This window comes from Verrucomicrobiia bacterium (assembly GCA_019634635.1).
In the GTDB taxonomy this organism is placed as follows: domain Bacteria; phylum Verrucomicrobiota; class Verrucomicrobiia; order Limisphaerales; family UBA9464; genus UBA9464.
In genome coordinates this window covers 1-230,686 of record JAHCBB010000005.1, presented here as the reverse complement: position 1 = coordinate 230,686, position 230,686 = coordinate 1, and the positions used below count along the sequence as shown (strand labels likewise).

Sequence of the window (230,686 nt, the reverse complement as noted above, 5' to 3'; positions counted from 1 at the left end):
CGCCATGTAGGCGTGGATCTCCTCGACGGTCTTGAAGGAGGCCAGGCGGTTCTGGACGACCTTGAGGATGCGCTCGACGGCGGTCATCAGCGCGCTGGCGCGCTGATTGCGCTGGCCGACCAGCGCCAGCTTGCGCTGCTCGAACGCCTCGTAGAGTTCGGTGCGTCGTTCGGCGAGCTGAACGGTGTAGTCCTCGAAGCCCGCAAACGCCCCCTCCAGTTCCTCGATCTGCACCGCAAGCCGGTTGAGGTACTCGTCACATTTGCCGGGGGAATCGCAGAGGTCGAGGTAACTGGCGGCGGACTGGCCGAGGAGCTTGAGCTGCGCGTGGAACTGGGCCGCACCTTCCGCGGCCATCAGCGACGAAAGCCGGTTCTTCAACGCCGCCCGGACCTGGTTGAGCGTGGCATACACCGCCGTGATGCCATCAATGATGCGCGTGGTCTCGGTGGCATCCTCGATCTTGAGGCTGTTGACGATCTCGATGAGCATCTCCAGCGCGCCGCCGGCTTCGCCCACGGCCTGCTCGATCCGCCTCCCCTCGGCGGCCCTCGTCACCTGCTCCACCGCAGCGAGATGGGCCGCCGCCGTCTTGCGGTAGGGCTCCAGCGCCTCGGGCTTCAGGAGAAACGTCACGCACTCCGCGGCAAACGCCTCCGTCTGCGCGGCCACCGATTCCTCCAGCGCGGTGACCTGCGGCACGTCCGCGTAGCGCACCTCCCGGAGGGTGATCAGCTCGCCACGCAGCTGTCGCAGCGCGGCCAGGTGGTGCACGAAGTCCTCCAGCGTGTCGCGGCCGGCACGGCGGACGAGGTCGGCGCGCTCCTCGCAGTGCCTGCGGGCCTCCACCAGCTGTCGCACGGCATCCTGCTGGAGCCGGCGCACCCTGTCGAACTCGTCCACCGCCTGGTCCGCCACCGCACGCACCTGGCGCAGCGCGTCGTCCACGCGGAAGCCGTCCGGCTCCGCAAGCCACGGATGGGCGTCAAGCAGGGCGTCGCAACGGCGCACCAGATCCACATAGAGCTCGGCGTAGGGATCGTCCCGGAGCGCGAGCGTGAGCACCTCGTTGGCCTCGGCAAGGCAGCGGACGACCTCCTTGTTGCCCACGCGGTGAAGGAAGGCGTCGCGCCGGCCGGGCGGCTCGAAACCGGCGCGGTGGAACGGGGTCTGCCGGAGCTGGATCGTGTGGTGCTTTTGCGGGGCCGGGTCGGCCCGGGACAGGACGAGATGGCCGTTGGGAAAGAGCGAGAAGCCGTGGCAGGTGATCCGTTCGTCCACCCGCTGCGCGATCAACCGGTAATGCAGCAACGCGTACAAACCGGAATCCGGCGCGAAAAACACATACAGCGAATCCTCGCCGTTCGGTGCGTGAATCACGCGCTCCAACACCATCAGGCGCTCCCGGTTCTCGAACCGCTTCAGCCCGCCCGTCGCGAGATAGTAACCGTCCGGAAAAATCAGCCCGTGATCCTCCGGCAGCAGCGCGCAGGACTGCCCGAGCGAATCCACGCGAACGGCGCTCTGGAGCTTCTCGTTGAAGATGAAGAAGCGCGCCGCAGCCTCCTTGTAGGGCCGGATCTTCAGCAGAATCAGGTGCCCGAGGAGCGCATAGGCGATCTCGGCGTCGTCCACCTTCTGATGGCGGTCGTCCACCGGCTCGGAATAGACGCCCTCGCCCGTGGCGGTGTTGTCCTCGACCTTGATCGTCAGGTCGCCACCGATGCATTCCACGAACACGCGGTCCTGAATGGAGATGTGGGGATGATCGCCATACCGGTAGGACTCCCGGTCCGGCACCTGCCAGCGAAACTCGTGTGCGGGTGGGAACCCGTTCCTGCGGTATTCCGCCTCCGCGCGCCCGTCCACATACCGCAGTCCGTCGCCGTCGAAGGCCCATTTGAACACCGCGAGGTCCCCCGGACCCGCGCCGGTCCGGAACACCATGAACAGGTGGCCGTCGCCCAGGGCAAACTTCGAGAACACCGTGCGCTCATAAACGTGATAGAGGCGCTTGAAGTCGGTCAGGAACCGCGGGTCCATCAGGGGATCCAGCCCGCCCTCCTTGAAGGTGCCGACCTCGTCGTCCCGGGCGAAGACGGCAAACACGTCGCCCAGCTCCACCGCCCTTTTGAGTCCAAACTGGACGTTGAACCCGAAGAGGAACCGGCCGTGGTCGAGCTGCGTCAGATCCTGGGGGATGCAGTTGTGGGCCGTGGTAATGCGGTCGGCCTGGAGAAGTTTCGACTCGATGCTCCCGAACACCTCGCGCCGCCGCGCGTCGAGCTGCCCCATCCGTTCGCGGAGCTGTTCCGCATGCGTCCGTAACCGCTGGCGGATGACCTCGTAGGTGGCGCTGCCCAACGCGGACGCGGCCGATGCGGCCGTGTCCGGCGAGGCGCCGGAGGCGGAGGCGGAGGCCGATGGGCCGGTTTCAGCCATGTTGGCGGTTGGGGCGGGACATGGCCGTCCAATCATCAACGCGCTTCACGCCTGCAGCACCTGCTGGGCGCTTGCCTCCCCCATCCCCTTCTCCTTCACCTGCGCCAGCGCGGCGCGGATCGCGGACTTCAGGTCGGCATCGTCGGTGGCGGCGAGGAACCGGGCCAGCAGCGCCGCCAGGGTCAGGTTCTTCAGGTCCTCGGAGGGAATGCCAAAGTCCTGCACCCATTGTGCGAGCCGGGCTTTGAAATCTCCGGGGTCTCCATTGAAGAAGGTGTCCTTGAGATCCGTGAGGGTGGCGCTGTTGTGCACCGCGCGGTCCACCGCCTTCCCGGTACCAATGCTGCGGACGATCTTCTCGAAGAAATCATTCTCGCCCCCGACGATGTCTATCCGGGCATGGCGGAGCGCCTCGGAAACGACCTGGGCGCCGGCCGTGGCGATGTCCTTCTGGACGTTGATGGCGGCCAGTTCGACGTCGCGGTCCTTGGACAGGCGGAGGCGAAACTCCTCGTGCTGCTGTCCGGACTCGTGGAGGAGCTTCATGGACTTCGCCTTCTCCTCGATGGCCCTCGCCTCGGCCAGTCCCCGGGCCTCGATGCCGGCGGCGGCGGCGAGTTCCTTGTCCTTGGTGCCCTCGGCCTCGGCCTGGGCCTGGCTTTCGGTGACCTCGGCCTGCACGTCGCCCTTGGCCTTGGTCACCGCGGCCTCGGCGAAGCCGACGTCCTTGAGGGCGCCGGCCTCGATCTTCCGGGCTTCGGCCATGGCGATGGCGACCCTGGCCTCGGCAAGCCCGCGGGCGGCCTCCCGGGCGGCAGTGCCCTCGGCCTCCTGCTCGGCGGCGTGGCGGCGTTTGTCGGCGACCTTGGCCTCGGCATCGGCGAGCGTCTGGAGCCGCTCCGCCTCGCGCAGGGCGGCCTCGCGGCCGGCTTCGGCGGCGGTGACGATCCGGATCTTCTCCGCCTCGGCCAGGTTGCGTCCGGACTCCTTCTGGGCCTCGGAGGCCACCACCTTTTCGGTCTGGTCCTTTTTCGCGTTCATCTCGGCCTCGATGAGCGTGACCTCGCGGACCCGCTCGGCCGTCATGCGGGCCTCGATGTTGCGCTTCTCCTCCTCCTGACGAGTCACGGCCTTCTGCTCGGCAACCACGGTGGCGCGCTTCCGTTCCACCTCGACGGCGGCGTCGGCGACCTTCACCTCCTTGTCCATCTCGGCGAGCGACACGGTCCGCTCACGACGGACGCGGGCCTCCTCACCCTCCTGCACGGCCTCCTGCTCAAGGCGCTCCCGCTCCTTGCGGACCGTGTACTCGCGCTCCTGGACGGCGCGGTTGAGATCCTCCTGGCGCAGACGGATCGCCTCCTCGGTCTCGAGCCGCCGGGACTCGACCTCCATGCGACGGGACTCGATCACCTTCCGGGATTCCGCCTCCTCGTTTGCCTGCACCTCGGTGATGGCGCGGTTTTGCCGGGCGGTATCCTCCTCGTTGCGCCGCCGCTGCTCGCGCTTGGCAATGTCGGCGTCGGCATTCTCCTTTTCCACCTGCACCTGGGTGCGCTGCGAGAATTCGTTGGCCAGAACGCGCTCGCGCTGGGTGATCTCGGTGATCTTCTTGATGCCCTCGGCATCGAGGACGTTGCTGGGATCGTGCTGCTCCAGCGGCGTCTGCTCCAGGTAGTCAATGGCCACGTCCTGAAGCAGGAAACCGTCGAGATCCTTGCCGATGGTGTTCTGGATCTGGTCGCGGAACTTGATGCGTTCGGTGAACAGCTCATGGAACTCCATCTGTTTGCCGGCGGTCTTGAGGGCTTCGGAAAACTTCGCCTCAAACAGCTCGCGAAGCTGGTTCACATCGGACACCCGCTCGGGAGTGAGCATCTGGGCGACCTTGCGGACGCTCTCCTCCGTGGCCTCCACGCGGATGTAGAAGGCCACGGTGATGTCGGCGCGGATGTTGTCCTTGCAGACGAGGCCATCCTTCCCCTTCCGGGCGATCTCCAGCTTCTTCACGGAGATGTCCATGATGTGGTAGGTCTGGACGAGCGGCACCCGGACCATCCAGTCGAAGGCGACCTTCAATCCGCCCGCGCCCGTCTTGATGCCGGCGCGGCCGGGCTGGATCTTGCGGATGCAGAGCAGGAAGAAGGCGAGCAGACCGGCAAGGACGATGAGGGCGAATCCGGTGAGGACCACTTCGATGAGGGCGGACATGGGGGATGCAGGTTCGGGACTGGAGAATGGTTCCGGCGCGTGTCCGGCTCCTCGATCAGGGGGTTGCCCCCGGGGAGGAGCGGGTGGCAGACCACCGGCGGTTCAGGATGCGGGATCGAGCGATCAAGCGGAGCTACGAGCGCTGATAAGGTTCCCGGAGCGATTTGTAAACTCGCGAGAACACCCGTCGTCCGCCGGGGTCCGGGTTCCCGATGCGGCACCGCAGCAGGTTCGGGGGCCGTCCGGTCGGCGCACGACAGCCGGGCGGGTGGAGGGACCCTTGAGACGAGACTCCGAAGGCGGCTGCCCTTCGAGCGTCCCGGGCAATCGCGGGCCGGGCCTGCCGGCCGCGCGGAAATCATCCGCAGGCCCCATCGGATCGTGATGTTCGAAGGCGGGATGATCGTCCCGCCGGGATCGGCATTGAACCCAAAGGTCATGTGGCCGCCGGCCTTGAGGGAACCGTTCCAGGAGGCATTGCCGAACGTGCAAGTCGTGCCGGAACGGCCCTGACGAATGACGTTCCACTGACCGGTGACGATGCCGTGGAGCATGAAGTGACAAGGCGCGCCGGCTTGCGCGAACGATGGAGAGGCATTGAAGCCAAGGACGAGCCGCTGCCCCGGTTGAACCGCCACGTTCCACGCCTCGTTGGTCACGGTGTACCGATTGCCGTTTCGGGCGGCGCGGTGCGCGCTCCAGACGCTTTGAAGAGTTCCGTTGAGATTAAAGGACGCGGTCCAGCCGCTCCACAGGCAGGGCGTGATGTTGGTGATGGTCCCCTCGCCGCTGAATCCATTGCTCCATTCTCCCAGCACCCGGAAGCGGGCCGCGGGATGTGCATGAGCTCCAGGATCCGAGACCCCGGGCGGCCAATCATTCCGCGGGGCGGCGTGGAGCCAGCCGCTCAGAGTCTCATCGTGGTGTCCTGAGCGCTTCCCGAACCGTAGCCGGCCACCTACCAGGAAGCGTCGAGCTGAAGTTGCACGACGAGCGCCCGGTCCGTGTCGGGATTCTGGGCGGGATTCCATACGATCTGCAGATCCGGCTGCACGCGCAGCATGGGCGTGAGCTGGAGGACGTACCCCAGTTCGAGCACGGTCTCGTCGGAGGGCGTGAGACCGTCCCCTTGCGGTGAGGGCCGGCTCCACACGACGCCCACACCGAAGCCGTCATTGGGTTGGGAACGGATCAATCCAAGGTGCCTCAGGGGCGCCTGGACGACGAATCCGGTACCGATCTGTGCCGATGCCTGGGTGACCGCTGAACCGCCGACGCCGAAGCGTCCGAACCATCCGACCGGCACCTGCTCTCCGAGCCTCTGCTGAAGGTTGAAGGCGAGTCCGCCCTGCGTCGGTCCTCCGGCACTGGCAATGAACGGCTGGATGCGATACGCGCCCGGTCCCAAGCCGGCCACATTCTGCGTCGTGAAGCCGAGTTCGCCGACCGCCGACCAGGTTTCCCGGCTGAAGTCCACCCAGGGCGCGGCGCCGGCGGGGGTGTTGCCGACGCTGCCGCCGACCTGAACGAACCAGGAGTCCTGCGGCTGATATTGGAGGCTGGCGCCGAGGTTGTAGTCGGGCAGCGGCAGCACCATGCTGTTGATCAGGGCGGAGTTGAGGAACTGTCCGCGTGCCGAGTTGGCATAGGTGTTGGCGTCCAGATAGTTTCCCTGGCTGACCACTCCGGCCAGCGCCACGAAGCGTCCGTGGTCGAGGGACTGCTGCCAGGCGAGTTCCGGGATACGGAAACCCTGGCGCGAGGACCACGCCCCGGAGGGGTTGGTGAAGGTGCCAAGATTGGACTGCGGCGTTTCCGTCCGGCTGGCGCTTCCGAGCCCTTCCTGGGCCTCGATCTGCGTGCTGATCCACCCCGCTGCGGCGCCGCCGTGGCTGCTGAACACCGTCCATTTCGCGAAGAAGTCGAGCCCGTAGGCGCCGAGCCAGCGGTCGCCTTGAAGTGGGCTTCCCATGCCGACGACCGACAACGTCTGAGCCAGGGAGTAGTTGAGTCCGAAAGTGGATGCCGCGTATTTCGCCCCCTGAATGGCGCCCTCCCAGGGGGTGACCTCGAAGAGGCTGCCGGGGCGCAGGGAGGTGTTGCCGAGCCGGTCGTTGCCCGCGAGGTAGGGCATCAGGGGAGGCGGGGCGGCGGGAAACCATTCCCACCCGACTCTCGGCACCTCGTCAATCCGCCGTCGGATCGTGGCATCCGCGTGGCCCAACCCGCGCGGCGGGTTGGGGATCTGGGACTGGATGCCCATCGAGTGGGGCGGCAGGAGGGGCGGCGGGATGGCGTTGGTCGGAGTCGCCACCAGCCGTCCCAATGAGTCGTACTGGAGCAATTCGCCCGGGTGTTCCGACGGTCCGGATGGTCTCAGGGGGGCGGGGTCCCCCGCCTCGGCGCCCCAACCGGCCATGGCGGTCAATGTTGCCAGGGTCAGGATCCGGCAGGACAGGGACGTCCCCGCAAGAGCCCGTGATGGGAGATCGCCCGCGGCCCGGGATTGATGATTCCGGTCTCCCCACGGTGGACGTCGTCCGTTCACCGTCGTCCGCGAAATCCGCCCCCACCCCAACCGCCCCCGCCTCCGCCTCCGCCCCCCCAGCCATCAGAGCCGTGAGATCCGCCCCAGCCACCTCCGCCGGACCGGTTCCAAGAGTCCCAGCGATCTCCGCCGGTGGCCTGACCCCAGCTCTCCCGGTCCAGTCCTGAAGATGCGTCTCGCGATTGGTTCCAATTGGAGCTGTTCCAGCCGCTGTCCGACCAGGACGAAGTTGATGGGCGATACGTGTCACTCCAACCGCTGCTGCCGTACCGGTTCCATCCGCCCTGGGAGGACGCGGTCGGCGCGCTGTACCGGTTCACGTTGCCATTCTTGTCCGTGTAGAGATTGCCGTTATTCCAACCCACGGCGTTTCCTGTTTGGGTGTTGCCCACGATCCCGCGGTCGTAGCCCGAGGCGCTGCCCGTGTACGCGTTGCCGGAGACCCCCCTGCTGGCGGCGCCGTAGGTGCCGGTGGTCGGGTTGTATCCGGCGGCCTGGCGTCCAGCGGCGTAGTTGCCGGTGGCGGCATTGCCGGTCACGCCGCCGCGCGCCGCCGCGCTGGCTCCGGTGTACGGGTTGTACCACGACCCGCTGCGTCCCGCGGCGCCCTGGCCGGTGTAGGGATTGTAGGCGGCGCCCCGGTTCAAGTCGCCGGAGGTTCCGGTGTAGGGGTTGAAGGTGGAGGCATGCTGTGCGCCCCAGGAAGTGCCGGTGTAGGGATTGTATCCGTACGCCCCCGAGGTGGTGACCGCAGTTCCCCTGTGCGTGTAGAAGCTGGTCCCGTTGCAATTCACGTGACTGTAGCTGTATCCGTACGGGTAGGCGTAGCTGTAACAGCCCCAATGGGGCTCGTACCAACAGCCGTAGCTGGCGCCCGCCGCATATCCAAAGGCGAATCCCGCCGCGGCGCCCACGGCAAGCCCCGCTCCGTATCCGTAGGTGGGTGGATAACTGACATAGGTGGTCCCGACCACGACCGGCGGATAGACATATCCCGTCCCGTAAACCACGACGCCGCCCGGGGCGACCACGGTTCCCGCGTACCCCGGAGTGTAGCCGACGTACACCACGCCGGGAGTTGCGCCGTAGACGTACACATACGTGACATAGTGAATCGGGCAGGTTGCCGGAATGCCATAGATCGCACCGGGAACGGCGGTGGCCACCGCCCACGGACCGTTGGGACCTGGCGCCTGGAACCAGATGCCGCTCTGGCAGGCGTAGTAGGATACGGGAGTGACCTGGATGACCGGAGTCACGGTGTTGGTGGCGTAGGAGAGCGTGGTGCCCTGGATGGGGGCGAACGCGGGGGCGCCCACGTACGTCACCGCGAGCGTGGCCTGGTCGCGGCGCACGGTGGCCGTCTGGGGAATGGTGTTCGCGATCAGCGCCTCCTGCGCCATCGGAGTTCCCGGAACCGAAGCCAGCACGTTGGCCTTGGCGCCATCCGGCGGGATCTGCCGGAACTGGTTCGGGAGCGACCCGGGCGGCACGAACGCCCAGGGGCCGTAGAGGCCCGGTGACTTGAACCAGCGCCCGGAGATCAGCACGTAGTAGTTCGCGTCATCCAAGTCGTAGAAAATGGCCTGGTCGGAGTTGGCGACATAGAGGAGGTCCGTGCCCGGGAGTGACTGCAGGTTGGCCATGCCGCTGCTCTGGAGGAGTTCCGCCGGGGTGGTGGAGACGTAGACCGTCAGCGGGGACGGCAGGGGGGTCTTGGGCGTGGCGGGATCCACCTGGCCCGTGGCCAGCGCGGTTTGAAGGGCCGCGGACATGTCGGGTGTCGGGAACGGGGTCACCAACCACGGGCCGTCGAGGGAGGGCGCGGTGTACCAGTTGTCCGCGGCGTACAGGTAGTAGCCCTGCGTGAACGTGTTGGTGCTCTGGAGGAGGATGGACCGCGTGTTGAGCACCCGTTCGAAGCCGGAGGTCAGCGGACCCACCTGCGGCGGGCCGTCCACCAGGACCAGCAGGGACGGTTGCGTGGTGTAGATGATCCGCGGTGGCGTGTTATCCACGGCGACGATTCGGGCCTTCGCCATCTCGCCGGACACCACGAACACCGATTCGAGGTGGTCCAGCGGAATGGTCTTTGCGGCCGGGGGCAGTTCGGCCTGCAGGAGGACCTGATACGTCGCCTGGTGGTTTCGTTGGGTGGGGAAGTTGACTTTCGTCACCCGGAAGTCCTCCAGCGTCACCAGGCGGTTGACCTTGTCGATTTCGGTCCGCGCCTGGAAAAAAGCCACCCCATAGGTTTCGTTGGTGGTACCGGTGGGCCAGACCGCCACTGCGAAGCGCCCCTCAATCTGGTTGCCCGGCCACCGGGTGATCTGCGGCTGGTACGCCGCAAACTCGTAGCCCTGCGAGGCAAACGTGCGCGGCCAGCCGAGCGACAACGGGTCCAGCGGCTGACCGGTCTGGCCGTCCTGTCCGCGGGCGGACAGCGGGCCGAGGAGCAACACAAGGACGATCGCGAGAGGATGGAGAGGCTTCATGAAATGCGTCCGTGGAAGTGACCGGAGTTTGACGGCCGGCGCGGATCCGACCGCCCTCAGAGGTCCTGGTTGATGTAGTCGTAATTCTGCACCGTGAGGATCATGCCTTCATCGGGCACGTTGATCTGGGCGTAGGCCATGTAGTTCAGACCGTTGGCGAGCATCTTCCACGTGGCGGTGACGCTCACCGAATGGCCCTGATAGCTGGTCATGATTGTCATGCGGCGGGTCGCCTTGGTCGGGGCACTGATCCACAGGGACACGCTGTCATCGGGGACCACGACACTGCCGCCGGTGAGTTGCAGGACCCCGTTGGCGTCCGGCGGTGGAATGGCGGCGCTGCTGATGAAGTTGAGCATCTGTCCCGCAGAGGGCAGGGTGTATTGGTGGAGGAACGTCCGCAGGCCGGTGATGAACTGTTCCGTCTGTTGACGTTCGTTCTCCGCGATGCGCCGCCTGAAGAAGCCGCGGGGCAGGGGGTTCTGGATGTCGTTGAGGATTGTGTACTGGGGCTGGTTGTTGGGGCCCCAGGTGACGGTGTCGATCCGCGTGTCCTTGACCGTCCCGTATTCCGTCAGTTCGGTGCGGCAATTCCACGAGTACTGCTGCATCAGCGTGGCATTCTGCTGGCGGGCCTGGGTGATGGCCAGCGAGAGACCGGCATTGGGGACCTGGGCCGCGGCTTGCAGCCCGGCGAGTGTCACGAGGATCGGGAGGAGCAGGAGCTTGTTCATGGGTTCAAAGTTTCCAGTTCTGACTGAGGGTTGCGAAGGTGAAGCTGGCATCTTCGTACGCCCCAGCCACCCGGCCCCGCAGGCTGGCCTCCGACCCCTGGTCCACGGTCATGTCGCCCGCCCACAGGAGGGTGCAGGCGGCGCCGAGGCACAATGCCGGGGTGGCTTCGATATCCAGTTTGACGGGTGACAGGTAGTTCACGCCCACGCGGATGTTTTCCCCCGCCCGGATCAGCACCCCGGCGTTGGCGCCGAAACCCCAGGTGCGGTCGTTGACGGCCAGTTGGCCATCGGCGAGCCGCGGGCTGAGGTTGTTCACGGCGACTTCGGTCTCCAGATAGCCGTACATCGCATTGAGCCCGGCTCCGGCCGACAGCCAGTCGTTGATCGGGTAGCTGGCGGTGGGGACCAGGCTCACGCCAATCAGGGTGCTCTCCTGCACGTAGCAGCGTCCGACCCAGTCCGGGTCGTACTTCTCGGCGAGGCCGAAATACGAGAGGGTGGCCAGGCCCACGCGCCATTTCTCCCCGAGCGACTGGACGTAGAAGAAGCTCATTGCCGGCAGCGCCCCCACGGCGTTCCCGCCGCCGCCGGTGCCGAGGCGCGCCGAGGTGTCGGCATTCGGCGAGAACTCGATGTCGCCATAGGTCAGCTGGAGGCCCGTCTGCAGGTTCGGGCCCTCGAGCTGGTTCATGCCGGCCGGGTTCTTGAAGAGCGTCGAGGCGTCCTGCGGCCGCGCCGCCCAACCGGCGGACGCCAGGTCCATTTCGGGCGTGGCGATCTCATACAACGTGAGTCCGCTGGCAAGAGCTCCTGCGGGTGCCAGCAGTGTACCGGCCGCCGTCAGGGCGATGCGGCGTCGGAATCGGCAAGGTGACTTCATTTTGGCGGTCCCGGTGCCTTTCCAAGGACCCCCGAGATACCGGTTTCGGGCGGCCTCGGGAATCTGGACCTTGTCTTAGGAATCGGAGTTTCCCCGAATCCGATCCCTCGCGCAAGCAGGATGGCGGCAGGATCGGCAGTCCGTGCGCATCTCAGTATTTTGCAGGGGAGGAAATGGATATAACGGAGGATCGTTAGTGGGGTTGGCGGGGTTTGGCCGGAGGGAGGGGGAGGATCTGTGGAGTGCCGGGCTTCCCGAAGATTTTTTTATCGTGTGCGGGACTCACTCCCCTGCTCCCGGTAAAGCCAAGGCCGGTGAGGGTCGAGGAAGTCATTCAGGGGCGGCGGCTGACGCCCGGGGAACTGGGCCAGATCGGCGCGCTGCTGGCCGCCCATCCCAACTGGCATCGAACCCGGGTTTCGCGAGAGCGGTGCCCGTGTTGGGATTGGCGCACCGGGACGGGCCGCCCGAAGGACATGGCCTGCCGCAGCCTGCTCCCCAAGTTGGAGGCGCGCGGCTGGATTCGTCTGCCTCCACGCCGCAGTGCCAGCGTCATCGCTCACGACTGATCAACAACACCCGCGTCCTCATCCCCCGTGGGTGCGCGTGCCCCACCTGGCCAGCCAGGTTCTGGCCCGGGTTCTGGGCCGTCTGAACCGGGATTGGCACCAACGCCACGGACACGGCAGCGAGTTGGTGGAGACCTTCGTCGAGCCCGGGCGCTTTGGCGGCACCTGCTACCAGGCCGCCGGCTGGCTGCCGGTCGGCCGCACCACCGGCCGGGGGCGCAACGGTCCTCCCGCCCGAGCCTCGACCCGCGCCAAGGACGTCTTCGTGCGTCCGCTGGGCCGGCAGTGGCGCCAGCGTCTTTGCTCATGAGCCGAACGTTCCTCAATCGGTGCCTCGACTCCCTGCGCGAGGAACTGGCCCAACTGCCGGACCGGCGTCGGGGCGCCAACACCTCCTACGCCATGGAGGACTTCGGCCTGAGCGCCTTCGCCGTCTTCTTCACCCAGTCGCCTTCCTTTCTGGCCCACCAGAAGGCGATGCGCGCTCGCCCCCCTCAGGCCACTCCCTCAAAATGAGAACTTCTGAAGCCCGAACGGTGGCCGGATCCCCCCGGGTGCGGCGTCCTGGCGCCCATCGCACGCCCTCCGGCCGGTGCCTCCGGAGCTTCCGACGCCTGAAATCGAATCCTTCGGCGACCGGGAATTCGCACGACGGTGGGCGCGGGTTCTGGCGATCGGTAATCCGGGATCCGTGGGCACGAAACTCCGATGGACCGGGGAAATGACTTGGTGGCCCTGCGGGGAACTGACAGTGTCAGCAGACACCTTCCCGCCGATTCAACCTCGATTGGCGAGGCCAGGTTGCCACCCGTGAAAGTCTTCGTTCACATGCTGCCTCATTTCTCATCCTCCACCGGCTCCTGCCACCGGTCCTCCGGGGACACCAGGGACTTTCGTCGTCCGGGCCCGTGGCTCCGGGTCCTCACCCTGGGATTGATGCTGGCGGGCATTTCGACGCTGTCGGCCGCGGTCCTCTGGCAGGAGGGTTTTGAAGGCGGCGCCGCGGAGTGGACGACGGACGGCACGGCTGGCGTCTGGGAACTGGGCGCCCCAACCACCGGTCCGGGCGCGGCGCGCAGCGGTGCGAACGTCGCCGCCACCCGCCTCGCGGGGAACTACCCGAACGGGGCCGATACGCGCCTGGTCAGCCCAACGTTCACCGTGCCCGCGGCGGCCGATCAACCGCGGCTGCGGTACTGGTACTGGTACGACACGGCGTTCAACTCCCATTTCGGCCGGCTCCAGCTGCGGGTGGCCGGCGGGGCCTGGCAGGATCTGGACGAACGGATCAGCGACCGCAGCGGGACCGGTGCGTGGAGCCAGCGCATCGTGGATTTGCGGGCGTTCGCGGGGCTGAACGTCCAGATCGGATTCCGGTTTGTTTCAACCACCAGCACGGTCGCGGCGGGCTGGTACGTGGACGACGTGTCGCTGGAGACCGGCCCCATGGCGTTCGACTCGCCCGAGGATTTTGAAAACGGCCTCGGCGACTGGTCGGTCGAGAATGGCGTCTGGCAACTGGGGGAACCCACGGCATCGGCAGGGCCCGCTGCGCATTCCGGATCGCGGGTGGTCGGCACCGTCCTCTCCGGGAATTATCCCAACAGCGCCGACGCCCGCCTGACGAGCCCGGAATTCATCGTGCCGCCCGCCGGGGACCATCCGCGCTTCAAGTACTGGTACTGGTATCAGACCGCGTTCACGAGCCACTACGGGCAGTTGCAGATCCGCACCAGCGGCGGCGCCTGGCAGGACGTGGTCGGCGAGCGGGTCTTCACCACCGGGGGCCGCTGGGCGCAGCGCATCGTGGATTTGCGCCCGTTTGCCGGCCAGCCCGTGCAGCTGGGATTCCGGCTGGTCACCACCACCAGCACGGTGAGCCTGGGATGGTACGTGGACGATATGTCCCTGGAGACGGGACCATGGGCGTTGGACGAGGTCCCCGGCTTCGAGGGCGGATTTGGCGAGTGGTCGGCGGAGGGCGGCGTGTGGCAGGTGGGCGAGCCCACGGCCACGGGTGGCCCCGCCCCACGCTCCGGGACGCAGGTTGCCGGAACCATTCTGGCGGGAAATTATCCCAACAGTGTGGATGCGCGCCTCGTGAGCCCGGAGTTCACCGTGCCGCCGGCCGGCGAGCATCCACGATTCCGCTTCTGGCAGTGGCACGACACCGCCTTCAACACGCACTTCGGCCAGGTGCAGATCCGGACCCGCGGCGGCGCGTGGCAGGACGTGCCGGCCGAACGGGTCCAGTCTCAAAGTCTGGGCTGGAGCCAGCGGATCATTGACCTTCGCCCCTTCACCGGACAGCCCGTGCAGATCGGTTTCCGGTTCGTCTCGACCACCAGCACGGTGCGTCCGGGCTGGTACGTGGACGACGCGGCACTGGAGACCGGACCGATGGTGCTGTCCAATCCCGACGGGTTTGAGAACGGCTTTGGCGACTGGTCCTCCCAGGGCGGCCTCTGGCAGATTGGGGTACCCACCGCCCCCGGCGGTCCACAGCCCTTTGCGGGGGCCAGCGTCGCCGGGACGGTGCTGGCCGGCGATTATTTCAACAATGCGGAGGCGCGGCTGGTGACCCCGGAGTTCGTGGTCCCGGTGATCACGGCGAATCCACAGTTGAGCTTCCGCCACTGGATAAACACCCCGTTCGCCACGCACAACGGGCGGGTGCAGATCAGCACGGACGGCAGCAACTGGACGGATCTCTCCCCGGTGTACAGCGGCACCGACACCAACTGGAACCGGGTCCTCCTGCCGCTGGGTGCGCATGCCGGGCAACGGGTCCGGCTGGCCTTCCGGTTTGTCAGCACCACCAGCACCACGCGCGCGGGCTGGTACGTTGACGATTTTGAGATCCTCAGTGACACGCTTGATCCCATCGCCGACGCGGTGATTCCCGAGGGAGCGCCGTTCACCATTCCCCTGGTGGCGCGGGGCAACAACCTGCAGTTCCGCTTCGGGGAAAACGGACCTGACGGCGCCGCGGTCGGGCCGGAGATTCCCGAGTTGACCTGGACACCGTCCGAAACGCAGGGGCCGGGGCGGTTCGAGGACATCACGGTGTGGGTGACCCAGCCCGACAACTGGCTCACTCCTGTGGACCGGCAGCGGTTCACGGTGGTGGTCCAGGAAGTCAACGTGGCGCCCCGGCTGGTTGTCCCCGCCGCGCAGACCCTTGCAGAACTGGAAACCCTCAACGTATCTGCAACCGCCACAGACGCCGACCTGCCACCCAACGCGCTCACCTTCAGCCTCGTCAACGACCCACCGGCAGGAATGACCATCCATCCGGCCTCCGGCGCGATTTCCTGGACGCCCACGGAGGCCCAGGGGCCGCAGACCTACCAGATCAGCGTGCGCGTCACGGACAATAACCCCGATGCCGTCAACGAGACGCAGCTCAGCGACACCGCTTCCTTCACGGTGACGGTGCGCGAGGTGAACACCGCCCCCGTCCTCACCGTTCCGGCCAATCAGACCATTGATGAGCGGACGTCCCTCGTTCTCTCGGCGACCGCCACGGACGCCGACCTGCCGCCCAACGCGCTGACGTTCAGTCTCGTGGATCCGCCCGACGGGATGACGATCCACCCGGAGACCGGCGTCATCACCTGGACACCCACCGAAGTCCAGGGGCCGACCAATGCAACGGTGACGGTGCGGGTCACCGACAGCAGCCCCGACGCGGTCAACGAAAGCCGGCTCAGCGATGTCCGGTCCTTCATCGTCACCGTGCGCGAGGTCAACCAGGCCCCGGTCCTGGTGGTGCCGGAGCCGCAGGCGATTGACGAGGGGACCCTGCTGAGCGTCACGGCGACCGCCACGGACGCCGACCTGCCGCCCAACGCGCTGACCTTCAATCTCGTGGATCCGCCCGACGGGATGACCATCCACCCGGAGACCGGCGTCATCACCTGGACGCCCACCGAAGCCCAGGGGCCGACCAACGCAACGGTGACGGTGCGGGTCACCGACAGCAGTCCCGAGGCGGTCAACGAAAGCCAGCTCAGCGATGTCCGGTCCTTCACCGTCACCGTGCGCGAGGTCAACCAGGCCCCGGTGCTGGTGGTGCCGGACGACGCGACGATTGACGAAGAGACCCTCTTGAGCGTCACCGCGACGGCCACGGATGCCGACCTGCCTCCCAATCCGCTGACCTTCAGCCTCGTGGACCCGCCCGCCGGGATGACCATCCATCCCGAGACCGGCGCGATCCGGTGGACGCCGACGGAAGCGCAGGGGCCCACCAACGTCCCGATCACGGTCGTCGTCACCGACAGCAATCCCGACGCGATATCGGCACCCCGGCTGACCGACACCCGGACCTTCACGGTGAGGGTTCGTGAGGTGAATCTGCCTCCGGCCCTCGGCGGGATCGCCGACGCCAGCATTCCCTTCGGATTCGCGTTTTCCCTTCAGGCACTGGCATCGGATCCGGACCTTCCCTCGAACGTCCTGACGTACAGCCTGGAGGAAGCACCCGCCGGCATGGTCATTGATGCCTCCACCGGACGGCTGCTCTGGACTCCCGGGCAGGATCAGGCGGGGGTGCATCCGGTCACAGTGCGGGTGGTGGACGACGGGGTCCCACCGCTGGATGCCACCACGGCATTCACCCTCACCGTCGCCGGCGACGGGCCGACCCTGACGGCCAGCCGGGTCAGCGGCTTGATCCGCATTGACATGTTCGGTGACACGGGCCGGCGGTACCTCCTGGAGGCTGCGGACGACCTGAAGTCGTGGACCCGGCTGCTGCAGTTCACGCTGGCCGAATCCCCGCAGGCCTATGTGGATGTGGATTCCGGGACGCTGAATGGGCGCTACTACCGTCTGCTGCCGGTCCTCGATTGATTCGGTTCTGCCGGTGACGCGCCGGCCGGCCGGATCCGGTGAGGCACCCGGGGCATGGATCGCCTCGCGCAGCGGTGCGGTCCACAATTGGCAGGCGGGTGAAGTTGGTGAACAGGGCGCGGAGTCGTTGCGTCGGACTTCCCGTGGACCACCCTGCCCATCCTGCCTGAGTCCCTTGGAGAATGATGCGGCGACCGCCCCCATCCCTCCGGCCGCTGACCGCACTGGCTCTCGTGGCCCTCGCGGCCCAGTTCGTTCCTTCGCTCAATGCTGACGGACGTTCCCGCAGCGGTCTGCTGGCGCTCTACCGGTTCGACGAGCCCGGGGGCGCTCTCGTCAAGGACGTCTCCGGTGCGGGCACCCCGGTGAACCTGCGCATCAGCGACACCAATGCCGTCCGCTGGTCGGAAGGAGGACTGGAGGTGACCGGCAGGACGTTGATCCGTTCGGAACGTTCCGCCACACGCCTCTCGGACGCCGTGCGGGTGTCGGGCAAATTCACCGTGGAGGCCTGGGTGCGGCCGGCGGCGACCCACCAGGATGGCCCCGCGCGGATCGTCACGATTTCATCGGGCGGCAGCGTGCGGAATTTCACGCTCGGTCAGGACGGCACCCGGTTCGACGTTCGGATGCGGACGACGCAGACGACCGACAATGGAATTCCCTCAACGAGTTCTCCTGACCACAGCCTGACCACCAACCGCACCCATGTGGTGTTCACCCGGGATCGAAACGGACGCACGCGCCTGTATCTGGACGGCCAGTTGAGCGTTGAGCGAACCCTCGAGGGCACCACGGTCAACTGGGACGGGTCCTATCCGCTGGCACTCGCGAACGAACTGTCCGGCGACCGGCCCTGGCGCGGCACATATCACCTGGTGGCCCTCTACAACCGCGACCTGCTGCCCCACGAGGTCGAGGCGCATTTTCGGATGGGTCCCGACCCGAAAGTCGCCCTTCAGTCCTCCGAGCTCGCGGCCGTGCTGGAGCCGTCCAATGCACGACTCTTTGAGGCGGAGATCGCGCCGCTGCTTTCGCGGTACTGTCTCGAGTGTCACGACGCGGCAATTCACAAGGGAAGGCTGGACCTCTCGCGACGGCATGCCGCCTTCGCCGGGGGGAGCAGCGGGCCGGTGATTGCACCGGGAGACGCGGCGAAGAGCGCGCTGTGGACCCTCGTCGAGTCGGACGAGATGCCGGAGGACCGCCCGCCGCTGCCGGCACGGGAGAAGGCGCTGCTCCGCGAGTGGATCGAAGGGGGCGCAGCGTGGCCGGTGGAGATGATTGATCCCGCCGCGCACCGGCTGAGCCGTCAGACCCGCCAGGCATCGCTGCGCCGGCTGACGGTGCCGGAATACATCGAAACCGTCCGCGCCGCCGTCGGTGTCGAGATCGGGCGGGAGGCCATTGAGATCCTGCCCCGGGATCTGCGCGCCGACGGCTTCAACAACACCGCCTACAACCTGGGCGTGGATCTCAGCCACGTGGAGGCTTATTCCCAGATGGCCGGGCTCGTGGTGGACCGCCTGGACGTGCCGGCGTTTCTCAAGGAGTTTGCGCCGGACCCGGACACCTCCCCCGACGCGCTGCGTCAGGCGGTTGCCCGGGTGGGCCACTGGCTCCTGCGCGGTCCGCTGGAGGACCATGAGATCAGTGCCTTCCTGGGCGTCGCGACCGCCGTCACGGCGCAGGACGGCGATTTCGACACAGCCATGGCGCTGGTGATCGAGACGATGCTGCAGTCGCCACGCTTCCTTTATCGTATGGAGAACCAGCGCGGTGATGGCACGGCCTGGCCGGTGGGGGATTTCGAACTGGCGTCGCGGCTCAGCTACACCCTCTGGGGAGCACCGCCGGATCGCGAGTTGATGCACGCGGCCGGGACCGGCGCCTTGTACGACCGGCGCCAGGTCGAGGCCCAGGTCGGGCGGATGCTCGGCGACCCGCGTGTCCGGAAGCGCTCACTGCAGTTCGTCACCGAATGGCTGGACCTCGACCGGCTGGCCAACCTGCGGCCCAATCCCGCGAAGTTTCCACAGTGGGATCCCGAACTGGCCGCCGACATGCGTGCCGAGACCCTCGCATTCTTCGAGGAGGTCGTGTGGCAACAGCGGCGCCCCCTGGCGGACCTGTTGAATGCCCAGGTGACCTACGCCACGCCGCGTCTGGCGAAGTTCTACGGCCTGCCGGAAAGCGACAGCGTGGCCCTTGCCCGGTACGATCTCTCGGCAATCCCCGGACGCGGCGGGTTGCTGACCCAGGGCAGCGTGCTCACCGTGGGGGGCGACGAAGCGTCCATGGTGACCCGGGGTCTTTTTGTGCTGAACGACATCCTGCGCGGCGCCGTGAACAATCCTCCCCCCGGACTGGACACCCGCCCGGTGCCGGCGCGGCCCGGCCTTTCCAAGCGCGGCGCGGCCGAACAACGCGTGCAGAACCCCGCCTGTGGCGCCTGCCATCGGCGCTTCGAAACACTCGCCTTCGCCCTCGAAAAATACGACGGTCTCGGAGTGCACCACCAGCGAGACGAGCACGGAAATCCGCTGCGCGAAGACGGCGAAGTGCTTTTTCCCGGCGAGGCCCGCCCCGTCGCCTACCCGTCTGCCGACGCGCTCATGGATCTTCTGGCTGCGCACGACCGCGTCCGCGAAAACCTGGCGCGCAAGGTCATCCAGTTTGCCATCGGCCGGCCGCTCACCGCCGCTGATGCCCCGGTCGTGACGCAGATCCACCGGCGTGCCGCGGCGGCGGGCGGCACGTACCCGGAGCTGTTGCGCGCCATCGTCCTGAGCGATCTGGTGCTGACCTCCGACACCGAAGCCCCCTGAACCGGCGATCCATAGATGAAACATCCACGCATCAGCCGCCGCACGCTCCTCAAGGGCGCCGGCACCATCGCCATCGGGCTGCCGTTCCTGGAGGAGATGCTCCCGGGCCGGGCGCTCGCCGCGCCGGCGGGCGGCGTGCCGGTGCGGGCCTTCAACCTCTTCTTCGGCCTCGGGATTCCGGCGCCGCTGCAGACGGAAGGCTACGATGGCGTGCTGGAGCCCTTGAAGCCGCTGGCCGGCAGGCTGCTGCTGCTCCGGGGTGTGGACCAGGTGCGCTGCGACGAACCCGGCATCAATGCCCACTATGACGGCTCGTCGGGTGCGTTCACCGCCGAACCCCCCAACGGGACCGCCCGTGCCGGCGGCCCCTCCATTGACCAGGTGATCCGCCGGACGCACTACGCGGACGGCTTCCCACCGGGCGTGGTGCCGACGCTGCTGGCCGGCACGTTCTTCCGCCGCAACGACCGGCTCAGCCGCTACGTGCAGAGCTTCAACGACGACGGGACCCCCGCCGCCGGCATGCAGGAAAAGCCCCGCGATTTGTTTGACCGGGTATTTGGCTCCTCCGGACTGGAAGGAGCGGCACCGGATGTCCAGCGCCAGCGCTTCCGGCGCAGCGTGCTCGACTCCGTAATGGAACAGTACCGCTACTACACCGGAGCCAACTCGCCGCTTGGTGCGGCCTCCAGGGCCCGCGTGGCGGATCACCTCGACCGCATCCGGGAATTCGAGCAGCGGGCCCAGGCCGCGGAGGCTCGCGATCCGAACGGACCGCAGGTGCCGCCCCGATCCAAACTGATCCACGGGGGCGAGGCCGATCCGGGGGGTGAGGGCATTGACATCACCCTCGATGAACTCGTTGAGGGCTGGCGCCTCATGGCCGACCTCTACGCGACCGCCATCCAGATGGACCGCGTCCGCATCGGCTCGCTGACCTTCCTCGCCGCCGGCGAGCGGATCCGGCTTAAGGGTGACTATGCCTACAACGGGCGCAGCGTGTTCCACTTCGACGACGCCGCGCAGCACAACGCCTCGGGCTCGGCCGGATGCAGCCACGAGTGGTGGCACAAATTTGATGAGGCGAAGCCCAACGAGGCGCTGCGGGCCCATGCGCACATGAAGATGCGGGAACTGGCCTACTTCCTCGCCCGGCTGGATTCCCCGGAGACCCGCGAGGCCAACGGCCGGACCCTCCTCGAAAACTCGTTGATCACCATCTCCACCGAATCCGGCGACGGACGCCACAGCGACTCGAAGCGGGAGTTGAGCGGCGTCTTCCACGCCATCACGGGAGCCGACGGACGCTTCAAGACCGGGCAGATCCTGGACGTCGGAGCGGAGGGCCTCGACCTGTACAACACGATGCTCGACGCCATGGGTGCCAAACGCCGGCTCGGCCCTGCGTCCCGCGCATTCCGGCCGGTGGACTCGATTCGGGCGTGAGCCGCGCCGGGATTGGCCGGCCCACCGGCAGCACCGATGCCCACGCCCCAATCGCACCGCGGATCGTGGATGCTGTCCCGGCGCCGGCGGCAGGCTTGGGCCGCCGTCGCATGGCTCGGATCCCTCACCGCGGCGCCCCTGTTCAGTCCCGGTCCGCTGCCGCTTCGCGAGACACCGCTCACCCCGGCGGAACGGACTGAGGCGGCCCAGCTGGCCCGGACTCATTGCAGCGCCTGCCATCTTTTCCCCGAGCCGGCCCTCCTCGAGCGCAGAACCTGGCACGGCGGGACCGAACCCCTGATGCGCCGGTTGCTTGGTCTCGACACGCTGGACCCGGAGTTGTCCGGCGACCGTGAGCGGCTGGAGACTTGGCGACGCATCTGGGACTGGTATTTCGCCGAGGCGCCGGGAACCTTTCCCGGGCCCCCTCCGCCGAGGATTCCATTGACGCTTTCACGCTTCGACCCGGTGTTCCTGCCGTACCGGCCGCAGCATCAAATGGTGTCCCTGCTGCGGGTGGATTCCGGACGCCGACAACTCCTCGTCGGCAACGCCATGACCCGGACCCTGGACCTGCTGGACGCCTCAGGCACCCTCCTGTCGTCCTTGCTGGTGGAAAGTCCGCCTGTGGACATCCACGAGCGGCCCGACGGCTGGTATGTGCCGCTGATCTGGGATCTGGCACCGCACACGACGCGGCGGGGACGGTTGCTCCGGGTGCAACGCGATGGGGACACCTGGATCCGCGCCGAAAGCGCCCTGAGCGGACTGCCGAGGCCAACCAGCGTGGCGTTCGGGGATCTCGACGACGACGGCATCGCGGACTGGGTCGTCAGCGGGTTCGGCCATGTGGACGGCCTCGTCGCGTGGTGGTCGCGGGGAAATCCGACGGCGGCCCCTTACGAACTGCTGGCGCGTCCAGGGGCCACCCGGGTCGAGGTTGCGGATCTCAACCACGACGGTCGCACGGACGTGGTCGTGCAAACGGCCCAGGCGCAGGAGGGGCTCTATTGGTTCGAGAACCGGGGAGCCTCGATGTTTGCCATGCACGCCATTGCCGAGTTTCCACCGGTCTGGGGCGGATCCGGATTCCGGCTGGTGGACTGGGATGCCGACGGCGACCTGGACCTGCTGGTGACCAACGGAGACAGCGGCGAATACTTGTCCTCGCCCAGGCCCTATCACGGGATCCGGCTCTACCGAAATCTCGGGACTCGTGAAACCGGAGCGGCGCCACGATTCGAGGAAGCATGGTTTTATCCATTGGCCGGCGCCTACGACGTCCGGGCCGCCGATCTTGATGGCGATGGCGACCTCGACATCGTGGCGATTGCCTACTTTCCCGATTTCGACGGCCGCCGGGAGGGCTCGTTCGTCGTGTTGTGGAATGAGGGTGGACTGAACTTCCGTCCGGAGTCCCTGGACGCCGGGATGTCCGGACGTTGGTTGGTGATGGATGTCGGGGATGTGGATGGCGACGGTCATGCCGACATCGTTCTCGGCGCCGCGAACCGCGGAGCCTTTGACGCCCCGACCGCCCTGCGTGCCGCCTGGGCGGAACGCGGTCCGTCGTTGCTCCTGCTGCGCAACCGCGGGCGCTAGCCCCGGGGGCCGGATCCAATCGCCACCGATCTGCCCGCCGGGGCCCTGGCGCGCACGCCCCGGACCGCGAACGCATTCCTCCCTCACCTGAGCCTTCGAAGTCACGGACGCTTCGATTCACGTCCATCCGGTTGCGTCGGATCGTACCTGGGATTTGCGGTCGGGAACCGGGCACCAACATCCCGCTGCCAGGCGTTCAGCTCCTGGTGCAGACGCTGCGCGCGGGCCGGCATCTCCGCGACGCGGCTCGTCTGCTCCGAGGGATCATCCGCCAGGTGGAATAACTCCAACCGGCCGTCCTCCAGCCACTCGATCAGCTTCCAGTCGCCGCGACGAATCGCCGCCGCCGGGGCGCCGCCCTGGTTGCCATAGTGCGGGTAGTGCCAGAAGATCGGCCTTTCCGGAGCGGATTCACCCTTCAGCAGCGGCAACAGACTGCGCCCGTCCAGAACCTGCCCTGATGCCGGTGATGCGCCGGCGGCCTCAAGCACCGTGGGCAGAAGATCCGGACTGCTCACCGGTGTCCGGACCACGCTCCCGGGCACGGTCACCCCGGGCCACCGGACCAGGAGCGGCACGCGGATCCCGCCCTCGTACACCCATCCCTTGCCCCCGCGCCAGGGGGCATTCGACGTCGGCCAGCCCTCGCTAGTGGACAGCCCGCCGTTGTCGCTGGTGAACAACACCACCGTGGACTCCCGGAGCCCGTGGGCATCGAGTGCGGCGAGCACGCGCCCGACGGCGGCGTCCATTGCCTCGACAATCGCCGCATACACCACGTGATCCTGGGAGAGCCTCACGTCCCGGGGCTCCTCGCGTCCCCAACGTTCCGCAAGTCCGAGCCGCTCCCGTCTGGCGGCATACTTCTGACGCAGATCCTCGCGGGCCATCAACGGCGTGTGGACATCGTAAAACGCGAAATAGGCCAGAAACGGACCGTCTTTCCGACCGGCGATGAAGCGTCCGGTCTCCGCCGCCAGCCGGTCGGGGAGGTGCTCTCCCGGCGGCCCGTCTTCGAGGCGGGGATTGCCGTACGGGGAGAAGTACTGGCTGCCGCCATACGGACCTCCCCGGTCAATGCCACCGCGATTCACGTCAAACCCCTGGTCCTCCGGCCACCATCCCTCGGGCCCGAGATGCCACTTGCCGGCAAAGAAGGTGGCGAATCCCGCCGACTTCAGGGATCTGGCAAGGTTCGGCGTTTCCAGCGCCAGCCGGTCCGTGTAGGGCGCGGGCAGCGACCGGGTGTTGCGCCACCAGGCCTCCGGCCGCATCGGCGCGCCGATGTAGTCCGTGATCCCCAGGCGCTGCGGCCACTGGCCGGTGAGCAGGCTGGCCCGCGTGGGTGAACAGACCGGACAGGCCGCATACGCGTCCGTGAACCGCGCCCCCTCCCGCGCCAATCGGTCGAGATGCGGGGTTTCGTAAAAGGAGCTTCCATAACAACCGAGGTCGCGTTGCCCCAGATCATCGGCCAGGAACACCACGACATTCATCGGCCGGGCCGCCCGGGCGGAGACCGTGGCGATACCAAGAATCCAGATGGCGAGGCGGGCGATTCGGCGGATCTGAGGCAACATGGGGGCAACGGCGGACCGGAGTGTATGCGCGCCGACCGCATGTGTTGCGAGGCGAACTTTGTCGTGACCCGGGCGAAAGGACCGTGGGACCCTCCTCCCGCCCCGCGTTGGGACACGCCGTATGAGCAGCGACGAACTTCGTAACTGGGCGACGGTGGTTGCAGCGCTCGTCGCACTGCTGGTTTTCCTCGTAAATTCGCTCCTGCTGGTGCGGAACCGGCGGGTCGAGAACATCTCGCGCTTCATTGAATCCCACCGGAGGCTTTTTGCCACGGACGGCTACATCGCCAGCAATCTCACCGCCATCGAGTCCGAGGCGCTGACCCGGGACCACGGCGACACCGCGATGGAGGCGAAGTTTCATCTGATGCTGCTTGAGGTCGAACGGCTGGCCCTGCTGGCCAACAACGAGGCGGTGCCGCGGCATACCCAAGTTTACATGTTTGGCTGGTACGCCCGGAACATCCGAAACGTCATTACCGACAAGGAGCGGGACAACATGTCCTGGGAGCTCGCACTGGGCTACCTGGACGGCCTCGCGAGGGACACGGCCCTCTACAAGCAGCTGACCCGCGAGCAGCGCGAACGGTTCTGGCGGTGATCCCTCTCCGGGAAACGGCCGCCGGGTGACCCCGGCGGCCGTTCGACAGACCTCCAGCACGCGCTACTTGAGCGTGACGTTCGATGGCGGCGTGATCCGGCCGCCGGGATCGGCGTTGAACCCAAAGGCCACCCGGCCTCCCGCCTTGAGCATGCCGTTCCACGACGCGTTGCGGAGGGTGTAGCGGTTGCCCACTTTGGAGACGAGGACGGCGTCCCACACCGTGGTGATCCGGTGGGGAAAGTCGAAGGAGAGGGTCCAGCCGTTGAGGTTTGGACCCGAGACATGCGACACCGTCGCCGCGCCCGTAAAGCCGCTGCCCCAATTGTCGGGGACCCGGAGGTCCAAACGTCCCTGGACCTTGCCGCCGCTGGTCGGCGTGCTTCCAATGGACCCGGTGGAACTGGTCGTCGCGCCCTTGAACACGAAGGACGAAGGCCGGACCCCGGCGGCGGCGGCGGCGTTGAATCCGAAGCTCACTGTGGCGCCCGGCGGGATGGATCCGTTCCATGAGGCGTTGCCGAATGTATAGGTGGAGCCGGACACGCTCTTGCGAACCACGTTCCACTGGTCGGTGACGGTACCGTTGAGCTGAAATGCGAGCGTCCATGCGCTGATGGGAGTGGTGCCCCGGTTCCGGATCCGCACGGTCCCGGTGAAGCCGGTGGACCAGCGATGGTCCTCGGTGAAGGTGAGGGCCGCCCCGCCGTTGGTGACGGTGATCGCGGCCGGCGGTGGAGTGGCGACGGTACCGCCCGAGCCACCGGTTCCGGTTCCAGAACCCGCTCCAGAACCGGAACTACTGCCCGTTCCGGTGCCCGTGCCCGGCAGCGCGGACGCCCCGTTCAGGAGGAAGCCGTAGGGCGCTCCGACCTGGGCATACGCTGGGGAGGCGTTGAACCCGAAGACCAGCCTCTGTCCCGGCTGGATCGCAGCGTTCCACGGGTCGTTGGTGACCGTGTACCGGCTGCCGCTCCTGGAGACGAGGCGTGAGCTCCAAAGATTCTGAAGGGTCCCGTTGAGATCGAAGGACACGCTCCAACCATTCCACAGATACGGCGTGGTGTTGGTGATCGTGACTTCTCCACTGAATCCGGTGCTCCACTCGCTCTGAACCCGAAAGAATGCCGTGACGGCGGCGTGGCCGCTGTGATCGGTGGAGTCGGGCGGCAGGACGGTGTCCCCGTCGTACGGGTTGCCGTAACCGGACCCGTCACCAAAATCCACGTCGCTGATCGAGAAGAAGGCCTCGCCTGCCGGATCAATGCGCTGCCAGATCACGTAGATGACGTGGTGTCCGGTGCGGGCCGGAAGCTCGGTGTCGAAGGTGTAGAGGTTTCCCTGGCGGCGGAAGAACTCCGCACCGGGCAGCGGCTCAAGATCCGACCAGCGCAGGGGCTGAAGCGGGCTCCAGCCGGGCCTGGAAATGAAGGCCTGGAAGAAGCTCGGGTCGTGCGGCACATGGGCGTTGAAGATCATGTGATACGCGCCGCGGTGGACCCGGGTCTTGGGCCAGTCCGATCGCAGCAGGTCCAGGCCGGCATATTTTGCCCGCCCCGCACTGGCCAGCTGGCCGTCGGGAATCAACGCCCGATAGTTGTAGTCGGGCACCAGGCGATTCACCTCATGCCAGTCGTAGAATGCCTGCGTGCCCGCCACGGCGATGGCGGCTCGGCTGGAGGGGTGGTCGGGACTTTGCGGGTCTTCCAGATAGATCTGGTACACCCGGCTCACCGGCCGGGACATGGACCCGTGACCCAATGCCGGGGCCAGGGATGCAACGAGGGATGCCAGGAGAACGGCCAGGGGGACTTTCATGTGATGCAGTGTGAACCAGCAGCCGGTGCTCCAGTTGCCCCCGGGTTCAGGCGGGACCGGCCGCAGGTGATGCCAACCCCTTCCCGCGCGCGATCTCATTGTCAAGGCACCGGCTGAAGCAGCGCCGCCAACTGAACCGCGGACCGGATGCGTCGGGGCGCTGTCCCCGCAACCCCGGGAGCTGTTCCCCAATCCTGACCGTCCGATCGCGAGGCGGGGCGATCGGGATTGCCGGACGCCGGGGGAGCTGTTATCTCCGTTCGAGAATTCCCTCAGGCTCATGAAGACGACTCCCCTCCAGGCGCTCCCGGGTGCCTCCCCTGGCCGCCCCGGCTTCACGCTGATTGAACTGCTCGTGGTCATCGCCATCATCGCGATCCTGGCCGGGATGCTGCTGCCCGCGCTGGCCCGGTCCAAGGTGAAGGCCCAGGCGATCCGCTGCGTGAGCAATCAGAAGCAGCAATATCTCGGCTACCACATGTACGCCGATGACAACGCCGATCTTTATCCCGTTCATGGGGACTGGGCGACGGTCGGCGGCATGATCCGGACCAACGGCCGTGCCATTGTCCACGACAGCGTCGGCGAGACGAACCGGCCCCTCAACCGGTACGTGCCGGCGGTCCAGGCCTTCCACTGCCCGTCGGACAAGGGCGACAGCTACTGGCCCAATGAATCCCGGCCCAACTGCTTTGCCGCCTGGGGCAACAGCTACCTGCCCATGTGGGCGCTCGACTGGTTCGGGGTCAAACATGTCACCGGCGATTCCAAGGCGCCGCGCACCAGCCGGGAGGGGCAGCCGATCAAAACGAGTGAGATCGCGCGCAGCCCGGTCAACAAGATCATCCAGGGCGACTGGCCCTGGCACGGGTCCCGGGATGCCGGCGATGGCCGCGTCAACGCCCAGTCCAGGGCCAAGAGCGTCTGGCACAACAATCGTGGCAAGCGGGGATGGAACATGATGTACGGCGACGGCCACGTGGCCCTGTTCATGTTTCCCTTGAACTACGACCCCAGCTGGATGTCGCGTCCGGTGGACCCCAACTACCTCTGGTGGTGAATTCCCACCGGCAAACCGCTGGCGGGCGGGCCCGTGGGCGGGTTGCAGGCCGGGTCCTTCCCGGATAGGCTTTCCCCGCTGCCACGGGCAGCCTCTCATGAAGCAACGCCTGCTCTACGCCGCCTTTGTCGCCTGCCTCGGAGGTTATGTCTTCATCGGCTCCCAGGTCTTCGAGGCCAGCGCCGCCAAGGACAAGGCGGACGACGCCTACGAGCAGCTGGAGCTGTTTTCGCGGGTGCTGGAGCGCGTCCGACGCGACTATGCCGACGGCGACAAGCTGACGTACGAGGAACTCGTCCACGGCGCCCTGCGGGGCATGCTGAACTCGCTGGACCCGCACAGTGAGTTCATGGAGCCGGTCGCCTTTGACGAGCTGAAGGAGGACACCGAAGGCCAGTTCAGCGGGGTCGGCATGCAGGTCTCCCAGCGGGACGACCAGTTGTTCGTCGTGGCCCCGATGGAGGACACCCCCGCCTTCGAGGCCGGCATCATGGCCGGGGACCGGATTGCGAAAATTGACGGGAAGTCCACCGACGGCATGACCGTCGGCGATGCCGTCAAGTTGTTGCGCGGCGTGCCCCGGACCAAGGTCACGGTATCGGTGGAACGGCCTGGGACGGAGCAACTCCTTGATTTCCCCCTGACCCGTCAGCGGATCCAGGTCCACACGGCCAAGGACATCAACAACCGGCGGGAATTTCCCCTCGACGACTCCAAGGTGGGCTATATCCGCCTGACCCAGTTCGGCGAGCGGACGGCCGAGGAATTGGAGGAGGCCCTTCAGAAGCTCGAGCGCCAGGGAATGAAGGCGCTGATCCTGGACCTTCGGGGCAATCCCGGGGGATTGCTCGACCAGGCGGTGGCCGTCAGCGAGAAGTTTGTCGAGAAGGGCAAGCCCATTGTCTCCACCCGCGGGCGCAACCCGGCGAACGACGTGGAACGGCGGGCGTCCGGGGGCGGACGCAAGCGCATCAGCGAAAAGCTGCCCATGGCCATCCTGATCAACGGAGGCAGCGCCAGCGCGTCGGAGATCGTGTCGGGAGCCCTCCAGGACCTGAAGCGGGCCGTCGTGGTCGGCGAGCAAAGTTTTGGCAAGGGTTCGGTGCAAAGCGTGATGCCGCTCCCCGACGGTTCCGCGCTGCGCCTGACCACCGCGAAGTACTACACCCCGAGCCTGAAGGTGATCCACGGCCAGGGGATCACCCCCGACGTGATCGTCCCGCTGTCCGAGGACGAGGAGATCGCCATCCAGCTGGCCCGGCTCCCCGGGGGCGAGGCCAATCTGGAACTGGCGCTGAAGGCGTTCCCTGCCGAACGGCAGGAGCGGTTGCACGCCCTCGTGGCCGAACGGCGCGACGCCCAGCGGGAACGGGCCCGCGACCTGCTCAAGGGCCTGACCCTTTACGGACGCCGCACCGGGCCCGTGTCCGGGGAGGGCGCGGAGGCGGGTCTGCCCGGGGAAGTGCGCTGAACCACCGCGGATGGTCCTGGCGATCGAGACCTCCTGCGACGAGACCAGTGCCGCCGTGGTCGCGTCGGGCCGGGTGTTGTCCACGGTGGTGTCCTCCCAGGTGCACCTGCACGCCGAATACGGCGGGGTGGTTCCCGAACTGGCGACCCGGGAGCATCTGAAGCACCTCCTTCCGGTCTGCCGCGCCGCCCTCGACCAGGCCGGGGCTGCCATGGACCAGGTGAGCGCGGTCGCGGCGACCCGCGGGCCGGGATTGCCCGCGGCGTTGCGGGCCGGGTTCACCACCGCCGCGGCCCTGGCGTTCGCCCTGAACCGTCCCTTGTTCGGCATCCATCACCACCAGGCCCACCTCTACTCCCCCTGGATCACCGGCTCCCCGCCGCGGGCCGAATGGGAGGCGTTGGAACCCAACGTGTCCCTCATCGTCAGTGGCGGACACACCCTGCTCGTCGAGGTGGCGTCCGACCGCACACACCGGGTGCTGGGCGGCACCCTCGATGACGCCGCGGGCGAATGCTTCGACAAGACCGCCAAGCTGCTCGGCTTGCCCTACCCGGGCGGTCCCCTCGTGGACCGCCTCGCGGCGGTGGGAGATCCCGGGGCGTTCGCCTTTCCACGGCCCCTGCTGTCCGAAGACAACGACGACTTCAGCTTCAGCGGCCTCAAGACCAGCGTGCGCTACCTGCTGGAGCGTCATCCGGGCCTGGCCGATGATCCGGAATCCCAACGCAACCTGTGCGCCGCCATCCAGGCGGCGATTGTCGAGGTGCTGGCTGAAAAAACAGTCCGGGCCGCGCGCCGGCAGCGGCGGCGCTGCATCACGGCCAGTGGTGGCGTGTCGTGCAACTCGGGACTCCGAAAAGCCCTCGCGGATCGCTGCGCCCGCCACGGGATCATCCTCCGGATCGCCCAGCCGCAATTCTGCACCGACAACGCCGCCATGGTCGGCGTGCTGGCCGCGCGCCAGATCGAATTGGGCGTGCCGCCCACGCCGCTGGATGCGGAGCCGGTTCCCGGGTGGGATCTTGCGGACGCCTGACGGTCGTCACGCTGCGCCCGGCGCCGGCTCTGCAAGGCGACGCCAGGCCGCAACGAACATCCCGTTGCCGCCGGTTTCCTGGGGCCAGAGGGTGCGTGTCGGGGCCGCCGGCGAATCCGGGGCGAACGGATGCGGCAATGGGAGGACCTCAAACTCCGGATGCCGCCCGGTGAACGCCGCAGCAATTGCGTGGGTTTCCTCGGGGGTGAGCGTGCAGACGGCGTAGATCAGGCGGCCACCGGGCCGGACCGAGGGGGCCACGTGTTCCAGGAGGTCCTGCTGAACCACCGCCAGCTCGCGAACGTCTCCCGGCCCGGTCGTCCAACGTGCGTGCGGATTGCGCCCCCACGTGCCGAGTCCGGTGCATGGGGCATCCAGGAGGACCCCGTCGAACTGCGTGCGGGTCGGCGGTCGCGCCCCGCCATTCCAGGCAACGCTGCGATAGTTGAAGCATCCAGCCCTGCCAGCGCGCTGCTTCAGCCGGTTCAACCGCCATGCCGCGCGGTCGCTCGACCAGATCAGTCCCTTGCCTCCCATGAGCTCGGAGAGATGCAGGGTCTTCCCACCCTCGCCCGCGCAGGCATCCCACCAGGTTTCCCCCGGCTGCGGCGCGCAGAGGAGGCTCACCGCCTGGGAGGCGATGTCCTGGATTTCGAAGGCACCCGATTGGAACAGTTCCTCGCGATACAGGTCCTCCTGGCCGTCGTATCGGAGCGCGTCCGGAAACGCGGCAACCGGAGCCACCTCGCAGAACTGGAGCCGAGCAGCCACCGTCTCACGCATCCCGGCGCGGGCCCGAAGCCACAGCACGGGCTCGCTCTGGAGCGAGCGCACCCACTCCGGCGTCACCGGAAACTCCCCCACCACCCACGACGGAATCGCGCGCGCCGCCAGCTCGTCATCGGCGAAGCGCCCCGGTGCGGCGGCAAAGTCGTCCGCAAGGGCCAGGGCCTGCGTGATCCGCTCCCCGACCGGGGCCTTGGGATCGAGCCAGCCCTGCCAGCGAAACGTGCTGAACACCGCCCGGCTGATCCACGCGCCATCGGCACGACTTAACTGACGACGGCGCGAGAGGGTCTGGCGAAGCAGCAGATCCGCGGCGATTTTCGACGTCGCGCGCTCCACGATCCTGGCAGCGAGATCCTCACGACGCGCCGGGATCTCCTCCTCTGGGGACCCCACTCCCGCCGTCCTTCGAACCGGTGCCTGTCCACGGCGCCGGTCCGGTCGGGCGGCAGGATCCGAAGGTCCGGGGTGATGCCCGGGGCCGAAATCCCGACGCGATCGCTCCTCCGGCCGCTGGGTCCGCGGGCTGCGGAATCGGTCCGTCGGCCGGCCCGGCGGACCCCTGAAGTCGTCCCCGCCACGCTCCGGGCGATCGGGTGTCGAGGGGCGGCGATAGGAGGCCTGAAATTGGGGGCGGCCGGGCGCACCAAAGGTCCGCTGGGACGACGGGGAGGTCCATGGACCCGGCTTGCCTCCAGCCGCCCCTGGCCGGCGCGATGCCGGGCTCTCATCGCGTCCGCGCCCCCGCCCGCTTCCACGCGATGGGTCCCGGGGATCCCTGCCGGCAGGTCCACGAACGTCCGCACGCCCGGGGCCCACTGCGCCCTCTGGTCTCCAGGGACCCCGCTCGGGACGCCCTCCAGCGGGCCGCGGCCCCGTCCCGGGACCTGCCCCCCCACCGCCCCAACCTCGAGGACCATCGCGTCGCGGCCCGCGGGTCGGACGGCGACGCGCGTCCTCGTGCTTGACGAAGCTCATGTTCCCGTCCGGGGTGAACGTGAATCGCTTGGGCCATGGCTGGCCCGTCTTGCGGACATGGGGATCGGGGGCGCCGGGATCGCTGGGGGTGGGTGACGTCATGGGGAAATCTTGGGAGCGGACGGGTCCGGGGATTCGGCGTTGGCCTTCGGCGGCTCCAGCTCCCGGAGATGAATCCGGGCAACCTCCCCCATGTAATCCTGGGGCAGGGCGAGGACGACGGCCTCGCGCATGGCGTCCAATGCGGAATCCTTGTTGCCGTGAAGGTCCCGGTACAAGCCGAGGTAGAGCTGGGCGTAGAACCGGGCCATTCTCCGTTCCCGGGCGCCACCGGACGCCTCCCGGGCCGCTTCCAGCACGTCCTCTTCATCCCCGGTTCCCGCAAACAGATCGTGGACCTCCGCCATCGGAATACGGCTGTCTCCGCGGATCGGCATCAACTGCGCCCGGGCGGCCTCGAGGCCTTCGGTCCGGGCGACGCACGCATAGTGCCAGACCGCGTTCTCAACATCATTGGGGTTGACCGTGCGATGGATTTCAAACTGTTTCCGGCCGTCGTCGTAGCGCTTGGCGTAAAACAACGCCAGTCCCCGCTGCCAGTTCCGCGGGGCGGCGGCCGGGTCCAGTTCGTTGGCGCGGTCAAAGTCCGCGACGGCCCCGGTGAGTTGCCCCAGAAAGAAACGCACGATCGCACGCTCCTGATGCAGCGATGGGGATCCCGGGGTCAGCCGCAGCGCCTCGGTGAAGTCGTCCGCGGCGCCCTGCCGGTCGCCCGTGAGCGATCGCATCTGTCCCCGCAGATGCCACATCCTCGAGTCCTTGGGCTCGGCGGTGAGGACCTCCGTGGTCAGGGCGATGGCATTGGTGTGGTTGCCCGCCCTCCAGGCCGCCATGGCGCGGTCGCGCACGGACAGCGGCTTGGGGTCGTCCGCACTGGCGACGACGACCCCCACCGTCCAGCAAAGGAGCGTCAGGATGCGCCTCATGAACCCCGAGCGAAGGCGACTGGCGGCGCGCGGGCGAGCACGAAAACCAGAAGTTTGTGCCGGCCGCTGCACAAATCCTTGGGGCCACGGCAGGATTTCTGTAACCGGCCCCCGGGGTGGGTGAGTCTTTCCACCGGCAGGTCGCTCCCCACAACGCGACCGCCCGATTGGTCCTGCTCGTGACGGGTTGGACGGGAGCGCGGGGGGTGCTCCGGTGACGGACACCCCCTGCGTTCCCAGACCGCGGGCACCGGGGGCGGCCCGGGCTTCCGGAGTTGCATCTCCCGGGCCTTGAGATTTCGCGGAGCTGAGGCCCATTATTTTCCGGTGAATCCCCTCCCCAAAGCCCTCGACCGCCCGGACCACTGCCGCGGCGAACGTCGCCGCTGCTGGCGGTGGATGTGCGCGCTGGCCTTCCTGGTGATCGGCGGCCCCGGACAAGCGGCTGAGGTGTCTGACGCGCGACAGTGGCGCCTCGAAGGAAAGTACGACCAGGTGATCCGCGCGTGTGAGCAGGCCATTGCGGCGGGGGAGCGAAGCGAAGAATGGCGACTGCTCCAGATCCAGACGTTGTTGGACGTTGGACGCGCCCCTGAGGCGTGGCGGGCTGCCACGAATGCCCTGCCGTCCAATGCCCGGAGCATCCGGCTTCGCTGGATGGCCCGTGAGGCCTTCCAGGCGAACGGCGATCAGGTCCGGGCGGCAGAAATGCTGGAGGAAATCCAGCAACTGGTGGGTTCCCGGGTGTACTCGTATCGGGACCCGGCGAGCCTGGTGATCTTCGGTCGCTCGGCGCTGGCCTTGGGCATTGATCCCAAGCAGGTGCTGGAAAAAATCTACCTGCCGGCGTCGCAGGCGGACCCCGCGCTGCGCGACGCCTACCTGGCGCGCGGCGAGCTGGCGCTGGAGAAAAGCGACTTCGCGCTGGCCGGTCGCGTGTTCGATGAGGGGCTGAAGCAGCTGCCGGAGGATCCGGACCTCCATTGGGGTCGTGCCCGTGCGTTTGCCGGCAGCGACCGGGCGGAAATGGTCACCGCGCTGGAGACGGCACTGAAGCTGAATCCGCGCCACGTGCCCAGTCTGCTGTCGCTGGCCGAGCACGGGCTCGACGGGGAAGACTATGCCGGCACCTCCAATCTGCTGGGACAGGTGGTGGCCGTGAATCCGGTGCATCCCGACGCCTGGGCGCTGTTTGCGGTGATGGCGCATCTGCGCCACGACAGCGCAGCGGAGGAGGAAGCCCGGGCCACCGGACTGCGCCACTGGACCAACAATCCCCGGGTGGACCACCTGATCGGCAAAAAACTGTCCCAGAAATACCGGTTTGCGGAGGGAGCCGCGTTACAACGACGGGCATTGTCCATGGACCCCGCTTATCTGCCCGCCAGTGCCCAGCTGGCCAGCGACCTTCTGCGGCTGGGCGAGGAGGAGGAAGGCTGGCGGCTGGTGGAGGCCGTGCACCGGCGGGACGCCTACGACGTCGCGGCCTACAACCTGGTGACCCTCCACGAGGTGCTGTCGCAGTTCACCACGCTCACCAACGAGCACTTCATCGTGCGCATGCATGCGCCGGAGGCGGCCGTGTATGGCGCCCGGGTGCTGGAACTCCTGGAGCGCGCCCGCGCCACTTTGGTGCCCAAATACGACGTCACGCTCGAGGAACCCACCCTGGTGGAGATCTTCCATCAGCAGAAGGATTTTGGCGTGCGCACGTTCGGCATGCCGGAGAATCCGGGGTATCTCGGCGTCTGCTTTGGCCGGGTGATCACGGCGAACAGTCCGGCGACGCAATCCGCCGACCCCGTCAACTGGGAGGCGGTGCTGTGGCACGAATATTGTCACGTGGTCACGTTGCAGAAGACCCGCAACCGGATGCCCCGCTGGTTCAGCGAGGGGCTGTCGGTGCATGAGGAGCGTCAGGAGGATCCCACGTGGGGCCAGCCGCTGAAGCCGCGATACCGCGAGATGATCCTCGGCGGTGAACTGACGCCCGTGGGCCGTCTGAGCGCTGCGTTCCTGATGCCGAAGTCGCCCCTGCACCTGCAGTTTGCGTATTTCGAGGCGGGCCTGCTGGTGGACTTCCTGGTGGAGCGGTACGGGCACGAAGCGGTCGTTCAACTGCTGGAGGACCTTGGCGGGGGCGGGGAGATCAACACCCTCCTTGAACGCCGTGTCGCCCCGCTGGCGGCATTGGAGCCGGCCTTCGAAGCGTACGCCCGCGAACAGGCACGGGGACTGGCTCCGGGACTGGCGTGGGACAAACCCCCGGGTGGAAACCCGCTGGCGGGAGACGCCGCGCGCCGGGATTGGATCCAGTCCGGCCCCACGAACTTCTGGGACTTGTCGGAGCGCGCCGCCTCCCGGATCGCCGCCGGTGACTGGGACGGGGCCCGCGAGCCGTTGCAAACGCTGCGGGCGCTCTTTCCCGGGCAATCCGGCCCCGGCAGTGCGGGGCGGCTGCTCGCCCGGGTGTACCGGTCCCTGGGCGAAACCGCCGCCGAGCGTGCGTTGCTGGCGGCCGTGATTCTTGAGGACGCCACCGCCTCCGAGGAGTGCCTTCGCCTGATGGAGCTGGCGGAGGAGGCCGGCGACTGGGATCAGGCCGCACTGGCCGCCCGCCGGTTCCTGGCGGTGCAGCCCCTGGTGCCCGCCCCCTACCGGACCCTGGCGCGCGCCGCGGAGGCGGCGGGAACGCCGGCCGGTGCGATTGCGCCGCTGCGAACCCTGCTGAACCTCGATCCGCCCAATCCGGCCGATGTCCGCTTCCGCCTGGCACGGGCTCTGGACGCGGCCGGGCAGCCGGGCGCTCGTCAGGAGCTGCTGGCGTCCCTCGAGGACGCCCCACGAAATCGCGAGGCGCTCCGGTTGCTGCTGAGCCTGCAGCGCACGCCGGTGTCGGGGGAACCCGTGCACCCATGAGGATCGTGACGCTTCTGCTGGGCCTGGCGATGGTGGCGGCCTCGGGTTTCACCGGGCTCGCGCAGCGCGGGTTTCTTGGTGGCGGGGAGATTGACGTCCCGGAATCCATCCGGACCGCGCGCGACGTGGGCAGTCGCAGCACCGGCACGCCGGTGTGGACCAATGCGCCGGGGTTCGAGCACGACGTCTTCACGTTTGCGCGGGTGCGTTACGACAAGGACCCGGCCTCGCGCCGATGGGGGGGCGGCGGCTGGACCACCGACCTGCCGGACAGTGATCTCAACCTGTCGTTCCGGATCCAGCAGATGACCTCGATGCGGGTGGATCCCGACGGGCGCCTCATCCGCCTCACGGATCCGGACCTTGCCCTGCATCCGTTCCTGTTCGTCTCGGCGCCCGGCGCCCTCCACCTCACCGCGCCCGAGGCGGAGGCGCTCCGCAGGCATCTGCTGAACGGTGGGTTTCTGTTGATGGACGACTTCTGGGGCGACAGCGAGTGGGCCAATTGCGAGACGATGATGAAGCGGGTGTTTCCCGAACGCAGCTTCTTCGAATTGCCGCTGGATCATCCGGTCTATCACGGCGTGTTCACCATCACGTCCAAGGCCCAGGTGGCGAACGTGCGCCTCGGCATCCGCAGCCGGGAAACCGGGGTGACGTGGGAGACGAACCACGACGGCGATGTACGCACGGTTCACCACCGCGGCATCGCCGACGACCGGGGACGACTGATGGTGCTCGCCCTGCACAACACCGACACCGCCGACGGCTGGGAGCGCGAGGGCGAGGACGACTATTATTTTCACACCTTCTCCGAAAAGATCGCCTACCCTCTCGGAGTGAACATCGTGTTCTACACGTTGACCCATTGATGCGATGAGCCCCACGTCCCCATCCTCCGGCGGGCGCCGCCCGGTCGAACGGACGTTGCGTGGCACGTGGGGACTCGCCCTGCTTGCGGGACTGGTGCTGGCCTCGGGCTGGGCGCTGGCGCAGCGGCGTGGCGGACGCGGTTGGGGATGGGAGGGGGGCGCGACCGGGCGCGAGCGGACCGCACGCGAAGTGCCCTCGCACAGCACGGGCACCCCGATGTGGACCAACGCGCCCGGATTCGAGCACGACGTCTTCACCTTCGCGCGGATCGTTTATGACTCGCGGGGCTGGGGCGGACGCGGGGGCTGGGACACCGACCTTCCGGACAGCGACTTGAACCTGTCCTACCGGCTCCAGCAGATGACCTCGATGAAGGTGGACCCCGACGGGCGAATCCTGCGGCTCACCGACCCCGACCTCGCCCAGTACCCCTTCATCTACATCGTCGAACCCGGCGGCCTGGATCTCAGCGAGGCCGAAGCCGCGGCACTGCGGGACTATCTGTTGAACGGCGGCTTCCTGATGCTGGATGACTTCTGGGGCGAGAACGAGTGGGCGAACTGCGAGGCGAAGATGAAGCGGGTGTTCCCGGACCGGTCGTTTGCGGAACTGCCGCTCGACCATCCGCTGTACCACTGTGTCTTTGAGATCCAGGAAAAGGGACAGGTGCCGAATGTCGGCCTGGGCGTCCGGAGCCAGTACACCGGTGTGACGTGGGAACGTTCGGACGCCCGGGAGGTGCACCACCGGGGGATCACCGACGACAAAGGCCGCCTGATGGTCCTGGCCACGCACAACACGGACAATGGCGACGGCTGGGAGCGCGAGGGCGAGGACGACTACTACTTCCACAACTTTTCGGAGAAGATCGCCTATCCCCTGGGCATCAACATCGTGTTCTACGTCATGACCCACTGAGATCCCGGTCCCCATTTTTCCATGAGTTTCACCTCCTCCACACCCGACGCCCCGCCCTCCGCCGTCCCCCCTGCGCCCCAGTCCGACCGCGAAGCCGTGGCCCGCCTCACCTCCGGACGCGCCCGGATCGAGTCCGAACTGGGCAAGGTGATCATCGGTCAGCGGGAGGTCATCGAGCAGATTCTGGTGGCCCTGTTTGCCGGCGGGCACTGCCTGATCACAGGGGCGCCGGGCCTCGCCAAGACCCTCCTCGTGAAATCCATCGCCCGGATCTTCCATCTCGACTTCCGGCGCATCCAATTCACCCCGGATCTCATGCCCGCCGACATCACCGGGACGGAGATTCTGCAGGAGGGAGCGGGCGAGCGCCGCCTCACCTTCGTGAAGGGGCCGGTGTTCGCCCACATGATCCTTGCCGACGAGATCAACCGCACGCCGCCCAAAACGCAGGCCGCGCTGCTGGAAGCGATGCAGGAACACCAGGTCACCGCGGCGGGCGTCCGCCACGCGCTGCCCGAACCCTTTTTTGTGCTCGCCACGCAGAACCCCGTGGAGATGGAGGGCACCTATCCGCTGCCCGAGGCCCAGTTGGACCGGTTCATGTTCAACGTGGTGATGGAGTACCTGCCGGCCGACGACGAGGTGCGCGTGGTGACCGAGACGACCTCCGGGAAAGCGGCCGCCATTGAACCGTTGTTCAGTGGGGAGGACGTCCTTGCGTTTCACGGACTGGTGCGTCAGGTCCCGGTGGCCGCCGAATTGGTGCGTCATGCCGTGACCCTCGCCGCCGCCTCGCGCCCCCGGCAGCCCGGGACACCGGACTACATCAACGACTGGGTCACCTGGGGCGCCGGCACCCGTGCCGGACAGTTCCTGATCCTCGGTGCCAAGGCTCGCGCCCTGCTTCAGGGACGCGCCCACGTCACCGCCGAGGACGTCCGGTTGCTTGCGCTGCCGACGCTCCGGCATCGCATCCTGCTGAACTACCGGGCCGAAGCCGAGGGGGTGCGGGTTGAGGACATCATTGGGCGCCTGCTCGAGACCGTAAAAAGCCCCCTGCCCGGCTGAGGTGATGATGGCCGCCCATCAGCGTTCCCCCGGGGGCCGTGGTTCGTTCGTCAGCGCCGAGGCCCTGATGGGGATCCGGAACCTCGAGCTTCGCGCCCGCGCGGTGGTGGAGGGTTTTCGAAGCGGCCTGCACCGCAGTCCCTACCACGGCTTCTCGGTCGAATTCACCGAGTACCGCCAGTACACCTCCGGCGATGACCTCCGGCATCTCGACTGGCGGGTCTATGCCCGCAGCGACCGGTATTTCCTGAAGAAGTTCGAGGACGAGACCAACCTGCGGTGCCACCTGGCGGTGGACCAGAGCCGGTCCATGGACTTCGGCACTTTGGGGTACACCAAGGCGCAATATGCCGCGACGCTTGCGGCCACGCTCGCCTACTTCCTCCACCTCCAGGGCGACGCCATCGGACTCCTGTCGTTCGATGACCGCATCCGCGAGTACCTGCCGGCACGGCATCGTCCAGGCCAGCTCCGACACCTGATGCTCGCCCTGGAGCAACCCGCAGGCGGGCGGTCCACCGACCTGTCCGCCCCGTTGAAACGGCTGGCGGAAATCGTCCGGAAGCGGGGCCTGCTGGTCCTGGTGTCCGATTTTCTTGCGCCGTTGGACCGACTCGAGAGCAGCCTCAGCGCGCTGACCGCTTTCGGCCACGAGGTGCTGGTGTTTGCGGTGTCGGATCCAGCGGAACTGGAGTTTGGGTTTGATCAGCCATCGGTGTTTCAGGATGCGGAGACCGATCGGACGCTGTTCGTGGACCCCGTGGCTGCGCGCGCCACCTACCGGCAACGCTGGGAGGCACATGCCGCCGGATTGCGCGAAGTCTGCCAGCGGCTCGGCGTCGGACATCACCGGGTCCGCACGGACGCACCCCTGGAGGGGGTGTTGCACGCCTTCCTCCAGGAGCGCGTGCGGCGGCGTCCGCTCCGTCATCGCGGGGCCGCCATGCGGGGAGGCGGAGGGACTGCATGAGCTTTCTTGCGCCATGGTTTCTGTTGGGCGGCGCGGCGCTCGCACTGCCGGTGATCTTTCATCTCATCCGCCGGACCACGCGACAACGGACCCGTTTCAGCTCGCTGATGTTCCTTCAGCCCACGCCGCCGCGGCTGACACGCCGGAGCCGGCTGGAGGATCTGCTGCTGCTGGCACTGCGGTGCCTCGCGCTCGGCCTCCTGGCCTTTGGGTTTGCCAGACCGTTCCTCAAGGACGCCACGGCAGCCCCGGCGTCCGCCGCCACCGGATCCCCCCGGGTGGTGTTGCTCGACACCAGTGCAAGCATGCAACGCGACGGAGCCTGGGACGCGGCCCGCGAACGCCTCGAGGCCCTCGTGCGTGCGGCGGATCCCATGGACACCGTGGCCGTGTTCACTTTTGACCGGACGGTGGTCCGGCGGGTTGGGTTCGATGCATGGTCCGCGGCGGTCCCGGGAGAGCGGCCCGACCTGGTCGCGCGAGCCTTGGAGACCGTGCGTCCAGGCTGGGGCTCCACGCAACTGGGCGCTGCGCTTATCCAGGCCGCCGATGCGCTGGTTGAGCGGGATGCCGGGGTGGTATCCGAGCAGGGCCGGATCATCGTGATCAGCGATCTGCAGGAGGGCAGCCGGCTGGACACCCTTCAGGCCTACGAGTGGCCGAAGGGCATCGAAGTCGTGTTGTCCGCGGTGCTTCCGAAGCGCGCCGGCAATGCCTCCCTGAATCCCGTGGGTGAGGCTTCGGGAGGCCCAGGGCCCGACGACGGTGCGGTCCGCGTTCGTGTCGGCAATTCCTCCGACGCCCGGGAGGAACGCTTCCAGGTCGGCTGGGCCGGACCTGACGGACGCGAGTTTGTGACGCCGGCCATTGAAGTGTACGTGCCCCCGGGACAAAGCCGTGTGGTGGCTGTGCCGTCTCCAGAACCGGCGCTGCGGGCGGACCGCCTGGTGCTGCAGGGCGACGCCGAGCCGTTCGACAACACCGTGTTCACGGCACCGCCCGGTGCAATCCGGAGCCGGATCCTCTACCTGGGGCCGGAGGCGGCATCGGAGGTTCGCGAGCCGCTTTACTTTTTGCAGCGCGCCCTTCCGGCGACCCCACGCATGACCGTGGAGGTGGTCGCCCGACCGCCGACCGCTGTTCCGGCCCCGGGCGACTGGGAGGACTTCCGGTTGATCGTCGTCACCGACACGGTGGATGTCGCGGTGGCCGACGCGTTGCGTGCCGCTGTGGCGGACGGGCGGACGGTCCTCGCGGCCCCCAGGTCCGCCGCGGCCCTGGCGTCGCTGGCCCCGGTCCTGAATCAATCCTCACTGAGCGTGTCTGAAGCCAGCCCGGCAGGCTATGCCATGCTTGCGGAGATCGAGTTCCGGCATCCGCTGTTCGCTCCGTTTGCCGACCCGCGGTTCAACGACTTCACGCGGCTGCATTTCTGGAAGCACCGGCGGTTGGATGTCGCCGGGATCCCCGGAGCGCGGGTCGTGGCACGATTCGACCGCGGGGATCCCGCACTCGTGGAAGTCCCGGCGGCCTCGGGAACGGGTCGGCTGCTGCTGCTGACTTCCGGGTGGAACCCCGGCGACAGCCAGTTCGCGCTCTCCAGCAAATTCGTTCCATGGATCTTCTCCCTGCTGGAGTTGGCGGGCGTGGTCGCGCCGCCGTCGGGCTCCTTCACCGTCGGGGATGCCATCCCGCGCTCCGCCTGGGGCTCCGGAATTTCCGGGGGGACCCAGGTGATCGGACCGGACGGCACCGCCCATCCCTTCCCCGAAACGGCACAGGGCTTCACCGAGACGGCGCTCCCGGGCCTGTACACGTTGGGTTCGGGTGGCCCGGCGCGGGTGGTGGCGGTCAACCTTGATCCCGCGGAAGGTCGGACTCCACCGCTGGCGGCCGACGAGCTCGAACGCCTTGGGGTCCCGGCGGGCGCGAACGGTTCTGCGGCAGGCGTCCGGACCACCCCGGCGGCGGCACCGCAGCGTCCGGACAGCGTCACCGCCGAAGGCCGGCAGAAGTTGTGGCGCTGGTTTCTGGCAGCCACGTTGGCCCTGCTGCTGGCCGAGACGGCGGTGGCGGGCTTCCTCTCCCGCCGCGCCGCACCAGCGCCCGTGTGAACCATGAATCGCATCGTCATGAACGCCCCCAGGCAACCCCATGATTGACCCGCTGCTCAACGCGCGTCTGGCACCGTTGCTTCGCCGGCTTCGCTGGCGCCGGCTGGGTGCCGGTCTGGCCGGGTGCTGGGCAGGGGTGGCCCTCGCCGGATTGGGCCTGCTCGCCCTGAAGCGGTGGGCGCCCGGGACAGCGCCGTATGCGTTGCCGGCCCTCGGGATCCTCGCGGTGGCCGCGTTTTTCTGGACGGTGCGACACCTCCGGCGGACGCGTCCCGGCATCAATGATGTCGCCGGCTTGATCGAGCGGCGGCATCCGGAGCTGAAGGGGGTGTTGCTCACCGCGGTTCAGCAGGAAGAGGACGCGCCGGGCCGACTCAACTTCCTGCAGCAACAGGTGGTTCTGGGGGCGCTGGAGGCAAGCTTCCGGGGGCGGTGGCGTCGTTGTTTTCCGCTGTGGCAGGTGGCCGGTGCCCAGGCGGCGCAGATCGCCAGTCTGGCGTTGCTGGCGGTCGTGCTGTGGGTTCTGAGGACTCCTGGCGATGCGGCGTCCCGGGGCTCGACGTATGCGGCACTCGCCGATGGCCGGCTGGAAATCACCCCGGGCGATGTGGCGCTGGAGAAGGGGGACAGCCTGGTGGTGCTGGCGCGTTTTGGTGGCGAGGCGCCGCGGCAGGTTGAGCTCGTGGTCCAGACTTCCGGCGAGGTGGAGCGGCGCCTGCCGCTGATCCGAAGTCTTTCGGATCCCGTGTTCGGCGTCAGCATCCCGGATGTCTCAACCGATCTTCGATACCGCGTGGTGCATGACGGCCGGGAGACTCGGGAGTTCACCGTGACCGTGTTTGAGCATCCGCGCCTGGAACGTGCCGACGCCGACCTCAACTTCCCGGACTACACCGGCCTCGAGCCTCGTCGCATTGAGGACACCCGTCGCATTAGCGCGGTGGAGGGCACGCGAGTTGATCTCACCCTGCAACTCAACAAGCCCGTCGTCTTGGCACAATTGGTGGAGCGGACCAATGCGGCGGCTTCCCTCTCCCTGGAGGTTGGCACGAACCGCGCCGTGGCTACCCTGGTCGCCTGGCCCCTGATGCGCAGCGGTCGCTATCAATTGGTGCTCACGGATGCCGACGGACGAACCAACAAGGCGCCGGTGGCCTTTGTGTTTGATGCCCTGCCGAACCGAATTCCGGAGGTCAAGCTGACGCGTCCGCGCGGTGATCAGCGTCCCTCGGCGCTCGAGGAGATGCCGTTCGAGGGCACCGTGTGGGATGACTTCGGAGTCCTTCGGTTCGGACTCGCCTATGCCGTGGGCGGCGGCGGCAGCGTGGACGTGGAGTTGGGCACGGCGGTGCCATCGAAGGAGCGGCGCTCGTTCCAACACGTGGTCCGATTGGAGGATCTCCAGGTGTCACCCGGCGACCTCGTGACGTGGCATCTCTGGGCCGAGGACCTCGGCCCCGATGGAGCGGTGCGAATCACCCGAAGCGACTTGCGGTTCGGAGAGATCCGGCCGTTCGACGAAATCTTCCGTGAGGGTGAGAACATGGAGGGCGAGGGCGGGGATCAGGGCGGTGGCCAGACTCCGGCAACCCGGCTTGCGGAGCTTCAGAAGCAAATCATCAACGCCACCTGGAGGCTGCAGCGTGAGCCCGGCAGCCGCGACGCCTATGTCGCCGATGCCACGGTGGTTCGGGATTCCCAGCAGACGGCTCTTGATCAGGCCCAGGAGGAGGCGGCGGACGCCACGGGTCCGGAGCGGGAGGGTGACTGGGCGCTGGTGGTGCGGTCCATGGAGGATGCGGTGACCCGTCTGACGGCCGCCCTGGATTCCCCCGAATTGCTGGCGAATGCCCTGACCCCGGAACAAACCGCCTATCAGGCCCTGATGCGCATGCAGTCCCGGGAGGTCACCGTGACGCGCGGTCGCAACCGAGGGGGAGGCGGCGGCGAATCCGCAAGTCAGCGTCAGGTGGACCAGCTGGATTTGAAGCAGTCCGAGGATCGCTATGAGACCCAGAGCCAGGCGCGCACGGCGCAGAACCCCGAGCAGCGCGCGCAACTGCAGATCCTCAACCGGCTCCAGGAACTGGCCCGCCGCCAGGAGGACCTCAATGAGCGCCTCAAGGAGTTGCAGGCCGCCCTCGAGGAGGCACGGACCGAAGAAGAACGCGAGGAGGCCCGACGCCAGTTGAAACGTCTCCAGGAGGAGCAGCGCGAGATGCTCGCCGATGTGGACGAACTGCAGCAACGCATGGACCGCCCCGAAAACCAGTCGCGGCTGGCCGATGAGCGCCGGCGTCTGGAGGAAACCCGCGACGAAGTGCAACGGGCCGCAGAGGCCGCGGCCGAGGGGGCGACCCGCCAGGCGGTGGCCTCCGGCACCCGCGCCCAGCGGCAGCTCGAGTCCTTGCGGGATGACCTTCGCCGGCAAAGCGCCAGCCAGTTTTCGGAAGACGTCCGGCAACTGCGTCAGGAGGCGCGCGAACTGGCGCAACGCCAGGAGGACATCGCCCGCCAGTTGGGGGAGGCCCGCGAGCCCGGACGCCGGACTCTGTCGGAGACTCCGGAGCGCCAGGATTTGGCTCGCGAACTGGAACAGCAGCGCGAGCGGGCCACCCGCCTGGTCGGGGAGGCGACCGAGGTGGCGCAACTGGCCGAGCAGGCGGAACCCCTGCTCTCCCAGAAGCTCGAGGAGACCCTGCGCCAGTTTCAGCAGGACGACGCCGGCCTGGCGAAGCAGTGGCAGCAGGAGCTGGCCGAGCGCGGCCAGTTGAGCCAGCGGTTGTACGACCGGTTGCAGGAGACCTCCGGGGAGCCGGGCCAAATTCTCGACATGGCTGCCGAGCTGCTGCGCCTCGGCAACTTCGCGCAGGCGGATCGCGTGGAAGCCCGGGCCCGGGAGGGCATCGTCCAGTTACGCGACGGGGTGGAGCGCGCGGCGGAGAGTGTGCTTGGGGATGAGGCGGAGGCCTTGCGGCGCGCGGCCGGAGAGCTGGATGCGCTGACCGGGGAGCTGGAGCGTGAGCTGGCCGGGGCCGGGGCCGGACAGGAAGGGGAGCCCGGGGACCCGCGCGGGGAACCATCCGCACGCGGCGCCGGTGGCCCCGGTGAGCCCGCCAGCGAACCTGCCCGGCCTGGGACCCCTTCCCTCGCGCAGGGGCCAACGCCGCCTCCTGAATCCGGTGGTCCCCGTCCGGGTGACTCTCCGGCGGATGGGCAGGGGGGCGGCAATCCGCCCGGCCCCCCATCGCCCCAGCGGGGTCAGCGCGGATCGCAAGGCGGGTCCAGCCCCTTCGACTTGCTGGCGGGCGGAGACGATGGGGGAACCGGTGGGGGCGGCCCGTTGACCGGCGGCACCTTTGCGCCGTGGTCCGACCGGCTCCGCGAGGTGGAGGAGCTCGTGGAATCGCCGGAACTCCGCGCCGGCGTGGCCGGTGCCCGGGAGCGGGCGCGGCAGATGCGGGTGGAGATGCGCCGGGACCTCAAGAAACCCGATTGGGCCGTCGTGAGACTCGAAATCCTCAAGCCGTTGGTGGAGGTGCGGCAGCAGATCGCAGAGGAGCTGGCCCGGCGCAGCTCCCGCGAGGCGCTGGTGCCCATGGACCGGGATCCGGTGCCGCATCGCTACACCGAACTGGTCCGGCGCTATTACGAGGAACTGGGGAGGGACCGCTGACGATGTTGATGGCCTCCCTCATCCTGGCCAACCGCCCCTGGCTCCTGCCCGCCCTGACGGCCGCCGGGGTGGCCGCGCTCCTTCTGGCCTGGAGTTATCGGGCCACGCCTCCCGGATGGGTCCGCTGGACCTGCCTGACCCTCAAGGCGGTCGGCATCGCCGCCCTCGCCTTCTGTCTGCTCGAGCCATTGTGGTCGGGGCAGCGGGCACGTCCAGGAGCCAACCGCTTCGTCGTGGTCGCCGACAACAGCCAGGGCCTGGGCATCCGCGACCCCGGAGCCGCGCAAACCCGCGGGGAAACCCTGCGCGAGTGGCTTGATCCGGGACGCCGCGCCTGGCCGGAGCTGCTGGAGCAGACGTTCGAGGTGCGACGTTACCGGTTCGATTCCCGGCTGCAGGCGGTGCCGGATTTTTCCGACCTGGTCTTCGACGGCCGCTCGTCGGCCATCGGCGCAGCCCTGCAGGCGGTCGTCGAACGCAACCGCGGACGCCCCCTTGCGGGCGTCCTGCTGTTCACCGACGGCAATGCCACCGACCTCAAGGGGGCGCTGCCCGACCTCGAAGGGCTCCCCCCGGTGTATCCGGTGGTGGTCGGCGAGCCCGGGGCGCTCCGCGACGTGAGCGTCCTGGACGTCCGCGCCACCCAGACCGCGTTCGAGGATGCGCCGGTCACGGTCGAGGCGGATGTGGCGGCCACCGGATTGGCGGGTCGCGAGGTGGTGGCGCGGCTGACCGATGCCGCGGGACGGACGGTGGGTGAACAGGTGCGCCAGGTTCCGAACGACCCCGCGCCGCTCACCTTCCGGTTCCAGCCGAAACCCGAGGGGCTGGGGGTGGTGTTCCACCGGTTCAGCGTGGCGGTGGCCGGAGTGGCGGACGAAGCGGAGGCCGAGGCCACCCTCGCCAACAACAACCGGGTGGTGGCGGTGGACCGCGGACGGGGACCCCACCGGATCCTTTACGTCACGGGACGCCCAAACTGGGAGTTCAAGTTCCTCAACCGCGCGCTTCAGGAGGATCCGCAAGTGCAACTGGTCGCGTTGATCCGGGTGGCGCGTCGCGAGCCGAAGTTTGAGTTCCGCGGGCGGGCCGGCGAGACGAGCAACCCGTTGTTCCGCGGATTCGGGGAACAGTCGCCCGAGGAGGTCGAGCGCTACGATCAGCCGGTGCTGGTGCGCTTGAACACCCGCGACGAACTGGAGCTGCGCAGCGGTTTTCCAAAAATCCCGGAGGAGCTCTACGGGTACCAGGCGGTGATCGTGGACGACCTGGAGGCCGCATTCTTCCAGCCCGACCAGCAGTTGCTGGTTCAGAAATTCGTGTCGGAACGTGGCGGTGGGTTCCTGATGCTGGGCGGTGCCGAATCGTTCCATCAGGGCGGTTATCACCGCACGCCGATCGGAGACCTGCTGCCGGTGTATCTCGACCGCCGGGCCGATGCCGCCCCATCGGTTCCCCGCCGCCTCGTGCTGGCGCGCGAAGGCTGGCTCCAGGCCTGGGCGCGGCTGCGCGATACGGAGGGCGGGGAACGCGAAATGCGGGACGCCATGCCGCCGTTTCTCGTGATCAACCGCCTCGGCGACATCAAACCGGGGGCCAGTGTCATCGCCACCGCGGCCGACGAGGCGGGCGGCGAAGTCCCGGCGCTCGTGGTGCAACGCTTCGGACGCGGACGCGTCGCGGCCCTCACCATCGGCGATCTCTGGCGTTGGGGGATGCGTGACGCGAGTTCGCATGCCGACATGGACCGCATGTGGCGCCAGCTCGCCCGGTGGCTGGTGGCCGATGTACCCCGGCCGGTGGAACTGACCGCCGAGGCCGTCCCGGGCGACCCCAATGGTGCCATGCGCCTGGAGGTGCGGGTCCGGGATCCGAAGTTCCAGCCGATGGACAATGCGGACGTCATTTTGGAGATCCAGCCGGTGCTGATCGCCAGCAGCGAGCCCGGCGCCACCAACGTCCTGCGCCTGCCGGCCGAAGCGTCCGTCTCCGAACCCGGCCTTTACGAGGCGGTGTACGTGCCCCGGCTCACCGGCGGGTTCCGGGCCACGGCCGTCGCCATGAACCCGGTTGGCGCCGAGGTCGGGCGCGCCGAGGCCGGCTGGAGCACGGACCTTGCCGCCGAAGAGTTCCGATCTTTGGAACCCAATCTGCCGCTGCTGGAGTCCATCGCCCGTCAGACCGGGGGCGAGGTGATTCCTGCCGGCCGCCTGGAAGCCTTCGTGCGCGATCTCCCGGAGCGTCGGGCGCCGGAGATGGAATCCTGGTCCCGCCCGCTGTGGCATACCCCGGCCATGTTTGCCCTGGCCCTGGGCTGTCTGGTCACGGAATGGGGATTGCGTCGCTGGAGGGGATTGCCGTGATCCGGGCCTCAAGGCTGCTGTGGACGATGCTGGCCCTGCCGGCGCTGGCCTCGTCCACCCTGCCCGCCCCGGCCACGGACGAGCCGAACGACATTCCGGCACTGGTGCTGGTGATCGGAGCGGCGGGAGAACCGGAGTACGCGACGAACTTCGTTCAGCAGGCGGCCGCCTGGACCCGGGCTGCGGCGCAGGCGGGGGCACCGCTGACGGTGATCGGAATCGGCGGGGACACGGGGATTCCCGACCGCGACCGGCTGCAAGCGGCCGTGGCAGCCGCAGGCACGGAATCCCGCCCCCTCTGGCTCGTGCTGATCGGCCATGGCACCTGGGATGAGCGCGACGCCCGGTTCAACCTGCGCGGACCCGACGTGTCGGCGGCCGAGCTCGCCAGCTGGCTGATGCCGGTGGAGCGTCCGGTTGCAGTCATCAACACCGCCTCGGCCAGCGCCCCCTTCCTCAAGGCGCTCGCCGGCACCAACCGCGTCGTCATCACCGCCACCCGCAGCGGCGCGGAGGTCAATGCCACCCGGTTTGGACTTCCGTTCGCCGAGGCGCTTACGGATCCGGCGGCCGACCTTGACCACGACGGACAGGTGTCACTTCTGGAGGCCTTCATCGCCGCCTCGAGCCGCGTCGCCGAGTGGTATGCGACGGCCGGCCGCCTCGCCACCGAACACGCCCTGCTCGAGGACTCCGGCGACGGTCTGGGCACGCCCGCCGACTGGTTTCGCGGCGTCCGCGCGGTCAAGCAGGCGCGGGAGGGCGCATCCACCGACGGCGGATGGGCGCGCACGCTCGTCCTCGTGCGCAGCCCCGGGGAACAGGCCCTTGGGGCGGAGGTCCGGATGCAACGCGACGCCCTGGAACGGGAGCTGGAGGCCCTCCGGGAGCGCAAAGCCTCCCTCGAACCCGCGGCCCATGCGCAGGCGCTGGAATCCGTCCTGCTCAGGCTGGCTCGCCTCTACGAGGAGGCCGAACCGGCCGATCCGCCCCCGGGATCGCAGGCAGCCGCTCCCGCGGGACCCGGAACCGACTGAGGGCGCGGAAACGGCGTCGTCACTTGAGGAGCGTTCGGGCGATTCCTAGGATGCAGCCATGAAGCAAACCCCGTGGGCGCAGTTGCAGGCGAACTTCCTCACCGGACTGGCCGTGGTCCTGCCGGCGGTCATCTCCATCGCGGTCCTCGTCTGGCTTTTTGGCACCGTCTCCAACATCACGGACACGCTGCTGTTCGCCGTCCCCAGGGAATGGAAGTACGTCAACGGAGTTCGGGGCGACATCCACTGGTACTGGAGCCTCGCCGCGCTGACCCTGGCCATGGCCTTGGTGACGTTCCTGGGGGCGCTCGCCCGGCACTACCTTGGCAAAAAGCTGATCCAGACCGGGGACATCATCCTGCTGCGGGTCCCCCTGCTGAACAAGATCTACAGCACGGTGAAGCAGGTGAAGGAGGCTTTCTCCGGCAACAAATCCTCGTTCCAGCAGACGGTGCTCGTCGAGTTCCCGAGACCGGGCATGTACTCTCTCGGGTTCCTCACGGCGGACCAGCAGAACGAGATCCAGGCGCGGACACCCCGCGAGGTTTGGAGCGTCTTCATCCCCACCACGCCCAATCCAACAACCGGATTCCTCCTGTTCCTTCCGGAGGAGGAGTTCACCCGCCTCGACATGTCGGTGTCCGATGCCATCAAGTGCATCATCAGCCTGGGCACGGTGGCGCCCGACTACGTCCGCCCCGACCCGGCGCAAGCGCCGGTCGGAACCCGGTTGCGCGGCGGGCCTGCGGAGGCGAAGGACGTCCGGAACCTCGCGGCCTGACCGCTTCCGGTTGCCATCCGGGCGCTCCCGAAGTCTTATGGAGTCGGCGTATGGCGAGTTCACCAATTACCTTAAAGCCGCGGTCTCCCGACACCGGATTCCTCCCGATGTCCCGGACGGAGATGGACGCGCGCGGCTGGGACGCGGTGGATGTGCTCCTGATCACGGGTGATGCCTATGTGGATCACCCGTCCTTCGGTGCCGCGATGATCGGCCGGGTGCTCGAGGCGATGGGCCTGCGCGTCGGGATCATCGCACAGCCCGACTGGACCCGCATCGAGTCCATCCAGGTCCTGGGCACGCCGCGGCTCTTCGTTGGAGTGACCGCGGGGAACCTCGACTCGATGCTGTCGAACTACACCGCCGCCCGGCACCGGCGGAAGGAGGACGTCTACAGCGCCGGCGGCGTCCCGGGACTGCGCCCCAACCACGCCGCCGTGGTCTATTCGCAGATGTCCCGGCGCGCCTTTCCCGGGGTCCCCGTGGTCCTGGGCGGCATGGAGGCCTCCATGCGTCGTGTCGCCCACTACGACTACTGGGAGGACAAACTCAAGCCGTCCATCCTGGCCCACGCCAAGGCCGATGTCCTCGTCTACGGCATGGGCGAGGTGGCGGCCCGCGAGATCGTCACGCGCCTCCGGGAGGGACGCCGGGATTTCGGGGGCATTCGCGGCACGGCGGTTTTTCTCGGCGCCAGGGCCGCGGCGACGGCGGACCTTTCCGATGCCATCGTGCTGCCCTCCTGGGAGGACCTCCAGGCCGACAAGACCCACCTGCTCCGCCTCACCAAGGTGGTGGAGGCCCAACAGACCCCGTACAGCGGACGCCGCCTGGTCCAGTGGCACGGCAATCGGGTGCTGCTCCAGGAGCCTCCGGCGTTTCCAGTGGACGGGCCCGACCTGGACGCGCTCTACGAGCTGCCCTTTATGCGGATGCCCCATCCCAGCTACCGGGAACCGGTGCCGGGATTCGCAACCATCAAGGATTCGATCATCGTCTCGCGCGGTTGTCCCGGTGGCTGCACGTTCTGCGGCCTGGGCTTTCACCAGGGCAAGTTCCTCTCGAGCCGGAGCGTGGACTCCGTGCTCAAGGAGATCCGGCGCATCAGCGAATCCGACGGCTTTCGAGGCACCATCTCGGACCTCGGCGGCCCGACGGCCAATCTCTTCGGCGCGCGCAACGGCCACGACGAACGATGCCGGAGCTGTCACCGGCCCAGTTGTCTCTGGCCCTCGATCTGTCCGGTGCTCGAACTCAACGAACCGGCCGGGCTCGACCTCCTGCGCGGGGCGCGGCAGCAGCCGGGGGTGAAGCACGTGTTTGTGCAGTCCGGCATCCGGATGGACGTCGCGCTGCGCACCCCGGAGTACACCCGAGAGCTGGTCCAGAACCATGTCTCCGGCCACATGAAGGTGGCCCCCGAGCACATGCATCCGGAGGTGCTGCGCCGCATGCGCAAACCGGCGGGCGATTTCCCCTCCTTCATGGAGAAGTTCTTCGAGCTGAGCGCCGAGGCCGGCAAGGAGCAGTATCTCGTGCCCTACTTCATCTCGAGCTTCCCGGGATGCACGGAGAAGGAAATGGGTGCGGTCGAGCAGTTCCTCAAACAGGAGCGATGGAACCTGCAACAGGTGCAGGACTTCATCCCGCTGCCGATGACCGGGTCCGCGGCCATGTACGTCACCGGGCTCGACATCAACACCGGCAAACCCATCCCGGTGGTGCGGAACGCCGGCGACCGGGAGCGCCAGAAGCGCATGCTGAGGCCGAATCCGGCGCAGCAGACCCGTCCGTGCGGCGGTCGCGGCGCCGGCCGCCCCCTCCCGGCCGCCACCGGACCGCAGCTCGATACCGTGGACTGAGCGATGGCGTGGCTGGGTGGATCGGCCCTCAGGAAATCCTTCGCCCCGGGGCGTCGGCCACGATAGGGTGACCCGCTCGTTGCCGCGTTGATGAAAGTCGTGATCTTGTGCGGCGGACTTGGCACGCGCCTGCGCGAGGAGACCGAGTACCGTCCGAAGCCGATGGTGCCCGTGGGGGGCCGCCCCATCCTCTGGCACATCATGAAGCTGTACGCGGCCGCCGGACACCGCGAATTCGTCCTCTGCCTTGGCTACAAGGGCGAAGTCATCAAGGACTACTTCCGCAACTACCTCTGGAATACTTCCGACGTCACGCTGACGCTCGGGCGCCATCCCAGAATCCAGTATCACACCGGGCACGACGAGGAGGACTGGACCGTGACGCTGCTGGAGACGGGCCTGGAGACCCAGACAGGTGGCCGCCTGCGCCGGGCACTGTCCCATGTGACGGACGACACCTTTCTGTTCACCTACGGCGACGGGTTGACCGATGCCGACCTGAACGGCGCGGTGGCCTTTCATCAATCCCACGGTGCCATCGCCACCGTCACGGCCGTGAAGCCATCCGGCCGTTTCGGTGAGCTGGCCATGGACGGCCGGACGATCACGGCATTCCGGGAGAAGCCCGAGCAGGAGGCCGCCTACATCAGCGGGGGATTCATGGTGCTGAACCGCCGGATCGGCGACTACCTGGAGGGGGGCGATGCCTGCGTCTTCGAGCGGCGCCCGCTCGAACGGCTGGCGCATGAAGGACAGCTCAAGGCGTTCACCCACGACGGCTTCTGGCAGTGCATGGACACCTACCGGGAGCAGCAGATGCTTGAGGGCCTCTGGCAGCGCGGTGCCGCGCCCTGGAAGCGCTGGTGACGCCCGTGCCCGTTTTCTTCCCTTTGTGAGCGCTTCACCGATCACCACCGACTATCTCGTTCTCGGCGGCGGCATCATCGGCGTGTGCGTCGCACGCGAACTGCGGCGTCGGTTTCCCGGGCGCAGCGTGCTCCTGGTGGAGAAGGAGCGGCAGGTGGGACTCCATGCCTCCGGCCGCAACAGCGGCGTGCTGCACGCGGGATTCTATTACTCGGCGGACTCCCTGAAGGCCCGGTTTTGCCGGGATGGCAACCGGGCGTTGCGGGGGTACATCCAGTCCCGGGGCCTCGCCCTGAATCCGTGCGGCAAGCTGGTGGTGGCGCGGTCGGAGGCGGACCTGCCCCAACTGGACGAGCTGCTGCGACGGGGCACGCGGAACGGGGTGGAGCTGCATCCGGTGAGTGCCGCCGAGGCGCAACGGATCGAGCCGCGGGCCCGGACCCATGAACGGGCGATCTGGTCGCCGAACACCGCGACGGCGGACCCGGCGGAGGTGATGGCCGCCATGCGCGGGGATGCGGAACGGGAGGGCATCCGGTTCTGGACCGGCACCGCCTATGCCGGGCGCTCCGGGGACCGGGTGATCACGACAGCCGGAGCGGTGGACGCCGGCTACGTGGTCAACTGTTCGGGACTGTATGCCGACCGTGTCGCGCTCGATTTTGGTTTCTCGCAACGATACCGGATCCTGCCGTTCAAGGGCCTGTACCTGTACAGTTCGGAACCGGCCGGCGCGTTTCGCACAAACCTCTACCCCGTGCCCGACCTGCGAAACCCGTTCCTGGGGGTGCACTTCACCGTCACCGTGGACGGGCATGCCAAGATCGGACCGACCGCCATTCCGGCCTTCTGGCGCGAGCAGTACACCGGGCTCGACCGGTTCGACCCGCTGGAGTTCGCGGAGATCGCCTGGCGGGACCTTGGGCTGTTCCTCTTCGCCGGATTTGATTTCCGCCGCCTTGCGATTGAGGAGCTCCGGAAGTATTCGCGGTCCCACCTCGTCACCCTGGCCTCCGAACTGGCCACCGGAGTACGGGTGACCGACTACACGAAGTGGGGTCGTCCGGGGATTCGCGCCCAACTCATGGACATCCGCACCCGGAAGCTGGAGATGGACTTCGTCATCGAGGGCGATGCCCGGTCGCTGCATGTGCTCAATGCGGTCAGCCCCGCCTGGACCTGTGCCCTGCCCTTCGCCTCCCACGTCTGCGACCGCATTGCCGGGCTCACCGGCTAATCCAGGACACCCCCGCCGCGTCGGCTGGTCAGTTCTCGAATGTAAATTTACGATTGACAATTTTTCAGAATTTGAGAGAAGGCGGTCCATCCATCCCGTGGTCCGCCATGAACTGCTCCCCCCGCCTGCTGGTCGCCTGCCTCGGTGGGTGTGCCGTTCTCCAAAGCGCCGAACTCATTCCGGTCTCGGTCGGACATCCCGACCGGGTCCCTCCCCTCAGTGCCAGCGGTCCGTCCGGGTCCCCTGTCTTCGCCGACAGCGGCCGCACGGTCTTCTTCCTCAGCAGTGCCACGGACCTGACGCACCCGGATGCGGCCCAAAACCCGGCGGTGCTGAATCTGTTTGCCCGGGACCTTGTCACCGGGTCGGTGAAGCGCATCTCCATCGCGGGCAGCCCTGAGGGGGAGCGGGGATCCGTGTATGGTTATGCCGTCTCCGCGGACGGAAGGCGGGTCGTGTTCTCCCGCTCGGGAAGCGACCCGGCACTCGGCGATACCAACGGGGTGGCCGATATCTACTGGCGGGACCTCGAGAGCGACACCACCCGGCTGCTCAGCGTCCGCGACGACGGTGAAGGCGCGGGCAACGGGCCGTCTCAGGATCCGATGATTTCCGCAGACGGCCGCTACGTGGTGTTTGAGACCGCGGCGACGGACCTTGAGGCGGAGCCCTCGGCCGATTCGGGATCCCGGGTTTACCTGCGGGACCTGACGGATGGCACGCTGGTACGCATCCACAGGACGGTGGACGAACAGCCGGAGCCTGCTGCGCAGCCCCTGATCAGTGCCGATGGTTCCGTGGTTGTCTATGCGACCGAGCGGACCCAGCACCCATTGGACACCGGACTGCGTGTCTGGCAGCGCGCCACAGGCATCGCGGAGGCCATCCACTTGCCCGAATTTGACGGTACACGCGTCCTCGGGTGGAGCGGCCTCCCGGACCCGGTGCTTGGTGACGACGGTCGAACGCTGGCCTTCGCGGTGCTGATGATGGACCAGAACAACCATTCCGAGACCAGCATCTGGTGGTTGGACCTCGAGTCCGGTGAGCTCCTACGGGTTTTCGGGAACGAGCCACTCAGCCTCTGGACCCTGATGGGCGGCACTTTGTCGTCTTCGGCTGACGGCCGCTCCCTGGCGTTCAGCCTCGAGTCGGCCGATGCCGCCGAACCGAGATTCCGGAGCCACATTTGGAAACACGGCGCAGGCCTCTTCACGCTCGGCGAGCTGGTGGAGGCATCCGGGCCCTCCGGCAACGAACCGGTCGCTTCCGAGCCGGTTCTGAGCCCCGACGGCACCCGGTTGCTATTCGTTTCTGAACAAGCGTTCCCGGAGGCCGGGGTGACGGAGTCCGGCGTGCGGCGTCTGTATCACCGGGTGCTGGCGACCGGCGCCACAAGGTTGCTCGATGAGGCGCCGGGCATTGGCATCCCCCGCTTCAGTCCCGACGGCACCCGGGTGGTTTTTGAGACCACGAAACCGGAGGCCGGAGGCGACGACCCACAGGAACTGGGCATCCTCATGGTTTCCCTCACAGATTTCGAACGGGAGCTGGTATCGCGGGTTATACCCGGGGACGGTCAGACGACCCGCATGGCCTCCGGCATCAGCACCAGCGGTCCCGGGATCAGCGATGACGGCCGCCGGTTGGCGTTCATCAGCCTCGCCGATGACGTCGTTCTCCACGACCGCAATCGGCTTCCCGACCTGTTCGTGTTTCACCGCGATGGACGGACCAACGAACTGGTGTCCCAGGGGCCGGATGGTTGGGCCACAGGCCGGGTGGACCAGGCGGCCCTGTCGGGTCAGGGGAACCACGTCGTTTTCCTCCAGACCCCTCCCGGCCCGATCGGTGAGATCTGGCAGCGTTATCCCCGGGTCCATGTACGCGACCTCGTCGCAGGCACGACCACGGAGATCGCTGAGGTGGACGCCTCCGGCCATCCCATCATGGGGCCCTGTGAGCACCCGGTGATCAGCGCCGACGGTCGTTACGTGGCGTTTTACTTTACGGAGGTTCGGTTGGAGCCTCTCGAACCCGACGGACCGTTCCAGGCCGTTGGGGTGCGCAGGAGCGTCAAGGTGAAGGAGCTCGAGACGGGGCACACCTGGTCGGTGGACTCGTGGTCCGGCTTTCGGCCGCCGCAACTGGCCAATGACGGTTCGACGTTGCTTTGTGATTTCGCTGGCAACCGATGGCAGGTGTTCCACCGCCACGGAAACTCGTGGCAACCTGGATTGCAGGTCGTGGCGAGTTTCGTCCGGCTGAGCGCCAACGGCAGGTTCCTTTTCGTAAGCCAAAGCGGATTCCCGGAATCCAGCAGGGGCCTGTTTGTTATGGAAGCCCGGTCTGGATCGGAACGCCGCCTCCTCGAAGGTCCGTTGTCCCAGATCAGCGAATTCCAGGCGACGCCCGATGGTTCGATGCTCACCTATGTCCGCAGGACCCGGCCTGCGGACCCGGCTCTCGATGGCCCGCGGCAGATCTACACGCTCTCGGTCGCCACCGGACAGGAGGAATTGATCAGCACGACCCCGGAGGGCGAACCCGGGTCGGCCGACAGTCGGGATCCGCGGATCAGCGCGGGCGGGCGCTACGTGGTCTTTCGCAGCGATGCCCCGGACCTAGTGGCCGGAGACACCGAAGGGGTCCCGGACGTGTTCCTTCGCGACCGCTATACGGGGACCACACGAAGGCTCTCGCAAACCGCGGAGGGCCTCGGCGGCGTGCTGAATTCCTCGCGTCCCGACATCAGCAAGGACGGCGCCTGGGTGGCGTTCACCACTTTCGCCAGCAATCTCCTTCCGGGCGACGGCAACGGCCTCGGCGACGTGGTCCTGACGCCGGTGCCGCAGGTTGCGGCTCCCGACACCGACGCGGACGGTCTGCCAGACGGATGGGAACTGGATCACTTCGGATCCCTCGGCCGGGACGGTGCCGGCGATGCGGACGGCGACGGCTACACGGATCTTGAGGAATACCTCGCCCGCACGCATCCGGGGGAGGGCACCTTGCACCCCTCCCTGGCAGTCAGGCTCGGTTCCCATTCGGAGGGAGCTTTTGAATGGCCGTCGCATGCAGGTGTGGCCTATCAGGTCCAGCGACGCCCGCACCTTGTGGGCGGGTCGAATGCCGGGTGGGAGGACGTCGGCCCGTTGCTCCAGGGTTTTGAGGGCCGGATGTGGACGCGGATCGTGGTCGAAGCGGGCTACTTCAGAGTTCAGATCCGGCCCCGGGTCCCGGACGACCAGGCTCCATAGCCCGGGCCCCCCAACCAGGGAGCGGGTGCGGAACCAGGACATGGTGTCCCGACGTGTTGTCACCCGATCGAAGCGAGGCAACTCTCCAGGCAGCGGCCGTGGATGCCGGCTGGGCGGTGGCTTCCGCAACGTCCCATCCCGGGTCGCCACGACATGACCTCCCCATCGCGTTCGCTGGTCCTGGTGCTCGGCGACCAGTTGGACGCAGGATCGGCTGCGTTCGACGGCTTCGACCCGGCGCTTGACGCCGTCTGGATGGCAGAGGTCGTGGAGGAATCCACGCACGTCTGGACCCACAAGGCCCGCATCGCCCTCTTCCTCACGGCCATGCGGCACTTCCGCGATGCGTTGCGTAAACGCGGCTTCCCCGTTCACTACCGGGCGCTGGAGGACGCGGACAATGCGGGTTCGCTCGCCGCGGAATTGATCGCCATCGCCAGGCGCCTGCGTCCGCAACGATTGATCGTTGTCGAACCGGGTGAGTGGCGCGTGGAGCAAAGCCTGCGGTCGGCGGCCGGTCGGCTGGGGTTGGAGCTGGAGATCCGTGCCGACCGCCATTTCCTCTGTTCCCGCGAGGAATTCGCCGCGCATGCGAACGGGCGGAAGCAACTGCGCATGGAGTTCTTCTATCGCGAAATGCGGCGCCGGACCGGCATCCTCATGGACGGCGAACAACCGGAGGGGGGCGCCTGGAACTTCGACGCGGACAACCGTGCGAGTTTCGGCCGGAACGGTCCGGGCGAGGTTCCCGAGGCCGTGGGCTTTCCGCCGGACCCGATCACGCGGGAGGTTCTGGTCCTGGTGGAAAAGCGCTTTGCCAGCCATCCCGGCAGCCTCAGCCGCTTCGACTGGCCGGTCACGCCTGCCCAGGCGCAGACCGCCTTGCAGGACTTCATCCGGCATCGCCTTGCAGGCTTTGGGAAGTATCAGGATGCCATGTGGAGTTCCGGCGAACGCCTTGCGGCACGGCCGTATCTCTTTCACTCGCGCCTCAGCGCGGCGATGAACCTGAAACTCCTCGACCCGCGCACGGTCCTCGCCGCCGCCGGAGAGGCCTATCGCAAGGGCCGCGCACCGCTGGCAGGCGTGGAGGGCTTCATTCGCCAGATTCTCGGGTGGCGGGAGTTCGTGCGCGGCATCTACTGGCGTTTCATGCCGGACTACCTCGAGTTGAACGTCCTCGACGCGCAACAGCCGCTCCCAGATTTCTACTGGACGGGGCGGACGGAAATGAACTGCCTGCGCGAAACCATCGGTCAGACGCTGGAGTCCGGCTACGCGCATCACATCCAGCGGCTCATGGTCACGGGGCTCTTCGCGCTGCTCCTCGGCGTGAAGCCGCAGGCGGTTCACGAGTGGTACCTCGCCGTTTATGTGGACGCGGTCGAGTGGGTGGAACTGCCGAACACCCTCGGCATGTCGCAGCACGGCGACGGCGGTCTGATGGCCAGCAAGCCGTATGTTGCCTCCGGGAAATACATTGAGCGCATGAGCAACTACTGCGCGGGCTGCCGGTATGATCCGGGGCAATCCACGGGCGGGAATGCCTGTCCGTTTACGACGCTCTACTGGGACTTCCTCCGGCGACACGAGAAGTTCCTCGCCGGGAATCAGCGCATGCGGATGCAGTTGAACAACCTCGCCCGCCTCGACGCATCCAAGCGAAACGCCATTCAGCAGCGGGCGACACAAGTCCGCGCCGCCTGCTGCCGCCCCACGGCAGCGGATTAGAACCCTGTGACGCTGCAACAACGAAGACTCGCCCGCAGCCGCCTGGGGCTCGGCATCACGAACGTCGGCTTCTGGGTGCTGTTGGCGGCCGGCGGCCTTTTCTGGTTGGCCGGCCGTGACACCCGCGGTCTGGACCTGTTTCGCCTTGGCGTGATCCTTTTGACCGCGGTCGCCGCGCAGTCGGTGTTCGATTTCGTCGGAGGGGCATGGCTGATGCCCGAACCCCGGCCCTCGGTGAAGACGTTCCTCCGGGGCTGGGCGCCGGGCGCGGTCGCCCACACGCTGGTGCTGGCCGGCGTGGGACTTCTGAGCTATGCGAGTTTCCAGCGGTCCGGCGGGTTCTGTCCTGCCATCGGGGCTGCGACGGCGGGGCTGGCCCTCGGCCGACGGCACCTCCTCCGCGCAGTGGCCGGTGTTTCCACTGCTGAAATGCAACGCGCCATCGAGCCGCTACCGGAGTCCGCCCTGTAGTGAAGACCTTCCACCCCAATCTTCAGAATCAGGCCCATTCTCTCTCTTTTCCTTCTCCAGTTGCGAAAGTCGGGTTAAGGCCGCCCGTCCGGTGCGGGAGGGGCGACCCTCGGGAACCGCCGGCAGGGGGCGCGGGTGGTCCGGGGCCTTGCGCAACTGCCGGAGGGGTCGCCACCCGGAATTCACCCCGGTCCCCCAAGGGATCCCGGTTCCGGGACGGGTGGCACTTCCACCCGGATCCTGAGCCCCTGAGGTTTCAGGTCTTCCACTTCGAGTTCACCGCCGAGCATTCGTGCCCGGGCGCGCATGCTGGTCATGCCCACCCCCACGGACGTCGCCGTCTCCCGGGATTCCGCCCGCAGGCCGCGACCGTCGTCCTCGATGACCAGCAGCAATCGGTCGGGCCCTTCATGCAGTCGCAGGACGGCGCGGGTGGCTCCCGAATGGCGGGCGATGTTGGTCATGGCTTCCTGGCAGATCCGGAACAGGTGGGTCTCCACCTCCTCAGGGAACCGGCGCTCCGTGTTGGAATGGCACACGACCTCGATGTTCATGCGCTCGGAGGACCTCGAAGCCAGCCATCGCAGGCTGGCCTGAAGCCCGAGGTCGTCGAGAATCACCGGCCGCAGCAGCTGGGAGAGCTCCCGCACGTTGCGAATGGATTCATCCACCAGCGCGAGACAATCGCCGCGCACCGCCTCCAGGTATTGATGGCGTTCCGGGATCAGGCTGGCCCGCAGGGCCGCGAGGGATTGGCCCAGCTCGTCGTGCAGTTCGTGCGAGAACCTCCGGGCGGCCTCCTCCTGGGTCTGAAGCATGTGCCGTGAAACGCGGTTCAACTCGCCGGTTTGCCAGTGCATCACCCGGATCGTGCGGTTTACAAAGCCGATCGTCACTAGGGCGCAGATCACCGACAGGCCAAGCCCCAGTCCCAACAGCCAGGTCGCCCGATCGCCCAGGCTCTTGGACTGCCGCTCAATGTCGCGCTCCATTTCCGTCAGCCGGCGCGAGCTGGCATGGATGATCCGGTCCACGAGCCGCCGCATCCGGTCATGATGCTCAAGGAGCGGTTGCACCGCCCCGGGCGTGCTCGGCAGACCGCCGCTGAAGGACCGGTGGGCTGCCTCGGTGAACAGACGGACCTGGTCGTCCAGCTCCTTCCACAAGTCGTGGTGGGGCGAGTTGTGCTCGTCCTGGAGGCGTTGGGCAATCTGAAGCCGGGTATGATCCAGTTGTTCGAGGAGACCGGCCTGCGCCTCCGGGGATACATCCTGCTCCATCAGCTGTCGCAGCAGTCTCGCCATAGCGGTCTCCTCCAGTTGGACATCATGAACCAGACGCGCGATGCCCAGTTGATCGTGGGTCATCTGGGTTGCCGTCGCACGGATGCGCCGGTTGTGCCCGACGGCGAGCAGGGCAGCGACCCCGAGCAGGAGGATGACGAGCAGAAATCCCGCCGCGAGCGTCCGCTGGATGTTTGGCTCCGGGAGTTTCGGAACTCGATGGCCCACGCGTTGAGATCCTCCTAGTGAATCAACCCCTTGCGCAGCGCGAACCGCACCAGTTCGGCGACGGAATGCAGGTTGAGCTTCTCCATGATCCGCCCCCGGTGGGCCTCAACGGTGTACACGCTCAGCCTCAGCGCCGTGGCAATCTCCTTGTTGGTCCTGCTCTCGGCAATCATCTGGAGCACTTCGCGTTCGCGGGGCGAGAGCAGATCCACCGGGTCCGTCACGTGGCGCCGGTAATCCTCGATCACGGCGTCACTGACCGCGGGGCTCAGCCACCCATGGCCCTGGGCCACGGCGCGGACCGCCGCCAGGAACTCCTGTTCCCCGCTGTCCTTCAGCAGGTATCCCTTGGCCCCGGCCCGAAGGGTCTCCCGGACGTAGACGGCGTCCTTCTGCATCGAAAGCGCGAGGACCCGGATCAGGGGATGGCCGCGGACGATCTGGCGGGTGGCCTCGATCCCGTTGAGCCCCGGCATCGCGATGTCCATGACCACCAGATTGGGGTTCAACGCGGAGGTCAACTCGATGGCCTGCCGGCCGTTCGAGGCCTCACCGACCACCTCGAGATCACGCTGCGCCGTGAGGATCATGCGAAAACCGTTCCGGACTACGGCATGGTCATCGACCAGCAGGATCCGGATCCGGTGGGTCTGGATTGAGGACATGCCCGGTGGGAACCTAGGCCCCGCTCACCCGCGAAGGCAATGGGGGCCATTGAGGGGCGGCCGGCCCGTGAGGCTGCGCGCCTCGGGGCCGCGACTTGCGGTGGGGCAGGCCTTCGGCGAGCCCTGCACCTCGAAACCAGCTCCCGCGTCGCCCGTCGTGGGGCGCACGGCTCGTTGAAAACTCGCCCCGCCCGGTTTGGGTCGTGGTTCTTTTGAAACGGGGCGCTTCCGCAGCGGCGGGGGTGGCGGATCCGGCCGCGGCAGGCCTCCGGCCTCCGGAACCTCCGCCGCGTCACCCTCCACGGGGGACCCGGCCGGGGCACGATGGCGGACCACCGAATTCATCTCGGGGCCGTTGAGGCTGTGTTGGCCACCACCGGCGCGGCGGGCCGGCCGGCCCTCGTTTCAACCGCCCCGCCGCCGAGGGCCCTGTAGGCATTGATGCCGGCCGTCAGCCGTGCCCACTGAAGTTCCACCAGTTCCATGCGTGCCTCGAGGGCTTCCCGCTGGGTCAGGAGGACCTCGGTGTAATCCGCGCGGGCGGCGCTGAAGAGGGACGAGGAAAGGGTCACGGAGTCCGTGAGGGCTTCCGCCTGCCCGAGTTTGAGTTCATATTCCTGCTCAACATTCCGGATGCGGGACAATTCGTTGACCACCTCCACGTAGGCCTTCAGGACGCTCTGCTGGTAGCGGTAGACCGCCGCGACCTGGTTGGCCGAGGCGCCCTGGAATGCGGCCCGGATGGCGCTGCGATTGATGAGGGGACCCACGAGGTTGGCCGCGGCTCCGTAGACCATGTTCTCCTTGGCGAAGATCGGCGAGCCGAACGTGAACGACTCGAGTCCGACCAGCGCCGACACGCTGAGTGCCGGATAGAAGCGCGCTCCGGCCGCCTTCACATCGAGTCCCGCAGCGATCAACTCCAATTCGGCTTTCCGGACGTCCGGCCGGTTCCGCAGGAGATCGGACGGAATCCCCGCCTGCAGCGGGGCCAGCACCGCCGGGTCGAGGCCGCCGGAGCTGCGGCGGACGGGTTGTGGATAGCGGCCTGCGAGGCCGTTGATCCTGTTCTCGGTCTCGACGATCCGCTGCCTCAATTGGAAGAGCCGGCCCCGGTTCTTGAGCACTTCCGCCTCGAACCGTCGCACGGCCAGTTCGGTGACCCGGCCTGCCGCCTTCTTCTGGCGGATGGATTCCAGTGCCTGTTCCTGGATTTCGAGCATGCGCTCAACGATGCCCAGCAGCGCATCAAGGGAGACGAGCTCGTAATAGGAGGCCGCCAGCTCGGATACGAGGTGCGTGACCGCAAAGCTCCGCCCCTCGCGGGTGGCGAGATAGCGCTGGACCGCCGCGTCCCGCTCGTTGCGGAGCCTTCTCCAGATGTCCACCTCCCATTCAAACTCGGCTGCAGCGGCGTAGTTGGGAAGAAACTCCGGATTGGGCGTCCCCGGCTGGATCTCCACATCATTCTCGACCGCTCCCTGCACGGTGTTGCGTGAAGCCTTCTCGGCGCCGGCGCCGCCGCCCAGGGTGACAAACGGGAACAGGGCGCCCTTGCGGGCCCCGACCTCGGCCCGGGACGCGGCCACCTCCTGGAGCAGGATCTGGATCTCCTGGTTGTTGGTGAGCGCCGTCGAAATCAGCTCGTCCAATGCGGCGTCCCGGAAAAAGTCACGCCAGCCGGGAATCTCCTTCTGGCGCATTTCCGCCGTGCCAGGAAAGGATTCCGGGAGCAGCGGGGTCCTGTCCGGCAGGGGGGCCGGATCCGGGGTGAGGCAACCCGCGGCGACGGCACAGGCGGCGGCGAGAAGGATCTCGCGGCAGCGCTTCAGGAGGTTCGGAAGGGATGGCTTCATTCGCGCTCGGGGATCTCGCTGAGCGGCAGTTCATCCTCGTCCGGAAGGAGCTTCCTGCGTCCGGAGAGGCTGGCGAACACGTAGTAGAGTCCGGGGATCACGAGGACTCCCAGCACCGTGCCCAGGAGCATGCCGCCCGCGGCGGAGGCTCCGATCGTGCGGCTGGCAATGGCCCCCGCACCGGAAGCCCTCAGCAGGGGGATCATCCCGGCGATGAAGGCGAAGGAGGTCATCAGGATTGGGCGGAACCGGGCCCGGGCCCCCTCGATGGCGGCCTCGAGAACCGGGGCCCCCTCGCTGTGACGCTGGGCGGCGAACTCCACGATCAGGATCGCGTTCTTGCCCAGCAGGCCCACCAGCATGATGAGGCCCACCTGGGCGTAGATGTCGTTGTCCAGTCCCATGGCCTTCAGCATCAGGAAGGAGCCCATCACCCCAACCGGCAGGGACAGGATGACCGCCAGCGGCAGGAAGAAGCTCTCGTACTGTCCGACCAGCACCAGGTACACGAACAGCAGGACAATGAGGAAGATGTAGACGGCCTCATGGCCGCGTTGGACTTCATCGAACGACAGCCCCGCCCACCCGATGTCATAGCCTCGCGGCAACGTGGTGGCGGCAACCTCCTGGATCGCGCGGATGGCATCGCCGCTGCTGAACCCCGGGGCCGGTGCCCCCTGGATGGTCGGCGCCGGATAGGCATTGTACCGGGTGATCTCATTGAGTCCCTGCCGGTGTTTCAAGGTCACGAACGCCGAGTAGGGGACCATCTCGCCCTTCTCGTTGGACAAATAGAGATCATTGAGATCCTTCGGGAGGCGCCGGAACTTGGGATCCGCCTGGACATACAGCTTGAAGAACTGTCCGAATTTGATGAACCCCTGTTCATAGGTGCTGCCGATCAGGATGGAGAGGTTCTCCATGGCCTTCCCGATGGAGACCCCCTTCTGCATTGCGGCCTGGTTGTCCACAACCAGCTCGATCTGCGGATAATTGGCGCTGAAGAACGTGAAGAGGCCGCGGAGTTCCTTCCGCTTCCCGAGCGCCTCCATGAACTCCTGGTTGACCTTCTGGAGGCGGTCGTAGTCACCCGTGGCCGACTTGTCGAGGAGGCGCAGCGAGAATCCGCCCGCGGCCCCGTAGCCCGGAACCGCGGGGGGCTCGTAGAACTCGATGGTGGCGCCCGAGATCGCCCGGCAACGATTCTCCAGCTCCGCGATGATCTGCGCCGCCGTCTGCCTGCGCCGCGACCAGTGCTGCAAGTTGATGAGGCACGTGCCGGCATTGGAGCCGCGTCCCTCCGTCAGGACCTCGTAGCCGGCCAGCGAGGACACCGATTCGACCCCCTCGATCTCATTCGCGATCTTCTGCAGCTCCGTGGATTTGGCAAAGGTGCGCTCGAGGGTGGATCCGGGGGGCGTCTGGAGGATGGCGTAGATCATGCCCTGGTCCTCCGCCGGGATGAATCCGGCGGGCAGCCGGCTTCCGATCTGCTGGATCGCGACCAGGGCGGCCGCCAGTCCGACGGCGGTGAGGATCCAGCGGCTGGCAATGCGTCGCAACAGGGCGACGTACCCGTTCGTCACCTGTTCGAACCGGCGGTTGAACTGCTGCAGAAGCCAGGCCACCGGGCCGCGCGGGGTCGTCCCGTGGCCGGGCGCCCGGAGGAGCATCCCGCACAGCACCGGCGTCAGGGTGAGGGCCATGACCCCCGACAGCACGATGGCGACCGCCATGGTGATCGAGAACTCCCGGTAGAACACCCCGACCGGCCCGCTCATGAACGTGACGGGCACAAACACCGCGGTCATGACCAGGGTGATGGCGATCACCGCGCCCCCGATCTCGTGCATCACCAGCTGGGTGGCCCGGTAGGAGGAATGGCCGGTGCCGTGCATCTTGGCATGCACCGCCTCGACGACCACGATCGCGTTGTCCACCACGATGCCGATGGCCAGGACGAGGGCGAACAGCGTGATCAGGTTGATGGCCACCCCGAACAGCTTCATCAGGAAGAAGGTGCCGATCAAGGACACCGGGATGGCGAGGGCGGGGATCAAGGTGGAGCGCAGGTCCCCCAGAAATGCAAAAACGACCAGGGCCACCAGGAGGAAGGCCTCGATCAGCGTGTGGATCACCTTCTCGAAGGAGGCATCCAGGAACGTCGAGACATCATAGCTGATCCGGTAGTCCATCCCCGGCGGGAGGGACTTCTCCCTGAATTCCGCAAGCCGGGCCTTGACCTGCTTGATGACATCGTGGGCGTTGCTTCCGATGCTCTGCTTGATGACGATGGCCGCGGAGGGACGGCCATCAAGGTCGGAATACAGGTCGTAGAATTCACTGCCGAGTTCCACCGTGGCGATGTCCTTGAGGCGCAGAAGCTCCCCCTGGTCGGTGGCGCGGAGAATGACGTTTTCATACTGGTCAACCTCGTTGAACCGGCCGACATAGGTGAGCACGTACTCCAGGGACTGCGAGGTCTTGCTGTCGGCGCGGCCGAGTCGTCCCGGGGAGCCGATCACACTCTGGTCGGCGAGCGCCTTCATCACCTCCTCGGTGGACACGTTGTAGGCGCGCATTCGCTCCAGGTTCAGCCAGATCCGCATGGCGTACTGACGGGTCCCCAGGATCTTGGCGGAGCCGACGCCCGGAATCCGGCTGAGTTCGGGGATCAGGTTGATGTAGGCGTAGTTGAAGAGGAACTGCATGTCCGCATTCTTGTCCGTGGAATACAGGTTCACATACATCAGCATGTTGGGGGTGAGATTGTTGACGAGGACCCCCTCGCGCTGGACGAGCGGCGGGAGGCGGCTCATCACCTGGTTGACCCGGTTCATGACGTTGACCGTCGCCTGGTTCGGATCCGTCCCCATGTTGAACACCACCTGGATGGTGGCCTCCCCGGCGCTCGTGGCATCCGAGGTCATGTATTTCATGTTGGGGACGCCGTTGATCGAACGTTCCAGGGGGATGAGGCACGACTCCTCGAGCACCTTGGCGCTCGCGCCGGGGTAGTCGAGGGTGACCATGACCACCACCGGGGCGACCTCGGGGAACTGGGAGACCGGCATCGTGGCGATCGAGAGGCCGCCCAGGAAGAGGATGAGGAGCGAGATGACGATCGCCAGGGCGGGTCGGCGGAGGATGCGGGTGAACATGGGATCGGGGCGGGCTACTCCGCGCGGAGTTTGAGGTTCTGGAATGCCGTTTCCGGCGGGACGAACTCGGGCTCAACCCGCGCGGCACCGGTCGGCGGGCGGCCGCCCTCAATCACGATCGTGTCGTTTTCAGTCACACCGGCGCCCACGACGAAGAAGTCCTCGAGTTCGTCCGTGACCCGGATCCGCTGCTGGGTCAGCGCGCCGTCCGTTCCGACCACCATCACGTAGTGGTGATCGAGGACGTCATGGACTGCCTTCTGGGGCACCAGCACCGCCCCGGGCAGGAGTTTCTTCATGCGGATGCTTCCGGTCGCCCCATGCCGGAGCAATCCCTCCGGATTCAGGAAGTCGGCGCGGAAGGGGATGGTGCCGGTCTCGGCGTTGAATTCGGCTTCGATCGTCGAGATTCGGCCCGGGTGGCCAAAGACGTTTCCGTTGGCCATGATCAGGTCCACCACCTTGCGATCGTCCGGCTGCGGCTGGGAGGCATACTCGAGGTAGTCGGCTTCCGGGAGGTTGAAGTACACCCACATGGTCCGGTTGTCCGAGAGGGTCGTGAGGAGATCCCCCTCGGCGATGAGACTCCCGGTCCGGACCCGGAGGCGGTCCACCAGACCGTCGAAGGGGGCCCGGACATCGGTGAATTCCAGGTGGGCCCGTGCGAGGCTGACCTCGGCCTGAGCCTTCTCCATCCGGGCGCGGGTGATGGCCAGCTCGGATTCAGAGACCACCTTCTTTTCGGCGAGCTGGCGCGTGTTGTCGAATTCCACGGCGGCCGCCTGGGCTTCGGCCTCCGCCCGCTTCAGTTCCGCCTCATGGAGCAGCGGGAGGATCTTGAACATCCGTTGCCCCTGATGGACGAACTGTCCCTCCGAGACCTCCACCGATTGCAGATACCCCCGCTCCAGCGCCCGGACTTCAATGTTCTGGGAGGAGTGGATTCGGCAAACGAAGTCCCGCATCACCACCGTATCCCGCTTCAGGGGCCGGGTGACGACCAACTTCGACGCCTCGGCCTCCGGTGCATGATCCGCAACCGATTCGTGTTGCTGGCATCCGGCGAACAGGAGGCCGGCGACAACGCCTCCTCCCAGAATCAGGGACCATTGAACGGGACCTCGTGTCTTCATCCTCCCCAAACGTAAAGGGGCGCTTGTCGGTTTGGGCATCCCGTCCGCGGGGAGGGTTTGCGCCCCTCGACGGGGGATGGCGGCTGACGTTGCGGATCCGATGCTCCTGCCGGCTTGCGGAAATTGTGGCGCTCCCTGACCCGACAATGACGTTAACGTGACGAATCGGGGGTTCTGGGGTGACTGCGGTCATGGGAGGAGGAAGCTCCGACGCAGGCGGAGATGACGTCCTGCGACTGCGGGGGTCGGGGGCACTCCCCACGGCTTCCCGGTTCGCCGCCCGCCAAGAGTCCGTGACCAGTGGGTCGTCTACGTGATGACGCCGGCGGTCAGGTAGCACGCCAAGAGTCCCGCCGCCATTGCCCGCAGGCCCAACCGCGCGAGATCGCCGCGGCGGGTGGTGGCCAGGGCGCTGATCCCGCCGATCTGGATGTCAACGCTCCCGAGATTGGCGAAGCCGCAGAGGGCGTAGGGACCTGCACTGCGGCGCGGAGATGAGCCCGTCACCGGGCGCCTTCTCAGATGCGGCGTCGTTTCCCGACGAATCTCCCAACATGGCAGGTGTTGGTTTCAGCGGATCCGCCGCACGCGAACGAATTGTGGGGCGGCGTTGTCCAGGGGAACGGACAGCGTCCGCAGATACCCATCGCCCTCAAGTTCCTCCACGTGCCGCCACGCGCCTGGAAGATCCGGCGATCGCGTTTCCAGGGCGTACCGCCGGCCCGAAAGGGTCGCCAGTGTTGCCCGGAGTTGACCTTCGACCACACGGGGCTCGGCCAGCACCCTGTCTGGATCGGGCCGGAATACGTACAGCATGGAGAGCGCTTGCCCCTGCACCAGGGATGCCGCCACCAATCGGCCCTCCGCGCTCCACGCCAGCGCCGTTGTGTAACCGACGGGCACACTTGTGGGGGCAAAGGTATCGTCCACAATTCCGGATGCCGGAATTCGGGCGGCGACCGCCAATCCCACGCGGCCCACGTCCTCGAGTCTCGCCAGGGGTCCGAGACCCACGTAGACGTCCCCCAAATCTCCGCGCTGAAGCGGCAGAGGTCCAAAGGCCAGGTCCGGAATCAGCCGATTGAGCGACTGGTATCCGGGATCGCGGATGCCGGCGGGAAGGATCCAATTCAGCCGCGGGACCAGATCGTGGGCCACCACTGCCCCCCCGCTTCGGCGTCCACAAGAGCCTCCACCGGGCCGGCATCACTGTTGAAGTCTGGATCCGGTCGGCCTTCCCGTGTCAATCGGACCAGGTTCCGCGAACCCTCCGGAACGCCACGCGCCTCATCCGCCAACAGATGGCTTCCGCCCACCAGGATTCGCCCTCCCGGCTCGACCCGCACCGAACGGACCTCCGCTGAGGTGGCAAGGCGGGCGTCGAAGCCCTCGTCCAGGGAACCATCGCTCCGGAGGATGGCCAGCCCCTTTCGGGGCTTCCCATTCACGATGTCGAATTGGCCACCCACGACGAGCCTCCCGTCTCCCAGGGGTTGAACGGTCGTCACCAGGACGCCGGCTTCGAAGCCCGCGGAGCGGGTCAACGTGGGCGCAAAGCCCAAATCCAACTGACCTTCATGCCCGATCCGAATCAGATTCGAGACGGTGCGCCCCTGGTGGCTCCGCAGATTTCCCCCCACATAATAACTCCCGCCTTCGGTCGGGAGGAGGACGCGTACGATCTGGGGATCCGAAAAATCCAATGGCGGTCACCGGCGTCGGGAACGGGGGCAATGGGAGGGCCGAACCGTCCGGCCTGAGTCCGATCAGCGGAGGAAGGCCGACCTCCGGTTGGAACATGTGCACCCAGAGGAGCCCGTCCGGGCTCAGCGCCGCAGGGTCCGACGCCCCGATCCGAAGTCCCGCGGGCGGGTGGAAGTTCGGATCCAATTCACCGGATGCCTGAGCGGCCGCCCGAACTCCGGCGGTCAGGGCCATCCAAGTGAGAATCAGCGCGTTCCGGAGCGGACTGCGAAGGCGTTTGGGTTCCATGGGCGTGTCGAGCTATGCGTTGGAGCCGGTTGAATCTGCCGTGAGGTTTACAGAAATAAACGCCAAGTCAATCTCAAAGCCACCGCCCATTGTGAGGTCTGGAGGTGAGCAATCCTCAGGAAATGGAGGATTTCCGTCAGCGTTCGGAAGCCGGTGGAATCTGCATCCACAGCCACCTCACGGGAATCCCGAGAAATCGTCCGAGTTGACGTATTTTGGGCGGCCGCACCGCGTGGCCGTGGAGGAATACCTCAACGGAGGCCGCCGCAGGCCCAGGATCATCCGTCGGCCGGCGCCGCAACGATTGACGGACGTACGGGCCTCACCCGGCACTGCGGATGGAGCGCCCGCTGGCGAGATTTTGCTCGTCCCGCTCGTTCGAGGGCAGCAGCCTTCCCGCGGGTTTCGCGGTGGACCCTTGTTGAGCTGCGAAAGGAGTGTTCGTTTCAGCACATTGATTTTCCCGCTGATCTATCTGGTGGTGGAGGGCGTCGCGATCCTGAGCGCGGTGCACGCGCTCTTCACCGTGCGCACGGCGCAGGGCTCGGTCGCCTGGATCATCGGGTTGGTGGCGTTTCCGATCCCGGGGCTGCCGCTCTATTGGTTTTTCGGGAGCCGGCGGTTTGAGTTCCACTCGCGGGCCATGCAGCGAAAACTGGTGAAACACCGCTGCGAAGTCCATCGCGTGCGCGATGAAATCAAACCGTTCCAGGTCGGGCGCGCCGGGATTCTGCCCGCGCGGGTGGCCGACGTCGCCGCCATCGCTGGCGAGGAGTTTTTACGCGGCAACCAGCTCCGTTTGCTCATCAACGGTGAGGAAACCTTCGCCTCCATCCTCGCCGGGATTGCGACCGCGCGGCATAGCGTCTTTGTCCAGTTTTACATCATGCGCGAGGACGGCCTGGGCACCCGCCTGCTGGAGGCGCTCGCCGCCAGGGCAGCGGAAGGGGTCGAGGTTTGCTTTCTGTTCGACAGCTTCGGCAGTGCCGCGATGAAGCCGTCCGTGATCCAAAAATGGCGTGATCGTGGGCTCAAGATGGCCACCTTCTGCGCCGTGAGCGGCTGGCGCGAACGCTGGCGGCTCAATTTCCGCAACCACCGCAAGAACGTGATCGTTGATGGGCGCTTGGGTTTCGTGGGCGGCCACAATGTCGGCGACGAATACCTTGGCCTGGACCCGAAATTCGGAGCGTGGCGCGACACGCATGTGCGGGTGGAGGGCCCCGCTGCGATGCAGTTGCAGATGGTTTTCGCCGCCGACTGGGCTTTCGCCACCGGCGAACTTCTGAAGGGATGCTGGCAGGCTCCGGAAAACCTGCCGTCGGACAGTGGCCAGCGGGCCCTTGTACTGTCCTCCGGGCCGTCCGATGAACGCGAACGCTGCACGCTCTTTTTCCATCAGGCGATCTCCATGGCGGAGCACCGGCTCTGGATCGCGAGTCCGTACTTCGTGCCGGATGAAGGCATCCTGCACGCGCTGCAACTTGCCGGCATCCGGGGCGTGGAGGTCCGCATTCTGCTGCCGATGAAGCCCGATCAGTGGCTGGTCTGGCTCGCGTCCTTCGCCATTCTCACGGAACTGGATCACCCGAACCTTCACATCCACCGCTTCACCGGCGGCTTCCTCCACCAGAAGGCGCTGCTGGTTGACGATCACTTCGCCGCTGTGGGCACGAAGAATTTCGACAATCGTTCCTTCCGCCTGAATTTCGAAATCACGCTCGCGGTCGCCGACCGGCAGTTCGCGTCTGAAGTTGCGGCGATGTTTGAGGCGGATTTTTCCGCCTCCGAGAACGCAGACGCCCGTGATTACGACCACCGCCCGCTGCTGTTCAAAGCCGGAGCCCGAGCCGCCCGGCTCCTCGCGCCGATCCTGTAGCCGCTTGGACGGTTGGGAACGGGAATCGGTCGCGGTGAAGCGTGCCCGGGCGGCGGAGGCTCGAGGCTGTCCCGGCGCCACAAGCTCCAAACGCATTTCAAATCGGCGCGTGACATCGGGGATCAATTCTTCCGCGCTGCATTCCCACGGCGATGGTCGGAATCCCTATGGAAGTTGGGGGGGCGTCCGGTCCACACACAGCAGGTCCCCTTCACTCAATCTCAATCCGCCGGACGAGCATCCTGCGGAAGTAGATCTCCGAGCCCTCGCACTGGAGCAGCAGCTTTCCTTCGCGCGGCCAGACCAGGGTCGCCTCAGTCGTGAGCTGGCCGTTGAGCACAATGCGGATGGTTCCGTCGCGGCAGGTGATGACGAGTTGATTCCACTCGCCGGGCGGACGCTCGACATCCCTGGGGCCTCGAAAGCCGGTGATGTCCCGCCAGTTCGCGTCCTTGTTCCGCCAGTTCACCCGGCCCCAGCGCTCGAGAGTGATGGGGCTCCCCTCCGGGGACCACCAGGGCCAGCCATCGGCGTCCCGTCGGCCGTCGCTTGTGACCGTCACGCGCGGGGCGATCAGGTTCCCCCGGGCGTCGTCACCGCGGATCAGGAGGAGGTCACCGGTGGCACCCTCGAAGAGGTTGCATTCGATGGCCGCCATGAACGCACCGCCACCATCGTGGCTGTTGCCGTCGGGACCGGTCGCGTGGAGGAAGATTCCGGAGTCGCGCGCCCTGCCGGAGCGATCGCCCCAATGCGTGTTGGTGCTGCCCCACTTGAACTCGATGGTCAGCTCGTAGTCCCGGAAGGACTCGCGGGTTGCAAGGTAGCCCAGACCGTCTCCGGAGATGCGGAGCCAGCCGTTGGTGACCGAGAAGACCCGCCGGGGATCCTGGAAACGGGTGTCCACCAGCCACGTGTAAAACCCCGACAGATCGCAGCCGTTGAAGAGGGCGACCGCGGCCCCCGCCGGGGCCGCGGGCTTGGCAGCGACGAGGGCGTCGAGGGGAACGGAACGACAGGCGCCCGTGAGTTCGACCACCAGCACCAGCACCAGGGCCGCATGCGGACGGAAGCGGAGCGACATCAACGGCGGCGTTGGCCGGGTGAAGGATCCCGCGGTCAAGGAGGTGCCTCCGCCGAAGGGCACCCTGAACCGGTGCCTTGAAAATCGTGGGAGACGCCTCAGGACACGGGCCCGGCGCCGCCAGCAACCTTCGCGGTCGCGGGCGGCGCGGGCTCTGCTGCAAGGTCGGCAGGGTATTCCTGACGGCCGGTGCGGGATTACTTCGGTCCGAAGGTCCCGCCGAAGTTTTTGATCTTCTTGTTGGAGTACAACGTGGTGTTGAGGGAGTTCAGCGGGTCCTTGGCCGAGAACTTGTAGCCCAGCCGGTCCACCGCCGCGAGGATCTCCGTCTTTGAGAGCGGCTTGGCCCTGGTGACGGTCAGGACCGCCTCGGCCAGGGACATGGAGTTGGAGGCGCGCTTGCGCGGGCCTCGGGCGCCGGACCCGGAGCCCTTCGGGCGGCCCCGTCCCCGGGTCGGGGCCGGGGTTGGATCCTGGACCTCGACCGCCTCGGCGCGGGCGCGGGGCCGCACCGGGGCCGGGGCCGCCGGAGCGCCGCCAAGCGCCTCTTCAATCCGGGCCAGCTCGTCCTGAATCTCCGCCTGGCGCTTCAGCATCGCCGCCCGGAGTTGTGTGAATACCTTGAGAGGATCTTTCATGTAAGGGCCTCAGGTTACAAAGTGGGAACGTTATTTCAATGACTTATTTTTCGAATGCCTGATACGCCGGGACCGCGGCCCTCTGGACGCGGCGGCGGACCGGAGGTCGCGGCGCCGGATGCCCCCCCGGTGAGCCCCGGGATTTTCTACCGATTGACGGTGGGGCTGACCCTGATAGCGTCCGACTTCCGTTTTTTGGCGGGTTTCCCGCCCGACGACGCAACACGCATTCTGCAACACGCCATCACACATGCCAAAAGCTCCGAAATACGTTTACACTTGGGGACACAAGAAGGCTGACGGGGACGGGTCCATGAAGGCCCTCCTTGGCGGCAAGGGCGCCAACCTCGCCGAAATGACCCGCATCGGGCTCCCCGTGCCGCCCGGATTCACGATCACCACCGAGGTGTGCACCTACTACTACGCGCACAAACGGACGTACCCCAGGGAGCTGCAGTCCCAGATGGAGGCCGGTGTTGCCAACATGGAGCGGATCATGGGCACGAAGTTTGGTGCCACTTCCGGCATGCCGCTGCTGGTGGCCGTGCGCTCCGGCGCCCGCGACTCCATGCCGGGAATGATGGACACCATCCTGAACCTGGGTCTGAACGATCAGACGGTGCTGGCCCTGGAGGCGGCCACCCAGAATTCCCGGTTTGCCTGGGATTGCTACCGGCGCTTCATCCAGATGTACGGCGATGTGGTGCTGGGCGTCCAGAAGCGCGAGGGGGAGGATCACGAGCCGTTCGAGACCGTGATCCATGCGTACAAGCATGAGAAGTATCACGCCGAGGTCGAGGATTCGAAGCTCACCCCGGAGGATCAGCAGGAGCTGGTGAGGCGCTTCAAGGCGCTGGTGAAGGAGCGAACGGGCCGCGTGTTTCCCAACGATCCGTGGGACCAGCTGCGGGGCGCGGCCGGGGCCGTGTTCGGCTCCTGGATGAACGACCGCGCGATTGTGTACCGCCGCAAATACAACATCCCGTCGGAATGGGGCACGGCGGTGAATGTGCAGGCCATGGTGTTTGGCAACACCGGTGACACCTCGGGCTCCGGCGTGGCCTTCACCCGCAACCCGGCGAACGGCACCAACGAATTCTACGGCGAATTCCTGGTCAACGCGCAGGGCGAGGATGTCGTCGCGGGCGTCCGGACCCCCGAGCCGGTGCTGAAGCTCAAGGACGTGATGCCGAAGAGCTATGCGGAGCTGCTCAACGTCCGGAAGACCCTGGAGAAGCATTTCCGGGATGTGCAGGACATTGAATTCACCATCCAGGAAGGGCGGCTGTTCATGCTGCAGACGCGCAACGGAAAGCGCACGGCGGCCGCGGCGCTGAAGTTCGCCGCGGACATGGTCCAGGAGAAGCTGATTGACTGGGAGACCGCCGTCCTGCGCAACCCCGCCGACCAGCTTGAACAGTTGCTGGCCCCGATTTTCGATCCCTCCGAGGTGAAGAAGGCGCGGGTCATTGCCACGGGCCTCCCTGCCGGTCCCGGAGCGGCCACCGGACGCGTGTACTTCAACGCCGACCGTGCCGTGCAGGCCTCCGAGAAGGGCGAGACGGTGCTGCTGGTCCGCGTGGAAACCTCGCCCGAGGACTTGCGCGGGATGATTGCAGCCGAGGGGATCCTCACCGCCCGCGGGGGTGTGTCGTCCCATGCGGCCCTCGTCGCCCGTCAGATGGGCAAGGTGTGTGTTTGCGGTGCTGCCGCGGTGCAGATTGATTACGATGCCAAGACGGCCGTGATTGACGGCAAGACCTTCAAGGAGGGGGATTTCCTGTCCATTGATGGCACGTCCGGCCTGGTGTATGCGGGCCAGATCAAGACCGCCCCGTCGGAGATCATCACCGGCCTGTTGAACAACGACCAACGGGCGCAGAAGACGGAAAAGTACCGCAATTACGTGCAGCTCATGGGCTGGTGCAAGAAGGCCACGCGCCTGTCGGTGCGGACCAATGCCGACACGCCGGAGCAGACCGCCCAGGCGATCGCGTTCGGTGCCGAGGGCATCGGGCTCACGCGCACGGAGCACATGTTCTTCGAGGGCGACCGCATTGATGCGATGCGGGAGATGATCCTCGCGGAGACCCTGGAAGCCCGCGAGGCGGCGCTGGCCAAGCTGCTGCCCTACCAGCGCGAGGATTTCCTTGGCATCTTCAAGGCCCTGGGGGGATTTCCGGCGACCATCCGGTTTCTGGATCCGCCGCTGCACGAGTTCCTGCCCCACAGCAAGGAACAGCAGATGGATCTCTCACGGAAGCTCGGCGTTCCCGTGGAGAAAATCATGGCCCGCGTGCATGAACTGCATGAGTTCAACCCGATGCTCGGGTTTCGCGGCTGCCGTCTCGGCATCAAATATCCGGAGATCACCCGGATGCAGGCCCGCGCCGTGCTTGAGGCGGCCGCCGAGGCCAACAAGAAGGGTTTCAAGGCGAAACCCGAGATCATGATTCCGCTGGTGGGCTTCAAGAAGGAGCTCGACCTCCAGGTGGCCATTGTTCACGAGGTGGCGGCCCTGGTTCAGAAGGAACGGAAGGTCCGCATTGCCTACACCGTCGGCACCATGATCGAGATCCCCCGCGGCGCGTTGACGGCCGACGAGATCGCCCAGACCGCCGAATTCTTCAGCTTCGGCACGAATGACCTGACGCAGACCTGCCTTGGCATGTCCCGCGATGATTCGGGTTCGTTCCTTGGCGCCTACACCGAGAACGAGATCGTGAAGAAGAATCCCTTCGCCTCGATTGACCAGACGGGTGTCGGGCAACTGGTGCGGATCGCGGCGGAGAAGGGTCGGGCCTCGCGTCCGGGAATGAAGCTGGGCATTTGCGGCGAGCACGGCGGCGATCCCGAGTCGGTGAAGTTCTGCCATCGTGTCGGCCTGACCTACGTCTCGTGCAGCCCCTACCGGGTGCCGGTCGCCCGCCTCGCTGCCGCCCAGGCCGCGATCGAGGAAAAGCGGGCCGCGTCGAAGCCCGCGAAGAAGAAGAAGAAGTAGCCGCCCGCCGGCCGCGCCCCGGCGCACTGCCGGCGGTATTCTGTTTGCATCGGCCGCCCCGGACCACCGGGGCGGCCATTTTCTTGTCATGGGACCGGGATTCCCGATTCTCCGGTTCATGCGGCTTGCCTCGCGGGGGAACACCAGCCTACAACCTCGCCACCCGCTGATGTCGTCCTCGTCCGCAACCGCAGGTGTCCGCCGCTCGGTGACCTGCTTCGGGGTCGGCGAGGGATGGCCGTCCGGAGACCGGCGCCACGCCTCGTTCCTCTATCGCTGTGGCAACACCACCATCCTGGTGGACTGCGGGGACGGCATGAGCACCGCCTTCAAGGCGGCGGGCATCGCCTATGAAGCGGTGGATGCCGTATTCCTGTCCCACATGCACAGCGACCATGTGGGGGGCTTCTCCATGTTCGTGCAGTCGCTCTGGCTGCAACAGCGGCGGCGTCCGCTCCCCGTGTATGCCGCCCCGCGTGCCCTCGCCGCCCTGGCCGCATGGCTGGAGGCCGTGGTGCTGCCACCCGAATTGATCGGCTTCGTCATTGAGTGGCGTCCCCTGACCGGGGGGCAGGCGGTTCCGATTGGTGAGGTCACCGTCACCGCCCATCCCACCAGCCACCTGGAGTCGCTGCGGCGTAGCCTGGAAGGGCGTCATCCGGCCACCGCCTTTGAGGCCTTCAGCTTCGTGCTTTCGGGACCGGGTTTCCGGGTTTCGCATACCGCCGACATCGGGGACGTCGCGGATCTCCAACCGCTGCTGGTGGCGCGTCCCGAACTGTTGATCTGCGAGCTGTCACACGTGGAACTGGAACCTCTGTGCGCCGCCTTGCGGGCTGCACCGCCTGGACGGGTGGTCTTTGTGCATGTGGCCCGGGATCACCTGGAGGCCCCCGGGGTGACCGAGCGCAGGCTCCAGGAGCTCTTGAATCCGGTGCCCTTCAGCCTGGGCCGGGACGGCGAGGTGGTCCACTTCTGAGGCAACGAATACGGAGCGGACGGCCCCCGCCCGGGTTGCGTGCCCCGGATTTGGCCGTAAGGCACCCGTAGCACCTGCCGGAGATCACTCGTGCCTCGACAGGGGAGCCCCCCTCTGGCTATCTGCCCGGGTCGTCGCTGCCAGATGCCGCCATCCGCTGAACTGCTATCCCGGGCCAAGTCGCTCGGGTTTTCGGACCGCCAGATCGCCCACCTGACTTCGTCCACGGAGGATGCGGTCCGGGCCGAGCGGCATCGCCTGGGGCTGGTGCCCAGCTACCGGCTGGTGGATACGTGCGCCGCCGAGTTTGAGGCCTACACGCCGTACTACTACTCCACCTACGACCGGGGCGATGATGAGGTGGAAGCCTCCGACCGCCGGAAGATCATGATTCTCGGGGGCGGTCCCAACCGGATCGGACAGGGGATTGAATTCGACTACTGCTGCGTCCACGCCGCCTTCGCGCTGAAGGAGGACGGGTTCGAGACGCTGATGGTGAACTCCAATCCCGAGACGGTCTCCACGGACTACGACACCTCGGACAAGTTGTTCTTCGAGCCGCTCACCCTGGAGGACGTGCTGCACATCTACGAGCGGGAGCGATGCTGGGGGGCGATTGCGCAATTTGGAGGCCAGACACCGCTCAATCTGGCGCTCGGACTGCAAAAGAACGGGGTGCGCATCATCGGAACGTCCCCGGAAAGCATCGAAATCGCGGAGGACCGGAAGCTGTTTGCCGCCCTGCTGGACCGGCTCGGCATTCCCCAGCCGCGCAACGGGCTGGCGACGAGCGAGGCGGAGGCCCTGGCCATCGCCCGGACCCTCGGCTACCCGGTCCTGGTGCGTCCTTCGTTCGTCCTCGGCGGTCGCGCCATGCAGATCGTCTATGCCGACCACGAACTGCAGCACTACATGCGGGTCGCCGTCGAGGCGTCTCCGGAGCGCCCGGTGCTGGTGGACAAGTTCCTGGAGGACGCCACCGAGGTGGACGTGGACTGCATTGCCGACGTGGGATTGTTCGAGGATCCGTCGAAGGGCACGGTGGTCATTGGCGGGATGCTTGAGCACATCGAGTTCGCGGGGGTGCATTCCGGCGATGCCGCCATGGTGCTCCCGCCGCACACGTTGTCGCCGGCGGTCGTGGACACCATCCGCAGCCACACCCACGCCATGGCGCGGGCGCTGAAGGTCGCCGGGTTGATGAACGTGCAGTATGCGGTGAAGGACGACGTGGTGTACGTGCTCGAGGTGAATCCGCGGGCCTCACGGACCGTGCCCTTCGTATCCAAGGCCATCGGGCATCCCCTGGCCAAGCTGGCGGCCAAGGTCATGGCGGGCCGGACGCTCCGCGATCTGGGCTTCACCGAAGAGGTCCCGCTGCACTACTGGGCGGTCAAGGAGTCGGTGTTCCCGTTCAACAAGTTCCAGGGGCAGGACATCATCCTGTCCCCGGAGATGCGGTCCACCGGGGAAGTGATGGGCCTCGATGCGAGCCTGGGCATTGCCTATGCCAAGGCCCAGATGGCCGCCGGTTCGCCGCTGCCGTTGTCGGGGCGGGTGTTCATCAGCGTGGGGGACTCCCACAAGCCCCGGGTGGCCGCCATCGCCACGGATCTCGCGGATTTGGGTTTCGAACTGGTCGCCACCGGGGGCACCGCGACCGTGCTCGAGCAGGCCGGCCTGAAGGTGCAGCGGATCTTCAAGCTCAATGAGGGGCGGCCCACCGCCGTGGACCTTCTCAAGAACAAGGAGCTCCACCTGGTGATCAACACCCCCAGCGGCTCGGCCCCGAGGTCGGATGAGGTGCGCATCCGGACCACGGCGGTCATGACGGGCACGCCGATCATCACCACCCTGAGCGGTGCACGCGCCGCAGTGATGGCGATCGCCGCTCTCCGGGAGAACGGCTATTCGGTCAAGACCATCCAGGAGTACCACTGACGTCTGGACCATCCGCGAGCCCCGGTCCGCGGCTTCCCTGAACGGCCCCGGAAAAGAAAAACCCGCCGGCGGATGTCCCGCGGCGGGTGTGATTTCGGGGGCGGGCGGCCTTACTTGACGGCCTCGATCTTCGTGACCGCGACGACGAGCTTGTCGCCGTCCTTGGTGCAGGTGCCTTCGACATTCACCTTGGCCGTCGTGGAGCAGAGGTTCTTGTGGAACGCCTTGCTCACGTCGCCGGTGAGATAATAGGTGGTCTTCTTGTCGCCGTCCTTGACCTGCACCACGTTCTGGCAGGAGTCGGCCGACTTGAGTTCGCACTTTGCGCACATGCCCTCGCCGGTCAGCTTGACCTCTTTGCCTTCATCGGCACGGACAGCAACAGCGGCGGCGGCGATGGCCGCGACAACAACGATCTTTGAGAGAGATTTCATGGGAATAACGAGAAGGTTTGAAACCGTTCCTAGGGAAGTCCCCCGAACCCGGTTTGGCAAGGCCGCATTGTGCAACATTTCCCACGGGCGGCGCGGTCGGTTGCGGAGGCCGGGCGTCGGCCCGGGCCTCCGGTCACCAAACCTCGACCGGACCCTTTGGGACGGGGATTTCCGTGCGCCGGGCGCTGGCGGGTTCCCCGCCGCGTTCGCCGTCCAGGAAGCTCGGCACCATCGGCGCCGGGCGGTGGCGCGGAAGCAGTTCGCCAGCCTCATCGCAGAAGGACTCCCGCCATCGGCGGTATTCGTTGAGGATGGCGTCAAACTCGGTGCGGGTCCGCAGGTGAACCACCCGCTTGTTGAAGCCCGAGGCCGGTCCGAACCGCTTGGAGTACCACGGGGCCACCTTGCGGAACATCACGCAGCCGTGCGGCTCCCCAAACACCTCGATCATCAGGTCCAGGTGCCGGGTCATCAGGCGCACGCGTTCCTCAAATCCCGGCTCGCGAAGCAGGGCTCCCGTGTCGAGAAAGTGGCGCGTGCGGCGGAAGATCCACGGGTCATAGAACGCCCCGCGACCGATGCTCACGCCCGCGCAGCCGGTGGCGTCCATCATGGCGCGAGCCCCCTCCGGAGTGGTGACATCCCCGTTGCCGATGACCGGGATCCGGCGCGCCGCCTGCACCACGCGGCGGATTCCCGGCAGATGGACCCGCCCGCTGAAGCCCTGCTCCCGGGTACGGCCATGGATGAACACTGCGGCGATGCCCGCGTCCTCGAGCGCTCGGACCAGTTCCGGGGCGGTCTGGTTTTCCTCGTCCCAGCCCAGGCGCATCTTGGCGGTCACCGGGATTCCGACGGCCCCGGTCATTGCCCGCACCAGCGCCGCCGTCCGGTCCAGGGCCGTCATCATCGCCGACCCGCCGCCGACGCGGCAGACCTTGCGCACCGGACAGCCCATGTTGATGTCCACGGCCCGGGCGCCCATCGCCTCGACCTGTTGCGCCGCGTCCCGCATCTCCTCCGGCACGGCGCCGAAGAGCTGGACGGCGAGCGGACGGTCCCGTTCGTTGGATTCGACGAGCTTCAGCGCCTTGGGGTTCCGTTCCAGCAGCGACCGGGCGTTGACGAGGTCAGTCGTGCAAAGGTCCACGCCGCCCACTTCACGAACCACCAGCCGGAAGGGCAGGTTCGTGTATCCGGCCAGCGGCGACAGAAACAGGTTGGACGTCAGCTCCAGGGAGCCGAGACGAATCATGGGTGGAGCCTACCGCGGGGCCGATGTCTCGAACAGCGGTGAACACCGGGGAACGCTCCGACGCTGTCGGACCGTCGCCCGCTGCGGCGTGGAGTCCTTGCGACTCGTGCGGTGCGACTCTGCGGTTTGACGTGCGCGGTGAAACGTGGCGTACTTCGCGCGCAGCCGAAGTCCGGCACCTTCCATCGCCGGGCACGGGGGAACCAAAATTCCCGCGCGGAAAATCCCGCGGGAATTGGGGCGTACGCAGGTGGAGGCCCGGGTCCGCAGGGATCCGGGGTTCACCCGGCGGGGGCACTTCCAAGCTCCAGCCCGGCAGCTAACCTCGCAGGCATTTGGAAGGGTGGTTCGAGCCCGCCGGACGCGGCCGGACGCTGCCCTTGTTGGAGAGCGTCCGCAGCGTTGCAAGGTGAGGTGGTTTCAAGATTCAGCGCCCGTCCCCCGGCAGGGGAGCGACTCCGGCGAAGGCCCGGAGCCTGTGTCCCGCGCACGCTTCTGGTCCCGTTGCCCGGGTCCGGGTCTCACCTTGGTGCTTCCGTCGCGGTGCGGCCCGCCGGTTTCCGACTGATCCCATGGAATCCAAACCCTCGAGCCGGCTGAGACTTGCCGGGCTGACCCTGGCCGCCCTCGGTGTGGTGTACGGCGACATCGGCACGAGCCCGCTTTACGCGCTCAAGGAATGTTTTGGAGGCGCCCATGGCGTGGCACCCACGCCGGCCAACATCCTGGGGGTGCTGTCCCTGGTGATCTGGTCGCTGATCCTGGTGGTCTCGGTGATGTACCTCATCTTTGTGCTGCGGGCCGACAACAAGGGCGAGGGCGGCATTCTTGCGCTGCTGTCGCTGGCGTTTCCCGAGCGCCGGGATGGCGTCGCCCCGGGCAGGGTGGCGACGGGCATGATCCTGCTGGGCCTGTTTGGTGCCGCCCTGCTTTATGGCGACGGGATGATCACACCGGCCATCACGGTCCTCGGGGCCGTCGAGGGGCTTGAGGTCGCCACGCAGCGTTTTGCGCCATTCGTGGTGCCGCTGGCGGTCGTTATCGTAGTGGCGCTTTTTGGGGTGCAGGGCGCGGGAACGGGGACGATCGGCAAGGTGTTTGGTCCGGTGATGATCCTTTGGTTCGCCACCATCGGCGCGCTGGGGGTGCATGGGATTCTGATGCACCCGGGGGTGTTCGGTGCCGTGAATCCCCTCCATGCCGTCGAGTTTTTCCAGCGGAATGGATGGCTGGGATTCAAGGTGCTCGGTGCCGTGGTGCTCGTGGTCACCGGAGGCGAGGCGTTGTATGCCGACATGGGGCACTTTGGCGCGCGACCGATGCGCCTGGCGTGGTTCGGCATGGTGCTGCCGGCGTTGCTGGCCAATTACCTCGGCCAGGGCGCGCTGCTCCTCGAGGACGCCGATGCCTCGGTCAACCCCTTCTACCGGCTGTCTCCGCGCTGGATGCTGCTGCCGTTGGTCGGACTGGCCACGGCCGCGGCGGTGATCGCGTCCCAGGCCCTGATCAGCGGCGCCTTTTCACTGACCATGCAGGCGGTGCAACTGGGCTACCTGCCGCGACTGGCCATCGAGCACACCAGCGAGCGGGAGCGCGGCCAGATCTTCATTCCCCAGGTCAATTGGGCTCTGATGGTGGCCTGCGTTGCGTTGGTGCTTGGATTCCGATCGTCATCCAACCTGGCGGCCGCGTACGGGATCGCCGTCACCGTCACCATGCTGATCACCACCGTGCTTTTTTACTTCGTGGCGAGGCGTCTCTGGGGTTGGAAGCTTTGGACCACCCTGGCCGTGGTGATTCCGGCGTTCCTGATCGAGGCGGCGTTCTTTGGAGCCAATTCCCTCAAGTTCATGCATGGCGGCTGGTTCCCGCTTCTGGTCGCCTCAATGGTGTTCCTGCTGATGACCACGTGGCGGACCGGACGCCGCCTGTTGTGGGAGCGGGTCCGGACCACTGCCCTGCCGGCGACGCAGTTCCTGGAGGGCATCGGCCGGCGTGAAGTGCCGCGGGTCAAGGGCACCGGCGTCTATCTGGCCGGCAACCCGGAGGGCGTGCCGATCGCCCTTCTTCACAACCTGAAGCACAACAAGGTGCTTCACGACCGGGTGATCTTCCTGACCATCGTGGTTCACGACACCTCGCGGGTGGACGATGCCAGCCGGATCACCGTGGAGGAGCTCGGGCAGGGGTTCTGGAGGGTGCGGGCCTCGTTCGGCTTCATGGAGGAGCCCAACGTACCGCAGGTGCTCCGGCGATGCGCGGACTACGGATTAAAGCTTCGCGAGGCGGAGACCTCGTATTTCCTGAGTCGTGAGACGATCATCTCCAGCAGGAAGAGCGGGATGGTCCGCTGGCGGGAGATGCTGTTTGCCGTCATGGCCAGGAATTCCCAGAGCGCGACCAGCTTTTTCCAACTGCCTGCCAACCGGGTCGTCGAACTGGGCATGCAGGTGGAGATCTGACGTCCGGGGATTGAAGGATGCCGGGGAGAGGCGCGTCCGAAAGGTGCAGGGGCGGACCCCCGCGGGTTTCTTCCCTCCAAGGCGGGCTGGATGAAGCCGCCGGCTTTGCTTGGCGGATCCGGCTTCATGGGGCAGTTTTCAACTGTTCAGTCATGTATCGAATCCACGTGTTCTGTCTGGTGCTTGCGGTCGCTCCGGTGATGGCCCTCGCCGGAGTGTCCGGCGACGCCATCTACCGCCGCTTGTGCGTGGAATGTCACGGGGAGCAGGGCGAGGGCGTGGCGGGGCGCTACGACGAGACCCTCCATGGCGACCGGTCGCTGGAGTCGCTGACCCGCCTGATTGAGCGGACGATGCCCGAGGAGCATCCCGAGCAATGTGTCGGGGAGGAGGCGTCGGCGGTGGCCCGCTACATTTTCGACGCCTTCTACTCACCGGCCGCCCGGGCGCGAAACAACCCGCCGCGCGTGGACTTTTTGCGGCTCTCCAACCGGCAGTTGCGCGAGTCCGTGGCCGACCTGTTTCTTGGGTTCCTGCCGCCGGCGGTGCCGGCGGTTCCGGGGGGGTTGCGTGCCGCCCTGTACCAGTCCAACGGGATGAACAAGAAGGAGAAGGAGGTTCTGGTCCGGACCGATCCCTCCGTGGACTTTCAGTTTGGCACCAACAGCCCCGTGGAGGGCATCACCGCCGACCAGTTTTCGATCGCGTGGACCGGTTCCCTGATGGCGCCGCACACGGGCGTATACGAATTCCGGCTCACGACCCCCAACGGAGCCCGCCTCTACGTCAATGAGGCCCTGCGGCCCGGGGACACCAATCGCCGGGATGACAGCGACGCACGGCGCGCACCGGCGGTCATTGATCTCTGGGTCAGCTCGGGGGGGGCCCGCCGTGAGGGAGTGGCCCGGATGTTCCTGCTGGGCGGGCGGTGGTATCCGCTGCGACTCGACTATTTCAAGTTCAAGGAGGCCGATGCCGGAATCCGCTTCGAGTGGCGCCCACCCCACGGCGTCTGGTCGGTGCCCGGCCCTGGGCACCTTTCGCCGGATCCATCGCCGCCCGTGGTCGTGGTCCGCACCCCCCTGCCCGCCGATGATCGGAGCCTGGGGTATGAACGGGGATCGGCGGTCTCGAAGGCCTGGCATGAGGCGACGACCCGGGCGGCCCTCGAAGTGACCGAGGACGTGGTCACCCGCCTCGACCTGTACAGCGGGACCCGCATGAAGGACACCAACCGCGTCGAAGGGCTCCGGGAGTTCGCTCTCACCGTGGCGGCTCGCGCGGCGCGGCGCCCGATGTCCGAGGCGGATCCGGACGGCGTGATCGCGGGGCTGTTCGAGTCCGGGTTGCCGCCCGAGGTCGCGGTGAAGCGGGCATTGCTCCGCACGCTGGCCTCCCCGCGATTCCTCTACCCCGACCCCGGCGGCGCGTCGGAGGACCACACCGTGGCGGCGCGGCTGGCACTGTTCCTGTGGGATTCACTCCCGGACGCGCCCTTACGGGAGGCCGCGGAGGACGGGGCCTTGCGCAGTCCCGGGCAGGTGCGTGAGGCCGCGCGGCGCATGATTGCCCTCCCGCAGACCCGGGCCAAGCTCGCCGGATTCTTCGAGCACTGGCTGGCCATGGAGGAGGCGGACGATGTCTCCAAGGATGAAAGCGCCTTCCCGGGATTCGACGCCGCGCTGCTGGCCGATCTGCGGCAGTCGCTGGAGACGCTGGTGGACGCGGTGGTATGGAGCGAGCGATCGGACTATCGGGAACTGCTGCTTGCGGACTCCCTGCCGGTGAATTCGCGGCTCGCAGCATTCTACGGGGCAACACCACCGGCCGGCGACACGTTTGAGCTGGTCCGTTTCGAGCCCGGGTTGCGCGCGGGCGTCCTGACCCATCCCTTCCTGCTCACCACGCTGGCCTATCACCGCTCGTCGTCGCCGATACACCGGGGGGTGTTTCTGACGCGCAACGTGCTCGGGCGGTTCCTCAAGCCACCGCCGATGGCGATCGAGTTCATGGACGACCGGTTCGATCCGTCGCTGACCATGCGTGAGAAGGTGACCGAGCTCACATCGAAGCCGGCGTGCATGGGATGCCATGCAACCATCAATCCGCTGGGGTTCAGTCTGGAGCATTTCGACGCCGTCGGACGCTTTCGTACGGTGGACAACACCAAGCCCGTGGATGCCGTCGCCGAATATCTGACCACGGATGGCGAACGCCTGATCCTGCGCGGCCCCCGGGACCTGGCACTCCATGCCGCAGCCAGCGATGAAGCCCGGCGCGGGTTTGTCCGGCAGCTCTTTCAGCACACCGTCCAGCAGGCTCCGGCAGCCTATGGGCCGGACACGCTGTCCTCCCTCGACCTCGACTTCCTGGAGTCCGGATGCCACATCCGCAGGCTGCTGGAGTCCATGGTCACGCTGGCGGCGATGCCTTCCTCCTCCTCCAACCCTCAACACACGACACCATGACCTTCCTTCAACGTCGCCAGTTTCTTGCCCGGCTTGGTTTGTCCACGGCTGCGCTGCCGTTTCTTGGCGGACTGTCCGCCCTGGCGTCGCCGGCTCCATCGGGTGGGCGCCAGCGGATCGTCTTCATCTTCTCCCCCAACGGCATCGTGCCCCCGGATTTCTGGCCCGACACCGAGGGTGCCGGGTTCGAACTCAAACGGATCCTGGCGCCGTTGGAGCCCTGGCGGGACCGGACGCTCATTGTGCAGGGTCTGTGCAACCGGGTGCGTGGGGACGGCGACGGACACATGCGAGGCATGAGCTGTCTGCTGACCGGCATCGAGCTGTTTCCCGGGAATATCCAGGGCGGCTCGGACACACCTGCCGGCTGGGCGAGCGGCATCTCGATTGACCAGGAACTGAAGAATTTCCTGCAGGGGCGTGAGGAAACCCGGACCCGGTTTGGGTCCCTGGAGCTCGGGGTGGCCGTGCCCAACCGGGCCGACCCGTGGACCCGATGGGTTTATGCCGGACCGAACCAGCCGGTGGCGCCGCTCGACGATCCGTATCTGGTCTTTGAGAAGTTGTACGGGCGGATGAAGGACCGGGAGAGCCTGGCCAGCGTGTTGGATTCGGTGCATGCCGACCTGAAGCGGGTGGCGGCGCGGGTGGGGGTCGAGGACCGGCAGCGCATCGAGCAGCATGCGACCCTGGTACGGGAGCTGGAGGTGGACCTGCAGACCGCCCGCGACGAGAAGCTGGCGCATCCGGAACCGGTCCTGGAGCCCGGCTGTGGGACGGAGAATGATGACATGCCCCGGGTGACCGCACTCCAGACCGACCTGCTGGTCAATGCCCTGGCGAACGACATGGCCCGCGTGGCCTCCATCCAGTTTACCAATTCAGTCGGCCAGGCGCGGATGCGCTGGCTGGGCATTGAAGAGGGGCATCATTCCCTCTCGCACGATCCGGATCTCAACGAGCCATCCCAGGAAAAGCTGGTGAAGATCAACCACTGGTTCTGCGAACAGATTGCGGTCCTCGCCCGGAAGCTGGAGGAAACACCGGAGCCCGGGGGCGAGGGCTCGATGCTGGACCACACCACGCTTCTTTGGACCAACGAGCTGGGCAAGGGCAACAGCCACACCCATGAGAACATCCCGTTCGTGCTGGTGGGCGGTGGGCTGGGATTTGGCACCGGCCGGGCGCTCAAGCTGGAGCTCACGCCGCACAACCGGCTGTGGCTTTCCCTGGCCCATGCCTTCGGGCATGACCTAAAGGCCTTCGGGAATGCCCGGTTGTGCGAGGCGGGTCCGCTGGCGTTGTCCTGAGGCGGCTCATTTCGGGAATCGCTTGTCGGGGTAGGGCGGATGGGGCGGCACCGGACGCGGATCCGCGGCGATCAATTCCTGGAGGTGCTGGATTGCGGCCTCCAGCTGGGCGTCACGCCCTTGGAAGGTTTCGTGGGGCAGGTTGTCCACCACGATGTCGGGGTCCACGCCGTGTCCCTCGATGAGCCACTCACTTTCCGGGCCGAACACGCCGAACTCGGCGGCACTGGCCATGCCGCTGTCCACCAGCCATCGCTGTGCGCTGAGCCAGATCTCGCCGCCCCAGGTGCGGGTGCCGATCACCTTGCCCAGCCCGAGACGGCGGAAGCCCTCGGTGAACGCCTCGCCGTCGCTGGCGGTCCGCTCGTTGCACAGCACCACCACATGTCCGCGAAAGGCGTAGTGCATGTTCCAGGTGGCCTGGCCCACCCGGGGCTTCCAGTAGAACCAGGCCTTCCGCAGCAGGCGGTTGAGGATCCAGGCATCAATGTTCCCGCCCCGGTTGTTGCGCACATCAATGATGAGTCCCGCGCGGTCGAAGACCGGATAATACTCGCGGGCCCATTCCGCGATGTTCTGGGTTCCCATCGCCCGCAGATGCACGTAGCCGATCCGGCCGTTGCCACGGGCCTCGACCTCCCGCCGTCGGGAAAACTCCCAATCGGAATATCGGAGGTCGGCATCCCGGGGGATGGAAACCGGTTTCACCACGACCTGCCTCGGATCGCTGGTGCCACCCGGCCGGACCTCCAGCAGCACCTGGCGCCCGGCCTGGTTGCGCAGGAGACGTTCGAACTCCAGCACGGGCAGCGTGGGCAGGCCGTTCACCGCGGTGATCACGTCGCCCGTGCGGACGTCCACCCCAGGCTGACGCAAGGGTCCGAGGCCGCCCGGGAAATCGGGATCGCTTTCGTAGAGGCGGTCCACCCGCCAGCCGCCGCCCGACTCCGTGCGCACGAGCAGCGCTCCGAGCGAGGCGGGCCGGACGGAATCGGAACCCTCGCGGAGGTCGCCGAACCGGACGTTGATGTGGAGCGTGGAGAGTTCGCCCATCAGCTCCGAGAGGACTTCGCTGAGCTCCGCCCGGTCGCTGACCCGGTCCACGAGGGGCAGGTAGCGGTCCCGAAGGGCGGCCCAATCCAGTTGATGGATCCCGGGGTCGTAGAAGTAGTCCCGCATCATCCTCCACGACTCCAGGAAGATCTGGCGCCATTCCTCCCGCGGCACCACCGGAAAGGTCCAGTCGTCGAGGCGGAACCGGTCTTCGAGTTTCGCCGGCGCCGGGGCATCGCTGGCAATCGCATGGAACTGGTCGCCTTTGCGCACCAGCAGCTTCCGGCCGTCCAGTGACAGCTCATAGGCGGTCACGTCCTCCACCAGGGTCTTCGCCTTGGGATCCTTCCGCGTGATCTCGAGCTGGCGGAGCTGCCACTTGGTGTCGAAGCCGGTGTCCCGTGCCAGCCAGAACAGGTGTTTCCGGCCAACGGATAATTGCTGGAGGTTTCCGGCAGGGACCGGCACCTCATAGAGGCGGGAGGGCAGGCCTTCCCATTCCACGACCACCTCGGTGGCCGCGGTCGCAGCGCCCTCGGAAGAAGCGGTTTGCCCGGGCTTGGACGATTTGTCAGCCGGCGTTTCGGCCTCAGCATTCGGCGAACCCAGTTCAGTGGGTTCCTGAAACGGCCACCGGGCCGTGGACCTGAGCGCCAGGGCGAACACCTGCGTGGATTCCGGGAAATACGGCTCCGGCTGGCGTGGACCCCAGGGACTGTCCACGAGGGATCGAAGCCGGCGATCGCTCAGGAAATAGAGCCATTGGCCGTCCGGCGACCATGCCGGATTGTAGCTGTCCACGCGGTCGCTGGTGACCACGGCGCGCCGTCCGTCGGCGGCGCCGTACAGGTGGACCTGCGGGTAGCCGTTGGAGGCCGCCGTCACGTAGGCGAGCCAGCGCCCATCGGGGGACCAGGAGAAGTCGGTGATGGCGTCCATGCCGCTTTCCGCAACCAGGGTGAGGGTGTTGGTCCCGGGCTCCAGAATCCAAAGCCGCTGATTTTTGTCGCCCCACGCAATGCGGCTGCCGTCGGGGGATGGGACTCCGGGATGCCGGAATACGGAGCCGTTGGTGGTGAGCTGAACCGGGGCGCCCACGCCGTTTGCGGGCAATCTCCAGAACTCCAGCTCGCCGGTGGCATCCGAAAGCGCCAGCAATTCCCGGCCGTCCGGCAGGAACGTTGCCGCCCGGTACCGCACCCCGGCGGGACGGGGCACCTCGACCAGGCGTCCCGGTTCCACGGTGGCCACAAACACCTGCCCCCGGGCGGTCAGCGCCAGCCGGTCTCCGGATGGCGAGAGTTTCGCGGAGGTCATGTAGTCCAGGGGTCGCTTCACCCAGCGCTCCCGCAACTGGTCGAAGTCGGAGGCCAGCACCACCGGAATGATGGTGTCCTGCCCGGAGGCCAGGTCATGCAGGTGGAGGTTCCCTGCTCGCGCGTACACCACCCGGCCGGCGTGGAGCGAGGCGGTCTGGATGTCGAACCCGGTGTGGCGGGTTCGTTGCTGCAGGTCCGTGCCGTTCGTGGTCATGGACCACAGGTTCATGATCCCGTCGCGGTCCGAGATGAAATGGATCCGGTCGGCCCACCACATTGGATTGCGGCTGGTGCCGTCGAAATCCGCCGCCAGTCGGACCGCCTCGGCGTCACCGCGCGCGAAACGCCAAAGGTTCTCGATCCACCCGCCCCGGTAGCGTTTGGTGCTGCTGCCCTGCTTGGGCAGGCGGGTGAAGTACAGCGTGGTGCCCTCCGAGTCGTACACCCCCTCCGACGCCTGGGCCAGCGGGACCGGTTCGCGGATGCCGGTGGCTGGATTCAGCCGGATGAGTTGGGCATTCGGCAGGGTCGCGTGTCGGAGGGTCTGGTACAGCACCCGGCCGTCCGGGGTCCAGCCGGCGATCCGCGGTTCGCTGCCGTCAAAGGTATGCCGGGTCGGCAGCCCGCCGGATGCGGGCATGGTGTACACTTCGCGGGGTCCTTCGTACTCGGCCGAGAACGCGAGGGTGGCGCCGTCCGGTGAAAAGGCGGCGTGCTGCTCCATTCCGGGGTGCGACGTGAGCCGGCGGCCGACCCCGCCGGCCGTGGACACAGACCAGAGGTCTCCCTCCGCAGTGAAGACAATCGTCTCCCCGTGGAGGGCGGGATCCCTGAGGTAGGCGCCTGGGCCCGGGGTGGCGCCCCAGGACACGGCCGCGAGGCAACACAGGAGAAGGCAGCAACGGATCACCGGACGGAAACTATCCTGGGCCACCGGCGCGCGTGAAGTTCGGACCGCGAGGCCCAGAGCAATTCCCGGCCAATTCCCGGTTCCGCCGGGGGGCCGGGTCTCATGCCGGTGTGAATCCCCGACGGGCCAGCTCGGCCAGGGTCCACTCATACTCTCCCACCAGCATGTCCTCCACCCGCGCGGATTTCAGCGGCCGGGGCAGCACCTCCCAGGTGTACGTCTCCATTTCGAGGTGATGGCACAGATTGGGATGTTGCCGCAGGACATCCAGGGTGGAGCGGACGTGTTCCGCGGTGGTGCCCAGAGTACCGGTCTCCGGAGCGTGGAGGGGCACGTGGAAGTGGATCCTCCATTCGCGGTCCCATTGGGGCCCGTCGCTGACCGGGGTGGCCAGCGCCTCCTCCAGATCCTGATAGCGCACCAGTTCGCCGTCGGCGCGGCGCTCGATGACCTGATGGAAATACACCCCGTCGAGGAACGAATCGAGCTGCCGTCGGACCTCCAGGGTCGGGTGGACGCGGAGCGCGTTGCTGAGGTGGATTTTGCTGACGATCACCCCGCGACGACGGAAGCGCTCCAGGGCTGCCGTTGCCTCCTCGTACTGGAGTGCGAAATGGCAGGTGTCGTAGTTGATTCCCAGGTGTTCCCACAGGCGCTGGTCCCCCGGGCGGTCCGCCTCGAGTTGCTCCATGAGAACGAGGCACTCGGTGGTGTTCTCAACGGTTCCAAACGGCTCGGGCTCCAGACCGAGATGAAGCTTCCGGCCGGTACGGCGGCAGAGCTGCTCCTGATGATCCACACACCGCCACAAGTTCTCGCGGGCGGCGCGGAGGCCGCGCTCGCCGAGTCGAAACTGTTTGAAGCTGACCGGCACGGTGCTGACGGATCCTTCGACACCCGGGGGCAGCAGTGCTGCCAGAAGGTCAAACAACCGGTTCGTGTAGGCGAGTCGCTCGGGAGTGGTCCAGTCCGGCTGCGCCACCTGTTCCTTGACCCGGGTGCCGTGAAAGTTGCCGTAGGGGAATCCGTTGATTGTGAAGACGTAGCAGTGGTGCCGCTCCAGCCAGTCTCGGAAGCTGCGCAGCGTGGTGGACTGGCTGAGTTCGCGGGACGCCAGATCACTCAACCGCAGGCCGATCGCGTAAGGGCGTCCGGAGGCCACCCGTCGGCGCACCGCCAGCGTGTGCTCCTGAAGTCCGGCAAGGGTCTCGGCCCAGTCGCGTCCGCGATGGACATTGGTGCAGTAGGCCAGATGCGCGCCATGCGTGAGCTTCACGGACTCAGACTACCCGGCCCGGCCCGGTCGTGCGAGGTCGCGGCGCATCAACCGGCCGGAGCAATGCTCGGGCGCACGTGCGGACCTGCCAGGGCGCTGAGGGCCTTACGGAGCCCCCACCGCTCCCGCCAGGTCGGGGGCGGTTCCGTCCAGACACGGAGAGGTTGCGGACCTTGAAGTTCTCCCCACTGGGATTGCCGCACATGAAGGATTCGCAGCGGCCGCCAAGCGAGGCGCTCCGGCCCAGTTCCCAGGCGAATGAAGGGTTCCTCGGTACCGCAACGCAGGGCGGCACCAGGCCGGAAAAGCCGGTCTCGTGCGCCACCACGGCTCCCAGTGCCGGATGATCGCCGAACGGCGAACCGAAGCGCCCGCTCAACACCCAGTTGGTGGCCGTTATCGGGCCCTTGCGGAAGGCGTTCCGGGCGGTCTCGCTTTTTCCGCGGCGAGCAATGCGGGCAGGGAGAGGCCCAGCGGTGCCCGCGCACCCAGCTTGAGGAAATGGCGCCGGGTTTGTCCGGTGCAGAGCGGCAACCGGCGAGGGGTCAGGCGGACGGTGAGCATGAAGCGGGAGCCGTTCGGAACCCCGCCATTCCGCCCGGCGCTCCTGAATCTGCAAAATCAGGCTGCGATGCTCGCAGCGCGCCAGCGCGGACGCTGGCTGGTGGGTCGCATTGGATCCGGAGGCATGGCCGGGCTCAACCCCCGGGTTCGGTTCGTGTCCGTTCACGGGCGCGGGAAGCGGGACGACGCACCCGGGGGCGCCGTCAGGTGGGGATTTTTGACACCGCGACGAACAACGGGGCTTCGCGTGGCGTTTCGGGGCCACTCCATCGGGCTTGCCGTCGAGGGGCCGCCGCGGCTTCCCTTGGGGGATGGACCTTGTCACAAGCCGGTGGCTGCGATGCTGGCTGATGGTGTGGTTGGCGGGCGGAATCCTCCGCGGGCAGGAATTGGGTCTTGGATTTCAAGCGAATCCGGATCCGGCCCGGGTGCTGCGCACTGTCGGGTATACGCTGAACGTGACCAACCTCTCCGGGGAGGCCCTGAACGGGCTGGTCATCGAGGTGGACATCCGGGGCGGAGTCACCCTGACGGCCTCCTCCAACTCTCTCGGTTCCGCGACCAATCTCGCGTCCGTGGCTTTGTTCACCATTCCCGCGCTGACCAATCGTGCCGATGCCGTGCTCACCTATTCCGGCGTCGCCGTGGATCCGGGAGTGATCACCCACCGGGTCATCGGCGGCATTGGGGGTGTCGCCGCCGACATCGCCCTCTTCTCCACGACCAACATCTACGGCGTTGCCCGGCTTACCGCGGCCTGGGGGCCCTTTCCCGGGGGCGTCATCCAGAACGACCTCGTCGCGGGAGGGCTCACCATCTCAAATGAGGGGCCGGACAACGCCGCGGGCGTCGTGGTGCGTCAGGAACTCCCTGCGGGACTTCACTGGGTGTCCGTGGCCCCGTTGTCGTTGCCGGTGGAGGTGCGGGATACCCATGCCTGGGTGACGGTCGGGTCCCTGGCCGCCGGATCGGAGGCACGGCTGCAACTGGCCTTCCAGCCGGAGCCCGCCGGCACCATGCCGCTCATTGCCGCTGTCGAGGCGCCGGGATTCGAGAATCCCGTCCCGCCGGGTGCCACGAGCCGGGTGGACCTGCTGGTGGGCACCGGCACCTTCGCCGACCTTGAGATCACGCTGAGGTCACCCCAGGTGCTCAACCGTCAAACGGGACTCCTTGAACAGCGCATTGGACTGTCGAATGCCGGTGCGAGTCCGGTCGGCGCGGCCCGTGTGCTGGTTTCCGGGTGGACCAACGGGCTGTTCAACGCTTGGGGAACCAATGGGGTGACCCCGTTCGTCACCTACCCGTCACCGCTCGCCCCGGGGCAGTCGGTGGAGTTGGTGTTGCAGTCCTTCAGTCCGTCCCGTCAGGCCGGCCCTGACCCGGAACTGGCTGCGGTGGGTGTCCCGGTGCCCCGGGTTCCCATCCCTGAAGTCACAGGCGTCAACGGCACCCGCCTGTTGAACTGGACTGCCGGCCAGGCGTTGCTCGAGTTTCCGGCGGTTGAGGGAGCGCGCTATGCCATCCGGTACGCTTCCACCCCCGCAATGACGAACAGTTGGATCGTCCAGCCGCTGGTGACCGCGCCCGGATCGTGGGTCCAATGGTTCGATGATGGGCCACCCGCCACGCTGACCCTGCCCTCCGCGGCTGCAGGGCGCTATTATCAGGTGGTCGAGGTGGTGTGGCCATGAAGCGTCCAGGCATGGCGGTGGACCCCGGGGGTGCCCGGGATTTGATGTCGCACGGCATGCCGCGATGGGCTCATGATTTCCTCAGGCTTTAAGACTTGATCGCATCCGGCGCGGGGTCGGCATGATCCGCGCGGACACGCCGCAACGACATTCCATGCAAACCGATCTTCCTTGCCGCCGCTTCCGGGGTGGCCACCCCTTGGCCCTTCCGGCGGGCATCAGCGGCTGCCTTGCAGTGCTCGGGGGCACTGCGGGGCTTGCCCAGAACGTGGCCGACGACTGGACCCGCAACTTCCGGCTTGGCGCCCAGACCATGTTCAACGTCAAGGCGGACTTCTCGGTCAGCGGGACTGTTCCGGTGAGCCGGCCGCCTCCGGGTCCGGTGGGTGTTCCCGGCGCCGATCATTTTTACGATGACGGATTTGTGCGTGTGGACCAGACCGGCAACGCGGGCGGGACCACCTCATTCTGGGGCTATCAGAGCGGTTCCCAGGTGGATGCTGCCAACGACCGGATCGTGATGAAGAGCGTCCGGTCGTTTCAGGCTTCCGAGGACACCACGGTCAACTCGGGCTTTTCGCCGGGACTGGACACCGCCTATGGGTCCCAGATCCGTGATTGGGGCCGGACGCGCCTCGGCTGGGAGGTGGGCTACGCGTTCACACCGTTTGATTTCAAGGATGAGACGCCCCTGGCGGCGACGGTGACGCGGGACGTCCAGGCGTTCAGCTACGGGGGCATCGCGCTGCCACCCGCTCCGTTTGCCGGAGGTCCGTCGGGCGTGGGGCCGGCCATCGGGGACGTCTCGACAGCCCTGGCCGATGAAGTGCTCGGTGCCACGATCACCGGCACCCGGCAACTTGACGTCAACCTGCACGCCCTCCGGGCGGGCGTGACGCTGTTCTGGCGCTTTCAGCCGCGTTGGGCGCTTTCGGGAAGCCTCGGCCCGGCGATGGGACTGGTGCCCGGCACGTACCGCTACGAGGACACCTTTGCGATGGCCGACGGCACGACCGCCACGGAGTCGGGATCCAGTTCGAAGACGGAGGTCGTCTTTGGTGGCTATGCCTCGGCAACGTTGCTCTGCCGTGTGACGCATTCGGCCGATGTTTACCTGGGCACCCAGTTCATGGGACTGCAGAGCGCGAGCTTTGGGAGTGCCCAGCGTCAGGCGGAGTTGAACCTCGGTGCGACATTCACCCTGTCCCTGGGCGTCAACTGGCCGTTTTAGTGCGGAGGGACCCGCTCTTGACGTCGAACGTTGCTGTGGCAGCCGATCTGAAGGCGTCCGATGGGCCGGAAGCCGGGATTCTGGCCGGCCGTGAGGCGGCGCTGGCGACCACGCTGGCGTCGCTGAATGACCCGAGATCCCGGGTTGCCTGGCTTGTCGAGCGTGCCCGGCACCAGCCGCCACTTCCCGACGCGCTGAGGCTTGCAGGGTACCAGGTGCCCGGATGTCAGGTAAGGTTTTGGTGGATCGCAGAACATCGGGATGGCTGTTGCTGGTTTCGGTCCGACTCGGACGCCGTGACCCTCCGCGCCATGGGTCGGCTGTGGTCGGAGCTGGCCAGCGGTGCCACTCCTCGGGAACTGGCCGGGTGGCACCCGGACTTCCTGGAGCGGCTTGGCGTGCTGCGGCCGCTGGCGACAAGCCGCCAGGAGACCGTCCGTCGCATCGGGGACCTCATCCGGTCCTTCGCCGCGCTCCACGTCCACGGACCACCATGAGTTTAGGCACGGCGTGGATGACCGACGCGCACAACCACCTGCAGGACGCCCGATTTGCCGGCAGGCAGGCCGATGTGATGGATGCTGTGCGCCGGGCTGGCGTGGCGCGCATGGTGGTCAACGGCACCGGGGAGGAGGACTGGCCCGGAGTGGCGGCGCTGGCCCGGCAGTTTCCGGAGGTCGTCCCCGCCTTTGGCTGTCATCCATGGTGGCTGCGGCATCGCACGCCGTCATGGATTCGCACCCTGGAGTCGTGGCTCGACGCAACGCCCGGGTCCGGCGTCGGAGAGATCGGGCTGGATCGCTGGATGATTGAAAACCCGGAGGGCTGGCGGCGGGCCTCCGGGGTTTTTGGGGAGCCGCCAACGCTTGCGGAGCAGGAGTCGGCGTTCGTCGCGCAACTTGAAATCGCCTCGCGGCGCAACCTGCCGGCGAGCATCCATTGCCTCGGTGCGTTCGGACCTCTGGGCGATCTGCTGGGGCGGCATCCGCGTCCGGAGCGTGGATTTCTGCTGCACAGTTATGGCGGCCCGCGGGATCGGATTCCCGGATTGGTCCGGCTGGGCGCGTACTTCGGATTTCCGGGATACTTCGGACATGAGCGGAAGGCGGCCGCCCGGGAGGTCTTTCGCCACGTTCCGCGGGACCGTTTGCTCGTCGAGACCGATGCCCCGGATCAACTCCCGCCTGAGGGCTGGATCCGGCATCCGATGGACGATCCCCGAACCGGGCGTCCGGTGAATCATCCGGCCAACCTGGGAGCCGCTTATGAGGGACTAGCCGCCGTCCTGGAGCTGGACTTCGACGAACTCGTGGCGATCACTGCGGCCAATTTCGAACGTCTTTTCGGTCGTGCGTTTCAACCGGTCGGCGGGAATGAGCCGTCGTCGGCAATGGCGCAACGACGCGTCGGGCCGGGAGGATGACCGATGCGGGCAGCCCCGTTCCGGCACCCGGGGGACGGGAGGTGGCATCCGGCTGATCGGCAGCGGGGTTCCGCAGCCGTGGGGGGTATCCGCGTCCTTGCAGCCCGGCCCCGTGTCTGGCAGAAGGCGCGTTCATGCATACGTTCCGGTATGTGGGGGGTGAGCTCCAATGCGAGGGAGTTTCATTGTCGGTTCTGGCGCGACGCCACGGCACCCCCCTCTATGTTTATTCCCAAGCCACCCTCACCGACCACTACAGCAAGCTCGATCGGGCGCTGGCGCCGCTGGATCACCAGATCTGCTTCGCAATGAAGTCGAATTCGAACCGGGCGGTGATTCGCCTCCTGTCCAGCCTGGGCGCGGGGTTCGATACGGTCAGTTCGGGGGAGATCCGCCGTGTGATCTCCGCCGGAGGGAACCCCCGGCATTGCGTGTTTGCGGGCGTGGGCAAGACCGAGGAGGAGATCGCCTACGCTCTCGACCAGGGGATCTACTGCTTGAACGTGGAGTCGGAACCCGAGCTGCGGCGGATCAGCCGGGTCGCCGTCCGGAGGCGCCGCATCGCGCCGGTGGCGGTCCGGGTGAATCCCAACGTGGATGCCGGCACGCATGCAAAAATCACCACCGGCACGTACGAAAACAAGTTTGGCATCGCCTTCGAGGAGGTTGCCGGGGTGTACCACCGCGCGGCCCGGTTGCCCAACCTCCGATTGCGCGGCGTCCAGATGCACATCGGATCCCAACTGACCGAGGTGGAGCCGTTCCGGCAGGCGGTTGCCCGGGTGGCACCCCTGGTGGCGGAACTGAACGCGCGCCACGGATTCGACTTCTTCAGCATCGGTGGCGGCCTGGGGATCGTCTATCAGCCGGCGCTGGAGAGCGGGCCCGCCGCCTGGTGGACCACCCCGGCGGCACACGGTCTGTTGACGCCGGATCGTTATGCCGCGTCCCTGGTTCCTTTGCTCAAGCCACTGGGACTGCGGATCCTGCTGGAGCCGGGCCGGTTTCTCACCGGGAACGCCGGGGCTTTGTTGACGCGCGTGGAGTACGTCAAGAAGACCGGCACCCGGAACTTTGTCATCGTGGACGCCGCGATGAATGACCTGATCCGGCCGGCGTTTTACGACAGCTATCATGAGATCGTCCCGCTCCGCCGGCGGCGCGGTGTCCGGGTGGCGTCCGATGTCGTCGGACCGATTTGCGAGAGCGGCGACACCTTTGCCCGGGATCGTCCGCTCCCCAGGCTTTCTGAGGGCGACCTGCTGGCCCTGCTGAGCGCGGGTGCCTACGGATCGGTCATGGGATCGAACTACAACACCCGCCCCCTTGCGGCTGAGGTCCTGGTGCATGGGCGCCGTTCTGCGGTGGTCCGGGCGCGGCAGCCCGTGGAGCAGATCTGGGCCGGGGAGACAGCTGCCCCCTGGCAGTGAGCTCCTGAGGGGCCGAATTCGGCTTGGCGATTCCGGGGGTTGTGATACCCACCCTCCATGGCAACCGCCGAACGGGGGCGCGGATTTGATCGTTCGACACGGCTTGCGGCCGCAGTTGTGGCGTTGATGGCCGTTTCCACCCCGGCCTGCGCGGAGTGGCGGCTGCCGGACTATTTCGCTCCCGGGGGTGGCAGCCGGGCGGGAACCTGGGACGCCTTTGTCGCGTTGGGAGGCGTGGCGCCCCAGGGGTTGAACTATCAGAGCGTCGCCGGTACTCCGGACAGCGTGGACGTGTCCATGGACACGTTCTTTCAGGGGGGCGTCGGTTTCGGGTACAACATCAACCAGTTCTGGAACGTCAATTTCTCCCTGGCGGTGGGTGCGCCGGACTATTCCGTGAAGAGCGCCGCCTTCACCCCCTACGACGACTCGGTCTATGTCGGCTCGGGCCGCCTCAACCTCGACTGGTACGTGCTCCCGGGCAACATCACGCCGCTGGTGTCAGCGGGCGTGGGGTTTGTCACTCTCACGGTGGACGATCCATCCGGGGGATACTACTGCTACCCCGATTATTGGTGGGGCTGGGTGTGTTATCCCGAGACTCGCACGGAGGCGGCCTTCACCTGGAATGTCACCGGTGGACTCCGAATGGACCTTCGCCATGGCCTCTTTGTGAAGGCGGTTGCCGGAGTTGAGTGGTGGTTGCTGAGCGGCACAGAGGGCGTGCCGTACTCCATTTTTGGCACGCTTTCCGTGGGAATGAATTTCCGGTGAGCGGCGACAGCAGAAGTTGTCGCCGTCGCGCGGATTGACGCGAATGGGGCGTGTTGCACCAACCTTCCGCCCGCTTCAGTTTGTCTCGGGTACGCAGGTGCGATCCAACGGCCGGCTCCTTCGGTACTTTGGCGGGGCGGACTATCTTGGGCTTGGACGGCATACGGAGGTGCTGGAGGCCATGCGAGGCGCCCTGGATGCCGGCGCTGTTCATCCGGGTGCCTCGCGCGCGACCACCGGAGAGCAGATCCTCTACCGGCGTGTTGAACGGGCGATCGCCCGGTGGGTTCGGCGGCCGGGCGCCGTCCTCCTTCCGTGTGGCTCCCTTGCCCCCCGTGCCGCTGTGCAGGCGCTTGGTGGGCAGGTGACGCATCTGCTCCTCGACGAACGGGCGCACGCCTGTGTGGCCGAGGCGGCAGTCCTTTCCAGGTTGCCGACCATCCAGTTCCCAGGGGGCGATGTGGGCGCGCTGCGGCAGTGTCTGGAGACCCTGCCCCCGGCGGCCCGTCCTCTGGTGCTGTGCGATGGCGTGATGGCCCTGCAATGCCGGTTGTCCCCTCTCGACGGCTATCTTGCGGCGCTGCCCCGGGGCGGATGGCTCCTGGTTGACGATTCGCATGGCCTGGGGGTGACGGGACCCGGCGGACGCGGCACGGTCGCCCATTTCCGGCTGAACGATTCCCGGATCGTCCAGGTGTTCAGCCTTTCGAAGGCCGTCGGGGTGGCCGGGGGCGCGGTGGCCGGGTCGTCGCACCTGATGGCCAGGATCCGGTGTGGGGTGCCGGTGTTCGTCGGCGCGACCGCCCCGCCCTACACCGTCGTGGCCGGAGTGCTGGCGGCACTCCGGATCTTGCGGACCCGGCCCGGACGCGTCGCCACGCTCGCATCCCGTGCGCGGGAGCTGCACGCCCGGCTGCCGCCGCACCCGGAGCTCGCCTGCAGCCGCGAAGTGCCGGTGGTGGTGGCGACGCCAGCGTCCGCCCACGGCGTCCGCGCCCTGCACCGGTCTCTGCGGAAGGCGGGGATTTATCCGACCTGGATCTGCTACCCAGGGGGGCCCGCGGGTGGATTCCTGAGGATGGCGCTCAACGTCGGGCATTCCCGCGAGGACGTTGATCTGCTGGCGGCGGCGATCCGTGAGGGATTGGAGCGATGATGCGGATGCCGACGCCGGGGTTCCGATCCCGAGAGAACCGGTGGAACTTCTGTCCGGCAGCGGTTATTCATCACGGCGTCGTATGCCTCAATTCCAGTACAAGGCCCGGCGTCGTTCGGGAGATCTGGTCGAGGGATCCCTCGAGGTGGCGGATCGCGCGGCGGCGCTGGGTCAACTGGGCAAGCTGGGCCTGTTCCCGGTGGCGGTGACGGCCGCCCGTGCGGGGCGGGCGGGTTCCACGGGAGCGCCCGCGGCTGCGCGGGGCGCACGGAGCCTGTTGCCGGTCGGGCTCTTCGCCCAGTTCCGGCGCCATCGGAAGCCCAAGCTGCAGGAGTTGGCCACCTTCACCCAGCAGTTGGCCAACTTGTTGAGGGCCGGGATGCCCCTGACGATGGCGCTGCAATCCATGAGCAGCCTGAGCACCAAGGGGATCCCCTCCGAGGTGGCCCGCCAGCTGAAGCAGGATGTCACGGAGGGGCGCAGCCTGTCGGATGCCATGGGCCGCCAGCCCGTGATTTTCCCCGCTCTGGTGGTCAACATGGTGCGTGCCGGCGAAAAGAGCGGCGCGCTGGAGGAGGTGCTTCGCCGTCAGTCGGCGCATTTCGAGCGATTCGCCGACGTCCAGGCCAAGTTCAAGTCGGCCATGATTTATCCGCTGGTGGTGCTCAGCGTCGGGGTGGCGCTGGTGGTGTTCTTCATGACGGCGTTGCTGCCGAAGTTCATGAATCTGTTTGAAAGCATCCCCGGCTTCGAACTCCCGGCATCCACACGGCTGCTCATCAACACCAGCCGGTTCCTGAGCCACTGGTGGTGGGTGCTCGTGCTCGCCGGTGCGCTGATCGGGCTGCTGTACGTCCGGTATCGTGCCACTCCGGGTGGGCGCCGGACCATTGACCGCATCAAGCTGTCGGTCTGGATCTTTGGCCCGGTGACCCGCCTGAACCTCTTCGGGCAGTTTGCCCGCACGCTGGGAACCCTCCTGCGCAACGGAGTGCCCGTCCTGGAGGCGCTGCGGATCACCGAGCTGGTCGTCCCCAACACCATTGTTGGCGACGCGATCGCGCAGACGCGCACCGCGGTCACCGACGGGAAGACGCTTGCGCAGCCTCTGGCGAAGGCGGGCATCTTCCCGCAGTTGATGATTGACCTGCTCAAGATCGGCGAGGAAACCGGAGACATCCCGGGCTCCCTTGAGAATGTCGCCGAAACCTACGAGCGGGAGCTCACCCTGGGGCTCCGCGCCATGACCAATCTGATCGAGCCGATCATGATCGTGGGCATCGCGATTGTGGTCGGCTTTCTGCTGATGTCGGTGATGTCCGCGATGTTTGCGATCACCCAGAACCTCCAGCGGTGAACCCCGTGATCGCATCGGCACCGCGTCGTCGCCCCCCCGGGGCGCGGCGCCATTCCGCCCGGGCCTTCACGCTGATCGAGTTGCTCGTGGCAATGGCCATTGCGGCGTTGCTCATGATGACCGCCATCCCGTACTTCCGTTCGGCTCGCAAGACGCCGCTGGTGCGCGCGACCAACGACCTCGTCGAGGCCTGCCGCCTGGCGCGGGTCAGGGCCATCCTCACCGGACGCCCCATGCAGGTGGTGATCTTCAACGGCGGCGCATCCATCGGGGTGGAATCGGTGCCCAATCTGAGGCCGGCGGTCCGGTCCCTTGCGGACACCGATCCGGCCTTTGCCGCCGGACTGGAGGAGCAGGGTCTGAACTCCGGCGGCCCGGCGCTGTTCGAGGCGCAGATTGACGACGAGGTCGCCTTCCGTCGGCCGCTGCTCATCAATGGTCGGGACTTTTTTGACTCGGCGGCCCAGGCGGCTGCCATCCGCTTCTTCCCCAATGGCACCTGCGATGCCCTGCAGGCGGAGCTGCAGTGGTTGCGGCAGGACATCCGGCGCATCAGCCTCGACATCATGACCGCCCAGCCCTTGGTGGAGGGATACCAATGAACGCGTGGCGACCCCCCGGGAATTCGGGCCGGCGCCGGGGGGCCTTCACGCTGATCGAGGTGGTGGTGGCATCCGCAATTCTCGCAGTGGGCCTGGGCGGCATTCTCATGATCTGTTCCAACGGGCTGCGCACGGCCCGGATCCTTGACCGGGTCCATGTGGATGCTGGAAGCCTCGCGGCCCTCGTGTCGCTGACCAACCGGCTGGAGGAGGGTGTGGATTCCGGAACCTTTGGGGATCTGTACCCGGGATACCGCTGGTCCCGGGAGATCCGCGAGGTCGCGACCAACGGACTTTTCCAGGTGGATTTCCTCGTCTTTCACTCCGGGGATGCGCGGGGGACGGAGTCCCGGATGACCATCCTGTTGCATCGTCCGATGAGCACGCGTCCGCCCGGCCGATGAACTCCCGAACCCCCCATCCGGTGTGCGCCGGCCGGCCCGGTTTGGTGGGGCGTGTCGCGGCGTTCACCCTGATCGAGGTGCTGGTGGCCACGTTTGTTTTTGCCATTGTGCTGGCCTCCCTCTTCGGCACCTGGCGGGTGATCGCCCGCAGCACGGAGTCGGCCATCAGTCTGGCGGCGGAGGCGCAACGGACCCGGCTGGCACTCCAATGCATTGAGGAGGCCTTGAGTGCCACGGAGATGTTCCAGAGCAACCTCCGGTGGTACTCGTTCCTCGCCGACACCGCCGGACCTTATGCCGAGGTCAGTTTTGCGGCGAACCTCAGCGATTCGTTTCCGGGGAGCGGCTTTTTTCTCGGACAACGGTTGCGGCGGATCACCCTGAGGGTCGAGCCGGCGCCCGAAGGCGGGAACCATCTGGTGATGCACCAGACCCCGCTCCTGGCGCCACTGGACGGAGATGTCGAGACCTACCCGCTGGTGCTGGCCACGGAGGTCAGCTTGTTTCAACTGCGGTTTTGGGATCGGCGCCGCAGTGAGATGATCGAGGATTGGACGACGACGAACCAGATTCCGATGGTGGTGGAGGTCATCCTGGGGACCGGGACTGAGAATCGCCTGTCGCGACGTCCCGCGGCGATTGTAAGCCGGGCGGTGCGCCTTCCGGACCTTGCGGTGCCCCCGACCCTTCAGGGGGGCGTGCCAGGGGGACCCCAGGGGGGAGGAGGCGTGCGATGAGAAGGGGTTGCGAATCGGGGTCTCCGGTGTGCCGCATGCGATCCCGTCGTGGTGTGGCATTGATCATCGTGCTGCTGACGCTTTTCACCCTCGGGGTGATGGCCGGAATCTTCTCGTACGCGATGAAGGTGGAGACCCGCCTTGCGGCAAACACCACCAGCGGCACCGAACTCGAATGGCTGGGTCGCTCCGGTGTGGAGGTCGCCAAATGGATTCTGGTCCAGCAGGAGACCCAGGTGCCTTCCGAACGCGGGTATAACGCGCTCAACCAGTTCTGGGCGGGCGGGCCGGGCCCGGTGGATTCCGTGGACAACCCGTTCGCCGGGATGTCTCTGAACCAGATCCCGGTGGGAGAAGGGATCGTCTCCCTGGAGATCGTGGACCAGGAACGTTGGATGAACATCAACTCGGTCTACCGGAATCCCGCGCTGATGGATCAGGCGCTTTCGATGGCGGGCGCCGACGCGACGGACGCCTCGGTCATCAGCGCGGCCATCCTCGACTGGGTGGATCGGGACGACATTCCCCAGGCCGCCAACGGGGCGGAGCGGGATTACTACTTGAGCCTGCCCCAGCCGATCGAGGCCAAGAACGGAGTGATTGACGATCTCCGTGAGCTGCTGCAGGTGCGCGGGGTCACTCCGGCCATCTTCTGGGGACCGTCCTGGACCATTTCCGTGATGGGCGGGGGTGACGTCGCGGCGGCATTGACCGCCGGGGGCGACGATCTGGCGGCGGGAGCGGGATTGTCCGAACTGTTTTGCGCCGTTTCCACCGGCCGGATCAACGTCAACACCGCGCCGGAGCCCGTGCTGCGCCTGCTCCTGGGCGGAAATGCCTCCCGTGCCCGGGAAGTGGTGCGGATGCGTGAGGAGCTGCCGGCCCGCGATGCCGGAGACATGGCACGGCTCCTGGGCGGGGTCGGCCCCGGAGCGGGCACGATTGGCGGTCAACTGACCGTGCAGAGCTTCACCTTCGCGGTTCGGGTGACGGCGCAATTGGGGGCGGCCCGGGAAACGTTCCTCGCCTTGATCAGCCGGGCGGGATCACGCGAGTACCAGACGCTGCTTTTTCGTCGCGAGTAGGGGATCGGGACGGTGAATCTGGCGCACTGGACGTGGAAACATTTTCGGAAATGTCGGGGATTTCCGCGGAAATCCGCTCGAATCCGGAGCCGCTCAAAAAATTTCCAAATTTCCCTTTGACCCATCGAGCGCCATCCGGTAAACCTTCTCCCGTCGTTCGGGGAACCCTGAGCGAAGGATGAGAGACGTTTCTCGGTCCGAAACATGACCGAGGAATCTTTTGTCGTCTCACAGGGTCCCGGTTCCTTGAAAGTAGCGATGTACGGTAAGGCGGAATATTTTCCAGCCTGTCAATTTCAGAATCATCGGTGGTCAAACACCGATACTTTCTACGGAGAGTTTGATTCTGGCTCAGAACGAACGCTGGCGGCGTGGATAAGACATGCAAGTCGAACGCTGACCCAGAGGTAGCAATATCATTGGGTTGGAGTGGCGCAAGGGTGCGTAACACGTGGGCAATCTACCAGGAAGACCGGAATAACCTGCCGAAAGGTGGGCTAATGCCGGATGTGGATCCGGGAGGGCATCCTCTTGGACCCGAAGTTGGGGACCGCAAGGCCTGACGCTTCCTGATGAGCCCGCGGCCTATCAGCTAGTTGGCGGGGTAAAGGCCCACCAAGGCAAAGACGGGTAGCTGGTCTGAGAGGACGACCAGCCACACTGGAACTGAGACACGGTCCAGACACCTACGGGTGGCAGCAGTCGAGAATTTTTCACAATGGGGGAAACCCTGATGGAGCGACGCCGCGTGGGGGATGAAGGGCTTCGGCTCGTAAACCCCTGTCATTCGCGAATAATTGGCGCGGTCGAATACACCGCGTCTTGATAGTAGCGGAAGAGGAAGGGACGGCTAACTCTGTGCCAGCAGCCGCGGTAATACAGAGGTCCCAAGCGTTGTTCGGATTTACTGGGCGTAAAGAGTGCGTAGGCGGTGGGGAAAGTTCGGGGTGAAATCTCCAGGCTCAACCTGGAAACTGCCTTGAAAACTTCCCCGCTAGAGGGCCGCAGAGGAGATTGGAATTCTCGGTGTAGCAGTGAAATGCGTAGATATCGAGAGGAACACCAGTGGCGAAAGCGAATCTCTGGGCGGTCACTGACGCTGAGGCACGAAAGCCAGGGGAGCAAACGGGATTAGATACCCCGGTAGTCCTGGCCCTAAACGGTGCGCACTTGCTGTGAGCGGATTTAAAACCCGCTTGTGGCGAAGTTAACACGATAAGTGCGCCGCCTGAGGAGTACGGTCGCAAGATTAAAACTCAAAGAAATTGACGGGGGCCTGCACAAGCGGAGGAGTATGTGGCTTAATTCGATGCAACGCGAAGAACCTTACCTGGTCTTGACATGCATGTGGTAGAAGCCTGAAAGGGTGACGACCCCGTAAAACGGGAGCATGCACAGGTGCTGCATGGCTGTCGTCAGCTCGTGTCGTGAGATGTTGGGTTAAGTCCCGCAACGAGCGCAACCCCTGTGTCCTGTTGCCACCCCGAAAGGGGGGAACTCTGGACAGACTGCCCCGCTTAAACGGGGAGGAAGGTGGGGATGACGTCAAGTCAGTATGGCCCTTACGACCAGGGCTGCACACGTACTACAATGCCCGGTACAATGGGCTGCAAGCCAGCAATGGTGAGCAAATCCTCAAAACCGGGCCCAGTTCAGATTGTCGGCTGCAACTCGCCGGCATGAAGCTGGATTCGCTAGTAATGGCGCATCAGCTACGGCGCCGTGAATACGTTCCCAGGCCTTGTACACACCGCCCGTCACATCATGAAAGCCGGTTGTACCCGAAGCCGTCAAGCCAACCGCAAGGAGGCAGACGTCTAAGGTGTGGCTGGTGATTGGGATGAAGTCGTAACAAGGTAGCCGTAGGGGAACCTGCGGCTGGATCACCTCCTTTCTACGGAGAAATGGGCCCCGAAAGGGTGTCCGGACCGGCGGAAGATGCCACTTACCGTACATCGCTGTTTTCAGGAACCACTGTTCCTTTCAGCGGCCCCCGTGCCGGAACCGGCGTGGGGCTGTAGCTCAGCTGGTAGAGCGGTAGCTTTGCAAGCTATAGGTCAGGAGTTCGAGTCTCCTCAGCTCCACCACGCTCATCGGGGGCCTGTAGCTCAGTTGGTTAGAGCATGCGCTTGATAAGCGCAGGGTCACTGGTTCGAGTCCAGTCAGGCCCACCAGCCGAGCTCAATCAGGATGCTTTCGGCGCAAGCCGTCGTTCTTTGAAATCTGTGTGTGATAAAGGGTATGTGTATCAACACAATACTACATTTTCAATCAAGCTACTAAGGGCAGCAGGTGAATGCCTTGGCGCTGATAGGCGATGAAGGACGCAGCAAGCTGCGATAAGCTGTGGGTAGCCGCAAGCAGGCTTTGACCCTCAGATTTCCGAATGGGGAAACCCTCCCTTTCAAGGGAACTGCCGGATGAATTCATAGTCCGGCAGGGCAAGACGGGGCGAAGTGAAACATCTCAGTAACCCCAGGAAAAGAAAACGAAGTGATTCCGCAAGTAGTGGCGAGCGAACGCGGAGAAGCCCAAACCGGGGTGATTCATCACCCCGGGGTTGCGGGACCTCCATCACAGATCTGCAGAGACCAGTTGAATGGCTTGGAAAAGCCAGCCAGAGACCGTGACAGCCGGGTCAACAAACTCCGAGCAGACTGGGAGGACATCCCAAGTAGTGCGGTGCACGTGAAACTCCGCGCGAATCCGTCCAGACCACTGGATAAGGCTAAATACTCATCAGCGACCGATAGTGAACAAGTACCGCGAGGGAAAGGCGAAAAGAACCCCTGCTAGGGGAGTGAAATAGAACCTGAAACCCGCTGCCTACAATGTGTGGGAGCCCATTCGTGGGTGACCGCCTGCCTTTTGCATAATGAGTCTGCGAGTTATTATCTGTGGCCAGCATCAGCCTCTCTGAGGTGGATGCGAAGCGAAAGCGAGTACGAATGGTGCGTCCAGTCGCAGGTAATAGACCCGAAGCGGAGGTGATCTACTCTTGAGCAGGTTGAAACCAAGGTAACACTTGGTGAAGGACCGAACTCGTGGATGTTGAAAAATCCTGAGATGACTTGAGAGTAGGAGCGAAAGACTAATCAAACCCCGTGATAGCTGGTTCTCTCCGAAATCGCTTGAGGGCGAGCGTTGGGGAAGTAAACCGTGGAGGTAGAGCACTGGATGGCTTAGGGTCCCTACCGGGATGCCAAAACCAATCAAACTCCGAATTCCGCGGGATCCATTACCCCAGCATTCAGACGGCGAGGGATAAGCTTCGTCGTCGAGAGGGCAACAGCCCAGACCCGCAGCTAAGGTGCCCAAATCCGGTTCAGTGGAAAGGATGTGACGTTACCCAGACAGTGAGGATGTTGGCTTAGAGGCAGCCATCATTTAAACAGTGCGTAACAGCTGACTCATCGAGTGATGTCGCGCCGAAAATGATTGGCGATCAAACCGGATACCGAAGCCCGGGATGCACCCCCCGTTCGCGCGGGGTGCGTGGTAGGAGAGCGTAGTCCGTGCGGTGAAGGCGGATCGAAAGAGACGCTGGAGCGCGGACTAGCGAGAATGCAGACACGAGTAGCGATAAACCAGATGAGAATTCTGGTCGCCGTAAACCCAAGGTTTCCTGGGCAAGGTTCGTCCCCCCAGGGTTAGTCGGGAGCTAAGACGAGGTCGTAAGACGTAGTCGATGCCCAGCCGGTCAACATTCCGGCACCGAACCAGGTCAAACCTGCGATGACGCAATGGGAAACGCAGCAGGGTCATTGAAAGACCCGGCCGAGGAGCGATCCAAAGCATGCTGCCGGAACCGCTGCCGAGAAAAGTTGCAGGCCCTTTCCTGGTCGCCCGTACCGTAAACCGACACAGGTGGGTGAGTGTAAGTGCACTCAGGCGCGCGAGAGAGACCTCTCTAAGGAACTCGGCACATTAGCCCCGTAACTTCGGGAGAAGGGGTGCTCACTTCGGTGAGCCACAGTAAATTGCGTTTAGCGACTGTTTAACAAAAACACAGCACTCTGCCACGTCGTCAAGACTACGTATAGGGTGTGACAAGTGACCAATGCGGGAAGATCAAGGCAAGGGGTTAGCCGCAAGGCGAAGCTCCGAACCTAAGTCCCCGTGAATGTCGGCCGTAACTATAACGGTCCTAAGGTAGCGAAATTCCTTGTCGGGTAAGTTCCGACCTGCACGAATCTTGTAACGACTGAACGACTGTCTCGGAGAGGTTCTCGGCGAAACTGTAGTTGCGGTGAAGATGCCGCATGCCCGCAGTAGGACGGAAAGACCCTATGCACCTTTACTGTAAGCTCGTATTGGCTTCTGGTCGGCAATGCTTAGCGTAGGTGGGAGACGGTGACGGCATGGCTTCGGTTGTGCCCGAGTCGAAATGTGAAACACCACTCTTTGCCCATTAGGAGTCTAACCCCGATCCCATCAGCTGGGCGGGGGACAGTGCGTGCGGGTCAGTTTGGCTGGGGCGGCTTCCTCCCAAATGGTAACGGAGGAGCGCGAAGCTGGGCTCAGCATGGTTGGCAACCATGCGTCGAGCGTATGGGTAGAAGCCCGGTTGACTGCGAGACCCACAAGTCGAGCAGATGCGAAAGCAGGCCCAAATGATCCGATGGTTGAATGTGGAATTGCCATCGCTCAACGGACAAAAGGTACGCTAGGGATAACAGGCTGATCGGATCCAAGAGTTCATATCGACGATCCGGTTTGGCACCTCGATGTCGGCTCATCGCATCCTGGGGCTGGAGAAGGTCCCAAGGGTCCGGCTGTTCGCCGGTTAAAGCGGTACGCGAGCTGGGTTCAGAACGTCGTGAGACAGTTCGGTCCTTATCCACTGTGGGCGGAGGAAACTTGAGGGGTTCATTCCTTAGTACGAGAGGACCGGGAATGACGCACTTCTGGTGTGGCAGTTGTCCCGTCAGGGGCATCGCTGCGTAGCCATGTGCGGAAGAGATAAGCGCTGAAAGCATCTAAGTGCCAAGCTCATCCCAAGATAAGGTTTCCCAGGGCGCAAGCCCTCTAAAGGTCTCAGGCAGACTACCTGATTGATAGGCCGGGCGTGTAAATGCCGCGAGGCATGAGCGGACCGGTACTAATCGACCGTGCGGCTTGATTGTTTCCCCCGTATCCCGGGGGTGTGGCGATCACGGCCCTCACACACAGATTTCAGGGAACGAGGTTCTTTCCAGATTTTTCGGTGGCTCTAAAGAGGTGGTCCGACCCGATCCCATCCCGAACTCGGCCGTCAAACACCTCGTTGCCGATGGTAGTGCATGTATAGCTTGCGCGAGAGTAGGTAGCCGCCGTCTCCCCCTTGACCAGCCGGTCCAATCCGGCTGGTCTTTTTTTTGGCGGACCTCTCGCCCTTCCGAGGATGGCGCGGCGCGCGATTTTTGGCAGTCTCCCCGCCGGATGAGGAATCTGCGCGACAGGCGGGTGGTGATCACGGGCGCTTCGAGCGGCTTTGGGGCCGCCGGAGCGCTGGCCTTTGCCCGCGAAGGCGCGCGATTGTTCCTGGGAGCCCGACGGACCCGGCAGCTGGGGGAGGTTGCGTCCGCGTGTCACGCTGCCGGGTCGCCCTGCGTGGAGTTCTTGGAATTGGATGTCGCCAAGACCGCGTCCGTTGGGCGCTTCGCGCGTGAGGTGGACCGGCGGTTTGGCGGGGTGGATCTCCTGGTCAATAACGCCGGCGGCGCCCACGGACTGGATCCGGTGGCGTCCGGGCGCGATGACGATTGGGAGGCGATGGTGCAGTCCAATTTCTTGGGGCTTCTCCGGGTCACCCGCGCCCTGCTCCCGCTCATCGTCCGGGATTCCGGGGGCTGGATTCTCAATATCGGCTCCATTGCCGCCCATCGTGCCTACGAGGGCGGTGCGGTTTACTGCGGGGTCAAGGCCGGTGTCCGTCTGGTCACGGAGGCCCTGCGACTGGAATTGAACGGGACCGGAATCCGCGTGGGCATTCTCGATCCGGGAATGGCGGAAACCGAGTTTTCAGAGGTCCGGTTCAAGGGTGACCTTGAGCGGGCCCGGGCCGTCTATTCCGGCGTCATTCCCTTGAATGCCGCTGATGTGGCCGAGGCAATGGTCTGGATGGCGTCCCGCCCGCCGCACGTCTGTGTGGATGAGTTGGTCCTCAAACCGACCGACCAGGCGTCGTTCCACAAGATCCACCGACGGGACCTTCCGCTCAGCGGGTGACGGCCAGAACCACCAAGGCGAGGGCAATCCGGTACCAGCCAAACACGGCGAACGTGTGGTGACGCACGTAGCCCAGAAGCCATCGGACGGTGAGGAAGGAGACGACCGCCGAGACGGCAAACCCGAGTGCCACCGCGGCCCAGTCCTCGCCGGGGCCAGAGACCGGGCTGCGCAGGAGCGCCTTGACGATCTTCAGCCCGCTGGCGGCGAGCATGGTCGGGATGCCAACCAGGAATGAGAACTCGGTGGCGGCGGTGCGGGTGAGGCCCAGGATCAGGCAAAGTAGGATGGTCGTTCCCGACCGCGAGGCTCCCGGGAAGATGGCAGCCACGAGCTGGCCGAGACCGACGGCAATGGCGATGTTCCATCCGATGTGATCGGTGGGGTCGGGAGGCGCAAAGTAACGTTCCACAGCCAGAAAGAGCACACCTCCGACCAGGAGGGCGACGGCCACCGGCACCGGCCGGTCGGCCAGTTGAAATCCCGCCTTGTCGAGAAGGACCCCGCCAACGCCGGTGATTCCGAAGGCGACGCCGAGTTTGATCCCATAGTCCCGAACCTCCGGACGCCGCCAATCGAACAGGAGTCGCGAGACCCTCTCCCTGAACAGGGGAATGACTGCAATCACCGCGCCTGCCTGGATCACGATGTTGAAGAGGTCGCTCCGGTGATCCCCCACCCAGAGTTCGAAAAGCAGGAGGTGGCCCGTGGACGAGATGGGAAGAAATTCCGTGATGCCCTCGATGCAACCAAGGAGGATTGTGGTCAGCCAGGTGGGCATGCGCGGCTGGTTAAAGCGCATGGACGCCGTTCCGGGCAAGGTTCAATTCCGCAAGATTCCGGATGGACGAACGAGGGCGGCGGATGGGTGCGCTTCCTGATGATTTTTTGGCAATCGGCCGCTTGACCTGCGGCCCGGGGTCCCTTACCACTGGTGCTGCCAGGGGGCAGTTCTTTTAAGAAGCTTTCGCCGGGAAGTGATTTCCGGCATCCGTTTTCCCGGCCGACGTTGTTCACCGACCGGGGATCTCTACATTGTCCCACGGAACTTGTTCTGAAAATTCCCCCGGGCGGGATGTCATCCTCTGACTACCGCCCGGGTTTATTTTTTTGGGGGCCCGTTGCGGGAGGGCGGCTGGTGTCCTTTGGGCTTTCGTGTTTGAATGTCGGCGGATGAACGAACAGCCAAACACCCACCAGAAGGCGCTGCAGATCAACCTGGACCCCGGGATCTACGGCGTCTTTGCGGAGATTGGCGCCGGCCAGGAGGTGGCGCGGTGGTTCTTCCGGGCGGGCGGCGCCAGCGGGACGATTGCCAAGAGCATCTCCGCCTATGACATGGTGGTGAGCGATGCGATTTACGGGGCGTCGGAGCGGTATGTCAGCCGTCAGCGCCTTGAGGCGATGCTGGCCCACGAGTATTCGCTGCTGGTCTCGCGATTGCGCGAAAAGCGCGGCGCGAACACGCGGTTTTTCGTGTTTGCCGACACCGTCGCGGCCCGGGGCTACAACCGGCGCGATGAAACCCATGGGTGGATGGGCATCCGGTTTCAGACCGAACCCGGCGCCGATCCATGTGACGTGATCATCCACGTGCGCATGTGGGACCGGGAGAACCTGCAGCAGCAGGAAGCCCTCGGCATCCTCGGTGTCAACCTCGTCCATGCGGCGCTCAATCCGCACTGGCACGCTCAGGCCATCATCAATGCGCTGCTCGACAATCTTTCCCTGGAGCGGATCGAGGTGGACATGGTGCAGTTCCGGGGCCCGGAGTTTGCCCAGGTGGACAACCGGTTGCTGGCGCTCCATCTCGTCGAGCAGGGGCTGACCAACGCGGCGATGTTCATGCCCTCCGGGGAACTCGTTCAGCCCGCCGACGCCCTTTACAAGCGGTCCATCCTCGTCGAGCGGGGGTCCTTTCGTCCCGTCACCAAGGTGACGGCCGCCATGATCCGGGACGCCCAGGCCCAGTTCATCCAGCAGCCCAAGGTGGACGGCAACGCTCCGATGATCCTTCTGGAGATGACGCTCAAAAACCTGAATGTGGAGGGGAAGATCAATCACCAGGACTTTCTGGACCGGGTGGATCTTTTGGGAACCCTCGGGCATGCGGTCCTGATTTCGAACTACGCCGAATTTTTCCGCCTGGCCACCTACCTCTTCCGGTTCACGAAGATGCCGATCGGCATCGTCATGGGGGTCCCAACCCTCCGGGAGCTTTTCGAGGAGAAGTACTATGCAGATCTGGAGGGCGGTCTGTTGGAATCGTTCGGCCGCATGTTCAAGAACGACCTGAAGCTGTACGTGTACCCGCTTCGGGATGCCCGGACCGGCTCCATCATCACTGCCGCCAACCTGCGGGTCGCCCCCCACATTCAGCACCTCTACGATTATCTGTTGGAGAATCAGTACATCGAGCCGGTCCGCGACGTGGATCCGGCGGACCTCGCCATCTTCAGTCGGGAGGTGCTCCGGGACATTCAAGCCGATGCGCCGGGCTGGGAGGCCAAGGTGCCACCCCAGGTCGCCTGCATGATCAAGGAGCGCCGGCTGCTCGGGTTTCCCGGGCGACCCGGGATTGCGTTGCCGGTGGAGTCACCAGCGCCGCCAGCGTGATGGAACGAGCGGTTTCGCCGCAGGCGGCGCGAATGCTCTCCAGGGCTGCGTGGACCCGGGAATCCCCGGAGACCGGTCCCCCGCCCTGCCCCCGCTCGCGCAGGGCCTCGAGAATGTCCCAGGCGGTGATGTTCGCCAGCGGACGCGCGGGGGCATAGCGCGTCGGGTACCCCTCGATGGCATGAAGAAGGCGGCCTTCGATGAGCCGTTCCAACAAGGCTTCGGTGCGGGCGCCGGGCAGGGCCAGCTCCTCGCGCAATTCGTCGGCGCCGGGGGGATCCGCCCCGGCGGCAAACCGCGCCCCGACGCGGGTCATCAACTGCAACGCGCCCTGGGTGTCGTCCCCCGTCGGGACGCCCCCGGACCGCCAGAGGTCCTCCGCCCTCGTTCTGTGCTGCAATGCGCTCGCCACCTGGGCGCCAAACAGCACGATGACCCAGCTCAGATACATGCCTGCGAGAAAGATCGGCAGCACCCCGAGCGCGCCGTAGATGGCCGAAGCGGTCAGAACACGCGTGTTGTACAGGGCCGCCAGCTTGTTGTTGAGCGTCCACAACACCGCCGCCACGGCACCCCCGGCCAGCGCGGCATGCCAGCGCACCCGGGTGTTGGGCATCAGGTAGTAGAGTCCGCTGAACGCGAGGAACATTCCCAGCGGCATCACGGCGAAGGCGATGAGCGACGCCAGCACGCCGGGCACGCCGGCAGGGACATGCGGCAGGTAGTTGGCGACCTTGGCCCCGAGGAGGACCACGGGGCCCAGTGTGATGGCCGCCCAGTAATACACGAGGCTCCTGCCGGAGTTGCGGCCCCGCGGCACGTCCCAGATGTCGTTGAAGGCCGTTTCCACCGCCCGGAGAAGGCCGAGCACCAGCAGCAGCAGACCCAGGCTTGCGGCCGCACCGATCGTCTTGAAATGGATCCGTTCAACGAAGGAGACGATGTTTGCGGCCACGAGGGCCCGCTGGACCTTGCCGTCCTCGCTGCTCAGACCCAGTGCGGGGGCGGCCCGGGCGACCCCAAACTCGATCCATTCGAGCAGCTGCTCCCGGCGCTGGTGCTCCTCTCGCGGAAGGAACAGCGCGGCAACGCTGAAGGAGATCGCCAGCAACGGCACCAGCGCCAGCAGCGTCGTGTAGGCCAGGGCGGCGGCGCGGACCGGCCCCCGGTTCTGCAGGAACAAATGCAGTACGCGGACCCAAAACCCGGCGATTCTTCCGAGCGCGGACCCCGGGGGTACGATGTGCGGCGCGCCACGTAAAATCCCGCCCGCCAGCAAGCGCACGCGCCCGAGCATCGGAATCCGCATGGACTCAGCCTAGTGAACCGGTCTGGAGCTTCAACCGACTTCCTGAGAGCGTTGCGTCATGACGATACACTGCGGGATCGTGACGGTGTCCGACCGGGCGTCAGAGGGCCGATACGAGGATCTGGGCGGTCCGGCGCTGGCCCGGGCCGCGGCCGAGTACGGCTGGACGGTTGCCGGTTCCCGGGTCGTTCCGGATGACCTTCGTCTCATCCAGCGGGCCGTCCGTGAGTTGCAGGCTCAGGACTGCCATCTCGTGCTGACCACGGGAGGCACCGGGGTGGCGCTTCGCGATGTGACGCCGGAGGCGGTGCTCGAGATTGCCGACCGGGAGATCCCGGGGTTCGGCGAGGCGATGCGCATGCGTTCCCTGGAGTTCACCCCCAATGCCATCCTTTCCCGCGGACTGGCGGCGGTCATCGGTCGGACCCTCGTGATCTGCCTGCCTGGAAAGCCCCAGGGGGCGTTGCAGTGCCTGGAGATCGTCGCGGGTGCCATTCCCCATGGGATCAAGGTGCTCAGCGACGTCCCCACGTCGTGCTGAGCCCATCGGCCGTTTTCGTTCAGCCTCGCTGTCTGAAATGCGCCGGGAAATCCGCTCGTCAGTCAACGAACCCCGTGCTAAGCAAGGGCAACAATGCACACCCGTCCTGTTGCCCATGTCTTGGGATGGCTTTTGCCCGCGCTGGTCGCTTGCATCGGGGCATCCGGTCAGAACGCCCCACTTCCGGTGCCGCCGCCCCACAAGCCCGCAAGACCGGGCATCCCGGCGGCTGCCGCCCGGCCGGTAACACCGGTGGCGGTGATCACCAACACCGCTGCGCCCCGCGGAGCGACCGCCTACCAGCCCGGCAAGCCCGGCGTCCTCGAGTTTGACGCCATGAGCAAGCACGTGGTGCTCGACGAGGAGGAGCGCAAGGCCTCGTTCGTGTTCGCCGTGACCAACCGGTCTGCGGAGGACGTCACCATTTCGTTCATCAACACCAGCTGCGGCTGCACCGCCGGCAGGCTGCCGTCCAGTCCGTGGGTGCTGAAGCCTGACGAGGGCGGTCACATTGACGTGACCCTCGACGGGACCGGCAAATTGGGGCAGGTCACGAAAACCGCGACGGTGGTGTCCTCGGCAGGCAGCTATATGCTGACGGTGGGGGTGACGATCCCGGTCCCAGCCCCCAATGCGATGAACCGCAGTCGCAACCTGCAGGTCGCCGCCGCCGACCGCCAGGCAGTCTTTCGCGGGGAGTGCGCCGCGTGTCATGCCCAGCCGGTTTATGGCAAAATGGGCCATGAATTGTATGACGCCGCCTGTGGCATCTGCCACGAGGCGGAACACCGGGCCTCCATGGTGCCCGACCTCCGAACCCGCCTGCGCAACACCGACCGGAACTACTGGGCGAAGTGGATCGGTGACGGGCGCGCCGGCAGCCTGATGCCGGCCTTTGCCGCGCGGAATGGGGGTGTCCTGACCGACCAGCAGATCGTGAGCCTCGTGGATTACCTGGAGGACGAATACAAGGCGAATCCCCCGCCGGCGAAACATGCTGCAGGAGCCCCTGCCGGGCCGTCGGCGACGACCTCCCGGCCTTGAAGGTCCCTCGAAGGTCCCCTGATGGCCACGGGCCGGCTGATTTCCCTTGAGGGCGGCGAGGGCTGCGGCAAGAGCACCCAGGTCCGGTTGCTTGCCGGTCGCGTCCAGTCTCTCGGTCGCGCCGTGCTGACCGTGCGCGAACCGGGCGGGACCCCCCTCGGGGAACGGATCCGCGACCTGCTCAAGCAGGATCCTGCGGGCCGGGGAATGGCCGCGGAGACCGAGCTGCTCCTGATGAACGCCAGCCGTGCAGAACTGGTGCGCCGGGTGATCCGTCCCGCCCTGGATGCCGGTACGGTGGTCATCGCGGATCGCTTCTTCGACTCCACGGTTGCGTATCAAGGCTCGGGACGCGGACTCGATCCGGCGCGGGTGGCCGCCGTGGTGGATGTCGCGGTGGGCGGGACGCGTCCTGATCTCACCCTCTGGCTCCGGGTTCCTCGTGGCGAGGCGGAAGGGCGGTTGAAGAGCAGAGGCGCGGACGGGGATGCGGCGGAGGACCGGTTCGAACAGGAGTCCCGTGAGTTCTTTGACCGGGTGGACTCCGCCTACGAGGCGTTGTCCGGTAGCGAGCCGGAACGCTTTGTCCCGGTGGACGGCACAGGGTCGCCCGCAGAGGTTTCCGACCGAATCTGGCAGCGTGCGGCCCGCATCCTCTTGCCGTAGGGCTCCCGTCTTTTGCGGTTCTTCCCGTCCGGGGAATCCCCTAGCCTGCGCGGGCGCGGCATGGAACGTCTTCCCGGATTTCGAGATTTTTACCCCGAGCCACTGCCTCCCGCGGAGGGGTGGAGCTGCGACCTTCGCCAGCACATCTTCCGGTGCTGGCGCGAGACGGCGCGGCGGTATGGGTTTCGCGAATACGATGGGCCGCCCCTTGAGCCGCTGGAGCTGTACACGAACAAGTCGGGGCCTGAGATCGTTGCCCAGTTGTTCAATTTCACGGACAAGGGCGGGCGCGAGGTGTCCTTGCGCCCGGAGATGACCCCGACGGTGGCCCGCATGGTGGCGCGGGCCGAACGCGCCTACCGGAAACCGGTCCGCTGGTTTTCAGTGCCCCAGTTGTTCCGGTATGAGAAACAGCAGAAGGGTCGTTTGCGCGAGCATTTCCAGTTGAACTGCGACCTGTTTGGCGAGGCGGATGGGGCTGCGGACGCCGAGATGGTTGCGTTGCTCGTGGACGTGCTGCGCGCGTTCGGGTTGACGGCCGGGGACTTTGTGGTGCGCCTCAGCAGCCGGCAGGCGTGGCAGCGGTTCTTCCTCGCGCGGGGCGGGGATCCGGAGCACGCCGGTGAATTCTACCAGATCGTGGACAAGCTGGAACGTGAGCCGGAGGCGCAGAGTGCCGGGCGGCTGGAGCGCCTGGGGATTCCGTTGTTGGCAGTGCGGGAGTTCATCGCGGCGGGCGTCCCGGAGCCGGAGCTCCAGGCCATGCTGGAGAATCTGGATGCCCGGGGCCTTGGCGAATTTGTCCGCGTGGACTATGGCGTCATCCGTGGGCTGGCGTACTACACCGGGGTGGTCTTCGAGGCGTTTGATCGCAAGGGTGAATTTCGGGCGATCGCCGGGGGCGGACGTTACGACCAGCTGGTTGGGCAGGTGAGCAACGGACGGGTCCGGATGCCCGCCCTCGGGTTTGGCATGGGAGATGTCGTGCTTGCCGAGCTGATCAAAGCGCGCGGCCTGGCTCCGGGATTCTCGGAGGCGGCCCAGATTTTCGTCGTGATCTCCGAGGAGTCCCTTCGCGGACCGTCGCTGGGCCTGGTTCAGCGGTTGCGCGAGGCGGGTCGCTCGGTGGATTTCAGCCTGACGCCCGCCAAGGGGGACAAGCAGTTTCGCCGCGCACTCGAATCCGGGGTGGAAATCACGGTCCAGCTCGAGGCCGATGCGAATGGTGACGTGCGGGCGCGGATTCGGGATCTGCGACGGCGCACCGAACGATCGGTACCCGCCCTGGAGGTGGTGGCGGCCCTGTCGTAGCACCCTGGGGCGGTTCGGGTCCGCGTGGGATGGTTCAGAGTATTGGGGAAGGTTGCATGTCCCTGGAAGTCGTCAGGTACGGTCCGCGGGCGCTGCTGGTGCGCTTTGGCTCGGGAATTGACGAGTCCACGTTCTGGCGGGGCTGCGCACTGAAGGCGGCCCTGGCGGCTGCGCGCATTCCAGATCTGGAGGAGATCGTCCCGGCCTTCACCACGCTGTTGTTGTTGGTGGCGGCGCCCACGGATCCGGCGGCGGCCCTCGCCGCGGTTCGGGAGCAGGCAACACCTCGGGTGCCGCCCGGGTCGGACCCCGGATCGCGCCGGGTGGATTTGGAGGTGAGCTACGATGGTCCGGATCTCGCGCGGGTGGCCACCCACGCCGGCCTGTCTTCGGCCGGGGTTGTGGCGTGTCACTCCGGGGCGGAGTACCGGGTTCATTGCCTCGGCTTTGCCCCGGGATTTCCCTATCTCGGCGGACTCGACCCTCGGCTCCGCACGCCGCGTCTCGCCACACCCAGACCCCGCGTCGCCGCGGGAAGCGTCGCCATCGGCGGGGAACAGACCGGGGTGTATCCAGTCGCGAGCCCCGGAGGCTGGAATCTCATCGGCTCGACCGATTGCGAACTCTTCTGTCCGCAGGCGTCCTCAATCGAAGACACCTTTGCGCTGCATCCCGGGGATCGCGTGCGCTTCCTGCGGCGCGACCCCGGGGATCCGCTCCCGAAGCGGGATTCCGTGGAACGATTCCTGGCCCCGGAAGCTTTGGGTGCCATTCCCTGCCTTCGCATCCTTGAAACGGGATCGGGGATTTCGATTCAGGACCTTGGGCGTCCCGGCCTTCGTCGGTATGGCGTGCCGGCCGGTGGCACCATGGACCCCGTCGCCGCCGGATGGGCCAATCGCCTGCTGGACAATGCCCCGGGACTTCCCGTGCTCGAGCTTTGCCTCCAGGGGCAGCGGCTGGAGGTTCTGGAATCGGGATGGATCTCGGTTGCCGGGAGTTCAGGACCGACCCGATCCGGGAGCCCGGGTTGGAGTGCATTCCGGGTTCAAGCCGGGGAGGTGCTGGAGTTTGGTCCGGGGCGAAGCGGGGTATGGACCTACGTTGCCGTTCCTGGAGGGATTGCCGCCCCGTCGGTCCTGGGGAGTGCGAGCATGCATTCCAGGGCGCGACTGAGTCCTCTGCTGGCCCCGGGAGACCGCCTCGGGCGGGCCGGCGCCTCGGGCTTCGCGCCGCCCGATGCGACGGCTGCGCGCCGGGTTCCGTGGTCCGGACAGCGCGACTGGTCTGATGTTCCCGTCGTGCGGGTCTGGCGTGGACCCCAATGGGATGCCTTTTCGGAGGATCAGCATGGTCTTTTCTTTTCGACCCTCTGGCGGGTCTCCAGCCGAAGCGACCGCGTGGGCTACCGGCTGGAAGGACCCTCCATTCATCCGGATTGCGGGGAAATGATTTCGGAGCCGGTCCTGGCGGGATCCGTCCAGGTGCCTCCCGACGGGTTCCCCGTCATCACCATGGCCGACGGTCCCACGCTGGGCGGTTATCCAAAACTGGGAATGACGGAGCCCGGCGACACGGCCCGGATCGCCCAGGTGCGTCCGGGGCAATGCCTGCGGTTCGTGGCGGTTGGGTAGGTCCGGTTCGGGCTCGGGCCGTGAAATTCGACGGTCCGAATTCACCGGGGGCGGGACAGGCCCGGATTCCGGCGTTTCCCGGTTGGAAGTTGCTTCGTCGTCGGGTAAGCCTGCGGGCGCCATGGCGGTTGGTACCGGGCGTCGCCTTGGTTTATGGTGAAGAACTTCCCCCAACTCCTGTCCCTTGTGGCAGCCGCAGGCCTGGGCTGCCACCCGAAGGCACCGCCGCCGCCGCCCGCTTCCCCCGAGGTTCAGGTGGCGACCGTCATTGCCACCAACGTCCCTGTGTATCGCGACTGGGTGGGCACGCTCGACAGCGAGGTCAATGCGTCCATCTCCGCCCAGGTCAGCGGCTACCTGAAAAGCCGGAATTATGTCGAGGGCAGTGGGGTCACCAACGGTCAGGTGCTCTTCCAGATTGATCCCGCCCCGTTCGAGGCAACCCTCGCGCGCGCCCGGGCTCAACTGGTGGAGGCCCAGGCCCACAAGGAAAAAACCGCCCTCGATGTCCAGCGCTACACACCGCTGGCGGCGGTCGAGGCCATCAGCCAGCAGGAGCTCGATGACGCGATCCAGGCGGACAAGGCGGCCGTCGGTGAAGTGGCCAGTGCCGAGGCGGACGTGCTGTCCGCGCAGATCAACCTCGGATTCACCACGATCCGGTCCCCCGTGACCGGGGTTGCCGGTCTTGCCAGCGTCACCCAGGCCCAGGTGGGCAATCTCGTGGGTCCGGCCAGTGGAGTTCTGACCACGGTCACCCAGACCGACCCCATCCGCGCCTACTTCTCGGTCGCCCAGCAATTCATGATCGCGATCCAGGAGGCGGAGTTAAAAGCGGGGCGGGATCTTCGCAGCTCCTCCAACCCGATGCCCCGCGACGGGCTGGAGCTCATCCTGGCGGGCGGCGATATTTATCCTCACCGCGGTTCGGTCCGCTACGGTGACAACCAGGTGGATGTTCGGACCGGCACCATCCAGGTGGTTGGCGAGTTCCCCAATCCGCAAGGCCTGCTGGTCCCGGGAATGTTCACGCGCGTGCGTGCACTGGTTCGCGTGGAGTCGGATGCCCTGGTGGTGCCGCAGCGTGCGATCTACGACGTCCAGGGCCGGTCGCTGGTCGCCGTGGTCGCCCCGGACGACACGGTGAACATGGTGCCGGTGCAGACCGGGGAGCGCCTGGGGAGCCTCTGGGCGATCCAGGGCGCAGTGAAGGCTGGGGACCGGGTCGTCGCGGAGGGCCTGCAAAAGGTCCGGGACGGCATGGCGGTGAAACCCGTCCCGTGGGTCATGACCAACGCACCTGCCGTCCCGTGATCGCCGCCCCGAACACGCACCGCCCCCGGAAAATCGGACGGGGCTGACGGCCGCGCCCGCCACGACGCATGTCCCGGTTTTTCATCAATCGCCCGATCGTCGCGATGGTCATTGCCATCCTGATGGTCCTGGTCGGTGTCGTGGCCGCCCTCAACCTGCCGATCGCGCAGTTTCCCAACATCGCCGATCCGCAGATCCAGGTGAAGGCGACCTATCCGGGTGCGGACGCCCTCACGGTGCAGCAGGCCGTTGCGGTCCCCATCGAGCAGCAGATGTCGGGCGTGGACAACATGGAGTACATGTACTCCCTGAGCGCCAACAACGGGTCCCTGACCCTGACGGTGGATTTTGATGTCACGACGGATCCCAACACCGACCAGATCCTCGCCCAGATGCGGCAAAGCCAGGCCGCCTCGCAGCTCCCCACGGCCGTCAACAACCAGGGGGTGATCGTCCAGAAGTCCACCGCGTCGCCGCTGGTGCTCTTCGCATTGTATTCCCCCAACAACACCTATGACGGCGTGTTCCTTGCGAACTACGCGGTCATCAATCTCAACGACCGGATGACCCGCGTCCCGGGCATTGCCAGCGTCCAGGTGTTCGGCTCGGGGCAGTATTCGATCCGCGTCTGGGTCCGGCCGGACCGCCTCGCCCAGATGGGCATTACGGTTCCGGAAATCATCACGGCGATCCAGGCGCAGAATACCGTGAACCCCGCCGGCCAGATCGGTGGTGAGCCGATTCCGGCCGGCCAGGAATTCACCTATGCGGCCCGGTCCCAGGGGCGCCTCGAGACGCCGGAGGAATTCGGGGAGATCGTATTGCGCGCGTCTCCGGGCGGCTCGCTGGTCCGGGTGCGCGATGTCGCCCGGGTGGAGCTGGGGGCGCAGAATTACTCGATGCTCGCACGCCTCAATGGGCGCCCTTCGGCGATCATTGCCGTTTACCAGCTCCCGGATTCGAACGCCGTGGACGCGGTCCGGGGCGCCAAGGCGGTGATGGAGGCTGCGAAGGCCGGTTTCCCGCCGGACATGGAGTATGTCACCTGCCTCGACACCACGCTGGCCGTCACCGAGGGAATGAAGGAGATCGTGCACACCCTCGTGGAGGCGCTGATTCTGGTGATCCTCGTCGTGTTCGTCTTCCTTCAGGGATGGCGGGCGACGCTCATCCCGCTGCTGGCCGTGCCCGTGTCGCTGGTGGGCACATTCGCCTTGTTCCCGTTGTTCGGCTTCTCGATCAACACCCTTTCGCTGTTTGGCCTGGTGCTCGCGATCGGACTGGTGGTGGACGACGCCATTGTGGTGGTTGAGGCGGTGGAACATCACATCGAGTCGGGCCTCTCCCCGCGCGATGCGGCATTCAAGGCCATGGAGGAGGTGTCGGGGCCGGTGGTGGCCATCGCGATCATCCTCGCTGCGGTGTTCATTCCCACGGCGTTCATCCCGGGCATCACCGGACGTCTCTACCAGCAGTTTGCCGTGACGATTGCCGTCTCGGTGATCATCTCGGCGTTCAATGCCCTGACCCTGTCGCCGGCGCTTGCGGCGCTGTTGCTGCGGCCCAAAAAAAGGGGCTCCGGTCCTCTCCAGTGGTTCTACGACCGGTTCAACGGCGTTTTCGGGCGGGTGACCGGTGGCTATGTTGGGGTTTGCCGTTTCCTGATTCGCAAGGGGACGTTCTCCATTCTGTTGCTGGGGGGTGCGGCCGCGCTGGCCGCGTTGTTGGGGCGCTCGCTGCCGACCAGCTTTCTGCCGGACGAGGACCAGGGCTATGTGTTTGCGGGAATCCAGTTGCCCGATGCCGCGTCGCTGCAGCGCACCGATGCCGTCGCGCGTCAGGCGGAGGCGATCATCCAAAACACCCCGGGTGTGAAGTATTGCACGTCCGTCATCGGCTTCAGCCTGCTCAGCGGTGTCAATAACACTTACAGCGGCTTCTTCTTCATCACCTTTGAGGACTGGGCGAAACGGAGGCGTCCGGAAGAGCAGTACGGGGCGATCAAGACCCACCTCAATCGTGAGCTGGGCCGCATCGCGGCTGCTGTCGGATTCGCATTCCCGCCCCCCGCGATCCCCGGCGTGGGAGCCGCGGGCGGGGTCACATTCGTTCTGGAGGACCGGCGGGGCCGCGATGTCGGATTCCTGGCGTCCCAACTGAAGACCTTTCTCGCCGAGGCGCGGAAGCGCCCCGAGCTGACCGGCGTGTTTTCGACCGCCCTGCTCGAAGTGCCCCAGGTGTATGTGGACGTGGATCGCGACCAGGTGTTGAGCCAGGGCGTGCTGCTCCAGGACGTTTACGCCACGATGCAGTGCTTCATGGGCGGCGCGTTCGTGAATTATTTCAACCGGTTTGGACGCCAGTGGCAGGTGTATGTGCAGGCCGAGGGGGATTACCGGACCCAGGCCGGGAACCTGGGGCAATTTTACGTGCTCAACACTTCGGGCACGATGGTTCCCCTCGCGGCCCTCGCGAACCTGCGCACGACCAACGGTCCGGAGTTCACCATGCGGTACAACCTCTATTCGGCGGCCCAGATCAATGCCTCGGCCGCCCCGGGGTTCAGCTCCGCGCAGGCCATGCGGGCGCTGGAGGCGGTGTACGCGGACCACATGCCGGACGGGATGGGTTTTGACTACATGGGCATGAGTTTTCAGGAGCAGAAGGCCCAGCAGGGGGTGTCCCCACTCGTCATCTTCGGATTCTCGCTCCTGTGCGTCTTCCTCATCCTCGCCGCCCAATACGAAAGCTGGAGCCTGCCGTTCAGCGTGCTGCTGGGCACGCCGGTGGCCGTGGCGGGTGCCTTCGCAGCCCTGATGGTCGGGCACTATGAGAACAACGTCTATGCCCAGATCGGGCTGGTGATGTTGATCGGGCTTGCTGCCAAGAACGCCATCCTCATCGTCGAGTTTGCGAGGATGGGCTATGAGCAGGGCCGCCCGCTGTTGGACGCCACGCTGGAAGGGGCCCGGCTGCGATTGCGTCCGATCCTCATGACCAGCTTCGCCTTCATCCTGGGCTGCGTTCCGCTGGCCCGGGCCAGTGGTGCCGGAGCGCTGTCCCGGCAGGTGATGGGCTTCACCGTCATCGGGGGCATGCTGGCGGCGAGCGGCATCGCCATCTTCCTGATCCCCGTGCTGTTCTACCTCGTGGAGAAGATCGGGCGACGCGGCGACGGCCGTCCTGCGGGTGGCGGCCCGGTCCCCGCAGCCGCAGCCGGCCCCGGAGGGCCCGGGCCATGAGTGGTGCCGGTTGCCGGTTCCTGCAGCGGCGGATGGCGCGTCTTCAGTCGCGGGTCCGGCTGCCAGTCCTCTCGAGGCTCAGCGGCCGCCATGGTCCACCGACAGCTTGGTGCGCGCGGACAACTCGTGGCGTCAGTGAACAATTGCACGACCTTCGAGGGCGGGGCACGCTGCGCGCCGCGTGCATGTTCAGACCGGACAGGGGATCTTGATGCGACCCGCCGAATTCCCGGTCCCGGTGCTGTTCGACTTGCCGGGAATGCCCTCGGGACGAACGGGCCACCTCCCGGAGGTCATCGGCCCCGTCCCGGTGCCCGCCACCGGCTTCGGAGGGCACGGACAATGAACGGGGCCGTTTCTTGGGTTCGGGGAACCGCGGCGTGCTGGCTGCTGCTGGCGGGAGGGTGTGCTCTCGGGCCCGACTACCAGCGCCCGCCGGTGGCCTCGCCCCCCGCGTTCCGTTTTGGCACCGATCCGGCAACCAACTCTTTTGGGGAGCTGGGTTGGCGCGCGGTCTTCGAGGATCCCCAGCTCCAGGGGTTGATCGCAGCGGCGCTGACCAACAACTACGACCTGCGGCAGGCCGTCGCGCGGGTGGAACAGGCGCGAAACCTCGCCGTGGTCGCAAGGGCCCCGCTCCTGCCCCAGGCCGGATACGGAGGGGGGGTCGGACGCGGCCGTAACTCCCTGCTCAACACACCCACCCCGCTGGGCGGAACCACAGAAAGCTCGGCGGTGGCCGGATTCTCGGCGGCCTGGGAACTGGATGTCTGGGGGCGTATCCGGCGCCAGAGCCAGGCCGCCCGGGCGCAATACCTGGCCACGGATGAGGCGCGCCGCGGGGTGATGATCTCCCTCGTGTCCGAGGTGGCGACCGCCTACTTCCTCCTGATGCAGTATGACCGCGAGCTGCAGATCCAGCGCGAGGCCACGAATTCCTACGTCGGCACCTACCGGATTTTTGACCAGCGCCGGATCAGCGGGGTGGCTTCGAGACTGGAGACCGACCGGGCCCTGGCTGCGCTCGCGGCGGCGGCTGCGGAGATTCCGCTGCTCGAACTGAGCGTCGCCATCACCGAGAACCAGTTGGGCGTGCTGCTTGGGCGTGATCCCGGGCCGGTCGCGCGCAGCCGCCTGGACGACGTCGCCGACTGGCCCATGACGGTGCCCACCGGACTGCCGAGCGGCCTGTTGCAGCGGCGTCCGGACATCGCCGGGGCCGAACAGCTGCTTGTGGCCGCCAATGCGCAGGTTGGCGCAAACCTTGCGGCGATGTTCCCGCAGTTCGGTCTGACCACCTTTCTTGGCAAGGTCAGCCCCGAGCTGTCCACGTTCACCGGCGGCACGGCCAACGCCTGGAACGTGGGTGCCACGTTGGCGGGGCCGCTGTTCCAGGGCGGCGCGCTGCGGGCGCAGTACCGCGGGGCCAAGGCCCGCTTTGAGGAGGCACTGGCAGCCTACCAGCAGACGGTCCTGACCTCCCTGCAGGAAGTCTCCAACGCCCTGATCTCCCGCGAGAAATTCTCACAGACGCGCGTGTTCAGCCAGGAGGCCGTCGTCGCGCTCACGTCCTCGGTGTCCCTGTCCATCCAGCGCTATGTGAATGGCCGGTCGAGTTACTTCGAGGTGTTGCAGGCACAGCAGGAGCTGTATCCGAGCCAGCGCGCCGAGGTCCAGGCCCGTGTCAACGAGCGACTGGCCGTCATCAACCTCTATCGGGCGCTCGGCGGCGGCTGGACCAACACCGCGCCATTCAGTGTGCACAGCGCACCATTCAGCGCGCCGTGACGCCCCGGACGTTCTCCGGGGAGGCCCGCATTTTTCCTCGGTGATCCGGACGCCGGCGGTGCAGGCTCCTTCCCGGCGATGACTTCCGGCGGCTGCAGATGGCTGGTTTCATTCGGCTGGCTGGTGGTGCTGTGGCACCAGTCGCTGATCCTGTCCGGCGTCCCCGGCCCGGAATCTCCGGAGGGTCGGCCTGCCGCGTTGGCCGGACGTTTTCTGGTCATGGGCGATTTCCATTTCGACCCGTTTCAGGGCCTGACGCGCGACCAGTTCGCCCGCCTCGCGGCCAGTCCGCTCGCGGACTGGCCCGTTCACTTGAGGCAACAACCCGGCCCGGCCTATGGCCGCGATGCCCCGTTTGCGCTGGTCGAGTCCAGCATTCAGGACGCCCAGGACCGGCTGCCTGATCCCGATTTCGTTCTGATCGTCGGTGATTTCCTGGCGCATGACTGGCCGGCGAAATACGACCGCCTGGCTCCCCGCACCCGCGCCGAAGATCCTGTGGCGTATCAGGCGTTCACCACCGGGGTCATCCGTCTGCTGGCTCAACGCCTGCGACTCGCGTTTCCCGGGTCGCGGATTCTTCCGGTCTTTGGCAATGAGGATTCGGAGTGCGGCGACTACCAGCTGACCCCGGGTGGCGCGTTTCTCACCCGGTGCGCCGAGGCGTGGGCCCCGTTGGTGCTCCCGGAATCCCCGGATCGCGAGGAGCGGCGGCGCTTTGACGAAAATGTGGCCGGTGGAGGCTTCTATGACATCCGGCTGCCGCACCTGCAGAACCATCGCTTGATCGCCCTCAACACCGTGTTTTTTGCACCGCAATATCGCAACGCCTGCGGCGACTCCCAGGCAACCCCGGCCCTTGATCAATTCCGGTGGCTGGAGGCGGTGCTGGACGCGGCGCAAGGGGCGGGGGAGTCGGTCTGGCTGCTGATGCATCTTCCTCCGGGCATGGACTCCTATGCGACATGGGAGGCCGGTGGGTCCGCCCGGCCCCTGTGGCAGCCCGAGTGGACATCCGGGTTTCTGCGGTTGCTCCGGCGTCATGAGGGGCGGATCCAGGTGGCCTTCGCCGGCCACACCCACATGGATGACTTCCGTGTCGTCCAGATGGAGGGCCGGCCGGTCCTGTACACCAAGATCGTCCCTGCCGTCAGTCCCGTCTTCCGAAACAATCCGGGATACCTGCAGGTGACGTACGACCGTCGGACGGGTCAGCTCCTTGACCATTCCACATACGCCTGCGCGGTGGGGGACGGGCCAATGACGTGGCGGCTTGAGTACACCTTTTCGGGGACCTATGCGGGCTTTCGGCTGGAGCCGGATTCGCTGGTGCGCTTGGGAAATGCCCTCGTCCAGGGTGGGGATCTCGCGACAACCTACCGCCGGCTCTACTCGGTTGGCGGTCCGTTGACGCCCGTTTCCCCCGGTGCCCTCGGATGCGCCCTGTTGAACACCACCACCGAGGCGTACGCGGCGTGTGCGGGCGGTCTCGAGGAGCCGAAGTGACCGCGGACGGCTCAATCGCGGCGGCGAAAGACCAGAATGTGCTGGCGCGGGAGCACCCGGAGGGTCTCCACCCAGTCGAGGGGGTGCAGCGCCAGTTCGGCCTTCACCTGGGCCTCGGTCATCTTGTGCAGCGGCTTGATCGGCACCCACTTTTCCTCGCCGCGGTATTCGACAAGCACCACCCGCCCCCCGCGTTTCAACGCACGCACGATCCCCTGCATCATCTCATACGGGTGGTCGAACTCGTGGTACACATCCACCATCAGGATCAGGTCGAGTGATCGCTCCGGGAGTTTCGGATCCGTGGTGGACCCGAGCACCTGCACGACGTTCGTGACCCCGTGCGCCGCGACGTTGGTCGCCAGGATGGCCAGCATTTCCGGCTGGATGTCCGTCGCATGGACAAGGCCTCCGGGGCCCACCTCCCGGGCCATGCGCCAGGTGAAGTAGCCGCTGCCGGCGCCGACATCCGCAACGTGGTCCCCGGGCCGGAGTTTCAGTGCCGGGATCACCTGCGATGTCCGTTCCTCCTCCTCCCGCTCGGGCCGCTCGAGCCACGGGGCGCCCTGATGACTCATGTAGTGGGCGATCTCCCGCCCGAGGAACCATTTGCCCAGGCCGTCAGGAGTGCCGGGGCGCCACTCGTAACGTGGCTCCGGCGGTGAGGGGCTCGCCGGGACTTCGGGGTCGGCAGCAAGCAGACGGTCAGCGGCGGTGGCGAGGATCACCGTTGCCGCAGCGACCCGTGCGAGAACCCGGAGGTGCATGCCTTCCATCAATGCGACGGCGGGGCTCGCGCGGCAACTGAATTGCCCCCGGATCATCACGCTTTGGCCATCCGGATCGTCGGCGCCCTGCCCGGCGGGGAGATCGAAAGGTGTTGTGACCCGGGGCGGCAGGCGCTCACCGCGTTGCCGCCATGTGAAACGCGCGGAAGAGGCGCAGGGTGGCGTAGTCCACCCGGCCTCCCAGCGCCTCATGAGCGCCGCTCAGCGTCGCCCAGCCCGCCTTTTCAAACGCGGATTGCAGGGTGGCCGCCTCCGCACCGGAGAAGGCGTGGCTCGGATCCAACCGTTCGCCCGCCTCGATGGCGCTGGCGAGGTGGCCGGACACGGTTCCTGGCGTCAGTCCCCGGACGCGCGCAATGGCGGCGAGGTCGTTGCCTTCACGGAACAGACGTACGCTTTCCAGGACCGTCCCGGTCAGGAGCTCTCCACGGGTTTTTCGGGCGGCGACCGGGGAGACCAGTCCCGGGTCGTCGGCGAAGATCTGGCGCGGATTCGCCTGCACATGCGCGCGGATTTCCTCGAGGAACGGTGCGCCGTAGTTCCGCAGCTTCGTGTTGCCAACGCCCGAGATCCCGCCCAGTGCCGCCTCGGTGACCGGATATTCCCGGGCCATGGATCGAAGCGAGGTGTCCCCGAAGACGATGTAGGGGGGGACCCCGTCGCGGTCGGCCAGCTCTTTGCGCAGTCGCCGGAGCTTGTCGAAGAGCAGTTCGTCGCAGGCCAGCGGCCCGGCCCGGCCGGTTGCCGGCTGCACCGCGGTCCGCAGTCGGGTCAGGATGATTTTTCGGCGATCCTTGAGGGCGGCCATTCCCTCGGCCGTCAGATCCACGGTTGGAAACGCACCCGGGTTCTGTGTCAGCAGGCCCTGCCTCATGAGCTCACGGGCGTAGGCGGCCCATTCCGGACGGGAATGCTCGCGTCCGATGCCGAAGGTGCTCAGGTCCTGGTGTCCCCACTGGCGCACCTTGCCGCCGTCGCTCCCGGTCAGCACCGCGATCACATGATTGAGGCCGACAGCAAAGCCACCTTTTTGGCGGATGCGGAACACGCAGCTCAGCAGCTTCTGCGCGGACACCGTGCCATCAAACGTCGTGCGGGGCTGGAGGCAGTTGTCACAGGCTCCGCAGTGCTCTGCGGAGAAGGATTCCCCGAAGTAGTCCAGCAGCGTCACCCGCCGGCACTCGGCGCATTCCGCGTAGTGGACCATTGTCTGCAGCTGGGCGGTGGCGACCTGCCGCTCGGCGGCGTCCGCCTTCGCCTCGATGAACCGCCGTTGCTTGACGACGTCCGCCGGGCCGTACAGCAGCACGCATTCACCCGGGAGGCCATCGCGACCGGCGCGGCCGGTCTCCTGATAGTATCCTTCAATGTTCCGGGGCAGATCGTAATGGATGACGAACCGGACATTGGGTTTGTTGATCCCCATGCCGAACGCAATGGTGGCGCAGACCACGCGCACCTCGTCGCGCAGGAACCGCTCCTGCGTCGCCGCCCGCGCGGCGCCATCCATGCCCGCATGGTAGGCCGCGGCGCGGACGCCGTCGGTGACCAGCTTCCCCGCGAGGCCGTCGGCGCCGGCACGGCTGGCGCAGTAGACAATGCCCGACTCGTCCGGACGCGACCGGATGCGCGCGAGGACCTGGGCATAGGCGCCGGATTTCGGCTCAACGCGGTAGGTGAGGTTGGGTCGGTTGAAGCTGGCCACGTACACGGCCGGCTCGTGCAGGTGCAACTGGCGGACGATGTCCTGGCGGACCCGGTCGGTGGCGGTGGCGGTGAGGGCCATGAACGGCACGTCCTTCAACCGTTCACGCAGGGCACCGAGCTGTCGGTATTCGGGACGGAAATCGTGGCCCCATTCGCTGATGCAATGCGCCTCATCCACGGCCACGGCACACACCCCCCAGCGGTTGAGGTCCTCAAGGATCGTGCCGGCCATGAGGCGTTCGGGGGCGAGGTACAGCAGCCGGTACTCGCGTGCGTTGAGGCCGCGCCAGCGGTGTCGCCGCTCCGCATCGGTCAGGGAGGAGTTGAGGTGCGTTGCAGGCACGCCGTTGGCCTGCAGGGAATCCACCTGGTCCTTCATGAGCGCGATCAACGGGGAGATCACCACCGTGAGGCCGGGGCGCACCAGCGCGGGCAGCTGGAAGCAGAGGGATTTGCCGCCGCCGGTGGGCAGGAGCGCAAACACGTCACGTCCTGCCAGAAGATCGCGGATGATCTCCTCCTGGAGTGGGCGGAACGCCGGGTAGCCAAAGACCCGCTTCAGCGTGGCCAGGAGCGAATCGGCGGACGGATCGGACACCCTGCGGTTTTAGCCGCCCGGGGTCAGCGCGCCAAGCCGGCGACGTTTTCGGGGGTGTCCCCAAATCCAGGGGCCCCGGCATCAGGGTCGGCCTGGAGGCGGGGCCGCGGGCCCCGGCGCGCAGGCCGGGACGTTCCGGGCCCTGCTTGCTTCGGCGGATGGGCTGTGGAAGCCTGACCGGCTCTATGGGGCATGTAAAACTTCACATCCCGGGTCCGGTGGAGGTCAGTCCGGCCACGTTTGCCGCGATGTGCCGCCCGATGATCGGGCACCGCGGTCAGGGGTTCAAAAACCTCTACGCCAAGGTGCAGCCCCAGCTTCAGACGCTCCTGGGCACCCGGCGTCCGGTCTACCTCGGCACCTCCTCGGCCTGGGGGGTCATGGAGGGCGCCCTCCGGAACCTGACCTCACGCAGGGTGTTGAACTGCATGTGCGGCGCGTTTTCCGACAAGTGGTTCGATGTCGCCCGCCGCTGCGGAAAGGAAGCGGAGGCGCTCCAGGTCCCCTGGGGCTCGCCGATCCTGGCCGAAGCCATCGCGGACCGGCTGGCCACCGGCCGGTTCGATGCCCTGACCGTGATCCACAACGAGACCAGCACCGGCACGATGTCGCCCATTGCGGAGATTGCGGCGCTCAAGGCGCGGTTTCCGAATGTGATGTTCATCGTGGACGCCGTCAGCTCCATGACCGCGGTACCGCTGGAGTTCGACGCCCTGGGCGTGGACGTGCTGCTGGCCGGAACGCAGAAGGCGTTCGCGTTGCCCCCCGGGTTGACGGTGTTCGTCTGTTCCGGGGCGGCGCTGGAACGCGCCGGTCAGGCTTCCGACCGGGGGTACTACTTCGACCTCCTGGAATTTGAGAAAAATGCCGTCGAACATATGACGCCGAGCACGCCCAGCATCCCGCATGTGCATGCCCTTTCGAGCAAGCTGGACGAATTCTTTGTCGAGGGGCTGCCGGCCCGCTATGCGCGCCATCGGCAGACCAACCAGATGCTGCGCGAATGGGGAGCCCGCCATGGGTTCACCCTGTTCCCGGAGACCGGGTTTGAGTCCCTGACCCTGTGCTGCTTCAACAACGGCGCCAGGCCGGGTGCCGGCCGGGTGGTGGATGTCCCCCGGCTTCAGTCGCTGGTGAAGGACCAGGGGTTCCTGATGGATGGCGGGTATGGGAAGATCAAGGGGACGACCTTCCGGATTTCAAACATGGGCGACGAGACGCCGGAAACCATGGCGCCCCTGATTTCCGCCCTCGACTCCGCAATGTCCCGACTTTAGGCCATGCCCGGACCCTCCTCACCGCCCCCGCCGCCGGGTGAACTGATTGCCCTGGCGCGCGACGTGATGCGCAGCGCGCGGTTTCCGCAACTGGCCACGATGGACGGCGACCAGCCGCGGTTGCGTCCCGTCTCACCCGTCCGGGTCCAGGGATTCACCGTGCATGTCGCCAACCTCCGCAGCTACCACAAGACCGTCGAACTGGCGGCGAATCCCCGGTGCGAACTTTGTTATGTGGATGAGCGGCACAACCAGGTGCGGATCACCGGGATTGCCGAGATTGAGAAGGATCCGGTGCTCCTTCGGGACATCTGGGAACGCAATCCGCTGCTGCGCTCCTATCTGGGGTCCGCCAACAACCCTGCGCTGATCGTGTATCGCATCGAACCCAACCGGGTCCGGTTCATGAAGGAATGGGCGCTGGAGTATCACGAGGTGCCTTGCGCCTGAGAGGACCGGACGGTCCGGTGGAGTGGCGGCTGCGAACGCCCACTTCGTCATCCGCGAGGACGGCTCGGACTTTCGTGGGGAGCAGTGCTCCATCATGGGGATCCCCGGATGTCGAAGGATGGGGAACACATCGTTCACCCTTCCCAATTACCGAGGCGGGGTCCAGGCGGACCCGAGCTTGTGAACCTGCAGGGTCTCGAAACGCACCGGACTGCCGCTCACCTCGACCGCCACCTCCAAATCCTCCGGCCGCGGCTGGAACGGCATGGGCACATAGGTCAGGCCGTCGCTGGCAAAGACCTCCAGGCCCGTCCGGTCGCAGTAGACGATCAGCCGTTGGCGTCCGTTGCGCCACGGGGCGGGAGCCCGATGCCCGTTGACCACGATTTCCTGCCTGGGACCGTCGTACACAATCGTGGCTCCCCGGACGTGAAAGGTCACCTCGCGCGCCGTCTCCGGGGCGAATGCTGCACGCAGCTCCAGCAACTCTCCTGAGGCGTCGCTGAGCAGTTCGGGTGTGCCCGGCTCGAACGGACGACCGTCGTATTGGATCGTCGTCCGACGGAGGGCCTCGAGTTCCTTCACCGGGGTGAAGGTCATGCGCGGTCCGTCCGCGGTGGAGATCAGCTTCAACTCCAGTGGCACGGTCATGGACTGATTGAAGGACATGCCACGGGTCTCAGTCTGGAACCATCCGATCTGGATGCGTCTTCCATCCGCGGCGGGGATATCGCTGAAGGTCTGCGGCGCGTAGAACCCCTGCCCCCGATGCCCCGGCAGCCGGGAATGTTCCGGTGTGAACCGCGTACCGTCGAAACGGCCCACGGCATACTCGGAATTGGCGCCCAGCAGGATCCACTTCCGCTGCCGGGGATTGCCGTCCACCGGCAACTCAAACAGGTCCGGGCATTCGAACAGGTAGTTGCTGCCCTGGAGGCCGTCGGTGATGGATGCCAGAGTCCATTCCTTCAGGTTTGGCGAGGTGTAGAAGTGAACCGTGTGGCCGCGTCCCGGCAGTTCAACGTACAAGACCATGACCCAGCGTCCGGTCGGCTCGTGCCAGATCACCTTGGGATCGCGATTGCCGGGGGTGACCTGCGGGAGGATCGGGTTCCCGGAATATTTCTCAAAGGTCCGTCCATCCGTGCTCGATGCGATGCACTGGACCGCTGGATCCCCGGCGGCCGTGTAGATCAGAACCAACGGCGGCATGCCGTCCCGCCCCAGCCCGCTGGTGTTGTTCCAGTCCACCACCGCGCTGCCGCTGAACATTGGACCGAAGTCGTCGGGGAGCAATTTGTCGCCCAATTCGGTCCAATGGACCATGTCGCGGCTCACGGCATGACCCCAGTGCATGTTGCCCCAGCCCCAGCCGTACGGATTGTGCTGGAAGAAGAGGTGGTACTCGCCATTGAAATGCACCATCCCGTTCGGGTCGTTGTTCCAGCCACGTTGGGGTGAGAAATGGAACTGGCCGCGCAGGGGTTCGTCATAGAGGCGGTCGGCGTCCGGAAGCGAGTCCGACACCCTCACCAGATCCAGCCCGGTCTCGCCCTCGCGCAGCCGGTCCACCCGCAAGACCACCGGGCGCCCCCTCCACGCACCGACGTCCATCACCGCCCACCAGTCGGGCTCACCGGGGGCGAGTTCGACGTCGTTGCGGACGATCCGCCTCCCGTCCACGAACGCCGTGATCACCCGCTTGGGCGCCCCGTTCTTGACGGGGATGTGCAGATACCGCCCTGTGACCGCAACCTCCCGTTCCACATCTCGCAACAGGCCGGGCGGCTTCATGTCGGTCTGGACAATGTGGTCCACGTTGATGTGACCCCATCCGCCCGTGGCCTCATCCACGATCCTCAGGACCGCCTGTCGCCCTTGAAACTCGGAGACGTCCCAGGACTCCGGTGCCAGTGCCTCGCTTCCTCCGGACTGCGTGTTCGGCCCGGTGGCGGTCCGCACCGCCCTGCCATCCACCAACAACTCGAGGACGAGCCGGGTTGGATGCCCCCCGCCGCCAATCAGGAAGGCGATGTATTTCCGTTCGATTCTGAATGGGGGCGAAGTGAGCGTTCCCGTGGTGTCGTCTCCCCCGTGGTAGGTGTTCACCAAACCCTGACCGGTGAACCCGCTCACCGCCATCTGCCCGGGAAGCGCACCCCGGGCCGGCCCTGGACCGAACGCCTCGCCGGTCACCGTCCAGTCGCCGTAAGTGGGCGCCTCGAAGTCGGCGATGACGATGTCATCGGCTGCCCGGCTGGCGGGTGTCGCGAGTGCCGACAATAGGATGACGAGTGCGGCCAGGGCCGCGTGCGGCCGGGATTGGACTTGGATCATGACGTCGTGCGCGTGAAGGGAGGACGGATGGAGCCTGCACCGGCCCGGGTGCCGTCCGCAAGCAGCACTGGAGCCACCGGAGGCGTGGCAGACTCTGGATCCCTTGTCGGTCCCGATCGCTTCGGTGTCCACTATGGCGTCTCGCGGAGCGGCGAAGTCGCCGGGAAATCCACCCGCCACATGCCGCGCAGATCGCCGGGGCCAAAGCCGGTGGCGCGATCGTCCGGTTAAAGCTGGCGGATTCGTTCGGCGTCTTCGTGCTTCAACTCTCGCCCCGGAGTGCCGTGGCACTGCAGGCAAAGCGGCTTGCTGGGCACGACCGAGGCCTCCGAGCGCACCGGTCCGGGTGCGTCTTCGACAGGCGTCGCCGCCCGTCCCAAGTCTGGCAGGCTGCGGAACAGCAACAGCGCGGCCACGGCCCACATGGCGCCGGCGAACACCCGCCGCAGCGTCGGTCCGCTCAGCCGTGCCCGCAGTCCCTGGCCGGCGACCATTCCAAGCAGGCTGCCGGACAAAAACAGTCCGGTGAGAATGGGGGGAAATTGAAGACCATGCACCATGTGCGAGGCGACTCCCGACAACGAGATGAGGAAGATCACCATCAGCGAGGTGGCCACCGCGCGGTGCAGCGCCATGCCGGCCACGTACATCAAGCCGTGCACGATGAGGAATCCGCCGCCCACGCCAAACAAACCGGAGAGCAGACCAGCCGCGGCGCCTCCGGCGGTCAGCCGCACATAGCACCCGGCGCCCAGTCCGCCACCCGGCCTGACGGCGCAGGCCCCGGGATCGGCTCCCTCCTCGCCCCTCCCAGTCCACAGGCGCCACGCCATGGAGCTCATCAGAAGGGCGAAGCCGGTGAGCAACCACGGCCCGGGCACCGACCGCCCGATCCAGGTCCCGAGCGGCGCCAGCGCCATGCCGCCGGCGGCGAACACCAGACCGGCCCGCAGGTCGAGTTCCCGGCGCCGCCAGTGGCGCACCGCGCCAAAACAAGCCGCCGCACCCACCACGGCCAGGCTGATGCCGATGGCGGTCTGCAGCGGCAGGTCCAGACCAAATACGAGCAGCGGCACGGCGAAGATGGAGCCTCCCCCGCCAGTCAATCCGAGGGCCAACCCAACCACGGCGCCGTACAGCAGGCTCATTCCGCCTTCAGCGTGAGGTGCGGTCACCGGCGAGCGTCGGTGACGCCGGAATCGTTCCTGTCACGAGCTCACGGGGTGCGTGTTCGAAATGGTCCGCAACGCAGGTGACCCGCCGACCCGTCCGGGCCAGGAAGGCGCAGGCCCCGGCTGCGCGCATTCCGCTGCCGCAGGACACCACCAGGGGCCGGTCCGCAGGCACCTCGTTCAACTGCGGCAGCAGCCGGGTGTGAGCCTGGTTCCGCGCCCCGCGCAGGTGTCCGGTGGCGAATTCCATGGCCTTGCGCACGTCCAGCAGCACCGACTCCGGTTCTGCAGCCAGCAGTGCGGGCAGCTCTTCAAAGCGGATCGCCGGCAGCCGGGCGATCTGCCCCGGAGGTGCGGCCTCCAGCAAGGTCGCAGGCAGCACGCCGATCACCTGATCAAAGCCCATCCGCACCAGCTGCCGAATCCATTCCTCCGGCGCGGACGGGTCCGTCAGCACGAGGACGACGCGGTTCTGTGGCTGCAGAAAGCTTCCGGCAAAATCGGAGAAATTTCCCGGGGGCGTGAACAGGCTCCCGCGCAAATGACCGGCGAGGAACGTCGGGCGATCCCGGGTGTCCAGCACGACGAAGTCCGGTTCATCGAGACGCGCCACGACACTTGGGAGGCTCAAAATGGGGGCGGCCGGCAGGCCGTCGAGCACCGCCGGCCCCACCCGGTTCAGGTGCTTCATGTGGGCAAAGTATGCCGGGGGCTCGGGCTGGCCGCTGAGAATGAAGCGGACAAACGCGTCCTCTCCGGACTCCAACGCCAGTTTGAGGGCCGGATTGAACTTCTCCTCGTAGCCCAGCGTGGAGTTGGGCACGGCCCCGAGGGCCTTGCCGCAGGCGCTGCCCGCCCCGTGGGCCGGCAGCACCTGCAGATGGCATGGCATGTCCGAAACCTTGCGCAGGCTGCGGTACAACGCCCGCGCCCCCGGCTCCTGCGTGCCCTCCAGTCCCGCCGCCTGTTCGAGCAGGTCAGGCCTTCCGGCGTCTCCAACGAAAAGGAAGTCCCCGCTCAGCATCGCCACGGGCTCGTCGGCTCCACCGCCCCGATCGGTGACCAGATAGATCATGTGCTCGGGCGTGTGGCCGGGCGTATGCACCGCTTGGAAATCCAGGTTGCCGACGCGAAACCGTCCGCCGTCCAGGAGCCGTGTGACGTGCGACAGTCCGTTGGCCCATGCGACCTGCCACTCCGGGCCGCCCTCGCCGGAGACGTAAAGGCGGAGCTGCGGGTTCGTCATGACCAGTTCGCGGGCGCCGCTGACGAAATCCGCATGGATGTGCGTCTCGGCAACGGCGGTGATCCGCAGGCCGTTTTCGGCCGCCAGCTTCCGGTAGCGGTCCACGTCCCGCTCGGGATCAATCACAATGGCCTCCCCGGTTCGTTGGCAGCCGATCAGGTAGGCGTACTGGGCCAGATGAGGATCGGGGATTTGGCGAAGGAACATGGACGTGGAGGGCGCGGGGGGATTCGGAAGGCCGGGGCGGCTCAACGGGAGCAGCAGGTGCCGCTGTGACGACGCCGGTTCCACGGGGCCCTGGCGATCAGCAGGCCCAGGCCGCACCAGTCGGTGATCCCTGAAATCATCACCCCGGCGCCCGCGAGTGCGCTCAAGCCGAAGAACCCCGGATGCAGCGTGAATCCCAAGACCACGCCAATCAGCACCACGGCACCCGCAGCCACGCGCACCTGACGCTCAAGCGACCATGGTGCGTGTGGGTCCCGCTCCGTCGGCAGGCCGGCGGATTCCCAGGCCGTCAGCCCGCCGTCGAGGCACGCCACATCGGCGAAGCCCATCGTTGCAAGGGTCTTCGAGGCCTCGACGCTGCGCCTGCCGGAGCGGCAAACCAGCACGACCGGCCGGTTGCGATCCAGTTCCCCGGCCCGTCGTTCCAGCTCGCCCTGGGGAATGAGGCGGGCGCCGGCGAGGCGGCCAGCGGCGAACTCGGCGGCTTCACGCACATCCACCAGCTGCAGCGCGTCCCCGGCGTCCAGACGCCGTCGAAGATCCGCCGGGGCGATCCGGTCGGGCGGAGCGCCAGGGGTCCGCGCCGGCGAGGTGGGGGAAGCCATCGTGTTCATGGGTTGACGATATGACCATATCGGTATATGTCAACGCGCATGAAGCGCGTTGCCTCGCATCGCCTGCCGCCCGAAGCGCTCGAACTGGTCGCTGCCCGCTTTCGGGCCCTCGGCGAACCGCTCCGGTTGCAACTGCTGAACCGGCTGATGGAGGGCGAGTGCACGGTCTCCACGCTGGTCGAGGCCACCGGGGCCGGTCAGGCCAACGTCTCCAAACACCTCGGGGTCCTGCGCGAGGCCGGTCTGGTCGCGTTCCGCAAGGAGGGCGCCGCCAGCGTGTATCGCGTGGCGGATCCCGGGCTGCGCGAGCTGTGCGACCTGGTTTGTCGCCGGCTTGGGGAGGAGCTGGCGGCCAAGGCGGCGCATTTTCAACGTCCCACCAACCGCGGAACCTGACGCGGGATTCCACGGCTCAAGGAAACCCCTTCGCGACCACCCACGCATCAACCCTTCACCATGATCCCCCCATCCCCCCGTCGCATTCTGATTGTTGGCGGCGTGGCCGGCGGCGCCTCTGCCGCCGCCCGGGCCCGCCGGGTGAATGAAGCCGCCGAGATCGTCCTATTCGAGCGCGGGTCCCACATCTCCTTCGCCAGCTGCGGTCTGCCCTACCTCCTGTCCGGAGAGGTTCGGGACCGGGATCATTTGATCGCCCGGACGCCGGAGGACTTTTGGGCCCGCGCCCGGGTCCGCGTCCACGTCCGCACGGAGGCCGTGGCGATTGACCGGGCCCGGCGCATCCTTCGCGTGAAGGGGCCGGACGGAGCCCGGCGCGACGAACCCTATGACAGGCTCATCCTCAGCCCGGGCGCCCGGCCAATCCTCCCGCCCATTCCAGGCGCGGACCTGCCCCATGTCTTCACCCTGCGTGACATTCCCGACGCCGAACGGATCGCCGCGTTCCTGGACGCGGCAAAGCCGGGCCGGGCCGTGGTCGTCGGCGGCGGGTTCATCGGCCTCGAGATGGCCGAGACGTTTCTGCACAGGGGATTGGAGGTGACCGTCGTTGAGCGGCTGCCGCAGCTCCTGCCGGTGCTGGACCCGGACATGGCGGCGCTGCTGGGGGCGTGCATCGGCAATCGCTTGTCGTTGCGGACGGGTGCGACCGCCACGCGCATCACGACGGAGGCGGTCGAACTCGAAGACGGCAGCCACGTGCCGGCGGACGTCGTGCTCTTGAGCGTGGGGGTGAAGGCCGAAGTCGAACTGGCGCGTGATGCGGGACTCGAAATCGGCGAGACCGGCGGCGTGAAAGTCAATGGACGCCTGGAATCCAGTGACCCCGCCATTTACGCCGTGGGCGACGCGGCCGAAGTCACCCATGTGGTTACGGGCAGGCGGGTGAGGATGGCGCTGGGCGGACCCGCCAACCGGCAGGGTCGGCTTGCCGGCGCCAACGCCGCCGGGCAACACCACGTCTACCGTGGCGCGCTGGGCAGTGCGATCGTGCGCGCACTGGATGTGAACGTCGGCTGCACGGGGCTCAACCGTGCCCAGGCGGTTGCAGCCGGCCTCGCTCCCTATACCAGCGTCACGCGGGGAATGAACCGTTCGCGTTACTTCCCCGGCGCCGTTCCGCTGTGGATCAAGCTGGTGGCCGAGGATGGCACCGGCCGGCTGCTTGGGGCCCAGGTGCTCGGCGGCGAGGGCGTGGACAAGCGCTTGGACGTGCTTGCCACGGCCATCACCGGCGGGTTGACCGTGTTCGATCTCGAAACACTCGACCTGACCTATGCCCCGCCCTTCAGCTCGGCGCAGGATCCCGTGAATGTGGCCGGCTTTGCGGCCGCTCACGCGGCCTTGGGTGATGCCCCGAGCGTCAGCCCGGAGACGTGGCGCCCCGGCGGCGAACTCATCCTGGACGTGCGTGATCCGGACGAATTCGCCGCGGGCCGGCTGGCTGGCGCAGTGAACGTCCCCCTCGAAACCTTGCGCGAACGCGCGGAGGAGTTTCCCCGTGATCGGGTGATCGTGACCTGCTGTCAGCAGGGTCAGCGCGGGCATCTGGCGGCCTGTGTGCTGCGCGGCTTGGGGTTTGGGCATGTGGCCAACCTGCGCGGCGGCCTCGCCATGGCCCGGGCAAACGGGCTTCCCTTGGCCCTGGATTGAGCCACGAGGCACGACCCAACGGTGGCCCGCCCCGAATCCCTCGTGGAATTCACCACCTTCTGCCGATCCGCGCGGCCCCGGGTTCTCCGACCGCTCAGAAGGCCAGCAACCGCGCGGCGGCACCAAGGGCGAAGAGTAGGATCAGGGTGTCGAAGGTTCGCTGGGGCAGGCGGATGACCACCCAGCGTCCAAGCAGCAGTCCCGCCGCAATCACGGGCAACAGCAGGGCATTGAAGGCCAGCGACGGACCCGTGATCAGGCCGAGGTGCAGGCTGAAGGGTACCTTGACGAGGTTGATCAGCAGGAAGAACCACGCGCCCGTGCCCACGAACGCCTCCTTGGGCAGCGCCACGGCCAGCAGATACAGCGCGATCACCGGGCCTCCCGCATTGGCCACCATGGTGGTGATTCCTGCCAGCAGCCCGAGGGCCCAGGCAAAGGCTCGGCTGTTCGGGATGCCGGACAGCCATGCTGGCCGCCACATCCGCATCAGTTGCAATACGGCGAGGCCAAGCACGATGGTGCCGATCACGGGATTGAACCCCACGCCCGGTCCCTCCTGCGCCTGGGACCATCGCATCAGGGCCCAGCCCAACCCCACGCCCATCACGGCCGGAGGCAGCGTGCGCACAATCGAGTCCCAGCGCGCGTGGCGCCGGAAGAGCGCCACCGCACCGAGATCTCCTGCGATCAGCATCGGGAGGACCACTCCGGTCGAGGCCATTCCCGGGAACAACCCGGCGAACAGGACGACATGCAGCAGGCTGAGGCCGGGAAGACCGGCTTTGGAAATGCCGATGCCCATCGCGGCCAGCACCGCCACGCCCCATTCGGTCGTGGAAAAGTCCGGAAGCACGGCGGTCGGGGGGGTCAAAGACCGCTGGGATGGTCCACGTAGATCCACGGGATGCGGAATGTGCCGGACAACTCGGCGGCCAGCGCCTTCACGCCGAACGTCTCCGTGGCGTAGTGGCCGCCGTAGAGCGCGTTGATCCCGAGGTCCTCGGACAACGCATGAGTCCAATGCGGTCCCTCGCCCGTGATCAGGGTGTCCACCCCCTCCCGATGTGCCGTGGCGAGCTCCGATCCCGCACCGCCGGTGCAGATGCCGATGCGACGGCAGGCTTCGGGTCCGCCCGACAGCACGCGGGGCGGGGTGCCAAGGAGCGTCGCAAGCCGTCCGGCCAGCGCCATCCGCGCCAGCGGACGCCTGAGCACGGTCTGCACTCCAAGGAACGCTCCTCCCCGGCCGGTAAAAAAGGGCCGCAGCCTGGTGAATCCGAGGGCGCGCGCCAATTGCGCCGCGTTGCCCAACACCGGGTGGCCATCCAGTGGGAGGTGCTGCGAATACACCGCCAGGTCGGCGGCGACGAGGACGCGGATCAGTTCCGCGCGGCGTCCGGTCCATGGCACGCCCGGGCTCCAGAACATCCCGTGGTGGACCAGCAGCAGGTCGGCACCGCTCTCCGCGGCCTTTCGAACCACCGTCAGCGAACCGTCCACGGCTGCCGCGATCTTGTGGACGCGTCCGCGGTTCTCGAACTGCAGACCGTTCACCGCGCCGTCGTAGTCGGTGAAGGTCTCGGGACGCAGCCGTCGGGTGCAGTGGCGCACCAGAGCGGTCAGTGCAACGGAACGCATGGCCGGATCGTGCCGTGGAAGGGGTGGACGCGGAAGCTCTCCTTCTGGCGGTCCGTCGGCGGTTCCTGCCAGGATGGGATGGTCCCGGATGGGATCCCGGAAACTCCCGGTTCGACACCCGGCCGGTGCGGCGAGGCTGGCCCGCACGGGCTCGCCAGCAGCGGAGCTCCCGCCCTAGGCTGCGCCGGTGAGCGACACACCATTGCTTCAATTGGATCTGCCCGGAATTCCCCGGCTGAAGTCCGGCAAGGTCCGGGAGGTGTTCGACCTTGGTGACCGCCTGTTGTTCGTGGCCACCGACCGGATCTCCGCCTTCGACTGCGTGATGCCCAATGGGATTCCGCGCAAGGGCGAGGTGCTGACCCGGCTGTCGCATTTCTGGTTTGACCTCACCGAGTCGTGGCTGCCCAACCACCGCATTGCACGCGCCGCGGATCCTTTGCCGACCGCCCTAACGCCCTTCGCCTCCGTTCTGACGGGGCGCAGCATGATCGTGTGCAAGGCGGCTCCGCTGCCCATCGAGTGCGTGGTCCGGGGCTATCTGGCCGGCTCGGGATGGAAGGAATACCGCGCGTCGCAGACGCTCTGCGGCCGGCGCCTGCCCTCCGGAATTCCCGAGTGCGGAGAACTCCCCGAGCCGGCGTTCACGCCGGCGACCAAGGCGGAGACCGGGCACGACGAAAACATCAGTTTTGCGCAGGCGGAGGCGATGGTGGGTCCCGAGCTGGCCGCCCGGGTGCGTGACCTGAGCCTGCGCCTCTATGGCGTCGCCCGGGAACATGCCCGGGCCCGGGGCATCCTCATTGCCGACACCAAGTTCGAGTTCGGGCTGCACAGCGGCCGGTTGCTGCTGATTGACGAGGTGCTCACGCCCGACTCGTCCCGGTTCTGGCCGGCCGACGCCTACCGTCCGGGAAGCGCGCAGCCGAGCTACGACAAGCAGTTCGTGCGCGACTACCTGGAGTCGCTGGAATGGGACAAGACCCCCCCGGCGCCCGCCCTGCCTCCGGACGTGGTGGCGCGCACCCAGGAAAAGTATCTCGAGGCCTTCGCCCGCCTGACCGGTCGCCCCCTGGACGCCGGGTGACCGCCGACCCCGACGCGCGGACACCCGCCGGTTGCCAGCGACCGCTGTTTCGCGCATGTAGAGCGCATGGCCTCCCGTCTTCGATCGTTCGCCCTCGGTGTGGCGGCCGGGATCCTCGGGCTGGTTGGCGGTTGCGGTCGCGACGACAATTCCGTGGTGTCGGTCCCGGATCCCGGAGCTGCTGCGATTGCCCCGACGGAGCCGTGGATCGGGGATGATTTCCGGGACAGCCTGCCCCGGGAGGGGGGACCTGACGGCTACGTCGGGTCCGCGTCGTGCCGGTCCTGTCACGAGGAACAATTTACGAGTTGGCACCGCGGGTACCATCGCACCATGACCCAGTTCGCGACCCCGGAGACGGTGAAGGCGGATTTCGACAACGTGACCTTGGTCCAGGGCGACCTCCGGTTTCATCTGAGCCGTGAGGGGGAGGAACTTCGAGTGCGGATGGAGAAGCCAGCCCCGGATGGGTCGCCGGATGACCCGCCCGCGGTCCTCGATACCCGGATGGGACTCGTCACCGGATCCCACCACATGCAGGTGTTCTGGGTGCCCGGCGGGTCCGGAAACACCCAGCTTGGATTCCCGTTCACCTGGCTGATCCCCGAGGAGCGCTGGGTGCCCAGGCAAACCACCTTCATTCGACCTCCCGGCGCCGGGCATCAGGCCGAGGTCTGGAACGTGATGTGCAGCCGCTGCCATGCGACAGCCATCGAGCCGCGGGTGGACTCCGTCCGCCGCCACATGGACACGCGGGCTGCCGAGCTGGGGATCTCCTGCGAGGCCTGCCACGGTCCCGCCCGGCGCCACGTCGAGGCACGTCTCGCCGCAGGCCATGACGCCCCCGGGCCGGATGCCGCGACCCTTCGGTCCGAGATTCTGCATCCGGAGAAAATGGACCCGGTCCGGGCCTCGGAGACCTGCGGGTTCTGTCATTCCATGAAGTGGATTGACCGGAGCGAATCGTGGCGCGAGGCCGGCTTCCGCTTCCGTCCGGGCGACTCCCTGGAGGCCACCACGCCGCTCATCCAGCCTTCGCGCACGGACCGCATCCCCGGCTTGCGCGAGTATCTGGAGCAGCATCCCAACCTGCTGGCGGACTACTTCTGGAGTGATGGCATGGGCCGGGTCAGCGGACGCGAGTTCAACGGCATTGAACAGTCCCCCTGCTTCCGGGGTGGCCGCTTCTCCTGCCTATCGTGCCATTCCATCCACGACAGCGATCCCAACGACCTGCTGGCCCGGAACCGGACCGACCATCGCGCCTGTACCCAGTGTCACGAGGCCTACCGCGATCCCGCCGCATTGACCGCCCACACTCATCACCTTGCGGGATCCCCCGGCAACGAATGTTACAACTGCCACATGCCGCATACGACCTACGGAGTGTTGAGCGCCATCCGCAGCCATCAGGTGAGCAGCCCCAGGGTTTCAGACGCACTCGCGACGGGGCGGCCCAATGCCTGCAACCTTTGTCATCTTGACAAGACCCTCGCGTGGACCGCGCAACATCTTGCCGGGTGGTATGGTCATCCGATTCCGGCCCTGGACGATACCCAGTCCACGGTGGCGGATGCCGTCCACCTCGCGCTTTCCGGGGATGCCGGTCAGCGCGCGCTGATGGCCTGGCATTTCGGATGGCCGCCGGCCCGGGAGGCGTCCGGCGCTTCGTGGGTTTCACCGGTGCTGGGCATCCTGCTGGATGATCCTTATGCGGCGGTGCGATGCGTGGCCGAACGGTCGCTCAGGGCGACCAGCCAGTTGACGCCGGCGGGATATGACTATGTGGCCGATCCTGCCGGGCGGGCTCCGGCATGGGAGCAGGTCTGGAGGGCCTGGCGGGAAGATCCGGCGCCGAACCACCCGGCCTTGGAGATTCCCGGCGAAGTCCAGGTCCACCCGGGCCCCGAAGTGACGATGGACCACCGTGTCTTTCAGCTGCTCAAACTGCGAGACGATCGCCCGGTCCGGTTGCGGGAGTAGGGAGCGTGGTGCTTCGCCCCGCTAACCCACGTCTTCGCCGAGTTCCACGTTCCAGTACGCGATGTCGAGGAAGTGCCTCCACGATTCGTGGACGGGCGCCCCGAAGCTGACCTGGACGAACGGCCTCCACTTCGGCCGCTTGGGCTTCCGAATCAGGCGCATGCCCGCCTCAACGGGTGTTCGGTTGGCCTTGCGCGTATTGCACGGGATGCACGAGCAAACGATGTTCTCCCAAGTGGTCGGCCCCCCGCGGTCGCGGGGCACCACGTGGTCGAGATTGAGATCCCGACGGTCGAAGACGTTGCCGCAGAACTGGCAGGTGTTGCGGTCGCGCTCGAAGATGTTATGCCGGGTGAATTTGACCTCTTTACGGGGCAGACGGTCGAACACCATCAGCAGGATCACCCGTGGCACCCGGATTCGAAAAGAGACCGTGGCCACGGTGTCGTCGGTCTGCGAATCGTGCGCCCCGCCTCCAAAGTCCCGCCACTGCGTGAAGCTGAAGGTCCGAAACTCGCCCTCCGCGTCCCCCCAGACGACCTGCGCGTGGCCCTCAAACAGCAGCGTCAGCGCCCGCCGCACCGAGCAGACGTTCACGGCCTGCCAGAGGCGGTTGAGCACGAGTACCTGATGGTCCAACGCCGGGCTCATGCAACCTCCCAAAAACTTGCGCGGTGCAGTAACCGACCCCGGGTCTGAAGTCAATGTCGCGCCGTGAACAACGTGTGAACAATCCCGCGATGAGGCCACGCGGTTGCTCAATGATTTCCTCCGTGCGCCTGATCCGCCAGCGGAGGCGCGGATCGAGTTTGCGGCCGGCGAGCGGCACGGGTGGGAATCGCGTTCGTGGACCCGGTTGCTTCAGGCGATGGCTGCCGCGGTCCGCGCCGGGGTTTCCTGAGGTCGCGTCCGGTCAACCGGCCATCTTCCGGGCGATCGTGTTCCACCACGGATCATGCAGGGCGGCTACCGGTATTGAAACCGTTCCCATACGCGTGGTGATGGACAGGGCGTCGCCGCCCACCGTGCCGATGATGGCGGCCGGAACCCCCATGATGGATGCCTGCTTCACGACCCGGCCGGCGTCGTCGGCCGCGACGCTCACAACCACCCGGTTCTGCGCCTCGCCGAACCACAGGGCGTCCAGTCGCGAAGCGACCGCCTCGGGCAACGCGGTCAGGTCCACGCTGGCCCCAAGGAAACGAAACGTTTCCCGGGCCACTGGCTGCCCGAAACAGCACTCCGCCAGGGCGACCGCCAAGCCGCCGTCACTGCAATCGTGGGCGCTGCGGATCACCCCCTCGCGGATCAGGCCGATCAGCGTGGTGTGCAGGACGGCGGCGGCGGCGAGGTCCACGCGCGGCGGCAGGCCGGTCTTCAGCCCATGCCGGGACTTCAGGAAGGCGCTGCCGCCGAGTCCCTGCAATGGATCGGCGGGATCCACGATACCGCCGAGCAGCACCAGGACGTCGCCGGACTCCTTGACCCACTGCGTGGTGATGTGTTGCGGGTCCTCGATCAGGCCGACCACGGCAACGGTTGGCGTGGGATCAATGGCGCCGGCGGTGGTCGTCTGGTTGTAGAGCGAGACATTGCCCCCGGTGACCGGGGCCCCCAGGGCCTTGCAGGCCTCCGCGAGGCCCCGCACGGATTCCCTGAGCTGCCAGAAAATCTCCGGGTTGTGCGGGTTTCCAAAATTGAGGTTGTCCGTGGCGCCGAGCGGTACGGCACCCGTGCAGGCCAGGTTGCGGCAGGCCTCTACCACCGCGGCCTTCCCGCCCTCGTAGGGGTCCAGGAGCACGTGCGTGGCGTTGCAGTCCGCGGTGAAGGCCACGTACTTCTCGGGAACCGGGCGGCTGCCCACGCGTCCGGCCAGTTCGGCGCCCATCACCGGGAGCGAATCGGCTTTGATGCGGATCACGGCGGCGTCGCTTCCGGGACACACCACGGAGCCGTCGCGCACCATGTGGTCGTACTGGCGGTAGACCCAGTTCTTCGATGCGAGGGTCGGGTTGGCCAACAGACCCATCAGATCGGCGGCGGGATCCGCCGTGTCGGCGATGCCGTCGAGGCGAAAGGCGCGCACCGCCGCCTGCGCCGCCGGTTCCCGGGCCTCGCGCTGATACACCGGGGCCTCGTCCGCGAGGCTGCGCGCCGGGAGATCCACCACGACCCGGCCGCCGTGGCGCACCCGCATCCGGCCCGTGTCGGTCACCACACCAATCTCCGCCCATGGCAGATCCCATTTGTCGAAGATCCGCCGGACCACCTCCTCGTGACCCCGCTGCACCACCACCAGCATCCGTTCCTGGGACTCGGAGAGCATGATCTCATAGGAGGTCATGCCGGGCGCGCGCTGGGGCACGCGATCGAGCTCGATTTCGATGCCGGTGCCCGCGCGCGCAGCGGTCTCGCAGGTGGAGCAGGTGAGCCCGGCGGCGCCCATGTCCTGCATCCCGGCCACCACTCCGGTGGCCAGCAGCTCCAGACAGGCCTCGCAGACGAGCTTTTCCATGAACGGGTCCCCGACCTGCACGGCCCCGCGCTGCTGCTCGGCCGATGCCTCCGTGAGGTCCTGCGAGGCAAAGGCCGCCCCGGCGAGGCCGTCGCGCCCGGTCGCCGGTCCCACATAGAACACCGGGTTCCCGACCCCGCGGGCCGCCCCGCGGGTGATCTGTTCGTGGCGCAGCACGCCGAGGGCGAAGGCATTGACCAGCGGATTGCCTTCGTAACTGGCGTCGAAGGCCACCTCTCCGGCCAGGGTGGGGACCCCGAAGCAGTTGCCGTAATGGGCGATGCCGGAGACCACTCCGGCGAACAGGCGGCGGACCTCCGGGTTCTCAAGGTTCCCAAAGCGCAGCGAGTTGAGTGCGGCGACCGGACGTGCCCCCATGGTGAAGATGTCGCGCAGGATGCCTCCAACCCCGGTGGCCGCGCCCTGGAAGGGTTCCACGGCGCTGGGGTGGTTGTGGGACTCGATCTTGAAGGCGATGGCGATGCCGTCGCCGACGTCAATGATCCCGGCATTCTCCTCCCCGGCGCCCACCAGGATTCGGTCCCCCCGCGTGGGAAACTGCTTCAGCAGCGGCCGCGTATTCTTGTACGAGCAGTGCTCGGACCACATCACGGAGAAGACGCCCAGCTCGGTGTACGAAGGCGTCCGGCCCAGGAGGGTCACGATCCGGTCATACTCCTCCGGGGTGAGATTGTGCCGGGCGACCAGTTCCGGGGTGATGTGAGGCTCGTTCATCGTGGCGGCGGGCATGGCCCGCGACGGGAGTCGGTACACTAGGGATCCCGCAGGGCCGGACAAGGACTTCAGGACGTTGTGGAGCTGCGGTGAGGCACCCGGTGAGGTGTCTTGAGGGTGCGGGATCCGGCTGTCACGCTGCAGCCGATCCCAGTGAAGACTGTGTTGTCCACCGCTGCAGGGCTGCTCGCCGCAGTGCAGCTGCTTCTGCCGCCGACGGCTGCCGCCGCCGCGCAGGAGCCGGATGCCGGGCGCCTGCGCGTGGTGATTGAAACGGATGCCGGGGGCGATCCCGATGACGAGCAGTCGCTGGTCCGTTTCCTCCTCTACGCCAACGAATGGGACGTCGAAGGCATCATCGCGAATCGGGCGCATGCCCGCGACGGCGAGAACCGGAACTCCGAGCGGACGGGCCCCGGAATTGTCCGGCGTCTCCTGGCGGCATACGGTGACTGTCATCCCCGGCTCATCGAACATGACCCCCGCTTTCCGACCCGGGAAGCGCTCGAGGCGGTCACGGTGTCTGGAGACAACGACACCACGGAAGGCGTCAACCTCCTGCTCGCCGTCGTGGATCGCGCGGATCCCCGCCCGATCTGGTATGCGGACTGGGGGACCGATCATGGGGCTGCCACCAACAACCTGCGGCGCGCCCTCGATCGCGTCCTGGAGGAGCGCGGTCCCGAGGGGTACGCGCGCTTCAAGTCGCGCCTGCGGCTGGCTTCCGCAGACGCCTTCGGGCCGCACACCACGGAAGTCCATCCGCCGTTCCCGCTCTGGGTGGACACCTTCCGGCCGGCGCTGGACGGGCGGCGCTGGTACCATCGCTTCCCGGCTCTCACCGCGCGGGCGGGGGGATTCGACCTGGAGCGCGATGTGCGGACAGGACACGGACCGCTGGGCGCCCTGTACCCGACCAACACCACGCACTGGGCCAAGGAAGGCGACTCGATGACATTTCTGTACCTGGTGCCCAACGGGCTCAACCACCCGTGGCAACCCGGCTGGGGCGGCTGGGGCGGACGTTACGGTCCGAACGAAACCCTGCCCGGGCGCCCCTACTTCTGGGCCAATCGGAAGGATGCGTGGCAGGGAAGCACCCATCGCGACCACACCCTCGGACGGTGGGCCGAGGCGCTGCAGAATGACTTCCGTGCCCGCCTCGACTGGTGCGTGGCGCCCCGCGACGGAGCGAATCATCCTCCGATCATCCGTGTCCGCCTGGGTCCGGACCCGGCTTCCGCGCGTGAATTCCCGAACCCCGGCCTGCCGATTTTCCTCCGGTTGTCCCCGGGGGAATCGGTGTTTCTTACAGCAGTGGATTCATCGGATCCGGATGGTGACCCGTTGACCTTTCGGTGGGAGCCGTATCCGGAGGCGGGTACCTATCGAGGGCCGGTAGGCCCCTGGTCGGGCGGGGAGGGGGCGCTGCGGTTCGCCGCCCCCGAAGTGACGACACCCGAAACGGTTCACCTGATCCTGTCGGCCACCGATTCCGGAACGCCGCCGTTGACCCGGTACGCGCGTGTGGTGGTCTCGGTGGATCCGCAATCCAGGCCGGTGGATCTGGAGCGCGCGTTCGTCCCGCCGCCAGAACTCGCCGGGGAGCGGGGTCATCACCGGTCACCGCTTCAATTTCGCGACGGCTCCCGGGTCGAAACGCCGGCGGACTGGAACCGTCGCCGCGCGGAGATTCTTGGGGAATGGGAGGCCATCGCCGGGCGTCCTCCCGGGCCGCTGCGCTCCCCGACCTTGGAGGTCCTCGAATCCGAAGCCCGGGAAACCTTCACTCAACACCGCGTTCGCGTTCCCCTTGCCCGCGACGTGACCGTCCCGGGATGGCTGCTGATTCCCGCGCAGGTCGGTCCGATGCCGGCGGTGGTTGTCCCATTTTATGAGCCGGAGACGAGCGCGGGGCTCAACAGTTCGCAGCACCGGGACTATGCCCTGCAACTGGCGCGTCGTGGATTTGTCGCGCTGGCGATCGGCTCTCCCGGTGGGGACGCCCGAAAGCCGGAAATGGGCGGCGCCATATGCCAGCCGCTGTTGTTCCTGGCCCACGCCGCCTCGAACGCACGGGCCGCACTCGCGGCACGGCCGGAGGTGGATCCCACACGGATCGGCCTGGTCGGGCATAGTTATGGCGGCAAGTGGGCCTTGTTTGCGGCCGCGTGGGATGAAGGGTTCGCCTGCACCGCGGTCAGCGACCCGGGGATCGCGTTCGACGAGGCGCGTCCCGGCGTCAATTACTGGGAGCCCTGGTATCTCGGCCGCGACCCCGGGAGCGTCCGGTCACCCGGGCTGGTGAGCTCCGGGAACCCCCGCACCGGGGCGTACCGCGAACTGGTCGCCGCCGGCCACGATCTGCACGAGGTGCTCGCCCTCACGGCCCCGCGGCCGCTGCTGGTCTCGGGCGGATCGGAGGACCCGCCTCAACGGTGGCAGACCCTGAATCATCTGCGTGACGTTCATGCAGTCCTTGGCGTCACCGACCGCGTGGCGATGACCCATCGTGCCGCTCATGATCCGGACGCGGACTCGAATGCCGCGGTGGTCGCGTTCCTCGTGCGTTTCCTTGGGGACGGGATGCCCCCAGCTCCAGATCGCCCCTGATGGCCTGACGGAACGCGAACTCGACCGGGTCCCCGCGCCGCAGTCCGCGCGAGGCGGGGTTCCAGCCCGTGCCCGCCCGGCCTCAGCGCGCACGGAGGACCAGCGCCCAGTCCGGGTCGTTCCCCGGCGGGTCCAGCGGGGTGCGAATCTTCAGCGGATCTTCAGTTCAGGCGCTGGGTCGTCTTGCTCCAGAGCCATCCGATGTCCGGATTGTTGCTCTGATTGCCGGGCTGGAAGTCCGCCCGCCTCACCGGAATCTTGGTCCGTCGGTCCACCCAACGCTTGATCTCGGAATGGCCATCGGCGAAGGCAAAGCCGCAGGCCCCGTTATGGTAGCTCGCGGGGGCGTCGGGCAGCACAGCTGCCGCGAGGTTGGGCGCCGGATTCATGTTCACGCAGAAGAACCCGTCGTTGATGCTGTCGGGATGCTCATCCACGAACACCCAGGTATCGGCCGGAGCCACGAAGTCTGAATCCCGGAGGAACATGCGCCATGGGGGACTGTTCCCGAACCAGGTCGGCCGGCCGTCATGCATTCCGACCCAGGCATTGATCGCGTTGCTCCGAAGCCGCGGGCGTGGATTGGCCCCCTTGGTCATGAAGTTGTCTGCGGGACATTTGTAGATCTTTGCCGTCCGACCCGTGTAGGGCCAGATGGTGCCCCTCATGAGGGTGTTGGTCACATCCCAGTTGTCGCGGTTGCCCCCGTTCCAATCGAGAATCCCGTACACCCAGACGTTGTTGGATGGATTGTCCGAATACGCCGGAGGAATTTTTCCGTTTTGATCCTCGATATACAGCCGCCAGGCGAGCATGAGCTGCCGGGTGTTGTTCATGCACATGATGCCCTGCCCCTTGGATTTCGCCTTGGCCAGAGCCGGAAGAAGCATCCCGGCCAGGATGGCGATGATGGCGATCACCACGAGCAGTTCAATCAACGTGAATCCCGCGGGGGTTGGCGCCGGTGTGGAGCGGCGCGAATTCCGATCGTCTGAAGACGGAGTCGAGGTGTGAATCAATGGTTCCATAAGCTGGGGACAGGCTCCTGACGGAGGGGTGGGGCAAGCAGGCAAGAGCACCTCGCCCGCCCTGCTACAATCACGCTGCTTCTGCTGCTTCGCAACCGTCAAGGTCTTTCCACAAATCATCTCAAGCCGCTCGGCATGGTGGATTCCACCTGGTACCCGCGACTGCCTGAACCCCTGGCCCTTCGACTGCGCGAACTGGTGGACCATCCGGAGTGAGGTGATGGGGCGGCAATCGGCGGGGTGCCTCAAGGTCGCACCCCGTCCGTTGAAGGGTGGCTGACGGTGGAGGCGCGTTTCTGGGAGGTGCCTCCCATGGACACGGCCGGGCCGGAATCTGCTCGCCCAAAATGGCGATCGCAGGCGAAATGGAGACCATGAACGGCGGTGGGGTCCGGATCGGATGGTGGATCGGGCTGGGCATGCTCACGGGAGTGATGGCGGCGGATGCCGCGTCGGCCACCGACTTCAACCGGGACATCCGCCCCCTGTTCGCCAGGCACTGCACCGCCTGCCATGGCGGCGTGAAGGCCGCTGGGAGCATTTCCCTGGTCTATCGGGAACGAGCGCTGGCGGACGGCAAGTCCGGCAGGCGCACGATTGTCCCCGGGGACCCTGACGCCTCGGAGCTGATCCGGCGGGTGGAGTCCGGAGATCCGGACGAGCGGATGCCCCAGCCGGAGCATGGTCCGGCACTGTCCGCAGAGGAGATTGCGACGCTCCGCGCGTGGATCCGTGAGGGCGCTCCCTGGAGCGAGCATTGGTCCTTTGTGCCGCCGCTGCCCCCCCCGGAACCGGTCCTGAAGGACCCGTCGTGGGCGGCCGTTCCCGCCGACCGTTTCATCCTGGCACGACTGGAGGCGGAGGGACTCAACCCGGCGCCGGAGGCAACCCCGGCCGGGTGGCTGCGGCGGGTGAGCCTGGATCTCATCGGCCTGCCGCCAACCCCGAGGGAGTTTGCCGACTACCTCGAGGATCGCCGGGAGGATCCACGACGGGCGCGGGAACAGGTCGTGGACCGCCTGCTCGCCTCCCCGCGGTTCGGCGAGCGCTGGGCGGCGGTGTGGCTCGACCTGGCCCGCTATTCCGACACCTTCGGTTTTGAAAAGGATCCTCACCGCGACATCTGGCCGTGGCGCGACTGGGTGATCCGGGCATTCAACGACGACATGCCCTTCGATCAGTTCACGATCCGGCAGCTCGCTGGGGACCTGCTGGCCGAGCCGTCCGCCGACGATCTGCTGGCCACCGCCTTCCACCGCAACACCCAGAACAACACCGAGGGCGGAACGGATGACGAGGAGTACCGCACCGCGGCCGTGCTCGACCGGGTGAACACCACCTGGACCGCATGGCAGGCGACCACCTTTGGATGCGTTCAATGCCACGCCCACCCCTACGACCCGATTCCTCACCGGGACTACTACCGTTTCGCTGCGTTTTTCGACGGCACCGAGGACTGCGATCAGAACGACGATTATCCCCGGCTTTTGATTCCCGCGGACGGGGCGCGACGCGAGGAGATTGTCGCGATCCAGCGCGAGATCCGGACGCTTCGCCACGATTTGAACGACGCAGGCCTCGCGGCGGCCGCCGCGGTGTCCAACTGGAGTCCGGCCATCCCCACCTGCGCGTCCACCAGCGCCAGCGATGCCACGCTCACGGTGGGAGCGGACGGCCGCATCCGGGCCGGGGGAACCCTGCCCATCAAGGTGGCGTACACGCTCCGGTTCCCCGCGGTTCCAGGTCTCACGGCCCTGCGGCTCGACATCCACCCGGTGGCCTTCGATCCCAAGGGGCTGCCCGAGCGCGGACAGGCGTTCTCCCGGATTCAGCTGGCGGTCATCGCATCCGAAGCGGGGGCCACCAACCAGCCCGTGGCGTTCCAGGAGGTCATCGCAGACCACCTGGCCGGTCCGTTCGATCCATTCCGGATCATTGACACGGGCGGGGGATTCGGGAGCTACCCGGTCATGACCGGACCCCGGCGTGTATTCGTGGTTCTGTCGAATCCGCTGGAGGTGGAATCGGACGGCACGCTGGAGATCACCCTGGACCACGGCATCGCGTCGAACAGTGGCGTTCAGGCCTGCGTGCTGCGCGACTTCACGGTGTCCGCAACGACGGACTCCCGGCTGTCCGACTTCGCCGGGGCTCCCGGACGCCGGGAGCAGTGGCGTTTGCTTCAGGGGAAAAAGGAGGCCCTCCAGGATGTCGCGGGGACCCGTGTGCCGGTGATGATGGAGCGTCCCGAATCGGCGGGGCGCGAGACGCGGGTGTTCGTTCGAGGCAACCGGGCAATCCGCGACGCGGTGGTCCGGCCCGGGATTCCCGACATCGTTTCGCCCCCGCCCGGGGACGACCCGCTGACCCGGCTGGATATGGCGCGGTGGATGGTTGGCGATCGGAACCCTCTGGCTGCCCGGGTGCTGGCGAACCGGCTCTGGGCCGAGATGTTTGGCCGCGGGATCGTTGAGACCCTGGAAGACTTCGGCACCAGCGGTGCGCGTCCGACGCATCCCGAACTGCTCGACCACCTCGCCCTGCGCCTGCGGGAGGACTGGGGATGGTCGGTGAAGCGATTTCTGCGCGAGATCGCGCTCTCGTCCACGTACGCCCAGAGTGCCCGGGTGACGCCGGCTTTGGCGACCCTCGACCCGGACAACCGCCTGTACGCCCGCGGTCCGCGCGTTCGACTGACGGCGGAAATGGTTCGTGACCAGGCGCTTGCTCTCTCCGGTTCGTTGTCCACAAAGGCCTTCGGTCCCCCGGTGTACCCTCCGCAGCCGGACGGGGTCTGGAACTCCGTGTACAGCGGTGAACGGTGGAATACGTCCCAGGATGCCGACCGGTTCCGACGGGCGATTTACACCTACCAGAAGCGGACCAGTGGATACCCGCTGTTTTTGACCTTTGATGCCCCCACCCGCGACGCCTGCACCGCCCGACGGTTGCCGAGCAACACGCCCTTGCAGGCCCTTGCAGTCCTCAACGATCCGGCCTTCCTGGAGATGGCCCGGTCGCTGGCCAACCGGATGGAAGCGGTCGGCGACACGCCGCAGGACCGGATCCGATGGGCCTGCCGACTCCTGACCCTGGAGCCGCCTCCGCGGTCCATGGTGGACACCCTGCTCCGGTTGTACGACGGGGCTCTCGAGGATTTTGGGGAGGATCGTGCGTCGGCAGACGCGCTGGCGCCGACGCCCGAGCGTGCGGCGCTGGTCCTTGTGGCCAACACCCTGCTCAACCTGGACATCGCGCTGACCCGCTGAACATGCCGTGTACTCCGGTCTGGAACCTATGAACGCCGCTGAACCGCTCCTGCGCCATGAACAGTTGCTGCACCGGACCCGGCGCCACTTCCTGCGCGATTGTACCAGCGGCCTTGGGGCACTCTGGCTGGCGTTTGAGGGCGGACGCGCATGGGGGGCGTCCGGCGGGGTGGTTCATGAAGGGGCGGGTCCGCTGGCTCCCGTAGCGCCTCCGGCCCCCGGCAGGGCGCGCCGGGTCATCTACCTCCACATGGCCGGCTCACCGAGCCAGTTGGAGCTCTTCGACTACAAACCGGAACTCGAGCGCCTGGACGGACAGGACTGCCCGGCCTCGCTCATCGCCGGCAGGCAGTTCGCCTTCATCCAAGGCGTACCGAAAATGTTGGGGCCGCAATATCCGTTCCGGCAGCACGGACAGAGCGGCCAGTGGGTTTCGGACCGCCTGCCGTTGTTTGCGTCGGTGGCGGACGAAGTGTGCTTCATCAAGTCCATGTACACCGACCAGTTCAACCACGGACCGGCCCAGTTGCTCATGCATACGGGGACGCAGAACCCCGGAGGCGCGAGCGCCGGGGCGTGGGCCACGTACGGGCTGGGTGCGGAGAACCGGAATCTCCCCGGGTTCATCGTGCTGACCAGCGGCGGAAAGAATCCGGATGCCGGGAAATCCGTCTGGGGCGCCGGTTATCTGCCCTCGGTCTTCCAGGGGGTCCAGTGCCGGTCGCAGGGCGACCCGGTCCTGTTCCTCTCCGATCCCCCGGGCATCACCCGCCGCCTGCGGCGCCGCACCCTCGACGCGCTGCAGGAGATCAACGAGCGAACAGCCCGTGAGGTGGGCGATCCGGAGACCCTCACCCGGCTGGCCCAGTACGAACTGGCGTTCCGGATGCAGGTGGACGCCAGCGACGCGTTTGACATCAGCCGTGAGCCGGCCGTCATCCACCGTCTCTACGGGACGCAACCCGGCAAGGAATCCTTTGCCAACAACTGCCTGCTCGCCCGCCGCCTCGCGGAGCGTGGAGTGCGTTTCATCCAGCTGTTTGACTGGGGATGGGATTCGCACGGTGCCGGTGAATCCGAGGCCCTCAACCATGGGTTCAAGGACAAGTGCCGGAGCGTGGATCGCGCGCTGATGGCGTTGCTCGTGGATTTGCGCCAGCGCGGACTGCTCGACGACACGCTCGTGGTCTGGAGCGGGGAATTCGGGCGGACGCCGATGCGGGAGAACCGCAGCGGCATGGAAATGCAGTTCATCGGCCGCGACCATAATCCGGGGGCGTTCACCCTCTGGATGGCCGGCGGCGGCGTCCGCCGGGGCACGACGTACGGTGAGACCGACGACTTCGGATACCAGTCCGTGGTGGACCGGGTGTCCGTTCACGACTTCCACGCGACGCTCCTGCACTTGCTGGGATTCGATCACCTGCGCCTCACCTACCCGGTGTCGGGGGTGAACATGCGCCTCACCAACGTGACCAAGCCCGGCTGCGCGGTGGTCCGGGGCGTTCTGGCCTGAGACGACGCGCCTCCCCGGGTTCCGCCGCCTCCAATTGGAGACTTGCCAGCGAGGACCCTGCCGGTAACGTCCGCGTTCCTTTCTGCTGGAAAACTGGCGGAATCCGTCCTTTCGAGGCTTATGGCAGTCAACGCGAACGAACTCCGCAAGGGGCAGGCGATTTTGTACAACAATGACGTGTGCGTGGTGCTTGAGGTCACCCATCGCACGCCGGGGAACCTGCGCGCATTCGTCCAGGCGATCCTTCGCAGCATCCGCTCCGGGCGCTCCATGGATGTGCGGTTCACGTCCTACGAGAAGATCGAGACCGTCGCCTTGAACTCGAAGAAGATGGACTTCAGCTACAAGTCCGGTGACGACTACGTGTTCTCCGATCCCGACACCTACGAAGAGGTGACGCTCGCCAGGGAGCTGGTCGGGGACGCCAAGGATTTCCTCGTGGAGAACGGCACTGTGACGGTCACGTTCATTGAGGACAAGGCGGTCCAGATCGAACTGCCGGCGAGCGTCGTGCTCAAGGTGACCCGGGTCGAGGGGGGCGTTCGTGGCGACTCCGCCAACAATGTCCAGCAGAGCATCGAGCTCGAAACCGGCGTGACCATGCAGGCGCCGCTGTTCATCAAGGAGGGCGAGAAGATCAAGGTGGACACCCGCACCCGGAAGTACATGGAGCGCGCCTGACCGCCGCCGCCCGGTTGCATTCACACCCTCCCGTGGAACTGGATCCCGAATCCCTGGGGGCCCGGGAAATGTACGAATGGATGGTCACCACCATCCTGCCCCGCCCGGTTGCCTGGGTGTCCACCCGATCGCCCGGCGGGGTCGCCAACCTGGCACCCTTCAGCTTCTTCCAGGGCGTTTGCGCCCGCCCGCCCACGTTGCTGTTCTGTCCCGCCAACGACCGGCACGGGCGGCCCAAGGACACGTTGCGCAATGTGGGCGCCACCGGGGAGTTTGTGGTCAATCTCGTGCCGTGGTCGCTGGCGGAAGCCATGAACGCAACCGCCGCCTCGCTGCCCTACGGCGAGAGCGAGTTCGAGCGGTTTGGCGTCGCCCAGGCCGCATCCCTCCGGATCGGACCACCCCGGGTCGCTGCCGCGCCGGTCGCGTTCGAATGCCGGCTCGACCGGATCATCCACGTGGGCGAAGGCCCGATCGCGGGGAATATCGTGCTCGGGCGCATCGTTCACCTCCACGTCGCGGACGCCATCCTCGCCCCGGACGGGCGGCCGGATCCCGGTCTGCTGGATCCGGTCGGACGCCTCGGGCGCGATGAATACGCCCGGCTTGGGGAACGGATTCAGTTCGCGCGCCCGGCCTGAACCGGAACCTCAGGCCCTCTTCAACCTGGGGCCTTTGGGAGTATCTTCGAGGATCCAGCCCAGGGATTTCAGCTTCATCCGGATGGCGTCCGCCCGGGCGAAATCCCGTGCCTTCTTGGCGGCGGCGCGTTCATCCGCGAGGGAACGAATCTCGGGTGGGGCCTCCTCGGTCCGGGGCCTGCCCATCCCCAGCACGGCATCCACCCGCCGCCATGCCGCCAGGGCGGACGCGGCCCCAGCGGGGCCGAGGGCGCCTGCGCTCATCGCCCGGTTGGTGTGCCCCACCCACTCAAAGACCGCCGCCCACGCACGGGAGACGTTGAGATCGTCGTCGAGCGCGATGGTGACCGCGGTCTCAAGGGGGGATGCCGTCCCCGGCCCGGGCGCCGGGACATCCCCGGCAAGGTCCTGCAGTTTGCCCAGGCATTCGTCAATGCGCGCCAGGGCGATCCGGGCGGCGTCGAGCCCGTCGGCGGTGAAGTTGAACGTACCCCGGTAGTGGGCGCTGAGCAGCAGCTGGCGGATTTCGCGTCCGGTATGTCCGCGCGTCACCAGGTCGCGCACGGTGAGGAAGTTCCCCAGCGATTTGCTCATTTTCCGGCCCTCGACGAGCAGGTGGGCGGCGTGCATCCAATGCTTCACAAAGGGACGCCCCGGAGGCTGCTCCCCGGAGCCCTCGCTCTGGGCGATTTCGTCCTCATGATGCGGGAAGGCGAGATCCTCGCCGCCCAGGTGCAGCTCAAAGCTGGGTCCGAGGAGGGCCATGCTCATGGCGCTGCACTCGATGTGCCATCCGGGGCGTCCGGGACCCCAGGGACTGTCCCAGAACACCACTCCATCCTCGGGCACGCGGGCCTTCCAGAGGGCGAAGTCCGCGGCAGCGGCCTTGTCGTACTCGTCGCTGGCGACGCGCTCGCCGACCCTTTGGGCTTCCGGATTCAAGTTCACCAGGCGCCCGTACACGCAGCCGCACCCCCGGTATTTCGCGATGCTGAAGTACACCGATCCATCGGGGGTCTGATACGCCAGGCCGCGCTGCTCCAGCTTGCGGATCAGGGCGATGATCTGGGGCAGGTGTTCCGTGGCGCGGGGGAGGTGATGCGGACGCAGGCAGCCGAGCGTGTCCAGATCCTCCAGGAACGCGGCCTCATATCCCGCGGTGAACTCGTGCAGGGGCACCCCGGTCTCCCGCACGCGCCGGATGATCTTGTCCTCGACGTCCGTGATGTTCATCACGTGCGTCACGGCAAATCCGCGGAATTCCAGGTGCCGGCGCACCAAGTCCGCAAAGACGAAGGTGCGAAAATTCCCGAGGTGCCCGAAGTCGTAGACCGTCGGGCCGCACACGTAGAGGCCGACCACCGGCCGGCCTGTGCCGTCGCGGCGTTCCGGGGACAGGGGCTCGAAGCGCTCGACCGTCCGGGTGAGCGTGTTGAAGTAGTGTGGATGGGAATCCATGCGGCGGCCGGGCCGCCTGGCGGGATGGCCGGCGGCACCGCGGGTCCCGGCAACTCCGGCCACGTCCGGATCGCGGGGGCTGGAAACGCTCAGTTGAAGGTGTACAGGACGCCCGCCGTGAGCTGGTAATCGTTCTTCTGTCGGAAGATCGTGGGATCCGTTCCCGCGTAGGAGGCCGGCTCGCTCCGGTACCAGTCGCGGAAGACGATCAGGAGCGAGAGGTTTTTGTAGAGCTCGGTCTCGACACCCACCGCGGCGGTCATGACGTAGTTGCCCCACTTGTCAATCTGGGGGAGGTACTCAAACGTCTGGAACAGCCGGGATTTGTCGGTGAACTTCCATTCGAAATTGTTGGCGAACCGGAGGGTGGCGTAGTCGTTGTAGCCGGTACCGACGAGTTCCTCCCAGACATAGCCGGGGCCGGTCTCCACGGAGAGGCTCAGTTTTTCCTTCTTGATGAGGTAGTAGCCGACCGTCGCGGTCGCGGCGATCCGGTAATCCACGCCGGCGATTTCGTCATGACGTCCGCTGAACCGTCCGCCGACATACAGCCGGTCGGTCAGGAGCCGGTTGTAGGAGAGAAACCCGCCGTAGTTGTTGACGTTGGTCGTGTCGGTTTCAGTCAGGGACTGGTTCGGGCCGCCCGCGTCGTTGACCTCGGTCGTCGTCGAGGTGCCGTAGTTCACGTCGGCGCCGAAGCTCAAGATGTTCGCGCCGGTGTCTCCCCATTCCTTCACGGTCAGCACGTTGCCGCCGACGTTGAAGGTCTCCGCGTTGCCGCCGGTCAGTCCCAGGTTGAGGCCGAGGGAGGTGGTCCAGTTCTTCGGGGGCGGCGCGTCCTGGGCGCACAGCGGAACGAAGGAAGAACCAAGGGTCGCCGCGGCCACGGCGGCGGCACGGGGAAGCTGGCGGGAGAACGATTTCATAAGCGCGGGCGGTTTCTATCGCGGGTCCGGGATGCGTGCAACGGTCGAAATGGCCGATCCTTCGATCGTCGTTGCGTCCACGATTCCCTTGCCTGGAACCCGCGGGCGCGATACCACCAATGGGTCACCACTGCGAATTTCTGAGGAAACCATCCCCGCCATGGACATCTACCGAACGAACACCCCTCACCCCCGGAGGCCGGGCTTTACGCTCATCGAGTTGCTGGTCGTCATCGCCATCATCGCGATCCTGGCCGGCATGCTTTTGCCGGCGCTCAGCAAGGCCAAGGCGAAGGCCCAGGGCATCGGCTGCCAGAACAACCTCAGGCAGCTCATGCTGGGGTGGCAGCTCTACGCCGTGGATTTCAATGACGCGCTCGTTCGCAGTGCGGGTTTGGACAGCCTCGTCTCGGCGGTCAGCCCGACAAAGAACTACCCCCTCAACCAGTGGTGCATGGGCACGATGGACCGGTGGCCGGACATGACGAACACCGTGCTGATCATGGACTCGCTGCTGTTCAAGTACGTGGGCGCGCTCCCGGTGTACAAGTGCCCTGCGGACCGCAAGACGCGCTTCGATTCGTGGGGAGGCAAGGGCGGCCCCCCCTCGGTGCGCAGCATGTCCATGAACAACTGGATGAACCCCATCAACGCCTGGGCGCCGAACCGCGCGACCGGAAACAACCCGGTGACCAATTTCCGGCGCATGGGCGATATCCGGAGCCCGGTGGACACCTGGGTGACTATTGACGAGAACCCCGCTTCCATCAACGACGGCTGGTTCGTCTGCGACCCGGCGGCGAACAACTGGGTGGATGCCCCTGCCGCCTATCACAACAATGCCGGAGGCCTGTCCTTTTCGGACGGACACGCCGAAATCCGGAAGTGGCGGGATCCGCAGTTGCTCGGCCGCAAGTCCGGGCCGGGGAATCCGCGGGACGGCGGCGCCGATCTCCGCTGGCTGAAGTCCAAGAGCACCCACGGACCCGACGGATTCCGTCCGCTGTAACGGGCCGCCCGCACGGTCGGGTGCCGGGGACTCCACGCGGGACACCGGCGGGGAGTACCGCGGGAGTTTCCCGTTGACCCTGTTTTCGGGGGAGGCGTTGACTTTCCGTCGTCTCCGGTGTCGCGGGCCACTTCCCGTTTGCACCGGGGCGGGCCTTCGGCTCACGCATTTCATGAACCGCAAACTCAACATCGCCATTGTGGGCCTCGGTTTCGGGGCCGAGTTCATCCCCATTTACCAGCGGCATCCGCACGCACACCTGTATGCCATCTGCCAGCGCTCCAGGGAGAAGCTGGACCAGATCGGCAAGGCGTTCGGAGTGGAACGGCGCTTTTCCAGTTTCGAGGAATTGCTGCGAGATCCCGCAGTGGACGCGGTCCACATCAATTCCCCGATCCACCTGCACGCCGCGCAGGCCATCGCCGCCCTGCGTGCCGGCAAGCACGTGGCCTGCACGGTGCCGGCCTGTACCACGGTGGAGGAGGCCCGGGAGATCGCGCGGGCAAGCCGGGAAAACGGGCGCCGGTACATGATGATGGAAACCGTCGTTTGGAGCCGGGAGTATCTTTACGTGAGGGAGCTTCGGGACACCGGCCGGCTGGGGCGCATCCAGTTTGTGCGCGGCAGTCACCTGCAGAACATGGCCGGATGGCCGGGGTACTGGGAGGGCCTGCCCCCGATGCACTACGCAACCCACTGCGTGTCGCCCTGCCTGGGCATCGTCAACGGCGAGGCGGAGTTCGTGTCCTGTCTCGGTTCCGGACGCATCTCCGAGGCGCGCATCGCCAAATATGGCTCACCCTTCGCCTTCGAGACGGCGCACTTCAAGGTGCGCAACCAGGATGTCGCCGGCGAGGTCACCCGGTACCTGTTCGACGCCGCGCGTCAGTACCAGGAGAGCTTCGACTGCTATGGATCTCTCACCTCATTTGAATGGCAGCTCGTCGAGCACGATGACCCCGTGCTCCACTTGGGGGGGGAGAAGGTGGAAAAGGTCAAGATCCCCGACTATGCCCACCTGCTGCCCGAGGGCATCCGGGACTTCACCACCCGGTGCGTCTATGACATGGCGGAGAATGCCCACCTGAGCTTCATCCAGGGCAGCGGTCATGGCGGCAGCCATCCCCATCTGGCCCATGAGTTCGTCATGAGCCTTGTGGAGAACCGTCCGAGCTTCCCCGACCTGCACCAGTCGCTCAATTGGACCCTGGTGGGCATTCTCGCCCACGAGTCGGCGATGCGCGGTGGAGAGAAAATCCACGTGCCCAATTTCCGAGGGGTTTGAGACGAGGTCGTCGGCGGATGGTGTCCCCGGGTGATCGGTCTGGCGGTCACGGGGACGGCGCTTCCACCGGCGGCTTCCGTGTCCCTGGCCCCGGCGACCCTTGGAAGACGCTCTTGAGCGTCCGAAACGGCTGCAGAGGGGCCCGCAGAAAGGAAGGTACGTGGCGTAATTCCGCCTCCGGCCGTTCGAGGGTGCCGGTCACGTCGTATTCCATGAGCTTCGTAAAGGGGCTCAGGACCAGATTCACCAGCGGTCCCACAAGCGGCAGATCCCGCAGCGGCTCCGCCTCAAGCACCAGCCGCAGCGAGCCATCAAAGCCCACGAGCCCTTCGAGCTGGAGGCGCATCGCCGACGACAGCAGCTCCACCCGCCGGAGGTCCACCGACCGATTGGTGAGGGCGAACAACGCATTGCCTTCACGGAACCGGGCGCTGCCCAGGCCGGGGGAGACACTTTCAAAGGCCGGGGAGAACATGCCAAAGAGCGGCAGGTCCCACAGATAGCCGTTTCGGAGCTGGGCATTGCCGAAGCCCTCCCAGGGGCGGCTTTCCTGCGCATGCCCCTCCACAACCGTCACCTCACCGCTCAACTGCCCCTCCAACCGGTGGGTCTGCGTGCTCAGGTCGGACACCAGGCGGTGCAGATCCACGTCGGCAAACGACGCGTTGAACGCGAACGAGGTGTCCTCACGATTGCTGACGTCCACCGTCACCGCGGCGCTGACCACCCCGCCGCAGAAGGCCCCGGCGACGTTCGTGATGACAATCTGGTTCCCCGCCCATCGGACGGTTGCCAGCAGACGTTCAAACTCGAAGTACCACCACTGGAGCCGGGGAACGCTCGCTTCGAAGAACACGTCCCCCTGCACGTTCTCAATCACCGGGATCGAGCCCTGGATGCGCACCGAAGGCGGTTCGGCAAATTGATAGGGGGCCAGCGTTCGCGCCGTCATGGGACCGATCGCCCTGGCCAGGGAGGCGACATCAAGCGTCGAGAATCCGTTGGTCACGTGGAGGAGTCCCGCAGGGATGTCGTACCGAAGCACCTGCGCCCGCGCCCGGTTGGTCCCTTGCAACAGCTCCGTGCCGGTGAACACCATCTGCTGGTTCGTGTAGCTCAGCGCGGTGCGCAGTTCCGTGATCGGCTCCCTCCGGTAACTGGCGTTGGTGAGGGCCACCTGGAGGGTTATCCCCGTCCGCTGCGGGTCGTTCCAGTCCCCCCAAAGCTCACCGGAGACCCGCGCCGGCCCGTCCAGCTGAATCAAGGTGCGCTGGCGGTCGAGGCCCGGCGTGCGCACCCAGGGCACCAGGTCGAGCGGATTGGCCTGTCCCTCCACCCGGGCGTGCCAGGTTCCGGATCGCCAGCCGGCGGCGGCGGTGATGCGCACCTCGTCGGGCGGCCGGAACAGACGCATGTCCTCCACGCGGACCTCCTGGGGCGTCCATTCGAAGGGCACCCGAAGCTCCTGCACCGCCAGATCGCCGAGCGCCAGATTGGTGGACTGCAACACCCCGCGCGCATGCAGGGTCGGGAGCAGGTTGCGGACGAGCTCCGGGGAAAATTCCGCGGTGACCGGGACGCGGGCGCGAACGCTGAGGTCAAACCCCACCGAGGAGGACTCATGCAGTTCGACGCGGCCCATGAGGGGAGCAGCCTCCGGCGGCAGCAACGGCTCGAGGAGCCTGGGAGCGAGGGTACCGCGCAATTCAAGCCCGGCCTCGCCGCTGGACGCCTGGATCGAGCCGCTGCCCACGATCGAGCCCGCCGGAATCGTCGCCTCAAATTCGCCCAGTCGCAGGCGGCCCTCATTCCAGTCGGCCAGCAGGTGCAGGCGCTCCGCCGACGCCATCGCGCGAGTCTGCACCTGGGTGGCCGCCAGCCGGGCATGCACTCTCCAGGGGGCGATCCGGGCCCAGAATCCGGTGACCGCAGGTTGACGTTCGGATGCGACCGGCAGGGCGGATCCGCAAAGGTCCAGCAGCGTCAGGCGGGCCTCGTCGGACACCGCCTCCTCGGCGCGCAAACACCAGTCGGCCGACCGGGGGATCCACTCCCCGGGGGTGCTCCGGGCCTGCAGGGACAGTGTGAGATTGGACACCGTGACCCAGCGATTCCGGAACTCGAAGGCCGAACATTCCAGCTGGGTGACGATGCGGGCGTCAGGGGGCGGTTCGCGGCGTCCGGGTTTGCGGGCGGGATCCAGTCCTTCCGGAAGGTCAGGGGGCACATCCTGCATCGCCAGGTCGGTGTCCGCCTCCACGCGCAGGCGTTTCAGGCGCCCGAATTCCTGCGACAGTGAGTCGGCAATCAGGCTCCAACGCACCCGATCCGGCAGTGCGTTGGTGGGCACAAATTCCGCCTCGGCGCGAAACTGCAGGGCATCCAGTGCGCCCCAGCGGCTGCGCACCGCCGCCGAGTCCAGATGGACCACGCCGTGCGACCGGTCCGCCAGGCGCTGCGAGGGCTGCACGTCCAGCCGGAGCCGCAGATCGTCGAATTCACCCGCAGGACCGCGCCCTCCCCCAGCCCCGATCCGGATCTGGAGGACGGACTGACGGAGATCCCGGCCATGGACGAAGAACTGCATCTCCATCCGGGGGGGTTCCTCAAAGGACATCCGTTCGAGATGCCCCAACGCACGGGCGAGAAACGGGCTCCGGAGTCCGGTGGGCCGGGTTTCCGGACGCTGCCGCGGCCGCAGCAACTGGGCGTCGCTCACCGAGCCCATCGCTTCGAGCCGGAGCCCGTTCACCCGGGCGGTGATCCATCGTACGCGCCAGAGATCGCCGGCGGAAAAATCCAGTTCTCCGGCCAGGTCGTCCATGCGGAGCAACGCCGTCGGCATGCCTTCCGCCCCCTCCACCGCTTGAGCGGCCGAGCCTCCGGCGAAGCTGACGCCGATCAGACGCGGCGGTGACAGGGTGAGCAGCGGCCTCCAGTCGAAGCGCAATGACACCTCGCGAACCAGCAGCGGACGGCGATCCGCCTCTCCGGTCCAGTGCACGTTGACCTGCTCGGCAACGATTCCCCGCAGCGGCAGGAACCGGATGCGTCCGGATTCGAGCTCAAGCCCCTGGGCGCGGACCTGGTTTAACACGGGCTCCTTCAGAAATTCCGGAGCCCCAACGTAGGCAAGATGCAGCAGAAGGTACCCGATCAGCGCCAGGACGGCATAGCCCGTGCGGACGCCAATCCGAAGGCACCGCAGGCAAAGCCGGTACAGGCGGCGCCGATGCGGGCGGGGGCGGGGTCGCTGGGCGCCCGTGCCGGCCGGGCAGGGCTCGGAGGAATCCGTCACGGGACGTTGAAGTCACGGAGCACGTCGAGGTACAGGGCTCCGGGGAACTCGAAGAGGAAGCCGTGCTCGTCCGAGTCACACACGGCAAGCGCGAAGAGGTTGTCGAGGGGATTCCGTCCGCCAAATCGCAGGGTCAGCCGACGCATCGGAGCGCCGGGACCAAGCTCGATCTCCAGTTCATGGTTCACCTCGGGAAACTTGAGCAGTTCGAGCTGACGGTCGTCGCGCACCGGGTAGCGCGCACCCTCCATCCGGCCGATGCGGTACAGGGTCTCGTTGACCGCCTCGTCAAACAGGATGCCCGGAATGGCCGGCACGCCCTGCCAGGCACCGTCTGGTCCCCGGGTGACCGCATGGCTGCGCCCCCGCTGGCGGACAACCACCTGGACGACGTTGGTGGGATCGAAGCGCAGGAGGCGAAGCTGTGCGGCCGTGTTGGGCAGCCGCAGCACCTCGGCCAGCGGCACCGAGTACACCGGCATCTCGTCGGCCCGGCGCACAAACGCCTTGTCGAGGCCGTCCTCGGCCCCAATGGCCAGGCGGACCACTTCATTGGTGCCGGAACGGAGGCTCCACTCACGGCCGGGAGCGGCGAGTCCATACCGGGTGAGGTCGGCCGGCACGTCATCGGGGAATTCGGCGATCTCGATGAAGGACAGCTGCTCCAGAAGCTGGGACACCCGGTCGGGATCCGCGGGTTGCGGGGGATTGCCAGCCAGCCACCAGTTGGTTCCCCGCCGTTCCAGGATGATTTGATTGGTCCCGGTCATCGCAGCAAGGGCATCCACCCCGTCCAGCGGTGGCAGGAGCCTCCGGTCCCTGAAGTTGGCGACGGGCAGGCGGAGCAACGCCGCGGCCTCGGCGGGCACGAGGACGAGGTTGGTGGTGGCCAGGCGCCGGACGAATACATAGTCCGGGGCGTTGGTGGGTGACCGGCCGAACTGGAGCCGGACGAGATCGTTGCTGCCGCGTCCGACGATGAGTTCGATCTCGGCGGGCTGTAGCCCCAGCGGTCCGAGGTCGGTCAGCGGGGATTCCGCGACGAATCCCGCCACGCGAAGCCTCTGGAGGGAGCCCAGCAAGGTCTCGATCCGCGACGAGTCCGCGCGGGCCGAAAGGGGGCGGGTCAGCCGCCAGGAGTCATGCGCCGGGCTCCGCTCGGCGACGAAGCCCGGTTTGCCACGCACCTCGACCCGATCGAATGCCTCCCCCTCCAGGTCGAACAGGGAGCGGTCTCGCCAGGCGTCGGGCGTGCGCGGGACGGACGCGAGCAGGGAGTCGCTCGCGGTGAACAGGACGTCGGATCCGACCTGGTGACAGTAGAACTGGTTGCCGAACGGGGCTGGACCACCCAGCTTGAAAAAGACGGGAGGGTTCCCGGGGATCGTCTCCAGCTTCAGGGTGAGGGCGCTTTCATCGAGGCCAAACGCCGTGAGACCATTGGTGGCGCCGCTGTCCGCGATCCGGGACAATGGGATCATGGTGCGCGGCCTCATGCCTTCAAGGGCCTCGAGGAATGCGTCCACGGAAGAACTCTGGGCGCGATACGTCACGGGAAGGACCATCTGCCAGCCGCTGGCGGTCCGTTCGACGCGGAGCACAAGATTGGACCGGGCCAGTTCGACGGCGGTCACTTCCGAACCGACCACCGGCACAAACCCGTCCCCCCCCACGCCGGAGCCGTGTCCGGAGCGCGATCCGGACAGGTACAGGTAGCCGCCGAGGACCGCGGCGGACAGAAACAGGATCCAGGTGGTGCGGGCGTTCATCAGTCGGCTTCAGCTGCGGCGGCGGAGCCAGACCATCCCCCCAAGCAGCAACACGCCGCCGGGCAGGGCTCCCAGGAGCACCCAGCGCAGGCGTCGCATTTGCGGTTCCGTGAACTGGAGCCGGTATTCCCGGATGGGTCTGGGGCCGATGGCCATGGATTGCGGGCGATCCAGCAGCCAGCTCACGGCCAGGGAGGCAAAGTCCCGGTTGTTTGCAGTTTCGAACGGCTTCCCGAGGGATTCGTTGGCAAACATGGTGGAGTCTCCGATGACGACGAGCCGGGCGGCACTGCGGCCGGCGGCGATCCCGGAAACCCCGCCCTGTTCGGCCGCCACGGCCATCGGCACCGGCTTGCCCCTGAAGTCACGGGCCGGATCAAACCCCGCCTGGCCGCCCTGGATCCGTGAACGCGTGAACCCTGCATCGCTGGTCCAGACCAGCACCTCGGCCCGTGGGGCGTCGGCCGGGAGCCGATCCGGGGGCATCGGACCCACAATGCGCGGCAGGGGCAGGTACAGCGCCCCGTGGTCCCGCCGCAACGGCAGGACCAGTGGATGCATCCCAAAATTGCGGGCGATGACGTCCAGCTTGGTGTAGGTGGTGAACTGTTCGTCCCCGGCATAGCCTGGCGGAGCCGCAACGCCCCAGCGCTGCAGCAGCCCTTCGAGTCCCGTGCCCTTTTCCACGGAATACGGATGCAGCAGTGCCAGCAGCCGCCCCCCGCGCTGGAGGAAGGCGTCCAGCTTGGTGATCTCGCCGGGCAACAGCGGGCTGGTGGGGCCGGCGATGATGAGGAGCTGGACGTCCGCCGGAATCTCGTTGGTGGCGGCGCCGAGGTGGACCAGCTCAACGCTGAGATTTTTCTCGCCGGTCAGCAGTTCGAGAAACCGGGAATAACCCATCAGGGGCTCCTGGCTGTCGGGCGGATGCTCGCCATGGCCCATGAGGTAGCCCGCCTTCACCGGTTCCCCTTCCTGGACGGCCGCCAGGGCACTGGTGAAGTGGTATTCCCCGGTGAAGCCCGAGCGTCGGATCTCGCGGTCCTCCCCCGCCATCAATGCCCGGGTGTCGTCGGCATTGTACACCGACAACTGGCCCGCCGTGACCACCCGGGTGCGCCCGGACCCGCCATCGAACACCACGACATTTCCCGCGTCGGCCCCCAGCTTGTAGCGGCTCTTCAGAAGCTGGGCCGACCCGGGATTTCGGAGATAATCCACGACCTCGACCCGCAGGTGGGGGGTGCGCGCGGCGTACTCGCGCAGGAGGCCGTCCACGTGGGTGAAGAGGTCGTCCGCGGGATTGAAGATCACGGTCACCTTGACGGTGTTGGTCAGGGACTCGAGCAGCTGCACGGTCAGCGGGGACAACGCGGTGCCGCGGGCGGCGCGCACATCGAAACGCCACACGTGGCGCGTGACGGCGACGAAGTTCATCATGGCCACCAGGGCCAGCAGGGAGGCCACCGCCACGACGACGCTCACGCCGATCCGGAACCGGCGGCCGGGCTCAAAGCTGGGACGGGAATCGGTCTCGTGCATCGGGCGCGGGCTCACTTCCAACGGCGTCCCTCAACGACGCGCTGGGTTAGGAACAGGAACAGAACGGTCATCGTCACGCAAAAGACCACATGGCGGGAGTCGAGAACACCCCGTGCAAAATCCTCCATCTGCCGCACCAGCGACACCTGCTCGAGCGCACGACCCAGCCCCCCCCTGAGGCCGTCGGCCGCCGGCGGACGAATCCCGGCCATCCAGAGCGCGATGCCCATGAGGAACGCCGTCATGGCGGCGATGATCTGGCTTCGGGTGAGGGACGAGGCGAACAGCCCGAGCGCCAGATACACGGACCCCACGAGGGTGACTCCAACGAACGCCACCGACGTCACCAGGGGATCGAGCACCAGCACCTCCCCGGTCACCCGGCGCAGGGCCAGCAGCACCCCCAGGAGTGGCAGCCAGGTCAGCAGGTAGAACACCAGCGCGCCCGCAAACTTCGCGAGCACCACCTCCCATTCGCCCACCGGAGTCGTCATCAGCGCCTCATAGGTCCCCGTGGACCGCTCCGCCGCAAAGGTCCGCATCGTGATCACCGGCGTGACCACCAGCAGGATGACCCAGAAGTAGGTGCTTTGATAAAACAGCTCCGCCAGCGGGGCGTCGGTCGGCCGGTTGTTGAGCCATCCGATGAGGTCCATCACCGCCAGACCGGTCAACCAGAGGGAGGCGGCGATCACCACGTAGCCGGTCAGCGACTTGAAGGTCGCGCCGAGTTCGCGCCGCACGAGGGTGAGAAAGACGCGCATCACCGGGGGTTGCGGAGGTCGGCGGGTGCCCGGGCGGGCAGGTCGCGCGTGCCCCCGGTCATTCCGCCTCCTTCCGGCTGCGGGTGAGGTGAACGAAAATCTCCTCGAGCGAATGATGGCGCCGGGTCAACTCCCGCAGCGGCCAGTCGTTCGCCCGGACCAGCTCATACACCATCGGACGCAGGTCCACACCGGCCCGCGGGGACAGCGTCAGGCGCTGGTACGGGCCGTCCATGGGCTCAACTGCCGCGTGCAGGACGTCGGGCAGATCCCGCACCGCGTCCTGAAGCACCGCCGCCGGGACGGCCACCTCGGCGACCACGCCGCCATCCAGACTGAGGCGCCGCTCCAGGTTGGCGGCGGTGTCGGCGGCGATGATCTCGCCGCGGTTGAGAATGAGGACCCGTGAACAGGTGACCTCGACCTCGCTCAGAATGTGCGTGGACAGCAGCACGGTGTGCCGTTGCGCCAGATCCTTGATGAGGGCGCGCACGGCGCGGATCTGGTGCGGATCCAGGCCGATGGTCGGCTCGTCCAAGATGATCAGGTCCGGTTCGTGGACCAGGGCGTCGGCAAGACCCACCCGCTGGCGGTACCCCTTGGACAGCTGCCCGATGATCCGCTGCTGCACCTCGGCAAGCCCGCACTGCTCCAGAACGGTGTCCACACGACCCCGACTGCGGCGCCATCCGAGCCCCTTCAGGCGCGCGCGGAACTTCAGGTACTCCCGCACCCGCATGTCGAGGTGCAGCGGATTATTCTCCGGCATGTAGCCGATCCGGCGGCGGACTTCGTCGGGCTGGTGGAACACGTCAAACCCGGCAACCCGGGCCGTGCCGCTGGTACCGGGGAGGTACGAGGCGAGGATGCGCATCGTTGTGGACTTGCCGGCGCCGTTCGGCCCGAGGAAGCCCACCACCTCCCCTCGCGTCACGGTGAATGAGATGCCATTCACCGCGGTGCGCCCGGGGTAGCGTTTGGTGAGGCCCTTCACCTCGATCATGGGCGGTGGCTCCATCGTGCGATGGGGTGAATCCTATGCACCGGGCAGGAGGGGTCCCAAGGGGAAAGCGGCGGATTCACCGGACCCGCACCTTCACCTCGCCCTCGGATCGTCGCAGGTACTGGCCCAACGCCTCTTCAATGATGACGGCCAGGCGGATCTCCTCGCCGCGGGGCTTGCCGTGCGTCTGACGCGCCAGTTGAACCAGCGTTTCCGTGGGGTGTCCGTCGGCCGCGGTGATGAGGTGGCCGGGACGCAGCCTTGCCCCGGCGGCCGGCCCGCCCCGCTCCACGAGGTCAATCACCAGGCCGCCGCCGCGCGCCACGCGGACCGAGAGGCCGAGACGTTTCCGGAGCAGGTCGTTGTTGAAGAACGCCCGCTCGTCGAGCAGCCGCAGGCTCAAGGTCCGGACCTCCGGACCACGCCGGATGTGCACGGCAATGTCCTGCCGGTCGCCGGCCCGGCTGATCTCCTCGTTGAACGCAATCAGGGAGTCGAGCCAGCGCCCGTTGAGACGCAGCACCTCGTCCCCCCGGCGCAATCCCGCCGCTGCCGCCGGGCTGCCGGGCTGGACCGACTGCACCACCAGCGGGCGCGCCGCTCCATTGAGCCGGCCTCCGAACCAGTACCCGCCGATGGACTCCCCCGACAGCATCTCGCCGAGCGCCTCGTGAATCTGGCGGACCGGAATGGCGAACCCGATCCCCTGTCCGTAGCTGGGATTGAACACCGCCACGTTCAGCCCGATGAGTTCCCCGCGCAGATTGATCAGGGGTCCGCCGGAGTTGCCCGGATTGACGGCCGCATCGGTCTGCAGCCAGTCGGCGATGTTGAGCGTTTCGCCCTCGGGAACCAGGCCCGCAGGGCGTCGGGACTTGGAGCTCAGGATGCCCCGCGAGACGGATCCACCGAGTCCGAACGGGTTCCCCAGGGCCAGCACGGTTTCACCGAGCAACAGATCGTCATTCGCCGCGAACCGCACCGCCCGAAATTTTCGGGGTGTCGCCGGCCTGAGCTTGAGCACCGCCACGTCCTTGGATCGGGAAAGAACCACGCGCTCGGCACGGATGGACTCGGAACCCTCCGTATCAAAGAACTGCACCCAGATGTCGTCGGCATTGGCCACCACATGCGTGTTGGTCAGCACATAGCCGTCCTCATCAATGACCACGCCCGAGCCGCGGCTGTAGCTGGCCTGGGGCTGGCGCTCCTGACGGAAGAACTGACGGACCATCCGCTCGTAGGGATCCTCCGCGTCCACCCAGGTGCGCGTCGCGATGTTCACCACGCTGGGCAGCACCGCCTCGACCGCCATCACCGTTGCATCCCGGCGCACATCGCCCCCGCTGGCGTCCGGTGGTGCAAACTCCGGAGCCGCGGCGCCCCACGCTGTGGAGCCCGCGATGGCCCCTCCCAAAATCAGGGGAGCGATGCGAAAAATCATCTTCACAATACATTGCATTGGAACATGATAAAGGATATCAGGGCTTGGGGGGACCTTGAAGGCCCCCCCCGCTGCGCCTTGACATAGCGCAGGCATGTCTGGAAATCCACCGGGCATGCTGGCGGAAAGCCCCGGAAACTCCTACGCCGTCGCGAGAGCCGCCCACGCGGGCGATCGCGGGCTGCGGGAGGACACCGTCCCGCCGGAGCGGTGGATGCAGCAGATCTGGAGGCACCAGCGGATTCATCGGGACCGGTTGCGAACTCTGGACGGTCCTCCGGTCCGGGTCCTTCATCCCGGCTATTGGAACCGGGAGCCAGGCCCGGATTTTCGGGACGCCGTGATTCAGGTGGGTGACGCGCCTGCCGTCCGCGGGGATGTCGAGGTGGACCGCGACGTCTCCGGCTGGCGGACCCATCAGCACGCCGGGAACCCCGCCTACGGCCGGGTGGTGTTGCACGTGGTCTGGTCCGCGCCGCGCCGGACGGTTCTGTCGCCGGTGCTGGCGCTGCTGCCGCATCTGGATGCCCCGCTTGCCGAACTGGCTGAATGGCTTGAAACACGGGCTCCGGCGCTCGTGCCGGAGAATCTCCCCGGGCTTTGCGCCGGTCCCTTGCGCGATCTGGATCCGGCAGACGTGCGGGTGCTGATTCACGAGGCGGCCCGGGTGCGGTTGCGCGACCGGGCGGGGGGATTTCGGATCCGGGCACGCCATGCGGGTTGGGACCAGGCGCTCTGGGAGGGTCTGCTGGTGGCACTCGGATACAAGCACAACGGCTGGCCGATGCGGCGGTTGGCCGAACTGGTTCCCGTGGGACCGCACTCCGATCCCCATCCGGGGGATCCCAGGGAACTCTGGGAGGCCCGGCTGCTCGGTCTCTCCGGGCTGCTGCCGGCAGAACTTCCGCGAGGGGCCGGCCGGGTTGAGGTGCGCCGGCTCTGGGACCTGTGGTGGCGGGAGCGCGATGCCTGGGAAGGCCGCATCGTTCCGCGATTCGCATGGCGGCTCGGCGGGGTGCGTCCCGCCAATCATCCGCTGCGCCGGATGATCGTTGCTGCCCGATGGCGCGCCGGGGATCTCCTGGGTCCGGCCTTGGAGCAATGGCTGGAGCGTCCGGCCTCTCCACGGGGATTCCCCCGCGAACTCCGGCGCCTGCTGACCCCGCCCCCGGTGCCCGGGGACTTCTGGAGCCGCCATTTGACTCTGGGATCCGGGCGGATTTCCGGATCGGCGCCGCTCCTGGGGGCTTCCCGGATCTCCGAACTGGCGCTGAACGTCGTGCTCCCGTGGTTGTATGCCCGCACGCAGGACCGAAACCGGGATGATCTCGCCAGGGAGGCCGTCCGGCGGTTCTTCCTGTGGCCCGGGGCCGGGGACAACGCCGGACTCCGGTTGGCGCGGGAACGTTTGTTCGGCGGGGCGCGGCGACGGGGACTGGAGTCCGGCGCGGCCCAGCAGGGCCTCCATCAGATTTTGCAGGACTTTTGCCAACGGGCGGGTCCGCTCTGCGGGGCCTGCCGGTTCCCTGGGTGGGTCCGCCAACGGAACCCGGCGCCTCCGCCTCCGGGCGCCCCCACATCCATGAAATCGCTTGATTGACAACAGTTGGGCGACTGCCCAGCTTCGCTCGAACACGGTCGCCTCGGTAGCTCAATGGCAGAGCAGCTGACTCTTAATCAGTTGGTTCCAGGTTCAAGTCCTGGCCGGGGCACCACCCAATCCAATTACTCATGAATCCCGCATCGCACGGCCACAGGATTCCGCTCGTCGGGGCCGCCCTTCTCGTGGGGGTCACCACCGCTTCTGCGGCGGTGGTCTTCGACAACACGTTGAACGTTCAGCCGGGCTTTGGCGCACAGATCACCCGGGAGTATGGCGACGAGATCGCCTTGGCGGGCACCGACCGGTACGTGACGGATCTGGTCTTCCGTTACAGCGGTGATTTTTCGCCGGTCGTCCCTGCGGCCCAGGCGGTGGTACGGATCTATGCCAACGACGGCCTCAGCGCCCTTCCGGGCCAGGACACGGCTCCCCGGCCCGGCACCCTCCTTTGGGAAAGCAGCCTCCTGAGCCTTGCTCCGGGCGAGCAGACGGTGGTCCTGGCGCCAAACGTTCTCGTTCCGGACACCATCACATGGTCCATCCAGTTCCTCGGACTGAGCGGTGCGGAGGGGGATCGGGCCGCGCTGTCGCTCGCCGATGCACCCACGATTGGCGGCGAACTGCTGGGGGGTGTGATCGGGAGTTACAATGACTACTGGGTCAAGCTGGATCCCAACGACCCTGAATCGTGGGCCCTTCGCCAGATCAACGGCGGCGAGACACCGGCGAATTTTTACGCCCAGGTCACTGCGGTTCCCGAGCCCTCAGTCCTCGCGCTCGCGGTGCTCGGTTTCGGAGGACTCGCATACCTGCAACGTCGCCGGATCTTCGGTTGACGTCTTCGGCCGCCGACGGAGCATGCGCCGATGGCTCCCGGCACTGCCGCACCGACGCCGTCCCTGGGAAAGCTCCGGGTCCTGATCGTCGAGGACTCGGAGTTTGACGCCCGCATTCTCGTCACCTTGCTGCGCACCGGCGGATGGGACGTTCACAGCCGTCGCGTGGATGCTGCCGCCTCGTTGCGGGAGGCACTGGGTGGCGCGCCATGGGATTTGATCCTGTGCGATCACACCATGCCGGGTTTCAGCGCCCCCGAAGCGCTGGAGCTGCTGAAATCCACCGGTCTCGACATCCCGTTCATCATCATCTCGGCCGGGATCGAGGAGGGCGTGGCCATTTCGGCGATGAAGGCCGGTGCGCACGACTTCCTGATGAAGGGGTCGCTGGGGCGCCTGGTTCCGGCGGTGCAGCGGGAGCTTCGGGAGGCCCAGGTGCGCGCCGCCCGACGGGCCGCCGAGGCCACCCTCCGGGAGAGCGAACTCCGCTACCGGTCGGTCTGGGAAAATTCCACGGATGCCGTCCTGCTCCTGGATCTCTCCGGGGTGATCCGGTTTGCCAACCCGGCGGTGTCCGGCGTCTTCGGATGGGACCCCGCGCACTTGGTGGGTCAGACGCTCGACGTGCTGCAACCGCCGGATCTGCCGCCGGGCGAGTGGCTGCAGACGTTCCGTGCGGCCGGACGCGCCAAATCGGATGAGGCGCTGGGACGCCGCCGCGACGGTTCGGTGGTGGAAATTGACCTCGCAGTGACCGGCATGCAGATGGGGGACCAGCAATGGATTGTCTCCATCTTTCGTGACGTGACGGAACGCCGGCAGGCCAACCGGGAACTGCGTCACAGTCGGGAGGAGTTTGCCGCCGCCCGCGAGGTCCAGCAGCGGCTCTTCCCCAAGTCGGCGCCGAAACTGCCCGGATTCGACATCGCCGGCGTCTCGCATCCGGCGGTGGCCACCGGGGGCGATTACTTCGACTACCTGTCGCTGTCGGATGAGGCGCTCGGCATTGTGGTCGCCGACGTCAGCGGCCACGGGTTGGGCCCCTCACTCCTGATGGCCGAGGCGCGTGCGTACCTGCGTCCGGTGGCGCGCCGACCCGGGAGCACCGATGCGATCCTCAACCGCACCCAGGAACTTCTGGCCGAGGATTTGGGGAGCGAACGGTATATGACCATGCTGCTGGTCCGGTTGGATGCCGGGAGCCGCACCCTGACGTACACCAATGCCGGACACCCGGCCGGTCAGGTGCTCGACGCGCAGGGGCGGGTCAAGACCGTGTTGCGGCGGTCCGGACGCCCATTGGGCCGGCAGGGGACCACTCCGTACCCGCCGCCGGAAAGCGTGCCGTTGTCCTCCGGTGACATCCTGCTGCTGCTCACCGACGGGATTGATGAAGCGATGAGCCCTGCGGAGGACGTGTTTGGCGTCGAGCGCGCGCTGGAGGTGGTGCGACAGAACCGGGATCGCCCGGCGGCGGAACTGGTCGAGGCGATTTGTGACGCGGCGCGGGCGTTCAGTTCACCGGAACCGCAGGCGGACGATCTGACCGTTGTCGTGGTCAAGGTGCTGTAGCCATCCTGACCGGACTGCTGGCGGCAACGGGACCTCGTCGGGCTTCCTCCGGGATCTCACGCCGTCAGCAGCGGGGCCAGGTTCGAGTTCCCGTCAGCAAGTGAACGGAGGCGGGGTTCGATCTCGAGACTGCGACGGACCAGCCGGCGGGCTTCGTCCGGATTGCCCAGCAGGGACTCATAGCAGGCGAGGTGAAAGTTCCACAGGCCGTTCTGCCGTGCGCCGTCGGGGGCCGCCAGCAGCGCGGCGCGGGCCTCGGTGATCCGGTTCTGCTCATACAGGCAGCATCCCCAGGCGATGAACCGCTCGGCGCAAGCCCCGTCCTGCCGGCAGAGGATTTCATAGGTCGCCCCGGCCTCCTCCCAACGCCCAAGTTGCTGCAGGAGCACCGCACGCAGTTCCAGGGTTTCCGTGCGATGACGGTCCGCTTCGGCGAGGGCATCCAGTTCCCGGAGCGCCTCCACGGGAAGTCCGAGTTCCAGCCAGCCAAGGGCGGCGTCGAGGGAACGGGTGAGTCGCGTCAATGGCACCGTGGATCATCGTGCCATGGATTCCCCGGGCGACAACCGCTCATCCCGACCGGGAGCCCGGACCCGTCCCATCAGGCAGCTGCCGCGCGCCCCAGCTTGGCCCGGAGCGCCGGCACGACATTGTCGGGCACAAACGGGGAAACATCCCCGCCCAGCCGGGCGATCTCCTTGATCAACCGCGAGCTGACAAACGTGTAGGTGTCCTTGGGGGTGAGAAACAAGGTTTCCACCCGCTCGTCCAGCTTCCGGTTCATCAGCGCGAGCTGAAACTCAAATTCGAAGTCGCTGACCGCCCGCAAACCTCGCAGGACGGCGCATGCGCCCTGCCGGACGACGTAGCTGACCAACAGCCCGTCAAAGCGGTCGGCCGTGACGTTGGGCAGGTCCCGGACGGCATCCCGGACGATCCCATAACGCTCCTCCAGGTTGAACAGCGGTCGTTTGCCCTCGTTCGCCGCGACGGCAACCACCACCCGGTCGAAGATCTGCGCGGCGCGCCGGACGACATCCAGGTGGCCGTTGTGCAGCGGGTCAAAGCTTCCGGGGTAGATCACCGTCCGCATCGGTTGCCGACACTAGCCATGGGCCACCGCCGGCTTCGATGCAAATTTCCGGCGCCCAAAGTCGCCCAAAGGATTGCGGGACACCCCGACCCTGCGGGACGCTCAGGACCACTGTGGTGCGCACGCCGTGCCGGCGGAGCACCGTGATGCCGCAGGCCTCCATGAAGCCCTCCCTTCTGCTCGTCTCATGCGTCGCGGCGCTGGTCCTTCCATGGATTGCATCCGGCGCCTCGCCGTCGCGCCCGAACATCCTGCTGCTCTTTGCCGACGATCAGCGCGCGGACACCATCGCCGCCTGGGGCAACCCCGCGATTGACACCCCGAATCTCGACCGGCTGGCGGAACGCGGTTTCAGCTTCCGTCGGAACTACTGTTTCGGATCCAACAGCGGGGCGGTCTGCGTCCCCAGCCGGGCCATGCTGATGAGCGGACGCACCTGGCTGGACGTACCCGCGGATCTCGCGGGGATTCCCCTCCTGCCCGGGCGTCTGCGGGAGGCCGGGTATGTGACCTTCGCCACGGGCAAGTGGCACAACGGCGAGGCGTCCCTCTGCCGGGCGTTTCCCGACGCCCGGTCCGTGTTCCTTGGGGGCATGGATGATCACACGCGGACGCCCGTGGCTGATGTTCGCGGCGGGGTGGTGGGCCCGGTGCGCACCGCATCGCGGTTTTCCAGCGAGGAGTTCGCCGAGGCGGCGATCGGATTTCTCAAGGAGGCCCCTGCGGATCGGCCCTATTTCGCCTACGTGGCGTTCACCGCGCCGCACGACCCGCGAAATCCCCCAGTGGCGCACCGGGAGCGTTACTACCGCCGCCCGCCGCCGCTCCCGGAAAACTTCCTGTCCGTTCATCCCTTTGACCAGGGGTTTATTCGGGATCTGCGCGACGAAAACCTGGCCGCGTTCCCCCGGACCCGCGAAGTCCTCCAGCAGCAGTTGTGCGAGTACTACGGCCTGATCACTCATCTGGATGAGCAGGTGGGCCGCATCCTGGAGGCACTGGCCGCGACGCCGCAGGCAACCAACACGGTGATCGTCTACGCCGCGGACCACGGGCTCGCCCTGGGCAGCCACGGACTCCTGGGCAAGCAAAGCGTCTACGAGCACAGCATGCGCTGCCCGCTCATCGTTGCCGGCCCCGGGATCCCGGCCGGCGGCTCGACCCAGGCGTTCACCTACCTGTTTGACCTGTTCCCGACCCTTCTCGACCTCGCGGAGGCCCCGCCGCTGCCGGGGTTGGCGGGGGAGAGTCTGCGTCCACTCTGGGCCGGCAGTCGGGCAAAGCTTCGGGACTCGGTGTTTCTGCCCTTCACCGACCAGATGCGCGCGGTGCGCGACGAACGCTGGAAGTTGATCGTGTACCCGCAGATCGGGCGGCAGCAGTTGTTCGATCTGCAGTCCGACCCCCACGAACTGCACGATCGCTCGTCCGACCCGGCACAATCGGTCCACCTCGGGCGCCTCACCGCGCTGTTGCGCACCTGGCAGGAACGCACCGGGGACCGGCAGCCCCTGGAGGTGGAGCATCCCGGCTCCGGCGTGGTGGATCTCGACGGCTATGTGCGCCGCCCCGACCGGTGGCAGCCGGCCTGGATCGTCGAGAAGTATTTCTAGGGCCGGAGGCCCTTCCCCCGTCACCGTTCCGGAGCGGCAATGGCCCCCACCTGCCGCCCCAGCCAGTAGCCCAGCAGGTATTCGTCGCCTGGAAAATCGGTTTGCCCGTCGCCGGCATCGAGGATGAAGGGTTGGGTGTTGATGCGGGCAACGAGCCGTTCGCCGGGTGGCAGCAACCCGGCCAGTTCGCGCCCCATGAAATTGGGCTCCAGGGTCCGGACGTCGTGCCGGTGGGAATTGCGCACCGGCCAGTTGATGGTGTCGAGGGGAGTGCCGCGCAGGGTCCACACCGCACCGGCGGGATCGTAATCCGTGCCGCCGCACGCGGCGTAAATGAAGTTCCAGATCGGATACCGCTCCGGACGCTCGATCTCCCAGTGGTCGCGGACGGCCCCGAGGTACGCGGCGCGCAGCTCCGGGGTGAATGCGAAACGGCACAGAACCCAGTAGGTGAAGAAGGCGAGCTCGTCGTCGCTGTGATTCCACTCATCGCCCATCTCGTTCCCCTCATGCACGTAGCCGTGGGTGGGCGCGATGTCCCGCATGGAGGACAGGATGTTTGTCAGGTAGCCATGGTTTGCGAACAGCGCCTCCGCACGATCGCGATACCGCGGGTCCCCGGTCATCGCATGCGCCAGCTGCAGGACCGCCGTGATCTGCGCACTGTTCAGGCGCCGGTCGTGGATCGAGTGCGGAAACCAGTTCAGATACTCCGGGTTCCAACGTCCCCAGAGGGTCGGCCGGCCGTCCACATCCACGTAGTACAGGTCGTGTTCCAGGATGTGGTCCACAATCCGGACGTAGTTGGTTGCCACCCGTGCGCGCTCGTCGGCATTGGTGGCCACCCATGTCCACATCACGGCATGGGCGAAGGTCTGCGAGCACACCTCGTCGCTGCTGGTGTGACCTTTCCAATCCCAGGCGGGATCCTCCGCCTCGCGCCACCGGTCGGGATCGGAGAACTTGAACCCGCGCCGCTCGATCGTGCGCGCCGAGAAACCGGGAACGGTGGACAGCTCCTGCAACCGCTCCAAGGCCCCGAAGGATTCCCATGCCTCGTGCCGCACCGCCTCTTCGCGGGTCACGGCATACTGTGCGGCCAGAGCTCCGAGGTAATAGCTGGTCCAGCCGCCGTCGTTGTCGGTGTCCACCATCTCGCTCGTCAGCAGGTTTCCAGGCTCGAGCAGACGACGCTCCCCGGTCATCCCGTACCGAAGGTTGCGCGAACGGATCTTGCGGTGAAACCAGTCGGCCTTGGACGCCATCGTCGTGCGCGGATAGGCGATTGCGCCAAGACCCGAGGACGTGAGGATCCACACCGTTTCATCCGGCGCGATGGCCAGGCTCACGACGTCATCACCCGGAATCCAACGCGGGCCGTCATAGTACCGATGTTCCGGGGCAGGAATGCCGGGCGCCGATGGAATGGCGTAGGGCGAGCCATCACCCGCGCGCTTGAAGATCGCCCCCCGGGTGGTGCCGGACCACACGCCACCGGTCACCGGCGCCACCGCCTGCACCTCGGGCCAGGGCATCGGAGGTTCCGGCGTGGTGCCCAGGGTGACTCCGGTTTCGGCATCCATGCGGATGAGGCCGTCGCGGCGTCCCACCCACAGGAATGCGGGCCCTGCCGGGGCCTGCCCGAAACTCGCGGCTGTGGCCGGCCCCCGGGGCGAATAATCTCCCGAGGTCATCGCCAGCCAGAGGGTGCCGTCGGCAATCAAGGCAGGGCGCCCGGGACCGGGATGGGGAATGACCTGGATGTCCCGGGCTCGCGCCAGGGGTGCCGGCAGTTCACGATCGCTGAACCCCGGGCCCGACACCCTGCCGGGTCCGCTCAACCAGACCTCGCCTCCGGAGCCGACCGCGATTCGGTCATAGCTTCCCCGTTCCACGGCACCGCCCGGCCGCCCGTTCCGCCCGTTGGAAAGCCAGGCGTCGTCAAACAGGTAGTAGAGATCCCCGGACGGCGACACCGTGAGGTCGCGGGCGATGCGCCCCGCGAGCGGGCGATAACTGCGGTCGAGCGCCAGCACCCCGTCAAACACCCGCGCCACACCGCGGTCGGTCAGCACGTACACGACCCCTTCCTTGTCCACACACACCTTGCGATGGACGGCGTCCATCAGCTCCGGCTGGGTGCGGATCCGGACCGCGACATCCTGGGCAAAGGGTTCGTCGGGAATGGGCGTGGCCGACCCGATCGTGGAGACGACGAGGGCCAGCACACCGGACCATGGACGGAGCAACCTGCACATGTCGGGGCCATGGAACCAGCCGCTTCGGCAACGCGAAAGGTCCCGTGTTCGGGAATGTCGGGACCGCGTCCGATTCGCGGATCACCGGGCTGCAGGACGCCAGGTGAGGGCGGCGGCGATCAGGAGGAGGAGCAGGCTGTAGGCCCCGAGCACCTGCGTCAGCAGCCGATACGCCGCCACCGGTTCGAGGGTGAGCAGGTGGGAGCGAATTCCGGTCAAGGTTCCGAGGTAGGCCGCGACGATGGCGATCAGCCACCCAACGATCCAGAAACGTCCGCGGGCCAGCTGATTGGCCACCAGGACGTTTGCGAGCGCGAATGCGACCATGGCTGAAGTGTGCCAGGGAACCACCGGAGCGGCGGCCAGCGCCGCGGGATTCGTGAAGTAGACGATTCTCAAGGGAAGCTGCGGGAACACGCTCACGAAGGCCACCGCAAGCGTCCCAAGCAGGAGGGTCCCCAGGAACGCCAGGGTGAGGGCATCGGTTGGCAGGCGCCCGGCGACGCTGCGGGCGATCTTGGGGAACATGACCACGGCCAGTTGCCCGGTGAACTGCACGAGGGCGAACCCGATCATGGCCGCAGGAATGTACCCCTCACCCATGCGGAAATGACTCGCAAGCGGCCCGGGAATTGTCGCCTGCAGGTACGGGACATCCACATTGGCCAGAATCAGCAGCGCGCCGGCGCCTGCCGTGAAGGGCAGTGCGTTCCCCAGCCACCGCCGCCAGTCCACCGGGGCGCCGGGATGGCACCACACGTCGCGGGTCCGCCACGCGCCCAGGGCCGTGGTCAGCAGCATGCCGAGCAGGACGGCAACCAGCGCTCCGGCCGCCCCGCAATGCAGCAGGTGGAGGGCGGCGAGGATCAGCAGCAGGCGCAGCAGCCCGTCGAGGATCGCCAGCCAGCCGAGGGTTGCGAAATCCTGACGCCCCTGAAGCAATCCCCGCAGGACCGGCAGGAGGAGCCCCATCAGACCGACGCCCAGGGTGGGCCACAGCACCCGGCTGTCCCCCAAACGCCACAGTGCGGTGAGTGCGTCGCGTCCGATCACCGCGGCCAGCAACAGGGCGGCCCAGAAGATCACGATGCCCCCGAGGACGGCTCGTGTCGTGGTCGCCAACCGGGCGCGGGCCTCCGGGGTGATGGCGATGGCTGATTGCTGGGCAAAGGTCACCTGGAGGCCCGCGCTGGGTATGCCCAGCAGGAGGAACAGCCGCAACATGGTGCCGAAGACCTCGTATTCCGCCGCACGGCCGCGGCCGAACACCGGGTGGACGGCGGTCAAGAACACGCCGCCCAACACCGTGGCCACACCCAGCCATGCACTCTGCCGGAAAAAGCCGGCCCGGGAATCGCTCATCACGCGCCCCGGGAATACCGGAGGCCACGCCGCCGCGCCAGAAGGCATCCCCGTCTCCGGGTCCCCCGGGACCCGACGCCAAATCCGAGCCGGCCGTCGGCGGTCCGCAAAATCCGGGGCTCGACTTGAGGGTGGCCTGAAGGGCAGGAAGGCGGTCGTCATGCGAAGTCTGCTTGTGCTCACCCTCTGCTTCCTGGGTGCCGTCCCGGGTGGCCGTTCGCAGGAAAACCCAGGGCCCGACGCGCCCCGCCGTCCCAATGTCGTCCTCATCTTTACCGACGACCACGGGGTCGGCGATGTGTCCGTCTACGGGGCTTCGGACCTGCGCACGCCCCATCTCGATCGTTTGGCGTCGGAGGGAATGCGGTTCACCACCATGCGGGCAAACGCCACGGTCTGTTCGCCTTCGCGGGCGGCGCTCCTCACGGGCCGGTTTCCGGACCGGGTGGGCGTACCCGGGGTGATCCGGACGGACCCCGCGGATTCCTGGGGTCATCTGGATCCCACCGTGCCCACCCTGGCAGACGAACTGCGCCGTGCCGGATATCACACGGCGCTGGTGGGGAAATGGCATCTCGGCCTCGACGCGCCCAACACCCCCAACGAACGCGGCTTCGACTTCTTTCACGGTTTCCTGGGCGATATGATGGACAGCTACACCAACCACCTGCGGCACGGTCGGAACTACCTCCGTCGCGACACCGAGGTCATTTCTCCGTCAGGCCATGCGACCGAACTGTTCACGGAATGGGCCATCAATCATCTCCAGTCCCGTGCCACCCGTCCGGAGCACCCCTTCTTTCTGTTGCTGGCCTACAATGCGCCTCATTTCCCCATCGAACCCCCGACCTCATGGCTCGACAGGGTGCGGACGCGGGAGCCCGGGCTGGAGGAGCGACGGGCGCGGAACGTCGCCTTTGTCGAGCACCTTGACGACGCGATTGGACGCGTGCTTCGGGCCCTCAAAGACACCGGCCTGGAGGCGGATACCCTGGTCGTTTTCACCGCCGATAACGGCGGGTCCCTGCCGCATGGCCAGAGCAACCACCCGTGGCGCGACGGCAAGCAGAGCCACTACGACGGCGGGCTGCGGGTGCCGTTCATCGCGCGCTGGCCGGGTGTGATCGCCCCGGGATCCCTGAGCGACCATGCCGGGCTGGTTTTCGACCTCTTTCCCACCTTCCTTGAACTGGCGGAAGTGCGCCCGGCCGAGGACCTCGATGCCGTGAGTCTCCTGCCCGTGTTCCGCGGCCGTCGGACCGCCGAACCGCGCGAGCTCTACTTTGTCCGGCGCGAGGGGGGGCCCACCTACGGTGGGAAGAGCTACGAGGCGATCGTTCGCGGTGATTGGAAGCTCTTGCAGAACGCCCCGTACCAGCCGCTGGAATTATACCACCTGAGGGACGACCCGCAGGAACGAACCAACCTGATCGCCACCCGACCGGAGGTGGTGCGGGAACTCGGCCCCGCCCTGCGCCGGCATATTCAACGCGGCGGCGCGACCCCCTGGCAGCAGCGCGCTCCCTGAAGCCGCTTCGAAGGCCGCGAATGGTCCGCGAGCCGCCGGCAGGAACCACATCCTGGCGTTCGAGTCGCTTTCCGTGGAATGGTGGTCCGATCGCCAGGTCAATTGACGGCAACGAAAGGACTCCTGGATTGGCGATCCAATCCGCGGTGCCGGCCGCGCTGGAGCCGCCTTCGTGCAAATTCGCCATCAATCGGTGAGATTCTGACCATGAATCAGCACTACATTCAGGATTCCGTCCGCCGTGCCATGGCCGACACCCCGGTGGTACTGCTGAACGGCGCGCGTCAGACCGGCAAGATCACCTTGGCGCAGGCCGTGGCTGCCGGCATGGAGATCCTCCCGCTCTACCCATTCTCAGCGGGTGAACCGGCGGGGGGGCCGAAGGGTTCCTGCCCTGGCTCTTTGCGGGCACCGTCGTCGGATCGAAACCACCGTCGGCGAACGGCACCATCGCGCCGTTCGGCGACCAGCTATGGCTCGTGCCGTTGCCTGCACTGTGGGCGCTGTGAACACGCGATTTGTCTGAAGTTCCGGTGGTCCGGGCTTGGATGGGCCCCGTTCCAATGAGGTCCGGGCGAAGGCCCGGCGGTTTCCGGGGAGGAGGCCCTCCGTCGCTTTGTGCCCCGGGGCGTGAAGTCCTCTCTTCCGCGTTTCCATTCCGGAGCCTTCCAGTACGCTGGCGGCATGGTGCACGTCGGGATTGGTTATGATGTCCATCCGCTGGTGGAGGGACGTCGCCTGGTGCTGGGCGGGGTGGAAATCCCCCATGCACGCGGGCTGCTCGGTCACTCCGATGCCGACGTCCTCATGCACGCGATCACCGACGCCATCCTTGGGGCGATCGGTGAGGTGGACATCGGCCACCTGTTCCCCGACACCGACCCCTCCTGGAAGGATGCCCCCAGCCGGCTGTTCCTCGAAGAGGCGGCGCGGCGCGTGCAGGCCCGCGGCGGAAGGATCGTCAATGTGGACGCCTCCCTCGCCGCGGAGCGTCCAAAGATTTTTCCCCACCTGGAGCCGATGAAGCGCAATGTCGCTGAAGCACTCGGCCTGGACGTGCGACGGATCGGCGTGAAGGCGACGACCAATGAACGCCTCGGGTTTGTCGGGCGTGAAGAGGGCATCGCCGCCATGGCCGTGGCTGCCGTGGACCTCCCCGAATAGGCTCCACGGCTGCACGCGTTCCCATGGGTGCCAAATCCGAAATCGGTTGGACGACCCCGGGCGAGGACGGCGTCAAGCGGCATGTCTTCGCCAGCAAGGTGGGCCGGGAGTGGCGGTTTTATCAGCGTCCACGCCGCAAGGGACGCGATGTGGAGTGGGAGGAACTGCCGCATCCGCCCCTCGCGGACTGGCTGGAGCTTCTCGACGCCCTGGAACGAAGGACCGCCCGGGACCTGCATCCCCCGGAGCATGTGAAACAGTTGCGGCAGTCCATCCGCGACCGCTTCCCGGAGCATCGCTTCCCTTGAGGCGTGTGCGGGCCCCGGTCGTTCATCCCGCCGTCGGCAGGGTGTAGTAGAAGGTGGCCCCGCGGCCTGGCGCACTCTCCGCTCGGACTTCTCCGCCGTGGCTCTGGATGATGTGCTTCACGATGCTCAGCCCCAGGCCGGTTCCGCCCTGTTCCCGCGACCGGGCGCGATCCACCCGGTAAAAGCGTTCGAAGACCCGCTCGATGGACTCGGCGGGAATTCCCGGGCCGTCGTCCGCGACCCACCCCTCAATCCGGCCGGCGTCCACCTGGCGTCCCCCGAGCCGGACCTGCCCTCCCGGTCGCCCGTACTTGATGGCATTATCGGCCAGGTTGAAGAGCACCTGCTGCAGGCGGTCTCCATCTGCACGCACCGAAAGGCCTTCCGGCACCTCGTTGCGCATTTGAATGTTCCGGTCCGTCGCCCGCGCTGCGAGATCGCGGGTGACGGCGTCCACCTGGTCCCGCAGATCCAGGGTCTGCTGGTTCAACGCCACCGAGCCGGACTCCAGCTGCGAAATCGCCAGCAGGTCGTCTATCAGGAACGTGAGCCGGTCCGCATGCTTCTCGATGGTCTGCAGGAAGCGGGTCGCCACGGCCGGATCATCCTTCGCCCCGTCGAGCAGCGTCTCCACATAGCCCTTAATGAGGGACAACGGCGTCCGCAGCTCATGGCTGACGTTGGCGACGAACTCCTTTCGAACGCTCTCGAGCTGCTTGATCCGGGTGAGGTCGTGGAAGACCAGGATGGTGCCGGCGTGGGTGCGGTCGGGATCGCGCACGCTGGCCGCGTTGACCTGAAGCACCCGGCCGTTGTTGCCGGGAAGCTGCAGTTCAAATCCGGTGACCCGTTCCTCGCGGACGGCGCGCTCGGCGAGGTCCTGCAGTTCATGCAGCCGCAGGGCCTCGATGAGCGTGAGTCCCCTGACCTCACGGGGCAGCTGGAAGAGCTGGCCCAGGGTGGGGTTGACGAACTGGACGCGCCCCTCGTTGTCGAGGATCAGCAGGCCTTCGACCATGCTGTTGAATACCGCCTGCTGACGGGTCTGTTCCTCGGCGAGTTCCGATTCTCGGGCGCGACGGCGTTCGTCGAGCTCGCGCTGGAGGCCGGAGAGAGCCCGCCGGTCCGCTGCCGACCGCCGCCAGAACCACCAGGCCGCGATCGCGCAGCCCGCCAGACCGAGCCACGGAATCAGGGAGGCCATCCGGATCGAACCAACCGGTTCCCGGTCAGTTTTCGATGAAGCGGTAACCGACCCCGCGAACCGTGTCGAGATACCGGCACGCCGCCCCAAGCTTTTCCCGGAGCCGGCGCATGTGGGTGTCCACCGTCCGGGTATCAATGATGTTGTCGTATTCCCAGACGTCGCGCAGGAGCTGTTCCCGCGACTGCACCCGTCCACGACGCAGGGCCAGCACGGTCAGCAGCTTGAATTCGGTGGCCGTGAGATCAATCCGCCTGCGGGCCACCGTCACCAGATGCCGGGGCACGTCAATGAAGAGGTCACCCACGGAGAACTGGTCGGGCTTTTCGTCGCCGACGTTCCGGCGGCGGAGCAGATTCTTTACCCGGAGGACGAGCTCCCGCGGGCTGAAGGGCTTCGTGACGTAGTCGTCGGCGCCGAGTTCCAACCCGAGGACCCGGTCAATCTCGGCCGCCTTCGCCGTGAGCATGATGATCGGGATGCCTGCCGTTGCGGGATCGCGCCGGAGCATCTTGCATACCTCCAGGCCGTCCACCTCCGGCAGCATCAGATCCAGGAGGAGGAGGTCCGGCACGTGCTGACGCGCCTTCTTCAGGGCATCGCCACCGTCGTCGGCCGTCACCACCTCATAGCCCGCGGCCTTGAGGTTGAAGCTCACCAGCTCCAGCGCATCCGGCTCGTCGTCCACCACCAGAATCTTCGACATTCTGCGTGTCGTCCTAGGCATGGCGGAAGGCTACGCAACGGCGGCCCGGTTACAAGACGGTGACATCGGCCGTGCTGTGCGCCGGAACCGGGGGGCCAGGGTCGCCTTCAATCCTGAGGTGGATCAAGCAACAGGCTCCCCGGAGGGGACGGGGGCTGGCGGCAGCGTGTCGCTCCCACGCCGTCGGGCGCACGGTTTCCACTCCCACGCCGCGGCCGACCCGATACGCTCCGCGCCCACGGACATGGAAACCACCTCGTTCTCGTTCCCCACCCCCACGCGGTTCGGCCCCGGTGTGCTGGGGGAACTGCCCGCCCAACTGGCCCGCCTGGGCGTCTCCCGCCCGCTCGTCGTCACCGACCCAGGCCTGGCCGCCACCGAGGCCTTCCAGTCCCTGGTCACTGCGCTCGGGGCCGGGGAACGGGACCGATCCTGGTTTGTCTTTGCCGGGGTCCATCCGAATCCAATTGAGGACGACGTCCGCCAGCCCGCGGCACTGTTCCTGGAGCACGGGTGCGACGGGGTCATCGCCATCGGGGGGGGCAGCGCCCTCGATGCCGGCAAGGCGGCGCGACTCCTGGCACGTCGTCCGGGGTTTGACCTGACGCGGTTCTACGAGGAGCCCGACTGGTCCGGACTGGCACCCTTCGTCGCCATTCCCACGACGGCGGGGACCGGCAGCGAGGTGGGACGCAGTTCGGTCATCACCCTCGCCGCCACGCGACGCAAGGCCGTCCTCTTCCATCCGGAACTCCTCGCGCGGCTCGTATTGTTGGACCCGGAGCTGACCACCGGCCTGCCGCCGAAGCTGACCGCCGCCACCGGCGCCGATGCCCTCACCCATTGCATCGAAAGCTTCACCTGCCCCGCCTTTCATCCGATGTGCGACGGCATCGCGCTGGAAGGCATCCGGCTCATTGTGGACGCACTCCCGCGGGCGATGCGGGACGGGCGGGACCTCGACGCCCGGGGGCGGATGCTGGTGGCTGCGGCGATGGGGGCGGTCGCCTTTCAAAAGGACCTGGGCGCCACCCACTCGCTGGCGCACCCATTGTCCAGTCTCTGCGGGCTGCATCACGGACTTGCCAACGCCCTCTGCCTCGTCGCGGTCATGAACTTCAATGCGCAACGGCGTCCGGGCCTGTACCGCCGGGTCGGACTTGCCTGCGGCCTCGACGTGGTGCGCTGTGCCGATGGTGAAGCCGACTGCGAAACCATCGGGTTTGTGGACCGCTTCCTCGCAGAACTCGGATTGCGGTCCCGGCTGCGGGAGCATGGCGTGCGTGAAGACCAGCTCGATGCGCTGACGGCCCAGGCGTGGGAGGATCCGTGTCACCGGACCAATGCGGTGCCGGTCACCGCCGCCGACCTCCGGGCCCTGTACGCGTCGCTGCTGTAGTGTCGCGCGCGGACCGGTCGCGCGATGATCAGGGCGTGACGAGCACGCGGAAGAAATAGCTGAGCCGCGGGTCCAGGGCGGGCAGCGACACCGATGCCGGCTCGCCGGTGCCCCGGATGGGGAGGCCGATCGTGGACCATTCGTCCGGACGCGTTCCGGCTTCCAGGACATACTGGCGCCCGGCCTTGGTCGGCCAGGCAAAGCGCAACGTCCCGTTGGACTGGATTTCCGGGGAGCCCAGCCGGAAAACATCCGCAACATCCCGCGGATTGGTGCCGGCCAGCCATTCGACGCGGTCACTCGTGCCGTCGCCGTCCGAATCGTCTTCTCCCGTAAACCCCGGCGCCACCACGCCGAAGTGTGTCCACTCCCACAGATCGCTGATCCCGTTGTTGTTCGCATCGGGAAACGTGTAATGACCGCTGAACGTCAGTGGCGCCCCGGAGCCCAGGTCTCCCGACCGGGGCGCCGGCGTCTCGTAATGGAGCACCGGATCCCAGGTGATCTGGTAATTGCCCGGCGGCAGGTTGGTGCTGAAGGCAAGACCGGCTCCCGTGACGGATGCCGGTCCCACCAGATGGAACACGGCCTGGGAGATGTTGTTCGTCACGGTCACCCGCGTTTCGGGGACCACGTTCAGGGTCACCGACACGTCGTCCAGCATCCACCCCAGACGTGGGCCGGGAGTGAACGCAAACATCTGATAGTTGAAGCGCACGCGGATCACCTTCCCGAGGTACCGCGACAGGTCCACCTCGACCTCCTCCCATCCGAGGGAGAACTCGTCACCCACGGCGTACAGCGCAGTCCAGGTGCCGCCGTCGTTGTCGGTGACCGCCACCTGGGCCGCCTCCAGCACAAAGTCGCCGAAGGGGTCGTCCTCCGTGCCGCCGCTCACGGAGAAGTCATAATACTGCCAGAAGCGCAGCGTGGCCCGGTTGCCACCGATCAGGCTGATCGCCGGGGAGATGAGGTCCGAACTGGCCAGGTCCACATTGGCCCCGCGCAGATTGGTGGCCCAGATGCGCGTGCCGGTGTGGGCCAGCACCCCCTGAACGTTCCGGGGTTCGCCGAACTGCCAGCCGCTCAGGTTGAACCCGTCGCCGCCGATCGGGTCATCGTCCTCATCCGGAAAGCCCAACCCCAGTCCCAGGTCGTCATTGATCACGATCCAGCCGGGCTGGAGCACGTCGAAGGGGTCGGTCCAGGGCGCTGCGAGCGGACGGAGGGTGTGGACGGTGTAGAACTGACCCGCCGTGCCGTCGGTGGTCACGTTGCCGGCGGCGTCGCGGCTCACCACCTGGAAGTAGTAGGTGCGATCCGGCAACAGGCCCGACAGTCGGACTTCATGCTGCAGCGACAGCTCGGCATTGTAGGCGCTGCGGGTCAGGAAGGAGACGTCCCCCCCCGATTCCCCGTAGCGCACAAGCGCGTCGGTCGGCTTGTCCGTGAGCCAGGAAACGTAGGCCTCATTGTACGCGGGCTCGGTCTCCACCCCGTCAATCACCGCGGGCACCGTGTCCACCGACGCCCGCGAAAGAGCCAGCGCATTCGCCGCGTCGGTATAGGAGGCTTCCAGCACATCGCCGTGGCGGGCGTCCAGCCGGTCGGGCCCCGGCGTTGCCCCCGGCTCCTGAAGGGTCAACCGCCCCCGGAACACCCCGCGTCGCACGCCCTCCGCCAGCTCCAGCGTCAGGCGGGAGGCCCCATTGGATACCGTCGCATTCACGATCCCGGCTCCGGCCCGATCACTGTCAATCACCTCGACCACGACGCTGGACGGCACGGTGTAGGCGCCCTGGTCGAAGGCCACCGCACCGCCCGGCGACAATTCCGGGGACAGGAACCGCAATGCATTGGCGAGCAGCGTCGGCCGATTGTTGGGAGCGGGGGCATCCAACGGCACGGCTTCAAACGGGAACGCGTAGAAGACCACCCGGCCGAGGGTGCTGTCCTGCCCGGTCCTCGGATACCGCAGCCCCACAACGCGCTGGTCCTCCTGCAGGAACACCGGGGCGGCATCGGGAAGCGGATTGATGTGATCCGTCACATCCGTCCAGCCATCCAGGCCGTTGAGCGCAAACAGCAGGTCCACCAGGAAGCCGCCGGGAAACGCGGCGTAGTCCAGGACGGTGCGGAGGCCGGCACCTGCGATGTCCCCGGGCACGGACTCAATCGCCACCGCCCCCCGGTCCACCTGGAAGCCCTCCACATGCAGCACCTCCCGGATGAACTCCTGATCATTCACCTCCTGCAGGCGGGTCAGCAGATCGTGCGAAACCACGAACAGCGAGCCGCCGGATGCGAGGTAGGTGCGCACCGCAGCGGTCATGCCCGGGACGGGGCCCGTGCCCTCCTCCGGACGCCAGATGACCACCCGGTAGGGGCGCAGTTCCTCCGCTGTGGGGCCTCGATTCTCGACGCTGGTGTCCCAGACTTCGTAGTCCACATGCAGGGCGTCCAGAGCGCTGGTCCAGTAGTCCATGCCCGGGTAGGGGGATTCGGCGAGCAGGTCAAAGAGGGTTTCCGGCGAGTACACCAGCAGCGCTGCCGACGGCTCGGGGGCAACGAAGCGCAGGAAGACGCCGCCATTGTTGTTCGTGGTCGTGTTGCCGGCCCGGTCGGTGGCGGCGACGTAGAAGAAGTTGGTGGTCCCGGGTTCCAACGGGGGCAGGTTGACCCGCGGCCTCAGGCGAAACGCGGGATCCGACACCATATTCGTCACCGCATTAATGGTGCCGAACCAGACACGGGAACTGGCGGGCTCGCTGTTGTTCCACTGGATGCGGACGCGTCCGAACTCCCGTACCGCCGTCACATCGGAGATCACCGGCGGACGGGCATCCACCTGCGCCACGGCCCTGCGGTCGCCCGGCGGGCTGGCATCGCGGTACACGGCGATCAACTGATCCCCATCGGCGACGGAGATCCTCGGATCATTTCCTGCAGGCGGGTCAGGGGTGAGATCCACGGTGCCCAGGAAGTTGCCCCCGGTGCCGACGCGGTTGAGTTGCACGCTCTGGCCCGCCGGCTCGGTGGTGCTCGTGACGGTGACCTGCACGGACGATTCGTCGGCGAGATCCCGGTCCACCAGGCGCAGTGTGGCGGTGGCGGGGGCCCGGTAGGCCTCGCGATCCCAGGAGATCACCCCCTCGCCCGGACCGGGAAGCTGCCCCGAGATCACCAGCACGAAATCCTGCTCGGGCTCCCCGGTGGTTCGGCGGCGGATGTCCTGGACAACGTTGTGAGCCCGCACGCGGATGATCCACTCGCCCGCCGGGGGCTCGGAGAGATGCACCGCCTCGACATTGTTGAGACGGTCCGCCGCAAAGGTGTTGGCCACGCTTTCACCGTCGGCAAACGCATTGCCGCGATACAGATCCCCATTCGGAGCCTCGACCTCCAGATCAAGGTCATTGACCAGCGCGGGGATGGCCGCGGGCAGGGCCGGCACATCGGTGTAGACCAGGGTCACCTTGAACAGGTCACCGGATCCCACCACCACACGCCGCTCGAACACCTGATCGGTGACCAGTCCTGCATCCTGCTCGATGAACTCGAAGCGCCGGTCGGAATCAATGAGCGTCACCAGATCCATGCGCCCCCATCCCTCGTCGTGGTTGGGCACCGGATCGGTGTCCCCCACCACGATGCCGCCCCCGCCATCATCCGGATCGCCCCCGAAGAATCCGCCACCGTCGGGAATCACCGCCGTGCCCATGTCCTCGGCGGAATTGATCAGCATCGCCTTGACCAAGGCCGGAGACGGGCGCACGCCGCGAGTCGCCTCGTACCAGTGGATCGCGACCGCGGCGCCGCCCGAAACATGGGGGCCGGACTGCGAGGTCCCCCCCTGGTACAGGTAGTACTCGCTGATCGGACCCCAGGCATTGTTGTCGTTTGCGAATAGCGAACGCAGGGATGCGATCCAGGTTCCCGGGGCAACGAGGTCGGGCTTGATCCGCCCGTCCGCGGTCGGGCCGCGGGAGGAGAAATCTGCCATGACCTCCTGCCCTTCGCCGTACAGGGGGAACTCGAATCGGTTGTTTTGTGTCGCCCCGGTCGCGATCACGTTCTTGGCGAGGGCTGGAGACAGGATCGTCTGCCGTGCCGGTCCTGAATTGCCGGCGCTGAATTCCAGCACGTATTGCTGGTCACCGGGGAAGTCCGGGTCGGCGTCCCGCACCAGCGCATCAAACTCCGCCGCCGTCAGGTCGTACTGGCCGCCGGAGTAATCGCCCCAGGAGTTCGAGCCGACGTACGCGCCCACCGAAACGGCGTCCTGCACCATCCGGGTGAAGCTGGGCGGTGGACGGTAGTTGCCCGCACCGTCAAAGATCCGCTGCCCCACCAGCCGGGCCCCCGGCGCCACTCCCAGGCCATACAAGTAGCCGTCGTCGTCCACCTCCCCGGTCGCCCCGTTGCCCAGGACAATCCCGGCGCAATGCGTGCCATGGCTGTGCTCGTCGGAGGCATCCAGCAGGTTGTCGTACGAAAACAGGGCCACCAGCCGTCCGTCGAGGTCCGGGTGGAGCACCTCGGGATCCCCGGAATCAATGCCCGAATCCGCCACCGCCACCACGACGTCCCGCCCGTCGAAGCCCAATCGGTGCACGTGGGCCAGGCCGCCCGGGGTGCGGACATCGCCCGCGACCACCTCCGTGGACACCGCATCCACCAGTTGCATGCGGGGTGCCGGCTCGATCCAAAGGACGGCCGAGGACTGGGCCAGCACGCGCAACTGGGCGAGGTTCAGCGAACCCTCGTAGGTCATTCCCATGCCCAGCACCGCCCGCCGGCGCGCCCCCTGCAGGTGGCGAAAGACCAGCGCCAGGTCCTCACCGCCCAGGCCCGCCCGGGTCAGCAGGCGGACCGGCAGCCTCCCAACCACCTGCGCCCCAAAAAGGTCCGCGAGGCGCGGATCCATCTTGTGTCGCGGTTCATACGGACCCACCCACCGGATCGCGGGGTCCGCGCGCAGCGACGAAACACGGACCTGCTCCAGCAACGCGACAAAGGCATCGTCGGGAACGTAATGCAGAAGTTCGACGCCGCGACCTTGCAGATCCCGCCGGGCCGCCTCGTCGGGAACCCGCTGGAACTGGATCAGGTAGAGGCCCCGGACCGGCTCCTCGTCGGGTGCCGGAACCGTTGCCCGCGCCGCCACCGGACGCGGCGGGGTGGGGATGAGCTCGGTCCGCAACCGGATGTAGCGCATGTCCTGCGCCGCCAGCGTCAGGCCAAAACACAGCGCCAACGCCACCCGTTGGAACCTTCGGAACACCCATCCACACTAGCGAGAGTCGTGCCGGTCGCCAAACTGCGAGCCCCAATTGCGGACCCTCCAGGTTCCGGGTTGAGCCGCGGACGGCCACGGTCCAGAATGTTCGTGACATGAACGCGCCCCCCCCGGACCAGCTCCGCGAATTGTTTCGAATGCAACGGGCGCTCAACGAGCGGATTGGCGTCTTCACCGATCAGATGGACGAAGCGGCCCGGACCCAGTGGATTCTCAACTACACCCGGGCGATGACGCAGGAGCTGGCCGAACTCACCGACAGTGTTCCGTGGAAATGGTGGGCGAAGTACCAGAAGTTCGACGAACAGAACGCCCGGGTGGAGGTCGTGGACCTGCTGCACTTCCTCATTTCCCTGGCACAGGTGCTTGGAATGAGTGCGGACGATGTCTTCGCGGCGTACGTGAAGAAGAACGAGGTCAACCTGCGCCGCCAGGAGACCGGCTATGCCGCCAAGGATCACGCCGACTCGCGGCATATCTGAACGGGTCGCCTCGGGGCGCGGCGCCCGGGTGCCCTTGGTAACCGGCACCGGCGGTGCGCCACCTGAGGCGCTGCGACGGGAGCTCCGCAGCGTGCTGATCCCGGCCTCCAGAATCCGGAGCCGCGTGGGCGAACTCGGGCGCCGGATCTCTGCCGACTACGCGGGGCGCGAGCTGGTCGTGGTCGGGCTGATGAACGGCACGGTGGTGTTTCTCTCCGACCTGATCCGGCAAATCCGGCTGCCCCTGAGTCTCGAATTCCTGCGCGCCACCAGCTACCGGGATTCCACGCGGCCGGGCCTGCTGACGATCACCCGAACCCCGCCGGTGGAACTGGGCGGAAGGCATGTGCTGGTGGTGGACGACATCCTCGACACCGGGCGGACTCTCGACACGGTCCTCCGGCGTCTGCGCCGTCTCGGCCCTGCGAGCCTGCGCACCTGTGTGCTGCTGGACAAACCGGAGCGTCGGGAGCGGCCGGCGATCGCCGACTATGTTGGATTCCGGATTCCCGATGTGTTTGTCGTGGGCTACGGCCTCGATCTGGCCGGGAGGCACCGCAATCTCCCCTACGTCGCCATCGCCATTCCACCTTCCGGATCGGGAGGGCGGGTCTGATCCGGCGACCACCGGGTCTGGCCGGATCCGGTGTGGGGCTCGGGAGGCGGCCTTACGGCACGAGGACAAACTTGTGCAGATGGCCGAACTGGCTCCACTCCGTCACGATGAGGTTGCCGTCGCGGTCTATCGAGGCGCCGTGCGGCGAGTTGCTGATGCCGTCCCGCCATTGGTCTGGCGGCAGGCCGAAATTGGCGCGCTGCAACTCATCGGGATTGTCGCCAACCTGGGCGACGATGGCTCCGGTCTTGTCCAGCACCGTCACGCGTCCCTGCAGTTCAGGCACCACCGCAAGGTCGCCGCGGATGTGCACGGCGGCGGGCATTCTGAGGTCTTTCTGGAGGACCTTGACGAAGTTGCCATCGAGGTCCCAGTGCTCGACGCGGTTGTTGTTGCGATTGCAGACGAACAGCAGCGGCCGGCCCGTGCGCGTATCGAGGGCGATGCCGTGGCAGGTGTTGAATTGGCCCTCCGCGGCGCCCGCACCCCCGAACGCCTTGACGAACTTTCGATCCGGGTCGAACCGGAGCACATGGTTGGACCCGTACCCGTCGGCGACGAAGATCGAACCATCGGGGGCCACGGTGACGGCGCATGGATTGAAACCCTTCTCGTCCGTGTAAAGCCCCGACTCCGCCGGGAACGGAATGGACCATTCCTTGCTGCCATCCATCCGCAGCTTGACGACCTCGTGATCGCCCGGACGCGCACCATAGATGAATTCGACGCCGTTCTCCTCGCGCACTTCCAGTCCGTGGATGCGCATCGGCCCGATGGTCTTGAGGAATTTCCCTGCCGGCGTGAAGACCACGATCCCGCGCGGGGTGTCCGTGGTGACGTAGAGGTTGCCGGCCTTGTCCTCCACCACGCCGCCGTGAGTGGGGCCGAGCAACTTGCCGCCGGGATTCTCCTCAAAGAATCCGGGTACGACGGAGAACTTCAGTTCTGCGGCGGACGTCGCGGTGGCCGTGAGGACGAGGGCCGACAGGCCCAGCAGGATGGAGGCGGTGCGATTCATGGAAGGAGGCGTGTCTGGGACCGATCCGAGCAGTTCCACGCCGGTTCCGCAATCGCGCCGGGGGCCGTTCTACGTTGGTCTGCGCGGTGCGTCGCGGCCGGTTCAATCGCCGCGGACCCGCCAATAGCGGGCCTCCGGACCGGGCGCCGCGTTGATCAACAACTCCACCGGGGTGTCCATGCCCAACCCAAGCAGGCGCTGCAGCTCCTCCCAGGCTCCCAACACCGTCGCCTCCTCGACAACGACGGGCTTCAACAGCCCCGCCCGGATCTCCAGAACGATCCGCCCATCCGCGCGCGGCGCCTGAATGCCCAGCACGATCCATTCCGGCACGACAATCCGGAAGGCCCCCCGCACGCTCAATGCACCGTCCAACAGGAGGACCGTCACCTCATTGGTCGAAGGCGCCGCGACCAGAGGCGGGGTCCAGCGCAGTAGTCCCTCCCGCTCCACGGTCAATCCGGTCGGCCCCGACACCAGGGCGAAGGTCAGCGGTTGCGGCGGCAGATCAGCATCCCGGCCCGTCAGCAGCCATTCGAACGGCTCGCCGGCCGCCGCCACCTGATCTGGCACCGGATCCAGCACCGGGGGCTCATTCACCTCCCGCACCGTGATCACGATCCGCTGGTCCGCCGACTGCGGTGGGTCGCCGTCGTCGGTCACCCGCACTTCCGCAATGACCGTCCCCGGTCCGTCGGCCTCGCCCGTCTGCCAGCGAAGCTCCCCCGACGGCGTCACCGTCATGCCCTCAGGACCGCTGACCAGGGAAAACACCAGCGCCTGCAGTGGCAGGTCGGGATCGCCTGCCGTGAGCGTGAGGCTCACCAGCGCTCCCTCGTCCACCTCGATCGCAGGAACCGGTGCCATCGCCGGGGGCTGGTTCACCTCCCGAACCGTGATCCGGAAGCGTCCCACCGTCGTCAGCGGCGGCATGCCGTCGTCCGTCACCGCCACATCCACCACCACCTCCGACGGCCCGTCCGCCTCGCCGGGGGTCCAGGTCAGGATTCCACCCGGGCCCACGGTCAGCCCCGCAGGTCCGGCCGCCAGGGAGAACGTCAGTGCCTGCCGCGGGAGATCCGGATCCGAGGCGCCCAGCACCAGGATCAGCGGACTGCCTTCGTCCATCGCAAAATCGTCCACCGGATCCAGGAGCGGCGGCCGGTTGACCTCGCGCACCGTGATCTGAAAGGTGTTGGTTGCTGACAGCGGGGGTCCGCCGTCGTCGTCAACCGCGACGGTCACGGACACTTCCGACGGTCCGTCCGCCTCCCCAGGGGTCCAATGCAGCGTACCTTCCGAACTCACCAGCAGGCCGTCCGGACCGCTCACCAGCCGGAAGGTCAACGCCTGAGGCGGCAAATCCGGGTCGTCCGCTTCCAGATTCCACTCCAACGGCGTCTCCTCATCCACGGCAAGGTCGGGCATCGCGGACCAAACGGGCGGCTGGTTGACCTCCTTGACCACGATCTGATACGCGGCGATGACGGTCACCGGCGGCACCCCATCGTCCCGAACCCGGACCTCCACCACATTGGTGGAGGGCCCCTGTGCCTCCGCCGGGGTCCAGGTCAACACGCCCTCTGCGTTGACTGACGCGCCCGCGGGACCCCGCAACACCTCAAAATCCAGCACCTGCGGTGGCAGGTCCGGATCATTGGCATCGAGCGCCAGCGTCAGGGTTTCCCCCTCCGCCACCTCGTGCCGGGTGATGACGCTCAACCGCAGGTTGTCCAAATGAACGTTCCCCACCGAGTTGGCCGTCCGGCCCGCCAGCACAAAACGGCCGGGACCCGGCACAAAACCCGTCTCCACGTCTTCCAATACAGGAACCCCCTTCCACCAGGCCGAGAAGCGCCCCTCCGCGTTCAGCTCCAGCACCAGCGGCTGCCACGACAGCGTCGCCCACGCGGCCGGCCAGAGCGGATTGCCGCCTCCTGCCCAGTACGCTGCGTCGCGCGGACCGGTCTGCAGGCTGGTGGCGTCCGCCGGTTCCCCGTTCCGGGTCGGGATTGCCACCTTCACCACCGTGACGTTATCCACCCGCACAATCAGTCCCTCCACATCGTCGGTGTCCCCGTCGGCTCCCGGGTAGGTGTTGCCCGCCCAGGTATCAAAGGACACCGCAAGACCCGTCCGCGTGCCGGTCTCAGCGCAGCATCCCCCGGCGTAACCCGGCTGATCCCACGGATCCATCAGCACCGGATCACCCTCCCGGGCGAAACTGAAGCTGATGCCGTCCGCCATGCGTTCCTCCGGGCCATTGCCCGCGCGCACGTCACACGACATCCGGAACCCGGCGATCACCGCTTCGGTGTGCGGCACCGGGGGCAACACCAGGGCGGTGTACTCATTGGTCCGCGAATAGGTGAGACCGAGGAACCCGCCCGGGTTCCCGCCGATGACCACCCAGGCGGCATTGTTGGTGCCAACCACTGTGGCGACGCCGACGGGATCCGACCCGAAGTCCATCACCAGACGCGACGACACCGTCGGCGCCCGGTTGACTTCGCGGACGACGACCCCGAACGACACCGTCGCCGAGGCCGGCGGATCCCCATCGTCAGTCACCCGCAGCACCACTTCGTTCGTGGACGGCCCCAGCGCCTCGGTAGGCGTCCAAATCAGTGCTTGTGCCGGCGTCAGCACCATCCCATCCGGACCCGACACCAGCTCCAGCGAGAGCGTCTGTTGCGGAAGGTCGGGATCCGAGACACGGATGCCGATGCCCAGCGTCGCGCCCTCATTCAGTTCGAACCGATCGAACGGCGCAACCGGACCCCGTTCGGGATACTCGATCAGGTAAGGCTGACGGGTTGCGCCCGGCGCATCGTTCCACCCTCCAGCTGCAAGGATATCGAGATGGTTTTCGACGAACCCGAGGTAGTTGTTTGGCTCGGAAGGTGCCCACGCTTCAAAAGACCAAGGCTCTCCGGTGATCCAAATCCATCCGCCCCTTGGCTCGGGTCCCTCCGCGAGTTGATATCCTCCGATCCAGGTCGATCGCCCATAGGCCTGCCAGACGGATTTGCCAGCCTCCCACTCGGCCGCGCTGGCAAACGTCGCCAGATGCCCGCCCCGCGCCTCCGCATCCGTCTTCGCCTGCTCCCAAGTAAGCGCTCCTTCCACCAACTCAAACCGCGCCGCGTCGGCGAGCAACGTCCACCCGTCAAACACCGGGGCGAACCCCTCCGACAGGACGACGACCTTGAACGCCGTGGTGGCCGAGAGTGGCGGCACGCCGTTGTCAGTGACCCGAACGACGACCTCGTTGGTCGGTTGGCCCGGTCCGCCGGATGGATTCCACTCGATCACGCCGGTCGGCGACACCGTCAGACCCGTCGGTCCAACGACCACGTCAAACGCCAGTTCTTGCGCCGGCAGGTCGGAATCCGAGGCCTGCAACTGGACAGAAAGCAGCCCTCCATGCGGGACGAAGGCATCCGGAACCGGCCCCAGCACCGGAGCGGAGTTCACTTCAAGAACAGTCACTTCGAAGGACTGCTCTGCGGAGCGTCCGTCACCATCGAACACGCGAACTCGCACTGGATATGCGCCGGGTCCCTGTGATTCCTCGGGGCGCCAGTACAGAACTCTTTCCGCTGTGAGGTACATCCCGGGCGGACCTTCCGAGAGCACCAAGCCCACGGTTTCCAACACATCCGTGGAATGCCCTGGTTGCATGGGAATCTCCAACAGACTCAGCTCGTCAACGGTCCGGTCACCGATCGGTGCCAACGACGGACCCGGCGAAAGCTCGCTGAAGGTTGCCGTCACCCGTCGGTCGGCGCTCATCGCAAGAGACAGTGGATTCTCCGTACCCGCCGCATCCGCAGACCACCCGGAAAACGTCCATCCCGCCCACGGCAAAGCCTCTAGCCGGACGCTCTCGGAGGGGTCGAAGCCCATCCGGGCCGGTGTCGAATCCACAACGCCCCCGCCAACGGTCTCAACCATCAGCGCATTTCGTCCGGCCTCCAACGGGACGAAGAAGCCCGTGATGGATGGACTGGGATTGGTCACGGTGAGCACCCAACCGATCTTCGATTGTCCGGACCATTGGGCATCCCAAAGTCCGAGGTAGTTCCCCGTCTCCGGGCGCGGAGTCACATGCACGCGTGTCCCGTAGCGATACCATTCGGACTGGGGTTCCAAGGCCACATGCCCGGCACCCACGCTGTTTGCCGTCACCTGGGTCCCAAAGCGCGCCACCAATGTCATCGGCCGGGTCACCGTGAACGAGATCGTTGGCTCCGCGCTGACCACATCCCCAATCCATCCCAGGAAGGTCCACCCCGGAAGCGGCTCTGCTGTCAGGGTCGCCGGTGATCCTTCGGGATAGATTCCTGATCCAAAAACGGAGCCACCTCCAGAATGCACTGTCACAAGGTGCTCTGGAATTTCGCGAAATATTGCCCGCACACTCTGCGAGGAGTTCATCAGCAGTCTGCCGATCGGGTCTGTTCCTTCAAGATCGCCGGCCCATCGATCAAACCGCCACCCTGCTCCCGGGATTGCACGAACAAATACCGTCTCGCCACGTTCGTAGTACTCAATTGAAGATCCTGCAGCATTCCTCGGTGGTGTCGTGTAAACTACTCCGTTTCCCTCAACAGATGAAAATACCGAAAATGGTCTGGGAATCCGTTCAAATATCGCACGAATCGTGCGACCACGATCAATTCTAATTACTTCTGATTGGTTAGTGCTTCCAGCTAAATCACCTTCCCATCGAACAAATCGCGAGAATCTATCAGCGATTGCATCAACTCGAACTTCATCTCCGGAAGAATAATCTGATGAGTCTGGCGTTCTCAAAATACGCCGGTAGAAGCTCTCATTCTGAACGATTCCATCAACTTCGAGATGACATTCCAATTTCAACCGTTCAGGCAACGGATTCCGTGAGACAATAAGTCTTGTAGGTCCGGATCTTGCAACTTCCCCAGAGTTTAAATCAAGGGCGAGTAGACTCACCACCACATCATTAGTTAGTATCGACGGAACTTGATACTCCGGAGATTCGAAGGAAGGGTCGGATCCGTCCAATGTGTAAAATATGCGCCCATCCTGGAATCCGGAAATCAATTCTATGCGAGCTCCAACTTGAAATTCACTATCCTCAATTACTGAAACTTGATTCACAAGAATTGCAGGCGTCGCGTTCGGCACCACATCAACATAATAACTGCATTTTGTGCTGCCGAATGGGTTTTCCATTTCAACGGAATAGCTCCCGCGGTGCTTCACCTCGACACTATTGATTTCCAGAACTCGATTTGTCTCTCCATAAAGCTGGATGTCATTAAAATACCATTGCTGCGACAACAGGCCAGGGCCGTATGCATTGCTGTCAAGTGTTAAATGATCTCCAACAATATAGCGCGACCGGCTAGATATGATATTGCATGAGGGTGGAAATCGTCCATCGACTTGGCTTCCGGAATTTCGCGAATTTTGTCGAACTAGTGGCCACGGTGAATTCGCTGGACCTTGACTTGAGGTGCGCAGGCACAAAACAGAAGTAGACGTACCTACCAAGAGATCACCGCCAAGCCCGAGCATTGGCGATGACGGCCGTAGTTCCGGAAGCCGATACTCCCACAATACTGCTCCCGTTCTCGATGAGCACGCAATGACACTACAGAGCGATCCAAAATGTCCAGCGCTTATCTCCGAGGTGATATAGAGTGTATCGTTGTCTCCCAACGCCATTCGCTTGCGTTCACCCGGAATAAAGGCCTCCCAAAGTAATCTACCGGAAGCCAACTCAGCGGAATACACGGAGTACATTCCCGAAAAATAGACAGCAGCATTTCCTAGAATTGGATTTACAGAAGTGTCGTCGTCCAAGTAAACCCCGCTTGTGGGACTCCTTGAAAACTGTGACGGTTCAAACTGTGATACAACAATAAAAATGCCATGTTGCGTCGATTCTAATTCTCGGTCCCCCATTTGAAATCTGAATCCATAATTAACACCGCTCTCAATAGTCTGCTTGGCTCCATAAATTGCACCGTCACCGCCGAGTGAGAATGCGGATCCAACGCGGCCGACTCCCCCAAGAATGCTGTAGTAATGATTTGGAAAATCATCTATGGGATTCCTGATGGTATTCCCGTCAAATATTAGAGTTCCATTTGCATCTATAGCCAAATCCTGAGGTCCCATTTCAACAAGTGGGTACTCAATCGTTGGATCGATGGGGGTTCCAGATCCCGGTTCGATTCTGGAGACAGACGACTTAATTGTCGTCGTGTAAAAATCCGATTGTGGGAATAACTTGCAATTTGTCACCTGAGCAGAGGCAAGTGCGATTGTCTGATCAGGTGAAATCGCAAATTTTAGAAGATACACTTGATCGGTTCGTCGGTAGCAATCATCTGCGATTGCATAGCCATCCCTAGATAAACTTAATGCATTACGTTTCCATAGAATTTGGCCGGTCACCGGATTAACAGCCATCAAATTGGTTGACCCCATGCAATAGACGGCTTGACTCGAATCAAGCGCGACACCTCGAACATTGGTGATTGGCACCCTCCACTTCGCACCACCCGTCTCCGGGTCCAGTGCGACAAGTTCTTCGGCGCCCCCGGCGTAGATGGTCCCGTCGGGTCCGATCGCCGGTGTGGCGACGGGGCCCTTCAAGGGAACCTGCCAACGTAGGGTCCCGGGCGGACCGGCTGCCTCAATACGGGGCAGAAGCAGTAGGAGCCACAAGGCAAGCACTGAACGGACGGTGCTGAGGCCGGCCGTCGAAATCGGAGCAGAACCCGACCGTTCGACCGCTCCTCGGGACGTGGAGAGGGAATGGGGCGGCTGGGAGATGTGCGGACAGGGGTTCATGGGGACTGGATGGTCTTGCGGAAGCTTCGGTGCCCTCTCGCGAAGGCTGCTTTCGAGGGTCGGACTTCCGCAGACCGGGGCTCGCGATGGAGTGTTGGGAGTTCTGGGAACGTCCATCGGTGTTCGTTGCATGGTGCGGATGCTGAGGTCAAGACACGAATCCGTTTCGTCGCGGTTTGATGCACGTCGGAGCACATCGTTGGACGCAGCCGCCTGCCAACGCACCGGCGGCAAGTTCCACGTTGTTCTGCGCGGAGCGTCGTGGAGATGACATGAGTTGTTGGCGGATAGAGGAGCGATTGCTACACCGACCCGCCAAGAACATGAAGAAGATCAAAAAACGAATCACGCAGGAACGACACCCGGAACCAAGCCCGTCGGGAGCAAGCGTTACCGGGAGATCAAGCTGGGGCTGGACGTCCACGTCGAGACGATCGTGGTGGTGGGCATCCTGGAGAACAGCAGCCCGCAGCCGGCGCAGAAGTTCACGCCGGAGAAGTTTGTGGCTTGGGTCAAAAACCAGATGGATCTGGCCGAGGAAGTGCATAGTTGTTACGAGGCGGGGCCATTTGGCTACGTGCTACACCGCCAGTTGGTGGCCTGGGGGATCCGCGTCCGTACCTGATGCTTCATGAATATGAAGCCATGGTCTTCACCGAGCCCGAGGCGATCTGCAGCGTGCTCAATGCCCCGGCGTTGAGACCGGTATTCGACGGTATCCGAAACCGGTTCCCAAACCCCGAGGACATCAACGATGGTCCGAACACTGCCCCGTCGAAACGCCTCCTGACTGCCCATCCCGCCTACCGCAAGCGTCAGCATGGCGTCGAAATTCTTCGAAGCATCGGACTGGAACAGATCCGGAGGACGTGTCCGCATTTTCATCAATGGCTTGGAGTTCTTGAGACCCAAAACGCTTCAGCCCCTGGATTCCTTCTTTGGTTCATTCGAAACGGATCCCATCGGCAATGACGTCCTGATCGTTGCGCCGCGCCGCACGGTGTGCGGCGCGCTTCTCCCGGCGGGCGCGGACCCAGTGGGGTTCCGGCGCTTCGCCCGCCATAATGCAGCCCAGGGGCTGGACTTCCCCGACCACGGACGCCAGGCCGAACTGCGCGATCTGCGCCTTCACCCGGGTCGCGTCCTTGTAGCCGATGGGCGATTCGCTGAGGTCCGGCGTGCCGGAATACCAGCGGATGTCCAGGCCCTGCGTCTCGCGGGCGATGGCCTGGCGGACCCGGCCGGCGTCGAGTTCACCATCCGCATCCTGAAACTCCCGCAGCGTCGCGCGGCGCGAACGGTTGCGTCCGGCGCCGTGCGGACAAAACGAGAGGTACCGTTCGTTGTCGGTGCCCAGCACTAGCAGAATCTCGCGCGCCATGTTGAGCGGGATCCAGCCCATCCGGGGGCGTCCCTCGTCCGTCGCCCAGGCCGGCGTCGCGCCCTTGCCGTGGTAGAACGCATCGCCGCGCCGCCAGACGAAGTTGTGCTCGTTGCCGATCTGCACCAGGGCGCGCTGGCCGACGCGGCGCAAAAACGCGGCGTGGATCTGCGCGTGATTTTCGCGGGTCCAGCGGGAAATGTACCGGAGCGCGTCCCAGTAGTCCCGGCCCTCCGGCGAATCGTACGGCAGCCAGACCGCGGCGTCGGGGATGTCCCTGGCGTTCTCGTCGCACCATCGTCGCGCGGCGGCCTGGCCCCGGCGGTACACGTCGGCCCCCAGGCCGCGGGACCCGTGATGCGTGACCAGCACGTGGAACACCCCGTCGCGTCGCACGATCCAGTCGCTCAACTCGGTGTGCCCCGCCGCCGCCAGCGTGACACGTTGCGCTTCGGTGAACGCGATGCGTCCCAGGAAGGCAAAGTGATTGCCATCGCCCTGCGTGCCCAGGAAATCGCGGGCCCGGCCGTGCAGATCCTTGAGGAACGGGTTGTCCCAGACCGGCTCCTCGAGCACCGGGGAGGTCCACTGCTCCCCGCGCGGACGCCCCCCCGCCCCGAAGTGCGTCGTCTTTGCGAGCTGGTCCATCAGCTCACCGACCGGATGGTTTGCCGGGAAGCAGGTGGCGAGCAGGGAGCAGCAGATGTCGGCCGAATGCGCTCCGGGAAGGATGGCGTTCTCGACCTCGATGCCGCCCCCGACCGGAATGGAGGCGCGCGCGAATCCGGTCGGGCAGGCGTCGGGCATCAACACGCCGCGCCGCACCACGGGCACATGGAGCAGTTCATGCATGCGGGCGCGCACGGCGGCGAGATTCTGTGCTTCTTCATCGGTCGCCGCCTCGATGGCCTCCGCCAGGGAGGCCGGCTCCTGACGGGGCTGGATCAGGGCGGGCTGTTTCGGGAACTCCTGCTCCAGTTGGACCAGCATGGGGGCGCGCGCCATGCCGCCCGCCTCGAGCGCGCGCGCCCGTCGCAGGGCGGCACCCAGCCGCCGCCCCTCAAGCCAGCCAGCGGCCACAAGATCGCGCGCCTTGATCTCCATGGGACGGGCAGCATGGAGGATCACCAATTCACGTGAAGGCAATATCAAGGGGAACCGATTCGGGAGGGCGCGGCGTGTCGCCCGCCCCATGCCACTGAACAGTCCGCGCCCACCCTCGTTTCATCCCACCCAAACCGCTCGTCGCATCCGATGCGTTGCAGGGCGCCCGTCATGTCCACATGCGGACGGGTGGATCCCGGTGCAGCCGCCTGCGTCAGCCCGCGGCCCGGAGCCGGGCGGGGGATCGGGCGGCCGGATCGGGCGCGGACGGGGCGGCGGAGTGATCGGATGGGTCCGGGGTCCGGTCGGCACGGAGGTTTTCCACCGCGGAACGGCACAGACCCACAAACGTCTCCTCCGCCAGCGTCAGGCGGCGGCCGCGCCAGTAGGTCACCGCCCAGTCCCGACGAAGCCTGCGTCGTCCCAGTGGCAGGGCCACCAGTGACCGTTCTTCCAGCTCCCGCTGCACCACCCAGGGCGCCACAATGCTGACCCCGAGGCCGAGTTTCACCAGCTCCTTGATGGCCTCCATGCTCCCCAGTTCCATCACCGTATTGAGCACGATGTCCTCCGCGCGGAAGTAGGCGTCCACCATGCGGAAGGTCTGGGATGACTTGCGGTAGATGATCAGATTCTGCCCCGCAATCTCGGTCCGCAGCGGCATGCCCATCTTCGCCCACGGATGGAGCGGGTCGGTGACGAATGTCAATTCGTCCGAGAACAGGGGCACCCGGTCAAACCGGGTGTCCGCGGCATCGCTCAGCATCAACGCCAGATCAATCCGTTGTTCTTCCAGACACGTCACCAAGTTCCGGCTGTCACCGGGTTCCACCTGGATGTGGCTGTGCGGAAAGCTCTCCTTGAACTCGCGCAGGACCGCGGGGAGCAGGGAGGTGCAGAGCGTGGCCGTCGCGCCCACCCGGAGCCGTCCGCATCCCCAGCGTCCCAACTGCTCGATGCCATCGCGCGCCACTTCCATCTCGCGCAGCACGACCTTGGCATGCTTGAGCAACTGCTCCCCGGCCTGGGTGAGGATCACCTTCTTGCCCACCCTGTCCAAAAGCCGGCAGCCTGCATCATTCTCCAGCGCCTTCATGGAGTGGCTGACTGCGGATTGGGTGAGAAAAATCTCCCGGGCGGTGACGGTGAAACTCCCCGTGCGGGCAAGGATGGCAAACGCCTGAAGCTGCCGGCTGTCGAAGGGATTTTTCATGAATGAATCCGGTTCATCGAACCCATGGAATCTTGGTGAAGCATTCATCGGGCCGGTCGCCTCCACGGCCATGCGGAACGCGCGATCGGCCTGCATCGTCACTTGTTCATCCCCCCGCCCTTCGACGGTTCCCGGTTTGTGGCGTGATGGGTCGGGAGGCGGGTGGACGTTCGCGGCCGATGGAAACCCGTTGAACCGCGATCGGGTCGCGCGCCATGTTGTCGCGAATGGTCCGCTCCCTCCGCCGCCTGTTGCTGGGGATGGTGTTGATTGCCGCCGCGGCGTCGGTCCTGCTGCTGTCCGATTTGGGATCACGGGTCCGGCGTGACGCCGTGCCCGGCGGGCCGGCGCCGGGACGGACGATGCGCGTGGCGCTGCTCCAGCACGCCTCCCAGTCGGTGCTGGATCAGGGGCGCGAGGGCCTGCTGGCCGGATTGGAGGAACGCGGATGGGTTCCGGGACGCAACCTGGAGCTCAAGCAGTATAACGCCGAGGGTGACCAGTCGGTCTCGCAGACCATTGCCCGGGAGATGAGCAGCGGGGGGTACGACCTCCTGACCACGATCAGCACGGTTTCGATGCAGGCGGTGGCCAATGCCAACAGGTCGGGTGGGACACCGCATGTTTTTGCGCTGGTCTCCGACCCCTCGGTGTCGGGCGTCGGGATCAGCCGGGACGATCCCCTCGATCATCCCGCGCACCTCGCGGGTTTCGGCACCATGCAGCCGATTGCCGGGGCGTTCACCCTCGCACGGGAGATGAATCCGGCGCTCGCAAAGGTCGGGGTCGTCTGGAACGCCGCCGAGGCCAACTCCGAGGCCCAGGTGAAGGTCGCCCGCCGCATCTGCGCCGAACTCGGGATCGAGCTGCTGGAGGCCACCGTGGACAACGCCGCCGCCGTCGCCGAGGCGGCGGGCGCCCTCGTGGCCCGCGGCGTGGATGCCCTGTGGATGGGCGGGGATGTCACGGTGATGACCGCGGCGGACAGCATGATCGCCGTGGCCCGGAAGGCCCGGATTCCTGCCTTCACCGTCATCCCCCCGCATGTGAAGCGCGGCGCACTGTTTGACCTGGGGGCCGACTATTTCGAGGTCGGCCGGCAGTCCGGACACCTTGCCGCGGAAATCCTGGAGGGGCGGAGCCCATCCACTGTGGCGATCACCAACCTGATGCCGGAGATGCTGGCCATCAATCAGCAGGCCCTCGGATCGCTGAAGGACGGGTGGCGCGTGACGTCCGCGATGCTCGAGCGGGCGCAGTTGGTGGTGGATCCGGAGGGGGTGGAACGGCCGAAGACAAAGGTTGCCGCGGCCCCGCCGAATCCGACGGGTAGGAAGTGGAGGATCGCCATTGTCACTTATGTCGAGTCGCCGCCGTCCGAGGAAACCCTTGGCGGCATGATGGACGCCCTGACCCGCGGTCCCCTGGTCGCGGGCAGGGACTACGAGCTGAAGCTCCGCAGCGCGCAGGGCGACATTGCCGCTCTGAACGGCATTTTCGATGCCGTGCTCACCGAGGGCGCCGACCTCGTGGTGCCGCTCTCCACGCCGGCCCTGCAGGCCGCGATTCAAAAGGTGCGCACGGTGCCCATTGTCTTCTCCCTGGTGGCCAATCCGGTCGTCGCCGGGGCCGGGACCAGCGACACGGACCACCTGCCCAACGTGACCGGCGTCTCGGTGCTCTCGCCGGTTGCGGAGGCCCTCACCCTGATCCAAACCCATTTCCCGGCGTATCGTCGGTTCGGGACGCTTTACTGTCCTGCAGAGGCCAACTCGGTGGACCTCAAGGAATCGCTGGAGGCGTTGTGCCGGCAGCGTGGGCTGACGCTGGAGTGCGTCGCAGTGAACACCTCCAGCGAATTGTCCGACGCCGCCCTGTCATTGGTGTCGCGTCCAATTGACGCCATCCTGCAGATTTCGGACAACCTCAGCACTGCCGGATTCAACGCCATCACCCGTGCGGCGCGCCAGACCCGGAAGCCTCTGATCAGCCTGAACAGCACCACCCTGCCGCTGGGCGCGCCGCTGGCGTTTGGGCGCGACTATCACCACGCGGGTGAGGTGACGGCGTGGATGATCGAGCGGGTCGTTCGCGGCGAACCGCCTTCGAAGATGCCGTTCATCCTGCCGCCAAAGCTCTTCCACGGTGCCAGCCCGGCCAATGCCGCCGCGGTGGGCATGGCCCTGCCCGCCGCCCTGCTCCGGGAACTGGACCGGGTGACCGACTGACCGCCATGGAGATCTCCCGGGAATTCTCAGGCGATGTGGTCGTCCTGCGCCTCAACGGCCGGCTGGACGCGAACTGGTGTCATTCGGTGGAAGCGGCCCTGACCGCCGCGGTGCGGGGCGGGGAGCACCGGCTGCATCTCGACATGGGCGGCGTCAGCTACATCAGCTCGGCGGGGTTGCGTGTCCTGCTGACCTTTTTCAAGCAGCTCCGCGCCATCAACGGACTCTTCGGGGTCATCCGTCCGTCCGAGGCGGTTCGTTCCGTTTTGGAGCTTTCCGGACTGCAGATGCTCATGGCCGCCGGGGCCGCCGCCATCGGGGTTGCCGAGGATCATGGCATGGCCCATGCCTCCCCCCGGGCGCGGTATGAAGTCTTCGCCGCCGGCGCGGGCGCCTTCCGCGTCGAGACGCTTGGCACTCCCCAGATGCTCCAGCGGGGCCTTGAAATCCTGCCGGAGCGGAGCCTGCGGTTTGGCGGCCACACCGTGGCGCTGGGTGTGGGCGCGCTGGGAACCCGGTTCGAGGAGGGCATTTCCCGATGCGGTGAATTCCTGGCGGTGGCCGGCGTGGCCGCGTTTCAGCCCGCGGACGCCTCCAGCCGTCCGGACTACCTGCTGAGCGAGGGGGCGCTCATTCCCGAGGGACACCTGGTGCTGGGGCTGTGCGGTGAGGGGTCCTTCGGGACCCTGATCCGCTTCGAGGCCGCGCCGGAATCCCGGACGGTCGGCCTCGGGGAACTTGCCGGGACGGCGCTGGCCCTCAGCGGCGCCCCGGCGGCGGTGCTCGTGGCGATCAGCGAGACCGCCGGCCTCGTTGGGGCCGCCCTGCGGCAGTCGCCGGCGCCAACCGCAGCATCCTCCGCGAATCGTTTTGGATTTCCCCAGATTCGCGACTGGCTGTCGTTCACGGGCGAGCGGGCCTTCCGTGATTCCGTCTCGCTGATGGTCGGCGTCATCGCCCGGCCCGGTTCCCCTTTCGATCCGTGGCTTCGGCCCCTGGGGGGGGACGCCGCACCGCTCGGTCACGTGCATGCGGCCGTGTTCCCCTACCGTCCGTTGCGCAAGGGCCGTCTCGCGCTCACCCCGTCAGTGACGGCGTTGTTCGAGGGCCAGTCCCTGCAGGCCGTGCTGCACCTCCTGAACGATCCCCGCGGCTTCAACGGGGCCGGCGAGAGCGAATGCTACCGGGGCGCCGTGTGGGTCGCCCCAATCCTCCCATAATCCCCGACCCATGACCCTGCTCATCGGCGCATTGACCATCGGCCTCATCCTGTCGCTGCTGGCCCTGGGTGTCCTGGTGTCGTTCCGCATCTTCTCCATGCCGGACATCACCACGGACGGCTCGATCACGCTCGGCGCCGCCATTGCCGCGGTGTTGCTGGTGAAAGGGTTGTCCCCGGTCGTCGCGACCCTCGCTGGCGCGTTGGGTGGCGCCGTGGCGGGGGCGGTCACCGGCATCCTCCACACCCGGTTCAGGATCAATTCGCTGCTGGCGGGCATCCTGGTCATGACGGCGCTCTACTCCGTCAACCTGCACGTCATGGGCCGCAGCAACGTGCCGCTCATGCAGGCCCGAACGCTGGCGACCCAGGGGGAACAGCTTGGGGAATTCCTGTTTCGCGGGCGGACTGTGAACCTCCTGGGATGGCCGGTGGCCTCGGCCGATGTCGCGCTGCCGCTGCTGGCCCTCCTTGGGGTCGCCCTGGCCGGTGGGGCCATGTTCGCCTTCTTCCGGACCCAGTTGGGCACGGCCATGCGCGCCACCGGCGACAACCCCCAGATGATCCGGGCACTGGGCTCCAATGTGGAACGTAACATTGTCATGGGCCTCGCGCTCGCCAACGGATTCGTGGCGCTTTCCGGCGCGCTGCTGGCCCAGTATCAGGGATTCGCCGACGCACAGATGGGGATCGGCATGGTGGTCTGGGGTCTGGCGAGCGTAATCATCGGGGAGGCGTTGACCGGTGCGCGCAGCCTGGGGCTCACCCTCATGGGCACCGTCATGGGGTCGGTCCTGTTCCGGTTGCTGGTCGCCATCGCACTGCGATGGGGATTGAACCCGAACGACCTCAAGCTGATCACCGCCCTCTTTGTCTTTGCCGCCCTCGTGCTCCCCGGAGGGCTCCGCCGCTTCCGTCGCCGGCCCGCGCCGACGCTGGCGGCGGCGGCCCATTGACCCGCCATGCTCGAAGTTGCCGCCATCCGAAAGACGTTTCATCCCGACACGGTCAACGAGGTGCGCGCCCTGCAGGGCGTGACCCTCACCGTCGAGGCCGGCTCGTTTGTCATCGTGCTGGGCATGAACGGCTCCGGCAAATCCACGCTGCTCAATGCCGTGGCCGGCTCGTTCCTGGTGGACGAGGGCGTCATCCGGATTGCCGGCCGCGACGTGACCCGGTGGCCCGAGCACCGGCGGGCACGGCTCATCGGACGCGTGTTCCAGAATCCCTTCAGCGGCACCGCGCCGACCATGTCCATCGCCGAGAACTTTGCCATGGCGAGCCGTCGTGGACACTCCCGCGGCCTCGGCTGGGCGCTGGCGCCGCAGCTCATGCGGTCGTTGCGGGACCGGATCGCCTCGCTGCGGATGGGCCTGGAGGATCGTCTCGACAACGCCATCGGCTCGCTCTCGGGCGGGCAGCGTCAGGCGCTCACGTTGCTCATGGCGACCTGGCTGAAGCCGGAACTGCTGCTGCTTGACGAGCACACCGCCGCGCTGGATCCCAAGAGTGCCGACCAGGTGATCGCCCTGAGCGACGAGGTGATCCGACGGGATCGTCTCACCACCCTGATGGTCACCCATTCCATGCAGCAGGCGGTCAGCCTCGGTGATCGGATCGTCATGATGCATCGCGGGCGGGTGCTGCATGACATCCGGGGCGCGGAGAAGCTGCGGCTGCGCGCTGAAGACCTTCTCGACCGGTTTGAGGAAGTGCGCCGCCGCGAACAACTCGACGAAAGCGCCGCGGCCATGCTCAACGAGCTCTACATCTGAGGCCCATGGTTGGTGTTCCGCGGACCCTTGTCCTCTCCAGCGAGCTCTCGGCGCTGCCCCGCATGGCCGAGGCCGTTCAGGAATGTGGCGCCGCCATCGGGGCGCCGCCCGCAGACACCCACGCGCTGGAGCTTGCCCTGGAGGAGATCGTGACGAACGTCATCCGGCACGGCCACCACGGCCGTCCGGATCGCTCCCTGTCCCTCCGCCTGGAGGCGCCGGCGGCGGACCGGATCCGGGCGGAGGTGACCGACGACGCCGCGGCGTACAATCCCCTCGCGCGTGCGGCGGTGGACACGAACCAACCCGCCGGGGAGCGTCCGGTCGGGGGCCTGGGGGTCCACCTGGTGCGACGGATCATGCACGTCTGCATGTACGAGCGCCGCGGGGACCGGAACGTCTTCACCTTGGAGCGGGCGCTCCGTCGGGCCGTCGGCGCACCCGTGGCGTTGAACCTGGCCGTATCCCGGGTGGGCCTCTCCGCGTTGATTGCGCCTGCTGGCCGTCTTGACGGTCTGTCGAGTCCCGACATGGAACGTCAGGTGCGCCTCCTGATCGCTTCCGGCGTCCGCTCGGTGGACCTGGATCTCGCGGGACTCGACTACGTGAGCAGCGCCGGACTGCGGGTGTTCCTGCGGGTGGCCCGGGAGTTGAAGGCCATCGGAGGGGTTGCCCGGTTCGCGGCCCTCAGCCGGGCTGCCGACGAGGTGATTCGCGTTGCCGGACTGCGGGACCTTCTGGACATCATCCCGTCGGACGTCGCAACGCCACGAGGGTGATGTCGTCGGCCTGAGGGGTCTCCGACTGGTGCGCCTCCACGGCGGCCACCAGCCGTTCGACGAGTTCCGAGCTGTGGCGGAACGGGATGCCTGAAAGGCAGGCGGCGATCCCCTCACCGCCCAACAGCCGGCCTTGAGCGTCCATCGCCTCGGAGACGCCGTCCGAATACACCACCAAGGTGGCCCCCGGACGGAGCACCCGGCGGTGGGTGGGGAACTTTGTTTCCTCAAACACGCCCAGTGGGGCGGCGCACGGGCCATCCAGCCACTCCAGGTCGCCCTGCGGCGTCAACAGTGCCGGGGGGGGATGTCCGGCGTTCGCCCAGGCCAGGTCGCCGCTGCCCGGATCGAGGAGGACGGCGCAGGCGGTCACAAACTGCATCGTGGCATTACGCTCGCAGAGCAGGCGGTTCACCTGCGCCAGGAGGTCTCCGGGCTCGGGGGCCTTGGGGGCCAGGGTTCGCAGGGCAGTGGCCGCCAGCGCCATGAAGACCGCTGCGGGGACGCCCTTGCCGGAGACATCGCCGACCAGCGCGAGGAACCGTCCGTCCGGCAGGAAGAACCCGTCGTACAGATCGCCTCCCGCCTCGCGGGCCGGTCGTAGAAAGGTGGCGAAATCCACGCGCTGGCGCTCGGACGGCTTCAGGTCGGGAGGCAGCAGGCTCCGCTGAATCTCGCCGGCGATGCGCAGTTCGCTTTCGATCGCCTCACGTGCCGCGGTCGCCGTGCGCAGTTCCTCGATGTAGGTCTGCAGCCGGCCCACCAGATAGCTCATCGCCTGCGCCACCGCACCGACCTCGTCGGGACGTTGAGCGGCGGCCGCGACCCCGGGGCGGTCCCAGGCCGACGCCGCAAAATCCTGGTCGGCCAGCCCGCGCAGGGCGTGCGCCAGACGGGCCAGCGGTTCCTTCAGTTCGACATTGCTGAACCGCAGACGTTCCGAGAGCAACGCCGCCACCCGCCGGTGCAGGGTGATGGCGAGCTCCGGATGCTCTCGTTCAATCCGCCGCAACGCATCCGTGGTGAGCCGCCACAGCGAGACCGTCCCGACGGCCTCGACCGTCGCCGTCCTCACCTCCGAGCGGTAGAGTGCCATCTCCCCGAGGAACTGCCCCGGACCCAGCCGCCGCACTTCCGACCGGCGCGCACCGGGCACTTCCAGCACCACCGCCAGTTCGCCGGATGCCACCAGGAACATCGCATCCGCCGGATCCCCCTCCCGGAACAGCACCGCGCCTGCCGTCAGCGTCACCGGCTCCAGGTGCTCCACCCAGATCCGCCGGCTCGTTGCACCCGCCGCAAGCAAGGCCAGCGGGTCCGGATTGCCCTCTGCGGACCGTTCGGGAGCCACCATGGGTTCGTTTTCCAGACCGGAGGGTCCGTCACGGCGCCCGGGCGCCCTCAGCGCCAGGCCACCTCGCTGATGTCCAGGTGCCACGCGCTGCCATCGGAGACCCGCAGGCCGCCGGCCTCGTGCTGATAGGTCACGCGGGAAAGGTCCACGGCGGGCGGAATGACGTTGATGAGCACCTCGCCGCTGGAGGCGGAAACGATGCGGGTGCGGGGCTCGGGGCGGCGGACGAACTGGAACGTCATCTGGTCCACGGCAAAGACCCAACCGGTCGCCCGGATGAGTCCGTTCTCATAGGCCTCCACTTCGCCGACAAAATGGCGATGAGGCTCGTGCTCGAAGTTCCGGCGTTGGATCAGATGGATCTTTTCGCCCGGCTGAAGGATCTGGCGCATTGCGACCGGCAGCATGCACGCCGGCCGCACCGGCGTCGAAGAATGAGTCGGCCCCGATCCAGGGCCCGGGATCGGGACCGACCGTCTCTACGGAAGGATCACGCGGTAGAAGCCGGCCTCCTCTTCGCCAACGATCACCGAGTGACTGGCCCTGCCGCCCTCAATGGCAAGCGTGGCCAGTCGGCGCCACCGCCGGAGATCCGTGGAGGTCATCAGAATGGCCGTGGGCGGGGGTGCCACCACGGAAAAGGTCGCCTCGGACGCACCCACGGAGTCCACCGCGAGGGTGACCGCACCCTCGGGACGCTGGACCGATGCCGACTGCCGGGGATTCTGGCGATGCATCGGCCACGGCGCGTCCGCAGGGGCCTCACCCAGATCATAGGCCTCCAGCACATCGCCCGAGGTCACCAGCAGTGTCCCGTCCACATCAAGGACCGGCGAGCGGACCGGCGCGGAATAGGTCGTTTCAAGGATCCACACCGGTTCTCCGTCGGTCGCGCGCAAAGCCCGGATGGAGTCCAACCCGCTCACCAGCACCAGGCCGCCCGCCGTCAGGACCGGTGTGCCGGCAAGGGTGTCTGTCGGCTCTTGCCACCGAATCGTGCCGTCCGGATCCAGCGCGCAAATCCAATGGCCGGGGAGGGATTGCGGGGTTTCCATCCGGTTCAATCGGACGAACACGCTCCCGTCCGCGGCCACTGCGGGATCGGATTCTATGGACTGCAGGGAGTTCACCTGCCAGGACACCGTCCCGTCCCGCCGAATGGCTTGGAGCCCGCCTTCCGGCAGCAGGAGCTCGCCCTCGCGACCCCAGGGCGGCGCCAGAAATGACTCCACATTGAACTCCAGGGGCGTGCCGGGCAGTTCGGAGCCGTCCGGACGCCACAACATCAGACCCAGGTCCCGAGTGGGCAACGCCACAACCCCGTCTGCCGCAATGGAAGGCGAACTGGAGGCGAACTCGCCAACGACGGACTGCCACTGAATCCGTCCATCGGAGTCGTACACCACGAAGTGCTCGCCGGCCCCCGGGGTCAGAATCCGTCCCTCGACATCAACGGCTGGCGTGGAAAACACCGACGCACCGTTCTCAACGGACCAGTTGGTGGTTCCCAATGGGGAGATGGAATACAGCATTCCCGGTCCGCGAATGACGACGGTCCCGTCCGCAGCGACGACCGGTTGCCCGAAGATTTCGGGAAGGGACCAGAGGACCGAGCCGTCCGGCCTGAGGGCGGTGAGTTCGGAGGGACCCGAAGCGTAGATGGTGCCGTTGGGCGCCACCGCGGGAGGTCGGTGACCGACGGGTGAGAACTGCCAGCGCCGGGGAATGGAGACACTGCGGCCCTCAACCGGCCCGGTGAACGGGCTCAAGCCGCCGGAGTTCCGGGCGCGAATCCAGTACTGGTAGGTGCGTCCGGGCTCCGCCGTGGCATCCACCAGGCTGCGAACCCCGACCGGGAACTCGGCGATCCGAACCGCCCCGGCGAAGCCGGTGTCGTCGCCCCTCCAGAGTTCGTAGGCCGCAGGCCGCCCTACGGGTTCGATCTCGAAGCGGACGCGATTGGCATGGGCAATCGGCGCCTGGACCACCGGGGCTGGTGGTGGCAGGACCGGCCCGGGACGGCTCGATGTGCCGCGCGGATCATGGCGCCCCATTGGCCAGGGCGCGGCGGTGTCGAGTCCGGAGGGCGCCTGATAGGCGAACAATTCGGAGGCAATGACCACCAGCAGTTGTCCGTCCTCCGTGAGAACCGGCGGCTGCGTCGGCTGCCCGGACAGAATGATCGGTTCCAGGGGTTCTCCGGTCTTGCGAAGAATCATGATGCCCCCGCTCGCGGCAACGAGCAGGTGACCGTCTCGGTCCAGCAACGGCGGGTACGGTGTCGGCTCCGGAAGGGGCCGCTGCCAGAGCTCGTTGCCCGCGGCATCCAGCGCGTGCAGCACCGACCTGGAATCCGTGACGAAAATGTGACCTTCGGCGTCCACGACAGGCCCCGTTGGCGATCCTCTTCCGATCGCCAGCCGATTGGTCCAGAGGGGTGTGCCATCCATCTGAAGGGCCATCAGCTCATTGAGACCGTTGAGGACGACCACGCGGTCATCGGACGCCAGCGCCGGCGCGCTCCACTGCGCACCTTCGGACGCCAGGCGCCAGCGGATCTGTCCATGGGGCTCATAGGCGGTCAGGGCGACCGTGTTCACCAGCACGGTGCCGTCTGCCTGAAGGCTGTACTGGCCAGGCGCTCCTCCCGGTACCGACGAGAGGTTGGACGTCCACAACAGCACGCCGTCCGGGCTGTACACCTCAAACTGGGGTGTCAGGAAGCGGGAACGCCCCAGGCAGACCACGGTGCCGTCGTTACCCACCGAGAGGGTGCCACTGGCTGCGGTTGCCGGCGTTTCGAGGAGCACCGCCCCCTCGGCGTTGAGGGCCAGCAGGAGGTTGGTCCCGCCGCGATTCACGGTGATCCAGATCCGTCCGTCCGGACCCACCGTGGGGTTGGCGAGCCCAATCGTCGCGTGGGGCCGGCTCCAAACCTCGGTGCCTCCGGGTGCCACCGCAAAGATCCGTCCGAGATCGGGCGGCTGGTCCAGCGGACCGCGCCGGTTGACCGCCACGATCACGTGACCATTGGTGAGCACCACGGGCGCGGTCAGCGCTCCCGACGCCGACCAGTGCCACAGCAACGGCCCCCCGCTGGCGCGGAGCCGTGGATGCAGCTCGAAGCAGGAAAGCCAGGACAGGATCGCGATCAGGATGCGGAGGTTCCGCTCGTTTGGAAGCTGGGTCATCACTTGCCGGCTTTCTCTTGAGTTGGCAGTTACGGGACGCGACGGCTTCTGCCTGCGCCCCATGTCCATGTCAAGGCGCAGGGAAGTTCGTTCTCGCGGAGCCAGCCACCCCCCAAACGATGGATCATCCCTTCGAGGACTTGGCCGCGGACGACCTGCGGACGCTCGCGGCATGCTCCCGGGATTCGCCTGATGGCAGCGCCCAATGGGTCCGTCACTTCGGGCCGGACTGCACGACGCGGACGCAAACCTGCGTTTGGGGAGCGGATTCGCGTCGCCCCGCGCGGAGCGTCCCGGAGTACATGCGGCCCTCCGCCGTTTTGATCGCGGTTCCAGGTGATTTCGGTTTCTCGTACAGTGACCATCTCTTCGTTGCCCGCATGGCCGGCCCCGGCGCGGAACCAGATTTCCGTCGTCGCGAGTGGAGTGTGAGGGTGCTCCGAGGGCTGACACCAGCGCCCCTGCTGTGTACTTTGGCGCCATGGATTTCAATGTGGCGTTTGCGCCCGCTCTGGGGTTGCAGGGGACGCCCTGGCAGGTATTTCACTGGCATCTTCCGCCGCATCGGCTCCGCGATCGGGTTCGACCTCCCTCATTCCCTCCCTTCCCACGTACGAAATCCTCTTGAGCCGAAAATGTCCCTGCCGTTGAACGCTAGAACCGGCCGCCGCGTGGCGGTGATCAAGGCCCTCGCCCACCCGTCCCGCCTCGCCATCGCCGAGGCGCTCCAGGAGGGTGAACGGTGCGTGTGCGACCTGCGCGATCTCGTGGGCGCCGACCTGTCCACGGTCTCCAAACACCTCACGGTCATGCGCGAGGCGGGGTTGCTCGAAATGGAGAAGCGCGGACTCAACGTCTTTTACCGCCTGAGCTGCCCGTGCCTTCTGAGCTTCCTGGACTGCGTGGACCGCCTGACGCCGGTCCGGGACCGGCGCGCCGCGAGGAAGTGACGCAATCCCGCGGCCGCGATCCGGCAAACGATAGGTCCTTTACTTGGCTAAACGGCCAAGTAGGGTCTGCCGGGTGAACGCGACCACTGATTTGGGCGGCGCGCCGGGTTGTGGCCCTTGTCCACAGGGTCAGCAACCGGCCAGGGGGCGGGCCGCCGACTCCGGGTGCTGCGGACGACGGGACACTTGATGGCGGTCAGAACCGGGCGCGCTTCATGAGCAACGACACCAGATCCATGGGCCTTTTTGAACGGCACCTCTCGCTGTGGGTGGGATTGTGCATCGTCGCGGGCATCCTCTTGGGCAAAGTGGCGCCCGGGCTGGCGCAAACACTGGACGCCATGGCCATCGTGGTGAACGGGGCGCCGGTCGTTTCCATTCCGATCGCCATCTGCCTGTTCTTCATGATGTACCCGATCATGGTGAAGATTGATTTTGGAGAGGTGGTGAAGGCCGGACGCAACCCGAGGCCGGTCCTGCTCACGCTGGTTGTGAACTGGGGAATCAAGCCGTTCACGATGCTCGGCATCGCCACGTTGTTTCTCGGGCATTTGTTCCGCGATTTTCTGCCTGGCACGGAAGTGCTGAAGGACGGGTCCGAGGTGGCGTTGTACCGCTCGTACATTTCGGGCGCCATCCTGCTGGGCATTGCCCCGTGCACGGCCATGGTGCTCGTCTGGGGATACTTGGCGAAGGGCAACCAGGGCCACACTCTGGTCATGGTGGCGGTGAATTCGCTGACCATGTTGTTCCTCTACGGCGTGCTGGGGGGGTGGTTGCTCGGCGTGAATCAGATGCCCGTCCCCTGGCAGGCGCTGCTGTTGTCGGTGGGCATTTACGTCGCCCTGCCGCTGGTCGCCGGATATTGCTCCCGGGCGTGGATCATCCAGACGAAGGGGCCTGAGTGGTTCGCCACGCGGTTTCTGCACGTTCTGACGCCCGTGTCCATCGTGGCCCTGCTGGCGACGCTGGTGTTGTTGTTCAGCTTCAAGGGCCAGACGATCCTGGCCAACCCGCTGACCATCCTCTGGATCGCCATCCCGCTGGCCGTCCAGACGCTGCTGATCTTTGCGGTGACCTATTGGGCCGCCCACCGGCTTCGGTTCACCTACGAGGACGCCGCACCCTCCGCCATGATCGGCGCCTCCAATCACTTCGAGGTCGCCATCGCGACGGCGGTGATGCTCTTCGGGCTGAACTCCGGGGCGGCACTGGCCACCGTGGTGGGTGTCCTGATCGAAGTGCCCCTCATGTTGTTCCTGGTCCGGATTTGCGGGCGGACGCGCGGCTGGTTTCGCCCGGAGGCGCCACCTGCCTGATCCGCCCATGGATCACACCTCCACGTTCAGACGAATCGGAACCACCCTAAGCCGGAGAGCTTCTCCCCATGACCCAACCCACCATTCTGATCCTATGCACCGGCAATTCCTGCCGGAGCCACCTGGCCGAGGGCATTCTGCGCGCCGCGGTTGGCGACCGGTTCCGCATCGAGAGCGCGGGTTCCAAACCTGCCGGATTCGTTCACCCCAAGGCCATCGAGGTCATGCGGGAGATTGGCGTGGACCTTTCCGGGCACCGGAGCAAGCACCTACGCGAGTTTCTCAACCAACCAGTGGACACGGTGATCACCGTGTGCGGCAACGCGGACGCGGTGTGTCCGATGTTTCCGGGGCAGGTGGAGCGTCATCACTGGGGCTTTGATGATCCGGCCCGTGCGACGGGGTCGGAGGAGGAGATTTTGGCGGCGTTTCGTCGAGTCCGGGATGAGATCCGTCGCGTTTTTGAGGCGTATGCCGCCGGCCTGAAGGCCGGCATCCGCCTCTCCAATGCCCCCGTCTGTTCCCCATGAGCTCCTTGATCCCCAATTGGCACCGCTTCCTGGCGGTGGTCGTCTTGTTGTCCGGCAACCTGCTCCGGGCGGATCCGCTCGACGTCCCGGTCCCGGTGCGCACCTATTTGGCGGAGGTGCACCAGGCGGAGGCGGACGTCCCGGGTGTCCGGCGAGCGGAACTTGAGAAGGCCGCCCGCTGGATCCGTTCCCGGCTGGACGCGGGGGAGACCGTTCAGTTGACCTTCATCTGCACCCACAACTCGCGTCGCAGCCATCTGGCCCAGGTGTGGGCGCAGGCCGCCGCCGAGTACTTCGGAGTACGCGGGATTCGCACCCATTCGGGAGGGACCGAGGCGACGGCGTGCAATTCTCGGACCATCGCCGCGTTGCGCCGTGCCGGATTTCAGATCCCGGATCCCCCGGTGGCGGCCAACCCGGTCTATGAAATCCGCTTCTCGGAGGCGCAGCCGCCCCTCAAGGCCTTCTCCAAGGTGTATGACCGCGATGGCAACCCGACATCGGACTACCTGGCCCTGATGTGTTGCAGCCATGCGGATGAGAACTGTCCGATCGTCCGGGGCGCCTCGTCGCGGATTTCTCTGAACTACGAGGATCCCAAGGCGTTCGACGGCTCGCCGGAGGAAGCGGCCACCTACGATGCGCGTTGCCGTGAGATTGCCCGGGACATGGTCTTCATGATGTCCCGAGCGCGGCGGTGATGGCGGCTCCGGCTTCTGCGCCGACCCCGGGCCCGGCTCTGGCTCCGGGCTTGTCGGCACCATTCGTCCGGTGGGAGGTTCCCGGGATGGTCCAGCCGGTGGTGGTCCGGGAGCTACAGGTGCGTTCGCGATCGTCAGCCACGTACTACCTGCGGCTCGGAGCCGCAGCCGCGCCGGTTGCGGTCGGCGCGCTGGTGCTGTTCCTGTCCGGCCTCGCGGGTGGAGCGTGGACCGTCAACGGCGGCCGGATGCTTGCGGTGCTGCTGTGGGTCCTGGTGGCCTGCTGCCTCCTGGAGGGCATCCGGCAGGCGTCCGGGGGCCTGTGCGAGGAACGCCGGGAGGGAACCTTGGGGCTGCTGTTCCTCACCGACCTCACGGGCACGGATGTGGTGCTCGGGAAATTTGCGGGAACGGTGATTTCGGCGGCATACGCCCTCCTGGCCATGTTGCCCATCGTGGCCGTCGCCATCCTGTTTGGCGGCGTCACGGGAGGGGAGGTGGTGCGCCTGTTCGCCGCCCTGCCCGTCATCCTCTCCGTGTCGCTCGCCTGCGGGATCTGGGCCTCGGCCCGCACGGCGGATGGGATGGTGGCCATGGGGGTTGCCCTGGGGATGCTCTTCGGACTCTGCGTCCTTCCCATGGCGTTGGATTTCGTGGTGTTTCGAGGTGCGGCAGGACCTCAAGGCCCGGAATCCTCCCTCTTTGGTTTGGCCAGTCCACTGACCCTCCTTGCGCTGATCCGCGATCAGCCGGGCTCCCAGACAGGAGCCCGGTTTCTGGGAAGCCTCGGCATTCAGGTGGCCTTGGTCGTGAGCCTGGTGGCCCTCGCCGGTCGCGAGGTACGCAGGTCGTGGCGTCAGGAGGCCAGCCCGGAGGTTTCGCCGGCGCAGAGTGCCCGCTGGATCCGGATGGTGCTGCGCGTCAAGGGCCAGCTTGAGGCAGACTTTGGGGACATCACCGCCCACCGGCTGCAATGGCCCCGGTGGAGTCGCGTCCTGGCGGGGTTGGCGTTGCTCATGATGGCCCTTTCCGTGCCGATGGATTTGGCCATCAAGACGGGCTTGTCGCCAACGCCCTGGATGCAACTGCCCCTCATGCTGCTGGCGCTGTCCCGCCACCTGTTGCTGATGGGGATGGCCGCGCGCGTCTTCTCCGATCTTCGGCGTCATGGAGAACTGGAGATTCTGCTGACCACGCCGCTGCGCGAGGCGGACCTCGTGGGACAGATCTGGCGCCGGATGCGCCCGGTCGTCCTGGCGTTGGCCGTCTTGGACGGGCTGACGGGTGCGCTCAGGGGCGTGTTGATGAATCTTCCCAATCTGACCGGGCGGCCCCCGGGAGTGGCAGGTGACGTGGTGGGCGTTGTTCTTGCCAGTTCGATGAGCAACGGCCTCATCAACGGCTTCATGCTGTGGGCGACCGTTTGGGTGGCTTTCTGGCTTGGGCTTCGCACCGGTCGGACTCCCGCGGCGGTCGGCCTGACGTTTGGTGGCGTGATGGTCCTCACCGCCTTCCTGGGGCAGTTCCTGCTGATGGTCGGAGTCTCCTACCTGTGGAGTCGGGTTGTCGGAACCCTCGGACCTAACGCGTTCTCTGTACGGCCGGGCGAGTCTGCGTCCATGAACCTGGGCTACGTCGTCTGGACAAATGCCCCCACGCTGATTTCCGGCGCCCTGCTGTGCACCGCCCTGGCCGTGTGGAGCCGATGGGCGCGACACCGGTTGCTGACCCGGATGCGGTCCTTTGCCGGGTGACCCAAACTGCCCGGCAGCTTTCTGCAACCGCAGCCCGGCTTTTCGGGTTGTCGGTTTGCGGGATGCCCGTTACACCCGCCGACAGCTTCCATGAATCCACGCGCCCTGTCCGCCCTGCTGCCGGTCCTGATGTCCCTGCCCGCGTTCGCAGCCGATCCACCGGCGGCCAAGGCCCCGGCAACCGCCGATGCCGCATTCGCGCGGTTTGTGGAGGCCTTGGGCGGCGAAAAGGCGGTTCGGGAACAAACGACGCGGCAGACCAAAGGGCGCCTGTCGGTGCCGGCGATGGGCCTGGAGGGAAACATCGAGATGTTGCAGTCGGCGCCGCGCCGCACCCTCCAGGTGATCGAGGTGGCGCCTGGAATGACCCTGAGCATGGGCAGTGATGGAACGGTCGCCTGGATGACCTTTCCGGGGATCGGGGCTCAGGAGATCGAGGGGGAACAGCGCCAGAACTTCATCGAGGACGCCGACATCTTCCGGATGCTGGAACTCCCCAAGCGGTACTCAAAGTCGGAGACCAAAGGATCTCAGAAGCTGGACGATGTGGAGGTGGATCTGGTTGTCGGGACCACCCCGGCGGGGCGCACGGAAACCCTCTACTTCTCCCGCGCGGACGGCCTGTTGCGACGCTGGGACCGGCAGATCCTGACCCAGGCCGGCAGCTGGGAACCGGGAGAAACGTGGTTGGAGGACTACCGGGCCGTGGACGGAATCCAGGTGCCATTCAAGATCCGCCAGCCCAAGCCGGAGTCTGGTGCCTTCGAGATCGTGGTATCGGAAGTGAAGCACGGGGTGCCTGCTCCCGCGGAGAGATTCCGCAAGCCGACCGAGTGAAGTCCGTCCCCATTTCATGAGCGACGATTCCTCCAATCCTCCCATCCCTCCATCGGCTCCCGATCCCGGCCCCGGGACGGCAATCGGGAGCGGATCGGTTCCGACGTCGGGACCCGAACCGCTTCCCCCGTCACCCGCGCCAGACAACGCCAGGACCTGGGAGGTGGCCTGTCACCTGGCGGCATTTTCCGGATACCTCACCGGTGTGGGCTGGATTCTCGGCCCGCTGATTGTCTGGTTGCTCAAGCGATCAGAACTCCCGGGAGTGGATGCGCACGGCAAGGAGGCCCTGAACTTCCAGTTGTCGGTCCTGCTGTGGGCACTCGTCATTTTTGCTGGCTCGTTGCTGACGTGCGGCATGACCCTGCCGCTGCTGCTGGTGATTGGTGTGGGTCAGATCGTCCTGATGATCATCGGCGCGATCCAGGCGGGCAGCGGGAAACTGTACCGCTACCCGCTCACGATCCGCTTCATCACCTGAGATCACGGGCCGCCACGCGTGCCGCATCGAGGACGGTCTGCACGGACACCCCCGCCTGGACGGCCTTGTCGCGGCAGGCATCAAACTCCGGCGCCGCGTGGACCACTTCGCCATCCAGTCGGCCAAGCTTGACGGGGATCTCCCCAAACCCGGTCCGGACCCGCACCACCTCACGACGCAGCTTGCGGCGTTCCCATGTGGCGCGGCGGACGCCGAAGGCGCTGGTGTGCCGGAGCAGGCGTTCCGTGAACCGGTCGGCATCGGAGGCGGCGCACAGCACGGTCAGCAGGACTCCCGGACGATTCTTCTTCATCTGGATCGGCGTGTGAAAGACGTCGAGTGCCCCGGCTTTCAGGGTGGACTCCACCAGGTGGCCCAGCACCTCGCCCGTCGAGTCGTCGAGATTGGTTTCCAGCACGACCACGGTGTCGGTTTCCCAGTCGTGATCCGCGACCATGACTTCCGGGGAGTCGGCCAGCACGGCGCGGACGACGTTCGGACGGGTGCGGTGGTTTCGGGAGCCTAGACCATAGCCGATCTTCCGCGGCACAAGTCCCGCCATCGGGGCAAAGGATTCTGAAAACTCGGCCAGCAGGGCGGCCCCGGTGGGGGTGAGCAGTTCGTGCGGTTCCTCACATTGGGTGAGCGCAATGCCGCGCGCCCCCAGGATCTCGAGGGTGGCGGCGGTCGGAATGGGGAAGCGTCCGTGGGCGCAGGTGACCCATCCGGTGCCCTCGACCACCGGGCTTGCGAGCACGCGGGGACGTCCGAGCAGGTCGAGGGCAATGCACGCCCCGACGATATCCACAATTGAATCCACGGCACCGACCTCATGGAAGTGCACCTCCTCCGGGGCCACGCCATGAATCTTGCCTTCGGCGACGGCGACCCGGTGGAACACGGCCACGGCCTTTTCGCGCACCCAGGCGGCCAGAGGACTTCGCTGAATCAGGTCGCGAATTTCCCGGAAAGTGCGCTGTCCGACGTGGGAATGAGCGGGTCCAGGACCGTGATCGTGACTCTGGCTGTGGTCGTGGCTGTGATCATCGCCGTGGTCGTGGTCGCAGGCGTGCCCGTCCTCCAGGTGCACATCGAATTTGCAGCCCTCAATGGAGTCCCTGCGTCCGCGGCCTGCGTGCAGGTGGTACCCTCCGAGCTTCAACTGCTTCAATTCGCGATCCAGCGCCCGGAAATCCACGCCAAGATCAAGCATCGCCCCTAGGAACATGTCGCCGCTGAGACCGCTGAACACATCGAGATAGAGGGTTTGCATGGGTCGGAAGGGGTTGGGCGACTACACGAGGCCGGCGGTTTCGGGGAACCCGAAGCGGAGGTTCATGCTTTGGACCGCCTGGCCACTGGCGCCCTTGATGATGTTGTCTTCGGCGCTGAGGACGAGGAGGCGTCCGGTGCGGGGATCCAGCCGCCAGGCGATTTCGAGTACGTTGGTGCCGGCCACGTTCTTGGTGTCCGGCAGGGCGCGCCCCTCGAGCAGTCGGACGAAGGGTTCCTGTCCGTACGCCGTCCGGTAGCAATCGCCGATTTCCTTACCCAGGGCCGCCGCCTCGTCAGCGCCGGTGAAATGGCGGGTGGGCGCCAGGTACAACGTCGTGAGAATGCCCCGATTCACGGGAATTAGGTGGGGTGTGAACTGGACGGTGACCGGCTCACCGGCGGCGAGGGTGAGTTCCTGTTCGATTTCGGAGAGGTGACGGTGCTTGGGGATCCCGTAGGGACGAACGCTCTCGTTGCACTCGCAGAAGAGATAGTCGGCATCCGCCTTGCGCCCCGCCCCGCTCACCCCGCTGAGGGAGTCGGCGATGATGCCCGCGGACCGGATCAGTCCGGCGCGCAACAGGGGCAGGATCGGCAGGAGGATGCTCGTGGGATAGCAGCCCGGGGATGCGATGAGAGAGGCGGTGCGAATGCGGTCGCGGTACACTTCGGGAAGGCCGTACACCGCCTCCTTGAGCAGGTCCGGCGCTGGGTGATCGTGCCCGTAAAATTCCCGGTACACCATGGCGTCCCTCAGACGGAAGTCGGCGCTGAGATCAATCACAATGACACCGGCAGCCCGCAGGGGGACGGCGAATTCGGCTGCCACTCCATGGGGCAGCGCCAGGAAGACCACGTCGGCCCGGGTGGCCAGCGCGTTGGCATCGGGCTCGTCAAAGGTGAGTGACCGCGCGTCCGGATTGCTGGCGAACCGCGGGAACACCTCGGCGACCGACTGTCCGGCGCTGGCCCGGGAGGTCACCGCCACCAGGTCCGCATGGGGATGGTTGAGCAGCAGCCGCACCAGTTCCTCGCCGGAGTAGCCGGAGGCACCGATGATCGCGGCCCGGATGGGAGCTGGGCATTCGTGCATGAACGTTTCGGAAGCGGGAGTGTCCCGCGGGCAGACGGGGTTTGCAAACCCCGCCGACGTACCGGGGGTGCCGTTCGCGAAAAAGCCCCGCGGGAGGGATCCCGGCGGGGCTGCTCGTCCGCAATGTGGCGGCTCAGCGTTTGCTGAACTGGAAGCGCTTGCGGGCGCCCGGCTGGCCGTACTTCTTGCGCTCGCGCATCCGGGGATCGCGGGTCAGCAGCTTCTCCGCCTTGAGCAGCGGCCGGAGGGCGGCGTCCACGGTGAGCAGCGCACGGGCGATGCCGTGCCGGCAGGCGACGGCCTGCCCGTTGGGTCCGCCCCCCTTGACCGAAATCACCACATCGAACTTGCCGGTGGTGGAGGTCACGGCGAACGGCTGGTTCACTGCGGTGCGGTGGGACTCCACCGGAAAATAAACCTCCAGAGGACGTTCGTTGACGACGATGGAGCCGGTGCCGGGAGCCAGGCGCACCCGGGCCACGGCGGTCTTGCGGCGTCCGGTGCCGAGGTGTTTGACGGGCGGGACGGTTTGGGACATGGGAATCGGTGCGTCGTTGTAAGTCAGCGGGTGTACGCCATGGGTTCCGGCTTCTGGGCTGCGTACTGGTGGGTGGGCCCGATGCACACCTTGAGCTTGGTGATCAGGCGGTCCCCGAGACGGTTCTTGGGGAGCATCCCGCGCACGGCGTGATGGACCAGCCGCTCGGGATGCTTCTCGCGGACCTGGGCGGCGGTGCGGTACTTTTCGCCGCCCTTCCAGCCGGAGTAGCTCATGTATTGCTTGGCGGTCTCCTTGTTGCCGGTCAGCACCACCTGCTCGGCATTGACCACCACCACAAAGTCACCCGCGTCGAGATGCGGCGTGAACGACGGTTTGTCCTTGCCGCGCAGGGCGTCCGCAACCTGGACCGCGAGACGGCCCAACACGGCGCCCTTGGCGTCAATCACGCGCCATCTGCGCCGCTGTACATCCACCTTGGGAAGAAAGGTCTTCATCGAATCCCCGGAAAGGGAACGGGATTCCTATCAAAGGACGGGACTGGGTCAACGGGTTTTTCGGGAAAGTTGGATGGCAGCGCAGCGGATCACGTGGTGCCGGTCCTCGTGGATCAGGGATTACGGGACGTCTGTTGCGGGCGGGCCGGGGTTGGGAAGCGCGTGGAGGGATGCTTCCGTGGATCGCAGGTTGACCGCCAGGAGCAATCCGACGACGGCGAGGGCGATGGCAACCAGCAGCGGGAACCGGTGGTGCAGCGGGGCATCCGGACCCAACCGGCGCAGGTCGCGAAGGTAGAGTTGATGCCGGACGGTCGCCGCGACCAGCACGCCCGTCCCCAGCAGGACCAGGACGATACCCGAAAGAGTGGACGCTCCCTGGGCCACCGGGGTCGCGATGCCCCGGACGGCAAGGATTTCATCAAGAAACAGCCTCAGTTTGGCCACCACCAGGCCGAATCCCATCAACCCCACCCCGGTGCGGATCCAGGCCAGGAGCGTCCGCTCGGCGGCAAGGGGAATCCGGGGATCCACCGGCGGCGGGAGGGAAGGCTGGTCGTTCACCGGGGCTGGGTCCTCAGAAAGCTGCGGACCGCAGCCGGGTCCTGGGTCGGTGGCTGGCAGGCGGTTCCGCTGCAGCAGTAGGCCACGGCCCTCCCCGCGACTGCGGGAAGGTTCCTCGCAAACGGGTCCACCGGCCCGGAGGTCCCAAGGATGACCCGGTGCGGCTGAAAAACGCTGTGGGCCGCCCTCAGGAGCGACCGGGTGTCGTCCGCGATGGGATCGCCGGCAATCACGATGCGCTGCGGTTCCTGGAGGGCGAAATCGAGCGCCATGAGGAGGTGGGGCACGGCTTGCGGTGACTGATGCAGCCGCTGGGCGAAGAGCCGGATGGTCCGTTCGGCCGCCTCCCGCCAGTCCTTCCGGTCGCAGATGGCCGCGAGGCGCAACAGGGCGAGCGTCGCCACACTGTTTCCTCCCGGTTCGGCTCCGTCATACTCCTCCTTGGTCCGCACCAGGACGTCCCCGGCTCCGGCGACCGTCTGCCAGAACCCGCCGGCCTCGGCATCGAAAAACCGTGCGATCATCGCCACCGCGAGATCCGCCGCGAACTGAAGCGTGTCGGGATCCAGCGTCGCCTCGTACAGGTCCACCACCCCGGCCAGGAGGTGGGCGTAGGGATCCAGCAGTTGCACCGTATCGCGATGCCCGTCTCGCCAGCGGCTGTGCAGGGTCCGGGAGGATGGATCCCACATCCGGGTCTTGAGGAATTCCAGGTTGCGCCGGGCGGTCCGACCGAAGGCCGCGTCGCCGAGCACCGCGTGAGCCCGCGCAAAGGCTCCGAGCATCATGCCGTTCCAGGAGGTGAGGATCTTGTCATCGCGGTGCGGGCGCACCCGCCGGGCGCGCGCCGCGAGGAGCCGGGTTCGTGCGGAGGCCGCCAGCGCCGCTTCGCTCTCGGTGAGCTTTGGATCCGCAATGCTGAGGACGTTCTGCCCGGGCAGGGGGTCCGGGTCGGAGTGGTCGAGGAAGTTGCCCTGGGCCGTCACGCCAAAATGGCGGGACGCCACCGCACATTCCTCCGGGGTGAGCAGTTGCTGGAATTCAGCGAGCGTCCAGCAGTAGAACCGTCCTTCGCGACCTTCACTGTCGGCGTCCTCCGCGGAATGGAATCCGCCGTCCGCATGGGTCATGTCCCGTTCCACATAGCCGAGCACGCCGCGTGCCACGTCGGCGGAGCCGGGGTCGTCGCCGGCGAGGTGGGACTCGAGGTGGAGCTGCACCAGCTGGGCCTGGTCGTAGAGCATCTTTTCGAAGTGCGGCACCAGCCACCGCTCATCCACCGAGTAACGGGCGTACCCTCCGCCAAGCTGGTCGTACAGGCCGCCCGCCGCCATGGCCCGGCAGGTGTGCCGGACCGCCTCGACGGCTTCGTTCGCGCCAAAACGGTGCGCGTAGCGCAGGAGGAACAGGGGTTGGCTGGGGCGGGGAAATTTTGGGGCGCCGCCGAAGCCGCCGTTCACGGCGTCGTATTCGGACAGGAAGGTCTGCCCGGCACCGTGCAGTTCCCGCTCACCCGCGGGATAGGCGTTGCCGGGGTCGTGCGCACCCATCCCCCGGAGCTGGGAGGTGTTGTCACGCGCGGACTCGACGAGTTCCGTGCGGCGCGTCGTCCACAGCGCGGCAATCCGTTCGAGCACCTGTCGGAATGAGGGCCGTCCGTGGCGCGGCTCCGGCGGAAAGTAGGTGCCGCCAAAAATCGGCTCCAGCGCCGGGGTCAGAAAAACATTCAGCGGCCAGCCCCCCGCGCCCGTGGTGGCCTGGACGAAGCTCATGTAAATCCGGTCAATGTCCGGTCGCTCCTCGCGGTCCAGCTTGATGGCGACGAAGTGTTCATTGAGCAGGCGCCCGATGGCCTCATCGGAAAACGACTCACGTTCCATCACATGGCACCAGTGACAGGTGGAATATCCGATGCTGAGGAAGATCGGACGATCCGCGGCCCGTGCCCGTGCGAAGGCCGCATCGCCCCAGGGATGCCAGTCCACCGGGTTGTGCGCGTGCTGAAGCAGGTACGGTGACTGCTCTGACGCCAGGTGATTGGTGTGCGCGGGAGGGGCGTCCGGCGCGGCGGCAATGCGGCTCACGATGCGCCCAGCATAACGGGGCTGCCGGAAAAGGCTAAGCACTACCGACCCGGCCTCCGGGCTTGGTCCTCCTCGTTGACGAACGTCCCGAGGACGTCACCGACTTCCAGCGCAGCGTCAAGGCCGGGGACGGCGCCTCCAGCAACGACATGGAACTCGAGACCCACGTCCGCCTCAGCCGCTTCATGATCGAACGCTGCCGCCGCATGGTCGAAGCCGGCAAGGGTGTCCTCGTCCTTCGCGACTCCCTTACCCGCGTCGCCCGCGCCTACAACTCCGTCCATGGCGGCTCCGGCCGCACCATGACCGGCGGTGTGGACGCCCGCGCCCTCAAAATCCCCCGCAAGAAGTTCAAAACCAACGACGAACTCCTCGCCAAGCTCGGCGGCACCTGAGCGACCGAAACGTCCTCCAGCGGAATCCCACTTTGCCCAGGGCGGCCACTCGGTCGCCCTGTTTTTTTGTGGTGCCGGCTGGTCCGGTGGGCTGGTGTTGCGGCCATACCGAGGACCGCTTACGCCCACAGCACCGAGCGATCGATTTCACGGTGGGCCGGCCGGTCCGAGCCGTCGCCATCCGCAGTTCGTCGCGGAGAATTGCAAGGCAGAACCCCACGCGTGATCTGGCTTCGGTGGACTGGCGGTCAAGGTGGAGCGCAGCGCAGCGAGCAGTACCTTGACGGCCAGGCCGCGGAAGCCCACCCGAAGGGTTCAAGCGGTGGGACAGCACGACGCCGCGCCGTGCGCCAGAAGTATCTGCTACCCGATAGCCTGATTCGTTGCGCCAAAGGGGTGTTACCGGGGCTTCCTTCCGTCCGGGTCGGTGGAGCGGAGCTTGGGAGGGCTGCGAAGCAGCCCTCCCAAGCGTAGCGGAACCGACCCGGACGGGCGCTGCCGCTCACACCTCCACCCGGCGCATCCGCTCGATCTCCTTCGGCCCGGCTTCGATCTCCCGCTTCAACGCAAACGGGTTCAGCCGTCTCTTCTCGGCATCCAGCCGCCGTTTCGTCTCCGGCGTCGCCTCTCCGCTTTCCAGCACCCGCGCCAGCGGGGTCCGATAAAGATGAAGTTAAAGTGACAGGTTCACGGACCGCCGCTGGTTGGTGTTGCTTCGGCAGCCCAAAGGAAGCCGACCAGTTCCCGGGCGACGGCGGTCAGCGCCACCACGGT

At 66.5% G+C, this 230,686-nt stretch carries 160 protein-coding genes, 3 tRNA genes, 3 rRNA genes and 1 pseudogene (1 of these 167 cut by a window edge); 101 read left to right on the top strand and 66 right to left on the bottom strand.

The window, feature by feature from the left end; genetic code table 11:
• The 6 genes from KF791_05545 to KF791_05520 all read right to left on the bottom strand — a co-directional run.
• Positions 1 to 2,442, bottom strand: the 5' portion of a protein-coding gene (locus KF791_05545) for a DNA repair ATPase (GenBank protein MBX3732039.1). It extends 3,141 nt beyond the left edge of the window; the window shows 2,442 of its 5,583 coding nt (coding positions 1–2,442); its start codon is at positions 2,440 to 2,442; its stop codon lies off the left edge, out of view.
• A 2,075-nt stretch (positions 2,443 to 4,517) separates the two neighbouring features.
• Positions 4,518 to 5,471, bottom strand: coding sequence for a cellulose binding domain-containing protein (locus KF791_05540; GenBank protein MBX3732038.1), 954 nt, complete (start codon positions 5,469 to 5,471; stop codon positions 4,518 to 4,520).
• Between the two features lie 140 nt (positions 5,472 to 5,611).
• Complete coding sequence (locus KF791_05535) at positions 5,612 to 7,072, bottom strand: carbohydrate porin (protein MBX3732037.1); 1,461 nt, start codon at positions 7,070 to 7,072, stop codon at positions 5,612 to 5,614.
• 125 nt (positions 7,073 to 7,197) lie between these two features.
• On the bottom strand, positions 7,198 to 9,696 hold the full coding sequence (locus KF791_05530) for a carbohydrate-binding family V/XII (protein ID MBX3732036.1): 2,499 nt from the start codon (positions 9,694 to 9,696) through the stop codon (positions 7,198 to 7,200).
• 56 nt (positions 9,697 to 9,752) lie between these two features.
• A complete protein-coding gene (locus KF791_05525) occupies positions 9,753 to 10,430 on the bottom strand; it encodes a hypothetical protein (GenBank protein ID MBX3732035.1) in 678 nt (225 codons plus the stop codon).
• Between the two features lie 4 nt (positions 10,431 to 10,434).
• Positions 10,435 to 11,313 carry an outer membrane protein transport protein gene (locus KF791_05520; GenBank protein MBX3732034.1) on the bottom strand — a complete coding sequence of 293 codons (879 nt, stop codon included), beginning with the start codon at positions 11,311 to 11,313 and terminating at the stop codon, positions 10,435 to 10,437.
• A 314-nt stretch (positions 11,314 to 11,627) separates the two neighbouring features.
• Between KF791_05520 and KF791_05515 the strand changes: the two genes are divergently transcribed.
• The 7 genes from KF791_05515 (at position 11,628) to KF791_05485 (ending at position 22,615) form a co-directional block, all read left to right on the top strand.
• On the top strand, positions 11,628 to 11,882 hold the full coding sequence (locus KF791_05515) for a hypothetical protein (protein MBX3732033.1): 255 nt from the start codon (positions 11,628 to 11,630) through the stop codon (positions 11,880 to 11,882).
• A gap of 31 nt (positions 11,883 to 11,913) precedes the next feature.
• Entirely contained in the window at positions 11,914 to 12,192 is a 279-nt protein-coding gene (locus KF791_05510; GenBank protein ID MBX3732032.1) for a DUF4338 domain-containing protein, read from the top strand.
• Entirely contained in the window at positions 12,189 to 12,398 is a 210-nt protein-coding gene (locus KF791_05505; protein MBX3732031.1) for a hypothetical protein, read from the top strand. The genes KF791_05510 and KF791_05505 overlap by 4 nt, the downstream gene beginning before the upstream one ends.
• A gap of 312 nt (positions 12,399 to 12,710) precedes the next feature.
• Positions 12,711 to 16,739, top strand: a complete 4,029-nt coding sequence (locus KF791_05500; protein MBX3732030.1) for a choice-of-anchor J domain-containing protein — start codon at positions 12,711 to 12,713, stop codon at positions 16,737 to 16,739.
• Between the two features lie 185 nt (positions 16,740 to 16,924).
• Positions 16,925 to 19,567 (top strand): DUF1592 domain-containing protein, encoded by a 2,643-nt coding sequence (locus KF791_05495; protein MBX3732029.1) that lies wholly within the window; start codon positions 16,925 to 16,927, stop codon positions 19,565 to 19,567.
• 15 nt (positions 19,568 to 19,582) lie between these two features.
• Entirely contained in the window at positions 19,583 to 21,013 is a 1,431-nt protein-coding gene (locus tag KF791_05490) for a DUF1552 domain-containing protein (protein MBX3732028.1), read from the top strand.
• A gap of 36 nt (positions 21,014 to 21,049) precedes the next feature.
• Positions 21,050 to 22,615, top strand: a complete 1,566-nt coding sequence (locus KF791_05485) for a VCBS repeat-containing protein (GenBank protein MBX3732027.1) — start codon at positions 21,050 to 21,052, stop codon at positions 22,613 to 22,615.
• 101 nt (positions 22,616 to 22,716) lie between these two features.
• Here the strand turns inward: KF791_05485 and KF791_05480 are convergent, their stop codons facing one another.
• Entirely contained in the window at positions 22,717 to 24,195 is a 1,479-nt protein-coding gene (locus tag KF791_05480) for a sulfatase (protein ID MBX3732026.1), read from the bottom strand.
• A gap of 121 nt (positions 24,196 to 24,316) precedes the next feature.
• Between KF791_05480 and KF791_05475 the strand changes: the two genes are divergently transcribed.
• On the top strand, positions 24,317 to 24,796 hold the full coding sequence (locus KF791_05475; GenBank protein ID MBX3732025.1) for a hypothetical protein: 480 nt from the start codon (positions 24,317 to 24,319) through the stop codon (positions 24,794 to 24,796).
• Positions 24,797 to 24,859: 63 nt separating this feature from the next.
• On the opposite strand, the gene KF791_05470 is transcribed toward KF791_05475, so the two are convergent.
• On the bottom strand, positions 24,860 to 26,614 hold the full coding sequence (locus KF791_05470) for a cellulose binding domain-containing protein (GenBank protein ID MBX3732024.1): 1,755 nt from the start codon (positions 26,612 to 26,614) through the stop codon (positions 24,860 to 24,862).
• Positions 26,615 to 26,894: 280 nt separating this feature from the next.
• On the opposite strand from KF791_05470, the gene KF791_05465 reads away from it, so the two are divergent.
• From KF791_05465 to tsaD, 3 genes are all read left to right on the top strand, one after another.
• Positions 26,895 to 27,674 carry a type II secretion system protein gene (locus KF791_05465; GenBank protein ID MBX3732023.1) on the top strand — a complete coding sequence of 260 codons (780 nt, stop codon included), beginning with the start codon at positions 26,895 to 26,897 and terminating at the stop codon, positions 27,672 to 27,674.
• Between the two features lie 97 nt (positions 27,675 to 27,771).
• Positions 27,772 to 29,145 carry a S41 family peptidase gene (locus KF791_05460; GenBank protein MBX3732022.1) on the top strand — a complete coding sequence of 458 codons (1,374 nt, stop codon included), beginning with the start codon at positions 27,772 to 27,774 and terminating at the stop codon, positions 29,143 to 29,145.
• Between the two features lie 10 nt (positions 29,146 to 29,155).
• Entirely contained in the window at positions 29,156 to 30,184 is a 1,029-nt protein-coding gene (gene tsaD, locus KF791_05455; protein ID MBX3732021.1) for a tRNA (adenosine(37)-N6)-threonylcarbamoyltransferase complex transferase subunit TsaD, read from the top strand.
• A gap of 6 nt (positions 30,185 to 30,190) precedes the next feature.
• On the opposite strand, the gene KF791_05450 is transcribed toward tsaD, so the two are convergent.
• Positions 30,191 to 31,948, bottom strand: coding sequence for a hypothetical protein (locus KF791_05450; GenBank protein ID MBX3732020.1), 1,758 nt, complete (start codon positions 31,946 to 31,948; stop codon positions 30,191 to 30,193).
• 98 nt (positions 31,949 to 32,046) lie between these two features.
• On the bottom strand, positions 32,047 to 32,934 hold the full coding sequence (locus tag KF791_05445) for a tetratricopeptide repeat protein (GenBank protein MBX3732019.1): 888 nt from the start codon (positions 32,932 to 32,934) through the stop codon (positions 32,047 to 32,049).
• 327 nt (positions 32,935 to 33,261) lie between these two features.
• On the opposite strand from KF791_05445, the gene KF791_05440 reads away from it, so the two are divergent.
• The 16 genes from KF791_05440 (at position 33,262) to KF791_05365 (ending at position 59,081) form a co-directional block, all read left to right on the top strand.
• Entirely contained in the window at positions 33,262 to 35,853 is a 2,592-nt protein-coding gene (locus tag KF791_05440) for a hypothetical protein (GenBank protein ID MBX3732018.1), read from the top strand.
• On the top strand, positions 35,850 to 36,725 hold the full coding sequence (locus KF791_05435; protein ID MBX3732017.1) for a DUF4159 domain-containing protein: 876 nt from the start codon (positions 35,850 to 35,852) through the stop codon (positions 36,723 to 36,725). Before KF791_05440 ends, KF791_05435 begins: the two co-directional genes overlap by 4 nt.
• A 4-nt stretch (positions 36,726 to 36,729) precedes the next feature.
• Complete coding sequence (locus KF791_05430) at positions 36,730 to 37,644, top strand: DUF4159 domain-containing protein (GenBank protein ID MBX3732016.1); 915 nt, start codon at positions 36,730 to 36,732, stop codon at positions 37,642 to 37,644.
• 21 nt (positions 37,645 to 37,665) lie between these two features.
• The gene (locus KF791_05425) at positions 37,666 to 38,712 is read left to right on the top strand and encodes an AAA family ATPase (protein ID MBX3732015.1); all 1,047 of its coding nucleotides are present in this window, start codon (positions 37,666 to 37,668) and stop codon (positions 38,710 to 38,712) included.
• Positions 38,713 to 38,779: 67 nt separating this feature from the next.
• Positions 38,780 to 39,682: a DUF58 domain-containing protein gene (locus KF791_05420; protein ID MBX3732014.1), complete on the top strand. Its 903-nt coding sequence runs from the start codon at positions 38,780 to 38,782 to the stop codon at positions 39,680 to 39,682.
• Entirely contained in the window at positions 39,679 to 41,796 is a 2,118-nt protein-coding gene (locus KF791_05415; GenBank protein MBX3732013.1) for a BatA domain-containing protein, read from the top strand. Before KF791_05420 ends, KF791_05415 begins: the two co-directional genes overlap by 4 nt.
• A 40-nt stretch (positions 41,797 to 41,836) precedes the next feature.
• Positions 41,837 to 45,472 (top strand): hypothetical protein, encoded by a 3,636-nt coding sequence (locus KF791_05410; protein MBX3732012.1) that lies wholly within the window; start codon positions 41,837 to 41,839, stop codon positions 45,470 to 45,472.
• 2 nt (positions 45,473 to 45,474) lie between these two features.
• Entirely contained in the window at positions 45,475 to 47,835 is a 2,361-nt protein-coding gene (locus KF791_05405; GenBank protein ID MBX3732011.1) for a hypothetical protein, read from the top strand.
• Entirely contained in the window at positions 47,802 to 48,872 is a 1,071-nt protein-coding gene (locus tag KF791_05400) for a hypothetical protein (protein MBX3732010.1), read from the top strand. The genes KF791_05405 and KF791_05400 overlap by 34 nt, the downstream gene beginning before the upstream one ends.
• A 58-nt stretch (positions 48,873 to 48,930) precedes the next feature.
• Positions 48,931 to 49,653, top strand: a complete 723-nt coding sequence (locus tag KF791_05395) for a DUF502 domain-containing protein (protein MBX3732009.1) — start codon at positions 48,931 to 48,933, stop codon at positions 49,651 to 49,653.
• Positions 49,654 to 49,760: 107 nt separating this feature from the next.
• Positions 49,761 to 51,515 (top strand): YgiQ family radical SAM protein, encoded by a 1,755-nt coding sequence (locus KF791_05390; GenBank protein ID MBX3732008.1) that lies wholly within the window; start codon positions 49,761 to 49,763, stop codon positions 51,513 to 51,515.
• A 90-nt stretch (positions 51,516 to 51,605) separates the two neighbouring features.
• On the top strand, positions 51,606 to 52,382 hold the full coding sequence (gene rfbF / locus KF791_05385; GenBank protein ID MBX3732007.1) for a glucose-1-phosphate cytidylyltransferase: 777 nt from the start codon (positions 51,606 to 51,608) through the stop codon (positions 52,380 to 52,382).
• Positions 52,383 to 52,407: 25 nt separating this feature from the next.
• Positions 52,408 to 53,619: an L-2-hydroxyglutarate oxidase gene (lhgO, locus tag KF791_05380; GenBank protein MBX3732006.1), complete on the top strand. Its 1,212-nt coding sequence runs from the start codon at positions 52,408 to 52,410 to the stop codon at positions 53,617 to 53,619.
• A 107-nt stretch (positions 53,620 to 53,726) separates the two neighbouring features.
• Entirely contained in the window at positions 53,727 to 56,879 is a 3,153-nt protein-coding gene (locus KF791_05375) for a PD40 domain-containing protein (protein MBX3732005.1), read from the top strand.
• Between the two features lie 153 nt (positions 56,880 to 57,032).
• Complete coding sequence (locus KF791_05370) at positions 57,033 to 58,610, top strand: cryptochrome/photolyase family protein (protein ID MBX3732004.1); 1,578 nt, start codon at positions 57,033 to 57,035, stop codon at positions 58,608 to 58,610.
• Positions 58,611 to 58,616: 6 nt separating this feature from the next.
• Entirely contained in the window at positions 58,617 to 59,081 is a 465-nt protein-coding gene (locus KF791_05365; protein MBX3732003.1) for a hypothetical protein, read from the top strand.
• A gap of 182 nt (positions 59,082 to 59,263) precedes the next feature.
• On the opposite strand, the gene KF791_05360 is transcribed toward KF791_05365, so the two are convergent.
• From KF791_05360 to KF791_05325, 8 genes are all read right to left on the bottom strand, one after another.
• A complete protein-coding gene (locus KF791_05360; GenBank protein ID MBX3732002.1) occupies positions 59,264 to 60,592 on the bottom strand; it encodes a sensor histidine kinase in 1,329 nt (442 codons plus the stop codon).
• Between the two features lie 14 nt (positions 60,593 to 60,606).
• Positions 60,607 to 61,257: a response regulator transcription factor gene (locus tag KF791_05355; GenBank protein ID MBX3732001.1), complete on the bottom strand. Its 651-nt coding sequence runs from the start codon at positions 61,255 to 61,257 to the stop codon at positions 60,607 to 60,609.
• Between the two features lie 341 nt (positions 61,258 to 61,598).
• Positions 61,599 to 63,113 (bottom strand): efflux transporter outer membrane subunit, encoded by a 1,515-nt coding sequence (locus KF791_05350; protein ID MBX3732000.1) that lies wholly within the window; start codon positions 63,111 to 63,113, stop codon positions 61,599 to 61,601.
• The gene (locus tag KF791_05345; protein ID MBX3731999.1) at positions 63,110 to 66,274 is read right to left on the bottom strand and encodes an efflux RND transporter permease subunit; all 3,165 of its coding nucleotides are present in this window, start codon (positions 66,272 to 66,274) and stop codon (positions 63,110 to 63,112) included. The genes KF791_05350 and KF791_05345 overlap by 4 nt, the downstream gene beginning before the upstream one ends.
• Before the next feature lie 14 nt (positions 66,275 to 66,288).
• Positions 66,289 to 67,407, bottom strand: coding sequence for an efflux RND transporter periplasmic adaptor subunit (locus tag KF791_05340; protein MBX3731998.1), 1,119 nt, complete (start codon positions 67,405 to 67,407; stop codon positions 66,289 to 66,291).
• 309 nt (positions 67,408 to 67,716) lie between these two features.
• Positions 67,717 to 67,968: a hypothetical protein gene (locus tag KF791_05335; GenBank protein MBX3731997.1), complete on the bottom strand. Its 252-nt coding sequence runs from the start codon at positions 67,966 to 67,968 to the stop codon at positions 67,717 to 67,719.
• A gap of 9 nt (positions 67,969 to 67,977) precedes the next feature.
• Positions 67,978 to 68,565, bottom strand: coding sequence for a hypothetical protein (locus tag KF791_05330; protein MBX3731996.1), 588 nt, complete (start codon positions 68,563 to 68,565; stop codon positions 67,978 to 67,980).
• On the bottom strand, positions 68,538 to 68,951 hold the full coding sequence (locus KF791_05325; GenBank protein ID MBX3731995.1) for a delta-60 repeat domain-containing protein: 414 nt from the start codon (positions 68,949 to 68,951) through the stop codon (positions 68,538 to 68,540). The genes KF791_05330 and KF791_05325 overlap by 28 nt, the downstream gene beginning before the upstream one ends.
• Positions 68,952 to 69,853: 902 nt before the next feature.
• On the opposite strand from KF791_05325, the gene cls reads away from it, so the two are divergent.
• On the top strand, positions 69,854 to 71,278 hold the full coding sequence (gene cls / locus KF791_05320) for a cardiolipin synthase (protein MBX3731994.1): 1,425 nt from the start codon (positions 69,854 to 69,856) through the stop codon (positions 71,276 to 71,278).
• Positions 71,279 to 71,489: 211 nt separating this feature from the next.
• Here cls and KF791_05315 read toward each other — a convergent pair whose 3' ends face one another.
• Together KF791_05315 and KF791_05310 are read right to left on the bottom strand one after the other, a co-directional pair.
• A complete protein-coding gene (locus tag KF791_05315) occupies positions 71,490 to 72,362 on the bottom strand; it encodes a DUF1080 domain-containing protein (protein MBX3731993.1) in 873 nt (290 codons plus the stop codon).
• Positions 72,363 to 72,559: 197 nt separating this feature from the next.
• Positions 72,560 to 73,000, bottom strand: coding sequence for a hypothetical protein (locus KF791_05310; GenBank protein MBX3731992.1), 441 nt, complete (start codon positions 72,998 to 73,000; stop codon positions 72,560 to 72,562).
• A gap of 250 nt (positions 73,001 to 73,250) precedes the next feature.
• Here KF791_05310 and ppdK point away from each other — a divergent pair, with 250 nt between their 5' ends.
• The 3 genes from ppdK to carB all read left to right on the top strand — a co-directional run bounded on the left by ppdK (position 73,251) and on the right by carB (position 78,921).
• On the top strand, positions 73,251 to 76,001 hold the full coding sequence (ppdK, locus tag KF791_05305; protein MBX3731991.1) for a pyruvate, phosphate dikinase: 2,751 nt from the start codon (positions 73,251 to 73,253) through the stop codon (positions 75,999 to 76,001).
• A gap of 169 nt (positions 76,002 to 76,170) precedes the next feature.
• Complete coding sequence (locus KF791_05300; GenBank protein ID MBX3731990.1) at positions 76,171 to 76,980, top strand: ribonuclease Z; 810 nt, start codon at positions 76,171 to 76,173, stop codon at positions 76,978 to 76,980.
• A 144-nt stretch (positions 76,981 to 77,124) separates the two neighbouring features.
• Entirely contained in the window at positions 77,125 to 78,921 is a 1,797-nt protein-coding gene (gene carB / locus KF791_05295) for a carbamoyl-phosphate synthase large subunit (protein MBX3731989.1), read from the top strand.
• 110 nt (positions 78,922 to 79,031) lie between these two features.
• Here carB and KF791_05290 read toward each other — a convergent pair whose 3' ends face one another.
• Positions 79,032 to 79,355 (bottom strand): hypothetical protein, encoded by a 324-nt coding sequence (locus KF791_05290; protein MBX3731988.1) that lies wholly within the window; start codon positions 79,353 to 79,355, stop codon positions 79,032 to 79,034.
• Positions 79,356 to 79,488: 133 nt separating this feature from the next.
• Entirely contained in the window at positions 79,489 to 80,607 is a 1,119-nt protein-coding gene (dusB, locus tag KF791_05285) for a tRNA dihydrouridine synthase DusB (GenBank protein ID MBX3731987.1), read from the bottom strand.
• A gap of 575 nt (positions 80,608 to 81,182) precedes the next feature.
• Between dusB and KF791_05280 the strand changes: the two genes are divergently transcribed.
• The 3 genes from KF791_05280 (at position 81,183) to KF791_05270 (ending at position 86,850) form a co-directional block, all read left to right on the top strand.
• Positions 81,183 to 83,072 (top strand): potassium transporter Kup, encoded by a 1,890-nt coding sequence (locus KF791_05280; protein ID MBX3731986.1) that lies wholly within the window; start codon positions 81,183 to 81,185, stop codon positions 83,070 to 83,072.
• A 152-nt stretch (positions 83,073 to 83,224) separates the two neighbouring features.
• Positions 83,225 to 85,540 carry a DUF1592 domain-containing protein gene (locus tag KF791_05275; protein MBX3731985.1) on the top strand — a complete coding sequence of 772 codons (2,316 nt, stop codon included), beginning with the start codon at positions 83,225 to 83,227 and terminating at the stop codon, positions 85,538 to 85,540.
• The gene (locus KF791_05270; protein ID MBX3731984.1) at positions 85,537 to 86,850 is read left to right on the top strand and encodes a DUF1552 domain-containing protein; all 1,314 of its coding nucleotides are present in this window, start codon (positions 85,537 to 85,539) and stop codon (positions 86,848 to 86,850) included. Before KF791_05275 ends, KF791_05270 begins: the two co-directional genes overlap by 4 nt.
• 6 nt (positions 86,851 to 86,856) lie before the next feature.
• On the opposite strand, the gene KF791_05265 is transcribed toward KF791_05270, so the two are convergent.
• Positions 86,857 to 90,132, bottom strand: coding sequence for a PD40 domain-containing protein (locus KF791_05265; protein ID MBX3731983.1), 3,276 nt, complete (start codon positions 90,130 to 90,132; stop codon positions 86,857 to 86,859).
• A 100-nt stretch (positions 90,133 to 90,232) separates the two neighbouring features.
• A complete protein-coding gene (gene eboE, locus KF791_05260) occupies positions 90,233 to 91,408 on the bottom strand; it encodes a metabolite traffic protein EboE (protein ID MBX3731982.1) in 1,176 nt (391 codons plus the stop codon).
• Positions 91,409 to 92,283: 875 nt separating this feature from the next.
• On the opposite strand from eboE, the gene KF791_05255 reads away from it, so the two are divergent.
• The 18 genes from KF791_05255 to KF791_05170 all read left to right on the top strand — a co-directional run bounded on the left by KF791_05255 (position 92,284) and on the right by KF791_05170 (position 110,075).
• Positions 92,284 to 93,666: a DUF11 domain-containing protein gene (locus tag KF791_05255; GenBank protein ID MBX3731981.1), complete on the top strand. Its 1,383-nt coding sequence runs from the start codon at positions 92,284 to 92,286 to the stop codon at positions 93,664 to 93,666.
• 154 nt (positions 93,667 to 93,820) lie between these two features.
• A complete protein-coding gene (locus KF791_05250) occupies positions 93,821 to 94,897 on the top strand; it encodes a hypothetical protein (protein ID MBX3731980.1) in 1,077 nt (358 codons plus the stop codon).
• 35 nt (positions 94,898 to 94,932) lie between these two features.
• Positions 94,933 to 95,394: a SufE family protein gene (locus KF791_05245; protein ID MBX3731979.1), complete on the top strand. Its 462-nt coding sequence runs from the start codon at positions 94,933 to 94,935 to the stop codon at positions 95,392 to 95,394.
• Between the two features lie 17 nt (positions 95,395 to 95,411).
• Positions 95,412 to 96,320 (top strand): TatD family hydrolase, encoded by a 909-nt coding sequence (locus tag KF791_05240; protein MBX3731978.1) that lies wholly within the window; start codon positions 95,412 to 95,414, stop codon positions 96,318 to 96,320.
• A gap of 134 nt (positions 96,321 to 96,454) precedes the next feature.
• On the top strand, positions 96,455 to 97,750 hold the full coding sequence (lysA, locus tag KF791_05235) for a diaminopimelate decarboxylase (protein MBX3731977.1): 1,296 nt from the start codon (positions 96,455 to 96,457) through the stop codon (positions 97,748 to 97,750).
• Positions 97,751 to 97,807: 57 nt separating this feature from the next.
• Complete coding sequence (locus tag KF791_05230) at positions 97,808 to 98,524, top strand: hypothetical protein (GenBank protein ID MBX3731976.1); 717 nt, start codon at positions 97,808 to 97,810, stop codon at positions 98,522 to 98,524.
• Positions 98,525 to 98,621: 97 nt separating this feature from the next.
• Entirely contained in the window at positions 98,622 to 99,680 is a 1,059-nt protein-coding gene (locus tag KF791_05225; GenBank protein ID MBX3731975.1) for an aminotransferase class I/II-fold pyridoxal phosphate-dependent enzyme, read from the top strand.
• A gap of 82 nt (positions 99,681 to 99,762) precedes the next feature.
• A complete protein-coding gene (locus tag KF791_05220; protein ID MBX3731974.1) occupies positions 99,763 to 101,037 on the top strand; it encodes a type II secretion system F family protein in 1,275 nt (424 codons plus the stop codon).
• A complete protein-coding gene (locus KF791_05215) occupies positions 101,034 to 101,639 on the top strand; it encodes a prepilin-type N-terminal cleavage/methylation domain-containing protein (protein MBX3731973.1) in 606 nt (201 codons plus the stop codon). Before KF791_05220 ends, KF791_05215 begins: the two co-directional genes overlap by 4 nt.
• Positions 101,636 to 102,043, top strand: a complete 408-nt coding sequence (locus KF791_05210) for a prepilin-type N-terminal cleavage/methylation domain-containing protein (protein MBX3731972.1) — start codon at positions 101,636 to 101,638, stop codon at positions 102,041 to 102,043. Before KF791_05215 ends, KF791_05210 begins: the two co-directional genes overlap by 4 nt.
• Positions 102,040 to 102,780 carry a prepilin-type N-terminal cleavage/methylation domain-containing protein gene (locus tag KF791_05205; protein MBX3731971.1) on the top strand — a complete coding sequence of 247 codons (741 nt, stop codon included), beginning with the start codon at positions 102,040 to 102,042 and terminating at the stop codon, positions 102,778 to 102,780. Before KF791_05210 ends, KF791_05205 begins: the two co-directional genes overlap by 4 nt.
• Positions 102,781 to 102,815: 35 nt before the next feature.
• Positions 102,816 to 103,865, top strand: a complete 1,050-nt coding sequence (locus KF791_05200; GenBank protein ID MBX3731970.1) for a general secretion pathway protein GspK — start codon at positions 102,816 to 102,818, stop codon at positions 103,863 to 103,865.
• Between the two features lie 328 nt (positions 103,866 to 104,193).
• Positions 104,194 to 105,759: ribosomal RNA gene (locus KF791_05195) — 16S ribosomal RNA — on the top strand.
• A gap of 117 nt (positions 105,760 to 105,876) precedes the next feature.
• Positions 105,877 to 105,952, top strand: a tRNA-Ala gene (locus KF791_05190).
• A gap of 10 nt (positions 105,953 to 105,962) precedes the next feature.
• Positions 105,963 to 106,039: transfer RNA gene (locus KF791_05185), tRNA-Ile, on the top strand.
• A 95-nt stretch (positions 106,040 to 106,134) separates the two neighbouring features.
• Positions 106,135 to 108,991: ribosomal RNA gene (locus tag KF791_05180) — 23S ribosomal RNA — on the top strand.
• 76 nt (positions 108,992 to 109,067) lie between these two features.
• A 5S ribosomal RNA gene (gene rrf / locus KF791_05175) occupies positions 109,068 to 109,183 on the top strand.
• Together the 16S, 23S and 5S rRNA genes with 2 tRNA genes alongside form the textbook arrangement of a ribosomal RNA operon.
• Before the next feature lie 103 nt (positions 109,184 to 109,286).
• The gene (locus KF791_05170) at positions 109,287 to 110,075 is read left to right on the top strand and encodes an SDR family NAD(P)-dependent oxidoreductase (GenBank protein MBX3731969.1); all 789 of its coding nucleotides are present in this window, start codon (positions 109,287 to 109,289) and stop codon (positions 110,073 to 110,075) included.
• Here KF791_05170 and KF791_05165 read toward each other — a convergent pair.
• Entirely contained in the window at positions 110,065 to 110,856 is a 792-nt protein-coding gene (locus KF791_05165) for an undecaprenyl-diphosphate phosphatase (protein MBX3731968.1), read from the bottom strand. The genes KF791_05170 and KF791_05165 overlap by 11 nt on opposite strands.
• Positions 110,857 to 111,248: 392 nt before the next feature.
• On the opposite strand from KF791_05165, the gene KF791_05160 reads away from it, so the two are divergent.
• Positions 111,249 to 112,691 carry a TonB-dependent receptor gene (locus tag KF791_05160; GenBank protein MBX3731967.1) on the top strand — a complete coding sequence of 481 codons (1,443 nt, stop codon included), beginning with the start codon at positions 111,249 to 111,251 and terminating at the stop codon, positions 112,689 to 112,691.
• Here KF791_05160 and KF791_05155 read toward each other — a convergent pair.
• Positions 112,612 to 114,000, bottom strand: coding sequence for a YihY family inner membrane protein (locus KF791_05155; GenBank protein ID MBX3731966.1), 1,389 nt, complete (start codon positions 113,998 to 114,000; stop codon positions 112,612 to 112,614). The genes KF791_05160 and KF791_05155 overlap by 80 nt on opposite strands.
• A 58-nt stretch (positions 114,001 to 114,058) precedes the next feature.
• Here KF791_05155 and mog point away from each other — a divergent pair, with 58 nt between their 5' ends.
• From mog to KF791_05110, 9 genes are all read left to right on the top strand, one after another.
• Positions 114,059 to 114,541 (top strand): molybdopterin adenylyltransferase, encoded by a 483-nt coding sequence (gene mog / locus KF791_05150; protein ID MBX3731965.1) that lies wholly within the window; start codon positions 114,059 to 114,061, stop codon positions 114,539 to 114,541.
• A gap of 186 nt (positions 114,542 to 114,727) precedes the next feature.
• Positions 114,728 to 115,585, top strand: coding sequence for a DUF1573 domain-containing protein (locus tag KF791_05145; protein ID MBX3731964.1), 858 nt, complete (start codon positions 114,728 to 114,730; stop codon positions 115,583 to 115,585).
• A 21-nt stretch (positions 115,586 to 115,606) separates the two neighbouring features.
• Positions 115,607 to 116,251 carry a dTMP kinase gene (tmk, locus tag KF791_05140; GenBank protein ID MBX3731963.1) on the top strand — a complete coding sequence of 215 codons (645 nt, stop codon included), beginning with the start codon at positions 115,607 to 115,609 and terminating at the stop codon, positions 116,249 to 116,251.
• 60 nt (positions 116,252 to 116,311) lie between these two features.
• Positions 116,312 to 117,562 (top strand): ATP phosphoribosyltransferase regulatory subunit, encoded by a 1,251-nt coding sequence (locus KF791_05135; protein MBX3731962.1) that lies wholly within the window; start codon positions 116,312 to 116,314, stop codon positions 117,560 to 117,562.
• 56 nt (positions 117,563 to 117,618) lie between these two features.
• The gene (gene pxpB, locus KF791_05130) at positions 117,619 to 119,196 is read left to right on the top strand and encodes a 5-oxoprolinase subunit PxpB (GenBank protein MBX3731961.1); all 1,578 of its coding nucleotides are present in this window, start codon (positions 117,619 to 117,621) and stop codon (positions 119,194 to 119,196) included.
• A gap of 156 nt (positions 119,197 to 119,352) precedes the next feature.
• A complete protein-coding gene (locus tag KF791_05125) occupies positions 119,353 to 120,510 on the top strand; it encodes an efflux RND transporter periplasmic adaptor subunit (protein ID MBX3731960.1) in 1,158 nt (385 codons plus the stop codon).
• 68 nt (positions 120,511 to 120,578) lie between these two features.
• A complete protein-coding gene (locus KF791_05120; protein MBX3731959.1) occupies positions 120,579 to 123,752 on the top strand; it encodes an efflux RND transporter permease subunit in 3,174 nt (1,057 codons plus the stop codon).
• 342 nt (positions 123,753 to 124,094) lie between these two features.
• A complete protein-coding gene (locus tag KF791_05115; protein ID MBX3731958.1) occupies positions 124,095 to 125,540 on the top strand; it encodes an efflux transporter outer membrane subunit in 1,446 nt (481 codons plus the stop codon).
• Between the two features lie 78 nt (positions 125,541 to 125,618).
• Positions 125,619 to 127,046 (top strand): metallophosphoesterase, encoded by a 1,428-nt coding sequence (locus KF791_05110; GenBank protein ID MBX3731957.1) that lies wholly within the window; start codon positions 125,619 to 125,621, stop codon positions 127,044 to 127,046.
• An 11-nt stretch (positions 127,047 to 127,057) separates the two neighbouring features.
• Here the strand turns inward: KF791_05110 and KF791_05105 are convergent, their stop codons facing one another.
• Both KF791_05105 and recQ read right to left on the bottom strand, forming a co-directional pair.
• The gene (locus KF791_05105) at positions 127,058 to 127,822 is read right to left on the bottom strand and encodes a class I SAM-dependent methyltransferase (GenBank protein MBX3731956.1); all 765 of its coding nucleotides are present in this window, start codon (positions 127,820 to 127,822) and stop codon (positions 127,058 to 127,060) included.
• Between the two features lie 127 nt (positions 127,823 to 127,949).
• Positions 127,950 to 130,139: a DNA helicase RecQ gene (gene recQ, locus KF791_05100; GenBank protein ID MBX3731955.1), complete on the bottom strand. Its 2,190-nt coding sequence runs from the start codon at positions 130,137 to 130,139 to the stop codon at positions 127,950 to 127,952.
• A 185-nt stretch (positions 130,140 to 130,324) separates the two neighbouring features.
• On the opposite strand from recQ, the gene KF791_05095 reads away from it, so the two are divergent.
• Positions 130,325 to 131,416, top strand: coding sequence for an alanine--glyoxylate aminotransferase family protein (locus KF791_05095; protein MBX3731954.1), 1,092 nt, complete (start codon positions 130,325 to 130,327; stop codon positions 131,414 to 131,416).
• A gap of 3 nt (positions 131,417 to 131,419) precedes the next feature.
• Positions 131,420 to 131,866, top strand: coding sequence for a pyridoxamine 5'-phosphate oxidase family protein (locus KF791_05090; GenBank protein MBX3731953.1), 447 nt, complete (start codon positions 131,420 to 131,422; stop codon positions 131,864 to 131,866).
• A gap of 147 nt (positions 131,867 to 132,013) precedes the next feature.
• Here KF791_05090 and KF791_05085 read toward each other — a convergent pair whose 3' ends face one another.
• The 4 genes from KF791_05085 to KF791_05070 form a co-directional block, all read right to left on the bottom strand.
• Positions 132,014 to 134,203 carry a glycoside hydrolase family 32 protein gene (locus KF791_05085; protein MBX3731952.1) on the bottom strand — a complete coding sequence of 730 codons (2,190 nt, stop codon included), beginning with the start codon at positions 134,201 to 134,203 and terminating at the stop codon, positions 132,014 to 132,016.
• Positions 134,204 to 134,430: 227 nt separating this feature from the next.
• The gene (locus KF791_05080) at positions 134,431 to 135,351 is read right to left on the bottom strand and encodes a sulfite exporter TauE/SafE family protein (protein ID MBX3731951.1); all 921 of its coding nucleotides are present in this window, start codon (positions 135,349 to 135,351) and stop codon (positions 134,431 to 134,433) included.
• A gap of 7 nt (positions 135,352 to 135,358) precedes the next feature.
• On the bottom strand, positions 135,359 to 136,828 hold the full coding sequence (locus tag KF791_05075) for an MBL fold metallo-hydrolase (GenBank protein ID MBX3731950.1): 1,470 nt from the start codon (positions 136,826 to 136,828) through the stop codon (positions 135,359 to 135,361).
• A 41-nt stretch (positions 136,829 to 136,869) separates the two neighbouring features.
• A complete protein-coding gene (locus tag KF791_05070; protein ID MBX3731949.1) occupies positions 136,870 to 137,463 on the bottom strand; it encodes a rhodanese-like domain-containing protein in 594 nt (197 codons plus the stop codon).
• 39 nt (positions 137,464 to 137,502) lie between these two features.
• Between KF791_05070 and KF791_05065 the strand changes: the two genes are divergently transcribed.
• A complete protein-coding gene (locus KF791_05065) occupies positions 137,503 to 137,859 on the top strand; it encodes a winged helix-turn-helix transcriptional regulator (GenBank protein ID MBX3731948.1) in 357 nt (118 codons plus the stop codon).
• A gap of 60 nt (positions 137,860 to 137,919) precedes the next feature.
• A complete protein-coding gene (locus tag KF791_05060; protein MBX3731947.1) occupies positions 137,920 to 139,572 on the top strand; it encodes an FAD-dependent oxidoreductase in 1,653 nt (550 codons plus the stop codon).
• A 94-nt stretch (positions 139,573 to 139,666) separates the two neighbouring features.
• Here KF791_05060 and KF791_05055 read toward each other — a convergent pair whose 3' ends face one another.
• Entirely contained in the window at positions 139,667 to 140,377 is a 711-nt protein-coding gene (locus KF791_05055; GenBank protein ID MBX3731946.1) for a sulfite exporter TauE/SafE family protein, read from the bottom strand.
• A gap of 65 nt (positions 140,378 to 140,442) precedes the next feature.
• On the bottom strand, positions 140,443 to 141,213 hold the full coding sequence (locus KF791_05050) for a Nif3-like dinuclear metal center hexameric protein (protein ID MBX3731945.1): 771 nt from the start codon (positions 141,211 to 141,213) through the stop codon (positions 140,443 to 140,445).
• A 187-nt stretch (positions 141,214 to 141,400) separates the two neighbouring features.
• Between KF791_05050 and KF791_05045 the strand changes: the two genes are divergently transcribed.
• Together KF791_05045 and KF791_05040 are read left to right on the top strand one after the other, a co-directional pair.
• The gene (locus KF791_05045; protein ID MBX3731944.1) at positions 141,401 to 142,300 is read left to right on the top strand and encodes a phosphoribosylaminoimidazolesuccinocarboxamide synthase; all 900 of its coding nucleotides are present in this window, start codon (positions 141,401 to 141,403) and stop codon (positions 142,298 to 142,300) included.
• A gap of 66 nt (positions 142,301 to 142,366) precedes the next feature.
• Positions 142,367 to 144,283, top strand: a complete 1,917-nt coding sequence (locus tag KF791_05040; protein MBX3731943.1) for a hypothetical protein — start codon at positions 142,367 to 142,369, stop codon at positions 144,281 to 144,283.
• A gap of 21 nt (positions 144,284 to 144,304) precedes the next feature.
• Here KF791_05040 and KF791_05035 read toward each other — a convergent pair whose 3' ends face one another.
• Both KF791_05035 and purL read right to left on the bottom strand, forming a co-directional pair.
• Positions 144,305 to 144,934: an HNH endonuclease gene (locus KF791_05035; GenBank protein MBX3731942.1), complete on the bottom strand. Its 630-nt coding sequence runs from the start codon at positions 144,932 to 144,934 to the stop codon at positions 144,305 to 144,307.
• Between the two features lie 262 nt (positions 144,935 to 145,196).
• Positions 145,197 to 147,533, bottom strand: coding sequence for a phosphoribosylformylglycinamidine synthase subunit PurL (gene purL, locus KF791_05030; GenBank protein ID MBX3731941.1), 2,337 nt, complete (start codon positions 147,531 to 147,533; stop codon positions 145,197 to 145,199).
• 153 nt (positions 147,534 to 147,686) lie between these two features.
• Between purL and KF791_05025 the strand changes: the two genes are divergently transcribed.
• Positions 147,687 to 150,146: a DUF1593 domain-containing protein gene (locus KF791_05025; GenBank protein MBX3731940.1), complete on the top strand. Its 2,460-nt coding sequence runs from the start codon at positions 147,687 to 147,689 to the stop codon at positions 150,144 to 150,146.
• Positions 150,147 to 150,307: 161 nt separating this feature from the next.
• On the opposite strand, the gene KF791_05020 is transcribed toward KF791_05025, so the two are convergent.
• A complete protein-coding gene (locus tag KF791_05020) occupies positions 150,308 to 151,174 on the bottom strand; it encodes a type II secretion system protein (GenBank protein ID MBX3731939.1) in 867 nt (288 codons plus the stop codon).
• Positions 151,175 to 151,539: 365 nt separating this feature from the next.
• On the opposite strand from KF791_05020, the gene KF791_05015 reads away from it, so the two are divergent.
• The 4 genes from KF791_05015 (at position 151,540) to KF791_05000 (ending at position 157,281) form a co-directional block, all read left to right on the top strand.
• The gene (locus tag KF791_05015; GenBank protein ID MBX3731938.1) at positions 151,540 to 154,443 is read left to right on the top strand and encodes a PSD1 domain-containing protein; all 2,904 of its coding nucleotides are present in this window, start codon (positions 151,540 to 151,542) and stop codon (positions 154,441 to 154,443) included.
• A gap of 28 nt (positions 154,444 to 154,471) precedes the next feature.
• Positions 154,472 to 155,959 (top strand): DUF1501 domain-containing protein, encoded by a 1,488-nt coding sequence (locus KF791_05010; GenBank protein MBX3731937.1) that lies wholly within the window; start codon positions 154,472 to 154,474, stop codon positions 155,957 to 155,959.
• Positions 155,960 to 156,079: 120 nt separating this feature from the next.
• A complete protein-coding gene (efp, locus tag KF791_05005) occupies positions 156,080 to 156,640 on the top strand; it encodes an elongation factor P (protein ID MBX3731936.1) in 561 nt (186 codons plus the stop codon).
• 68 nt (positions 156,641 to 156,708) lie between these two features.
• On the top strand, positions 156,709 to 157,281 hold the full coding sequence (locus tag KF791_05000) for a flavin reductase family protein (protein ID MBX3731935.1): 573 nt from the start codon (positions 156,709 to 156,711) through the stop codon (positions 157,279 to 157,281).
• A gap of 9 nt (positions 157,282 to 157,290) precedes the next feature.
• Here KF791_05000 and cysS read toward each other — a convergent pair whose 3' ends face one another.
• A complete protein-coding gene (gene cysS / locus KF791_04995) occupies positions 157,291 to 158,739 on the bottom strand; it encodes a cysteine--tRNA ligase (GenBank protein ID MBX3731934.1) in 1,449 nt (482 codons plus the stop codon).
• Positions 158,740 to 158,828: 89 nt separating this feature from the next.
• Entirely contained in the window at positions 158,829 to 159,665 is an 837-nt protein-coding gene (locus KF791_04990) for a DUF481 domain-containing protein (GenBank protein ID MBX3731933.1), read from the bottom strand.
• 160 nt (positions 159,666 to 159,825) lie between these two features.
• Here KF791_04990 and KF791_04985 point away from each other — a divergent pair, with 160 nt between their 5' ends.
• Both KF791_04985 and KF791_04980 read left to right on the top strand, forming a co-directional pair.
• On the top strand, positions 159,826 to 160,674 hold the full coding sequence (locus KF791_04985) for a type II secretion system protein (protein MBX3731932.1): 849 nt from the start codon (positions 159,826 to 159,828) through the stop codon (positions 160,672 to 160,674).
• Positions 160,675 to 160,846: 172 nt separating this feature from the next.
• Positions 160,847 to 161,959, top strand: a complete 1,113-nt coding sequence (locus tag KF791_04980) for a Gfo/Idh/MocA family oxidoreductase (protein ID MBX3731931.1) — start codon at positions 160,847 to 160,849, stop codon at positions 161,957 to 161,959.
• Between the two features lie 46 nt (positions 161,960 to 162,005).
• Here the strand turns inward: KF791_04980 and KF791_04975 are convergent, their stop codons facing one another.
• From KF791_04975 to KF791_04950, 6 genes are all read right to left on the bottom strand, one after another.
• A complete protein-coding gene (locus KF791_04975) occupies positions 162,006 to 165,257 on the bottom strand; it encodes a hypothetical protein (protein MBX3731930.1) in 3,252 nt (1,083 codons plus the stop codon).
• Complete coding sequence (locus KF791_04970; protein ID MBX3731929.1) at positions 165,254 to 167,026, bottom strand: DUF4340 domain-containing protein; 1,773 nt, start codon at positions 167,024 to 167,026, stop codon at positions 165,254 to 165,256. The genes KF791_04975 and KF791_04970 overlap by 4 nt, the downstream gene beginning before the upstream one ends.
• A 9-nt stretch (positions 167,027 to 167,035) precedes the next feature.
• The gene (locus KF791_04965) at positions 167,036 to 168,568 is read right to left on the bottom strand and encodes a GldG family protein (protein ID MBX3731928.1); all 1,533 of its coding nucleotides are present in this window, start codon (positions 168,566 to 168,568) and stop codon (positions 167,036 to 167,038) included.
• Between the two features lie 11 nt (positions 168,569 to 168,579).
• Positions 168,580 to 169,332: an ABC transporter permease gene (locus tag KF791_04960; protein MBX3731927.1), complete on the bottom strand. Its 753-nt coding sequence runs from the start codon at positions 169,330 to 169,332 to the stop codon at positions 168,580 to 168,582.
• 58 nt (positions 169,333 to 169,390) lie between these two features.
• On the bottom strand, positions 169,391 to 170,335 hold the full coding sequence (locus KF791_04955) for an ATP-binding cassette domain-containing protein (protein MBX3731926.1): 945 nt from the start codon (positions 170,333 to 170,335) through the stop codon (positions 169,391 to 169,393).
• A gap of 76 nt (positions 170,336 to 170,411) precedes the next feature.
• The gene (locus tag KF791_04950) at positions 170,412 to 171,779 is read right to left on the bottom strand and encodes a trypsin-like peptidase domain-containing protein (GenBank protein MBX3731925.1); all 1,368 of its coding nucleotides are present in this window, start codon (positions 171,777 to 171,779) and stop codon (positions 170,412 to 170,414) included.
• Positions 171,780 to 171,873: 94 nt separating this feature from the next.
• On the opposite strand from KF791_04950, the gene KF791_04945 reads away from it, so the two are divergent.
• From KF791_04945 to KF791_04930, 4 genes are all read left to right on the top strand, one after another.
• Complete coding sequence (locus tag KF791_04945) at positions 171,874 to 173,379, top strand: DUF2851 family protein (protein ID MBX3731924.1); 1,506 nt, start codon at positions 171,874 to 171,876, stop codon at positions 173,377 to 173,379.
• A 40-nt stretch (positions 173,380 to 173,419) separates the two neighbouring features.
• Positions 173,420 to 173,494, top strand: a tRNA-Lys gene (locus KF791_04940).
• Between the two features lie 16 nt (positions 173,495 to 173,510).
• Entirely contained in the window at positions 173,511 to 174,218 is a 708-nt protein-coding gene (locus KF791_04935; protein MBX3731923.1) for a hypothetical protein, read from the top strand.
• Positions 174,219 to 174,248: 30 nt separating this feature from the next.
• Positions 174,249 to 175,790, top strand: coding sequence for a SpoIIE family protein phosphatase (locus KF791_04930; GenBank protein MBX3731922.1), 1,542 nt, complete (start codon positions 174,249 to 174,251; stop codon positions 175,788 to 175,790).
• A gap of 56 nt (positions 175,791 to 175,846) precedes the next feature.
• Here KF791_04930 and KF791_04925 read toward each other — a convergent pair whose 3' ends face one another.
• Together KF791_04925 and coaD are read right to left on the bottom strand one after the other, a co-directional pair.
• The gene (locus KF791_04925; GenBank protein MBX3731921.1) at positions 175,847 to 176,314 is read right to left on the bottom strand and encodes a hypothetical protein; all 468 of its coding nucleotides are present in this window, start codon (positions 176,312 to 176,314) and stop codon (positions 175,847 to 175,849) included.
• A gap of 77 nt (positions 176,315 to 176,391) precedes the next feature.
• On the bottom strand, positions 176,392 to 176,883 hold the full coding sequence (gene coaD, locus KF791_04920; GenBank protein MBX3731920.1) for a pantetheine-phosphate adenylyltransferase: 492 nt from the start codon (positions 176,881 to 176,883) through the stop codon (positions 176,392 to 176,394).
• A 161-nt stretch (positions 176,884 to 177,044) separates the two neighbouring features.
• On the opposite strand from coaD, the gene KF791_04915 reads away from it, so the two are divergent.
• Positions 177,045 to 178,496 carry a sulfatase-like hydrolase/transferase gene (locus KF791_04915; GenBank protein ID MBX3731919.1) on the top strand — a complete coding sequence of 484 codons (1,452 nt, stop codon included), beginning with the start codon at positions 177,045 to 177,047 and terminating at the stop codon, positions 178,494 to 178,496.
• A gap of 20 nt (positions 178,497 to 178,516) precedes the next feature.
• On the opposite strand, the gene KF791_04910 is transcribed toward KF791_04915, so the two are convergent.
• Together KF791_04910 and KF791_04905 are read right to left on the bottom strand one after the other, a co-directional pair.
• Positions 178,517 to 180,754: a hypothetical protein gene (locus tag KF791_04910; protein MBX3731918.1), complete on the bottom strand. Its 2,238-nt coding sequence runs from the start codon at positions 180,752 to 180,754 to the stop codon at positions 178,517 to 178,519.
• Between the two features lie 81 nt (positions 180,755 to 180,835).
• A complete protein-coding gene (locus tag KF791_04905; protein ID MBX3731917.1) occupies positions 180,836 to 182,116 on the bottom strand; it encodes a hypothetical protein in 1,281 nt (426 codons plus the stop codon).
• A 160-nt stretch (positions 182,117 to 182,276) separates the two neighbouring features.
• Here KF791_04905 and KF791_04900 point away from each other — a divergent pair, with 160 nt between their 5' ends.
• The 3 genes from KF791_04900 (at position 182,277) to KF791_04890 (ending at position 185,116) form a co-directional block, all read left to right on the top strand.
• Positions 182,277 to 183,644 (top strand): sulfatase-like hydrolase/transferase, encoded by a 1,368-nt coding sequence (locus KF791_04900; GenBank protein MBX3731916.1) that lies wholly within the window; start codon positions 182,277 to 182,279, stop codon positions 183,642 to 183,644.
• 684 nt (positions 183,645 to 184,328) lie between these two features.
• Entirely contained in the window at positions 184,329 to 184,808 is a 480-nt protein-coding gene (gene ispF / locus KF791_04895; GenBank protein MBX3731915.1) for a 2-C-methyl-D-erythritol 2,4-cyclodiphosphate synthase, read from the top strand.
• A 23-nt stretch (positions 184,809 to 184,831) separates the two neighbouring features.
• A complete protein-coding gene (locus tag KF791_04890) occupies positions 184,832 to 185,116 on the top strand; it encodes a hypothetical protein (GenBank protein ID MBX3731914.1) in 285 nt (94 codons plus the stop codon).
• A 22-nt stretch (positions 185,117 to 185,138) separates the two neighbouring features.
• Here the strand turns inward: KF791_04890 and KF791_04885 are convergent, their stop codons facing one another.
• On the bottom strand, positions 185,139 to 186,320 hold the full coding sequence (locus KF791_04885; protein ID MBX3731913.1) for a PAS domain-containing protein: 1,182 nt from the start codon (positions 186,318 to 186,320) through the stop codon (positions 185,139 to 185,141).
• 25 nt (positions 186,321 to 186,345) lie between these two features.
• On the bottom strand, positions 186,346 to 187,026 hold the full coding sequence (locus KF791_04880) for a response regulator transcription factor (protein ID MBX3731912.1): 681 nt from the start codon (positions 187,024 to 187,026) through the stop codon (positions 186,346 to 186,348).
• A gap of 244 nt (positions 187,027 to 187,270) precedes the next feature.
• Here KF791_04880 and KF791_04875 point away from each other — a divergent pair, with 244 nt between their 5' ends.
• Positions 187,271 to 188,425, top strand: coding sequence for an iron-containing alcohol dehydrogenase (locus KF791_04875; protein ID MBX3731911.1), 1,155 nt, complete (start codon positions 187,271 to 187,273; stop codon positions 188,423 to 188,425).
• Positions 188,426 to 188,453: 28 nt separating this feature from the next.
• Here the strand turns inward: KF791_04875 and KF791_04870 are convergent, their stop codons facing one another.
• On the bottom strand, positions 188,454 to 193,709 hold the full coding sequence (locus KF791_04870) for a S8 family serine peptidase (GenBank protein ID MBX3731910.1): 5,256 nt from the start codon (positions 193,707 to 193,709) through the stop codon (positions 188,454 to 188,456).
• A gap of 110 nt (positions 193,710 to 193,819) precedes the next feature.
• Between KF791_04870 and KF791_04865 the strand changes: the two genes are divergently transcribed.
• Together KF791_04865 and hpt are read left to right on the top strand one after the other, a co-directional pair.
• Entirely contained in the window at positions 193,820 to 194,206 is a 387-nt protein-coding gene (locus KF791_04865; protein MBX3731909.1) for a dUTPase, read from the top strand.
• Positions 194,169 to 194,822 (top strand): hypoxanthine phosphoribosyltransferase, encoded by a 654-nt coding sequence (gene hpt, locus KF791_04860; GenBank protein MBX3731908.1) that lies wholly within the window; start codon positions 194,169 to 194,171, stop codon positions 194,820 to 194,822. The genes KF791_04865 and hpt overlap by 38 nt, the downstream gene beginning before the upstream one ends.
• A 52-nt stretch (positions 194,823 to 194,874) precedes the next feature.
• On the opposite strand, the gene KF791_04855 is transcribed toward hpt, so the two are convergent.
• Positions 194,875 to 195,840: a 6-bladed beta-propeller gene (locus KF791_04855; GenBank protein ID MBX3731907.1), complete on the bottom strand. Its 966-nt coding sequence runs from the start codon at positions 195,838 to 195,840 to the stop codon at positions 194,875 to 194,877.
• Between the two features lie 102 nt (positions 195,841 to 195,942).
• Positions 195,943 to 202,491, bottom strand: a complete 6,549-nt coding sequence (locus tag KF791_04850; protein ID MBX3731906.1) for a PQQ-binding-like beta-propeller repeat protein — start codon at positions 202,489 to 202,491, stop codon at positions 195,943 to 195,945.
• A gap of 475 nt (positions 202,492 to 202,966) precedes the next feature.
• Between KF791_04850 and KF791_04845 the strand changes: the two genes are divergently transcribed.
• Both KF791_04845 and KF791_04840 read left to right on the top strand, forming a co-directional pair.
• Positions 202,967 to 203,314, top strand: coding sequence for a hypothetical protein (locus KF791_04845; GenBank protein ID MBX3731905.1), 348 nt, complete (start codon positions 202,967 to 202,969; stop codon positions 203,312 to 203,314).
• Entirely contained in the window at positions 203,314 to 203,661 is a 348-nt protein-coding gene (locus KF791_04840; GenBank protein ID MBX3731904.1) for a DUF4276 family protein, read from the top strand. Before KF791_04845 ends, KF791_04840 begins: the two co-directional genes overlap by 1 nt.
• On the opposite strand, the gene KF791_04835 is transcribed toward KF791_04840, so the two are convergent.
• Both KF791_04835 and KF791_04830 read right to left on the bottom strand, forming a co-directional pair.
• On the bottom strand, positions 203,633 to 205,174 hold the full coding sequence (locus tag KF791_04835; protein ID MBX3731903.1) for an RtcB family protein: 1,542 nt from the start codon (positions 205,172 to 205,174) through the stop codon (positions 203,633 to 203,635). The genes KF791_04840 and KF791_04835 overlap by 29 nt on opposite strands.
• Positions 205,175 to 205,388: 214 nt before the next feature.
• The gene (locus tag KF791_04830) at positions 205,389 to 206,459 is read right to left on the bottom strand and encodes a LysR family transcriptional regulator (protein ID MBX3731902.1); all 1,071 of its coding nucleotides are present in this window, start codon (positions 206,457 to 206,459) and stop codon (positions 205,389 to 205,391) included.
• Between the two features lie 155 nt (positions 206,460 to 206,614).
• Between KF791_04830 and KF791_04825 the strand changes: the two genes are divergently transcribed.
• From KF791_04825 to KF791_04805, 5 genes are read left to right on the top strand one after another with little or no spacing between them, the layout of a single operon-like run.
• Positions 206,615 to 208,615, top strand: a complete 2,001-nt coding sequence (locus tag KF791_04825; protein MBX3731901.1) for an ABC transporter substrate-binding protein — start codon at positions 206,615 to 206,617, stop codon at positions 208,613 to 208,615.
• Positions 208,616 to 208,620: 5 nt separating this feature from the next.
• Positions 208,621 to 209,835, top strand: coding sequence for an STAS domain-containing protein (locus tag KF791_04820; GenBank protein ID MBX3731900.1), 1,215 nt, complete (start codon positions 208,621 to 208,623; stop codon positions 209,833 to 209,835).
• A gap of 10 nt (positions 209,836 to 209,845) precedes the next feature.
• Entirely contained in the window at positions 209,846 to 210,790 is a 945-nt protein-coding gene (locus KF791_04815) for an ABC transporter permease (protein MBX3731899.1), read from the top strand.
• A 6-nt stretch (positions 210,791 to 210,796) separates the two neighbouring features.
• On the top strand, positions 210,797 to 211,609 hold the full coding sequence (locus tag KF791_04810; GenBank protein ID MBX3731898.1) for an ATP-binding cassette domain-containing protein: 813 nt from the start codon (positions 210,797 to 210,799) through the stop codon (positions 211,607 to 211,609).
• A 5-nt stretch (positions 211,610 to 211,614) separates the two neighbouring features.
• Complete coding sequence (locus tag KF791_04805) at positions 211,615 to 212,388, top strand: ATP-binding protein (GenBank protein MBX3731897.1); 774 nt, start codon at positions 211,615 to 211,617, stop codon at positions 212,386 to 212,388.
• Here KF791_04805 and KF791_04800 read toward each other — a convergent pair.
• The 3 genes from KF791_04800 to KF791_04790 form a co-directional block, all read right to left on the bottom strand.
• Positions 212,354 to 213,742 (bottom strand): SpoIIE family protein phosphatase, encoded by a 1,389-nt coding sequence (locus tag KF791_04800; protein MBX3731896.1) that lies wholly within the window; start codon positions 213,740 to 213,742, stop codon positions 212,354 to 212,356. The two genes, KF791_04805 and KF791_04800, sit on opposite strands and share 35 nt — an antisense overlap.
• Before the next feature lie 47 nt (positions 213,743 to 213,789).
• Positions 213,790 to 214,149, bottom strand: coding sequence for a hypothetical protein (locus tag KF791_04795; protein MBX3731895.1), 360 nt, complete (start codon positions 214,147 to 214,149; stop codon positions 213,790 to 213,792).
• 72 nt (positions 214,150 to 214,221) lie between these two features.
• Positions 214,222 to 216,933: a PQQ-binding-like beta-propeller repeat protein gene (locus KF791_04790; GenBank protein ID MBX3731894.1), complete on the bottom strand. Its 2,712-nt coding sequence runs from the start codon at positions 216,931 to 216,933 to the stop codon at positions 214,222 to 214,224.
• A gap of 635 nt (positions 216,934 to 217,568) precedes the next feature.
• Here KF791_04790 and KF791_04785 point away from each other — a divergent pair.
• The 7 genes from KF791_04785 (at position 217,569) to KF791_04755 (ending at position 223,505) form a co-directional block, all read left to right on the top strand.
• Positions 217,569 to 217,883, top strand: coding sequence for a winged helix-turn-helix transcriptional regulator (locus KF791_04785; protein ID MBX3731893.1), 315 nt, complete (start codon positions 217,569 to 217,571; stop codon positions 217,881 to 217,883).
• Between the two features lie 215 nt (positions 217,884 to 218,098).
• Positions 218,099 to 219,202 (top strand): ACR3 family arsenite efflux transporter, encoded by a 1,104-nt coding sequence (gene arsB, locus KF791_04780; protein ID MBX3731892.1) that lies wholly within the window; start codon positions 218,099 to 218,101, stop codon positions 219,200 to 219,202.
• Positions 219,203 to 219,270: 68 nt separating this feature from the next.
• Positions 219,271 to 219,732 (top strand): arsenate reductase ArsC, encoded by a 462-nt coding sequence (locus KF791_04775; GenBank protein ID MBX3731891.1) that lies wholly within the window; start codon positions 219,271 to 219,273, stop codon positions 219,730 to 219,732.
• Positions 219,733 to 219,827: 95 nt separating this feature from the next.
• Positions 219,828 to 220,433 carry a protein-tyrosine-phosphatase gene (locus KF791_04770; protein MBX3731890.1) on the top strand — a complete coding sequence of 202 codons (606 nt, stop codon included), beginning with the start codon at positions 219,828 to 219,830 and terminating at the stop codon, positions 220,431 to 220,433.
• Between the two features lie 50 nt (positions 220,434 to 220,483).
• The gene (locus KF791_04765; GenBank protein ID MBX3731889.1) at positions 220,484 to 222,187 is read left to right on the top strand and encodes a hypothetical protein; all 1,704 of its coding nucleotides are present in this window, start codon (positions 220,484 to 220,486) and stop codon (positions 222,185 to 222,187) included.
• 90 nt (positions 222,188 to 222,277) lie between these two features.
• On the top strand, positions 222,278 to 223,024 hold the full coding sequence (locus KF791_04760; protein MBX3731888.1) for a hypothetical protein: 747 nt from the start codon (positions 222,278 to 222,280) through the stop codon (positions 223,022 to 223,024).
• 16 nt (positions 223,025 to 223,040) lie between these two features.
• On the top strand, positions 223,041 to 223,505 hold the full coding sequence (locus tag KF791_04755; protein MBX3731887.1) for a DUF4870 domain-containing protein: 465 nt from the start codon (positions 223,041 to 223,043) through the stop codon (positions 223,503 to 223,505).
• On the opposite strand, the gene larC is transcribed toward KF791_04755, so the two are convergent.
• The 6 genes from larC to KF791_04725 all read right to left on the bottom strand — a co-directional run bounded on the left by larC (position 223,498) and on the right by KF791_04725 (position 229,508).
• Complete coding sequence (gene larC, locus KF791_04750; protein MBX3731886.1) at positions 223,498 to 224,778, bottom strand: nickel pincer cofactor biosynthesis protein LarC; 1,281 nt, start codon at positions 224,776 to 224,778, stop codon at positions 223,498 to 223,500. The two genes, KF791_04755 and larC, sit on opposite strands and share 8 nt — an antisense overlap.
• Positions 224,779 to 224,799: 21 nt before the next feature.
• Positions 224,800 to 225,873, bottom strand: a complete 1,074-nt coding sequence (gene argC / locus KF791_04745; protein MBX3731885.1) for an N-acetyl-gamma-glutamyl-phosphate reductase — start codon at positions 225,871 to 225,873, stop codon at positions 224,800 to 224,802.
• Between the two features lie 133 nt (positions 225,874 to 226,006).
• On the bottom strand, positions 226,007 to 226,411 hold the full coding sequence (rpsI, locus tag KF791_04740) for a 30S ribosomal protein S9 (GenBank protein ID MBX3731884.1): 405 nt from the start codon (positions 226,409 to 226,411) through the stop codon (positions 226,007 to 226,009).
• 23 nt (positions 226,412 to 226,434) lie between these two features.
• Complete coding sequence (rplM, locus tag KF791_04735; protein ID MBX3731883.1) at positions 226,435 to 226,869, bottom strand: 50S ribosomal protein L13; 435 nt, start codon at positions 226,867 to 226,869, stop codon at positions 226,435 to 226,437.
• A gap of 120 nt (positions 226,870 to 226,989) precedes the next feature.
• Entirely contained in the window at positions 226,990 to 227,433 is a 444-nt protein-coding gene (locus KF791_04730) for a DUF202 domain-containing protein (protein MBX3731882.1), read from the bottom strand.
• On the bottom strand, positions 227,430 to 229,508 hold the full coding sequence (locus tag KF791_04725; GenBank protein MBX3731881.1) for a thioredoxin domain-containing protein: 2,079 nt from the start codon (positions 229,506 to 229,508) through the stop codon (positions 227,430 to 227,432). Before KF791_04725 ends, KF791_04730 begins: the two co-directional genes overlap by 4 nt.
• Before the next feature lie 71 nt (positions 229,509 to 229,579).
• On the opposite strand from KF791_04725, the pseudogene KF791_04720 reads away from it, so the two are divergent.
• Positions 229,580 to 229,864 (top strand): annotated as a pseudogene (locus tag KF791_04720) (transcription termination factor Rho).
• Positions 229,865 to 230,414: 550 nt separating this feature from the next.
• Here the strand turns inward: KF791_04720 and KF791_04715 are convergent.
• The gene (locus KF791_04715) at positions 230,415 to 230,555 is read right to left on the bottom strand and encodes a hypothetical protein (GenBank protein ID MBX3731880.1); all 141 of its coding nucleotides are present in this window, start codon (positions 230,553 to 230,555) and stop codon (positions 230,415 to 230,417) included.
• Positions 230,556 to 230,686 lie beyond the last annotated feature (131 nt).

Bases quoted from the DNA above. Each gene is read 5' to 3' on its own strand.
- KF791_05535 (MBX3732037.1), bottom strand. From the start codon at position 7,072: ATGGCCGGTTGGGGCGCCGAGGCGGGGGACCCCGCCCCCCTGAGACCA.
- KF791_05530 (MBX3732036.1), bottom strand. From the start codon at position 9,696: ATGAAGCCTCTCCATCCTCTCGCGATCGTCCTTGTGTTGCTCCTCGGC.
- KF791_05525 (MBX3732035.1), bottom strand. From the start codon at position 10,430: ATGAACAAGCTCCTGCTCCTCCCGATCCTCGTGACACTCGCCGGGCTG.
- KF791_05520 (MBX3732034.1), bottom strand. From the start codon at position 11,313: ATGAAGTCACCTTGCCGATTCCGACGCCGCATCGCCCTGACGGCGGCC.
- KF791_05505 (MBX3732031.1), top strand. From the start codon at position 12,189: ATGAGCCGAACGTTCCTCAATCGGTGCCTCGACTCCCTGCGCGAGGAA.
- KF791_05500 (MBX3732030.1), top strand. From the start codon at position 12,711: ATGCTGCCTCATTTCTCATCCTCCACCGGCTCCTGCCACCGGTCCTCC.
- KF791_05495 (MBX3732029.1), top strand. From the start codon at position 16,925: ATGCGGCGACCGCCCCCATCCCTCCGGCCGCTGACCGCACTGGCTCTC.
- KF791_05490 (MBX3732028.1), top strand. From the start codon at position 19,583: ATGAAACATCCACGCATCAGCCGCCGCACGCTCCTCAAGGGCGCCGGC.
- KF791_05485 (MBX3732027.1), top strand. From the start codon at position 21,050: ATGCCCACGCCCCAATCGCACCGCGGATCGTGGATGCTGTCCCGGCGC.
- KF791_05480 (MBX3732026.1), bottom strand. From the start codon at position 24,195: ATGTTGCCTCAGATCCGCCGAATCGCCCGCCTCGCCATCTGGATTCTT.
- KF791_05475 (MBX3732025.1), top strand. From the start codon at position 24,317: ATGAGCAGCGACGAACTTCGTAACTGGGCGACGGTGGTTGCAGCGCTC.
- KF791_05470 (MBX3732024.1), bottom strand. From the start codon at position 26,614: ATGAAAGTCCCCCTGGCCGTTCTCCTGGCATCCCTCGTTGCATCCCTG.
- KF791_05465 (MBX3732023.1), top strand. From the start codon at position 26,895: ATGAAGACGACTCCCCTCCAGGCGCTCCCGGGTGCCTCCCCTGGCCGC.
- KF791_05460 (MBX3732022.1), top strand. From the start codon at position 27,772: ATGAAGCAACGCCTGCTCTACGCCGCCTTTGTCGCCTGCCTCGGAGGT.
- tsaD (MBX3732021.1), top strand. From the start codon at position 29,156: ATGGTCCTGGCGATCGAGACCTCCTGCGACGAGACCAGTGCCGCCGTG.
- KF791_05450 (MBX3732020.1), bottom strand. From the start codon at position 31,948: ATGAGCTTCGTCAAGCACGAGGACGCGCGTCGCCGTCCGACCCGCGGG.
- KF791_05445 (MBX3732019.1), bottom strand. From the start codon at position 32,934: ATGAGGCGCATCCTGACGCTCCTTTGCTGGACGGTGGGGGTCGTCGTC.
- KF791_05435 (MBX3732017.1), top strand. From the start codon at position 35,850: ATGAGGATCGTGACGCTTCTGCTGGGCCTGGCGATGGTGGCGGCCTCG.
- KF791_05430 (MBX3732016.1), top strand. From the start codon at position 36,730: ATGAGCCCCACGTCCCCATCCTCCGGCGGGCGCCGCCCGGTCGAACGG.
- KF791_05425 (MBX3732015.1), top strand. From the start codon at position 37,666: ATGAGTTTCACCTCCTCCACACCCGACGCCCCGCCCTCCGCCGTCCCC.
- KF791_05420 (MBX3732014.1), top strand. From the start codon at position 38,780: ATGGGGATCCGGAACCTCGAGCTTCGCGCCCGCGCGGTGGTGGAGGGT.
- KF791_05415 (MBX3732013.1), top strand. From the start codon at position 39,679: ATGAGCTTTCTTGCGCCATGGTTTCTGTTGGGCGGCGCGGCGCTCGCA.
- KF791_05410 (MBX3732012.1), top strand. From the start codon at position 41,837: ATGATTGACCCGCTGCTCAACGCGCGTCTGGCACCGTTGCTTCGCCGG.
- KF791_05405 (MBX3732011.1), top strand. From the start codon at position 45,475: ATGTTGATGGCCTCCCTCATCCTGGCCAACCGCCCCTGGCTCCTGCCC.
- KF791_05400 (MBX3732010.1), top strand. From the start codon at position 47,802: ATGGGGATTGCGTCGCTGGAGGGGATTGCCGTGATCCGGGCCTCAAGG.
- KF791_05395 (MBX3732009.1), top strand. From the start codon at position 48,931: ATGAAGCAAACCCCGTGGGCGCAGTTGCAGGCGAACTTCCTCACCGGA.
- KF791_05390 (MBX3732008.1), top strand. From the start codon at position 49,761: ATGTCCCGGACGGAGATGGACGCGCGCGGCTGGGACGCGGTGGATGTG.
- rfbF (MBX3732007.1), top strand. From the start codon at position 51,606: ATGAAAGTCGTGATCTTGTGCGGCGGACTTGGCACGCGCCTGCGCGAG.
- KF791_05375 (MBX3732005.1), top strand. From the start codon at position 53,727: ATGAACTGCTCCCCCCGCCTGCTGGTCGCCTGCCTCGGTGGGTGTGCC.
- KF791_05370 (MBX3732004.1), top strand. From the start codon at position 57,033: ATGACCTCCCCATCGCGTTCGCTGGTCCTGGTGCTCGGCGACCAGTTG.
- KF791_05355 (MBX3732001.1), bottom strand. From the start codon at position 61,257: ATGTCCTCAATCCAGACCCACCGGATCCGGATCCTGCTGGTCGATGAC.
- KF791_05350 (MBX3732000.1), bottom strand. From the start codon at position 63,113: ATGAAGCCATCCCTTCCGAACCTCCTGAAGCGCTGCCGCGAGATCCTT.
- KF791_05345 (MBX3731999.1), bottom strand. From the start codon at position 66,274: ATGTTCACCCGCATCCTCCGCCGACCCGCCCTGGCGATCGTCATCTCG.
- KF791_05340 (MBX3731998.1), bottom strand. From the start codon at position 67,407: ATGAAGACACGAGGTCCCGTTCAATGGTCCCTGATTCTGGGAGGAGGC.
- KF791_05315 (MBX3731993.1), bottom strand. From the start codon at position 72,362: ATGTCGCTCCGCTTCCGTCCGCATGCGGCCCTGGTGCTGGTGCTGGTG.
- KF791_05310 (MBX3731992.1), bottom strand. From the start codon at position 73,000: ATGAAAGATCCTCTCAAGGTATTCACACAACTCCGGGCGGCGATGCTG.
- ppdK (MBX3731991.1), top strand. From the start codon at position 73,251: ATGCCAAAAGCTCCGAAATACGTTTACACTTGGGGACACAAGAAGGCT.
- KF791_05300 (MBX3731990.1), top strand. From the start codon at position 76,171: ATGTCGTCCTCGTCCGCAACCGCAGGTGTCCGCCGCTCGGTGACCTGC.
- carB (MBX3731989.1), top strand. From the start codon at position 77,125: ATGCCGCCATCCGCTGAACTGCTATCCCGGGCCAAGTCGCTCGGGTTT.
- KF791_05290 (MBX3731988.1), bottom strand. From the start codon at position 79,355: ATGAAATCTCTCTCAAAGATCGTTGTTGTCGCGGCCATCGCCGCCGCC.
- KF791_05280 (MBX3731986.1), top strand. From the start codon at position 81,183: ATGGAATCCAAACCCTCGAGCCGGCTGAGACTTGCCGGGCTGACCCTG.
- KF791_05275 (MBX3731985.1), top strand. From the start codon at position 83,225: ATGTATCGAATCCACGTGTTCTGTCTGGTGCTTGCGGTCGCTCCGGTG.
- KF791_05270 (MBX3731984.1), top strand. From the start codon at position 85,537: ATGACCTTCCTTCAACGTCGCCAGTTTCTTGCCCGGCTTGGTTTGTCC.
- KF791_05255 (MBX3731981.1), top strand. From the start codon at position 92,284: ATGGACCTTGTCACAAGCCGGTGGCTGCGATGCTGGCTGATGGTGTGG.
- KF791_05250 (MBX3731980.1), top strand. From the start codon at position 93,821: ATGCAAACCGATCTTCCTTGCCGCCGCTTCCGGGGTGGCCACCCCTTG.
- KF791_05240 (MBX3731978.1), top strand. From the start codon at position 95,412: ATGACCGACGCGCACAACCACCTGCAGGACGCCCGATTTGCCGGCAGG.
- lysA (MBX3731977.1), top strand. From the start codon at position 96,455: ATGCATACGTTCCGGTATGTGGGGGGTGAGCTCCAATGCGAGGGAGTT.
- KF791_05230 (MBX3731976.1), top strand. From the start codon at position 97,808: ATGGCAACCGCCGAACGGGGGCGCGGATTTGATCGTTCGACACGGCTT.
- KF791_05220 (MBX3731974.1), top strand. From the start codon at position 99,763: ATGCCTCAATTCCAGTACAAGGCCCGGCGTCGTTCGGGAGATCTGGTC.
- KF791_05210 (MBX3731972.1), top strand. From the start codon at position 101,636: ATGAACGCGTGGCGACCCCCCGGGAATTCGGGCCGGCGCCGGGGGGCC.
- KF791_05205 (MBX3731971.1), top strand. From the start codon at position 102,040: ATGAACTCCCGAACCCCCCATCCGGTGTGCGCCGGCCGGCCCGGTTTG.
- KF791_05200 (MBX3731970.1), top strand. From the start codon at position 102,816: ATGCGATCCCGTCGTGGTGTGGCATTGATCATCGTGCTGCTGACGCTT.
- KF791_05170 (MBX3731969.1), top strand. From the start codon at position 109,287: ATGAGGAATCTGCGCGACAGGCGGGTGGTGATCACGGGCGCTTCGAGC.
- KF791_05165 (MBX3731968.1), bottom strand. From the start codon at position 110,856: ATGCCCACCTGGCTGACCACAATCCTCCTTGGTTGCATCGAGGGCATC.
- KF791_05160 (MBX3731967.1), top strand. From the start codon at position 111,249: ATGAACGAACAGCCAAACACCCACCAGAAGGCGCTGCAGATCAACCTG.
- KF791_05155 (MBX3731966.1), bottom strand. From the start codon at position 114,000: ATGCGGATTCCGATGCTCGGGCGCGTGCGCTTGCTGGCGGGCGGGATT.
- mog (MBX3731965.1), top strand. From the start codon at position 114,059: ATGACGATACACTGCGGGATCGTGACGGTGTCCGACCGGGCGTCAGAG.
- tmk (MBX3731963.1), top strand. From the start codon at position 115,607: ATGGCCACGGGCCGGCTGATTTCCCTTGAGGGCGGCGAGGGCTGCGGC.
- KF791_05135 (MBX3731962.1), top strand. From the start codon at position 116,312: ATGGAACGTCTTCCCGGATTTCGAGATTTTTACCCCGAGCCACTGCCT.
- pxpB (MBX3731961.1), top strand. From the start codon at position 117,619: ATGTCCCTGGAAGTCGTCAGGTACGGTCCGCGGGCGCTGCTGGTGCGC.
- KF791_05120 (MBX3731959.1), top strand. From the start codon at position 120,579: ATGTCCCGGTTTTTCATCAATCGCCCGATCGTCGCGATGGTCATTGCC.
- KF791_05115 (MBX3731958.1), top strand. From the start codon at position 124,095: ATGAACGGGGCCGTTTCTTGGGTTCGGGGAACCGCGGCGTGCTGGCTG.
- KF791_05110 (MBX3731957.1), top strand. From the start codon at position 125,619: ATGACTTCCGGCGGCTGCAGATGGCTGGTTTCATTCGGCTGGCTGGTG.
- KF791_05105 (MBX3731956.1), bottom strand. From the start codon at position 127,822: ATGGAAGGCATGCACCTCCGGGTTCTCGCACGGGTCGCTGCGGCAACG.
- KF791_05095 (MBX3731954.1), top strand. From the start codon at position 130,325: ATGGGGCATGTAAAACTTCACATCCCGGGTCCGGTGGAGGTCAGTCCG.
- KF791_05090 (MBX3731953.1), top strand. From the start codon at position 131,420: ATGCCCGGACCCTCCTCACCGCCCCCGCCGCCGGGTGAACTGATTGCC.
- KF791_05085 (MBX3731952.1), bottom strand. From the start codon at position 134,203: ATGATCCAAGTCCAATCCCGGCCGCACGCGGCCCTGGCCGCACTCGTC.
- KF791_05080 (MBX3731951.1), bottom strand. From the start codon at position 135,351: ATGAGCCTGCTGTACGGCGCCGTGGTTGGGTTGGCCCTCGGATTGACT.
- KF791_05075 (MBX3731950.1), bottom strand. From the start codon at position 136,828: ATGTTCCTTCGCCAAATCCCCGATCCTCATCTGGCCCAGTACGCCTAC.
- KF791_05070 (MBX3731949.1), bottom strand. From the start codon at position 137,463: ATGAACACGATGGCTTCCCCCACCTCGCCGGCGCGGACCCCTGGCGCT.
- KF791_05065 (MBX3731948.1), top strand. From the start codon at position 137,503: ATGAAGCGCGTTGCCTCGCATCGCCTGCCGCCCGAAGCGCTCGAACTG.
- KF791_05060 (MBX3731947.1), top strand. From the start codon at position 137,920: ATGATCCCCCCATCCCCCCGTCGCATTCTGATTGTTGGCGGCGTGGCC.
- KF791_05055 (MBX3731946.1), bottom strand. From the start codon at position 140,377: ATGGGCATCGGCATTTCCAAAGCCGGTCTTCCCGGCCTCAGCCTGCTG.
- KF791_05050 (MBX3731945.1), bottom strand. From the start codon at position 141,213: ATGCGTTCCGTTGCACTGACCGCTCTGGTGCGCCACTGCACCCGACGG.
- KF791_05040 (MBX3731943.1), top strand. From the start codon at position 142,367: ATGGCCTCCCGTCTTCGATCGTTCGCCCTCGGTGTGGCGGCCGGGATC.
- KF791_05035 (MBX3731942.1), bottom strand. From the start codon at position 144,934: ATGAGCCCGGCGTTGGACCATCAGGTACTCGTGCTCAACCGCCTCTGG.
- purL (MBX3731941.1), bottom strand. From the start codon at position 147,533: ATGAACGAGCCTCACATCACCCCGGAACTGGTCGCCCGGCACAATCTC.
- KF791_05020 (MBX3731939.1), bottom strand. From the start codon at position 151,174: ATGGAACCATTGATTCACACCTCGACTCCGTCTTCAGACGATCGGAAT.
- KF791_05015 (MBX3731938.1), top strand. From the start codon at position 151,540: ATGGAGACCATGAACGGCGGTGGGGTCCGGATCGGATGGTGGATCGGG.
- KF791_05010 (MBX3731937.1), top strand. From the start codon at position 154,472: ATGAACGCCGCTGAACCGCTCCTGCGCCATGAACAGTTGCTGCACCGG.
- efp (MBX3731936.1), top strand. From the start codon at position 156,080: ATGGCAGTCAACGCGAACGAACTCCGCAAGGGGCAGGCGATTTTGTAC.
- KF791_05000 (MBX3731935.1), top strand. From the start codon at position 156,709: ATGTACGAATGGATGGTCACCACCATCCTGCCCCGCCCGGTTGCCTGG.
- cysS (MBX3731934.1), bottom strand. From the start codon at position 158,739: ATGGATTCCCATCCACACTACTTCAACACGCTCACCCGGACGGTCGAG.
- KF791_04990 (MBX3731933.1), bottom strand. From the start codon at position 159,665: ATGAAATCGTTCTCCCGCCAGCTTCCCCGTGCCGCCGCCGTGGCCGCG.
- KF791_04985 (MBX3731932.1), top strand. From the start codon at position 159,826: ATGGACATCTACCGAACGAACACCCCTCACCCCCGGAGGCCGGGCTTT.
- KF791_04980 (MBX3731931.1), top strand. From the start codon at position 160,847: ATGAACCGCAAACTCAACATCGCCATTGTGGGCCTCGGTTTCGGGGCC.
- KF791_04970 (MBX3731929.1), bottom strand. From the start codon at position 167,026: ATGAACGCCCGCACCACCTGGATCCTGTTTCTGTCCGCCGCGGTCCTC.
- KF791_04965 (MBX3731928.1), bottom strand. From the start codon at position 168,568: ATGCACGAGACCGATTCCCGTCCCAGCTTTGAGCCCGGCCGCCGGTTC.
- KF791_04960 (MBX3731927.1), bottom strand. From the start codon at position 169,332: ATGCGCGTCTTTCTCACCCTCGTGCGGCGCGAACTCGGCGCGACCTTC.
- KF791_04955 (MBX3731926.1), bottom strand. From the start codon at position 170,335: ATGATCGAGGTGAAGGGCCTCACCAAACGCTACCCCGGGCGCACCGCG.
- KF791_04950 (MBX3731925.1), bottom strand. From the start codon at position 171,779: ATGATTTTTCGCATCGCTCCCCTGATTTTGGGAGGGGCCATCGCGGGC.
- KF791_04945 (MBX3731924.1), top strand. From the start codon at position 171,874: ATGTCTGGAAATCCACCGGGCATGCTGGCGGAAAGCCCCGGAAACTCC.
- KF791_04935 (MBX3731923.1), top strand. From the start codon at position 173,511: ATGAATCCCGCATCGCACGGCCACAGGATTCCGCTCGTCGGGGCCGCC.
- KF791_04930 (MBX3731922.1), top strand. From the start codon at position 174,249: ATGGCTCCCGGCACTGCCGCACCGACGCCGTCCCTGGGAAAGCTCCGG.
- coaD (MBX3731920.1), bottom strand. From the start codon at position 176,883: ATGCGGACGGTGATCTACCCCGGAAGCTTTGACCCGCTGCACAACGGC.
- KF791_04915 (MBX3731919.1), top strand. From the start codon at position 177,045: ATGAAGCCCTCCCTTCTGCTCGTCTCATGCGTCGCGGCGCTGGTCCTT.
- KF791_04910 (MBX3731918.1), bottom strand. From the start codon at position 180,754: ATGTGCAGGTTGCTCCGTCCATGGTCCGGTGTGCTGGCCCTCGTCGTC.
- KF791_04905 (MBX3731917.1), bottom strand. From the start codon at position 182,116: ATGAGCGATTCCCGGGCCGGCTTTTTCCGGCAGAGTGCATGGCTGGGT.
- KF791_04900 (MBX3731916.1), top strand. From the start codon at position 182,277: ATGCGAAGTCTGCTTGTGCTCACCCTCTGCTTCCTGGGTGCCGTCCCG.
- ispF (MBX3731915.1), top strand. From the start codon at position 184,329: ATGGTGCACGTCGGGATTGGTTATGATGTCCATCCGCTGGTGGAGGGA.
- KF791_04890 (MBX3731914.1), top strand. From the start codon at position 184,832: ATGGGTGCCAAATCCGAAATCGGTTGGACGACCCCGGGCGAGGACGGC.
- KF791_04885 (MBX3731913.1), bottom strand. From the start codon at position 186,320: ATGGCCTCCCTGATTCCGTGGCTCGGTCTGGCGGGCTGCGCGATCGCG.
- KF791_04880 (MBX3731912.1), bottom strand. From the start codon at position 187,026: ATGTCGAAGATTCTGGTGGTGGACGACGAGCCGGATGCGCTGGAGCTG.
- KF791_04875 (MBX3731911.1), top strand. From the start codon at position 187,271: ATGGAAACCACCTCGTTCTCGTTCCCCACCCCCACGCGGTTCGGCCCC.
- KF791_04865 (MBX3731909.1), top strand. From the start codon at position 193,820: ATGAACGCGCCCCCCCCGGACCAGCTCCGCGAATTGTTTCGAATGCAA.
- hpt (MBX3731908.1), top strand. From the start codon at position 194,169: ATGCCGCCAAGGATCACGCCGACTCGCGGCATATCTGAACGGGTCGCC.
- KF791_04855 (MBX3731907.1), bottom strand. From the start codon at position 195,840: ATGAATCGCACCGCCTCCATCCTGCTGGGCCTGTCGGCCCTCGTCCTC.
- KF791_04840 (MBX3731904.1), top strand. From the start codon at position 203,314: ATGCTTCATGAATATGAAGCCATGGTCTTCACCGAGCCCGAGGCGATC.
- KF791_04835 (MBX3731903.1), bottom strand. From the start codon at position 205,174: ATGGAGATCAAGGCGCGCGATCTTGTGGCCGCTGGCTGGCTTGAGGGG.
- KF791_04830 (MBX3731902.1), bottom strand. From the start codon at position 206,459: ATGGCCGTGGAGGCGACCGGCCCGATGAATGCTTCACCAAGATTCCAT.
- KF791_04825 (MBX3731901.1), top strand. From the start codon at position 206,615: ATGGTCCGCTCCCTCCGCCGCCTGTTGCTGGGGATGGTGTTGATTGCC.
- KF791_04820 (MBX3731900.1), top strand. From the start codon at position 208,621: ATGGAGATCTCCCGGGAATTCTCAGGCGATGTGGTCGTCCTGCGCCTC.
- KF791_04815 (MBX3731899.1), top strand. From the start codon at position 209,846: ATGACCCTGCTCATCGGCGCATTGACCATCGGCCTCATCCTGTCGCTG.
- KF791_04810 (MBX3731898.1), top strand. From the start codon at position 210,797: ATGCTCGAAGTTGCCGCCATCCGAAAGACGTTTCATCCCGACACGGTC.
- KF791_04805 (MBX3731897.1), top strand. From the start codon at position 211,615: ATGGTTGGTGTTCCGCGGACCCTTGTCCTCTCCAGCGAGCTCTCGGCG.
- KF791_04800 (MBX3731896.1), bottom strand. From the start codon at position 213,742: ATGGTGGCTCCCGAACGGTCCGCAGAGGGCAATCCGGACCCGCTGGCC.
- KF791_04795 (MBX3731895.1), bottom strand. From the start codon at position 214,149: ATGCTGCCGGTCGCAATGCGCCAGATCCTTCAGCCGGGCGAAAAGATC.
- KF791_04790 (MBX3731894.1), bottom strand. From the start codon at position 216,933: ATGACCCAGCTTCCAAACGAGCGGAACCTCCGCATCCTGATCGCGATC.
- KF791_04785 (MBX3731893.1), top strand. From the start codon at position 217,569: ATGTCCCTGCCGTTGAACGCTAGAACCGGCCGCCGCGTGGCGGTGATC.
- arsB (MBX3731892.1), top strand. From the start codon at position 218,099: ATGAGCAACGACACCAGATCCATGGGCCTTTTTGAACGGCACCTCTCG.
- KF791_04775 (MBX3731891.1), top strand. From the start codon at position 219,271: ATGACCCAACCCACCATTCTGATCCTATGCACCGGCAATTCCTGCCGG.
- KF791_04760 (MBX3731888.1), top strand. From the start codon at position 222,278: ATGAATCCACGCGCCCTGTCCGCCCTGCTGCCGGTCCTGATGTCCCTG.
- KF791_04755 (MBX3731887.1), top strand. From the start codon at position 223,041: ATGAGCGACGATTCCTCCAATCCTCCCATCCCTCCATCGGCTCCCGAT.
- larC (MBX3731886.1), bottom strand. From the start codon at position 224,778: ATGCAAACCCTCTATCTCGATGTGTTCAGCGGTCTCAGCGGCGACATG.
- argC (MBX3731885.1), bottom strand. From the start codon at position 225,873: ATGCACGAATGCCCAGCTCCCATCCGGGCCGCGATCATCGGTGCCTCC.
- rpsI (MBX3731884.1), bottom strand. From the start codon at position 226,411: ATGTCCCAAACCGTCCCGCCCGTCAAACACCTCGGCACCGGACGCCGC.
- rplM (MBX3731883.1), bottom strand. From the start codon at position 226,869: ATGAAGACCTTTCTTCCCAAGGTGGATGTACAGCGGCGCAGATGGCGC.